Annotated in this window: 174 protein-coding genes and 5 pseudogenes; 37 read left to right on the top strand and 142 right to left on the bottom strand. The window is 39.7% G+C overall.

Translation table 11 applies throughout. The annotated features are described in order from the left end of the window. Positions 1-267: 267 nt before the first annotated feature. Together PCY16_RS06000 and PCY16_RS06005 are read right to left on the bottom strand one after the other, a co-directional pair. A complete protein-coding gene (locus PCY16_RS06000) occupies positions 268-816 on the bottom strand; it encodes a DJ-1 family glyoxalase III (protein ID WP_060971790.1) in 549 nt (182 codons plus the stop codon). A 132-nt stretch (positions 817-948) separates the two neighbouring features. Next, positions 949-1,749, bottom strand: coding sequence for a TraX family protein (locus PCY16_RS06005; RefSeq protein WP_060971791.1), 801 nt, complete (start codon positions 1,747-1,749; stop codon positions 949-951). A gap of 512 nt (positions 1,750-2,261) precedes the next feature. Between PCY16_RS06005 and PCY16_RS06010 the strand changes: the two genes are divergently transcribed. From PCY16_RS06010 to PCY16_RS06020, 3 genes are all read left to right on the top strand, one after another. Beyond that, positions 2,262-3,920 (top strand): NFACT family protein, encoded by a 1,659-nt coding sequence (locus PCY16_RS06010; RefSeq protein ID WP_037599888.1) that lies wholly within the window; start codon positions 2,262-2,264, stop codon positions 3,918-3,920. 175 nt (positions 3,921-4,095) lie between these two features. Further along, complete coding sequence (locus tag PCY16_RS06015) at positions 4,096-5,640, top strand: hypothetical protein (RefSeq protein WP_070577241.1); 1,545 nt, start codon at positions 4,096-4,098, stop codon at positions 5,638-5,640. Between the two features lie 50 nt (positions 5,641-5,690). After that, positions 5,691-7,031 carry an MATE family efflux transporter gene (locus PCY16_RS06020; protein ID WP_195413620.1) on the top strand — a complete coding sequence of 447 codons (1,341 nt, stop codon included), beginning with the start codon at positions 5,691-5,693 and terminating at the stop codon, positions 7,029-7,031. Positions 7,032-7,077: 46 nt separating this feature from the next. Here PCY16_RS06020 and PCY16_RS06025 read toward each other — a convergent pair whose 3' ends face one another. Continuing rightward, on the bottom strand, positions 7,078-8,046 hold the full coding sequence (locus tag PCY16_RS06025) for an ABC transporter substrate-binding protein (RefSeq protein WP_195413619.1): 969 nt from the start codon (positions 8,044-8,046) through the stop codon (positions 7,078-7,080). Between the two features lie 256 nt (positions 8,047-8,302). Here PCY16_RS06025 and PCY16_RS06030 point away from each other — a divergent pair, with 256 nt between their 5' ends. The 3 genes from PCY16_RS06030 (at position 8,303) to PCY16_RS06040 (ending at position 12,243) form a co-directional block, all read left to right on the top strand. Next, the gene (locus tag PCY16_RS06030) at positions 8,303-8,632 is read left to right on the top strand and encodes an LPXTG cell wall anchor domain-containing protein (protein WP_229056633.1); all 330 of its coding nucleotides are present in this window, start codon (positions 8,303-8,305) and stop codon (positions 8,630-8,632) included. A 189-nt stretch (positions 8,633-8,821) separates the two neighbouring features. Continuing rightward, positions 8,822-11,536, top strand: coding sequence for a DEAD/DEAH box helicase family protein (locus PCY16_RS06035; protein WP_195413618.1), 2,715 nt, complete (start codon positions 8,822-8,824; stop codon positions 11,534-11,536). 71 nt (positions 11,537-11,607) lie between these two features. Beyond that, on the top strand, positions 11,608-12,243 hold the full coding sequence (locus PCY16_RS06040; RefSeq protein WP_073688903.1) for an HAD hydrolase-like protein: 636 nt from the start codon (positions 11,608-11,610) through the stop codon (positions 12,241-12,243). A 151-nt stretch (positions 12,244-12,394) separates the two neighbouring features. Here the strand turns inward: PCY16_RS06040 and PCY16_RS06045 are convergent, their stop codons facing one another. From PCY16_RS06045 to PCY16_RS06070, 6 genes are all read right to left on the bottom strand, one after another. Then, positions 12,395-13,186, bottom strand: a complete 792-nt coding sequence (locus PCY16_RS06045; RefSeq protein WP_229056632.1) for a hypothetical protein — start codon at positions 13,184-13,186, stop codon at positions 12,395-12,397. Between the two features lie 90 nt (positions 13,187-13,276). Continuing rightward, a complete protein-coding gene (locus tag PCY16_RS06050) occupies positions 13,277-14,059 on the bottom strand; it encodes a hypothetical protein (protein ID WP_229056631.1) in 783 nt (260 codons plus the stop codon). Between the two features lie 253 nt (positions 14,060-14,312). Continuing rightward, positions 14,313-15,173 carry an alpha/beta hydrolase gene (locus PCY16_RS06055; protein ID WP_195413615.1) on the bottom strand — a complete coding sequence of 287 codons (861 nt, stop codon included), beginning with the start codon at positions 15,171-15,173 and terminating at the stop codon, positions 14,313-14,315. A 164-nt stretch (positions 15,174-15,337) separates the two neighbouring features. Further along, positions 15,338-16,375 carry an alcohol dehydrogenase catalytic domain-containing protein gene (locus tag PCY16_RS06060; RefSeq protein ID WP_195413614.1) on the bottom strand — a complete coding sequence of 346 codons (1,038 nt, stop codon included), beginning with the start codon at positions 16,373-16,375 and terminating at the stop codon, positions 15,338-15,340. Between the two features lie 95 nt (positions 16,376-16,470). Next, positions 16,471-17,565, bottom strand: a complete 1,095-nt coding sequence (hemH, locus tag PCY16_RS06065) for a ferrochelatase (RefSeq protein ID WP_195413613.1) — start codon at positions 17,563-17,565, stop codon at positions 16,471-16,473. Between the two features lie 111 nt (positions 17,566-17,676). Continuing rightward, positions 17,677-18,573, bottom strand: coding sequence for a cation diffusion facilitator family transporter (locus tag PCY16_RS06070; RefSeq protein WP_195413612.1), 897 nt, complete (start codon positions 18,571-18,573; stop codon positions 17,677-17,679). Positions 18,574-18,705: 132 nt separating this feature from the next. On the opposite strand from PCY16_RS06070, the gene PCY16_RS06075 reads away from it, so the two are divergent. The 3 genes from PCY16_RS06075 to PCY16_RS06085 all read left to right on the top strand — a co-directional run bounded on the left by PCY16_RS06075 (position 18,706) and on the right by PCY16_RS06085 (position 20,151). Continuing rightward, positions 18,706-19,245 carry a TetR/AcrR family transcriptional regulator gene (locus PCY16_RS06075; protein ID WP_229056630.1) on the top strand — a complete coding sequence of 180 codons (540 nt, stop codon included), beginning with the start codon at positions 18,706-18,708 and terminating at the stop codon, positions 19,243-19,245. A gap of 31 nt (positions 19,246-19,276) precedes the next feature. Continuing rightward, positions 19,277-19,750, top strand: a complete 474-nt coding sequence (locus PCY16_RS06080; protein WP_145516850.1) for an HXXEE domain-containing protein — start codon at positions 19,277-19,279, stop codon at positions 19,748-19,750. 68 nt (positions 19,751-19,818) lie between these two features. Beyond that, positions 19,819-20,151 carry a glucuronide permease gene (locus tag PCY16_RS06085; RefSeq protein ID WP_195413610.1) on the top strand — a complete coding sequence of 111 codons (333 nt, stop codon included), beginning with the start codon at positions 19,819-19,821 and terminating at the stop codon, positions 20,149-20,151. A gap of 63 nt (positions 20,152-20,214) precedes the next feature. On the opposite strand, the gene PCY16_RS06090 is transcribed toward PCY16_RS06085, so the two are convergent. From PCY16_RS06090 to ndk, 24 genes and pseudogenes are all read right to left on the bottom strand, one after another. Continuing rightward, positions 20,215-21,087, bottom strand: a complete 873-nt coding sequence (locus tag PCY16_RS06090) for an SDR family NAD(P)-dependent oxidoreductase (RefSeq protein WP_195413609.1) — start codon at positions 21,085-21,087, stop codon at positions 20,215-20,217. A 1-nt stretch (position 21,088) separates the two neighbouring features. Beyond that, complete coding sequence (locus PCY16_RS06095; protein WP_195413608.1) at positions 21,089-21,925, bottom strand: alpha/beta hydrolase; 837 nt, start codon at positions 21,923-21,925, stop codon at positions 21,089-21,091. A 12-nt stretch (positions 21,926-21,937) separates the two neighbouring features. Beyond that, on the bottom strand, positions 21,938-22,945 hold the full coding sequence (locus PCY16_RS06100; protein WP_195413607.1) for an NADP-dependent oxidoreductase: 1,008 nt from the start codon (positions 22,943-22,945) through the stop codon (positions 21,938-21,940). Positions 22,946-23,022: 77 nt separating this feature from the next. Next, positions 23,023-23,454 carry an Rrf2 family transcriptional regulator gene (locus PCY16_RS06105; RefSeq protein ID WP_195413606.1) on the bottom strand — a complete coding sequence of 144 codons (432 nt, stop codon included), beginning with the start codon at positions 23,452-23,454 and terminating at the stop codon, positions 23,023-23,025. A 140-nt stretch (positions 23,455-23,594) separates the two neighbouring features. Next, positions 23,595-23,957 (bottom strand): annotated as a pseudogene (pnuC, locus tag PCY16_RS06110) (nicotinamide riboside transporter PnuC); the annotation flags it as partial. Positions 23,958-24,124: 167 nt separating this feature from the next. Beyond that, positions 24,125-24,925: an energy-coupling factor ABC transporter ATP-binding protein gene (locus PCY16_RS06115; protein WP_002891034.1), complete on the bottom strand. Its 801-nt coding sequence runs from the start codon at positions 24,923-24,925 to the stop codon at positions 24,125-24,127. Continuing rightward, on the bottom strand, positions 24,912-25,748 hold the full coding sequence (locus PCY16_RS06120; RefSeq protein ID WP_037597839.1) for an ABC transporter ATP-binding protein: 837 nt from the start codon (positions 25,746-25,748) through the stop codon (positions 24,912-24,914). Before PCY16_RS06120 ends, PCY16_RS06115 begins: the two co-directional genes overlap by 14 nt. Beyond that, complete coding sequence (locus PCY16_RS06125; RefSeq protein ID WP_195413605.1) at positions 25,724-26,515, bottom strand: energy-coupling factor transporter transmembrane component T; 792 nt, start codon at positions 26,513-26,515, stop codon at positions 25,724-25,726. The genes PCY16_RS06120 and PCY16_RS06125 overlap by 25 nt, the downstream gene beginning before the upstream one ends. Further along, positions 26,515-27,117: an ECF transporter S component gene (locus PCY16_RS06130; protein ID WP_195413604.1), complete on the bottom strand. Its 603-nt coding sequence runs from the start codon at positions 27,115-27,117 to the stop codon at positions 26,515-26,517. The genes PCY16_RS06125 and PCY16_RS06130 overlap by 1 nt, the downstream gene beginning before the upstream one ends. Before the next feature lie 300 nt (positions 27,118-27,417). Then, positions 27,418-28,218, bottom strand: coding sequence for a PhzF family phenazine biosynthesis protein (locus PCY16_RS06135; protein WP_195413603.1), 801 nt, complete (start codon positions 28,216-28,218; stop codon positions 27,418-27,420). Between the two features lie 110 nt (positions 28,219-28,328). Then, on the bottom strand, positions 28,329-29,849 hold the full coding sequence (locus PCY16_RS06140) for an ABC transporter permease/substrate-binding protein (protein ID WP_195413602.1): 1,521 nt from the start codon (positions 29,847-29,849) through the stop codon (positions 28,329-28,331). Then, positions 29,842-30,570, bottom strand: coding sequence for an ABC transporter ATP-binding protein (locus PCY16_RS06145; protein WP_195413601.1), 729 nt, complete (start codon positions 30,568-30,570; stop codon positions 29,842-29,844). The genes PCY16_RS06140 and PCY16_RS06145 overlap by 8 nt, the downstream gene beginning before the upstream one ends. Continuing rightward, positions 30,563-31,528: a zinc-binding dehydrogenase gene (locus PCY16_RS06150; protein ID WP_195413600.1), complete on the bottom strand. Its 966-nt coding sequence runs from the start codon at positions 31,526-31,528 to the stop codon at positions 30,563-30,565. The genes PCY16_RS06145 and PCY16_RS06150 overlap by 8 nt, the downstream gene beginning before the upstream one ends. Before the next feature lie 13 nt (positions 31,529-31,541). Next, complete coding sequence (locus tag PCY16_RS06155; protein ID WP_195413599.1) at positions 31,542-32,306, bottom strand: nuclear transport factor 2 family protein; 765 nt, start codon at positions 32,304-32,306, stop codon at positions 31,542-31,544. A gap of 3 nt (positions 32,307-32,309) precedes the next feature. Further along, positions 32,310-32,759 carry a MarR family winged helix-turn-helix transcriptional regulator gene (locus PCY16_RS06160; protein ID WP_070575561.1) on the bottom strand — a complete coding sequence of 150 codons (450 nt, stop codon included), beginning with the start codon at positions 32,757-32,759 and terminating at the stop codon, positions 32,310-32,312. Between the two features lie 163 nt (positions 32,760-32,922). Further along, positions 32,923-33,642, bottom strand: coding sequence for an acetolactate decarboxylase (gene budA, locus PCY16_RS06165; protein WP_073689341.1), 720 nt, complete (start codon positions 33,640-33,642; stop codon positions 32,923-32,925). Between the two features lie 15 nt (positions 33,643-33,657). Further along, the gene (alsS, locus tag PCY16_RS06170; RefSeq protein WP_064524367.1) at positions 33,658-35,334 is read right to left on the bottom strand and encodes an acetolactate synthase AlsS; all 1,677 of its coding nucleotides are present in this window, start codon (positions 35,332-35,334) and stop codon (positions 33,658-33,660) included. 213 nt (positions 35,335-35,547) lie between these two features. Continuing rightward, on the bottom strand, positions 35,548-35,889 hold the full coding sequence (locus tag PCY16_RS06175) for a hypothetical protein (protein WP_195413597.1): 342 nt from the start codon (positions 35,887-35,889) through the stop codon (positions 35,548-35,550). A 97-nt stretch (positions 35,890-35,986) separates the two neighbouring features. Next, positions 35,987-37,366: a hypothetical protein gene (locus PCY16_RS06180; RefSeq protein ID WP_195413596.1), complete on the bottom strand. Its 1,380-nt coding sequence runs from the start codon at positions 37,364-37,366 to the stop codon at positions 35,987-35,989. 48 nt (positions 37,367-37,414) lie between these two features. Continuing rightward, the gene (gene lepA, locus PCY16_RS06185) at positions 37,415-39,247 is read right to left on the bottom strand and encodes a translation elongation factor 4 (protein ID WP_002891049.1); all 1,833 of its coding nucleotides are present in this window, start codon (positions 39,245-39,247) and stop codon (positions 37,415-37,417) included. A gap of 121 nt (positions 39,248-39,368) precedes the next feature. After that, on the bottom strand, positions 39,369-39,533 hold the full coding sequence (locus PCY16_RS06190) for a hypothetical protein (protein ID WP_171963656.1): 165 nt from the start codon (positions 39,531-39,533) through the stop codon (positions 39,369-39,371). Positions 39,534-39,637: 104 nt separating this feature from the next. Then, on the bottom strand, positions 39,638-40,402 hold the full coding sequence (locus tag PCY16_RS06195) for a (S)-acetoin forming diacetyl reductase (protein WP_060972977.1): 765 nt from the start codon (positions 40,400-40,402) through the stop codon (positions 39,638-39,640). A gap of 212 nt (positions 40,403-40,614) precedes the next feature. Then, positions 40,615-40,908, bottom strand: coding sequence for a rhodanese-like domain-containing protein (locus PCY16_RS06200; RefSeq protein WP_064524361.1), 294 nt, complete (start codon positions 40,906-40,908; stop codon positions 40,615-40,617). A gap of 1 nt (position 40,909) precedes the next feature. Next, the gene (ndk, locus tag PCY16_RS06205) at positions 40,910-41,323 is read right to left on the bottom strand and encodes a nucleoside-diphosphate kinase (RefSeq protein WP_171963624.1); all 414 of its coding nucleotides are present in this window, start codon (positions 41,321-41,323) and stop codon (positions 40,910-40,912) included. Between the two features lie 166 nt (positions 41,324-41,489). On the opposite strand from ndk, the gene PCY16_RS06210 reads away from it, so the two are divergent. Continuing rightward, positions 41,490-42,635: a cobalamin-independent methionine synthase II family protein gene (locus PCY16_RS06210; RefSeq protein ID WP_195413595.1), complete on the top strand. Its 1,146-nt coding sequence runs from the start codon at positions 41,490-41,492 to the stop codon at positions 42,633-42,635. Positions 42,636-42,694: 59 nt separating this feature from the next. Here PCY16_RS06210 and trmFO read toward each other — a convergent pair whose 3' ends face one another. From trmFO to PCY16_RS06285, 15 genes are all read right to left on the bottom strand, one after another. Then, a complete protein-coding gene (gene trmFO, locus PCY16_RS06215; protein ID WP_195413594.1) occupies positions 42,695-44,038 on the bottom strand; it encodes a methylenetetrahydrofolate--tRNA-(uracil(54)-C(5))-methyltransferase (FADH(2)-oxidizing) TrmFO in 1,344 nt (447 codons plus the stop codon). Positions 44,039-44,155: 117 nt separating this feature from the next. Further along, positions 44,156-45,532, bottom strand: coding sequence for a sensor histidine kinase KdpD (locus tag PCY16_RS06220; RefSeq protein ID WP_195413593.1), 1,377 nt, complete (start codon positions 45,530-45,532; stop codon positions 44,156-44,158). After that, positions 45,523-46,182, bottom strand: coding sequence for a response regulator transcription factor (locus tag PCY16_RS06225; protein WP_195413592.1), 660 nt, complete (start codon positions 46,180-46,182; stop codon positions 45,523-45,525). Before PCY16_RS06225 ends, PCY16_RS06220 begins: the two co-directional genes overlap by 10 nt. Positions 46,183-46,217: 35 nt before the next feature. Further along, entirely contained in the window at positions 46,218-47,042 is an 825-nt protein-coding gene (locus PCY16_RS06230; protein WP_195413591.1) for a TraX family protein, read from the bottom strand. 114 nt (positions 47,043-47,156) lie between these two features. Next, positions 47,157-49,301 carry a type I DNA topoisomerase gene (gene topA / locus PCY16_RS06235; protein WP_195413590.1) on the bottom strand — a complete coding sequence of 715 codons (2,145 nt, stop codon included), beginning with the start codon at positions 49,299-49,301 and terminating at the stop codon, positions 47,157-47,159. 167 nt (positions 49,302-49,468) lie between these two features. Then, entirely contained in the window at positions 49,469-50,308 is an 840-nt protein-coding gene (gene dprA / locus PCY16_RS06240; protein WP_195413589.1) for a DNA-processing protein DprA, read from the bottom strand. Positions 50,309-50,376: 68 nt separating this feature from the next. Then, positions 50,377-51,297: an ROK family protein gene (locus tag PCY16_RS06245; RefSeq protein ID WP_195413588.1), complete on the bottom strand. Its 921-nt coding sequence runs from the start codon at positions 51,295-51,297 to the stop codon at positions 50,377-50,379. 10 nt (positions 51,298-51,307) lie between these two features. Next, positions 51,308-52,075, bottom strand: coding sequence for a ribonuclease HII (locus PCY16_RS06250; RefSeq protein WP_195413587.1), 768 nt, complete (start codon positions 52,073-52,075; stop codon positions 51,308-51,310). Next, positions 52,062-52,916: a ribosome biogenesis GTPase YlqF gene (ylqF, locus tag PCY16_RS06255; RefSeq protein ID WP_195413586.1), complete on the bottom strand. Its 855-nt coding sequence runs from the start codon at positions 52,914-52,916 to the stop codon at positions 52,062-52,064. The genes PCY16_RS06250 and ylqF overlap by 14 nt, the downstream gene beginning before the upstream one ends. Before the next feature lie 128 nt (positions 52,917-53,044). Continuing rightward, positions 53,045-53,734 carry an XRE family transcriptional regulator gene (locus PCY16_RS06260; protein WP_002891070.1) on the bottom strand — a complete coding sequence of 230 codons (690 nt, stop codon included), beginning with the start codon at positions 53,732-53,734 and terminating at the stop codon, positions 53,045-53,047. 94 nt (positions 53,735-53,828) lie between these two features. Further along, positions 53,829-54,344, bottom strand: a complete 516-nt coding sequence (locus PCY16_RS06265) for a transcription repressor NadR (RefSeq protein ID WP_008534751.1) — start codon at positions 54,342-54,344, stop codon at positions 53,829-53,831. Positions 54,345-54,366: 22 nt separating this feature from the next. Further along, positions 54,367-54,894, bottom strand: a complete 528-nt coding sequence (locus PCY16_RS06270; protein WP_008534752.1) for an ECF transporter S component — start codon at positions 54,892-54,894, stop codon at positions 54,367-54,369. A gap of 111 nt (positions 54,895-55,005) precedes the next feature. After that, positions 55,006-56,568, bottom strand: a complete 1,563-nt coding sequence (gene ffh, locus PCY16_RS06275) for a signal recognition particle protein (protein ID WP_155211959.1) — start codon at positions 56,566-56,568, stop codon at positions 55,006-55,008. Between the two features lie 32 nt (positions 56,569-56,600). Continuing rightward, a complete protein-coding gene (locus PCY16_RS06280) occupies positions 56,601-56,933 on the bottom strand; it encodes a putative DNA-binding protein (protein ID WP_002883908.1) in 333 nt (110 codons plus the stop codon). A 65-nt stretch (positions 56,934-56,998) separates the two neighbouring features. After that, positions 56,999-57,697, bottom strand: a complete 699-nt coding sequence (locus PCY16_RS06285; RefSeq protein WP_008534754.1) for a GntR family transcriptional regulator — start codon at positions 57,695-57,697, stop codon at positions 56,999-57,001. Between the two features lie 168 nt (positions 57,698-57,865). Between PCY16_RS06285 and guaA the strand changes: the two genes are divergently transcribed. Next, a complete protein-coding gene (gene guaA / locus PCY16_RS06290) occupies positions 57,866-59,428 on the top strand; it encodes a glutamine-hydrolyzing GMP synthase (RefSeq protein WP_155211961.1) in 1,563 nt (520 codons plus the stop codon). 290 nt (positions 59,429-59,718) lie between these two features. Here guaA and PCY16_RS06295 read toward each other — a convergent pair whose 3' ends face one another. The 10 genes and pseudogenes from PCY16_RS06295 to glmS all read right to left on the bottom strand — a co-directional run bounded on the left by PCY16_RS06295 (position 59,719) and on the right by glmS (position 68,530). Then, the gene (locus tag PCY16_RS06295; protein ID WP_073685480.1) at positions 59,719-60,303 is read right to left on the bottom strand and encodes a GNAT family N-acetyltransferase; all 585 of its coding nucleotides are present in this window, start codon (positions 60,301-60,303) and stop codon (positions 59,719-59,721) included. A gap of 281 nt (positions 60,304-60,584) precedes the next feature. Beyond that, positions 60,585-61,605, bottom strand: a pseudogene (adhP, locus tag PCY16_RS06300) (alcohol dehydrogenase AdhP). Positions 61,606-61,765: 160 nt separating this feature from the next. Then, positions 61,766-62,047, bottom strand: coding sequence for a DUF5960 family protein (locus PCY16_RS06305; RefSeq protein WP_064524325.1), 282 nt, complete (start codon positions 62,045-62,047; stop codon positions 61,766-61,768). Beyond that, positions 62,025-62,402, bottom strand: coding sequence for a hypothetical protein (locus tag PCY16_RS06310; RefSeq protein WP_145516824.1), 378 nt, complete (start codon positions 62,400-62,402; stop codon positions 62,025-62,027). Before PCY16_RS06310 ends, PCY16_RS06305 begins: the two co-directional genes overlap by 23 nt. Continuing rightward, entirely contained in the window at positions 62,399-63,814 is a 1,416-nt protein-coding gene (locus tag PCY16_RS06315; protein ID WP_145516823.1) for a Y-family DNA polymerase, read from the bottom strand. The genes PCY16_RS06310 and PCY16_RS06315 overlap by 4 nt, the downstream gene beginning before the upstream one ends. A 113-nt stretch (positions 63,815-63,927) precedes the next feature. Further along, a complete protein-coding gene (locus PCY16_RS06320) occupies positions 63,928-64,779 on the bottom strand; it encodes an amino acid ABC transporter substrate-binding protein (protein ID WP_145516822.1) in 852 nt (283 codons plus the stop codon). A 12-nt stretch (positions 64,780-64,791) separates the two neighbouring features. Beyond that, positions 64,792-65,421: an amino acid ABC transporter ATP-binding protein gene (locus PCY16_RS06325; protein WP_087009873.1), complete on the bottom strand. Its 630-nt coding sequence runs from the start codon at positions 65,419-65,421 to the stop codon at positions 64,792-64,794. A gap of 8 nt (positions 65,422-65,429) precedes the next feature. Further along, the gene (locus PCY16_RS06330; protein WP_014634576.1) at positions 65,430-66,071 is read right to left on the bottom strand and encodes an amino acid ABC transporter permease; all 642 of its coding nucleotides are present in this window, start codon (positions 66,069-66,071) and stop codon (positions 65,430-65,432) included. A gap of 200 nt (positions 66,072-66,271) precedes the next feature. Beyond that, positions 66,272-66,604 (bottom strand): zinc ribbon domain-containing protein YjdM, encoded by a 333-nt coding sequence (locus PCY16_RS06335; protein WP_002891088.1) that lies wholly within the window; start codon positions 66,602-66,604, stop codon positions 66,272-66,274. Positions 66,605-66,721: 117 nt separating this feature from the next. After that, entirely contained in the window at positions 66,722-68,530 is a 1,809-nt protein-coding gene (glmS, locus tag PCY16_RS06340) for a glutamine--fructose-6-phosphate transaminase (isomerizing) (protein ID WP_175062924.1), read from the bottom strand. A gap of 207 nt (positions 68,531-68,737) precedes the next feature. On the opposite strand from glmS, the gene PCY16_RS06345 reads away from it, so the two are divergent. Further along, on the top strand, positions 68,738-69,646 hold the full coding sequence (locus PCY16_RS06345) for a LysR family transcriptional regulator (protein ID WP_004182422.1): 909 nt from the start codon (positions 68,738-68,740) through the stop codon (positions 69,644-69,646). A 93-nt stretch (positions 69,647-69,739) separates the two neighbouring features. Here PCY16_RS06345 and PCY16_RS06350 read toward each other — a convergent pair whose 3' ends face one another. Further along, complete coding sequence (locus tag PCY16_RS06350; RefSeq protein WP_175062925.1) at positions 69,740-70,453, bottom strand: glucosaminidase domain-containing protein; 714 nt, start codon at positions 70,451-70,453, stop codon at positions 69,740-69,742. 172 nt (positions 70,454-70,625) lie between these two features. Between PCY16_RS06350 and PCY16_RS06355 the strand changes: the two genes are divergently transcribed. Then, entirely contained in the window at positions 70,626-71,633 is a 1,008-nt protein-coding gene (locus PCY16_RS06355; RefSeq protein ID WP_195413584.1) for a YeiH family protein, read from the top strand. 54 nt (positions 71,634-71,687) lie between these two features. Here PCY16_RS06355 and PCY16_RS06360 read toward each other — a convergent pair whose 3' ends face one another. From PCY16_RS06360 to PCY16_RS06370, 3 genes are all read right to left on the bottom strand, one after another. Then, positions 71,688-71,999 carry a hypothetical protein gene (locus PCY16_RS06360; protein ID WP_195413583.1) on the bottom strand — a complete coding sequence of 104 codons (312 nt, stop codon included), beginning with the start codon at positions 71,997-71,999 and terminating at the stop codon, positions 71,688-71,690. A gap of 144 nt (positions 72,000-72,143) precedes the next feature. After that, a complete protein-coding gene (locus tag PCY16_RS06365) occupies positions 72,144-72,542 on the bottom strand; it encodes a hypothetical protein (protein ID WP_004182418.1) in 399 nt (132 codons plus the stop codon). A gap of 219 nt (positions 72,543-72,761) precedes the next feature. Next, entirely contained in the window at positions 72,762-74,306 is a 1,545-nt protein-coding gene (locus PCY16_RS06370) for a zinc ABC transporter substrate-binding protein AdcA (protein WP_195414173.1), read from the bottom strand. 157 nt (positions 74,307-74,463) lie between these two features. On the opposite strand from PCY16_RS06370, the gene PCY16_RS06375 reads away from it, so the two are divergent. After that, entirely contained in the window at positions 74,464-75,285 is an 822-nt protein-coding gene (locus PCY16_RS06375) for a PrsW family glutamic-type intramembrane protease (protein ID WP_195414174.1), read from the top strand. 54 nt (positions 75,286-75,339) lie between these two features. Here the strand turns inward: PCY16_RS06375 and PCY16_RS06380 are convergent, their stop codons facing one another. From PCY16_RS06380 to PCY16_RS06460, 17 genes are all read right to left on the bottom strand, one after another. Further along, on the bottom strand, positions 75,340-76,737 hold the full coding sequence (locus tag PCY16_RS06380) for a C69 family dipeptidase (protein WP_195414175.1): 1,398 nt from the start codon (positions 76,735-76,737) through the stop codon (positions 75,340-75,342). Between the two features lie 17 nt (positions 76,738-76,754). Next, complete coding sequence (gene whiA / locus PCY16_RS06385) at positions 76,755-77,666, bottom strand: DNA-binding protein WhiA (protein WP_004182012.1); 912 nt, start codon at positions 77,664-77,666, stop codon at positions 76,755-76,757. After that, positions 77,663-78,637 (bottom strand): YvcK family protein, encoded by a 975-nt coding sequence (locus tag PCY16_RS06390; protein WP_195414176.1) that lies wholly within the window; start codon positions 78,635-78,637, stop codon positions 77,663-77,665. The genes whiA and PCY16_RS06390 overlap by 4 nt, the downstream gene beginning before the upstream one ends. Beyond that, positions 78,634-79,524 carry an RNase adapter RapZ gene (gene rapZ, locus PCY16_RS06395; protein WP_060971235.1) on the bottom strand — a complete coding sequence of 297 codons (891 nt, stop codon included), beginning with the start codon at positions 79,522-79,524 and terminating at the stop codon, positions 78,634-78,636. Before rapZ ends, PCY16_RS06390 begins: the two co-directional genes overlap by 4 nt. Further along, the gene (locus PCY16_RS06400) at positions 79,505-80,275 is read right to left on the bottom strand and encodes a DUF1003 domain-containing protein (protein ID WP_037600718.1); all 771 of its coding nucleotides are present in this window, start codon (positions 80,273-80,275) and stop codon (positions 79,505-79,507) included. Before PCY16_RS06400 ends, rapZ begins: the two co-directional genes overlap by 20 nt. 125 nt (positions 80,276-80,400) lie before the next feature. Next, the gene (locus PCY16_RS06405; RefSeq protein ID WP_195310562.1) at positions 80,401-82,506 is read right to left on the bottom strand and encodes a serine protease; all 2,106 of its coding nucleotides are present in this window, start codon (positions 82,504-82,506) and stop codon (positions 80,401-80,403) included. A gap of 261 nt (positions 82,507-82,767) precedes the next feature. Beyond that, positions 82,768-83,259, bottom strand: coding sequence for a preQ(1) synthase (gene queF / locus PCY16_RS06410; protein ID WP_003097375.1), 492 nt, complete (start codon positions 83,257-83,259; stop codon positions 82,768-82,770). A 122-nt stretch (positions 83,260-83,381) separates the two neighbouring features. Next, positions 83,382-84,098, bottom strand: coding sequence for a 7-carboxy-7-deazaguanine synthase QueE (queE, locus tag PCY16_RS06415; protein WP_060971233.1), 717 nt, complete (start codon positions 84,096-84,098; stop codon positions 83,382-83,384). Beyond that, a complete protein-coding gene (queD, locus tag PCY16_RS06420; RefSeq protein WP_060971232.1) occupies positions 84,091-84,534 on the bottom strand; it encodes a 6-carboxytetrahydropterin synthase QueD in 444 nt (147 codons plus the stop codon). The genes queE and queD overlap by 8 nt, the downstream gene beginning before the upstream one ends. Further along, the gene (queC, locus tag PCY16_RS06425) at positions 84,534-85,187 is read right to left on the bottom strand and encodes a 7-cyano-7-deazaguanine synthase QueC (RefSeq protein WP_037597875.1); all 654 of its coding nucleotides are present in this window, start codon (positions 85,185-85,187) and stop codon (positions 84,534-84,536) included. The genes queD and queC overlap by 1 nt, the downstream gene beginning before the upstream one ends. A gap of 174 nt (positions 85,188-85,361) precedes the next feature. Then, a complete protein-coding gene (locus tag PCY16_RS06430) occupies positions 85,362-85,742 on the bottom strand; it encodes a RidA family protein (RefSeq protein ID WP_002891112.1) in 381 nt (126 codons plus the stop codon). A 353-nt stretch (positions 85,743-86,095) separates the two neighbouring features. After that, on the bottom strand, positions 86,096-87,295 hold the full coding sequence (locus PCY16_RS06435; RefSeq protein WP_060971365.1) for an MFS transporter: 1,200 nt from the start codon (positions 87,293-87,295) through the stop codon (positions 86,096-86,098). A gap of 109 nt (positions 87,296-87,404) precedes the next feature. Beyond that, positions 87,405-87,812, bottom strand: a complete 408-nt coding sequence (locus tag PCY16_RS06440; protein ID WP_037600729.1) for a hypothetical protein — start codon at positions 87,810-87,812, stop codon at positions 87,405-87,407. Between the two features lie 26 nt (positions 87,813-87,838). Next, on the bottom strand, positions 87,839-89,185 hold the full coding sequence (asnS, locus tag PCY16_RS06445) for an asparagine--tRNA ligase (protein ID WP_037600731.1): 1,347 nt from the start codon (positions 89,183-89,185) through the stop codon (positions 87,839-87,841). Positions 89,186-89,221: 36 nt separating this feature from the next. Further along, positions 89,222-90,403, bottom strand: a complete 1,182-nt coding sequence (locus tag PCY16_RS06450; protein ID WP_195414178.1) for a pyridoxal phosphate-dependent aminotransferase — start codon at positions 90,401-90,403, stop codon at positions 89,222-89,224. 4 nt (positions 90,404-90,407) lie between these two features. After that, a complete protein-coding gene (locus tag PCY16_RS06455; protein WP_037600738.1) occupies positions 90,408-90,890 on the bottom strand; it encodes a DUF5590 domain-containing protein in 483 nt (160 codons plus the stop codon). Between the two features lie 157 nt (positions 90,891-91,047). After that, positions 91,048-93,534: a bifunctional DnaQ family exonuclease/ATP-dependent helicase gene (locus tag PCY16_RS06460; RefSeq protein WP_195414179.1), complete on the bottom strand. Its 2,487-nt coding sequence runs from the start codon at positions 93,532-93,534 to the stop codon at positions 91,048-91,050. A gap of 95 nt (positions 93,535-93,629) precedes the next feature. Here PCY16_RS06460 and PCY16_RS06465 point away from each other — a divergent pair, with 95 nt between their 5' ends. After that, positions 93,630-94,262 carry an MBL fold metallo-hydrolase gene (locus PCY16_RS06465; RefSeq protein WP_179969444.1) on the top strand — a complete coding sequence of 211 codons (633 nt, stop codon included), beginning with the start codon at positions 93,630-93,632 and terminating at the stop codon, positions 94,260-94,262. Between the two features lie 90 nt (positions 94,263-94,352). Here PCY16_RS06465 and PCY16_RS06470 read toward each other — a convergent pair. The 9 genes and pseudogenes from PCY16_RS06470 to PCY16_RS06510 all read right to left on the bottom strand — a co-directional run bounded on the left by PCY16_RS06470 (position 94,353) and on the right by PCY16_RS06510 (position 103,536). Further along, positions 94,353-95,602, bottom strand: a pseudogene (locus PCY16_RS06470) (ISL3 family transposase). A gap of 183 nt (positions 95,603-95,785) precedes the next feature. Next, positions 95,786-96,742, bottom strand: coding sequence for an ABC transporter permease (locus PCY16_RS06475; protein ID WP_060971361.1), 957 nt, complete (start codon positions 96,740-96,742; stop codon positions 95,786-95,788). Position 96,743: 1 nt separating this feature from the next. Further along, positions 96,744-97,811, bottom strand: a complete 1,068-nt coding sequence (locus PCY16_RS06480) for an ABC transporter permease (protein WP_004184109.1) — start codon at positions 97,809-97,811, stop codon at positions 96,744-96,746. After that, a complete protein-coding gene (locus PCY16_RS06485; protein ID WP_060971360.1) occupies positions 97,804-99,342 on the bottom strand; it encodes an ABC transporter ATP-binding protein in 1,539 nt (512 codons plus the stop codon). Before PCY16_RS06485 ends, PCY16_RS06480 begins: the two co-directional genes overlap by 8 nt. A 115-nt stretch (positions 99,343-99,457) precedes the next feature. Beyond that, positions 99,458-100,522, bottom strand: coding sequence for a BMP family protein (locus PCY16_RS06490; protein ID WP_277753133.1), 1,065 nt, complete (start codon positions 100,520-100,522; stop codon positions 99,458-99,460). Positions 100,523-100,589: 67 nt separating this feature from the next. Beyond that, a complete protein-coding gene (locus tag PCY16_RS06495) occupies positions 100,590-100,988 on the bottom strand; it encodes a cytidine deaminase (protein ID WP_060971358.1) in 399 nt (132 codons plus the stop codon). Further along, entirely contained in the window at positions 100,975-101,637 is a 663-nt protein-coding gene (gene deoC / locus PCY16_RS06500) for a deoxyribose-phosphate aldolase (protein ID WP_060971357.1), read from the bottom strand. The genes PCY16_RS06495 and deoC overlap by 14 nt, the downstream gene beginning before the upstream one ends. A gap of 34 nt (positions 101,638-101,671) precedes the next feature. Next, entirely contained in the window at positions 101,672-102,949 is a 1,278-nt protein-coding gene (locus tag PCY16_RS06505; protein WP_060971356.1) for a pyrimidine-nucleoside phosphorylase, read from the bottom strand. Beyond that, a complete protein-coding gene (locus PCY16_RS06510) occupies positions 102,946-103,536 on the bottom strand; it encodes a class I SAM-dependent methyltransferase (protein ID WP_014633038.1) in 591 nt (196 codons plus the stop codon). The genes PCY16_RS06505 and PCY16_RS06510 overlap by 4 nt, the downstream gene beginning before the upstream one ends. Before the next feature lie 112 nt (positions 103,537-103,648). On the opposite strand from PCY16_RS06510, the gene coaA reads away from it, so the two are divergent. Continuing rightward, the gene (gene coaA / locus PCY16_RS06515) at positions 103,649-104,569 is read left to right on the top strand and encodes a type I pantothenate kinase (protein WP_022496694.1); all 921 of its coding nucleotides are present in this window, start codon (positions 103,649-103,651) and stop codon (positions 104,567-104,569) included. A gap of 69 nt (positions 104,570-104,638) precedes the next feature. After that, on the top strand, positions 104,639-104,875 hold the full coding sequence (rpsT, locus tag PCY16_RS06520; protein WP_004182129.1) for a 30S ribosomal protein S20: 237 nt from the start codon (positions 104,639-104,641) through the stop codon (positions 104,873-104,875). 77 nt (positions 104,876-104,952) lie between these two features. Here the strand turns inward: rpsT and PCY16_RS06525 are convergent, their stop codons facing one another. The 3 genes from PCY16_RS06525 to PCY16_RS06535 form a co-directional block, all read right to left on the bottom strand. After that, complete coding sequence (locus PCY16_RS06525) at positions 104,953-106,368, bottom strand: cell wall metabolism sensor histidine kinase WalK (RefSeq protein WP_037600837.1); 1,416 nt, start codon at positions 106,366-106,368, stop codon at positions 104,953-104,955. Then, positions 106,358-107,032: a response regulator transcription factor gene (locus PCY16_RS06530; protein WP_002891134.1), complete on the bottom strand. Its 675-nt coding sequence runs from the start codon at positions 107,030-107,032 to the stop codon at positions 106,358-106,360. The genes PCY16_RS06525 and PCY16_RS06530 overlap by 11 nt, the downstream gene beginning before the upstream one ends. A gap of 198 nt (positions 107,033-107,230) precedes the next feature. Then, positions 107,231-108,901, bottom strand: a complete 1,671-nt coding sequence (locus tag PCY16_RS06535; RefSeq protein ID WP_004182072.1) for a formate--tetrahydrofolate ligase — start codon at positions 108,899-108,901, stop codon at positions 107,231-107,233. Positions 108,902-109,095: 194 nt separating this feature from the next. Between PCY16_RS06535 and PCY16_RS06540 the strand changes: the two genes are divergently transcribed. The 4 genes from PCY16_RS06540 to PCY16_RS06555 all read left to right on the top strand — a co-directional run bounded on the left by PCY16_RS06540 (position 109,096) and on the right by PCY16_RS06555 (position 112,718). After that, a complete protein-coding gene (locus PCY16_RS06540) occupies positions 109,096-109,779 on the top strand; it encodes a phosphopantothenate--cysteine ligase (RefSeq protein ID WP_049527924.1) in 684 nt (227 codons plus the stop codon). Continuing rightward, on the top strand, positions 109,772-110,317 hold the full coding sequence (gene coaC, locus PCY16_RS06545) for a phosphopantothenoylcysteine decarboxylase (protein ID WP_195413568.1): 546 nt from the start codon (positions 109,772-109,774) through the stop codon (positions 110,315-110,317). Before PCY16_RS06540 ends, coaC begins: the two co-directional genes overlap by 8 nt. Positions 110,318-110,345: 28 nt before the next feature. Then, on the top strand, positions 110,346-110,918 hold the full coding sequence (locus PCY16_RS06550) for an ECF transporter S component (protein ID WP_195413569.1): 573 nt from the start codon (positions 110,346-110,348) through the stop codon (positions 110,916-110,918). 81 nt (positions 110,919-110,999) lie between these two features. Next, the gene (locus PCY16_RS06555; RefSeq protein ID WP_004182388.1) at positions 111,000-112,718 is read left to right on the top strand and encodes a phospho-sugar mutase; all 1,719 of its coding nucleotides are present in this window, start codon (positions 111,000-111,002) and stop codon (positions 112,716-112,718) included. 138 nt (positions 112,719-112,856) lie between these two features. Here the strand turns inward: PCY16_RS06555 and metF are convergent, their stop codons facing one another. The 3 genes from metF to PCY16_RS06570 form a co-directional block, all read right to left on the bottom strand. After that, entirely contained in the window at positions 112,857-113,732 is an 876-nt protein-coding gene (metF, locus tag PCY16_RS06560; protein ID WP_021144026.1) for a methylenetetrahydrofolate reductase [NAD(P)H], read from the bottom strand. 186 nt (positions 113,733-113,918) lie between these two features. After that, a complete protein-coding gene (metE, locus tag PCY16_RS06565) occupies positions 113,919-116,168 on the bottom strand; it encodes a 5-methyltetrahydropteroyltriglutamate--homocysteine S-methyltransferase (protein WP_195413570.1) in 2,250 nt (749 codons plus the stop codon). Positions 116,169-116,420: 252 nt separating this feature from the next. Further along, positions 116,421-116,771, bottom strand: coding sequence for a hypothetical protein (locus tag PCY16_RS06570; protein WP_004182017.1), 351 nt, complete (start codon positions 116,769-116,771; stop codon positions 116,421-116,423). A 146-nt stretch (positions 116,772-116,917) separates the two neighbouring features. Here PCY16_RS06570 and pabB point away from each other — a divergent pair, with 146 nt between their 5' ends. Further along, positions 116,918-118,648, top strand: a complete 1,731-nt coding sequence (gene pabB, locus PCY16_RS06575; protein WP_064525035.1) for an aminodeoxychorismate synthase component I — start codon at positions 116,918-116,920, stop codon at positions 118,646-118,648. A gap of 215 nt (positions 118,649-118,863) precedes the next feature. Next, positions 118,864-121,500: a calcium-translocating P-type ATPase, PMCA-type gene (locus tag PCY16_RS06580; protein ID WP_070839059.1), complete on the top strand. Its 2,637-nt coding sequence runs from the start codon at positions 118,864-118,866 to the stop codon at positions 121,498-121,500. 148 nt (positions 121,501-121,648) lie between these two features. Here PCY16_RS06580 and dltD read toward each other — a convergent pair whose 3' ends face one another. The 15 genes from dltD to add all read right to left on the bottom strand — a co-directional run bounded on the left by dltD (position 121,649) and on the right by add (position 137,055). Further along, positions 121,649-122,917, bottom strand: a complete 1,269-nt coding sequence (gene dltD, locus PCY16_RS06585) for a D-alanyl-lipoteichoic acid biosynthesis protein DltD (RefSeq protein ID WP_064521196.1) — start codon at positions 122,915-122,917, stop codon at positions 121,649-121,651. Beyond that, positions 122,910-123,149 carry a D-alanine--poly(phosphoribitol) ligase subunit DltC gene (gene dltC, locus PCY16_RS06590; RefSeq protein ID WP_002891149.1) on the bottom strand — a complete coding sequence of 80 codons (240 nt, stop codon included), beginning with the start codon at positions 123,147-123,149 and terminating at the stop codon, positions 122,910-122,912. Before dltC ends, dltD begins: the two co-directional genes overlap by 8 nt. A gap of 17 nt (positions 123,150-123,166) precedes the next feature. Continuing rightward, on the bottom strand, positions 123,167-124,414 hold the full coding sequence (gene dltB / locus PCY16_RS06595) for a D-alanyl-lipoteichoic acid biosynthesis protein DltB (protein ID WP_002891150.1): 1,248 nt from the start codon (positions 124,412-124,414) through the stop codon (positions 123,167-123,169). After that, positions 124,411-125,961, bottom strand: coding sequence for a D-alanine--poly(phosphoribitol) ligase subunit DltA (gene dltA, locus PCY16_RS06600; RefSeq protein WP_014634613.1), 1,551 nt, complete (start codon positions 125,959-125,961; stop codon positions 124,411-124,413). Before dltA ends, dltB begins: the two co-directional genes overlap by 4 nt. Before the next feature lie 8 nt (positions 125,962-125,969). Next, complete coding sequence (locus PCY16_RS06605) at positions 125,970-126,101, bottom strand: teichoic acid D-Ala incorporation-associated protein DltX (protein ID WP_002885174.1); 132 nt, start codon at positions 126,099-126,101, stop codon at positions 125,970-125,972. 175 nt (positions 126,102-126,276) lie between these two features. Then, positions 126,277-128,025 carry an ABC transporter ATP-binding protein gene (locus tag PCY16_RS06610; RefSeq protein WP_064525043.1) on the bottom strand — a complete coding sequence of 583 codons (1,749 nt, stop codon included), beginning with the start codon at positions 128,023-128,025 and terminating at the stop codon, positions 126,277-126,279. Further along, positions 128,015-129,754 carry an ABC transporter ATP-binding protein gene (locus PCY16_RS06615; protein ID WP_129852267.1) on the bottom strand — a complete coding sequence of 580 codons (1,740 nt, stop codon included), beginning with the start codon at positions 129,752-129,754 and terminating at the stop codon, positions 128,015-128,017. The genes PCY16_RS06610 and PCY16_RS06615 overlap by 11 nt, the downstream gene beginning before the upstream one ends. Positions 129,755-129,785: 31 nt before the next feature. Next, the gene (locus PCY16_RS06620; RefSeq protein WP_064525048.1) at positions 129,786-130,397 is read right to left on the bottom strand and encodes a lysozyme family protein; all 612 of its coding nucleotides are present in this window, start codon (positions 130,395-130,397) and stop codon (positions 129,786-129,788) included. A gap of 1 nt (position 130,398) precedes the next feature. Continuing rightward, complete coding sequence (locus PCY16_RS06625; RefSeq protein WP_037600795.1) at positions 130,399-131,376, bottom strand: nucleoid-associated protein; 978 nt, start codon at positions 131,374-131,376, stop codon at positions 130,399-130,401. Positions 131,377-131,381: 5 nt separating this feature from the next. Beyond that, a complete protein-coding gene (glyA, locus tag PCY16_RS06630) occupies positions 131,382-132,632 on the bottom strand; it encodes a serine hydroxymethyltransferase (protein ID WP_060971346.1) in 1,251 nt (416 codons plus the stop codon). Between the two features lie 92 nt (positions 132,633-132,724). Beyond that, positions 132,725-133,330 (bottom strand): L-threonylcarbamoyladenylate synthase, encoded by a 606-nt coding sequence (locus tag PCY16_RS06635; RefSeq protein WP_155222390.1) that lies wholly within the window; start codon positions 133,328-133,330, stop codon positions 132,725-132,727. Beyond that, positions 133,317-134,150 carry a peptide chain release factor N(5)-glutamine methyltransferase gene (gene prmC / locus PCY16_RS06640; RefSeq protein WP_195413571.1) on the bottom strand — a complete coding sequence of 278 codons (834 nt, stop codon included), beginning with the start codon at positions 134,148-134,150 and terminating at the stop codon, positions 133,317-133,319. Before prmC ends, PCY16_RS06635 begins: the two co-directional genes overlap by 14 nt. Then, entirely contained in the window at positions 134,147-135,226 is a 1,080-nt protein-coding gene (gene prfA, locus PCY16_RS06645) for a peptide chain release factor 1 (RefSeq protein ID WP_004182370.1), read from the bottom strand. The genes prmC and prfA overlap by 4 nt, the downstream gene beginning before the upstream one ends. A 37-nt stretch (positions 135,227-135,263) precedes the next feature. Then, on the bottom strand, positions 135,264-135,860 hold the full coding sequence (locus tag PCY16_RS06650; RefSeq protein ID WP_037600810.1) for a thymidine kinase: 597 nt from the start codon (positions 135,858-135,860) through the stop codon (positions 135,264-135,266). A 184-nt stretch (positions 135,861-136,044) separates the two neighbouring features. Continuing rightward, positions 136,045-137,055, bottom strand: a complete 1,011-nt coding sequence (gene add / locus PCY16_RS06655) for an adenosine deaminase (RefSeq protein WP_073949941.1) — start codon at positions 137,053-137,055, stop codon at positions 136,045-136,047. A 172-nt stretch (positions 137,056-137,227) separates the two neighbouring features. On the opposite strand from add, the gene yghU reads away from it, so the two are divergent. The 4 genes from yghU to PCY16_RS06675 all read left to right on the top strand — a co-directional run bounded on the left by yghU (position 137,228) and on the right by PCY16_RS06675 (position 140,308). Beyond that, positions 137,228-138,016, top strand: coding sequence for a glutathione-dependent disulfide-bond oxidoreductase (gene yghU / locus PCY16_RS06660; RefSeq protein ID WP_151404585.1), 789 nt, complete (start codon positions 137,228-137,230; stop codon positions 138,014-138,016). 79 nt (positions 138,017-138,095) lie between these two features. Continuing rightward, positions 138,096-139,040 (top strand): bifunctional oligoribonuclease/PAP phosphatase NrnA, encoded by a 945-nt coding sequence (locus PCY16_RS06665; RefSeq protein WP_195413572.1) that lies wholly within the window; start codon positions 138,096-138,098, stop codon positions 139,038-139,040. After that, on the top strand, positions 139,027-139,959 hold the full coding sequence (locus tag PCY16_RS06670; protein WP_155222395.1) for an FAD:protein FMN transferase: 933 nt from the start codon (positions 139,027-139,029) through the stop codon (positions 139,957-139,959). The genes PCY16_RS06665 and PCY16_RS06670 overlap by 14 nt, the downstream gene beginning before the upstream one ends. A 106-nt stretch (positions 139,960-140,065) precedes the next feature. Continuing rightward, positions 140,066-140,308 (top strand): type B 50S ribosomal protein L31, encoded by a 243-nt coding sequence (locus PCY16_RS06675; protein ID WP_003093591.1) that lies wholly within the window; start codon positions 140,066-140,068, stop codon positions 140,306-140,308. 126 nt (positions 140,309-140,434) lie between these two features. Here the strand turns inward: PCY16_RS06675 and PCY16_RS06680 are convergent, their stop codons facing one another. The 5 genes from PCY16_RS06680 to gyrA all read right to left on the bottom strand — a co-directional run bounded on the left by PCY16_RS06680 (position 140,435) and on the right by gyrA (position 146,588). Continuing rightward, positions 140,435-141,697 carry an NRAMP family divalent metal transporter gene (locus PCY16_RS06680; protein ID WP_195413573.1) on the bottom strand — a complete coding sequence of 421 codons (1,263 nt, stop codon included), beginning with the start codon at positions 141,695-141,697 and terminating at the stop codon, positions 140,435-140,437. A gap of 140 nt (positions 141,698-141,837) precedes the next feature. Continuing rightward, entirely contained in the window at positions 141,838-142,806 is a 969-nt protein-coding gene (locus PCY16_RS06685; protein ID WP_002891171.1) for a DUF1002 domain-containing protein, read from the bottom strand. Between the two features lie 114 nt (positions 142,807-142,920). Continuing rightward, the gene (locus PCY16_RS06690; protein ID WP_037597911.1) at positions 142,921-143,322 is read right to left on the bottom strand and encodes a VOC family protein; all 402 of its coding nucleotides are present in this window, start codon (positions 143,320-143,322) and stop codon (positions 142,921-142,923) included. Between the two features lie 36 nt (positions 143,323-143,358). Further along, positions 143,359-144,120 carry a class A sortase gene (locus tag PCY16_RS06695; RefSeq protein WP_060971335.1) on the bottom strand — a complete coding sequence of 254 codons (762 nt, stop codon included), beginning with the start codon at positions 144,118-144,120 and terminating at the stop codon, positions 143,359-143,361. Further along, a complete protein-coding gene (gene gyrA / locus PCY16_RS06700) occupies positions 144,120-146,588 on the bottom strand; it encodes a DNA gyrase subunit A (protein WP_195413574.1) in 2,469 nt (822 codons plus the stop codon). The genes PCY16_RS06695 and gyrA overlap by 1 nt, the downstream gene beginning before the upstream one ends. 220 nt (positions 146,589-146,808) lie before the next feature. On the opposite strand from gyrA, the gene PCY16_RS06705 reads away from it, so the two are divergent. Beyond that, complete coding sequence (locus PCY16_RS06705) at positions 146,809-147,795, top strand: L-lactate dehydrogenase (protein ID WP_022496720.1); 987 nt, start codon at positions 146,809-146,811, stop codon at positions 147,793-147,795. A gap of 94 nt (positions 147,796-147,889) precedes the next feature. On the opposite strand, the gene nox is transcribed toward PCY16_RS06705, so the two are convergent. The 6 genes from nox to PCY16_RS06735 form a co-directional block, all read right to left on the bottom strand. Beyond that, complete coding sequence (gene nox / locus PCY16_RS06710) at positions 147,890-149,263, bottom strand: H2O-forming NADH oxidase (protein WP_060972332.1); 1,374 nt, start codon at positions 149,261-149,263, stop codon at positions 147,890-147,892. A 289-nt stretch (positions 149,264-149,552) separates the two neighbouring features. Next, a complete protein-coding gene (locus PCY16_RS06715) occupies positions 149,553-151,091 on the bottom strand; it encodes an ABC-F family ATP-binding cassette domain-containing protein (protein ID WP_003096870.1) in 1,539 nt (512 codons plus the stop codon). 138 nt (positions 151,092-151,229) lie between these two features. Then, entirely contained in the window at positions 151,230-151,760 is a 531-nt protein-coding gene (locus tag PCY16_RS06720; protein ID WP_195413575.1) for an ECF transporter S component, read from the bottom strand. Next, the gene (locus tag PCY16_RS06725; protein WP_195413576.1) at positions 151,750-152,607 is read right to left on the bottom strand and encodes a pyridoxamine kinase; all 858 of its coding nucleotides are present in this window, start codon (positions 152,605-152,607) and stop codon (positions 151,750-151,752) included. Before PCY16_RS06725 ends, PCY16_RS06720 begins: the two co-directional genes overlap by 11 nt. Further along, positions 152,608-153,117 carry an ECF transporter S component gene (locus tag PCY16_RS06730; RefSeq protein WP_048675476.1) on the bottom strand — a complete coding sequence of 170 codons (510 nt, stop codon included), beginning with the start codon at positions 153,115-153,117 and terminating at the stop codon, positions 152,608-152,610. A gap of 136 nt (positions 153,118-153,253) precedes the next feature. Beyond that, a complete protein-coding gene (locus PCY16_RS06735) occupies positions 153,254-153,784 on the bottom strand; it encodes a DUF5067 domain-containing protein (protein WP_073689807.1) in 531 nt (176 codons plus the stop codon). Positions 153,785-153,943: 159 nt separating this feature from the next. Between PCY16_RS06735 and PCY16_RS06740 the strand changes: the two genes are divergently transcribed. Further along, positions 153,944-155,209, top strand: a complete 1,266-nt coding sequence (locus PCY16_RS06740; protein ID WP_195413577.1) for a PLP-dependent aminotransferase family protein — start codon at positions 153,944-153,946, stop codon at positions 155,207-155,209. Positions 155,210-155,249: 40 nt separating this feature from the next. Here the strand turns inward: PCY16_RS06740 and PCY16_RS06745 are convergent, their stop codons facing one another. From PCY16_RS06745 to pheS, 5 genes are all read right to left on the bottom strand, one after another. Then, positions 155,250-155,588, bottom strand: a complete 339-nt coding sequence (locus PCY16_RS06745; protein ID WP_002891184.1) for an ATP cone domain-containing protein — start codon at positions 155,586-155,588, stop codon at positions 155,250-155,252. Positions 155,589-155,679: 91 nt separating this feature from the next. Then, the gene (locus tag PCY16_RS06750; protein WP_070577319.1) at positions 155,680-156,261 is read right to left on the bottom strand and encodes a hypothetical protein; all 582 of its coding nucleotides are present in this window, start codon (positions 156,259-156,261) and stop codon (positions 155,680-155,682) included. 68 nt (positions 156,262-156,329) lie between these two features. Beyond that, complete coding sequence (gene pheT / locus PCY16_RS06755; protein ID WP_195413578.1) at positions 156,330-158,738, bottom strand: phenylalanine--tRNA ligase subunit beta; 2,409 nt, start codon at positions 158,736-158,738, stop codon at positions 156,330-156,332. A gap of 216 nt (positions 158,739-158,954) precedes the next feature. Next, the gene (locus tag PCY16_RS06760; protein ID WP_175063739.1) at positions 158,955-159,473 is read right to left on the bottom strand and encodes an N-acetyltransferase; all 519 of its coding nucleotides are present in this window, start codon (positions 159,471-159,473) and stop codon (positions 158,955-158,957) included. A 16-nt stretch (positions 159,474-159,489) separates the two neighbouring features. Further along, positions 159,490-160,533 (bottom strand): phenylalanine--tRNA ligase subunit alpha, encoded by a 1,044-nt coding sequence (pheS, locus tag PCY16_RS06765; protein ID WP_014633009.1) that lies wholly within the window; start codon positions 160,531-160,533, stop codon positions 159,490-159,492. Between the two features lie 434 nt (positions 160,534-160,967). Between pheS and PCY16_RS06770 the strand changes: the two genes are divergently transcribed. After that, positions 160,968-161,147 carry a helix-turn-helix transcriptional regulator gene (locus tag PCY16_RS06770; protein WP_183135758.1) on the top strand — a complete coding sequence of 60 codons (180 nt, stop codon included), beginning with the start codon at positions 160,968-160,970 and terminating at the stop codon, positions 161,145-161,147. 43 nt (positions 161,148-161,190) lie between these two features. Further along, entirely contained in the window at positions 161,191-161,736 is a 546-nt protein-coding gene (locus PCY16_RS06775) for a DUF3278 domain-containing protein (RefSeq protein ID WP_183135759.1), read from the top strand. 389 nt (positions 161,737-162,125) lie between these two features. Here PCY16_RS06775 and smc read toward each other — a convergent pair whose 3' ends face one another. From smc to cls (PCY16_RS06815), 8 genes are all read right to left on the bottom strand, one after another. Then, positions 162,126-165,659, bottom strand: coding sequence for a chromosome segregation protein SMC (gene smc / locus PCY16_RS06780; protein ID WP_183135760.1), 3,534 nt, complete (start codon positions 165,657-165,659; stop codon positions 162,126-162,128). A gap of 2 nt (positions 165,660-165,661) precedes the next feature. Next, on the bottom strand, positions 165,662-166,351 hold the full coding sequence (rnc, locus tag PCY16_RS06785) for a ribonuclease III (RefSeq protein ID WP_038676215.1): 690 nt from the start codon (positions 166,349-166,351) through the stop codon (positions 165,662-165,664). A 157-nt stretch (positions 166,352-166,508) separates the two neighbouring features. Continuing rightward, positions 166,509-167,444: a 4-hydroxy-tetrahydrodipicolinate synthase gene (dapA, locus tag PCY16_RS06790; RefSeq protein WP_038676217.1), complete on the bottom strand. Its 936-nt coding sequence runs from the start codon at positions 167,442-167,444 to the stop codon at positions 166,509-166,511. A gap of 219 nt (positions 167,445-167,663) precedes the next feature. After that, a complete protein-coding gene (locus PCY16_RS06795) occupies positions 167,664-168,740 on the bottom strand; it encodes an aspartate-semialdehyde dehydrogenase (RefSeq protein ID WP_003093217.1) in 1,077 nt (358 codons plus the stop codon). Between the two features lie 294 nt (positions 168,741-169,034). Further along, on the bottom strand, positions 169,035-169,688 hold the full coding sequence (locus tag PCY16_RS06800) for a DNA alkylation repair protein (protein WP_038676220.1): 654 nt from the start codon (positions 169,686-169,688) through the stop codon (positions 169,035-169,037). Between the two features lie 15 nt (positions 169,689-169,703). Continuing rightward, positions 169,704-171,278: a cardiolipin synthase gene (gene cls, locus PCY16_RS06805; protein ID WP_038676223.1), complete on the bottom strand. Its 1,575-nt coding sequence runs from the start codon at positions 171,276-171,278 to the stop codon at positions 169,704-169,706. Positions 171,279-171,407: 129 nt separating this feature from the next. Further along, positions 171,408-171,920 carry a GNAT family N-acetyltransferase gene (locus PCY16_RS06810; RefSeq protein WP_002885332.1) on the bottom strand — a complete coding sequence of 171 codons (513 nt, stop codon included), beginning with the start codon at positions 171,918-171,920 and terminating at the stop codon, positions 171,408-171,410. Positions 171,921-172,000: 80 nt separating this feature from the next. Beyond that, on the bottom strand, positions 172,001-173,551 hold the full coding sequence (gene cls / locus PCY16_RS06815; protein WP_171963658.1) for a cardiolipin synthase: 1,551 nt from the start codon (positions 173,549-173,551) through the stop codon (positions 172,001-172,003). Between the two features lie 592 nt (positions 173,552-174,143). Between cls (PCY16_RS06815) and PCY16_RS06820 the strand changes: the two genes are divergently transcribed. Together PCY16_RS06820 and PCY16_RS06825 are read left to right on the top strand one after the other, a co-directional pair. Next, positions 174,144-175,694: a BCCT family transporter gene (locus PCY16_RS06820; RefSeq protein ID WP_037611795.1), complete on the top strand. Its 1,551-nt coding sequence runs from the start codon at positions 174,144-174,146 to the stop codon at positions 175,692-175,694. A gap of 250 nt (positions 175,695-175,944) precedes the next feature. After that, complete coding sequence (locus PCY16_RS06825) at positions 175,945-176,268, top strand: potassium channel family protein (RefSeq protein ID WP_037611796.1); 324 nt, start codon at positions 175,945-175,947, stop codon at positions 176,266-176,268. On the opposite strand, the gene PCY16_RS06830 is transcribed toward PCY16_RS06825, so the two are convergent. From PCY16_RS06830 to PCY16_RS06840, 3 genes are all read right to left on the bottom strand, one after another. Further along, entirely contained in the window at positions 176,239-176,520 is a 282-nt protein-coding gene (locus PCY16_RS06830; RefSeq protein WP_002891204.1) for a protein rep, read from the bottom strand. The two genes, PCY16_RS06825 and PCY16_RS06830, sit on opposite strands and share 30 nt — an antisense overlap. 312 nt (positions 176,521-176,832) lie before the next feature. Beyond that, positions 176,833-178,617, bottom strand: coding sequence for an excinuclease ABC subunit UvrC (uvrC, locus tag PCY16_RS06835; RefSeq protein ID WP_080611960.1), 1,785 nt, complete (start codon positions 178,615-178,617; stop codon positions 176,833-176,835). A 59-nt stretch (positions 178,618-178,676) separates the two neighbouring features. Then, a complete protein-coding gene (locus PCY16_RS06840; RefSeq protein ID WP_080611959.1) occupies positions 178,677-179,372 on the bottom strand; it encodes a YjjG family noncanonical pyrimidine nucleotidase in 696 nt (231 codons plus the stop codon). Positions 179,373-179,650: 278 nt separating this feature from the next. Here PCY16_RS06840 and sdaAB point away from each other — a divergent pair, with 278 nt between their 5' ends. Together sdaAB and sdaAA are read left to right on the top strand one after the other, a co-directional pair. Then, positions 179,651-180,322: an L-serine ammonia-lyase, iron-sulfur-dependent subunit beta gene (gene sdaAB, locus PCY16_RS06845; RefSeq protein WP_002891207.1), complete on the top strand. Its 672-nt coding sequence runs from the start codon at positions 179,651-179,653 to the stop codon at positions 180,320-180,322. Positions 180,323-180,334: 12 nt separating this feature from the next. Further along, positions 180,335-181,204, top strand: a complete 870-nt coding sequence (sdaAA, locus tag PCY16_RS06850) for an L-serine ammonia-lyase, iron-sulfur-dependent, subunit alpha (RefSeq protein WP_080611958.1) — start codon at positions 180,335-180,337, stop codon at positions 181,202-181,204. An 85-nt stretch (positions 181,205-181,289) separates the two neighbouring features. Here the strand turns inward: sdaAA and PCY16_RS06855 are convergent, their stop codons facing one another. From PCY16_RS06855 to PCY16_RS06865, 3 genes are all read right to left on the bottom strand, one after another. Beyond that, on the bottom strand, positions 181,290-185,201 hold the full coding sequence (locus PCY16_RS06855; RefSeq protein WP_225791465.1) for a GH32 C-terminal domain-containing protein: 3,912 nt from the start codon (positions 185,199-185,201) through the stop codon (positions 181,290-181,292). 251 nt (positions 185,202-185,452) lie between these two features. Beyond that, positions 185,453-186,373, bottom strand: a complete 921-nt coding sequence (locus PCY16_RS06860; protein WP_037600690.1) for a multidrug resistance efflux transporter family protein — start codon at positions 186,371-186,373, stop codon at positions 185,453-185,455. Positions 186,374-186,497: 124 nt separating this feature from the next. Continuing rightward, positions 186,498-187,019 (bottom strand): RDD family protein, encoded by a 522-nt coding sequence (locus PCY16_RS06865; RefSeq protein ID WP_225791432.1) that lies wholly within the window; start codon positions 187,017-187,019, stop codon positions 186,498-186,500. 217 nt (positions 187,020-187,236) lie between these two features. Here PCY16_RS06865 and PCY16_RS06870 point away from each other — a divergent pair, with 217 nt between their 5' ends. Then, on the top strand, positions 187,237-188,148 hold the full coding sequence (locus tag PCY16_RS06870; RefSeq protein WP_060971539.1) for an XRE family transcriptional regulator: 912 nt from the start codon (positions 187,237-187,239) through the stop codon (positions 188,146-188,148). 108 nt (positions 188,149-188,256) lie between these two features. On the opposite strand, the pseudogene PCY16_RS06875 reads toward PCY16_RS06870, so the two are convergent. The 3 genes and pseudogenes from PCY16_RS06875 to PCY16_RS06885 form a co-directional block, all read right to left on the bottom strand. Continuing rightward, positions 188,257-188,334 (bottom strand): annotated as a pseudogene (locus PCY16_RS06875) (XRE family transcriptional regulator); the annotation flags it as partial. A 186-nt stretch (positions 188,335-188,520) separates the two neighbouring features. Next, positions 188,521-188,730: an NAD(P)H-dependent oxidoreductase gene (locus tag PCY16_RS06880; RefSeq protein WP_060971538.1), complete on the bottom strand. Its 210-nt coding sequence runs from the start codon at positions 188,728-188,730 to the stop codon at positions 188,521-188,523. Beyond that, positions 188,721-188,984 (bottom strand): NAD(P)H-dependent oxidoreductase, encoded by a 264-nt coding sequence (locus PCY16_RS06885; protein ID WP_367317072.1) that lies wholly within the window; start codon positions 188,982-188,984, stop codon positions 188,721-188,723. The genes PCY16_RS06880 and PCY16_RS06885 overlap by 10 nt, the downstream gene beginning before the upstream one ends. A gap of 82 nt (positions 188,985-189,066) precedes the next feature. Here PCY16_RS06885 and PCY16_RS06890 point away from each other — a divergent pair. Next, positions 189,067-189,192: pseudogene (locus PCY16_RS06890) on the top strand (transposase); the annotation flags it as partial.

Raw genomic sequence — 189,192 nt, forward strand, 5'->3', positions numbered from 1 at the left:
CGGTTTTAAAAATTTTATCAACTTTAGGAAGCGTGTTTTCATCACTCTGAATATACAAAAAGAGAAGACCTATCTGGTCCTCTCTAGATGTTAGCTTTTCGTCACCCACTACAGTTGACAAAGAGCCATAAAATTAAGCTAAGGTCTCTCCAGCCTATAACTAGGCCCTCTGTTTGATACGTTCTCTATCATCTCATAGGGGAAAATAAATTGTCAACATTCCTAACAAGAGGTGCTAGAGTTCTTGAACAAGAGCCCTAAAAAACATTATTTAAACAATCTGTCGTAAACCATAGTATGAGCCAACTGCTGACCATCGCCACCCAACAGATCGACCAAGGCATAAGCAAAGGCTAATGCTGTTCCAGCACCACGGCTAGTGACAATATTACCATCAACAACTACCAAGTCAGTTTGATGCTCGCCAGATGCAATTTGTTCCTCTACGCCAGGAAAACATGTGAATTTACGCCCTTCAAGAAGACCAGCACGTTCGAGAACAATTGGTGCAGCACAAATAGCAGCAACGTATTTTCCAGCTTTTGCAGCCTCTTGAAGAGAGGCAATCAAAGTTTCGTTGTCGCGTAGATTAGTTGATCCAGGCATACCTCCAGGAAGGACCACCAAGTCATAATCCGCAAAATTGCCATCAAATACGCCATCCATCGCAACTTGAATCCCATGTGAGCCAGTCACTGACACATTTTCGAGTCCAAGCATGCTACAGTCAAATTCTGCTCGGCGAAAGACATCCACTGGGCTTAAGGCTTCGATTTCTTCAAATCCGTCCGCAAATACTACTGCTACTTTTGTCATGATATACCTCCAATTTACTTATCGCATGATTCTATTACGCCTTAAATTATAGCAGTTTTAGAAGCAGGAAACAAACTATAAAAACGGACTTTGAGCATGAAAAAAGACAGCACAAGGACTGTCTTTGTCATTTTATCTAAACAAACTTGCTAGGATCCACAAGAGATAAATATGGGCTGGGTAGAAAATATAGAAGAAATTCTTGTTACCACTACCACGCTCACCATTATAGAAATACATAGGAATCGCAGCAAAGACCATCATCCATTGCACACCCGTCGGATCAAAGAGATGGGCAATCACTGAAATAACAGCTAAGACAATGATTTGAGCAATGCGATTGGTACGGAAAATATAGAACAGCAAACCAAGAATAACCATCACAAAGCCACCCTCAACCATGATAATACTTGGAACAAGTGACAGGATAAAGGCAACAATCTGCACAAGGAGTGGGTTTGCATGTGGTGTTTCAAATATACCTGCAAGGATTACAACCGGAATGGATGATAGAATCGGCAAGAGAAAGACACCAATCCCTTGAATCAACTCCTTGTTCGATTTATCGCGAAGCCCCTTAGCCAACAAATCCCAAGAACAAATAAAAATCCCAGTAATAAAGAAGGTTGAAAAGGCATTGTTGGTTAAACCGATACTACCATTATGAAAAATACTACCAATGATGGCGTTGCCAATGATCATAAACCAACTCATGTAAAGCAGACGCCTGAGAAAAGCCATACGATCATGAGTGTAGTGAAAACTATCAGCAGCAAGAAAGAGGAAAATTGGGAAAGCCAGACGTCCCAACATCGTCAACCATATAGGTGCCCCCATACTCCCGAACATCTGATAGATTTGGTCCAAAAACATAAGTGCAACAGCTAGGTATTTCAAATTAGTCGCATTGCATATCTTTTTTATATCGTTCATTTAATGCTCCTTTAATTTTCAGCATATTAAATGATACCACAAGTTAGATGTAAATTCAAAGGTATTCATGATAATAAAAGCCATAACTTTTTAACAATTTTAGACAGACTATTTTATGATGAATAATTCACATTTTAATAATATCTTTAGTTCCTACTCCCCTCACCAAGCATTTCTACTCCCTTTATGCTATAATGGTTAGGCAATATTTACGTTCATAACGTATGCAAATTATTTATAAAAAACAAACAAAGCTAATAAACTCTGCAAGTTTTTGAAATATCTTTTTTGCGAGCAGAGCGAGCAATTAACCGAGACTTTCCGCCGTGTTAAAAGCGCCTGAAACTAAAAGGTTTCAGGCGCTCGGAATTTTTGAGACGCTAGGCTCAAAAATTAGTCACGGAACTTTGTAAAAGTTCGCTGACGTCCGCCAACACCTAAGGAAAGTCTCACAGAAAATTTTATTTTAAAAATAAAACAAGTATTATCAATAACAAGAAAGGAAGTACACCATGTCTTTTGACGGCTTTTTTCTTCATCATATGACCACTGAGCTACGTGAGCAAGTGCTTTACGGGCGTATCCAGAAGGTTAATCAGCCTTTTGAGCGTGAGTTGGTCTTGACCATTCGTAACAATCGTCAGAATTACAAGCTTCTGCTTTCGGCTCACCCTGTTTTTGGGCGTATTCAGACAACCAAGGCCGAGCTACCAAATCCGCAGAATCCAAACACCTATACCATGATTATGCGGAAATACCTTCAGGGAGCGGTTATCGAGGATATTCAGCAACTGGAAAACGACCGTGTCCTTGAAATTTCGGTCTCTAACAAAAACGAAATCGGTGATAGTGTTAAGGTTACTCTTGTTATGGAAATCATGGGGAAACACTCCAATATTATCCTAATTGACAAGAACGAAAGCAAAATCATTGAGTCTATCAAACACGTTGGTTTCTCACAAAATAGTTACCGAACAATTCTCCCTGGGTCTACCTATATTGCTCCTCCTAAGACGGACGCCAAGAATCCTTTTGACATTCCAGACGAAAAACTCTTTGAGATCCTACAAACTGAGGATTTGTCAGCTAAAAACCTTCAAAAACTTTTCCAAGGTTTGGGGCGTGACACGGCCAATGAATTATCAGCCTTACTGGATACTGATAAACTCAAGAATTTCCGTGCCTTCTTCAATCGTGAAGTAAAGCCAAACTTAACGGCTAAGGCATTTTCAGCTGTAAGATTCTCTGATAGTCAGGACCAACCTGAATTTGAGACCTTATCAGCCCTTTTGGATTACTACTACTTGGACAAGGCGGCGCGTGATCGTGTGGCACAACAGGCTAGTGATCTGATCCATCGTGTGCAAAATGAGCTGGAAAAAAACAAGAAGAAACTTGTTAAACAGGAAAAAGAGCTTGCAGCGACTGAAAATGCTGAGGAGTTCCGTCAAAAAGGGGAACTGTTGACCACCTACCTCAGCATGGTGCCAAATGACAAGGATAGTGTCGAGTTAGACAACTACTACACTGGTGAAAAGATTACGATTCCCCTAAATGTGGCTCTAACGCCTAACCAAAATGCGCAGCGTTACTTCAAGAAATACCAGAAGCTCAAGGAAGCTGTTAAGCACTTGACTGGTTTGATTGAGGAAACCAAACAGACCATTGATTATTTAGAAAGTGTTGAATTCAGTCTTTCTCAAGCCAATATGGATGAAATCGAGGATATTCGTGAGGAGCTTGTTCAGGCTGGGTTTATGAAGCGTCGTTCAACCGATAAACGTCACAAACGTAAGAAACCTGAACAATATCTGGCTTCTGATGGCAAGACAATTATCATGGTTGGTCGTAACAACCTACAAAATGAGGAGTTGACCTTCAAGATGGCTAAAAAAGGGGAGCTCTGGTTCCACGCCAAGGATATCCCAGGTAGTCACGTAGTTATCAAGGACAATCTTAACCCAACTGACGAGGTCAAGACGGATGCGGCTGAATTGGCAGCCTACTATTCTAAGGCTCGTCTATCAAACTTGGTTCAAGTGGATATGATTGATGTTAAGAAACTCAACAAGCCAACGGCAGGTAAGCCTGGATTTGTAACTTATACTGGGCAAAAGACCTTACGTGTCACACCGACTGAAGAAAAAATCGATAGCATGCGGATGAAGTAAACTTCTTTATAAAATCAAACTCTCTTGTTGCTGATACAAGAGAGTTTTTCTATGTCGTAAACTAAGTAGGTTAGTTTCAGAAATGAATGATATTTTCTTCTAGTTTTCATTACATTTTTCCGATGACTGTGCTAAACTATAAGGGTAATCACCTATATTAAAGGAGACTTTCAGTATGAAGGCTCTTATGTCATATACGAGTTTTGTTTTAGAATGGTTAGGTCGCTACGTGGGGCTCTTAGTCTTCGGGATATTATTTGTGACTGCTTTACTCATTCGCACGACCATGATGACTGGATACTTTGAGTGGGCAGAGATTAGTAGCGTCCCTTGGTATGTTTATGTTTCAGGTGGTGTCATTCTGCTTTTGACACTTCTCTGGCGCAAAATCTTAAAGGAACTGACAACAAAGCAGATTTTCATCTTTTTTTCCGTTTGCTTTATGATTTTTGGCCTACTTTTGATTTTTCTGACTAGTTTTGCTGGACGAGACGATGCAGGTACTGTCTTTAAAGGGGCGGTCCAGTTTAATGCTGGCAACTTCTCTCTGATTAAACCAGGAGCCTACTTCTACCGCTATCCTCATCAGTTGGGATTGCTTAGTTTTGAACGCCTGGTTCTCTATCTGATTCCTTTGCCGGTCATCTCGGTTTTCTATGTATTGAATCTTGGCATGGTCATTGGTATGAACTATGCGACTTGGAAAATCACGGATGAACTGTTTACGAAACCGTTAGTCAGTCGTTTGGCTGTCATCATGAGTTTTGGTTTTTTACCTCTAGTTTTCAACATTATGTTTGCTTACGGGCTCATGTATGGCTTGTTCTTCTCCAGTTTTGCTATTCTCTTCTTCCTACGTTACTTAAGGCGTGGTAAGGCTAGGAATGCGATTCTTTCGGTGGTTATGCTATCTTTGGCTTATTGGGTAAGGAGCAATAATATTATTCTCATTATTGCATTATCTGGTATTTTGATACTAATGACTCTCAGAGAGAAACGTTACCGCTATTTACTTTTGGTTTTGGCTTTCTTTGCCTTTCCGATGAGCTTGCATAAAGCGACAACCAGTTACTATGAGATTACCACTCATCAAAAAATATCTGGAACACCTCAAATTGCTTGGTTAGCCATGGGCTTGCAGGACAAACCCGATTCTAAACGGATGCCAGGATGGTATACTGGTTATGTCCGTGACATTTACGCTAAGAAAAAGGGCAATATCGAAAAGATTGAAAAAAGCGCCAATCATCTTTTTGATAAGCGTGTTCAATACCTCCTAGCACATCCCGATGAGGCCAGTTGGTTTTTCAGCACCAAGTTTATCAGCTCCTGGACAGAGGGAAGCTTCCAGTCCATCTGGAACGGTCCAAGTAAAGACAAGTTTCAGCCTTTGTGGAATAGGTTTGCGACCTCTATCTATCACGATGGGACCCTGCATCTCTTTTTTGTGACCTATATGCAAGGCTATCTCCTAGTCCTATATCTTGGTGGTGCGTTCTACTATGCTTTCACTTATAAACGAATGGGAGATGGAGCAACACTGGGCCTCTATGCCTTCCTCTATCTCTTCGGTGGTATCCTCTTTCACCTCATATCAGAGACTAAGAGCCAGTACACCCTACCTTACATTTACTTACAAATTCCAATGATTGCGGCGGGTTACAATCATATGACACAAATACTTAGCCGCTATCTAAAAAATATGCAAAAGTCATCCTAGGATGGCTTTTTAACATTGTTTCACAATTACAATCTTGCTATAATAAGTCTATGAAAAATGCGTCAGTTGATCTTTTACGAGGCCCAATTCTGAGGTCTCTTTTAATCTTTGCTCTACCAATTCTGATATCCAATATTTTCCAGCAACTCTACAATACTGCCGATGTCATGATTGTAGGTCGCTTTCTAGGTCCAGATGCCTTGGCTGCTGTAGGAGCTTCTTCTGCTATTTTTGATTTGGTTATCGGCTTTGCTCTTGGCGTTGGAAATGGTATGGGCGTTGTTATCGCGCGTTACTATGGTGCTCAAGACTACAGGAAACTTCGTCAGTCTGTGGCGGCCACTGTTGTCATCGGTCTAGGCTTAAGTGCCTTGGTTATGATTCTAGGACATTTTGGTCTCTATCCTTTGCTTAGATTTTTAGGAACGCCTTCTTCTATTATCGGGCAATCTTACCAGTATATTTCTATGATTGTTTCCTGTGTTGGAATAACTTTGGGTTATAATCTGTGTGCAGGACTCCTCAGAGCGGTTGGGGATAGTCTTACCGCCCTCTATTTTCTGATTTTTTCAGCACTAGTCAATATCGTTTTAGACCTTTTCTTTATTACACAACTTCATCTTGGTGTTCAATCAGCAGGCTTAGCGACAATTATCTCACAGGGACTTTCAGCTATCCTCTGTCTGTACTATATTAAGAAAAAAGTGACCTTCCTTCTACCAAGCAAGCCAGACTTTGTTCTTGATTCAAGTCTTTATTTGGACCTTTTTGGACAAGGAATGGCCATGGGACTTATGAATTCCATTGTTTCTATTGGTACAGTGACTTTGCAGTATGCCATTAACGGTTTTGGCCCTCTTATCATCAGTGCTCAGGTTGCAGCAAGGCGTATCATGTCTTTCGCTGTTCTCCCTTTGACCTCACTTGCTGCTGGGGTGACCACCTTCACCTCACAAAACTTCGGGGCCAAACAGTTTAAACGCATAGTGGCTGGTTTAAAACAATCTTGTCTTGTTTCTATCACTTGGTCTGTCATTGCTTGTGTCCTTCTCTATATAGCAAGTCCCTTTTTGGCTGGTTTTATCTCTGGTTCTGATAATGCTGTGATTATTGACAACGCCAGTCGCTACCTCCGTATCAGTTCTCTCTTTTATCCTATTTTGGGGATGCTCTTTATTTTCAGAAATAGTCTCCAAGGCCTAGGTAAAAAACTCACACCTTTAACCTCTAGTTTCATTGAGCTTTTTGGAAAAATTCTCTTTGTTCTTTTGGTTATTCCTTCTATGGGCTACCTTGGCGTTATCCTATGCGAGCCCTTGATTTGGATTCCCATGACCATTCAACTTTATTTTGCCTTGAAGAAACATATTCGACGCTTGTTTATCAGTTAGACTACTTTTGAACATAGAAAAAACGACCATCACGGTCGTTTTTAGTTTAATTTAATCCCCATTCATCAGAGATCTGTTTCATTATGGCCTTTTGGGAGACAATCCCAAAGCCCAGCATGTAGGTTGAGTAATCAGCATAAATTACCTTGTTATTTTGAACTGCCTTTAAGCTACTCCAGACAGGGTTATTTTTAAGTTTGTTTTCTAGGAGCTCTTGAGAATCTGCTTGAACAATCAGGAGGTCCGGATTAATGTCTTTTAGTTTATCTGGATCGATAACTTGGAACATATCATCTGGATTGAAGGTTTCAGCACGATTGAAATGATAAGTATCATACAAATAACCAAAATGCCCATAAGCGTAATAACGGATGTCATTGTCTGTCACGCGCAGGTACATGAGTTTTTGATTGCCAAACTTAGCTTTGACATTCTCTGCGAAAACAGCCTCCCTAGCATCCACTCTATCCAGGTCCTTCTTCATCTCATCACGTTTGTCGAAGATTTCTGCTACCTTTAATGAGGTTTCGTGATAGTCCCAGTTTTCATCAGTGTTGATCTGGTAGCCAACAGTTGGTGCAATTTCAGACAGCTCCTCGTAGAGGTCTTCCTGCTCGCCTGTCATAAGGATTAAATCTGGTTTTAACTCAGCAATCTTATCCAAATCTGGATTTCCCTGCCAACCAACTGAAACCACTTTTGCATCCTTGTATTGTTTCTTAAAGAGGGTTGAAAATTCTTGACTATTAGCTTGACCAGTTGTTGCACCTACAGGAGTGATATCTAAAGGATTCAAGATTTCACCATAGAGGTTGTCGAGGATAACAATACGTTTAGGAACTTTTTTCAACTTTGTCGTACCTAAATCATGAACAATCGTCTTCTCCTTAAAAGTTTGACTTGTATTATTTGACTCTGCATTATGTCCAGACGTCATGTCTGGCAAGTAATATAGTAAAAGACCAGATATGATGGCCAGAATAGCTAATAAATAAAGAAGATTTATTTTTTTCATGGCAACCCCTCGATAAGATCGGATTAAATCGTTACTTTAAAGTTATCTTAAAACTTCTTTAATGTCAATCTATGACTAAGATTTTTTGGAAGGAATTGAATATTTTTGATTCCTAAGAGGTATTATAGGAAATCAACTATAACCTTTGAGTAAAAAAACATCTATTTCTTTTTAAGAAGATATCTTCTAGGCTCTTGAAAAGTCAGATTATATCATCATCTATGAATATTTAACTTTTAAGTAAGAGATCTCTTTTTTGAACAAACAATTCTCAAACTACGTGATTGAAACTGTTCAAGAAGGACGTGTTTATCGTATTCAAACGGATACCTATGAAGTGATTGCTACGACTCACTTGGTTACTAAAGCAACTAGTCAGCCTGAACCGGTGCAACCAGCAACTCCAACTGTTCCAGGAAATGTATACTACGTTGAGGGTACAGTTTACGAGGCACCAACGCCATTGCAACCAACACATAAAGAACTCCCAGAAACAGGTTCTAGTCAATCTGCTGCTCTAGTTTCACTTGGTCTTATCAGTGCGGCACTCTGCCTAGGCATGGCAGTCAAACCAAAACGTAACTAACTCTTCGTTTACGTTAAAAACTTAATTATTGCGCCCCATGATTTACACTCCAAAAGCTCAATTTTGGGGTGTTTTTGGCTGTATATTTGAGACGTATATTATAAAAATATTACTATTCATGCTTATCCATATGGCCAGTTCTATCTATCTTCACTATGATATAATAGTTAGTAACATTGGAGGGAAATTATGTTAAATCAGCTTTCATTTAAGGGACAATGGCGACAGTACCAACAGCGTGTTCTCGATAAAGCCGAAAGTTTTATGGATGATGGAAAGATTCACTTGGTGGCTGCTCCTGGTTCTGGTAAAACAACCTTAGGAATTGAATTTATACAGCGTTTTGGTAATCCAACTTTAATTTTAGTTCCGACAGTTACCATCCGTCAACAATGGGTAAATCGGATTAAACAAGCTTTTTTAAGTGATGACAATCTAGTAGAACAACTCATTTCACAGGATTTAAAAAGGCCTAAAATGATTACGGTTGCGACCTATCAGGCACTGCACAGTGCTATGAACCAAGTCGTGGGCGATAGTCTTATTGAGGATACAGATGATGAGTCACAACAAGAGCATTTCGATTTTCAAGGTTTCGATATTCGAAAAACTTTTGGGGACCAAGATTTAGGGACTCTTTGTCTGGATGAATGCCATCATTTAAGAAATGAATGGTGGAAGAGTTTAGAGAGTTTTCATAAAGCTTTTCCAAATATAAAGATGATCTCTTTGACAGCAACACCCCCATACGAGGGAGAACCTGCACTTTGGGAACGTTATATAAGCATGTGTGGTGAGATTGATGAAGAAATTACAGTGCCTGAACTGGTTAAGGAAGGGACGCTCTGTCCTCACCAGGACTATGTCTACTTCGCCTTTCCAACTAAGGAAGAACGTGCACAATTGGACCAGTTTGATAAGCAGAAACTTAACTTTCTAACTAAATTGTCTAGAGATATAAACTTTTCGAACACTATTCAGTCTAGTCCAGCACTAAGTAGCCAAATTGGCTATGATGACCTATTGGCTAATCCTAAATACCTTGCCGCTACCCTGATTTTCTTACGGTCTAAAGAATTGCCTTTTCCTCAACGTTTTCAAGAACTTCTCTCTGCAAAAACCTTGCCAACTTTTACGCTTGAGTGGTTTGAAACCTTGCTTAATGGCGTGATTTTCCAGGTCCCAAATTGGTATGGATTTACCGAGGAAGCCTTTAATCAGCTAAAGAGTGATTTGAAAGCAAATGGTCTTATCGAGAGAAATCAAGTTAAACTTATCCGGAATAAGAAGCAAGATGTCCTGCTTAATCAATCATTGGGAAAACTCAATGCTGTTAGAGATATTTTTAAGGCAGAATACCATTCTCTAGGAAATAATCTCCGTCAACTTGTTTTGACAGACTTTATACGTAAGGATTTTCAAATTCATCTAGGCGATAACAGTGCACAATTTACCCAACTAGGTGTGTTATCTTACTTTGAATCTATTCGTAGAGAAATGATTGAACAGTCTTGGACAGTACCTGTGGCTGTATTGACAGGAAGTTTAGTGATTATTCCAACTTCAGCTAAAGAACATCTAGAGCGACTCATTCCTAATTCTCGTTTATCCTATGATGTTATTGGACAATTGAGCCAAGAAGACTATCTTAAGGTGAGAGTTTCTGGTTCTCACCATAATCTAGTGACTGCCCTTACTCAGCTTTTCCAAGAAGGGCATATTCAGGTGATTATTGGGACCAAGTCTTTATTGGGCGAAGGTTGGGATGCCCCTTGTGTTAACTCCCTTATTTTAGCTAGTTTTGTTGGAAGCTTTATGCTAAGTAATCAGATGCGAGGCCGTGCCATCCGTGTCTGGCCAGACAATCCTAATAAAACCAGTAATATCTGGCATTTGGTTTCTATTAATTTATCACCTAGGAGATGGTTTGATTTTCAAGATGAGAAAGAAAAATACGATGAGACATTAGAGCTGCAGTTGTATGCACTTAGTCCTGACTTAGATTTGTTAGATCGGCGTATGACACAGTTTCTGGGCCTCCATTATCAAGAGCCTACTATCGAATCTGGTATTGATCGCCTTGACCTCAATCAAATAACTTTTAGCCGAAAGGGTCTAGAAAAGCTTAATCAAAATGCCATTACACTATCTCAAAAACGTCAGGAGCTTAAAGACCGTTGGCAACAAGCCCTCCCGCTATACGAAGAAATGGAAGTGGTCAACCAAGTTGAGGTCGACAAACAATTTCTACCGTTGGTATACCTTAATGATTGGATGAAGGCCTTTCTTATTTCCCAAGCCCTTGCTGCCACTTATTTTATCATTGATGTGACAAGATACTTTATTGTTGGAAAGCCGTTTGTTCATAGTCTACCAATACTTCTACTTGCTCTTCTTCTACTAGCTGTCTTCTGGGGAAGATATTTTATCTATAAGAGCCCCTATAATCGTTTGGAAATTTTTGGTAAAGCTATCCACCAAGCCCTGCTGGATTCAGGTCAGATTGAGACTAAAGAGTCTGCTCCTAGAGTGGTAAAAGATAGTAAACAGGCGATTTATAACGCTATCTATCTCAAGGGTGCTAGCATGAGGGAAAAAGAAATTTTTTCTCAGGCGATAACTGAATTTTTTGCTCCTATCGAAAATCAACGCTATATTTTAAAGGCTTGTCACAAAGTGAAGGACCAAACCGAATTTTTTGCCGTTCCAAGTATGTTTGAAAAGCGAAAGGCAGATGCAGAGTCTTTCCTCCGACAAATACAAAAAAGCCTAGGAAAATATGATCTTATTTATACGCGAAGTGTTCAAGGACGTCCAATTCTCCTAGAAGCCCGCATCAAGGCACTTGGAAATAAGCAAGAACGAACAGTTACACATAAAAAAGTCATGTCAACTTTAGAATGATAAATAGCCTTACCACTTTAACCGTTTTTATCATGATATAATAAACCAAAGAGAATATATTGGAGAATTCTATGACACTCACACATATTTTTTTCGACCTAGATGGTACCCTCGTTGATAGTTCTGAGGGTATTCACAATGGTTTTGTTCAAACTTTTGAAAGACTAGGCCTTCCTGTTCCTAGTGATCAGAAAATTCGTACCTTTATGGGACCACCTCTCGAGGTTACCTTTAAACAAGAGGTTAGTAAAGAAGGTGCTGCCAAAGCTGTCAAGATTTATCGTGACTATTATGAGACCAAAGGACAATTGGAAGCTCACCTCTATGATGGCATTAAGGAAGTTCTTGAACAACTTAGTAAAGACCCTAACAAGAAAATCTTTATCACAACTTCAAAAAATGAACCCATTGCCCTAGAAATGTGCCAACACCTTGGGATTACTGAATATTTTGAAGGTATTTATGGATCTACCCCTGCTGCTTTTCATAAGGCTGATGTCTTGCAGCGTGCCATTACTGAAAATCAATCCCCTAAAGACCAGTCCGTCATTGTTGGTGATACCAAGTTTGATTTGATTGGTGGAAAAACAGTTGGCATCAAAACAATAGCGGTGACCTGGGGATTTGGGACAAACGAGACCCTCTTGGCAGAAAATCCTGATTTCGTAGCTGATACTCCCCAAGAACTTTGGGATATTTTGAGATAAAGCTTGGAAAACGAAAAGAGCAAGATTCTTTAATCATGCTCTTTTTGTCGCTTGTCATCAAGAAAATCTTGCCAAAGCCTTTTAAAATCATCTTTAATAAATTAAAAACCGGTAGTGGTCTCAAATAACATTCATTTTACTATTCTCATCTTTAATTTTCATCTTCTATTACTAGATTCTCATCCCCATAAAAGACGACTTTCCCATCTTTTACTTTAAAAGAATAACTGATTGAATCTTGATTCTCATCCTTGGTATTGGAATAAAAGAAATTATATTTACCATTCGGAAGATCACTAGCATCTAACTTTTTAGCCGCATCTTTCATATCTTGTTCTTTGATTGATTCATTATCATCAATAAAAATAGTCATATAAACCAACTCTTGATCAATCAAGGTTTGGTATGGAATTTGATAGTAACCTGCAAAGTCCTTCTTACCTTCCTTAAGATTTTCGGAGGCAATAGTATCCAATATTTTTCCCTTTTCATCATGACTGAAATAAGATAGAAAACTAAAAAACCTAATAGGAAGACCGAGATTTTGTTTCTTCAATTGTTTATCAATTTTATTCTCAACTTTTTTGACAGATTTCTGTTCCACAAATACTTCCTTATAGTGTAAAAATTGAATACTGTCATGAGAATCAGATGACCTATTTTCAGGAATAGCCCTATTATTCTCTTCCAATTTTATTGTTTGCCCATCGTAGGTGTTCTCAGAATAGGTATAAGATACGTAGTAAGTTGGACTTTCTAGTGGAGTCCAATGTAAGTCAGTGATGGTAACTTTGCCATGAAGACCCACTTTGTTACAATCTTCGATGATGATCCGCTTAATTTTTATGTAATCACTAGGCATCATCACCTTGCAACCCGTCAAAACCAAAACTGATAGCAGCAAGGGAATCAAGAATAGAATGCGATAGATTTTCTTTTTCATAGCACTACCTCCAATAGTGTATAACTAGGGATAGAAATATAATTAAGACTTATCATTCCTCAACCTAGTTATTTTTTCGACCTTTCATCTTTAACCATCATCTTCTAATACTAGATTCTCGTCTTCATAAAAAACGACTTTCCCATCTTTAACTTTAAAATTGTAATCGACTGAATTATTTGGTCCATCTTCAAAATTAGATTGATAGAAACTATATTCACCATTTGGAAGGTTACTAGCATCTAACTTTTTAGCAGCATCTTTCAAATCTTGTGATTTAACTGATGCATCATCATCGATATAAATGACCATCTCAATCAAATCTTGATTAATTAAGGTTTGGTATGGAATTTGATAGTAGCCTGCAAAGTCCTTCTTACCTTCTTTGAGATTGTCTGAGGCTAAGGTATCCAGATTTTTCTCCTTTTCATCATGACCGAAGTTAGATAGAAAACTAAATGAACTAATAGGAAGACCGAGTTTTTGTTTCTTCAATTGTTTTTCAATTTTCTTCTCAACCTTTTGGATAGATTTCTGCTTCAAAAACGATTCTTTATATTCTGGAACATTGCCATAAGAGTCACTTGACCCTTCTTCATGAATAGCCGTATTTTGCTCTAATACTACTTTCTGGTCATCGTAAGTTTTCTCAGAATAGGTATAAGTCACGTGGTAAGTTGGTATTTCTAAGGCTGTCCAATACAATTTAGTAATAGTAACCTTACCATACAGACCTACTTTATTACAGTTCTCGACAATAACCCCTCTGACCTTGTTATAATCACTAGACTTCATCTTTCTGAACCCCATCAAAAACAAGGCTGTAAATATTATGAGAAACAAAAGTAAACAATGATTGATTTTCTTTTTCATAGCACTACCTCCTATAAACTAGAGTAAACAAAAGAAAGACAAGCGACTGTTAAAATCCATTTTCTGAATATATGTATAACATTACTCAATTAATGTAAACGATTACATTATCTTATCTTTATTTTAACATTCTTTACATGAAATGTCAGATGAAATCGGATTCGTTCTTTTACTTCTCTTCTTTGCCAACCCAATCATTGTATTAAAAAATCTAGTAGACAGCCTCTACTAGAATTTTTGTATTCTTATCAACTCATTTCCCCCACAAGAAAGCAATTAGAGGCTTATCAACCAAGGCTGTTTCATGGAGTTTACTGTGTTGGCCGTTAGAACCTGTGATTCCCTTTACTTGGTAGGATTTGACATGACCTTTAAGCAGATAGGCTAGGGATTGACTGGATAGATTGGTCACGCGCTCATCACTCTCTTTACCTGTATTGCCATAGATGTTGAGGACTTCAACTTGTCCTTGAGGATAGTTGTCTCCAAGAGACAAGAGCTCTTCATATAACTCGGTCATGCTAGTTGGTTTTCCTTCGCTATCTAGAGAGTTTTCTTCCGGTTCATCCATGCCAATAATCCCGTTAAAGTGACCAGCGATATCCACTTGTTTGACCAGCTTAGGTAGAGTCTTATCACTGCCGTGTTGGAGCATATAGTAGACGATGGCCATATTGCCGTATGAGTGACCAACCATATTCATCTCAGTAATTCCGTAGTTATCTTGGAGAGCTTTGACGACAGCGTGGGCATAGTCTCCCTGGTCCTGAGTGCTAGCACCTCGATTCTTGTCAAAATTGACTAGAACAATTGGATTAACAGCATCCTTAGGAATGTTCCCGTTAAGAGAGACGGTTCCATCTTCAGCCACATTGGCTTCGATAATGGTTTTAGTCACACCAGCTTTTTTAGCCGCATTAGCCATATGTCTTTCCGCACGACTGCTTGAGCCCCAACCATGGAAAAAAATGGTCGGACGGCTTGATTGAATAAATGCTTTTCTTGCTTCTGCTTTTACGGCCTGCGCTTGGTTTTGGGAAATAAAATACCAACCACCTACACAAACAAGACCAAACATTGCTAAAAGACTGAAAATAAGATCTTTTTTCTTCATAAATACCTTTCCGATTTGCTTTATAAAAGAGCAAGATGCTCCTAAACTCTTTTACTAGCAATACTAATTTTGAGCTAGTTCATCTTACATATTTTCTTTTGTAACATATAAAAAGGCTTGGAAACACAACTCTCTTGCATTACCAAGACTTTTGTATAACTTAACTAATCTAAAACAATCATAGATTTAATAGACTTGCGTTCATCCATATCTTTATAGGCCTGATTAATATCTTCCATTTTATAACTTGTCGTAAAGACTCGGCCTGGATTGATGTCGCCATCAAGAACAGCTTTTAACAAAACTTGTTTATCATAGGTTGTGACAGAGGCTGGTCCGCCACCAATCGTTGTATTTTGTCCAAAGGTTGATCCAATGGCACGATTTTCATAGTGTGGAACACCAACAAATCCCATACGGCCACCATTGTGAAGGACTCCAAGAGCTTGATCTACCGCTACTTCTGTACCGACACATTCGAGAGCTGCATCTGCTCCTCCCCCGAGGATTTCACGGACTTTGGCAATGCCTTTTTCACCACGTTCAGCAACAACTGCAGTCGCACCTGACTCCAAAGCCATTTTTTGACGATCTTCGTGACGACTCATAAGGACAATTTGTGAAGCACCACGCATCTTAGCTGCGATGACAGCACATTGACCAACAGCCCCATCTCCGATAACGACCACCTTGTCACCTTTTTGCACATTAGCCACACGCGCCGCATGGTAACCCGTCGGCATGACATCAGCCAGTGTCAAAAGTGACTTGAGCATGCCTTCACTATAATCTGAAGGTTGCCCAGGAATTTTGACAAGGGCCCAGTTGGCAAAGTGGAAACGGATATACTCAGCCTGCACGCCCCCAGACCAGTTATTACCTGGGTGGTTGTCACAAGAGCCATCAAAACCAGCACAACAGGCATCACACTGTCCACAACCATGTGTGAAAGGGGCAATGACAAAGTCACCTGGTTTTACTGTAGTAACTTCCTCGCCAACTTCTTCGACAATTCCGATAGCCTCATGACCGCTATTTCTATGTCCTTCTTCCATTTCCGGATTACGGTAACTCCAAAGGTCCGATCCACAAACGCAAGTACGTACTATCTTGATAATGGCATCATCTGCTGCCACGATTTGCGGGCGATCAATTTCTACTAGACCAACCTGCCCAGCTTTGGTATAAACTGCTGATTTCATTTAATAACCTCTATTCCTTCGTTTCTGATAGTATACACTTTCTAACAAGAAATCGCTCACATCAAACACTCCCTATTACGGTCATATTTAGTTACTTAATCATATTTTTTCCCATACTTCTTTTCAAGCATTTTCTTAACTAGATAGGGCATCTTGACATTCTCTCGACCTTTTTTAGCAATCAATTTTTTGACGAAATCAGGCATCTGAATATCTTTTTCTGCTTCCAAAATCTGACCTGTACTTGAAGGAGCTTCCAACTCATCAAAAGTCTCTAGCTGAGGTTGATAGTCACTATAGTCACCATCTATATGAGACTGAATGGCTGACAGAAGAGCTTTAATCAGTCGTGAATCGTTATTTGGCATAGGAGGTCGGTGATAAGCCACTCCGAGCTCTTGGCATAGCTCCTTACACTCCACATCATTATCAAAAAGAACCTCAATATGCTCACTAATAAAAGCAATCGGAATAAAAATATAGTGGTTCGGGTGTTCACTCTCAACTCGCAGATATTCTAAGACATCTGGTTTAATCCAAGGAATACCTATATCACTCTCACTCTGCCATGTATTGGTATACTGGTCTTCTTCAAGGCCTAAAATTTCCACAATCAAGCTAGTATTGTCATAAATCTGATCGATATAAGGATCACCAAAATCAAGTGCCAAAACTGGGACACTATGAGCTGAAAAAATCACCTTATAGCTGTCATCTCTAATTTGATCTAAAATATTTTGAATCTCATCAGCCCAATAGTGAAGAAGTGAAGGTTCTTGGTACCAATCCTTGATAATTTGGAACCTAATCTGCTCACTTTCTAAAAATTTCTCATATCCCATGACAGAATAGTAAGAATAATGAGGCTCTAAAATCAAGCACAAACATTCTTCAATTCCGTCATTCTCCATCTCTTTGATTACATCAGTGATAAAAGGGCGGGAAAATTTATTAGCAAAGTAGACCGACGCTCGTTCTCCAAGAGCAGAAGCAACCAAATCCACTTCTTCTCTAGTTATCCTTTGAAGTGGAGTTCCGCCAATTCGGACGTAATTGTCATATAAAGTCTGAATTTCATGTGGTTCAGGACGAACACCACGCCGAATATTCGTGAAAAATTCTGCTACTCCTTCATAGGTAATCTCTTCTGGTGACCCAAAGGTCATCATCAACACAGCTCTCTTACTCATAAATACTCCTTGTTCTACATTTGTTCTATTTTATCATGAAAAGGCTTACTTTAGGGAACTTAGTATCAAAATAACTCTTAAAGGTAGACTTTAAGAGTTTAAAAACAAACCTTAATGATGGTGTTGCTGCTCACTTTCTGCTTCCAGCTCTTCGATATTTCGCTTGTGAGCTCGGTGGGTTGCCAAGTCTTCATCAACTTCGATGGTGACATTTTGAAAGCCACTCTCTTTGAGCAAGTCTCGGATAGACTCTTTACAGACCTCCATATGTTTGACATTCTCCAGACAAACATGAACAATAGCATTTTTCTCCAAGCCATCCATGGTCCAAAGATTAAGCTGATTGATACTAGCGACATTATCCAACTGCTCTAAATCATTCTTAACTTGCTTGATATCTACCCCTTCTGGCACAGCATCCAGGAAAATCTTGAGCGTGCTCCAAAAACGTGGAATGGCTTTGGACAGAATAAAGAAGGAAATGGCAAGAGACAAGAGGGGATCTAGGATATACCAGTCAGTAAATCGGAGGACAATGGCCATCAAGATGACAGCCAACCAACCTAAGATATCTTCCAAAAAATGCAGGCTGAGAATGGATTCATTCTTGGTTTGTCCCTTGCGAATGACCAGACTCGCCAGCACATTGACACTGATAGCAATCATTCCCAACCAAAGAAGCCCTTGGTCATTGACGGGCTGAGGGTGGAAAAGCTTGCTTACATTTTCTAAAATCACCATACCAGACCCGGTCATCAGAATGACTGCCGTTACTAAAGCCCCTAATAAGCTAAAACGCTTGTAGCCTAGGGTATAGCGACTATCTTCTTGACGATTGGAGATCGTTTCTAGAAAGGCCGAGAGGCCAATGGCTAGAGCATCCCCCAAGTCATGGACAGAATCAGCGAGAACAGCACTGGAACCAAAGATTCCCCCTGCAATAAACTCAACAATGGCAAAACTTAGATTCAAGAAAAAAGCCAGCCAAACAGCACGTTTTGAACTCATTTTTTTACCTTCCTTTGGTATACTAGTAATAGTATTATCTTCTCACTAGTATTATCTCTAACTCTAAAAGGAAAGGATAGGGGCAAACTGTTTAGGATGTACGTTACTGAACAATTTGTTCAAAGTGTCCATATGACAACACAGGATCGTCGTATTACCAAAACTAGAAAAGCTATCTATCATGCTTTTTTACACTTACTCAGCCAAAAAGACTACGACATTATTACCGTTCAGGAAATTATTGACCGTGCTGATGTGGGGCGTTCAACTTTTTACAGCCATTACGAGAGCAAGGAACTCTTGCTGAATGAGCTCTGCCAAAAACTCTTTCACCACCTCTTTGAGCGAGATGATCAGCTCTCTCCCCAAGACTACCTGACCCATATCTTTCAGCATTTCAAGAAAAATCAAGACCATGTGACCAGTCTCTTGCTTTCAAAAAACGATTATTTTATCCGGCAACTGCGAAAAGAACTAGAACACGATGTCTACCCAATGGTAGCCGACGAACTGATTCAAGCACACCCCAACATTCCTCACTCCTATCTCAAGCACCTGGTCGTAACCAACTTCATTGAAACCCTGAGCTGGTGGCTAAAAAAGGGTAAGTCCTACACCGAGCAAGAAGTCATCAAGTTTTATTTGGAGATACTGCACGCAAACTCTAAATGAACCTCCTGTTATCTAGAAAGGACTAGCTTTCATGTCTACCTTACAATTTTATTTCCTTTTTCCGAGTTTATTCATGCTTCATGAACTGGAAGAAATCATATGGATGCCATCTTTTGTCAAAAAAATATCATTACAAATTCCATATAAACAAATCTTCACTTTTTACACCCCTTTTGCTTTCAATGCCATTGTCATGGAGCAACTTTTACTTCTAATGATAACACTTTATCTTAGTTACCAATTTAACAACTATACTATTTACACAACCATCGTAATCGCTTATATCTATCATGTGTTCGGACATCTTATTCAGACAATTGTTATTCGAAAATATGTGCCGGGATTGCTAACTGGTATTTTTACGAGTTTATTTTCTCTATTCTATCTCAAAAATAACGTACCAATCAATCTTTATTGGTACTCTTTTATCACTTTAATCCTTATCATTGTTAATCTTGTGCTTTCATTCATGGTTCTTCATAAGAAGACTCTCAAACTAAGGTAAGTTAAAGTCTTAAGTTCTTAACACTGTCACATTACATTTACTTTAATTATCCTAGAAAGAAAACAAATATGCCACTTTATTACATTTTCAACATTTTTACAGCCTTCTTTGCCCTTGCTTTTGCCCTTCTTCACTTATTGGCTTCTCTTACTGAAGTTAAAAAAGGGAATCACACTCTAGGAAATACATTTCTCCTCATCGGAAGTGGCCTTGCGACATTCTCTCTCATCCTCTACTTCCTTTTGCCAATTGTTGCTTTATTCATTTGGCTGATCGGTTGTGGGTTGATTTGCTACGGAGCCTATTGGAATGGCAAGCACAAAGAAAACTTCCATCCAGCCCATCATGTCATTCGGATTGGAATCGCTCTGATTCTTACCATTTTGTTAGCCCTCATCTAAGAAAAACTCAAGTTTTCATTGATAAAACTTGAGTTTTTTGGTAGTTACGAAATCAATAAGGAATTAAAAATCTTGCTTTTCTTTAAACATTTTGACCTTTTCTTGGCAGTAATCTATTAATTTCCGTGCTTTTTCAAATGTGTAGCCTTTTTCAGATACCGACTTGACTTTCTTTTCATCAAAATAGTAGCCTGTCAAGCCCCTGACTTCCTCTGATAAGGTGAGATAATAGCCTGTTTCGATTCCCTGATCTAGATCTTTTGAAAGAGACTTCATCAAGCGTCCGAAGAGGGACTTCTTAGTTTTTTCATCACTAGAGTTATTCCCCAAGTTGGTTGAAATCAAGCCCGGATGGTAAGAATTGATGGTGATATTTAAACCTTTTAAAAAGAAATCTCTTGCTAGATAGCGTGTCATCCAAATGGTATAGAGTTTGGAATTATTATAGGCCAATCCTGGATGATAGTTGTTCTCAAATCCAAAGTCCAAATCCTTGACCTTGGCAAAATGATGCATATAGGAAGAGGTATTAATGACACGGCCATCAGTCGCTTTTTCTAACAAGGGGCTTAGCTCAGTTGTTAACAGATAGGGAACGAGAACGGATAACATAAAAGTCAACTCGACATTTTCAGCACTTACTTTTCGTTCTTTTCCTGCATACAGGCCTGCATTGTTAAATAAGACATCGATCCTTTGAAAGTCTCGCTTGATTTCCTCCGCAAATCGATAAACATCATCTAATTTTGAAAAATCTGCCAAGTAGCTTGAAACTCTGCCTCTCAGGGAAACGGCCCGAACCTCTTGAAGCGCCAATTCAAGTTTTTGAGGATTGCGACCATGAAGGATAACCTGATGGCCTTCACTGGCCAGTTGCTTTGCCAAGTGCTTTCCAATGCCATCCGTAGCACCTGTTATTAGAATGGTTTTGACCATATTAGTCCTCCAAGAAAGCAATGAGTTCTTTTGAAAACGCCTCTGCATATTGGAAGATCGAACCGTGACCAGCATTTGGATAGATGATCAGCTTACTATCTTTTATTTTCTCATGCATATCATAAGAATTTTCCGTTGGAACCTGCATATCCTTGTCCCCATTGACAATTAAGGTTGGTTGGATGATAAATCTTAGGTCGTCTTGAGAATCTTTCCCCCAACGTTTAATAGCTTTGAGTTGAGTCAAGAAACCAGGCACACTCATGTCTTTGTCTGCAAATTCCTTGGTTCGCATTCCCATTCGTCCAAGAACTTTCAAGGCTTCGATTTTCCCTTGTTCATCATGGTTATAGAAGATATAGCGTTTAGGATCGATGCGCTCGAATCCAGCTTTAAACATATAGTTAAATGTTTTCCCTGTGACCTTATCGACCTCTTTTCCACCTCGAGGTCCTGTTCCTGCCAAGATAAGACGGTTGACCAAATTAGGTTTGATTCGGATCATTTCTTGGGCAATCATACCTCCCATAGAAAGGCCTAGGAGATTGATTTTTTCGTAACCAAGGGCTTGAATAAAGGCAATTGTCTGCTCAGCCATTCCAGGAATCGTTGGAGCCACTTTTCCTTGACTAGCACCGACACCAGGAAGGTCGACCACAATCACATGGTGCTTTTCAGCAATCAAGTCCAAGAGTTTTGGATCCCAGTTGTCGAGGGTTGCTGCCAAATGGACCAGCATCAGAAGAGGTAGTTTTGATTTACCTTTGCTGAGTTCGCGATAGGCGATTTTGTTCCCGTCGACAGTGATATATTGATTTTTAATTGTAAGATATGACATTGTCTTTTCCTTTTATTTCTTAAAGCTGAGGACTGTTTTTCCACGTGAGCGACCATTAGCGACCTTGTCTAAGGCGCTATTCACTTCTTCAAATGGATAGACTGTATCGATAGATGGTTTGATTTCTAATTTGCTAAAGAGGTCAGCTACCTCTTGTAATTGAGCGCCACCATTGCTTTCTACAAATATAAAATGGTAGTGAACGCCATATTTGTCAGCCATCTTATCAAATTTGCGACCGGCTAGTCCAAGTAGGATCTGTTTCCATTTTGGCAGGTTCATGCGTTTGGCAAAGTCACCATTTGGCATAGCACGGAGGGAAACAAGCTGACCACCTTTTTTCATGATAGACATTTGTTTTTCAGTCTCAGAGCCCCCAAGAGTATCAAGGACATAATCAACCTGGCTAACAGTTTTTGTATAATCCTCTGTTTTGTAATCGATAAAACGATCTGCTCCTAGCTTCAATACACGCTCAGCGTTATCTCCAGCCCCATTGGTAATGACCTTCAAACCTTTAGCCTTAGCAATCGGAATGGCCATGCCACCGACACCGCCTGTACCACCAGAGATAAAGATGGTTTTGCCAGCTTGAGCTCCCATGAGTTCTAAGACTTGCATAATGGTTAAGGCAGTCAAAGGCACAGCAGCCGCTTCCTCGTCAGACAGATAGTCTGGAACCTTGGCTAGAGCCTGACTATCGACAGCTACGTATTCAGCAAAGGCGCCAATATGATCAAGTGGTAAACGTCCAAAAACTCGGTCTCCGACTTTGAGATTTTTGACTTGTCTACCGGTCTTTTCAATGATACCGACCAATTCATTTCCCGCAGTTTGTGGGAGTTTGTAAGGGACAATCATTTTGACCTCACCACGGGAAATCATGTTATCCAGAGGATTAACACCAGCTGCAGTGACTTTTACCAAAACTTCTTTGTCTGTGATACTTGGTTTTGCGATTTCTGTGATGTTTAGTGTGATATTCTTTTTGTTATAAGTAGTATGTTGTGCGGCTTTCATTGTCTTCTCTTTTCTATTTTTTGTTGTATTTGACAAAGATACAAGTTTAGTCTTTTTAAAACTGATTTGCATGCAAATCAGTTTCGTTTTTGTTTGGCTTCTTGATAAAGATTGTTAATGACCTCTTCTAAGGTTTGGTGGGCTAGTTCCTTCTCAAGTTGAGCTTCAGCGCTAGCAAATAGTGGTGAAACGGCTCCTTGGATATGTTTCCCTACTGGACAATCCGGATTGCTATTTTGATGAACTGGAAATAGGCTGATGTGGCTGACTTCTTGTGTGGCAAAATAAATGTTAAGTAAGGTGATGTCCTTTGGCGATTTACTGAGTTGATAGCCTGTTTTTCCTTGATGAGACTGGATTAGTCCAGCATTTTTCAATAAGGCGATTACCTTTCGAATGTAACTCGCATTGGTGCCAACGCTAGTTGCTAGTGCTTGAGAACTTAAGGTATCCTTGCTCTCACTAATCATGGTTAGGATATGTAAGGCCACTGAAAATTTTGTATCCATATAAACTCCTTTAGATAACTTGTATCTGATACAAGAACAAGTATAGCACAAATAAAAAGAAAAGCAAGACTTTTGCTTCACTGTAAAAACACAAAAAAAGGACCCTACTGGATCCTCTTATTAATTGATAAACATAAGTATTAAGCTTTCTTTGCTGCCTTGCTCCATTGGTACCAACCAACTAGACTGTTGATAAGATAAATGAAGTATTTCCCTTGAATTTGAAGGCTTTCTCCCCACCACAAATAGATAGAGAAAACATTGGTAGCGGCCCAAAAAATCCATTGTTCGCGGTAAACAGCTGTCATCAAGAGCTGACCAACACCGTTTGTCGCATCAGTTATAGAATCACGATAAGGACGATTAGCTCCAATTGACTGGTAAATAAGACCAAAAGCTAGCCACCAAAGTACACTAATTGAGAGGTACTTGGTCCATCCCACGGTATCCAACTTACGGGCAACAAATTCTTGTTTTTCTTTTTTGAACTGGGCTTGATAGATCAAAAAGTGTTAAAAATAAGACAGTAACCTCAGAATAGATACTGTCTTATCTCTTTTTTTTACTTAAAGCCTTGATAGACTTGACAAATGATAGAAAAGAACCGTGAGTTCTTGCCAGAAGCTGAAGTTAATCCTTCAACCTGGAAAACCCGCAGAGGTGACTTTTTCTATACATCTCGATTTTTCTGGCAATAATCATTAACCGATAAATATGTCTGTGAATCACCCAGCGACTCCGCTATGTCCATAATCCGCGGTGGTAGTAATCCCACTCGCTGGACAAGTTCGTGATCGCTGAACAATTCCCGTGGACTGCCGGCGAAGCCAAACTTCCCGTGTTCCATAACATACACCGACTCAAACTCGGCGGCGACCCAATCCATGTCATGGGTGATGGTCACAACTTGGTGGCCCGAATCAGCCAACTGATGGAAAATTGCGGTCAACTTGCGCCGGCTTTCCCAATCAAGCGACATCATCGGCTCATCAAATAAATAAATCGCCGGATCCACTGCCAAAACTGTGGCAACGCTCAACAGCTTGCGTTCCGACAATGACAGGTCATATGGACTTTCAGCTGCTTTATCATCCAAGCCAACTCTTTTTAGAGCCGCTAAAGCCCGCCTCGTAATCGTGTCGTGGTCATCCATGACCTGCGCGACACTCCACTCCACCTCTCGTTGAACGGTCGGGTTGAAAAGCTGATCGTCAGGATTCTGAAAAGTAATCCCAACCTTCAGTAACTTTTCGACTGGTTTAAGATCATTAAAATTTTCTCCATCGATCTTAATCACACCGGTTTGTGGTGTCAGCAAGCCCGTCAACAATTTGAAGAGCGTTGATTTACCGGCACCATTTTGGCCGACAATCGCCACCATCGGATCGGCGAAGTGTTTGTCTTCAACATCCAAGCTAAAGGACCGTTCCGGATAAGTGAACGTCAGGTGGTTCAGTTCAATTGTGGACATAACAAGCCTCCTTCAGATCAGCGCCATTCACCGGATACCGGCCATCAGCCAAGTGCCAATCCATTTTTTGAGCAAGTTGCTGGATTGTCGGGGCTGGAATCTGCCAGTCAGCTGCCAAATGATTAAACACCTCACCCGGCCTGCCCTGGGCTACCATTTGACCCTCGTGCAGCACCCACACAACGTCGGCGACTTCGCACAAATCGTCAATTTCACTGGTGACAATGAAGACAGTTGTCTCTTTGACTTGGGCCAGCCATTGGAAAAATTGCCGGCGGCCAAGGGGATCCATCTGACTGGTCGGATCATCCATAATCAAAACAGCCGGATTAGCCACAATCGCCGTGGCAATTGCCAACCGCTGGATCTGACCACCGGAAAGGCTCTCGGGACGCAAATTCAGCTGTTCAATCAGCCCCATCTGCGTGGCAACTTCTTCAACCCGTTTTTGAATCAGTCCTTCAGCCATTCCCTGATTAATCAAGTCAAAGGCGATTTCATCGGCAACCGTGTCTGCCAACCCGCTTAGTTGGCCAGCTGGATTTTGCAGTACAACTCCATTCATGGCATTATAAACGGGCCAATTGTCGGACACTCGCTGGCCAAACATGTGCCAGTCGCCCTCAATCTCAGCAGACACAATTTTGGGAATGACCCCTGCCAGCACACGGCACAAAGTCGATTTGCCGGAGTGGCTATTCCCGATAATCCCAACCACCTGGCCGGTATGAACCTCCGCGTTAATCTGACGCAGTTGTGGTTGCTCAGTACCCGGATAACGGGTGGTCAAATTTTCAATTACAATCCGTTTATCTTCTTCCATATCTTCCACCCAATCAATAAAATTGCCAATCCAGTCAGACCAATGTGCAGCGTCCGCGACAGGCGATACACGCGCTGGGAGGTTCTGACAGTCCGGTTGGGATTATCAAAACCTCTCAGTTGGAGCGAAATCGACCGCGCCATCGATTGATCCAAGGTCTTAATCACCAATGGAATTAGAACTGGCAGGACTGACTTTAATTTCTGAATCAACGTTTTTTGCGGATTGGTTCCGCGAACTTTTTGTGCCTGCTGGATTTTCCGCATATTGCGCATCATTTCCGGCAAAATATAACAAACCGACATCAGAACGTAGACGGTTTTATAAGATAATCCGGACAGTTCCAAATAGGCCGCGTTTTCTGAAATACTCGTGGTCACCATAAAAAAGCCACTGGTCAAAATAATCACCAATACTCGACAACCCAGAGTGGTGGCATAAATCAGGCCTTCTTTGTAGAACGACACCCCAAGCAAAGAAAACAGCACAGTTTGATTCCGACTGTAAAATAACCCCTGGATGATCAGCATGGTGCAAATCAGAAACAGGCTGAATCCCAGCGCCTTAAAGATGGTAGAACTCAATTTGGAAAATAACAATAGCAATGTTGCGACAAGAATTAATCCGGCCTGAAGCAATAAATTCATACTGGCAAAGCTCAACAACGTCATGTCCAAGATGAACAAGAGCTTAGTAATCGGATCGATCACCTGGTACCACTTGAGCTTGACCCGTGGCGCTCCAGAAATCAATGTTTGATCAGTCATCATTTATCACCGCTAAAGAAGTGCACCATCCGCTTCGGCAGCTGACGATAGATGAAGAATGCCAGGTAGGCCACGCAGACTTTATCCAAAATATCCAAGACAAACTCATCGGTAAATGAGGCCAGCCACACTGGTGCATGATTGGCGACCATTACCGCAAACAATGAGTCACCCCAAGCGATACCGGTCTGACCACCCCAAAAGATGACGTTGAGTGGCGTTGAAATGACAGCTGAAACGATGGCAATAATAATAGCAGAAACAAATACTCGTCGCACTGACGAGAACCACCCATTGGCGTGCAAAACTCCGACAGCAATCCCAATTCCGATGCTGGTAATCGCATACACGGTTGAAATTGGCGATAAGGTCAGCCCATAGATCACATTGTTGATGAAACCACTGATGGCACCGGCAACCGGCCCAGCCAACATGCTGGCAAGAAAGGTTCCCAAAGACCCCAGCCAAACGGGCAACTTTAACCCCTCCGCCAAGGCTTTGGCAACATAGTTAATCCCCACGGCAGCGGGAATCAAAGTCATGGTGGAAGCACTTAACTTAAATTTCCACATACTGGTACGACGAATCGGTTCTGTTTTCATAATCTTCTCCTTTTGTTTTTAAAGAGCCGTGTCAGGAATGACTTTCGGACGCAACGCTCTATAGAATAGTTAATAGAACTATTTAGTCTTTTCACAATACCAACCGTAGTCGACATAGATTAATATAGTAAAATTACTATTTCTAAGTTCATACTCTATATCATACGCTTATTTTCAAAATTGTCAAGTCTTTTCTGAAAATTCTTCAAAAAAATTTGGAAAATTTAAAATGCCTAGCTCAGCTAGACATCTTTTGTTTCTATAATGACTTTAATCGTTATTGCTTATACTAGACAACATCTAGTCTGTCACATAAATCTCGCCACGGCTATAGAGGGTAGCTTTTCCTGCAAGGTAAATCCTGTCTCCTTTAAGACGACAAATAAGATGACCACTTCTCTTAGAGGCTTGATAAGCTCTAAATTCTTTCTGTCCTAACTTATTAGCCCAAAAGGGAATGACATGACAATGCCCGGAACCACAAACTGGATCCTCCATGACTGATAATTTTGGTGCAAAACTACGTGTAACGGTATCATAGTTTTTACCTTTAGCTGTGATATTTAGGAGTAAGCCATCTAATGCTTTAACTTTATCGAAATCTGGAGTCGCAGCAATGACATCATTTTCATGAGGGAGGATACACACTAGGTCTCTTCCCAGCCACGCTTCAAGCGGACGAATACCGATTGCTTCTTCCATCTCACTTGTTACTGGAACTTGGTGCATCGAGTAAACTGGGAAATTCAGCTCATAATACTCAGCTTTCTTAGTAACCACAAGTTCGCCACTTTGTGTTGCAAAGGTAAGATTTTCAGCTTCTTTTTCTTTAAATTGAAAGAGAACAAAAGCAGTTGCTAAAGTAGCATGACCACACAAATCGATTTCTCCACCGGGAGTAAACCAACGTAAATCGTAATAGCCGTTCCTTTTAACCGTAAAAGCTGTCTCAGAGAGATTGTTTTCTTTGGCAATATTCTGTAAGGTATTATCCGACAACCATTCGTCCAGAAGACAAACAGCAGCCGGGTTTCCTTTAAAAACAGTATCTGTAAAAGCATCAACGATAAATTGTGAAATCGTATATTGACTAATTGGCATGAAGGGCTCCTTAATTTGTTATCTTTATTATATCTGAAAATAGGATAGAAAACAGACAAATAGTAACTAAAAAAGTTATTTAAAAAGTTACTTTTTGTGCAAATTTTCCATTATTTCTTAATAACACCTTCTTTTACCAAGAAATCATGTGCGACTTGGGCAGCCGGTTTACCTTCTACTCCCACTTGGTAGTTCATCTGGCTCATTTGCTCTGCTGTGATTTTACCAGCTAACTTGTTTAGAATGCCTTCCAATTCTGGATGTTTCTTAAGAAGAGCTTCTTTCATGAGGGGAGCTCCTTGATAAGGTGGGAAGAGTTGTTTGTCATCCTCTAGGGTCACAAGGTCATAGCGAGCAAGCTCGGCATCAGTTGAATAGGCATCTGTTATCTGGATTTCACCAGACTGTATCGCCTGGTAGCGAAGTGCTGGCTCCATGGTGGAGACTTGTAGATTAAGACCATAGACTTTCTGCAAGCCCTTGTTCCCATCCTCTCGATCATTAAACTCTAGCGTAAATCCCGCCTTGAGTTGTCCTTCCACCTTTTTCAAGTCGGAAATGGTCTTGAGTCCATACTCTTGGGCAATTTTCTTAGGCACCGCGACAGCATAGGTATTCTGATAAGCCATGGGTTTGAGCAAGGCTAGGTTGTCTTGTTTCTTGATCCCATCTCGAGCCGCTTGATAGACTGCTTCTGGATCATGGTCGACTTGCGGCGCCGGCTTGAGGAGACTTTCGGTCACGGTCCCTGTAAACTCTGGATAGATAGCAATATCCCCTTTTTTCAGAGCTTCATAGAGGAAGGTGGTCTTGCCAAAATTCGGTTTGACGGTCACTGTCATGTCCGTGTGTTCTTCGATCAAAATCTTATACATATTGGCTAGAATTTCCGGTTCAGGACCTAACTTCCCAGCGATGACCAAGTTTTCTTTTTCCGGTTTGGGAAAAAGACTTGGCGTATAAGATACTCCCAATCCGATAACCATTACCGAAAAAGCCGCAAAGATGGTCCGCAATTTAGCCTTTTCCATCCATTTGAGAAGAAGGTTAAAGGCGATGGCCAAGAAGGCTGAAGACAGGGCACCGATCAAAATCAGACTGGCATTATTGCGGTCAATCCCTAGAAGGATAAAGGAACCGAGTCCCCCAGCTCCAATTAAGGCAGCTAGGGTAGCTGTCCCAATAATCATCACAGCTGCTGTCCGAATCCCAGACATGATGACGGGCATGGCCAAGGGAATCTCAAACTTCTTGAGTCGTTCCCACTTGGTCATCCCAAAGGCCACCCCTGCTTCTTCTAGACTTGGATCAATCCCCTGCAAACCGGTGATGGTATTTTGAAGGATGGGGAAAATGGCATAGATGACGAGAGCTGTCAAGGCCGGAAGTGTTCCAATTCCCATGATGGGAATGAAGAGGCCCAAAAGGGCCATGGAAGGAATAGTCTGGAAGATCCCAGCCACCTGTAAAACCCAGTTGCTGGCTCTCTTGCGTGTACTTAAATGAATAGCCAGAGGGACCGCCAGAAAAATCGCAAGGAGAAGGGTCAGTAATGACAGTTGCAAATGTTGCCCTAGTGCAGTGAGCCAGTCTCCAAAACGTTCTTGAAAGGTTGCAAATAGTTTAGACATGGTGAGCACCTCCAAATAAATCCTCAACAAAGTCGTTGGCTGGTTGGGCTAGAATGGTCTCAGAATCCGCCACCTGCACAATCTCTCCTTCTTGTAGCACCGCAATCTGATCGCCTAATTTCAAGGCCTCGTCCGTATCATGGGTCACGAAAATAGTCGTCATACCAAATTCTTTGTGCAAGTCTTTGGTGAGAGCCTGCAACTGCTTACGAGAAATAGCATCCAAGGCTGAAAAGGGCTCGTCCATCAATAGAATCTTTGGCTCTGCAATGATGGCCCGCACAATGCCAATCCGTTGTTGCTCCCCACCCGATAACTCGCTTGGCTTGCGATTTGCATACTCTGCAGCAGGCAGACCTACCTTGTCCAAGAGTTCTTCAGTTTTAGAGGCTATTTGGCTTTTAGTCCACCCTTTCATCTCTGGAATTAAAGCAATATTCTCAGCGACAGTTAGATTTGGAAAGAGAGCAATGGCCTGCAAAACATAACCAGTAGAAAGACGTAACTCTCGTTCATCATAGTCCTTGATGCGTTTTCCGTCCATATAAATATTGCCATCTGTCGGCTCCAAAAGACGATTGATCATCTTGAGCATGGTGGTTTTCCCAGATCCTGAAGGTCCCACAAGGACCATAAATTCTCCATCTTCAATACGGAGATTGACATCTTTTAAAATGTCTGTATCCGTGTAGCGCAGGACTACATTTTTATATTCAATCATATTCTTCCTCAATTTTCACAATTACTTTCCCGAAGGACTGGCTACTTTCAAGATAGGTGTGCGCTTCTTGTATCTCTTCTAGTCTATAAACCTTCTCAGGCCGGACATCCACTTGATACAATTCCACAAAATCGATCAACTCTTGGAGCTTTTCATTTGAAACACTCCCCGAATAAAAGGTCGTTAAATAAACATTCTTCGCCAATTCAACAATTGGATCAAAATCAGCCAAGGTCCACTGGCCACCTAATTGACCACAAGAGCAGATAATTCCTCCTTCACTTAAGTGATGGATACTATCTTTGATATGACGAGGTCCCACTAGATCTAGAATTTTTGTGAAAGACTCCTCACTTTGCAAAACGCCATCCTTCTCCAAAATCACCTGATCAAATCCAACCGCCTTCAATTGGTCTTCCTTGGCTAAATTTCGGCTAGTTCCTACCAAGTGAATCTCAGGAAATTTTCCTTTAAGTAGTTTAGCAAAAGCAATTCCTACACCACTGGTTGCTCCGCGAACTAACACGCAATCTTTCTCCTCAATCTTGAGATTAAGAAAAGAGCCATAAGCTGTGTAATAGGTTTCAGGAAGGGCAATCAAGCTTTCCAAATCAAGTTCTGTCTTGATTGGATAAATTTGCTCATTTGGGAGAAGTGTATACTCTGCATAACCTCCATCAAAAGCTCGCCCCATCTCCCCCATAATGGAAATGATTTGCTGTCCAATCTTCAAATCCGGTCGTGTCGTTTGTTCCACAAGACCGACACACTCAATTCCTAACACACGAGGAAATTGAACTGACGGCGATAAACCCTGACGGGTAAAAATTTCACTGTGATTGATACCAAATCCTTGAATTTTCACCAATGTCCAACCGGCCTCCAAAATTGGTTTTTGTCGTTCGACAACTTCTAATACCTCTGGTCCACCTGGACTGCTCACAACAACTGCTTTCATAAGGTACTCCTTCTTAAAACTTCCCTCTATTGGTCAAGTCTTCTACCTTAGGCATCACTTCCTTATTATCCCAATGTTCAACAATTTTTCCATTTTCTAAACGGAAGATATCGTACTGAGCATAAGGCACTCCATCCATCAAGACCTGACCATAACTAACTGCATAATTCCCTTGCGTCAAGAGTTGGAAAACAAAGTCATAGGCCACATCGTGCTCGCGTACGTAGTTCTTATAAGCTTGGCTTCCTTGCCCAATCTCATGGTTATGCTGGATCAGTTCCTCTGCCACAAAGTCTTCCCATTGATCAAGTTCCTTGTTTTGGTAAATTTCTGTCAAGAAACGACGGACCAATTTTTTATTTTCTGCTGTCTTACCCAAATCCTTGATTTCAAAATCTCCAAAGATCTGATCTAGTTGGCCATTTTCAGGTATGCGATAGTAGTCAATAACGTCCCAATGCTCAACGATACGACCATTTTCATCTGCACGGAATGTATCCGTCGTTACCCATTGGGATTCTCCACCGTTCAGATATTGGTGAACATGAACAAAAACAAGATTTCCATCTTCAATGGTACGAACAATCTTAATATCACGTTCTGGATGACGTTTAAAAAAATCTGCAAAGAAAGCCGCAAAACCTTCTTTCCCATCTGGAACCCCTGTCGAGTGTTGGATATAGGCATCCCCTACAGAGCTAGCCTGAGCTTCTGCCACACGGCCATCTTGAATGGCATGAAGGTATAGATTTTGTGCGTTTTGTGCTTGAATAGACATGACTTATTCCACGTTTTCTTTTTTCTTTAAATTATTTATAATACGCTCTTGATAGGCCTCAAATTCTTGGATTTCGTTATCCGAAAAGCCTTGGTAGAATATCTCTCCCAGTTCCTGACTGACGCAATCTCCAATTTCTTTTTGCGCCCAACCTAATTCCGTCAAGACTACAAACTTCTTGCGCTTGTCCTGGTCACTCTGTTCAATCTTAACCAAGCCTTGCTCGACCAACTTCTTTATCATGCTAGTCAATGTGTTATTAGCTAGTCCCGTCGCTAGAGCAATATCAGTTGCAGTTACCCTTCCTTGCTCTTTTTGCCATAAGACTGTTAAAATTTTCCCTTGTTCACTTCTGTATTGAGCATCTGGTTCCTTGCTCAAGAGTTTTTGAAAGATACGCCCGTTCAACAAGCGTATCTGTAAAGCTTGGTAGCCTCCTGTCATCTTATCCATTTTTGTCTCCTTTTTATTTCTATATCGAAATATCATATTCATTGTATCACTGTTCGTTACATCTGTCAACTATTTCGATATCGAAATAATTATAAAAACAAAAAAACTTTCCTAATCATCTAGGAAAGTTCTAACTATAATCGATTGATATCTTTAAAATCTTTTATTCAGCCTTGGTAATATCTTCACGCATTTCATCGACATTGAATTTAGCAAAGAGATACTGACGGTCTTGAACTGGGAAACGTTGATCGAGTTGGTCAACTGGACCGACTTCAACTATACCATTGTCAATAATAAAGTCCATGACATGCCCACCAAATGATAAATCATCTGATATAAAATGTAAATGATAGCCAGCCACGCTCACACCGTGGAACATTTCTGGTGTCCAAATCCCAACGATGGTACCTGAAATATTATCAGATTCATACTCTGGTTGATGAGTCGCAACTTCAGCAAATTTCGTATCAGGAGTAGACTTAGGTATCATGCGGACATGCATGTGTTTAAAATGCCCTTTAATCTTGATGGAACGGAAGAGATTAACCCCATCATAGTAAGATTCAATACGATCCTCAAGTTCTTTATCAGTCATTTCAAAACGTTGACGGAAGATAACTTCAGCTTGGTGAGGTACGACTGCTGCATAGGGAACTTTTTCATCTGGAGAAACTTCTACCACTTCGACTTTACCTTCAGAGCCTTTAGCTTGATAGGCTTTACCATCAAGAACAATCAACTCCCCATCAATAGAATCTAATGTTCCAAGACCCAAGTCTCCATGCTCCAACAATTCACCAACTGTTAAAGTACCTCCATAAAGCCCAGCCATCAAGGCTCCCAAAGTATTATATTGAAATAATTTTATGGCTTCAGACATGTCTACACCCTCTTTTTAGTAAAATTCATCTGGCAAAATAGTTTCGCCGAGTTTAATATTATCTTTATAGTCGATTGGAACATCAATAAGGACTGGTCCATCTACAGCTTGAGCCAAGGCTTCTTGGAGCAAGCTAGAAAACTCCTCTTTACTTGTTGCACGATAACCTTTCGCTCCAAAGCTCTCAGCATATTTTACAAAATCTACAGGACCAAAGTCAACCCCAGATGAACGACCGTACTTCATTTCTTCCTGGAATTCCACCATATTATAATGGCCATCGTTCCAGATAATATGAACAATTGGCAACTTCAATCGAACTGCTGTCTCCAATTCTTGTGCTGAGAAGAGGAAACCACCGTCACCAGAAACAGAAATGACTTTTGTCTTAGGACGAACCAAAGCTGCAGAGATGGCCCACGGAAGAGCAACCCCTAAAGTTTGCATCCCATTTGAGAAAAGCAAATGACGTGGTTCATAAGATTTGAAATAACGAGCCATCCAGATATAGTGACTACCAACGTCAACGGTAACTGTCATATCATCATCTGTTTGTTCTTGTAAAACTTCAATTAAATCGAGTGGATGTACGGTACCTTCTTCGGGCTGACGCTCAAATTTAACATCTTCAACGACTGTATTTTTTAACCCTTTTAGATATTCAACTGATCCTTCAGGTAATTTGTAGCCTTGAATAGCTGGCAAGAGCAAGTCTAAGGTTGCTTCTACATTGCCAATCAACTCACGTTCTGGCTGGAAGTAAGTATCCACCTCAGCAGGTTCAACATCAATTACGATAATACGTGCTGAAATTTCAGCATTCCAGTTACGTGCTTCATACTCAATTGGGTCATAACCAATGGCAATAATCAAGTCCGACTTCTTAAGCAACATGTCCCCCGGTTGGTTACGGAAAAGACCTACACGACCAAAGAAAGTATCCTCTTCAAGGTCACGTGACACGATACCAGCACCTTGGAAAGTTTCAACAACTGGTAATTTAACATGTTTCAAAATCTGGCGAATAGAGTAAGTTACAGCTTCTGATGAAGCACCGTTCCCTAAAAGTAAGACTGGCAATACGGCATTTTTAATCGCCTGTGCGAGATAGTTAATATCAGAAACAGATGCTGAACCAAGTTTTGGATCCGTCATAGGCTTGATAGCCTTAACACTGACCGGAGCATCGGTCACGTCTTGAGGAATTGAAATAAAGCTTGCACCCGGTTTCCCTGACTTAGCATGGCGATAGGCATTCGCTACCGTTTCAGAAAGGGTATTAGCATCATGTACTTCAGCAGCATACTTAGTAATCGGTTCAAGCATAGCAACGTTATTCATTGATTGATGGGCACGTTTCAAAAGATCTGCACGCTTAACCTGACCACCAATAGCAAGAACAGGATCTCCTTCATCTGTCGCTGTTACCAAACCAGTAGCCAAATTTGAGACACCTGGACCAGATGTTACCAATACTACACCGGGTTTCCCTGTGATACGTCCAACGCCTTGAGCCATAAAAGCAGCATTTTGCTCATGACGGGCAACAATCAATTCAGGTCCCTTATCTTCCAAAGTATCAAAAACCCTATCGATTTTTGCACCTGGAATCCCAAAGACATAATCAACATCATGGTTGATCAAACTATCAACCACTAAATCCGCACCATACAATTGCTTTTCTTCTGACATGAACACAGTCCTTCTGGCCCTAAAATGATAGAGCCAATTTTCCTTTCAAGTATAAGTCACAAAGTGTCAAAGTCTGCTCGTTTTTTCACAAACTTTTATCACTTCACAATTCTGTTATCATTATAGCACAGTTTTCAGACAATCTTGTGAAAAAAAGATTGTGAAATTTTGAACTTCCATCGCAAGAAGAAACACCCGATTACTATCAGATGTTCATGAATTTTTTACCTTAGCAAACTCTCGATTAAGATAATTTTGCAAGCCTTCAAAAATCTCTATTAACTGGAGATAATTAGACAAGCTTGAGCGACCAGGGATATCTACGACATCAAAAGAAATGCGTTCCAAGTCCTTTTCATAGAGAATGCGGAAGGAAATCACTGCTTGATCAGAAAAATAATTCTCCCCTGCCAAAATGTAGCATTCATAGATGATGCCAACAGGATTCGCAACCTTCAACTCAATACGAACTGCGCCTAACCCCAAGGCCTCCACTTGCTGAAAACGCTCCAGAATAGCCTGTCGCTGACTGGGGATAAAACTCATGATATCCATAGTGGCCCTCCCAAGATTCCTTTTTGTCTATTATAGCCTAAAGCTGAGAAAAATGCTTGTGATGGGTTTCTTGATAAGACTAAAAGCCCATGAATCCTTATTTAGCTTCTTTAAAATCTCTAAAGTCCGATTTTATAGTGTTATCGTAATCATGTTTATCTACCCACTCCTTAATATCAGCAAAAGAATGAATTTCCTTCCTAATACCAGCACCGTCCTCTACAGAAATTACAATTGCTTGCTCTCCATTTGTTCCCAACCAATGTAAAATATCATTGCTCTGCTCTTCAGGGGAAAAATAGATTTGTGATTCTTTGTCGTACTCTCTATCTCTATAGGACTCATATTGAGCCAATTTCTTTTTATAGGCATCATATTTCCTATCATAATCTTTTTGGGCTTTTTGACGTGCTTTTTCGTAAGCTCGATAGTCTTTCTGATAGTCTTGTTCTGCCTTTTGGTTAAGAATCTCACTAAAACTTAAAGGTTTAATAGGAAAAATAGAATCAGGAAAAACATTAAATTCTGGAATTTTCTTTGGCTCGCTTGGTTTATTAGGTAGGCTGCTTTTCACTGGCTCAGTCGGACCGACCGGAAAATCTCCCTCCTTACCTTGACGGGTCAATACTTTAAATTTCTTTAAGGTATTACTGTTTGTTGTTGTCTGATTAACAGCCTCTTCGTAAATAGGCTTAACTTCAGAATTTTCTTTAAATAGATTAATTTGATTCTCTTGTTTTGATGTATCTACATTATCAATCTCTAGGATCACATTTAGATGAGCTGATAAATGGTTGTTTGTTTGAGCTGGTGACTTCCTTAAAAGCTCATCCAAGTTTCCTTCTCTCTTTAAATATCCCCACATGTTGCTATCATTCACCTGATTACGAGCAGAACTCTTATCACCAAAATAAAGCATTTCATCCTTACTGTAAGAATAATCTGGTAGGTCTCTAGTTAAAAATTGATTCGTATCTAAATTGTAAGCAAATTGCTTATCGTTTTGAGAATTCTCCAAGAAAACATAATCGTAACCATCAATCGATTTTAAAGACACAGCCAACTCCTTAATATCTTTAAAATCTTTTATTTTCTTCAAATATGGGGTCAAATTAATAATTTTCTTTTCAAAATTTTTGTTGATATCATAAACTACCAAATGAGCTTGATGGAGACTACTCATGGTGTCGTAATAGCGAACAAAATGATTTCTACCAATCATCTCAGTAGCTACATTATCTTCAGAATTATAGTAAGTGGGTTCTTGATGACTAATTGCAACATATTGTTGACGTCTACCAAAAATCTCATTGGAAGTTACTTTATCAGCTTTTAGAGCCATCTGTAACTCTTCTACAGCTTTTTCATGAAATTTGTGCTTTGTATATATATTCCCTAAAAAGAAAAGCATTAGTATAGTCGCAGTATAAATCCTTCCACGCTTTGAGAAGGGGAATTTTAAAATCATCTTTATCATAACTTTTATTACAAAAATAGCCAGAACATCACATTCTGACTATTACTCTTATTTCTCATCTTCGTCCATTGAAAGTACTGACAAGAAGGCTTCTTGTGGTACTTCAACCGAACCGATGGCTTTCATACGTTTCTTACCGGCTTTTTGTTTTTCGAGAAGTTTACGTTTACGAGAAACGTCACCACCGTAACACTTAGCCAAGACGTTTTTACGAAGGGCTTTGATGTCTGTACGGGCAACAATTTTTTGACCGATAGCCGCTTGGATAGGCACTTCGAATTGTTGACGTGGAATGATTTTCTTAAGCTTATCAACGATAAGTTTTCCACGCTCGTAGGCAAATTCCTTATGCACGATGAAGCTAAGGGCATCGACCTTGTCACCATTAAGGAGAATATCCATTTTCACCAATTGTGAGCGACGGTATTCTGACAATTCATAGTCAAAGCTTGCATAACCACGTGTAGATGATTTCAATTTATCAAAGAAATCAAAGACGATTTCAGCAAGTGGAATCTGATAGATAACGTTCACACGATTATCATCGATATATTCCATGGTTTCAAAATCACCACGTTTACGTTGTGCCAACTCCATAACCGCACCAACATACTCTTGAGGAACCATGATTTGAGCTTTAACATAAGGCTCTTCAATAGCATCAATACGTGTAGGATCTGGGAATTCAGATGGGTTAGACACTTCAAGCATCTCACCGTCAGTCGTATTAACATGGTAAACTACCGATGGTGCTGTCATAATGAGGTCGATATTAAACTCACGTTCCAAACGCTCTTGGATAACATCCATGTGAAGAAGACCCAAGAAACCACAACGGAAACCAAAACCAAGGGCTTGAGACGTTTCAGGCTCAAACTGAAGACTGGCATCGTTCAACTGGAGCTTTTCAAGAGCTTCACGCAAGTCATTGTATTTATTAGACTCAATTGGATAAAGACCGGCGAAGACCATTGGATTCATTTGCTTATAGCCATGGAGTGGCTCTGCTGCTGGATTATCCGCAAGTGTTACTGTATCACCGACACGGGTATCCGCAACAGTCTTGATTGAGGCCGCGATATAACCAACATCACCTGTCGCAAGGTAGTCACGGCCAACAGCTTTGGGCGTGAAGATACCAACCTCAGTAACATCAAAGGTCTTGCCATTAGACATCATTTGAATCTTATCACCTGGTTTAACCATCCCGTTAACCACACGCACTTGGAGGATAACCCCACGGTAGGCATCATAAACAGAGTCAAAGATAAGGGCTTGGAGAGGCGCTTCGACTTCACCTTGAGGTGCAGGAACTTTCTCAACGATTTGTTCGAGAATCTCCTCGATACCGATACCAGCTTTAGCTGATGCAAGCACGGCTTCAGAAGCATCTAGTCCGATAACATCTTCAACCTCTGTACGTACACGTTCAGGATCTGCGGCTGGAAGGTCGATTTTATTGATAACTGGTAAGATTTCCAAGTCATTATCTAGGGCCAAGTAAACATTGGCAAGTGTTTGCGCTTCAATCCCTTGAGCAGCATCCACCACCAAGATTGCACCCTCACAGGCAGCAAGAGAACGTGACACTTCATAAGTAAAGTCCACGTGTCCTGGTGTGTCGATTAGGTGGAAAATATATGTTTCTCCATCTTTAGCTGTATAGTTAAGCTCAATGGCATTTAGTTTGATAGTGATACCACGTTCACGCTCGAGGTCCATACTATCAAGGAGTTGCGCCTGCATCTCACGACTTGATACTGTCTCAGTCTTTTCCAAAATACGGTCAGCAAGGGTTGATTTACCGTGGTCAATATGGGCAATAATAGAGAAGTTACGAATCTTCTCCTGTCGTTGTTTTAATTCTTCAATATTTGGCATTTTTATCTTTCCTAGTTCTTACTTGTGATTATAAAAAAACTAATCGTTACCTTCTATTATACAAAAAAGACAGGCTTTTGCCTATCTCTAATATCTGCTTTCTGACCGCATTTAGTCCTTCTTACTTCTTAAAATTATCGTTGTAGTGCTTATTAATAATTGCCGAGCGCTTGTTTTCTGTAGAACTACTTGAAAATGGAGCTAAACCGAAGGCTAGTACAACAATTCCCAATAGAATGAGACTAAAAAATGGGTGCTCTATAATATAGTGTAAAATATCTGACATAGAAAGGCTCCTTTTAAAGCGTAATTAATCACAATTATATTATCAGAAACATTATGTTTTATCAAGCAAAAAAAAAAGAGAGTCTTCCGCTCTCCTTTTTAATATTAATGGAATTGCATACCACCATCAACGATGATTGTTTGACCTGTGATGTAGTTTGAGTCAGGTCCAGCCAAGAAGCTAACTGCTGCTGCCACATCTTCAGGTTCTGACAAACGTTTGAGAGTAATATCTTTAGCAAAAGTTTGCATACCCCATTCATCATCTTTACCAGCATTTTTACCAACTTCGTGAGCAATGTCAAACATCATTGGAGTCTTAACGATACCTGGTGCATAAGCATTAACAGTGATACCTGATTCAGCCAAGTCACGCGCCAAAGTTTGAGTAATACCACGCACAGCGAATTTAGTACCACCGTATACAGTCAAGTTAGGGTTACCAACGACACCAGCTTGAGAAGTTGCATTGATGATTTTACCACCATGACCGAGTGCTTTAAATTGTGCTTGTGCAGCTTGAGCACCCCAGATAACACCACCGACATTGATGTTAAATGTACGTTGGAACTGTTCTTCAGTAATAGTATCAAGTGGTGTTGTTGGTGCCACACCGGCATTATTAACAACAACATTCAAGTCACCAAAGTGATCAACAACTTTTTGGAAAGCAGCTGCTACTTCAGCTTGTTTAGATACATCAGCTACAACCGCAAATGCTTTGTCTGCTGACAATTCAGCAACCGCTTTTTCTGCAGTTTCAGCGTTGTAGTCCAATACTCCGACTTTAAAACCATCTTCAACCAAACGTTTTGCAATCGCAAAACCAATACCTTGACCTGCACCTGTAACAATAGCAACTTTTGACATACGAAATCCTCCTCTACCAATTAGAGTCACTGGCTTAATACCCAGCCTTATCTCAATTGGAATACGCTAAGTTAGTCAAGTTCTGGCAAAGTCATTTTCATAGGCTTTGTCTTAACTCAATAAAAATTCTACTCCTTTATGAAAACGTTGTCAAGTAATTATCAAACTTTTCTGAAAACAAATAAGACCACCCTTGGGTGACCTTATTCCTATTATTCTTCAAATTCAAAACCTAGTGCTTCCATATCGTCCAAGCCACCCAAGTTAGTCACCTTAGTATAACCTCGCTCTTTAAGAACTGATGCAGCAAATTCTGCACGAGGCCCCATTTTACAATAGAGGTAAATTGAAGCGTCTTTTTCAGCTGGAATCTCAGCAGAAAAAAATTGTGTATGAGGAATCAAGAGGGCATTCTTAACATGACCTTCTGCATACTCTTCTGGACTTCTGACATCAATTAACAGTCCACCCTTAGCTAAATCAGATTGAATCTTTACTAAATCCATCTTACTCACCAAACCAAATCTGAATTTCTCGAGCCGCAGATTCTTCTGAATCAGAACCATGAACAATATTCGGAACCATGTCCCCATCTGGTGCAGTTGCAAAGTCTCCACGAATCGTTCCTGGAGTAGCATCCCCAGGATTAGTTGCTCCCATCATATCACGCCATGACTTGATAACACCTGGGCCAGACATAATACCAATAACTGCTGGGCCACTCATCATGAATTCAGAAATACTAGGGAAAAATGGTTTATCAACCAATTGAGCATAATGTTCTTTAAGACGTTCTTCGTCAAGCATCAGCATTTCCATTCGTTCAATAATGAAACCACGACGTTCGATACGATCAAGCACTTGACCAATTAGATGGCGTTTAACAGCATCTGGTTTAATAATAAAGAATGTTTTTTGCATGTTCTCAACCTTCATCGTTTTTTTCCATTTTACCATAGGAAGCATCATTTTGCAGAGATAAAGTATATATAGCCTAAAACTATAACCTCAGCAAAAAATTAACTATTTTTCATTAGTCTAGATAAGAAGTACTATAGACATAAATAGACATTTCGAGGTAAATACAATGACAAAATCTAAATTCCAATTAGTAGGTTCTCTTCTTCGTCCTGCAGATCTCCGTAAATATAAGGACGAAATCGAGCAACGTGACGACATCCAGTATCCTTTCTATGATGCCCTTCCTGGTTATCAAGAAACTGAAACTGCAGATATTAAGCAAATTGTGGCTGACCAAAAAGCTAACGGTATTGACATCCTTACTGATGGTGAGTTTGGACGTTCTATGTGGCATTTAGACTTTGTCTGGGGATTTAAAGGAATTGAACGCCACATTGCTGAGCATGGCTACACTTTTAAAGACCATGATGGTGGTCAATATGAAACACGTAAAGATATCGGTATTCGCATCACTGAGCCGCTCTCAGGTAAGAACCACCATTACCTAGATATCTATAAATTGGTTAAGGCTGAAGCTGGTGATGAAGATACCAAACAAACTATCTGGGGTCCTGCTCATGCCTACACTGAACTTGCTATCTTTGACCGTTTGGCTGGTCCTGGACAAGTCTATGAAACAAATGAAGACCTCAAAAAAGGTTTGATTAATGCCTATAAAGAATTCTTGGAAGAATACAAGGCTGTCGGTGGAAAAATTGTTCAATTTGATGACTGTCTCTGGGAACTTTTTGACCCATCAAACCCTGCAAGTTTCTTTGCGGAAGGTAATTCTGATTTAGCAGAATTGGCTGATGAGTTTGTAGCTATCAATAACGAGGTTGTAGACTATGCTCACGAAATTGGTTTAACGGTTTGGACGCACAACTGTCGTGGTAACTATGAAAGCCGTTCTGCTGCCGAAGGAACTTACGAAGCCATCGCTAAGAAGTTCTTGGCAGAGCAACACTATGACCGTTTCTTCCTTGAGTGGGATAGCGACACCGCTGGAGATATCAAAGCTCTCGAAGCCCTCAAAGACAGCAAAGCTGAAGTTGTACTAGGACTTTTGTCTTCTAAAACTACTGACCTTGATGAGGAAGAGCGTGTCCTCGATTTGCTTGAAAAAGCGAGTCAAATCCTTCCAAAAGAACGTCTCTTCCTCTCTCACCAATGTGGTTTCGCCTCATGTGACTCAGGTAATGAGTTGGCAACACCTCAACAATGGGCTAAAATCAAACAAGGTCAAGAAATCGCTAAGAAATTCTTTGGTTAATTGAATACTTTTAAATCTGAAAATCCCTTGCCGTATTCGGTAAGGGATTTTAATGTTGTCTAAGCTTGAATAAAAGGTTGTAAATCTTTAAGGGCTCGCTCAGCAATTTTTTCATAGCGCTCTTTCTTGTCACGAATACGTGGGCCTTCCAGTTCTTTGATAATACCAAAGTTAACATTCATTGGTTGGAAATGTTTACTTTCAGCGTGAGTCACATAATATGGGAGACTGCCGATAGCTGTTGTCTGAGGGAAGATAAGTTCATCTTCACCTTTAAAAAGACGGGCAGCATTGATGCCGGCAACCAAACCTGAGGCAGCTGATTCAACATAACCTTCTACACCAGTCATTTGTCCCGCAAAGAACAAGTTAGGATTTGATTTTGATTGGAAGGTCTGTTTAAGCAAGTTTGGCGAGTCCATGTAAGAGTTGCGGTGCATTACCCCGTAACGCACAAATTCAGCGTTTTCAAGACCAGGAATCATTTGGAAGACACGCTTTTGCTCTCCCCATTTGAGGTGGGTTTGGAAACCAACGATATTGTAGAGGTTACCAGCCGCATTGTCCTGACGAAGCTGTACAACCGCATAAGGGGTCTTGAAGTCACCATCACGTGGACCCTTATAATCCTCAGGATACTCCAAACCAACTGGTTTCATAGGACCATAGAGCATTGTCTTGATACCACGTTTAGCCATAACCTCGATAGGCATACAACCCTCGAAATACTTTTCTTTTTCAAAAGAATTCAAAGGAGCTTCTTCAGCTGTAGTCAAGGCCTCGTGGAAGGCCATGAACTCCTCCTTGGTCATTGGACAGTTTAGGTAAGCTGCTTCACCCTTGTCATAGCGTGACTTAAGGTAGACTTTGTTCATGTCGATAGTCGCTTTATCAACAATCGGTGCAGCGGCATCATAGAAATAGAACCCATCTCCACCGTTTAGCTTGTGAATTTTTTCAGCTAAAGCATCAGAAGTCAAAGGACCTGAAGCAATAACTGTAATGGCATCATCAGGAATTTCTGTGATTTCTTCTCGGATAACTTCAATTAATGGATTGTTCTCAATTTCAGCTGTCACTGCTTCTGCATAACCTTCACGGTCAACCGCCATGGCACCACCAGCTGGCACACGGTGAGCTTCTCCATTACGCATAATGATAGAGTCCAAGCGACGCATTTCTTCTTTAAGAAGTCCTACAGCATTTGTCAAGCTATCGCCACGGAAAGAGTTAGAGCAAACCAATTCTGCAAAGTTTGTTGTCTTATGCTGAGGTGTTGCTTTAACCCCACGCATTTCATATAGTTTTACCGGAATACCACGTTTAGCAATCTGATAAGCTGCTTCAGAGCCGGCCAATCCAGCTCCAATCACGTTAATATAATCTGCTTTTGATTGAGACATGACACTAATACCTCTTCGAGAACAAGATGAAATCCTGCCCCCACAAATCTTTCTTCATTTTTACTCTTAGTAGTATAGCAAAAAACTCCTCATCTGGCGACTAGGAGTCATCTGTATTTAAAGTGGTAAAACGATAGTCACTTTAGCACCACCCGTGCTATCGTCATTCGAAAGAGCAAGACTACCATTGTGTAAGCGAATAATATCATTGGCAATAGTTAGACCAAGGCCACTATGATTGCGGCTCTGTCTGCTTTTATCCTCTTGATAAAAGAGCTGAGTAGCCTTTTCAAGAGATTCAAGGGAAAATCCAGGACCAGAATCAAGGCAGATAAACTTGAATTTATCTTCTTCTACCCTAGCGGTCAGGAGCAACAGACTGCCACTGGGTGTATGCTCTACGGCATTTGAAACAATATTCATAAAAGCTCGATTCAACAAGGACCTGTCCCAATGGCCTATGATTTCTTTCTTAATATCCTTCTTGTCAAATACCACATTGATTTGTTTCGCTTGTGCTAGTGACAAGGTTTGATCGTAAATGTCTTCAACAAATTCCCTAACCGAAATGTCTTCAAGCGTCAAGGTTTTCGTCAAACTCGTTTTGTTGACTTCAGACAACTCTTTAACATAAGAATCAACCTGTGCAATCCCTTTTTGAAAATGCTCTAATAAGTCCATCTGTTCCGTATCCAAGGGCGTCATAGCTAAGAGTTCCGCATTCCCACGAGCAACTGTCAGTGGGGTCTTTAAATCATGTGTCAAGGCTGAAATCTGATTTTGCTTATCTTGCTCTGCCTTCCAATTTTCCATCAAAGATTCACGGAGCGCAACCCTCATGTGATCCAAGCCACTTAAAACCTGATTGAATTCCTTAATTGTAGACTGCGAGGTTTGAAAATCCAAATCTTGTTGGGAAATTTTTTCAGTAGCTCTCAGTATCGGTCTAAGCTGCTGGCGTAATTTATTTGCATAGTAAAAAGTTAAAATAATAAATATGATTAAGATAGATACACACATTGAACCAATCATCATAAGATCAGCATTGGGAAAATGCTGGTTCATCCACTCATTACGATACCGAGGTGATAGTTGATAATTGACAATGACTATGCCATCTGATCGTTCAAATGACTGAAAATACCCATATATGCCACCATGAGCATTCTTGAATTGGTAATTTAACAAGGATTCCTCTTGCAAATTAACAGGCATGTTAGACTTCTTAAGCTTAAAATCCCTAGTTAAAAAGACATAGCGAGTACCATCAGGTAAGATATCGGGATTAAAGACCTTAGAAGTCTCAATATCATTCCTCACAGCATGCAAATCACTCTCTACCTGATTTGCTGGAATCACAACGCCAAAATGATAAGACAAGCTGAACAAAAACAAAATAAGTAGGCTACTGATTGCCGATAGGACCGTCAAGCTGACAACATAAGATAACAATAGTGTTCTTAGAGAGTGTTCTCGTTTTTTAATTAGTGCCACTTGTAACCAATCCCCCAGACTGTTTCAATAGGATTTTGCCCAACTTCTTTAAGCTTTGCACGGATATTTTTAATATGTTCAGCCACTGCTGTTGGACTGCCTTTATCCTCATAGCCGTACAAATGCGTGTAGATTTGTTCTTTTGAAAAGACTTGGCCCTTATTTTCAGCTAAAAACTGGCAAATACCATATTCCGACTTAGTCAAATCTAACAACTGATTCTCAAGATAAAGCTCCTGAGCCGACAAATCAAACTGAAAATCCCCAAGTGAAAGCTTATGGTGACGTTCTCGATTTTCACGTCTCAAGTGAGCCGCAACACGCGCTTGGAGTTCTTTAACTCCAAATGGCTTGCAAATATAATCATCTGCACCATAAGTCAATCCTTGGACGATGTCTGCCTCTTGCGTTTTAGCTGTAATAAAGAGGATAGGGCAATCCACCTGATTTCGAATCTCATGGCAAAACTGTAGGCCGTCAACATCAGGCATCATTATATCCAGTAAAATCAAGTCAAATCGAGGTAAAGAGTTCTTATCCAAATCTAAAACACTCGTAAGCCCTGTCACATTATGGTTTTGGAGTTCTAAAGCCTTTACAACAAATTGAACAATATCTTCTTGATCATCAATAACAAGTATTTGAGCCATAACCTTTCCTTTCGTTCAAAGTTACTCTTATCATATCATCTATAGAAGATAACTGACAAGGCGTAAAGTAGATAAATATGACTTGGGTAAAAGACATAGAACAAATATTTTGACCCTTTCCCTCTTTGACCGTTATAACAAAGCATTAAAGGTGCTGCAAATATTTCCATCCATTCAATGTATTTAAACATTAAATCGTGAAAAGAAAGTCTAGTTAGAACAATCGCCATTAGTACCCAAACAAAACTAACACTCACAAAAGCAAGCACTTCTTTCTTAAGATTCTTATGACAAAGATACATAGCGATACCAGTCAAAAGTAACCACGTTCCTCCGTCACTGATAGACGTATGAGTTGGAAACACTGTGTAATTAAGTAAATTAATGAAGAAAGTAAAGACTGGTTTGTTTTGACCTAACAGATAAAAAGGTACCAATAACCATGGAAGCAGTAATGGGAAAAGTAAGGTTGGGATTCCTTTTAGATATTTCTTTTCTTGAATCCAAGCGATACCTTGAAGAGCAACGAGCAAGATAGCAAATGACGACAGCATCATATTTTGCGGAAAGAAACCATCTGGCCTCACAAGAGGATGTAAAAAATTATAGAAACCAAACTGAATTAATCCCATCAAAATTGCTAAAGCATAAATTTTTAGGAAGTATTTCTTTCGATTGTGTGTATGAACGAAACCTTCAATCACAGTAAAAAGGAACAAGGGGGCCGCTAATCTCCCAATCATAGTAAACCAAATTGGTATTTTCCCTGTATAGTCAAAAAAGTAATGAATATGGTCAAATACCATAGTAATGAGGGCTATATATTTGAGTTGGAAACCTGATAAACTTAAACGTTTCATAATAACTCTCCTTTCTTTCATCATTAGTATAAAAAACAAATTTAAGGAAAGTATCAGTTTTTTGGATAAAATACAAAAAACTATCCCAAGTCTTAACTTGAGATAGCTATGTCTTTATTTAACAACAGATTCTTTGTAGTCACACTCTTCGTTACTACAGATGACTTGTTTGCCACCACCACGTACTTTCTTCTCGACGAGGTAATCGCCTGATTTAGGACAGTTACGTCCAACAGGAATATCCCACGACGTAAATTCACAGTCAGGATAGCGGTCACAACCATAAAAGACACGATTACGTTTTGTCTTACGTTCGATGACCTGACCTTTACCACAGGTTGGACAAGTAACGCCAATTTCTTTAGTAATGGCCTTGGTGTTATGACAGTCTGGGAAATTACTACATGCGTAGAACTTACCGTAGCGACCAAGTTTGATAACCATTGGGTGACCACAGATGTCACAATCAAAACCAGCTGGCTCATCCTTAATTTGGATTTTTTCAATACCTTCTTCAGCTTTTTCCAATTCTTTTTGGAAAGGTTTGAAGAATTCATCAATTACCTTCTGCCATTGTTCCTTACCAATTTCAACCTTATCGAGTTTACCCTCCATTTCAGCGGTGAATTTAACATCCACAATATCTGGGAAGAATTCGACGATCAAGCTATTGACGATTTCACCAAGTTCAGTTGGTTCAAAACGTTTAGCCACCAATTTGACATAGTAGCGACGTTGGATAACATCAAGCGTTGGCGCATATGTTGACGGACGACCAACACCATTTTCTTCCAGCGTCTTAATCAGTGTCGCTTCAGAATAGCGTGCAGGTGGTTGCGTAAAGTGTTGTTCAGGCGTTGTCACAACCTTCTTAACCGTATCACCTTCAGCCATATCAGGAAGCATTTTATTTTTATCAGAGTCGTTGTAAACGGCCATATAACCGTCAAACTTGATTTGGCTACCATTTGCTGTGAAAATGACTCCGTTTTGAGACAAGGTCACCTTCATCGTATCAAATACAGCAGCTGTCATTTGACTAGCCACAAAACGATTCCAAATAAGGGTATATAGCTTGAGCTGATCCTTATCCAAATACTTGGCAATGCTTTCTGGTGTTTGGAAAACATTTGAAGGACGAATAGCCTCGTGGGCATCTTGCGCCGCTGAGCTATTTTTCACCTTACTACCATGCTTAGAATACTTAGAACCAAAGCGTTCTGTAATAAATTCAGCAGCTTGGTTTTGAGCAACCGGACTGATACGTGTAGAGTCCGTACGCATATAGGTAATCAAACCTTGAGCTCCTGAACCCAGATTAATCCCTTCGTACAACTGTTGGGCAACCATCATGGTCTTACGTGTACGGAAGTTAATCTTATTGGCAGCATCCTGTTGGAGAGAGGAGGTAGTGTATGGCAATGGTGCATTACGACGGCGTTCTTTTTTCTCTACCTTATCTACGTTGAAGTCGTCACTTGTAATACGAGAAAGAACAGCTTGAACATCGTCATTATTGTTGAGCTTAAGCTTTTTACCATCCAAGCCATAGAAGCTAGCCTGAAACTTCTTAGCCCCCTTCTTAAAGGCACCATCAATAGTCCAGTATTCTTCTGGTTTAAAGGCCTTGATTTCATTCTCACGATCAATAATAAGCTTAAGAGCTACCGATTGCACCCGACCTGCAGAAAGACCTTTCTTAACCTTCTTCCAAAGAAGTGGAGAGATTGAGTAACCCACAATACGGTCCAAGACACGACGAGCTTGCTGCGCATCTACCAAGTCCATGTCAATGGCGCGTGGCTCCACAAAGGCATTTTTCACTGCATCTTTAGTAATTTCGTTAAAGACGACACGATTTTTTTCCTCTGGCTCTAATCCAAGAATATGTGACAAATGCCATGAAATGGCTTCCCCTTCACGGTCCGGGTCACTTGCGAGAAAGACTTGCTTGGCTTTTTTAGCCTCTTTCTTCAATTCATTGATAAGAGGTCCTTTACCACGAATATTAATGTACTGAGGTTCGTAGTTGTTTTCAAAGTCAATAGACATACTTGATTTTTTCAAATCACGGATATGCCCAACAGAGGCTACAACTTTATAATTGCGCCCAAGGTACTTTTCAATGGTTTTTGCTTTGGCAGGAGACTCCACGATAACCAAATTTTTCTTTGGTGTCGCCCTCTTTTTAGTCGTCTTTTTAGCCGTTGTTTTCTTTGTTGCTTTAGTTTTTGTTTTTGTTGTCGTTGCTGTCGCCATAGACTATTTCCTTATAATGTTATAAACTGGCTGCGCCACTAATCTGTCTAAAATCTAGTCACAAGACATTAAAAAATGTAACATCTTGGACCGAGCAACTAACATGATACCGTCCTTTTCTTTAACTGTCAATAAAAAACTTTTTCCCTATAGGAGAAGTTTGATTTTTAAGAAAACTCTGAAAGGATGTCAAACCCTGTCGTAATGCACTTCGCACCCTCTTGAATCAAGTGATGACATCCATCCGATTTTCCGTCTAAAATATTTCCAGGTATGGCGAAAACATCTCTTCCTTCTTCCATGGCACGCTCACAAGTAATCAGACTTCCCGAGCGAAGCTTAGCTTCAACCACCATAACCCCTTGACACAATCCAGAAATTATCCGATTGCGTTCAGGGAAATGGTATTTAAGTGGCTGTTCACCCGGTCCATATTCTGAAAGAACTAAATGATTTTTGGATATATAGTACTGCAAAGCTTTATTTTCTTTTGGATAATAAACATCAAGTCCTGTCCCGATAACTGCAATGGTCTTACCTTTATTTTTCAAGGCCTCCATATGAGCACAAGTATCAATCCCACGCGCCAAACCACTCACAATAGCAAAGTGATTCCCAAGTTCACTAACAATTTTTCGAACAGACTGTTTGCCTATTTCGGAGCACTTTCTTGCCCCAACAACAGCTAGCTTTGGTTTACGTAACAAACCAATATTCCCTTGATAAAAGAGGAGGACAGGTGGATTATAGCTATGCTTCAGCTCAATGGGATACTCCTTATCAAAAATTGATAAGGTCGGAAAACGTTGAAAATCTTCCTTAAGCTGCTTAATATCTAAATTCTTGTATTTTTCCATAAAGAGAACTGCATTTTTAGACTTAGATACCACTGCCATATCACGTAAGCTAAGTTTTTTATCTTGATTTTTTTGATAGTCTAAAATATTAAGAATATTTAAATTTGTCAATCCAGCTGCTTTTAGTTTAAAAAGTTCAAAGTTATTCATGTAACTACCTCCATTTCATTATTCGCAAGAGAAATAGAAAAAAAGCCCCTTCATGGAACTTTTGTTAATTATAAGGCATTTTCAGAAGTAAAATATGATGCCGCTCCTAAGAGGTTACTGTCGTTATGGAAATGACAAGCTTGAATTGTTATCGGCTCAAAACCTAATTCTGTTTTTTCATTAAATAACTCTTCATAAGCATTAACAATACCTTCTATCAAAGCATTTTGGCTGCTGATGCCTCCACCGATAACAACTCCATCTAACTTGAATAAACTCTGCAAATTAAGAATCAGAACAGCAATTTCATGACAATAGTCTTTAAATAAAAGATTTAGATCTTCCGATTGATTTTCCCCTATAGCTGAGAATACGGCTAGACCATCATCTTGAATCAATCCAAGTAATTGACTGGCTTCATGAACAAAGCCTACTGCAGACCCCTTATTATCGACAAGGCTTACTAAGCCATGCATAAATAATTCCCACTGGAAAGGTAGAGCCGTTTGACTCTTGCTTTGGGTACTTGGAGAACGCAAATATCGGGTAACCGACAGAGGAGTTAACAAATCCCCCTGTGAGATAAGTCCTAAACCAACGCCAGTACCTAAAACCAAGGCAGCACCACAATCCAAATCCTGTAAGCTACCATATCTTGCTTCAGCCAAAGCTGCCGCATCAGCATCATTGATAACCTTTACAGGCAGTTGAAATGTTTTTGACAAGCGTGTCCCAAGAGGAATGGCTGTCAAATAAGGAATAAGACCACCCTTGAAAACAAAACCTCGTTTACTATTAATTTCGCCCGGGCATGCAATGGCAATACCAGAAATAACATTCTTAAATGATGAAATAATACTCTCTAAAGTTATCCAGAAATTATCTAGGGACGATGGTGTCGGCACTTTAGATTGGTTGCTAATTCTAAAATCATTATCAACTAATCCAAATTTGATAAAAGTCCCTCCGATATCAATAGCTAAAATCACACCACTTCACCTACTTTTTTATGATTGACTTTATTGGTTCGAAGCTTCTTCTATGAATTGGTGTAACACCAAATTTATCTATGCCAGACAGATGATTTTTGGTGCCATAGCCTGCATTTTGGTCAAAGGCGTAGCCAGGGAACTCCTGATCATAATCAGCCATCATCTTATCCCGAGTTACCTTTGCTACGATTGAAGCTGCTGCGATAGATAAAGAATTAGCATCCCCTTTTATGATTGATGTTTGTCCTATTGGTAGGTCCAAGCTCATGGCATCAATTAACAAATGTTCTGGTTTGGGACTTAGTTTTTCAATAGCTTCAGCCATAGCAAGCTTGGTTGCTTCATAAATATTGACGTCATCAATCACATGATTATCCTTAATACCAATACCGACAGCCACTGCTTCCTCCATTACCTGCTTATAGATAGCTTCATGTTTAGATTTTGGAATCTTTTTACTGTCATTGAGACCCTTTATTTTGCAAAGCTTTGGTAAGATAACCGCTGCAGCTACAACTGGGCCAGCTAAAGGACCACGTCCAACTTCATCAACACCAGCAATAAGTTCAACTCCCTGAGCATAAAGCGATTTTTCGTAACTGAGCATCATTTCTAAGCGTTCTTCCTCAGCAATCTCAGCCAGGATAGCTTTGCGACGTTGCTTTATGGCAGTCTGTACACCAGATCGACTATCTTCCTCAAAACTTGCCCATCGGTAGTCATCAAGATCTGTCAATGCTGCCAATTGCTCCTTGACTTCTTTAATTGTCGCCATCAGTATCGACCCCAACAATATCAAGTGTGTAACGGCCTAGTTTTCCATCACGAACTTCTTTGACAAATAGATTATAAAAACGGTCATAATCTTCACGGAAGCCAAGTTTTCGAGTCATTTCCATAATGATTTCTGGTGCCTCTTCTTCAAGGTCAATCCCTTTGAAGCGTTCCTCTAAACGTTCAGGATAGTAAGTTTTAAAATAGTTGAGTCCAAATATCGTCACTTCATCCATTGACAATAGCTGGTCCTTGATGGCACCAGTCAAAGCGAGTTTCAATCCAACCAATTCATCTTCAAACTTAGGCCACAAAATACCTGGAGTATCAAGAATTTCCAAGTCTTTATTAGACTTCAACCACTGTTGACCTTTTGTAACGCCGGGTTTATTTCCTACAACAGCAATCTTTTTACCAGCTAAGCGGTTCATCAAGGTAGATTTCCCTGCATTTGGAATCCCAATAATCATGGTTCGTAAGGTCTCTTTCTGAATACCGCGTTCACGTAGCCGTTGAATCTTGTCAGCCATAAGACTCTTAGCAGCATCTGTTACCAATTTAACTGTAGATTGTTCCTTGGAATTGATGGCCAAGGTTTTAATCCCTTGACTCTTAAAATAGGTACGCCATTCTTTCGTACGATTACTGTCAGCGAGGTCAGCCTTATTGAGAATTAGAAGCTTTGGTTTATCGCCAACAATTTTGGTCAACATAGGGTTCTGACTCGAAAGTGGCAAACGTGCATCCACTAAAATTGTAACAAAATCAACATGTTTAAGGTTCTCCTGAACCTGTCGACGGGCCTTAGACATGTGGCCTGGAAACCATTGAATAGTAGCCATATATGTTTCTCCTTTTGTATTCTTAGCAAAATATCATTTAAAATCTTTAAAAAAAGCCAAATCATTGGCTTTGCTTTACTTAGTATTATAACAGATTTAATTTGAGATGCCCAATTGATAAAAGTTGCCTACCCCTCAACAGGCATAAAGTTACCAACAATCTTACCAATGATTCGAGGATCTTCGTCATAGGGTGCAAACTTATCACCATAACGTTTATTGAGAGAAACTAAACGAAGGCCCTCTTCCTCACGATAGACCTTTTTGATATAGGTTTGACCATCCCAGTCTACAGCATAAACAGCTCCATCATAATCAAAGCCTGTTTGTTTGATTAGCACTACTTCTCCATTTAGGTAGGTAGGTTCCATAGAGTCTCCAAATACCCATGACGCAAAATCATGATCTAATTCTTCATCATAGAAAACTTCATCGTAATTGCCATCACCAAAGTAAGTATACCCTGTTCCAGCTGACAAACGCTCGAAAACTTTGTAAGAATATAACGGAATAACAGGTGCCTTCTGCTTTTCTGCTTCTTGCTCCTCCAAGAGAGCCTTAGTGAGTCGCAAAGCTTCCTGACGATTTTCCTCATTTAATTCCAAGTACACTTCTACAATCTCATGTTCAGATAGAAAATATGTCTCAGCTACACCAAAAAGTTCAGCCAATACTGATAGATTCTTTTGATTTGGTTTCGTCTTACCATTTTCCCAGTTAAAATAAGAGGAGCGAGAAATTCCTAGATGCTTAGCCACTGCTGCCTGACTCATTCCTTGTGCTTCTCGAATTTCCTTAAGTCGTTGTCCTGAAAACATAGCTACCTCCGTAAGTTAATAAACTAACATAAGTTTATCAAAAAAAGCAGTTAACTTCAAGTGAAACTAACTACTTTTACAATTCTCTTTTGTATTATTCTTTAACTAAAAATCCTAGATGGTTTAGTGCCTCTTCTATATAAGCCATATCCTGTTCACTATCTGCTTCGACAAGATGGTAATGAACACCATTTGTTAAATCAGATAAGGGACGAAAGTCATTTGACGATGATTGATCTAAAAAATGACTAACATCTCGACGACAAGTCAATTTCAACAAAGTCTGAATTTCTCCGTAAACTGGATGATCTATCATGATATTTTGAATACGTCCTCCATTATCAACAATAGCCAAAAGCTCATCTTTCATATCTAACACAGTATGATTCACCTTAAACAGCCTACGTATATAACAATTGTCATCGCTACTTTTATAGATATAGCCCCTATTAGTTGAAATAATCTGGGCACCATCTGCACGTAAGAGGGCAATATCTTGAACAATGATTTGACGTGTCACACCAAAATGCTCCGCCAAACTTTGTCCATTCATTGCTTCTTTAGCTCCCTTTAAGAGTGCCAATAATTCTTCTTTTCGATTTGAAGCCATAGACAAACCCTCCCTCTTTCAACTAGCGTATTTTTCGAATACTTTTGAAAATCGTTAATGCTATTACATAGTCTATCATACTATGGATAATAGTGCCAAAACCAACTAAAACAAAAAGAACATAGAACAGTTTTTGGAAATCCTCACCAGTTACAGAATAAAAAATCACGCAAGCAAGAACTTCACCTAAGGCATGGATAAGTCCTAAAACAAAGTTGAAAAGTAATGATGATTTATGGTTTTCTATCGTTTGTGGAAATTTTTTCAAATAGAGTGCGCCTAAAAAACCAAATATAATATGAGAAAAGGCTCTAAAAACAACCACAATCGGATAGCCCGCCATAAAGTATCCCAAACTAGAAGCTAAGATAACAAAAGCTGCTACCCAGGGCGATATAAACATAGCTAGAAATATTGGAACATGACTCCCCAAAGTATACGAAGCCGGTGGGATGATTAGTTTAATTGGCATAATACTTGGGATAAGGATAGCAATTGCAGTTAATAAAGCTGCAAAGGTCATTTCTTGAATTCTCTTTTTAGGTTTCATTATTTACTCCTTTTACTGTATATACATTAGTATATTACAGTGTATAGTTATATAAGTCAATAATTTTCAGAAAAAAACACTAGAGCAAAGTGCCCTAGCGTTCTAAGTTTCTTATTTACGTTTTTTCTTAGCTTTCTTCATCTTGTTGGCTTGACGCTTCATCGCATGTTTCATGGCAAAGGAACCGACCTTACCTTTAAGACCACCACCAAGCATTTGACTAAGGTCCATATCACCAAGGTCTGGCATACCTGCGCCACCCATCATGCCTTCAAGAGCAGACATGTCCATATTACCCATATCAGGCATATTGGGCATGTTTTTTGGAAGATTATTTGGGTTAAGACCCATTTGACGCATCATTTGCTCCATATCACCAGACATAACACCTTGCATCATTTGTTTGGCTTGGTTGAAGTCTTTAATAAACTTGTTTACTTCAATAAAGGTATTCCCTGAACCATTTGCAATACGGCGACGACGACTTGGTGTCAAAAGATCTGGATTTTCACGCTCTTCTGGTGTCATTGATGATACAATGGCACGCTTGCGTGCAATCTGTTTCTCGTCTACTTTAACATTAGCCAAGGCTGGATTGTTAGCCATACCTGGCAACATCTTAAGCAAATCCTCCATAGGACCCATATTTTGCACTTGGTCTAATTGGTCGATGAAGTCATTGAAGTCAAAGGTGTTTTCACGCATCTTTTCAGCCAACTCAAGAGATTTTTTCTCGTCGTACTCTTGAGAAGCTTTTTCAATAAGGGTAAGAAGGTCACCCATACCTAAGATACGGCTTGACATACGGTCTGGGTGGAAAGTCTCAATATCTGTGATTTTCTCACCAGTACCTGTGAATTTAATTGGCTTACCAGTAATCTCACGAATAGAAAGAGCCGCACCACCACGTGTGTCACCGTCAATTTTAGTAAGAACGACACCTGTGATATCTAGTTGTTCATTGAACTCCTTGGCAACGTTAGCAGCTTCCTGACCAATCATGCTATCTACAACCAAGAGAATTTCGTTTGGATGAGCAAAATCTTTAATATCATGCAATTCTTGCATGAGAGTCTCGTCAATCTGCAAACGACCAGCCGTATCAATCAAGACATAGTCATTCTTATTGGCACGCGCTTGTTCCAAACCATTTTTGACAATCTCAACCGCCGGTGTCTCTGTACCCATATCAAAAACAGGAACATTGATTTGTTGTCCCAAAGTCTTCAACTGGTCAATGGCTGCAGGACGATAGATATCCGCCGCAATCATCATTGGACGGGCTTCTTGTTCTTTAATCAGCTTATTAGCCAATTTACCAGCAAAGGTTGTTTTACCAGCCCCTTGGAGACCAACCATCATTATGATAGTTGGAATCTTTGGAGATTTCTCAATTTCAGATGTTTCAGACCCAAGAATATCTGTCAATTCTTCATTAACAATCTTGATGATTTGTTGCGAAGCATCAAGAGTATCAATGATTTCGTGACCTACAGCACGTTCACGAACACGTTTAATGAATGTCTTAACAACTGGTAGGGCTACGTCTGCTTCAAGAAGTGCCAAACGAATCTCTTTAGTGACTTCTTGAACTTCTTTCTCTGAAAGTTTTCCTTTACGTCTTAAATTTTTGAAAACGCCTTGCAAGCGTTCCGTTAAGCTTTCAAAAGCCATATGTCATTTCCTCTCTTACTTTCTGCTTGGGTCTAATCTCTATTATCGATACTGCTGAGCACAGCAATTTGTTCCTGAAGATAGCTATCGTCTGGGTATTTTTCCATGATATCATCAAATATTTGGCTACGAACAATGTAATCTGAATACATATGTAGTTTCATCTCGTAAGCTTCTAAAATCTTCTCAGTACGCTTGATGTTATCATATACAGCCTGACGACTCACACCAAATTCCTCGGCAATTTCTGCCAAACTATAATCATCCGCATAATATAGCTCAATATAGTTCATCTGCTTATCTGTTAACAAGGCTGCATAGAACTCAAACAAGGCATTCATGCGATTGGTTTTTTCAATTTCCATAAGCTCCATTTTACCATAAAATCATGGTGTTAGCACGATTCTTGTGCAGAAAAAAGCCGTGACTGTTAATTGTTCTCCAAATAAAATTCAAAACGGTCGCCAACATAGTAACTTCGTACATATTCGAAAGCCTGCCCGTCTTGGAGGAAGGAAATCTGTGTCAAACTCAAGAGAGCATCACCAATCTTAACCTTTAGGTGCTTGGCTAGACTACTATTGGCCAAACTGGCTGATATGGTCTGCTGACTTTTCCCTATTTCATAGCCATTATCAGTTAAGGTTTTGAAGAAGTGTTCGGTAATTTCTGATTCCTTAAAACCTCGGATAATTTTCTCAGGGATACTAGCAATCTCATAGGCAACTGGAATGTCATCGGCAAAGCGAACACGTTCCATACGAATGACATAGGACTGCGGTAAAACACCTAAATTCTTGATTTCAAACTCATTTGGATGTACACGTTGATAAGAAATAAGCTCACTAGATGGTTTCTTGCCTTGGGATTTGACAATCTCCGTAAAACTCGTAGTTCCACGCATCTTTTCCTTAACTCGACTACTAGCCACAAAAGTTCCACTGCCTGGTTTACGCTCTAAAATCCCCTCGTCTACTAAAAGTGTTATGGCCTGACGCACAGTCATCCGACTCACATCAAAAGTCTCGCAAAGATCTCGCTCGCTAGGGAGACGTTGCCCGATTTTCCAAGTGCCATCATCAACATCTTCCTTAATCTTATCATGTATGCGAATGTACGCTGGTAACATCTAATACCCCCTTCTGTACCCCTATTTTACAAAAAAAGTAACAGAATTGTAAAGATGAGTATGATACTTACAGTTTCTCGTATAAATCTAGGTGCTAAGTCCATAAATTTGTGATACAATGATTGCATAAGAAAGAGTCCATGTGTGACGTAAAAAGAAAGGGTAATAATGACTGACATTTCTACTTTGAATGATGTGCAGAAAATCATTGTTCTAGACTATGGTAGCCAATACAATCAGCTGATTGCACGTCGTATTCGTGAATTTGGTGTTTTCTCTGAATTGAAGAGCCATAAAATTACCGCTGATGAAGTCCGTGCCATCAATCCTATCGGTATCGTACTTTCTGGTGGTCCTAACTCTGTTTATGCCGAAGATGCATTTGGTATTGACGAAGAAATTTTCGAGCTAGGTATCCCAATTCTTGGTATCTGTTACGGAATGCAACTTTTGACCCACAAACTCGGTGGTAAAGTTGTTCCAGCTGGTGAAGCAGGTAACCGTGAGTATGGCCAATCAACACTTCGCCTTCGTGCCCAATCACAGCTCTTTGCTGAAACTCCTGAAGAACAAGTCGTTCTAATGAGCCACGGTGATGCTGTTACAGAAATTCCAGAAGGTTTCCATCTTGTTGGTGACTCAGTGGATTGCCCATTCGCTGCGATGGAAGATACCGAGAAAAACTTCTATGGTATCCAATTCCACCCAGAAGTTCGTCACTCTGTATATGGTAACGACATTTTGAAAAACTTTGCTTTTGGTATCTGTGGTGCCAAAGGTGACTGGTCAATGGCTAACTTCGTAGATATGCAAATTGCACAAATCCGTGAAACAGTTGGTGACCGTAAAGTCCTTCTTGGACTCTCAGGTGGGGTTGACTCATCTGTTGTTGGTGTCCTTTTGCAAAAAGCTATCGGTGATCAATTGACATGTATCTTCGTTGACCACGGTCTTCTCCGTAAAGGTGAAGGTGACCAAGTTATGGAGATGCTTGGAGGTAAATTTGGCCTCAACATTATCCGTGTTGATGCTTCTAAACGCTTCCTAGACCTCTTGGCTGGTGTTGATGATCCTGAGAAAAAACGTAAAATCATTGGTAACGAGTTTGTTTACGTCTTTGATGACGAAGCAAGCAAACTTAAAGGTGTAGACTTCCTAGCTCAAGGAACGCTCTATACTGATATTATTGAATCAGGTACTGAGACAGCTCAAACAATCAAATCTCACCACAACGTTGGTGGTCTTCCAGAAGACATGCAATTTGAATTGATTGAACCACTTAATACCCTCTTTAAAGACGAAGTTCGTGCCCTTGGTACTGAAATGGGAATGCCTGATGAAGTCGTTTGGCGTCAACCTTTCCCAGGACCAGGACTTGCCATCCGCGTTATGGGTGAAATCACTGAAGAGAAACTTGAAACCGTTCGTGAGTCTGATGCTATCCTTCGTGAAGAAATTGCCAAAGCTGGTCTTGATCGTGATGTATGGCAATACTTCACTGTTAACACAGGCGTTCGTTCTGTCGGTGTTATGGGTGATGGCCGTACTTACGACTACACTATCGCTATCCGTGCTATCACTTCAATCGACGGTATGACAGCTGACTTTGCGAAACTTCCATGGGAAGTTCTTCAAAAGATTTCTGTTCGAATCGTTAACGAAGTTGACCACGTTAACCGTATTGTCTACGATATTACAAGTAAACCACCTGCAACTGTAGAGTGGGAATAAAATATAAACCTAATTTAAAGTGACTCGATTGATTTAACAGCATTTTAAATTGTTTTTAAACGCTAAAATCAAATTACTTATATTTGGTTCCCCACCAAATACCCCACCAGAATTTCTTTCTGGTGGGGATTTTTTTATATCTTAATTACAAAAATAGAGCAATAAGCAATGATATGGGGTCAGAAGAATTTTTCCTCTTCTGATGTTCAATACTAACTCTTACATCACACCTAGATAATGGGGTAAAATCAAAACTCTCTGATAGTTATTTATTTGTAAAAAAATTCACTTTAATCATTTGCTATATTGCTTTCATTGACATTTAGCCCATAAATTTCAAAATCATGATAGGATCCATTATAAAACTCGAATTGGGAAATTTTGCTTTCCTTTTTAAAACCTAAACTGATTGGTATAAACTTACTTTTAACATTATCAACATCTATATAAATCAAAAGCTTATCAATTTTAAATTTGGATGGAATGATTTTTATTAATTCTTTTAATCCCTGCTTTACAAAACCTTGATTTTCATATTTTTCTGATATCCAATATCCAATTTCAGCTTGATGTTTTTGTAAATCAATATTATGTATATCTATCATCCCTACTGGTTTCTGATTGACGCAAATTGTTAACATAAATAACTCATTATGCTCCATTTTTTCACGTGCATACTTTATAAACGCTCTTTCATTTTCAATACTTTTCATCTCATCCACCCAAGGAAGCCACTTAGCAAGACGTTCTCGTTCAGTAGAAACAGTCTCATATAACCCTTCACTATGGCTATCGGATATATAAAAAAGTTGGCATCGTTTCCCACGTGATTTAAACTCTATGAATAGTTCCGAGTCCAAGTTGGTAGAATCCATTTCATACTCCTTGTTATAAATGATAATATTCTTTAACTCTTTATTTACGAAATCATTATATAACTTTTTTACTACTTTTCATATGAATTAAATTTTGTCTATCTTTTTAAGGTCAGAGCCTATTACAACAACAAACGATTTAAGGTAAAACAAAAGGACTTAGTCCTATACAGTAGAAAACTAAATCCTTCACTAAATTATTTGTCTAACTTTCTGGTATCAGTACAAGTTTACATCACTCGAGTCTCCACATAGTCAGGATAGCATAGATAGATGCTTTCTTACTTAGTGAAATCAAGTACTTTACGTCCTTGAATTTCACCTTTTTTCCATTTGATCAAATACTTCCACCGCTGTATCAACAGGAACAGTTTCAACAACCGGTACTACCAATCCTTGTGCACCAAAGTCGAAGGCTTCTTCCAAGTCTTTACGTGTACCTACAAGAGATCCAACAACACGGATACCATCTAGAACTGTTTTGACAATTGAGAGCTCCATATATTCAGATGGGAGACCAACCGCAACGACTGTTCCACCAGCACGTACACTATCGATAGCCTGATTGAAAGCAACCTTAGAAACAGCGGTTACAACAGCACTGTGTGTACCACCAGTTTTTTCTTGGATATAGCCTGCTACATCTTCAACTTCTTTACCGTTCACCACTAAATCAGCACCAGATTCTTTAGCCAAATCAAGTTTATCTTGGTTGATATCAACAGCCACTACTCGTGCATTGAAAACTTTCTTAGCATATTGAATAGCCAAGTTACCTAGTCCTCCGGCACCATAAATAGCTACCCATTGACCAGGTTCAACTTTAGCTTCTTTAATAGCTTTATATGTTGTAACTCCCGCACAGGTAATAGATGAAGCTTGAGCAGGATTAAGTCCTTCTGGAACTTTCACAGCATAGTCAGCGGTAACCAAAGCATAGTCACTCATACCACCATCAACACTATAACCAGCATTTTTTACAGAACGACAGAGTGTTTCACGACCAGTTGTACAGTATTCACAATAACCACATCCTTCGAAGAACCAAGCGATTGATACACGGTCACCTTTTTTAAGTGTTTCAACCCCTTCGCCAACTTCTTCGACAATACCAATACCTTCGTGGCCCAGTATACGACCTGGTACTTGACCAAAGTCTCCATGAGATACGTGAAGGTCAGTATGACAAACGCCACAGTACTCAACTTTAACCAAAGCTTGGCCATGACCTACTACTGCTGGTTTTTCATGATCAACAACTTCAACACCTGTGCTTGCTTGATTAACAACAACTGCTCTCATCTTAATTACCTCCATATGATAACTTTTAACACCTTCATTATAGCACTTACAGAGACAATGTCAACGCTTACATAAAAGTTTTCTTAGCTTGCGAAAACTTCTTGAAAAGTCTCTATACAAATTCGATAAGTACTATTTTTTCTGCTGATATAGCTATGCTTCAATCATTTCCAAGATACCTATACTGTCTCACGAGTGTCTTGGAATCCAGTAGGCTGACTTCAAAATGAAAATAATGATTGCGTCCATCTCTAGCATTCTCTTTATTGAGTAGAAAATAATTCTTTTGACTGATAGCCATCTCCCTTATAATATCATCCGTCAAAAAGGTTAAGGGAATATCCATAGCAGAATAGCGATAAAAGTCTTCTTCAAATTTTAAATAGCTATCAGAAAAATAATCAATTTGAAGTTTATCATCATAAATTTTTCTCTTTCTCATCTATGTTTTCAACCCCCAAACTAATTTCTAATATATCCTTTGTTAGAATACATTTATGTCGCTTGCAAGATTTTATAGTAACTTGATTAAAATCCAAGTCAACCACATAGCCACTACATCTACAGCGCCTACCTTGATACTTTATCTGGAAATTTCCCAATAATTGACCTGAATAAAGCTGGTTTAATAAAGTAAACTTCTCTAAATCATCCGAATGACTCGTAAGATTTTCTTTAGTCTTATCTTCATGTAGGGAACTTGTGTGTTCTGACAAGAAAAAGCCCATCCACTTCATCATTCCCCTATCTTTATGTTCCCTAGCTGATTGAAAGGGAAGGTAACTACGGTCTATCATTTTAAGCCATCTAATCCCCCAGCCGAGTGTCCACCAATAAGCTTACTTCGAGCAAGACTCCTAGATGCCCCCTGTAAAGAAGTCGCTTTTTGAATGGTCGTAAAGCCAAATTCCTGACGAATACTATCTATAGCTGACTGAAGCCTTTCTTCTTTATCAATGTCATCTGGATTATCAAATAAAGAAAGAATTTGAAACCCTTCATCTACAAAATTTGCATAAGAGACACTCACACTTCGAACAGCCCCTCCTTGATATTTCTTCCTAAAGAGTGCAATGACATGTCCTATTAATATCCTTGTGTTATTAGCAGGTTCAATCTTCATCTGTGCTTGTAGCGAACGCTTGCCCTCTAACTTTGAAAATCCAATGCTAATGGAAACTTGACAAGCTTTCTTATGAGCTCGTCTTAACCTAATGGCTACCTGCTCCGCCATCTCTCTTAGAATCAATTCAATATCAGCTTGACGCTCATAGTCTCGTGGTAAGATTTGAGAATTTCCTAAGCCATGTGACTTTGGTTTATAAGGTTTATGAACATTACTCTCATCAATACCGTTAGCATGAAAAAAGAGGTCTAAACCTACAATACCTAACTCCTTTTTAAGAATATCAGGATTGCTATTAGCAAGTTCTCGAATGGAGCAAATTCCCAACTTGTTTAGCCGCTTCTCCATCCGCTTACCAATCCCCCAGAAATCAGTCATATGGGGAATATTCCAAACCTTAGTCTCGACATCTTCATAGGACCAGTTGGCTCTCATAGTAGCCGTATGTTTAGCCTCATTATCAAGAGCTAACTTAGCCAATAGGGGATTGCTGTTAGACATTCCAACTGTCGAGTAAATACCTGTCTCCCTCCAAATATCTCTTTGAATACGCCCTGAAATCATGTCTAACTTATCTTTTCTAGTAACAGTCCTATCGGGAATAAAGTAATTCAGTGACGACGTGAGATCAATGAAACCCTCATCAATGGAATAGGGAAGAATATCTTCAACACTGGCATAATTCTGGAAAATGTGTTGAATCTGGATATTCTTTTTTATATAGAGATCCATTCTAGGAGGAACGATAAAGGTAACCTTGGCCCAAGATTCGATGTAATCTACAAAATCTCTATCCGTTGGAAGTCCCTGCTTTTTGGCATTATAATAATGAAACTTACGAGAATGAATGTCAAAAGGTAAGTCATAAGAACGACTAACATTTGACTTGCCAAAAACTTGCTTAAATATAGGGGAAGAGGCTAGTATCAAACCATTCGCATTTTCAGCCCTACTCATCACACATAGAGAGGTCTTAAGAGGGTGCAGTCCACGTTCAACACACTCCACACTTGCATAGAAAGATTTCATATCTACAAAAGCAATATCACTTTGCGGTTCTCTTGAATAATCAAAATATCCCATGCTTGCCCTTTCGTTAGTTTATAAACTAACACTAGTATAAATTATAACTTCTTATATTTCAAGTATTTTCCATAAAAAAATAACAACATCCCTTCTAGAATGTTGTTATCCTTCTATTTTTTCCCTTTAACTTGGTCTGTGGCAACATCTTCGCCAAACCACTTGTTAGAAATCTTTTGGAATTCTCCTTTTTTATAAAGGGTTCTAAATCCTTGATTGATTTTTTTGATCAGTGTCTTATCTGCTTTACGAGCACCTACAGCAAAGCTTTCACCTTCATAACCAGCAGGCATAACATTATACTGATCCAGAACCCCTGATTTTTCTAAGTAGTAATTAGCATACACACGGTCAATCAATAGACCGTCAATACGTCCACTATCAAGGTCAATCAAGGCTTGAGTAAAGGTCGAATATTGGACTGCTTTTTGGTTGGCAACGATATCCTTCAAAATCTTCGGAGAAGCATTGAAAGCATCATAACCGGAAGACCCTGCTTGGGCACCTAAGGTTTTACCTGACATTCCAGCAACAGAATCAATTCCCGAAGACTTTTTGGTTACCAGTACTTGTTCATTGACCATATAAGGTTCCGTGAAGTCCGCAGACTGCTTACGCTCATCCGTGACCGAATAACCATTCCAAATGAGGTCAATTGTCCCATTCTTCAGTTCTGTTTCTTTCATATCCCAGTCAATAGCCTGCCATTCAACATCGATACCATACAATTTAAAGACTGCAGTTGCAAGATCAATATCAAAACCAACATAGCTACCATCCTTTTCCTCATATCCCATAGGAACAAAGGTCGCATCAAAACCAATTTTGATTTTCTTTTCTTTGGTATAGGTTTGCCACTGATCTTTCTGAGTTGCAAAATGTGAGCGCGAGCTACAAGCTGATAGCGCAAACAAAGGCAAAATGACAAGACAGCCAAGCAAAACTGTTTTTACTATTTTTTTCATGGAAAATCCTCACTATTTTGGATTGATAGTGACAATCTCATCGGCGATGTGCTGTGCAAACTGCATATCGTGAGTGATAACAATTTGCGTAATCCCAGTCTCACGATTCTGCAAAATCAATTTCTCCACTTCTTGACGCAACTCAGGGTCAAGAGCTGATGTTGGTTCATCATAGCCGACAATTTTCGGATCAATCATCATAGCACGCGCAAATGCAACACGTTGTTTTTGTCCCCCAGAAAGAGAGTAAGGATAAGCATTTCCGTGAGCTCCAAGGCCTAAACGGTCAAGCAGAGTTTGAGCTTTTTTCTGAGCATCCTCCTTAGACATTCCCATCGTCTTAATTGGCGAAAGCGTTAGATTGTCTAAGACTGTTAAATGTGGAAACAGTTGGAAATCTTGGAAGACAAAACCGAGCAAATTACGACTTTCCATCTGATCCAAAGGAATCTCTTCATTTTCATAAATAATTTGTCCTGAATCAATGGTTTCAAGTCCTGCTAGCATACGCAAGAGAGTCGTTTTACCACCACCAGATGGTCCAACAATAGCTAAGATTTTTCCCTCTTCGACAGTTAGGTTATAGTTATCAAAAATTTTGTGTTGACCAAATTGCTTGGAAATATTTTTTAATTCTAACATAAGGTCTCCTATTTATAATAGTTGAATTTCTTTTCGATGTTTTTCGAAGCCACAGTCACAACACCCACAAGGATAAGATAAATAGCTCCGGCCACAAACATCGGTGCTAAGGTCGCATCACGGTTCGCAGCGGTACGACTTTCCAAAAGAAGGTCTCCAACCCCAAGAACATAAACCAATGATGAATCCTTAACCAAGTTAATAATCTCGTTAAAGATACTTGGCAAGACAATCTTGACTACCTGAGGAAGGATAATGTAGCGGATGGTTTGGAAAGGACTAAGTTTAAGCATTTTTGCTGCTTCGTATTGTCCTTTCGGAATAGCCAAGATTCCTCCACGGAAAATCTCTGCGAAATAAGCTGCATAATTAAGCGTAAAAGCAAGAATAGCAGCTGGTAGACGATCGAAGACAATCCCAACACTTGGAAGAACGTAATAAACGAAGATCAATTGTAAAAGGAGAGGCGTTCCACGCATAATCCAAACGTAAAGGGTTAATAACCAATTTAAAGGTTTGAATTTAATCTGCATTAAGAAAGCAAGTACAATCCCTAATGGAATCGACAGTACGATAACAATGAAAAATACTTGAAGTGTGACTACCGCACCGTTCAAAAGGGCTGGTAATACTTCCAAAACGTATGACATATAAACTCCTATAATTATTTAGTATTATTGAATATTATACCAATTTTTTTGAAAAAATGATATAAGATTTTGAAAATAGTAAAAAGGAGTGTGACTAGACCCAATTTTCAAAATGAGTTCATAATCACACTCCTGGGAGACTTAAATAGTCTGTCCTGAGAAACAAACAATACTTAAGTCTAGCATCCCTAAAGCTTATTTTAGATTTTCTTAACAAATTCAGATTTAAGTTTCATAGCGCCAAAACCATCAATCTTACAATCAATGTTATGGTCACCTTCAACCAAACGAATATTTTTAACACGTGTGCCTTGTTTAATATCTTTTGGCGCACCTTTCACTTTCAAATCTTTAATAACTGTAACAGTATCACCGTCAGCAAGACGTGTTCCATTGCTATCAAGAACCACAAGTCCTTCTTCTTCTGCAACTTCGTTTGGATCCCACTCATAGGCACATTCAGGACATACAAGCAAGATTCCATCTTCATAAACATACTCTGAGTTACATTTTGGACAATTTGGTAATGACATAATTCTCTCCTAAGATTGTGATATAGATACTATTCTACTTTAGATTTCCCAATTAAGCAAGGGTAAAAAGGATAAAAACAAACAACATCCCTTACATTGTAAGAGATGTTGGTATTTTTATTCAACAGTAACTGATTTAGCCAAGTTACGTGGTTTATCGACGTCAAGTCCACGATGAAGTGTTGCAAAGTAAGCAATCAATTGTGTCGGTACAACCATTGAAATTGGTGACAAGTAAGGGTGAACATTATTAAGAACGATGTCATCACCTTCTTTAGCAACATTTTCCTCAGCAATAGTCAACACTTTAGCACCACGAGCAGCTACCTCTTGAATATTACCACGAGTGTGGCTAGCAAGAACAGCGTCAGACAAGAGCGCAATAACAGGTGTACCATCTTCAATCAAAGCAATCGTTCCGTGTTTCAACTCACCTGCTGCAAAACCTTCACATTGGATATATGAGATTTCTTTCAATTTAAGACTGGCTTCCATAGCAACATAGTAATCTTGACCACGACCAATATAGAAAGCGTTACGTGTTTCTGCAAGAAGAGCTGCCACTTTCTCGTCAATAACTTCTTTTTCAGAGAGTGTTGATTCGATAGATTGTGCTACAAGTGACAATTCATGTACCAAGTCGAAAGCTTTAGCTTTTTCATTACCATTAGCTTCACCGACTGCTTTAGCCAAGAAGGCAAGAGCCGCAATCTGAGCAGTGTAAGCTTTAGTAGAAGCTACGGCAATTTCTGGGCCAGCATGAAGAAGCATTGTATGGTCAGCTTCACGAGAAAGGGTAGATCCTGGAACGTTTGTCACTGTCAAACTTGGAATACCCAACTCGTTAGCTTTAACAAGAACCTGACGGCTATCTGCTGTTTCACCTGATTGGCTAATAAAGACAAAGAGAGGTTTCTTGCTAAGGAGTGGCATACCATAACCCCACTCAGAAGAAATACCAAGCTCAACTGGTGTATCTGTCAACTCTTCGAGCATCTTCTTAGAAGCAAAACCAGCATGATATGATGTTCCTGCCGCAAGGATATAGATACGATCAGCCTCTTGAACAGCCTTAATAATATCAGCATTTACAGCCACTTGACCCTTGTCATCTGTGTAGGCTTGGATAAGCTTACGCATTACTGTTGGTTGCTCATCGATTTCTTTGAGCATGTAGTAAGGGTATGTGCCTTTACCAATATCAGAAAGGTCAAGTTCAGCTGTATAGCTATCACGTTCTTTAACAGTACCATCATAATCTTGGACTTCGACACTATCAGCTTTCACGATAACTAACTCTTGATCGTGAATTTCCATGTACTGATTAGTTTCGCGAATCATAGCCATGGCATCTGAGCAGACCATGTTATAGCCATCACCAAGACCAATCAAAAGTGGTGATTTGTTTTTTGCCACGTAAATTGTTGAGGCATCTTCAGAATCCATGAGAGCGAAGGCATATGATCCACGGATAATGTGAAGAGCTTTCTTGAATGCTTCAAGAGTTGACAAACCATCTTCTTCAACAAATTTTCCAATCAAGTGAACTGCAATTTCAGTATCGGTTTGACCTTTGAAATGATGACCAGAAAGGTATTCTTCCTTAATTTCAAGATAGTTTTCAATAACACCATTGTGAACCAAAACAAAACGTTCAGTTTCTGAGCGGTGTGGATGAGCATTATCCTCTGTTGGTTTACCGTGAGTTGCCCAACGAGTATGTCCAATACCTGCTGTTCCTTCTACTCCTTCAGTTTTAGTAGCAAGTTCCGCAATACGGCCAACAGCCTTAACCAATTGACTAGATGCATCGCCAGCTACAAAGATACCAGCCGAATCATAACCACGGTATTCTAGCTTTTCAAGTCCTTGAATCAAGATATCAGTTGCATTTGTGTTACCTACAACACCAACAATTCCACACATATTTTTAATAATAACCTCAGATCAAAGAGGTCATGTCTCCTTCATTTAAAATTGGTATAGTCAATAAGCTCTTTAAAAAGCTTAACGAGGACAGTATATTCGATATATTTGACATTGTCAAGCATAAAAATTGGTATAGTCCTAAAAAGACCTTTTACTTGCCTCTTATCCTAAGGAATAATCCTTAAAATATGCTATAATAAGGCTATGCGAATTCAACAATTACATTATATTATCAAAATCGTCGAAACCGGCTCAATGAATGAAGCTGCAAAACAACTTTTCATTACGCAACCAAGTCTTTCAAATGCTGTTCGTGACTTGGAAAGAGAAATGGGAATTGATATCTTTATCCGTAACCCCAAGGGAATCACTTTAACCAAAGATGGAGTTGAATTTCTCTCTTATGCACGTCAAGTAGTGGAACAAACGAATCTCTTGGAAGAACGCTACAAAAGTCACACAGAAACACGTGAATTGTTTAGTGTTTCCTCTCAACACTACGCTTTTGTTGTCAATGCCTTCGTCTCACTTCTCAAGAGAGCTGACATGACACGTTACGAGCTCTTCTTACGCGAAACACGTACTTATGAAATCATTGAGGACGTTAAGAACTTCCGTTCAGAAATCGGTGTTCTCTTCCTTAACAGCTATAATCGAGATGTCTTGACTAAGATGTTTGATGACAACCGCCTCACATATACCAGTCTCTTCAAAGCTAGACCCCATATCTTTGTCAGCAAGTCAAACCCATTGGCTAAGCATGAAGTTGTCTCTTTGGAAGATTTAGAAGAATTTCCATACCTTAGCTATGATCAGGGGATTCATAATTCCTTCTACTATTCTGAAGAGATTCTCTCTCAGATTCCCCATAAAAAGTCTATCGTGGTTTCAGACCGAGCGACACTCTTCAACCTATTAATCGGTTTGGATGGTTACACCATTGCTACAGGTATTTTAAATAGTAATTTGAATGGTGATAACATTGTCTCTATCCCACTTGGTATTGATGATGAAATTGATATTGTTTACTTGAAGCATGAAAAGGCAACCCTCTCTAAAATGGGAGAAAAATTCCTTGATAACCTCGTTAAAGAAGTCACTTTTGACAACTAATAGATGCTAGTCCCCAGCACATAATGTTGGGGACTTTTTATCGCCAAAACTATCCAATTTAAAGCACAAAAAAGAGCCTTTCGACTCTCATCATTATTTATAATTTTTATAGCTTGCCCAAGCTTCATCTATAGATAAGGTATCAGTATCTGTATATGAGCCTCTATAGCTGTTCCAAACAAGGCCACTTGTTGAACCAGTTGCTTGGGTAACTGGAGCTTGATCATAGGCAGTCAAACCATAGTATGCAATAATGCTATTTAATTTAGAGGCGTAAAGACTATCTGTAGCATAAGTCCCTGTCAGTGCCTGAGTGGCATCTGCATAACTACTTGTATTTGATTTCCAAGTACCTGCATAAGTAGATGACGTCATCAAAGCAGCATAATCTGCTAGGGAATCACTCAGACTTCCATAAGAACGGAAGGCTTCATCAATCTCATAAGTCTTTCCTGTACCGTCATCTTCCCAAGTACGCATAGTAACGGAGTTTCCATTATAAGAGCCCTTAATCCCAAAGAAGTTGTAATAAGGAGCTTGACTCAGACCTGACTGCCCAGAATTCGATTCAAGAATAGCTTGAGCAATTAGAACAGAAGCATAGATATTATAGTCTTGACCAATTTGTCTCGCAGTTTCACCGATATTACCTATAAAAGCAGTAGTCGTTTGGTTATAAGCAGCTTCAGCTTTAGCGTTGACACTGTTATCATTTTTTCTATCGGTTGTAAAAGCTAAGACTAAAAATAATGAACAAATAAAAGCTCCCACAATAAAAATCAAATACTTCTTTAAATGACGATACATACAACCCTTCCCTCATAAAAATTTCAATTATAATATTTTAATACTATTCTATCAGAAATAACACCACTTAGCAAGTTATAGGGATAGTTTCCCCTCAAAACTATCCCTAACAACACCTTTACATATCCTAAATAATAAGATACAATGTGGGTAACTTTTAAGGAGATGAAAAATGAAAATCAAATCGTTCTTACCTGGTATAAGTATTGCAATACTTATTTCGCTTGTAGCCTGGACTCTTGGAGTCTTATTTCCTATTATTGGTGGGCCAGTCCTTGGTTTATTTATAGGACTTCTGCTAGGAATTATTCTAAGAGATTCTCAGAAACTTAAAGCAGGAATGCAATTCACATCTAAAAAAGTATTACAATACGCTGTTATTCTTCTTGGATTTGGACTAAATCTTTCTCAAGTCTTTAAGGTTGGCGTAACGTCACTTCCCATTATTCTAGTGACTATTACTACGGCACTACTTACTGCTTATGTCGTCCATCGTGTGTTCAAGCTAGATAGTGAAATTGCTACTTTAGTAGGTGTTGGTTCTTCTATTTGTGGGGGATCTGCTATTGCTGCAACTGCACCTGTAATCAAGGCTAAAGATGAATCTATTGCAACAGCAATCTCTGTAATTTTCTTTTTCAACATCTTAGCAGCTCTACTCTTCCCTCACTTGGGATCCTGGTTGGGACTTAGCAATCAAGGCTTTGCCATATTTGCTGGAACAGCTGTCAACGATACTTCTTCTGTAACTGCTACAGCTAGTTCCTGGGATAGCTTACATGGAACATCCATTCTAGAGCAGGCAACAATTGTTAAATTAACTCGCACACTTGCTATCATCCCTATAACTCTTGGGCTTTCTGTATGGCAGTCTCGAAAGGACAATACAAAGGAAGCATTCTCGCTAACCAAAGCAGTGCCTAACTTTATCCTTTGGTTCCTTTTGGCCTCACTGATTACAACTGTTGCAATGTCACTCGGTGTAAGACCTGCCGTATTTTCACCATTAAAAGACCTTTCAAAATTTATGATTATTATGGCAATGACAGCTATCGGTTTCCAAACGAACCTCAAAACACTAATCACTAAAGGAGGCTCAGCACTTCTAGTGGGAGGAGTCTGCTGGTTATTAATTAGCCTTGCTTCTCTTCTCATGCAAAAGCTATTAGGACTTTGGTAAAAAACATCTAAAAAACTCACAATCCTGCTAAGTTTGTGAGTTTTTATTATAGAATCATTTTTTATACTCAAAGACATAGGTTTGGATAACCTTGTCCCCATCGTTTGTTACTTTCAAATCAACATTGTAGCTCTTAGTTTCACCGCTAATATCCTGAACCTTATAATCACCATCTTTTTTTACCGAAGAGGTAGTCTGTCCTGAATAATGCTTAACTTCAAGACCTGAAGCTCTATCTAGAGAAAAATTAATGAGCCCGTTTAAAGAATATAGCCCATACAAAATAAGACATAAAAAGCTCAGCGACACAAGGCTCACCAAATAATATTTAACAAAATCCCCCAATTTCAACCCCTGCTTACTCACTTAGTTATTATCTTCCTTTAACTTAACATTCTTTTTATTAGAGTATTTTCAAATTTTATTTTACACACATTTGGGTATTTTGTCAAATTATTTGATATTTAAAATAGAATCTAATTTTTCTATATACTAAAAGCCGTTAGTCATCTAACGACAATTTTTTATTTCTGAAATAACGTATTCAAGACGGCTATAGAGACCAAGTAATAAGTCGTAACTTCGATTTTCATTTTCTTTCAAAACAGTGAAAACTGTTGTACTATAGGTAAATTCAAAGAAGTCATCTAATTCCTTGAGCCAGTCATCAATAACCCCTAAATTTTGATCAATGATTGCAAACAAACTTGGCTGATACCAGATTGTACCTTCGATATAAAGGTTTTTGTCAGATAATTTAGATAGGGATACTTTCAAGTCAGCAAGCTCTCTTTTAGCAAGATTTGGTTCAATCTTTAAATCAAAAAGCAAGCGTGCATCATGATTTAGAATATCGAGTTCTGCTTGAAGCAGTTGAATATAATGTATCGCTACTAAATACTGGTTCATGGGTCTCTCCTGATCATCTGAAAATCGTACTATTATTGTACCACTAAAGAATGAAAAAATGTAGTAATTATTTAATTTTTTACAGGATTTTTTTAGAAAAAATACGATGCTTTAAATTTCTGTTTAAAACTAATGACACTAGCAATTTTCTAAGAGTTTAAGAAATGAAAGATTTTTTTAAAAAAAGAAAAACACTCACGAATGAGTGCATTTCTAGTATTAATGGCTAACCATTTCTTGTGCAATTTCAAAGCCACTAAGTTTTCCAGGATAGTAAGTAGGCCAATTATCCATTTCTTTTAGAATCTCATCTTGGCTACTATTTCCAAAGAAAATATGGAAATGTGCTGAACTTGTTGGATCTATTTGATGATCTGAAAATTGGACATACTGGTAAGGGTTATCTGCTGCTTGACTGTCAGTTGCTGTAAAGAGATAACGGACACCTTTTTTACCAGAAGTATAGGTCAAAATCTTATAACCATCATAACGATAAGTGTGTGTCACACTGCTTCCATCAGTCTTAGTGAAAGTCATGGTCATCTTTTTACCATCAATAGCAATTTTAGAAACATCTGTTTGATAGCCCTTAGTGTAGTATTCTTTATACTCTTGTGCTGTTTTATCCTTATTCAATAGAGATTTGTATTCAAATACTTGATCTAAAGTACCATCTTGAAGATAAGGATAAACCGATTGCCACTCACCAGACCAATCCGAAAGTTCTCTATCTTTAACATCTTTGTCATCGAAGTAACCATTTTGAACCGTTTTCTTGTCATCACTTCCCGTTTCAGGTTGGATAGCTTTACCTTCAACGTCCGTTGTTAAACGAAGATTTTTTAGGTTCTCAGTCATAACACTGACATAGTCTTCACCTTTTTTCAACTGTTCCTTAGTTAGTGATTCAATTGGATTTAAAACTGCTGTCTTAACTCCTACTTCGTTAGCTAAGGTTTTAGCAACACTACTTGAAGCATTTTCCTCAAAATAGATATAGTTAATATCATATTCTTTGACATACTTAGAAAGGCTAGCGATACGTTTTGCAGAAGGGTCGGACTCAGCTGAAACACCTAAAATTGGTACCTGTTTCAAACCGTAATCTAAGGCAAGGTAGGCAAAAGCTGCGTGCTGAGTAACAAAACTTTTCTGTTTTGCTTGACTAAAGGCTTCAGTATACTCCTTATCCAAAGTCTTTAATTTTTTAAGGTATTTCTCGGCATTGGTTGTAAAGACTGCTTTTTTATCTGGATGCTGAGCAATCAAACCGTCTCTAATAGTTTCAACTAATTTTTGAGAACGTTTAGGTGAGAGCCAAACATGGGGATCATATTCGTGGTGATGTTCTTCTCCACCATGATCATGATCTTCTTCCTCTATTCCAGGTAAGAGAACCATGCCTTGACTTGCCTTAATGATTTTTGTATTTTTAGTGTTGATAGACTTTTCAACTTTTGGAACCCAGGTTTCCATATTTTCATTTAGGTAGACAAAAGTGTCTGCTTTTTCAATGTCAGCGACATTCTTAGTAGATGGTTGGAAATCGTGGGCTTCACTTCCAGCAGGAATGAGATAAGACACCTCTCCCTCATCTCCTACAACCTGCTTGGTAAATTCATAAACAGGGTAAAAGCTCGTCACAACTTTCAAATCACCATTTCCTTTTGGACCGTGGTGACTAGTCGTATAATAAATACCTGCACCAGCAGCTAAAACAACTGCTGCTAATCCTGCTAGGCCAAAAATGCGTTTCTTTTTCATGATATTCCTTTCAAAATGCTTAACCAGTTAATAGTTTACTGGTTAAGTATATCACACTTCATTTATTTTGCAAGTCCTAAAATAAAAAAATTGAAATATTTCGACGAGAAAGAATTATTTGATATACTGGAAATATCATTTGGAAAGTAGGTTATACATGTTTCGAAAATTAATCCTATATCTTTTTTTATTGCTTTCAGCCATAGGCCTGACTTATGATACGCAATCATACACTTCAGGCGCTTTGTCTGGTTCGGCATACGGTATTATTGGACTATCAACACCGATTGCCTTATGTTATATCGTACCAGGAATATTTCTGATTCTGTACTTAGGCAAGAGATGGCAGGTGAAACCACTTGTTCTCATATTTGCTCTAATTGGTGGAGTCTTTATCACAGGATGGATAGCTGGTTATGCCAATACCATTTCTCACGACTGGGTGACTGCTCATCTTTCTTCAAAGAGCTTCTTCTACCGCTTTGAGGATGCCCTTATGGCTCCCCTAGTTGAAGAACCCCTAAAACTGGCAGCTTTTCTCTTTGCTATCTATATGGTACCAACGAAAAGTTACAAGGGGATCTTGCTTGTTGCTATTACGGCAGGTCTTGGCTTCCAGATTAGTGAAGACTTCTCCTATATTCTTTCAGATTTGCCTGATGGTTTTTCTTATACGATTTCAGGTATTCTTGGTCGAACTATTGGTGCCGTATCGTCTCACTGGCTTTACACATCCTTCCTTGCTATGGGGCTAGTCCTTATATGGCGTTCCCGTCAAAAACTCATTAATTCTAAATACAGTCTTATTGGTATACTTTATGCTTGTGGTGCTTTTGCTGCACACTTTGCTTGGAATTCACCTCTTCGAAATTTAGAAAGCGATTTGCCATGGGCATCAGGTCTTCTTATTTCACTCAATCTTTTCTTCTTCATTACACTTTATCAGATTCTCTCGAGTCTAGATGAAGAAAACAAGTAATGTTAAACTACGAAAAAACCTTTCCAATTTTATGGAAAGGCTTTTTTGATAACTTTAATCACTCATAGAAAAACGATTGGTCATCAAATTACTTGCATCATCTAAGACTTTTGCCAATAATTTATCTGTTTCTGACTGAATCTTATCACTAATTTTTTGATTTTCAGCTTCAAAATCAATACTTTCATCATTAGCTAAAGCGGTATCAACATGATTAATCATGGCATGGCCAAGAGCCATAGTTGTTTCTACATAGGCATCCAAATCAGCTTCATGCTGTTGGAAATGAGGATCACAGATGGCAGCAATCAAGCGATTACTCCAGTAGAAATTACCTGTATCCACTTTATCAGTTGTTTGACGGAAATAAGCAGGTGTCGTTCCGACCTGAGTCCAGAATGGCACCATAGTGCCAAAAGGCATTGATCCATAGGCTAACCATTGAATACCAGTTGTTTCTGATGGTTTGTTAGGACGCATTTGCAAGAGAGCTGTTTGGCTAGTACGGTTGATACCGATTGGACGGAATTGGCGTTGACTTACCGCATCTCCTTGAGGTCCATAAGGATCATAAGGCGTATCTTGGTAATGAAGACTCAAGACATATTTAACATCTTCAACTGTAATTTTGCGGTATGGTTTTTGGCACCATGGAATAAAGAATGATTTTGGATCATAGTCTTTTTCTGGGTTCAAAAATTTCTGCATAGCCCAGGCGCGTGGTGTATTATAATGACGATCCTTATCTCGTTGGCTACCAAAAGCATAACGTGGATTAAAGTGTTCGTTAGAATAAGTCAAATCCAAGTGATGTTTATTAATAAAGTCTCGAATGTCTGGTGAGGCAAGATAGTCGTCTGGATTTTCAAATTCATAGTGATCGATACCAAGTTGGTTTGGGTTAGTAACATAGGCATCGTCTGGAACACGTCTGGCAATCCAATGGTGACCACCAATGGTCTCTAGCCACCAAATTTCTTCAGTATCTGAGAAAGCAATACCATTAGATTCGTAAGTTCCGTAAGTTTCAAGAAGTTGCCCCAAACGAAGGACACCTTCACGCGCCGTCTTAATATATGGCAAGACCAATGTTAACATATCCTCTTCTCCAAAACCATCTTTAACAAGAGGGTCTGCACCGAGTACACGCGCATTGGTGGTGATTGTTTCTGTTGCACTCATGGCAACATTAGCTGAGTTAATACCAGCTTCACCCCAGATACCGTCTTTACCAAGTGCATCTGGAACAGAAGTATAACGTAGAGGATTATCTGGCAAATCAATTGAAAACTTGCTAAGCACAGACTGGTAATGACGCGGTTGGTCTTCAGGGGTCACGACGAGAAATTCTTTGGGCGTAAAAACGCCAGATTGAGAATCCTCAGTACGTGCAATCATGGTAGAGCCATCATATGAGGCTTTCTTACCTACTAAAATCGTTGTACAAGCCATAAAAGCTTCCTTTCTACTTACAAATCGTCCGCAATTTTATTAATTTTTCTGAGACGATGATTGACACCACTCTTGGTCAGAGGAGGTTCTATACTATCTGCGATTTGCTGGATAGAGTAATCTGGATTGGCAATACGGAGTTGGGCAATTTGGCGCAGCTCCACAGGTAAAATCTCCAAGCCAACCGTATCCATAATCTTGATAATATTATTAATTGTTTTCATACTAGCACTAATCGTTCTAGCAATATTAGCTGTTTCCGCATTATTGGCACGATTCAGATCATTTCTGGTCTCTCGCATAATTTTGACCTCTTCGAAGGTATCCTTAGAGTTCATTGCACCAATAACAAGGAGGAAATCCATAATATCCTCAGCTTTTTGAAGATAGGTCACAAAACCATTTTTATGACTCAAAACCTTGGCATCGAGCATAAATTTTTTCATGAGAGAAGCCAAGTCCTCTGCGTGGTCTTGGTAAACGGAAAAAATCTCTAATTGATAACGGCCTTTTTCAGGATCACGAACTGTTCCAGTCGCCAAAAAAGCACCTCGTAAATAGGATCTTCCAGCTTCATCATCTTCCATTACTGATGTTTCAATGCCTGTTTCAAAGCCAAAGAAAGAATCCGCCAATTGTAAATCGGACAAAATATCATTGACATGGTCAGCTACAAAAACCGTGTAAACACGATTTTTCTTGAGATTAGTCTTGTTATGATGTCTCAATTCAGGATTACTCTGATAACGACTTTCCATTAATTGGTAGATATGTCGCGCAATCTTTGCGTTTTCTGTTGAGATAGAAAGAGTCAATCCTTGGTTGGTCAATCCAACAGAACCAGACATCTTAATCAATGCCGACAATTCAGCCTTGTCTTTGCTTGAAGCTGCAATTATCTCTTCTTTAACCTTAATCGTGAAACTCATGACTTATTCCTCACTAGATGCATGAGCTCATCCACTACCAAGTCACCATGGTGGAAGGCACCACCATTTTCAAGTCGCAAAAAATTAGAAGACACAACTGTTTTTGCTTCACGACGTAAGCCCTCAAAATCATGCTCAACCTGAACAAGGTATTCATCAAATTTATTACTTGCCATATATTCCTTAGGCACTTTCTTGATATTAACTAAGACATTGTCAATCACATCGGAGCCAAGATGACGATTAAGAACAGCCACATGGTCGGCATCTGAGAATTGCTCAGTTTCTCCGTACTGCGTCATAATATTACAAATGTATGTGACATCAGCCTTGGTCTCAATAAGAGCCTGACGAATCTCTGGTATCACCAGGTTGGGCAAAATCGATGTATAGAGAGACCCAGGACCTAAAACAATCATATCACTATTAATAATAGCATCAACAACCTTACGACTGGCCTTAGGCTCTTCATCATTATAGGTATTAGTCACATAAACGCGCTCAATCATGCCATCGTATTGGGCAATACTACTCTCACCTGCTACTTCATGACCATCTTGAAAAACGGCATGAAGCGTCAAGGCAGTCTCACTGGCAGGATAAATCTTACCTGTGACGTGGAAAAACTTCGTCAGAAGCTGCATGGCATTATAGGTAGATCCCTGCATTTCAGAAATTCCAGCGATGATTAGATTTCCGAGTGGATGACCGGCCAAAGCGCCATCGGTTTTATCAAAACGATATTGGAAAACTCTTTCATAAAGTTTAGGCATATCACTCATAGCTACCAAAACATTACGCAAATCCCCTGGAGGTGTCAGTTGCATGATATCACGCAAATCTCCTGAAGAACCGCCATCATCAGCTACAGTTACCACAGCAGTGATATCAACATCCTTATGGCGTAAACTACGAAGAATGACTGGAATACCAGTTCCCCCACCTATTACTGTAATTCTTGGTTTTTTCATGAACGATTCACCGTCTCCTTACGTCGATCCTTATCACGATGTGTTTCATTGACTGTCCAATCATTTTTTAGATCTTGGGCTAGACGATGTGCAAAAGCTACACTACGGTGTTGACCACCTGTACACCCAACAGCAATAGTAAGAACAGACTTACCTTCTTTTTTGTAGCCAGGTAAGATTGGTTTAATAAGCTGTTTCAAATGATTGTAAAAGTCTTCTGATTCTGTATGCTTCATGACGTAATCAAAAACCTCTTTATCCAAACCTGTGAGGTTACGAAGGGCAGGATCATAATAAGGGTTTGGCAAAAAACGGACATCAAAAACCAGATCTGCATCCAATGGCAGTCCATATTTAAAACCAAAACTCAAAACTTCAATACGGAAAGAAGATTGGTCTTGCTCAGATGAAAACTGTTCAGAAATAGCCTTACGAAGTTGACGCGGAGTCAATTCTGTCGTATCAACTACGTTTTGACTCAAACTCTTAAGCGGTGACAAAAGCTCACGCTCTAACTTGATGCCATCCAAAACACGGCCATCTGCCGCCAGTGGGTGACTACGACGTGTCTCTTTGTAACGAGAAACCAATTCACCATCCGTAGCGTCCAAGAAAAGAATCTTGAAATTAAGTTCCTCATTGCTTTCTAATTTATCCAAAATATCGTTGATTTCATCGAAGAACAAGCGACTTCGCATATCAACGACAAGAGCAATCTTATCTGTCTCTTCACTATGTTTTACCAATTCGATAACCTTTGGTACCAAAGAAGGTGGCATATTATCAATAGTGAAGTATCCAATATCCTCAAAGGATTGAATCGCTACAGTCTTACCTGCTCCGCTCATCCCTGTTACAACAACTAAATTAATTTTTTTCGTTCCCATGAGACTCCCTTTCTAGTCTTTCTTCTTTCAAGACACGAATATCGTCTGACATTTTTTCAACTTGTTGGCTAACCCCCATAATCATTTCTGTCTGCAATTTTTGAATAGTAAGCAAATCTGATTGGTCTTGTTGCACCAAGTGATCAATTTTTTCATGTAAAAGTCGGATTTCTTCCTTTGATTGTTTATTGACGTTATAGTCATTTCGTGCTTGCAATCGATCGTAATCCGATGCCCGATTCTGACTCATCATAATCAATGGTGCCTGAACGGCAGCTAGAGTGGACAAGGCCAGATTCAACAGAATAAAAGGATACTTATCAAAGGCAATCCCAAAGGGTTGAACAACATTCAGCCCCATCCAAATAGCCATAAAAGCAACAAATGACAAGATAAAAGTCCAAGATCCACCAAATCGGGCCACTTCATCCGCCACTTTTTGACCAAAAGTAATTCGACTATCCAATTGTTCCTGGACATCCTGGTCCTCGTAGAGCAAACTCTTGGTCACATCATGAACTGTTTCACGCACGTGCTCATTTTTCTCATTAGCATTTGCGATAATCTCGTCGAGAAAAACTAACCTATAATCCAAAAGGCTAATATTACTAATGAAATCATGTCCTTGTAAATCAGGATAATCTTTTTTCAAAAGCACCTGCAAACGACTATTTAGTCGTTCGAAATAGGAGCCATCGGTTTCATCGAACCACTCTTTAGAGATATAATCCTGAACTCTCTTAACCTGCATATTTTCGCCTTCTTTCTAGGCTCTATTATACCATATTGAAAGCTTAAACGTTCAATAGATAAAGGAAAAGAGTCCAAGACTAACCTCAGACTCCTCATTATTGGGACAATTAATTTAACATCTTCTTATTGGTAATTCAAAGTCCAGTAGTAAGTACCATCACCTGCGACAACACAAGCCACTGCAGCTTGAGTAGCATCTGGACTCATGAGAAGTTCACGAATACCACTGCTCAACCATTTATTTGCAACAACTGAACCATCAGATTCACGACGGTAAACAATACCGTCACTGTTGTAAGTATGTGAAATATCTTTGGCGTGTGGAAGAGTTGTGCTATTGTAAAGATCATCAGACCATGTAAGCGCTGGTAAACCGGCAGCTGTACGTTGAGCATTGATTTCATTAAAGGCAGCCTTAGCTGAATCAACTTCAACATAATCAGAGTTTTCAGTTGGTTCTACATGATAAATAAATTTAACATATCCAAATTCAACATCACTATATTTTTTGTCGTCAACACCGCTCTTGAGATTAGCTGTAATCACATAATCACGTGCCCAAGCACTGCCTTTAGAAGCATTGAAGTTATCAACATCTTCAATTTCCCAAGTTACATTACAATCCCAGCCAGCATTGTCTATGAATTTTGGAGCAAGATTATTAATGACATAGTCTTTGAATTCATCAACATTTTGGAATGGAAGAGCTTCTCCCGCTTTACCAGTACCAACTACATTTTCAGAATACAACTTAACACTTGATGCGTTGTCATCGTACATGTATTCGTCGTTTCCTGCTGGTTTATGAAAATCTGGATCAAGCTCAGGGTCATCATTGGCAGTACCATTGTAGAGTTTCCACTTACCATCAACCCATTTGTAGTAACCATCGATACCACGCGCATTTTCCTCATCAGTCATAGCGACACGGTAGTAATACGTACCGTTGTCATCTACAAATCGTGGGTCTGACTGCATGCGATAATCTGTTGGTGGCAATGTTGGTTTTGGCAACTTATCATAGTCAATGTTTGTTTCAGGCGCATATGGTGGGTTTTCAAGTTCAGGAGCTTCAGAACTTGTTTCTGATGTTGAACCTGTCTCTGAAGTTGCTGTTGAAGAAGATTCAGAAGTTACAGTCGAACTTGAGTTACCAGTTGAAGCCGCTTCTGAAGTTGAATCTACAGTTGAGGCTACTTCTGAACTTGCTGATGACGTTGAGTCAACAGTTGAAGCTACTTCTGAGCTTGCTGACGAAGTTGAATCTACAGTTGAGGCTACTTCTGAACTTGCTGATGACGTTGAGTCAACAGTTGAAGCTACTTCTGAACTTGCAGACGAAGTTGAGTCGGCAGTTGAAGCTACTTCTGAGCTTGCAGACGAAGTTGAATCTACAGTTGACGCTGCTTCTGAACTTGCAGACGAAGTTGAATCCACGGTTGAGGCTACTTCTGAACTTGCTGATGAAGTTGAATCTACAGTTGACGCTGCTTCTGAACTTGCAGACGAAGTTGAATCCACGGTTGAGGCTACTTCTGAACTTGCTGATGAAGTTGAATCTACAGTTGAGGCTACCTCTGAACTTGCTGATGAAGTTGAATCTACAGTTGAAGTTGTTGGAGCTTCAGAATCTGTGCTTGAAGCCTTAACAAGCACCCACTTACCATTTGAATAATAGTAGTAATCGCCATTATCTTTCAAATAGTAGTGAGTACCATTTTCGTAACGGTAGTGAGGGTCATTTCTCAAAACCTCATAACCTGTCGTTGGTGTATTGTTAGAACCACTATTGTTGTTATTATAGTCACCACCACGAACCCAACGACCGTTATAGTTAACATAGTAGCTACCATCACTCAAGATGTAGTACAAGTAACCATTGCTATAGCGGTAAGTACCTGATTCGTTGTAGTTGTTGTAACCAGGATTATAGTTGTTATAGCCATAATTATAGTTATAATTATAGCCATAGTTATAGTTTGGATAGTAATTATTGTAACCGTAGTTATAGCCATAATTGTAATTATAGCCTGGATAATAACCATTGTATCCGTAGTTATAACCATAGTTTGGATAATAGTTGTTATACCATGGATTATAAGAATAGTTATTATAGTAACCTCGGCCATAATAACTATCGGCCTGTGCATGATCATTACCAACTACCGTTGGTGCTAATATTGCTGCCCCTAAAACAGCGCACGAAAATAGACGTAAACTTTTTCTCATTGTCTTCATCCCCTTTTTTAAAAACAAATATACCTTTTATAAGCAAGCGCTTACGCTTCTGTTTTACTTTAATTGTAGGAGATAATACTTCTATTGTCAAATTATTTTAATAATAGAACTTTCTAAGAACAGACCAATAAAAAACTAACAATGACCTTACTTTTACTTGTAAAAAATAATTGATCAGCTTTCTTTTACACCCTAAAGACAGGTGTTTAACAAAATAAAAAAGCCCTTAATATAAGGACTTTTAGCATGATATTAACGATTATCAATATTTTCTGGGTAAAGATCGTGATTAAAAAGACGTTGCTCTGCCATCTTTTCATACTTAGTTTCTGGACGGCCATAATTATAATAAGGGTCAATAGAAATACCACCACGAGGTGTAAATTTACCCCAAACTTCTAAGTAACGAGGGTTCAAAAGCTCCACCAAATCTTTACCAATGGTATTAATACAGTTTTCATGGAAATCTCCGTGATTACGGTAACTAAAGAGGTAAAGCTTTAGAGATTTAGACTCAACGCAGAGCTGGTCTGGAATATAAGAAATATAGATACTTGCAAAATCAGGTTGGCCAGTAATAGGACAAAGTGACGTAAATTCTGGACAGTTGAATTTGATAAAATAATCATTATCAGTGTGACGATTATCAAAAGACTCCAAGACTTGTGGAGAGTATTCAAAAATATAAGGTGTCTCCTTATTACCAAGGAGAGTGAGGTTTTTCATTTCTTCTTGTTGTGACATTTTTCTTCCTTCGTTGTTAATTTTTCTAGACCTTTATATAGTCGATTTTTAATCCAAATTTCTAATGTTAATCATTAAAAAAGTAAAAATACTATCAATTCTAAGCTTATAGAATGTGAAGATTAGACACCACGCTCATTATCATAGAGTAGGGTATGAAGCTGAGGGAGAACTCGCACATTTCCCCACGAGTCATCAGCAGCTACAGTCTCCCACAGTTCTTTTAGGCGATCTAATTGATGTTGGACAATATTACCCTCTGCTTTAGGTTCAGGATTACCAGCTGAAAGAAACATGACATCTGGCTGATAACGTTCCTGAATCATTTTAGCAAAGGCTAAATCTGCATCATCGAAAACAGGAACCTTGAAGGTAACTTTATCAGGATCAAGCTGAGAAACAATAAAGTCAAGGGTTTCCATATTGACTTCCATCTTGGATGATGGCGGTTTAGGACTTAAGGTTACTTGGTCAATATCCTTTAGCCACTCCTGCCAGCGAGAACCCTGTGTTTCAACGGCCAAAGTCACTCCTCTTGCTTTGAGTTTTGAAACAAGTTCAGCCATATTAGCTGCTAAAAGAGCTGGGTTCCCTCCAGATAGAGTAACATAGTCGTAAGTTCCTAGCGCATCCAAAGCTTCAATGACTTCATCAGCTGTCATACGAGTTGGTTTCTCTGAACCATCCCAAGTGAAGGCAGAATCACACCAATCACAGTGGTAATCACATCCTGCTGTCCTTACAAACATGGTTTTTTGACCAATTGCTCGCCCTTCCCCTTGAAAGGTTGGTCCAAAAATTTCAAGTACTGGTAGTTTGAGTACACGTTCTCTATTCATCCAACCACTCCCGTCTAAACTCTGAAAAGGCTGTTGGTGTTTCATAAAGGCGTACATATTCCAAACGAAGTCCCCTCTCCTCTGGCAGATGTTGACTCGTCGTATGGAAAATCCAGAAAACCATATTTTCCGCAGTTGTGTTCATATAAGGCAAAGTCTCATTGAGATAACGGTGATCTAACTGAGGTTCCAAATGGTCCTTATAAATGCTCTTGAGGTCACCAAAATCGTAGGTCATGCCACGTTCATCCAAGTAACCACTCACTGCTATTTGAAGATGGTAGGTATGACCATGAAGCGATTTGCATTTGCCTTCATAATGAAAGAGATGGTGGGCAGCATCAAAAGTAAACTCTTTAGAAACCATTGTACGGTGAGGATTGTAAACCAAAGACTCACCTGTTTCTTTTTTGATTTCTTTCGGTGCAAAGAACATTAAGCTTCTCCTCTTTCTGCTAGATATTTTTCAAGTCCTTTTTGACGCAAATGGCAGGCAGGACATTCCCCACAACCAGTCCCAATAATACCGTTATAGCAAGTTAGCGTTTTTTCACGAACATAGTCGAAAGCTCCAAGTTGGTCAGCCAAAGCCCAAGTCTCAGCCTTATCTAACCACATGAGAGGAGTTTGGATAACAAAATCATAGGCCATGGCTAGATTAAGTGTGACATTAAGCGATTTGACAAAAACATCACGACAGTCTGGATAACCAGAAAAGTCTGTCTCACAAACACCCGTAACAATGTCAGTGATACCACGTTGCTTAGCCAGAACAGCTGCAAAAGAAAGGAAAAGATGATTACGCCCGTCCACAAAAGTATTAGGAACTTCACCTTCTTCTGCCTCAATCTCAATATCAGATGTTAAAGCATTTTCAGTAATTTGACCAAGCAAAGACATATCTAAAACATGGTGTTTAAGCCCTTGTTCTCGTGCAATCTCTTTAGCTACTTCAATTTCCAAGCTATGACGTTGCCCGTAAGCAAAAGTAACTAATTCAACTGTTTCATAATGTTTTAGAGCCCAAAATAGGCAAGTAGTAGAATCTTGACCGCCACTAAAGACGACCAAAGCTGATTGACGTTTCATAATATTCCTCTTTATTCGTGATGTTTGAGACACATAAAAAGGCCCCTTGGGGGAGCCAAAAAAACGCCAGTAATGGTTTTTTTTAGCGATGGTGTCTCCCAAACATCGAAAATGATTTATCTTTAATAGTCTATCATAGTTGAGAAAAAAAGAAAAGAGCCAAGGCTCTCTTCATTAATCAATCTCAGCGATAACTTCGATTTCAATTTTAACATCTTTTGGCAAACGTGCCACTTCTACTGCAGAACGTGCTGGGAAATCAGATGTAAAGGCAGTTGCATACACTTCGTTAAATGGAACGAAATCGTTAATGTCACTTAGGAAGCAAGTTGTTTTGACAACGTGGTCAAAGTCTGTACCAGCTTCTGCCAAAATAGCCCCAACATTTTTAAGAACTTGTTCTGTTTGTTCTTGAATTGTTTCGCCAATGATTTCACCTGTTTCTGGTGACAATGGTACTTGACCAGAAGCAAACAAAAGATTGCCAACAATTTTACCTTGAACATAAGGTCCGATTGCTGCTGGTGCTTTATCAGTATGAATAGTTTTTGCCATGATAGTTCTCCTTTGACTAATATGTTGCTATTATAACAAAATATTCTGAAAATTGAAACATATAATTCCAAAAAGAAAAGAATCAGCACTAGGCTAATCCTTCTCCTACTATTTCAGATACTTTTTGACATAGCTATAGTAGTCTGGTTTTTCTTTTTTATTAAGTGCAAAGAGCATTTGACCTAAAGATTTCACACGACTCGATTCCTATTGTAAAGGATGTGCCTACTTTACCACAATTTTTAAAGATAAAAAAACTCTCCCTGCACAGCAGAGAGAGTTCGTTCGGATTTTGTTAAGCAAGATGCTATTATCCAATTTAAACTTATGTAGACTAATAAAAGTCTGGAATATTAATCCATCTTTGTCCCTTTATTTATTATCTTGCCCATTTTCCCCAATCCAATCAGTAAGAGAGGGAAAGAGAATAGCGTTACAAGGCCCAGGATGACAAAGACTACTACAAATCCATAACTATCGATGAACCAACCCGTCAGTGGGAAGATGACAATCATGGATAGACTAAACATCATCGAATTGATGCTCAGCATGGTTGCCCGTACACTGGATGGTAAATAGCCTTGTAAATCATTGTAGTAAATGGGTTGATAAAACGCATAAAGTGCATTGGTCAAGAGATAAACACTTAGATAGACGAATGGAGTTCTCAACCATACCAACAGCAAGGCCAACCCTGTCAGCGCAACCAGAATTGGAAAGACTTGATTGCTATTCCATTTTTTCCCGATTTGACTAGCTAGATAAACAGCTAGAAGATTTAAGAGACTACCAACAAGCATGATGAGCGATACTTGCCAACTGGCTAGGTCACTGATTTTCTGTTGGTAGTAAAAATAAAACATACACATGATGGTTCCTAGCAGTTGATAGGTGAGCATCCAGTAAAATAAGACCGGTTTCTCCTGCCATTCTTGTTTCACCACCACCAATATCCGTTTTAAGGTTAAGCGATTTCTTTCATCACTCTTAGTTTCTGGCTCCTTCATCAGAAAAATCAAGAGAATGGAAACTAATGAAAGGCCAATCGCAATATGATAGGTCAAGGCCAAGGCTCCGTGAACAAAGAAACCAGCAACAACTGTACCTAGAGTTCGGGTGACTTCTGCCACACCAGACAAAAAGCTAGAAATCTGAAGATAGCGGTCCTTTTGACCTGCTTCAACTGCTGAATCATATAAGAAAGCCGTACTGGTCCCCGAGTCAAAATTGTAAGACCAAGCATTGACCATCATGGCAATCGCATAGATCCAAAAATTTCCCTGACCAAGTAAGATCAAGACAGAGGATCCAATACTGGCCAAGCGAGCCAAATAGAGATTGGTCTTGTAGCTAAACCGATCGGCCAACATACCTGATGGAATCTCACACAAGAGACTTGTCCCATGAAAGATACTTTCTAGTAAACCGATTTGAAGTAAGGAAAGACCATTCTGAATGAAAAATAAAATCCAAAAACTGGTGATTCCAAAATAAGATGTGAATTCCAGTCCTGCTAGAAGTGGAATATTGCCTTTGTAAGTTCTTTTAAACATCGTTTTCTCACTTTCAATATGTAATTTGATTGTTTCTAAAAGACTTACTTAGAGTTGCCTACATTTTCCTCACCTCTTTCATTAAAAGTAAAAACGCCAGTTGGCGTTTTTATTTCAGATACTTTTTGACATAGCTATAGTAGTCTGGTTTTTCTTTTTTATTAAGTGCAAAGAGCATTTGACCCTTAATAGGTTCTTTCTCATCATTTGGTTGTAGAAAAAGAGCAACCTCTTTGGATTTAGTTGGGAAAAATACCGTATAAAACGTCTCTTTCCCCTGATCTTTTACTTTTAGCGAATAATAGGTAAAGTCATCTTTAGACTTGGGACCATCCACTGTATAGTTATAATCCTGATCACCAATCTTGACCTTATCTTTCTTGAAGACAATAGTATAATCCTTCTTTAAGGCATCTTGTGCCTGCCATTCACCCTCTAGTGAGGGAGCAGACTTGCTACAAGCTACCATCGAAACCATACAAAGTAAGGCCAATAGACCAAGAAACCATCTTTTCATACTTTTGCACTCCTAGAGAATTTTACTTATGGTTTGATACGGTGCAACATACGTGGGAATGGAATAGCTTCACGAATGTGTTTTGTGCCAGCTACGAAAGTAACCATACGTTCAATACCGATACCAAAACCACCATGTGGTACTGAACCATATTTACGAAGGTCAAGGTAGAATTCGTATTCTGAACGGTCCATTCCGAGTTCATCCATTTTAGCTACAAGGGCATCATAGTCATCTTCACGCATTGAACCACCGATGATTTCACCATAACCTTCTGGAGCCAAAAGGTCTGCACAAAGAACGCGCTCTGGATTACCAGGAACAGGTTTCATGTAGAAGGCCTTAAAGCTTGCTGGATAATTAACAACGAATGTTGGAACACCAAAATAGTTTGAAATCCAAGTTTCGTGCGGTGAACCGAAGTCATCCCCATGTTCGAGGTGCTCGTAATCTGTATCTTCATCATTTTCATGTGCTTGAAGAAGGTCGATAGCTTCATCATAAGACACACGCTTGAATGGCTCAGCAATGTATTTCTTAAGAAGATCCACATCACGTTCAAGGATTTCAAGAGCTTGTGGCGCACGATCAATCACACCTTGAATAAGTGCTTTAACATAAGCTTCTTGCAAGTCAAGTGACTCATCATGTGTCAGGAATGAATACTCAGCATCCATCATCCAGAACTCAGTCAAGTGACGACGTGTTTTTGATTTTTCAGCACGGAAAACAGGACCAAAATCAAAGACACGACCAAGAGCCATTGCACCAGCTTCAAGGTAAAGCTGACCAGATTGGCTTAGGTAAGCAGGAGTACCAAAGTAATCTGTTTCAAACAATTCTGTTGAATCTTCAGCAGCATTTCCTGACAAAATTGGACTATCAAATTTGATGAAACCATTTTTATCAAAGAATTCGTATGTTGCGTAAATAATCGCATTACGAATTTGTTGGACAGCCATTTGTTTACGCGAACGCAACCAAAGGTGACGATTATCCATCAAGAAGTCAGTTCCGTGTTCTTTTGGTGTGATTGGGTAATCATGTGACTCACCGATGACTTCTACTGCTGTCACATCCAACTCGTAACCAAATTTTGAACGTTCATCTTCTTTGACCACACCAGTCACATAAACTGATGTTTCTTGGCTAAGGCGTTTAACAGTATCAAATTTTTCAGTACCTTCTTCTTCACCGTATTTTTCGATGAAGTTAGGTTTGAAAGCTACAGCTTGGAAGAAGGCAGTCCCATCACGCAATTGAAGAAAGGCCAATTTCCCTTTACCTGATTTGTTAGCTACCCATGCACCGATAGTGATTTCTTCACCCACGTATTTAGGCACATCAATAATTGAAACTAATTGTTTAGACATGTAATTACTTCTCTTTTCTTTTGATCTATTTTAATTCTATTTTTCCATAAAGGCTTTGATTCGGCGGACTGCTTCTTTCAAAGTATCCAAGTCTGTTGCATAGCTAAGACGAATATTTTCAGGTGCCCCGAATCCTGCACCTGTTACCAAAGCCACTTCAGCCTCTTCAAGAATAGCGTTTGTAAAATCATTGACATCTGTATAACCCTTGATTTCCATCGCTTTTTTAACATTAGGGAAGAGGTAAAAGGCACCCTGAGGTTTGATGACTTCAAAACCAGGTACTTCAGCTAGGAGTGGATAAATTGTATTCAAACGTTCTTCAAAGGCCTGACGCATTTCTTCGATAGAAGACTGATCACCAGTTAAGGCTTCAATAGCAGCGTATTGAGAAACTGCTGTAAGATTTGATGTTGTTTGGCTAATAATCTTCGCCATTCCTGAAATAATTTCTGGATCTCCTACAGCAAATCCCACGCGCCAACCTGTCATAGCATAGGTCTTAGAAACACCATTAATCACAATTGTTTGCTTACGAATCGCATCTGACAAGCTTGAAATTGGGGTGAAAGTATTGCCATTATAGACCAAACGTCCATAGATATCATCTGCTAAAATCAAGACATCGTGCTCAACCGCCCAGTCACCGATTGCTTGCAATTCTTCCTTGCTGTAAATCATTCCTGTTGGATTTGATGGAGAATTAAGCAAGACAACCTTAGTTTTTTCAGTTCGAGCAGCTTCAAGCTGTTCAACCGTTGCTTTAAAGTGATTAGCTTCAGTCGTTTGGAAAGTAACCGGAACACCCTCAACCATTTTAACTTGGTCTACGTAAGAAACCCAGCAAGGTGTTGGAATAATGACTTCATCACCAGGATTAATGACCGTAGCAAAGAAAGCATATAAGATAAACTTAGCACCAGTGCCGACAACAACCTCATTTGGTTTCACAGCATAACCATAGAAATTTTCCATGTAAGTGCTGATCGCATCCTTGAGTTCCGGAAGTCCAGAAGCCACGGTATAAAAACTTGCTTTACCATTTTCAATAGAAGCAATGGCCGCATCTTGAATGTTCTTAGGTGTTACAAAATCTGGTTCACCAAGTGTCAAACTCAAGATATCACGTCCTTGAGCTTTAAGAGCTTTAGCACGCGCACTGGCAGCTAAAGTAACACTTTCTTCCATTTGTAATACACGATTTGATAATTTTGTCATTTCATTATAGTCCTTCCACTTTAATAACCTGACCTGAGATAAAATCAACCAGATAATACTGGGTTCCTGACTTCACTTCCCAAATAGGAGTTTTGCCATATTTTCCTAGGTGGACATAGGATATCTCCTTAGCACCATAGGCCTTAGCAGCTTTCTTAGCGACTGACTTACTAATACCATCAGATTGCTTGTAGATATCAACCACACCTGAATCAGGACTCATGATAACAGCCAGCTTCTCACCTTGACTAGACTTTCCAAGAAGTCCGTAATAGGTAGACTCACCATGGTAGATATCAAATTCAGTAACAGTCCTTATGTCTGCTTTGCTCTCTGCTATGGCAATAACCTTCTTTTCAGCGTCTACGTAAGGCTTAGTCGCTACAATAAGAATAGCAGTCACAGAGGCAATTAAGGTCACAACGATTACAATTATTCCAAAAATGAGCTGTTGCTTTTTTGTCCAAGGTGAACGTTGTTTACGCATAATGCCTCCTAAAAAAGTTTCTGAATTTATTATATCAGAAAATAATAAATCTTTACATAGCAATATAGCTAGTATTGAGCAATTAAGTCTATCTTTTTTATAACTCAGTAAAATTCATAAAGCCTGAGTAATCTTAGAAAAGGTTTGTTTTAAAAAGTTAACTTTCTTTTTCTAAGAAATCCTTAATATCCTCTTTGACTTGCTCAAACTTAGCACACTTAAGCGCCACTTCTTGTGTGACTTCTTTTAGAAATAGTTTTCCATAGCTCTTAACGAGTGGGCGATTATCCGTAAGAAGAATAGCTGAACGCTGTTCTGGGCGTCTTTGGGCACGTCCGATAGCTTGTTTGAAACGTAAAACCGTCATTGGAAGACTGTAACTATCAAAGGTACTCTTTCCTTGCTTAGAAAACCAAGATTCAATCTTTTGATAGAAAGGATCCTTAGGATTGTCAAACGGCAGACGTGCAATAACCTCAATTACCCTATCTTGTTGAGCAAAGTCAACACCTTCCCAGAATGACCCCATACCAAGAAGGAGATTGGTCTCACCTCTATCAAAACGTTTTTTGACATTAAAAGCTGTCCCATTTTTCTCTTGAGTTAGGTGACGAACTTCCCTATGATCCAATAAATCCGAAACAACCATCATACTATTTCGAGACGTGAATAGTACTAAAATTGGATATTCCATTTCAGATAGCTTCTGGAGACGCTTTGCAAGAGCAACTTCATACTCCTCCTCAGAAGAAACTCCAATCATAGGCATGCTTTGATCAATCCAAATAGCTTGATTGGGTAAAGTGTCCATTGGAAGGCTAACCTTGCGTACCTGTTTTAAGCCCAACAAATCGGCCACATCAACATCAGGTCCTACATCAATAGTTGCTGAAACAATTATCACTTTTTGAGCACTTGGTAGATAAGCTGAAAGTTCTAAGAGTTCTTGACGTGACGCCTTTAAATAAGTTACACGATGTTCCTGATAATAGTCTGTTTCAAGCCAAAAATGGCTGTAAAGGGGTGTCTTCAGTGGAGACAACATCTCCATCAAATCACTTTCACCTTCCAGTTCAGAAATGGTTTGTAGCAAACGATCTAATTGCTGGCGATTATACTGCTTCTGAGGAAATTGTTGATGTTCTTGGATTAGATGGCTAACTTCAAACTGCAAATTTTCGAGCAAGCGTTGTTGAAGTAAGGTTTGATTACCACTATCAAGAATACGATGGATATGTTGCAAAAGGACTGTAAGATTGACTTGATGACGTGAAAATTGTTCCAAAGCCAGAACCATCTTTTGTCCCTCATCAATCACAAGGGTTTTTCCTCGAACAAAATCATGATCATCTTCCATACGCGTCAAAAGATAAGCATGATTGGTCACAACTACCCTAGCTTCTTGGGCTTTTTGGTAGGACTGTTGCCAAAAATCATATTCAGCAAAAAGACTATCCACCTTTAACTTACCATCGTGCTTAATCTCATCAAAATAGGCCATATAGCGCTGTTTTTGTCTGATTTCATCAAGATCCCCTGTCTCCGTTTCAGTCAACCAAACCAAGAGTTGCATTTTGTAACGATTAATCAAACGGTTACTATCCTGACGAAGTAAAGTTTGGTAGAAGGCATCCAACTTGATATAATTCTGAGGTCCTTTGAGACTATGAAAGTTAATATTAAAGACATCCGATAATGCTTTAGCTTCCTGATTCATAATCTGATTTTGAAGAAGCTTGGTTGGAACAGCCACCACCACTTTATCTACATCAGATTGTGCTAACAAGGGAAGCAAATAGCCATAGGTTTTCCCAATTCCAGTCTGAGCCTGAATCATGGAAATAGCAGTATTATCAAGCTCCTTCCTTACTGCCTCAGCAAACTCTCTTTGTTTAGGTCTTGACTCTAAATCTAAGAGAGCAATATTGGTAGCAAAATCTTGAGACAGTTTTCGTTCCGCCTTATAAGCCACAGGTCTACGAAGAACAATTCCAGATTCTTCAAGCATGACATATTCCTTTGAAAGACCTAAATTTTGACCTCTTATAGCATCACGAATAACCAACTCTGTCTCAAAAAGAAGATTATCTGAAAAAGTCAAAAGCATCTCAATGGTCTGTCTAGGTAAGCTGGCAATCTTATCCATCAAATGAAACAAAAGCTGTCCGGTCGCTCTCGCATCTTCAATAGCGGTATGGGCTTGAGCTAAGTCAAGATTAAGAACCTTGGATAAATGAGATAACTTATATTGTTCGAACGTTGGATAAAAGACCTGAGCCAATTCGACCGTATCAACACGAGGCGTCCTTAATTCGAAACCCTCCATAAAAAGTGCCTCTGCAAGCAAATTGGCATCAAATTTAACATTATGGGCAACAAAAATACAGTCCTCAATCAGTTCAAAAATTGTTCTGGCAATTTCTGAAAAATCTGGTGCTTGGGCCAACTGCTGATCAGTAATTCCTGTTAAATGAATAATGTGCTCATCGAGTTCTTGGTGTGGGTTAACATCACTTGCAAATTCGTCAACCACCTGACCATTTTGCATGATAACAATTCCCACCTGTATAATACTAGCCGTTGACGAAGCGGAGGTTGCTTCCAAATCAATAATGGCATATTTATTCGTGTTTTTTTCACTCATAGTGACCTTATTATAGCATATACAAAGCACCAAAAAAAGACAAAGCCATCATTCTGATATTGGAAAAAGCCTGAAATTCGTGCTACACTAGAACTATGAAAATAAGACGAATTTTAAATCCTGTTGCTCAGGAAAACACCTATATTTTAGAAAACGATACAGCCTGTCTAGTCATTGATCCAGGAAGTGATACTTCTGCTATCTTAGCTGAACTTAAAGCAATCGACAAACCAGTTGCTGCTATCCTTTTGACACATACACACTACGACCACATTATGAGTGTTGAGGCAGTCCGTCAGGCTTATAATCCTCCTGTTTATGTTACTGAAGCTGAAAAAGACTGGTTGATGAGTCCTATTGATAATTTATCTGGACTCCCACGTCACGACGATATGGAAGACGTTATTGTCAATCCTGCAGAACACTACTTCGATTTTACTGAAGATTATAACATCAAGAACTTTCAGTTTAAAGTTGTTCCAACTCCAGGACACTCTATTGGAGGTGTTTCTTTTATCTTTGATAGAGAAGAAACTGTATTTTCTGGTGATGCCCTCTTTAAAGAAACAATTGGACGCTGGGACCTTCCATCAGGTAACCACGAACAATTACTCACTAGTATTCAAGAGCAACTTTTTACACTTCCTAACCACTACAAAGTTTTCCCAGGACATGGATGGGATACCACTATTGGTCACGAGAAGGTCTTTAACCCACATTTTTCATAAAAACAAAAGCTTGTCAATACTCACTAAAGTAGGTATGACAAGCTTTTTTAGGCTCTTTGTCAACTGTAGTGGGTGACGAAAAGCTAACATCTAGAGAGAACCTGATAGGTTTTCTCTTTTTGTATGTTCAGAGTGATGAAAACACGCTTCCTAAAGTTGATAAAATTTTTAAAACCGAAGCCCAGACGTTTAATATCTTTGATAAGCTTATTGGTTCCCTCCAATTTTGCATTTGAATAGTCTGTTTCTAGTGCGTTTTTGATGTATGGTTTGTGTCTAAGGAAGGTCCTAAAGACAGTTTTGAAGTAATGATTGACCTTGCTCATGTTCTCCTCTATTAACTCAAAAAACTCATCTACTCTCTTCTCCTGAAAGTGAAAAAGTAAGAGCTGATAAAGTGTATAGTAGTCGGTAAGCTCTTCTGAAAAATCTAGTGTTTTCCCAACAACTTCATGTGGACTTAAGGTTTGACGGAAAGTCTTTGAATAGAAAGAATTGAGAGATAACTTACGGCTGTCCTTTTGAAAGAGTTTCCAGTGATTTTTCAAGGCTCGATAGGGTAGAGACTTCTTATCGAACTGGTTCATAATCGCAATTCTTGTTTTTAAAAATGCTCGACCAAGGTGCTGGATAATGTGAAATCGATCAAGAACAATTTTGGCGTTAGGGAAGAGTTTGCGAGCCAGTGGAATATAAGCTCCAGACATATCCATCGTGATAAACTGTACCTGTTGTCGGACTTTCAATGGATACTTCAAAAAATAGTTTCGTATAGTAGTTTGGTAGCGATTATCAAGGATGGTTATGAGTTTGTTGGTCTCATAGTTTTGAGCCACAAAAGCGAGTTCACCTTTCTTGAACCCAAACTCATCCCAGGACATAACAGCTGGGAGTTTGTCATAATGTTCCTTGAAAGTAAACTGGTCAAGTTTACGATAGACAGTGGACGTCGATACACGAAGTCTTCTGGCAATATCCGTTAGTGATACCTTCTCAGTTAGAAGTTGTGCAACCTTTTGTCGGACAAGGTTGGAGATTTGGTGGTTTTTCTCAACGATTGAGGTTTCAGCCACTGTTACTCTCTTACACACTTTACACTGGAAGCGACGTTTCTTCAGACGTAGTAGTGTTGGAGTTCCAGCTTGTTCGAGAAGAGGGATTTTAGAAGATTTTTGAAAGTCATATTTGATCATTATTCCTTGACAATGAGGGCATGGTGGTGCAGAATAATCAAGTTTTGCATGAATCTCGATATGAGTATTAGTTTCCAAAACAAGAGAAATAATGATGTTAGGGTCTTTAATTCCGATTAATTCTGTGGTATTCTTAATAAGTCTCATGAGTTCTTCCTAATGATGGTTTGGTCGCTTTTCATTATAGTTCTTATGGGACTTTTTGTGTACACTCAAAAAGCTCTATAATCTCTACAGTGGTTTTACCCACTACAGAAATTATAGAGCCCTTTTTTACTCGAATAAAAAAGAAGGTCGATAGACCTTCTTATCTGAGACACTGTAGAGTGCCTATTTAGATTTGATATAGTTAACACCATCTGCTTTAGGTGCAACGGCTTTACCGAAGAAAGCAGCCAAGACAATAATTGTCAAGATATATGGTGCAATTTGCAAATACACATTTGGTACATGTGAAATGAGTGGAAGCTGTTTTCCAATGATTGCCAATGATTGTGACAATCCAAAGAACAAACTTGAGAGCATAGCTCCAATTGGGCTCCAACGACCGAAAATCATAGCAGCCAAGGCGATGAAACCAGGACCTGCAATTGTTGTAACGGCAAAGTTGTTTGAGATTGATTGTGCATAAACCGCACCACCAACACCACCAAGGAAGCCCGAAATCATGACGCCATAGTAACGCATACGATAGACGTTAATCCCAAGTGTATCTGCTGCCTGTGGGTGTTCACCAACTGAGCGAAGTCGCAAACCAAAGCGTGTCTTAAAGATGAGCCACCATGATGCTACTGAAACCAAGATAGCAACATATGCTACCAAAGAAACATTAGTGAAGAAAACTTTACCCAAGAAAGGGACATGATCCAAGATTGGGAAGGATACAGTCTTAAAGTTATGACTGATAGCAGGTGTTTGACCAGCACCATAGATAACACGTGTCAAGAACACTGCCAAAGATGGTGCGATAAGGTTCAACACTGTACCAGAGACAACATGGTCAGCTCGGAAGTTAATTGTCGCAACAGCATGGAGCAATGAGTAGAGAACACCAACCAGACCTGCTACAATCGCAGCAATCCAAGGTGTCGCATCTCCAAAACTTTCTGCAAAAGTCAAGTTAAAGAGAACACCTGCGAAAGCACCAATTACCATAATTCCTTCAAGGCCGACATTTACGATACCGCCTCGTTCAGAGAAAGTTCCACCGATACTTGTAAAAATCAATGGTGCTGAATATTTCAACATAGAGGCAACAATTAAGGCTATAATTGTAATAAAGTCCATATTAGTTTTGTCCTCCTTTAGCTTTCACTGATTTATGACGAGGGCGAACCCAATATCTAATGATGTAATTAGCACCAACAAAGAAGATAATCAAGGCTGAAACAACATCGATAATTTCAGGTGGAACACCAATCATACCACTCTTACCAATAGACAAAACACCATAAAGAAGGGCGGCAAATGGGATACCGATAGGTGAGTTAGACGCTAAAAGCGCAACCGCCATACCGTTCCAACCGATAGCCAATGAAGCGTTTTGAACGAAGACATTTTGGAATGTACCAAGTCCTTCTACTGTACCTCCAAGACCACATAGAGCACCTGAGATAATCATTGACATGATAATAACACGTTTAGATGACATCCCTGCATACTCTGAAGCATGAGGATTAAGACCTACAGATGTGATTTCAAAACCAGTTGTTGTTTTCTTAAGCAAGAACCAAACTAAGAAGGCAGCTGCAAGAGCCAGGAAGAAACCAATATTGAAACGCGAACCACCAGTTATTTGAGATAAATACTCTGTTTGATAACTAGCTGAGGCTACAACCTTGTTAGAAGCTTCTGAAGAACGCAACATATCAGCTGTAAATCCAAAGCGAATAATATTGTTTGCTACATACAAAATGATGTAGTTCATCATGATGGTAACAATGACCTCACTAGTTCCCAAGTAAGCACGGAGAATACCTGGAATAGCCCCAGCGATACCACCTGCAACCAGACCGATAATGACTGTACAGATAACTGAAATCACCTTTGGTAAGTCAGGGAATGACAAAGCAAACCATACGGCAGAAACCCATCCTGCCAAGGCTTGTCCTGGCAAACCAACGTTAAAGAAACCTGCCTTAGATGCAACAGAGAATCCTAGTGCAATCAGAATCAGCGGACTCATGGCGCGAAGAATTTCACCAATATTTTTCAATGAGCCGAAGGCCGTTGTGAAAAGATCATAGTAAGCCCAGAATGGATCGTAACCGAAAATCAACATCAAAACGGCTCCAATCAGCATTCCCAAGAGGACAGCAATTAAAGGAACTGCCCAATTTTGTACTTTTTTAGACATTTGCTTCCTCCTTATTCAATTGTCCACCAGCCATAAGAATACCAAGATCTTGCTTATTCGTTTCAGCAGGATCTAGAATTCCCTGAATTGCACCATCATAGATAACCGCAATTCTGTCTGACATATCAAGAATTTCATCCAATTCAAAGCTGACAACAATCACAGCCTTACCTTTATCACGTTCTGCGATAATACGTTTACGGATGTACTCAATGGCACCAACGTCAAGACCTCGAGTTGGTTGACTTACAATAAGAAGTCCTGGGTCACGGTCAATCTCACGAGCGATAACAGCTTTTTGTTGGTTACCACCTGACAATTCACCACCAGCAATTAACTCTCCTGCACCACGAACATCAAACTCTTTCATCAATTCACGCGCTTTAGCATTGATGACATTATAGTTCAAGATACCATTCTTAGAATTTGGCTCTTTGTAGTAGGTTTGAAGAGCGATATTTTCAGCAACTGTCATTTCAAGGACCATACCATCACGGTGACGATCTTCAGGAATATGACCAACACTCATTTCAGTAATCTGACGAGTTGTCTTATGAATAATCGATTCACCCTTGATGGTTATATCACCTGACTTAACTTTACGAAGTCCTGTAATCGCTTGGACAAGTTCTGTCTGACCATTGCCATCGATACCGGCAATACCGATGATCTCACCAGCACGAACATCTAATGATAGATTTTTAACAGCAGGAATTCCTCGGTTCTCGTTAACCACCAAATCTTTAATAGAAAGAACAACTTCTTTTGGATTTGAAGGAATTTTCTCTGTCTTGAAGGAAACCTGATGGCCAACCATCATTTCGGCCAAGTCAGCATTTGTTGACCCTTCAATCGTTACCGTATCAATTGATTTACCACGTCTAATGACAGTGACACGGTCAGAAACTGCTCGAATTTCATCCAACTTATGGGTAATCAGAATAATTGACTTGCCTTCCTTAACCAAGGTCTTCATAATGTTTAGAAGTTCAGTAATTTCAGACGGAGTCAATACCGCAGTCGGCTCATCGAAGATCAAAATATCAGCCCCACGATACAAAGTCTTAAGGATTTCAACACGCTGTTGAGCACCAACAGAGATATCTGCAACTTTGGCAGTTGGATCTACCGCAAGACCGTATCTTTCAGAGAGTTCAGTAATTTCCTTGATAGCCTTCTTCATATCAAGGACACCACCAGCTTTAGTTACCTCACTACCCAGGATGATATTTTCAGCAACTGTAAAAGCTTCAACCAACATAAAGTGTTGGTGAACCATCCCAATCCCCAGTTTCGTTGCTTTAGATGGTGAATCAATCGTCACCTCTTGTTCTTTAACCTTAATGGTACCGCTCGTAGGTTGCAAAAGACCTGAAAGCATATTCATTAAAGTTGACTTACCTGCACCATTTTCACCGAGGAGGGCATGGATCTCTCCTTGTCTCACATCAAGATTGATATGGTCATTTGCCACGAATTCACCAAATTTTTTGGTAATATCGTGCATCTCAATGACATTTGGCTTCGTCATACAATCTCCTTCCAAGAATAATTTTTATTTCAGCAAAGGGGATCATTAACTGCTTCCCTTTGCTGAGACAAAAATTTGTCTCAGTTTAAGTTCTATAAAGACTTATACTTAACTATTATTTGCTAAGACCATCAGTTGGTTTCAATTCACCATTCTTGATTTGTTCTTTAGCTTTTTCTACTGCATCCTTGATATCTGAAGGAAGATTAGACGTTACAATGTCAACACCACCGTCTTTGATACCGTAAGTCTTAGTTTTACCACCTTCGAATTTATCGCCTTTGACTTGTCCGTTAGCAATATCTTTAACAACTGTACCAACTTGTTTGATTGTTGAAGTCAAAACAAAGTTAGATTTTTTCTTGTCTGAAGATGTATAGTTACCTTCTGCATTTTGGTCACGGTCAACACCGATTACCCAAACTTTCTTATCGCTGTCAGCATCAAGTTTTTCGTTAACTTCTTTAGCTGCTGTGAAGACACCAGTACCAGTACCACCAGCTGCTTGATAGATTACGTCAACGCCTGAAGCGTACATAGTTGAAGCAATTGTTGTACCTTTAGCAGCGTCTGAGAATGATTCAGCATATTGAACTTGTACATCGATGTCTGGTTTTACAGATTTAGCACCTGCTGTGAAACCAGCTTCAAAACGTGTAATTGTATCTGATGTTTGACCACCAATGAAACCAACTTTATTTGTTTTTGATTGCATAGCTGCTGCGATACCTGCAAGGTAAGCCCCTTCATTATCGGCAAACAAAACACTCTCAACGTTCTTTTGATCTTTAATAACATCGTCAATAATTACATAGTTCACATCTTCGTGTTCTTTAGCTGCGTCTGCTACTGCATCATGAAGAGCAAAACCAACACCAAAGATGAGATTGTAGCCTTGACTTTGTGCTGAAGACAAGTTAGTTGCAAAGTCAGACTCTGAACCAGATTGGAAGTAATTGTAGCCAGAATCTTTTTCAAGTTTGTTAGCTTTACCCCAAGCTTGAAGACCTTCCCATGCTGATTGGTTAAATGATTTATCATCAACCCCACCAGTATCAGTAACGATAGCAGCTTTAACTTTTGAATCAGCTGATGATCCACCGCGTCCGCCACGTGCACATGCTGCAAGACCAAGCGCTGCTACAGCAACAAGGCCAAGTCCGATAATTTTCTTGTTCAATTTCATCTTGAACACTCCTCCTATAACTTGCAAGAAAACTTGCTTAATAAAGAATAAAACAACTAGACTATTGTAAGTCCGTAAAAGAGTATGGTAACAACTCTCCGACTGTCATCTCGACTGTCGAGTTATCTTCAGCGATAAGAATCACTTTAGAATCAGATTTTAAAAATTCAACCATTACTTGGCGACAAGCACCACATGGTGAGATGGGATTTTTGGTATCTCCGTAGACTGCAAGACATTCAAAATCTCTGTACCCTTCGGATACCGCCTTAAAAATGGCTGTCCTTTCTGCACAATTGGTCAATCCGAATGAGGCATTCTCAATATTACACCCTTGAAAAATTTGCCCATCCTTTGTAAGCAATGCTGCTCCAACTCTAAAACGAGAATAGGGAACATAGGCATTTTCAGCTGCTTCTTGTGCTGCTTTTATTACTTGCTCTTTTTTAGTAGCTATCATGGCTTTCTTGACCTTTCATAATGGCAACTCCTGACGAAGTACCAATACGGGTTGCACCAGCTTTGATAAAGGCTTGAGCCGCCTCAAGTGTGCGTGCTCCACCAGATGCCTTGACTCCCATAGTAGGACCAACAGCCTCTCGCATAAGTTCAATATCTTCAATTGTTGCGCCACCAGTAGAAAAACCAGTAGAGGTCTTCACAAAATCTACACCTGCCAGTTTTGCTAATTGGCAAGCTTCGACCTTTTCTTCATCGGTCAGAAGACAAGTTTCAATAATAACCTTTACAAGTTTTCTTCCACTAGCTTCAACAACAGCTTTAATGTCGTCTTCGACTAATTTAAGATTTCTAGATTTAAGAGCACCGATATTGATTACCATATCAACTTCATCTGCACCATTGGCAATAGCATCCTTGGCTTCAAAAGCCTTAACTGCAGAGGTCGATGCTCCCAAAGGGAAACCAATAACTGTACAAACTTTAACAGAACTATCTTTAAGCAATTCAGCTGCCGTTTTAACCCAAGTTGGATTAACACAGACACTGGCAAACTCATACTTCTTAGCCTCATCAATTAGGGAAAGAATCTGTTCTTTATTAGCATCAGCTTTTAGTAAGGTATGGTCAATATAGCTATTAACAGACATAAACAAAACTCCTTGATTAGTATAAAATTAAGGATTAGCGAATTATCTTTAATATTTCTGTCGTTTCTTTACATTCACTATCAATAATAACATTTTTTTCAAATTCAGTCAGCTTTTTTTCAGATAAAATTTCTTGACTATAGACCCTGGCAATAAGGTCTCCTTGAGCTACTGCATCGCCAACTTTCTTTTCAAATACAATTCCCGTTTCATAATTAAGACTATCTGACTTAGTAGCTCGACCTGCTCCCAATTGCATGGCAAATTTCCCAAACGCCATAGCAGGCAACTCTTTAATGTAACCTGTTTTATGGGCATAAATATCTGTAACGACAGGAGCACTGCTATGACGATAAAGATCAGTCAAATCACCACCCTGAGCTTGAATGAGTTCTTCAAACTTAGCAAGGGCTTTTCCACCCACTAAGTGCTGACGAATCTCTTCCTGACTAGCTTCAACTTGAGCTAAATCTAATAGTATCTCAGCTAACTCACAGATAAAGTCAGTGATATCTTCACGTCCCTTACCTTGCATAATTTCAATAGCCTCAGTGATTTCTAAGCGGTTACCAATAGCTTTACCTAGTGGCTGGCTCATATCTGTTATAACTGCAATTGTTTCACGATTAACCTCATGTCCTAATGCAACCATGGTCTCTGACAATTTTTCAGCATCAGACATGTTTTTCATGAAAGCACCTTGACCAACAGTAACATCTAGTAAAATCTTATCAGCACCTGCTGCAATTTTTTTGGACATAACAGAGCTTGCGATTAGAGGAATGGAATCTACTGTTGCAGTGACATCACGCAAGGCATAAAGAAGTTTATCAGCCTTAACTAAATGCTCAGACTGACCAATGAGGGAAATTCCAATGTCTTTAACTTGCTGAATGAACTCTTCCTTGCTACGCTCAACCTGATAGCCTTTGATAGACTCTAATTTGTCAATCGTTCCACCTGTATGTCCAAGACCACGACCACTCATCTTAGCTACTGGAACACCAAAGCTAGCTACAAGTGGCATAAGGATGATGGTTACCTTATCGCCAACACCACCGGTCGAATGTTTATCTACCTTAACACCTGGAATTTCTGACAAATCATATTGTTCACCTGAAGCAACCATATCAGTGGTCAAATCATGGATTTCACGAATAGACATACCTTGATAATAAATCGCCATCGCCAAAGCAGCTATCTGATAGTCTGGTATTTCCCCAGACACATAGCCATTAATGAGATATGAAATTTCCTCTGTGCTTAACTCGCCACCATCTCTTTTCTTTTCAATTAAATCAACTGTTCTCATAATTTCTCACTTCTAAGGATATAATATCCTTTAGCCTTTTTAACGACTTCAGCATTACCAAACACATCCTCCATCTTAGCCTTAGCTGACGGAGCACCTTGTTTTTTCTGAATAACAATAGTTAGGTTACCACCTTGATTGAGATAATCATATGCCTCCTCGATAACTTGATGAACCACCTTCTTGCCCGCACGGATAGGTGGATTAGAAATAATATAGTCAAAACTTCCAGTGACATTTTCATAGATATTTGATTGGAAGATAGTAGCTTCAACCTTATTTCGTTGAGCATTTTGTCTAGCTAAATCAATCGCCCTACTATTGATGTCGATCATAGTGACTTTAACTCCTTGGACCTTGGCTAAACTGATACCGAGAGGACCATAGCCACAACCCACATCTAAAAGCGTTTTGCCAGCTTCCAAATCCAATGCACTCAAAAGCACTTGACTCCCAAAATCAATCATTTTTTTAGAGAAAACCCCAGCATCTGTATAAAACTGAAAACTTTCTCCTAATAAATTAACCTTTAAATCATGAATATCATGAGCCGCATCTGGCGTCTCAGCATAATACATTTTTGACATTATTTTTTCCTTCTAGATAGTACTTTTTCTTTATCGTATCATAAATAGCAAAGTAAGGCTAGTGAAATGACAAGGCTTACATTCGACCTTTTTTTCTGCTATAATGTTATTTATGTTAAATGAATTTATCAATTTCGAAACGATATCACGCAAGGAATGGCAACGCCTTCATAAAGAGGACAATGCCCCATTGACTGCAGAAGAACTGGATTCCATTCGCAGCCTTAATGATAAGATCGATGTGCAAGAAGTTAGTGACATTTATCTTCCTCTTATCAATCTTATTCGTATCTATCAGAAAACTGCCAATGATCTGACCTTTTCTAAAAGTATCTTTTTACAAAAATCACAGACTAACCGTCCATTTATTATTGGGGTATCTGGTTCAGTTGCTGTTGGCAAATCCACTACCAGTCGTTTGCTTCAACTCTTGTTGCAGCGTACCTTTCCCCAATCTAATGTTGAACTTGTGACAACTGATGGCTTTCTCTATCCTAACCAAACCTTGAAAGAAAAAGGCATCCTTAATCGTAAGGGCTTCCCTGAGTCCTACGATATGCCACTTCTTCTCAACTTTTTAGATACTATAAAAAATGGTGGTGATGTCAATATTCCTGTTTACTCTCATGAAATTTATGATATTGTACCAGGACTTACCCAAGAAATCAGACAGCCCAATTTTCTAATTGTCGAAGGGATTAATGTTTTCCAGAACCCTATTAACCAACGACTTTACATGAGTGACTATTTTGATTTTTCTCTCTACATTGACGCTGAAGTTAATAATATCGAATCCTGGTATCTTGAACGTTTTCAAACCCTTCTTGAGCTTGCCAAAAAAGATGAAAACAACTACTACCATAGTTTTACTAAATTTAGTAAGGATGAAGCTTTATCTTTAGCACAAAAAACCTGGCGTGATATCAATTTGGTTAACCTGGAAAATTATATCGAACCTACACGAAGTCGAGCTGAACTGATTCTTCACAAGGGAGACAATCATAAAATCGACTTCATCCACTTAAAAAAATAGAAAAAGCTTGCAAAGGGGCCTAAAATAACGTATAATGACATAGTTAGATAAATTTTGGAGGTGAAAACATTGGCAAATATTAAATCAGCTATCAAACGCGCTGAACTTAACGTTAAACAAAACGAAAAAAACTCAGCTCAAAAATCAGCTTTGCGTACTGCTATTAAAGCATTCAACGCTAACCCAACTGAAGAAGCTTACCGTGCTGCATCAGCTAGCATCGATAAAGCCGCTTCTAAAGGTTTGATTCATAAAAACAAAGCAAGCCGCGATAAATCACGTCTTGCAGCTAAATTGGCTAACTAATTGAAAGCTCCATTTAGGAGTTTTTTTATTACCTAAAAAACCTGCTAGATTATCGTCTAGCAGGTTTTCTTTATTAATTAAACTCCGGTGATCTTAACTTCAAAAATCGTTCCCTTTGGTTGATTATCTTTAACAACAATTGTTCCTTTAAGGGCTAAAACAATTTGTTGCGCTAGGGATAAGCCAAGTCCAAACCCACCTTTTTGTCTGGTTCTAGCCTTATCTACGCGATAAAATCGATCAAAGATTTTTTTCTTATCACTATCTGATATTCCAGGACCATTATCAGCTACACAAATATAAAGATGGCGGTCATTAGTGCGGACAGTAAAGGTAACATGTCCGTCATCCTCCGTATATTTAATAGCATTATCAAATAAGATGGTCATTAACTGTTTCAATAACGTTTTATCAGTCTGGATTGGACGACCAACTTGGTTTTGAGCCGTGAAACCTTTCTCATTTTCTTCTGCAATCATGGCATAGTTGGTAAATACTGTATCAAAGAAAGCAGGTTCTAAGGTTTCGATTTCTGGTTTAATACCATCGTCACGACGAGCCAAGTTCAAGAGATTAGTCGTCAAAAGACGCATATTACGTACTTCATCAAGACTTGATGCGATATTCTCAGAATTATCTAAAATGGTGCTCTCAGGTTTTCGGAAAAGAACTTCTAAACGGTTTTGGATAACTGCAAGTGGCGTGCGTAACTCATGACTAGCATTTTCAACAAAAGCCTTCTGCTTCTCCAAGCTTTCCTGGATAGGACGTCTTGACCACTTGGCCAAATACATACTAGCCGCAACAGATAAGAGCCAGAAGAAACTCATCATGATGACAATGAGCTTAACATAACGTTCAGTAGCTTCTTCCAATTGAGTTGTATTAATCGCAATAACAAGGTACTTAGCATCAGGATAGAGACTATTGTCTACTTTTTCAGTAATCAGACGGTACTTTTCCGTTTGATCGAAATAATTCTGAGCACTTCCCTTGCTGATAACATCAATGTTATTTTTGTCTATTGGTAAATTGGATAAGCTTGAAAATTTATCAACAACATTAAGGACTTTTCCATTCTTATCAAGTACCAAGACACTAGTATTTGCCGCAACAGATAAATCGTGAGGGGTATCTTCAATTTTTGATTTCTTCTTAGGTTCTTTTTTAGAGCCACTCGAGTCAGGTGTTTCAGCTGTCGACTCTTTAGTATCATAGGCTTGGTAAATGGTTGTCGTATTATTTTGATCTACCTCAGAAGTCAGAAAAAGTTCCCGTTTGAGCATTTCCATTTCTAAATAAGAATTGGTCTTAGTTGCTGCCATTTTCAGACTAGAGTCCACATTGGAATAAACACCGTAACTCAGAATCTGCAAAATCATGACAGTCATGATAAGGAAAATGCCAGAAAAAGTGGCAAAGAAATGAATGAACGACTTAAATCCGTCTGACTTAATTCTCCTAAAGAGATAATTGAAAAATTTAGTCAGCATTCTTCAAAATATACCCCACACTTCTCAAGGTTTGGAGGTTGGCAGCAAAGTCTGTTCCTTTTAGTTTCTTACGAATTTTAGAAACATAAACCTCGACAACTGATACCGTGGTATCACTATCAAATCCCCAAAGACGGTCAAAAATTTGTGACTTAGGCAAGATGACATTTTGATTTTGTAAGAAGTAAACTAATAAATCAAACTCTTTACCAAGAAGTTCTACTTCTTTATCCCCCACAAAGGTTGAATTTGTAGCAAGATTGACACGAACATCACCAAAAGAAAGTGTGTTTTGGTCAAATTTACCAGATCGTTTCAAAAGTGCTTGAATACGCATCTTCAACTCTTCTAAATAGAAAGGTTTGGTTAGATAGTCGTCTGCACCCAGTTCAAAGCCATGACCCTTATCATCTAGACTTTCCTTAGCCGTCATGATAAGTACAGGGGTTGTTACACCTTTTTCACGTAATTCTCTAAGAACCGTGAAACCATCTTTTTCAGGTAACATAAGGTCTAAAAGAATCAAATCATAGACGCCACTTTCAGCTTCGTAGAGACCTTCATCTCCATCAAAGACTTGCATCACATCAGCAAAGTCATCTAAAAAATCAAAAACTGAGTTCGACAAACTCAAATCATCTTCTACTAGTAGTATTTTAATCATAGTTATCCCCCTTGTTAGGTGTCAAAGATACAAATAACACTTTGACTAAGTTTTATCATTATATCTAAAATACATATAATCATCTAGTGCTTTGATCTTCTTTTATTTAGATTTAGTCTACTAAACTTTCCTTAAGCTTTTCATAACTGAAACGAAAAAACAGCACCAATAGGTACTGTTTTGTATCGATATTTCTTCTTAGAACAAACCAACAGCTGTTCCGTCTTCAGCTACGTCCATCTTGAGGGCTGCTGGTGCTTTTGGAAGACCAGGCATAGTCATGACGTCACCTGTAAGAGCTACGATAAATCCAGCACCTGTTTTAGGAACAAATTCACGGATAGTGATATCAAAACCTTCTGGTGCTCCAAGTAAGAATTGGTTATCTGAGAAACTATATTGTGTTTTAGCCATACATACTGGCAATTTATCCCAACCGAATTCTGCAAATTGTTTGAGTTGGTTCTTAGCTTTTTTCTCGAAGACAACTGATTTACCACCATAGATTTCAGTAACAATCTTAGTGATTTTTTCTTCCAAGCTATCATCATCAGAATAAAGACGTTTATAGTCGGCATTACCATTTTCAACAGCATCAACTACTGCGTTGGCAAGGTCAATACCACCATCAGCACCATTAGCCCAAACGCTAGCCAATTCAACAGGAACATCGATTTCTGCACAAAGTTCTTTAAGGGCTGCAATTTCAGCTTCAGTATCAGCAACAAATTCGTTAATAGCAACGACTGCTGGAAGACCAAATTTACGAACGTTTTCCACATGACGTTTCAAGTTTGCGAAGCCATCACGAACGGCCTGAACATTTTCTTCAGAGAGGTCAGTTTTGGCTACCCCACCGTGCATTTTGAGGGCACGAAGTGTCGCAACAATAACAACGGCATCAGGAGTTGTTGGGAGGTTTGGAGTCTTGATATCAAGGAATTTTTCAGCACCAAGGTCAGCACCGAAACCTGCTTCAGTAATCGTATAATCAGCCAAACGAAGAGCTGTAGCTGTAGCTAGAACTGAGTTACATCCGTGAGCGATATTGGCAAATGGACCACCGTGTACCAAGGCTGGTGTTCCATAAATTGTCTGTACCAAATTAGGTTTGATGGCATCTTTAAGAATAAGGGTAAGCGCACCTTCAATTTCAAGATCACGTACATAAACTGGTGTACGGTCATAACGGTAGGCAACTACAATGTTAGCCAAACGTTCTTTAAGGTCATTAATATCAGTAGCCAAGCAAAGAATCGCCATGATTTCAGACGCAACAGTAATATCAAAACCATCTTCACGTGGAATACCATTAAGTGGTCCGCCAAGACCAACATTTACATGACGAAGTGCACGGTCATTAAGGTCAACCACACGTTTCCAAATGATACGACGTTGGTCAATGCCGAGAGCATTTCCTTGATGAATATGGTTGTCAAGAAGGGCTGACAAAGCATTATTTGCTGTAGTAATAGCGTGCATATCCCCTGTGAAGTGGAGGTTGATATCTTCCATCGGAAGCACTTGAGCGTAACCACCACCTGCAGCACCACCTTTGATTCCCATAACCGGACCAAGAGATGGTTCACGAAGGGCAATCATTGTTTTCTTACCAATTTTGTTAAGAGCGTCTGCAAGACCAATTGACATGGTTGATTTCCCTTCACCAGCTGGTGTTGGGTTGATAGCTGTCACCAAAATCAATTTTCCTGGCTTATTGTCTTTGACTGCATTGATTTTATCAAATGACAATTTTGCCTTATATTTTCCGTAGAGTTCCAAATCGTCAAAGCCGATTCCAACTTTTTCAACTACTTCTGTGATTGGTTTTAATTCTACACTTTGAGCAATTTCGATATCTGTTTTCATGAGACACTCCTCTATATTTTTCTAGAATCTATTATATCAGAGTTTGATAAAAAACGCATTATTTTTGGTTAATTACTTTTCAATGTTCGGTTTTTGTTTTGTTATAAATCGTTATAACTTTAATTTATAGGGGTACACCCCAAAAATACCTACTATATATTTACTAAAGACTCAATTTTTAGTACAATACTACTATGAAAATTTTGATTACATCGGGTGGTACCACTGAAAAGATTGATGCTGTACGTGGAATCACAAACCATTCAACAGGTTATCTAGGAAAGGAAATCGCTGAACTTTTCTTGGCTAAGGGTCACCAAGTAACCTTAGTAACGACCAAGACAGCGGTTAAACCAGAACCGAAAGAAAATCTAAAGATTACAGAAATTACGAACGTAGAAAGTCTTCTCAAAAAAATGGAGCCACTCGTCAAAGAGCATGATGTTCTTATACATAGTATGGCAGTCTCTGATTATACTCCTATTTATATGACGGATTTCGCCGAATTGGAGGACACCGAAGATCTCACTCAATTCTTGCACAAGTCTAATACTGAAAGCAAGATATCATCAGCTTCAGATTATCAAGTTCTCTTTCTTAAAAAGACACCGAAGATCATTAGCCTCGTCAAACAATGGAATCCTGCTATTCAACTGATTGGCTTCAAACTTTTGGTTAATGTAAGTAAAGAAGAGCTTTTTGAGGTTGCTCGTGCAAGTCTGAGACGCAATCAAGCTGATATTATTGTTGCCAACGACTTGAGTGATATTACTGCAGATCAACATATTGCTTATCTAGTTGACGAAAAAAACGAGGAGAAGGTTACGACTAAGTCTGCGATTGCTCGAGCCTTATTTGAAAGGATATGCCATGACTAAACGTATTATCCTTGCTGTTTCAGGATCAATATCTGCCTATAAAGCAGCTGATCTAACAAGTAGGTTAAAGAAAAAAGGTTATGACGTTCACGTCATTATGACTGAAGCTGCTCAAGCCTTTATCACCCCTCTGACACTTCAAGTCCTTTCGAAGAACCCTGTTCACACTGATGTCATGGAAGAAAAATTGGCTGAACGTATTAATCATATTGACTTAGGTAAAGAAGCTGACCTCTTTGTTGTAGCTCCAGCTTCAGCAAATACCATTGCCAAATTAGCACATGGTATGGCCGATAATATGCTTACTGCTACTGCTTTAGCTTTACCTAGCACTACCCCAAAACTAATTGCCCCTGCAATGAATACAAAAATGTATGAAAATCCACTGACTAGGAAAAATTTAGATACTTTGCATGACCTTGGCTACCAAGAAATTCTTCCAAAATCAGGTTTACTGGCTTGTGGTGATACGGGACGCGGTGCCTTAGCTGATATCGATGACATTATTGAATCCATTGACAATGCTTTAACAAAATAGCCTTGTAGAGAATAAAAAGGAGTTTATGATGAATAAGAAAAATAAAGCAAACCAAACAGCGCAGTTAGCGCTCTTGATAGCGACTATGGTTGTTATCGAAGTACTTAGTCAAACCATCTTTGCCGCTTTTGTACTTCCAATTAAACCAACCCTAACGCACATCCCAGTTATTATTGCTAGTATCGTCTATGGTCCTAAAATTGGAGCCTATTTGGGTGGTTTCATGGGAATTATGAGTATTGTTCGTAACACAATCATTTATACGGTTAGTAGCTACCTCTTTAGTCCCTTTGTTGAAGGGGGAACTTGGGCATCTGCAGTCATTGCCATCGTCCCTCGCATCCTAATCGGTATTTTCCCCTACTTTGTCTACAAGTTACTTCAAAACCGTCTAGGATTGACTCTATCTGGGGTTTTAGGTGCTTTCACAAATACATTTTTCGTACTTATTGGCATCTACTTCTTAATCCCTAACTTCTACACAGTGGGTGGAAAAACACTAATGGCAACCATTTTCACAACAAATTCGATTGCTGAAATGATTATCGCTGGCCTGCTAACCCTAAGTATCACACCTGTGTTATTAAGATTGAAAAAATAAAGAAAAAACATGGTGATTACCATGTTTTTTTCTTTTAATTATGGTATAATGTAAGCGTTTAAAAATATAAAGGAGATTGCTATGTCTTACACTGAAAATTATCAAAAATGGCTCGATTTCGCTGAATTGCCTGCTTACCTTCGTGATGAGTTGGTCGCAATGGATGAAAAAACGAAAGAAGATGCCTTCTATACCAACCTTGAATTCGGTACTGCAGGTATGCGTGGTTTGATTGGTGCTGGTACTAACCGCATTAACATTTACGTTGTTCGCCAAGCAACTGAAGGTTTGGCTCAATTGATCGACTCAAAAGGGGAAGAAGCTAAAAAACGTGGTGTTGCTATCGCTTACGATAGCCGTCACTTCTCTCCTGAGTTTGCTTTTGAATCTGCTCAAGTTTTGGCTGCTCATGGTATCAAATCTTATGTATTTGAAAGCCTACGTCCAACACCTGAATTGTCATTTGCTGTTCGTCACCTCCACACATTTGCAGGTATCATGGTAACAGCTAGCCATAACCCTGCTCCATTTAATGGTTACAAAGTATACGGTGAAGATGGTGGACAAATGCCACCTGCAGATGCGGATGCATTGACAGATTACATCCGTGCTATCGAAAATCCATTCACTGTTCAATTGGCTGACCTTGAAGAAAGCAAAGCCAGTGGCTTGATTGAAGTTATCGGTGAAAACGTCGACGCTGAATATTTGAAAGAAGTGAAAGGCGTTAACATCAACCAAGACTTGATCAATGAATATGGTCGCGACATGAAGATTGTCTACACTCCACTTCATGGTACTGGTGAAATGTTGGCTCGTCGTGCTCTTGCGCAAGCTGGATTTGAAGCAGTTCAAGTTGTTGAAGCTCAAGCTGTTCCAGATGCTGACTTCTCAACTGTTAAATCTCCAAACCCTGAAAACCAAGCTGCTTTTGCTCTTGCTGAAGAACTTGGCCGCAAAGTAGACGCTGATGTATTGGTTGCAACTGACCCAGATGCCGACCGTCTTGGTGTTGAAATCCGCCAACCAGACGGTTCTTACCTCAACCTTTCTGGTAACCAAATCGGAGCTATCATTGCTAAATATATTCTTGAAGCTCACAAAACAGCTGGTACGCTTCCTGAAAATGCTGCCCTCTGTAAATCAATCGTATCAACTGAGTTGGTAACTAAGATTGCAGAAAGCTACGGCGCGACTATGTTTAACGTCTTGACTGGTTTCAAATTTATCGGTGAAAAAATTCATGAATTTGAAACACAACACAACCACACTTACATGCTTGGTTTCGAAGAAAGCTTCGGTTATCTAATCAAACCATTCGTACGTGACAAAGATGCTATCCAAGCCGTTCTTATCGTAGCTGAAATTGCTGCTTACTACCGTTCACGTGGTATGACTTTGGCAGACGGTATCGAAGAAATCTACAAACAATACGGCTACTTCGCAGAAAAAACAATCTCTGTTACCCTTTCAGGTGTTGACGGAGCTGCTGAAATCAAGAAAATCATGGATAAATTCCGTGGCAATGCTCCTAAACAATTCAACAACACAGACATTGCTAAGACAGAAGACTTCTTGGAACAAACAGCTACTACTGCTGACGGCGTTGAAAAATTGACAACTCCTCCAAGTAACGTGCTTAAATACATCTTGGCTGATGATTCATGGTTTGCCGTTCGTCCTTCAGGTACAGAACCAAAAATCAAATTCTACATCGCTACAGTTGGTGAATCTGAAGCAGATGCTAAAGAAAAAATTGCGAATATCGAAGCAGAAATCAATGCTTTCGTAGGCGAATAATATTTAAGACTTAGAGCTAAGCTCTAAGTCTTTTTTATACCGACAAAACTTGGATTACGGAAGCAAGCTATCTTTTTTGCTACTAGAACCAATAAACCACCTATAGATTAAACTATAGGTGGTAATTTTATGATTCAATTATAGAGCACTAACTTGTGAATGATGCTTAAATAAGGAATGAGTCGCTTCGTGAATATGACGAGCAGTTTCTGCATTATTCATGGTGTAGAGGTGAACGCCTGCAACATCTTGAGTAACAAGGTCGACAATCTGGTCAATCGCATAAGCAAGACCGGCTGCTCTAAGTGACTCAGGATCATGCTCATACTTATCCAAAATGGCACGGAACTTACGTGGCAAATGAATATTCTCACAAGTCTTAAGCAAACGTAGAGCTTGGTTACGATTCAAGATAGGCATAATTCCTGCATGAATTGGTACATCAATTCCAGCCAAGGTACATTTATCTTGAAAATCATAGAAACGTTCATTGTCAAAGAAGAGTTGGGTTAAAAGACCAGAACAACCTGCATCAACCTTTTTCTTAAGGTTTTGGATATCAGAGATTTGATTTGGCGAATCTGGATGCCCTTCAGGATAGCAGGCACCGATGATATCAAATTGAGGAGCTTCTTCCTTGATAAATTCAATCAAATCAGTGGCATATTTAAAGTCTTTAAGAGGTTCCACACCAGGAATGATATCGCCACGTAGGGCTAAGATACGGTGTACTCCAACGGCATCCAAGTCACGTAAGGTATCAGCAACCTTTTCTTTACTCAAATAGATAGCTGGAAGGTGGGCAATCGTTGGGATAGCTAGGTCATTTTGAATATGATCCGCCAAAGGAACCGTCGTCTCTTTGATATTATATTTGTTATTACTAGCTGTAACACTGATAAAGTGTGGAGCCAATCCTTGCATATCCTCAAGGGCACGTAGGATTTTTTCGTTACCTACTGCTGGGTTAGGTGGAAAGACTTCAAAAGAGAGTGATGGTGTTTGGCTTGTCATATTTTATACCTTCTTCTTTTTAGATTTTTGTTAAGACGAAAGCTGTTTTAAGTGCCTACTGACTTCATGAGTACAGTTAAACAATTGTTAATCATAGCCTGCTTGCAAAAATCTTTAGAACATTATTCGCTATTGAAAACCTTCTACACTTAAGGAAGAAGGTCTTCAACATATGATAACTTCCGCTTACAAGTTTTCGCGAGCTGCTTTTGCAGCTTCTACAAGCTTAATCAAGCTTTCTTTAGTTTCTTTGATTCCGCGAGTCTTCAAACCACAGTCAGGGTTGATCCATACTTTACCGCTTGGTACTTTTGCCAAGATTGCTTCGATAGTGTGGTCAATTTCACCGTCTTGTGGGACACGTGGTGAGTGGATATCGTAAACCCCAGGTCCAACTTCTGTTTGGAAGTTTTGAGCTTTAAGTTCATCCAAGATTTCAAGATTTGAACGGCTAGCTTCAAATGAGATAACGTCAGCATCTAAGTTATCGATAGCTGGGATGATATCTGTAAATTCTGAGTAACACATGTGAGTGTGGATTTGTGTGTCTGGTGCTACAGTTGAGTGTACCAAACGGAAGGCTGGAATTGCCCAGTCGAGGTAGTCTTCATACCAGTCACTACGACGGAGCGGCAATTTTTCGCGAAGAGCAGCTTCGTCAATTTGGATAATTTTCACGCCTGCAGCTTCAAGGTCAAGTACTTCATCTTTGATTGCAAGAGCAATTTGAAGAGTTGAATCCTTGATAGAGATGTCCTCACGTGGGAATGACCAGTTAAGGATAGTAACAGGTCCAGTCAACATACCTTTAACAGGTTTGTCAGTACGGCTTTGTGCGTAGCTAGACCATTTCACAGTGATTGGGTTAAGACGAGTCACATCACCCCAAATGATTGGTGGTTTAACCCCACGCATACCATATGATTGCACCCAACCGTTTTTAGAGAAGAGGTAACCTGACAAGTTTTGACCGAAGTATTCAACCATGTCGTTACGTTCGAATTCACCGTGTACAAGTACGTCAAATCCAACTTCTTCTTGCCATTTAATCCATTCATCAGTGATTTCAGCAAGGAAAGCATCGTATTCTTCTTGTGACAATTCATTCTTACGGAAAGCCAAACGTTTCGCACGAACTTCCTTAGTTTGAGGGAATGAACCGATAGTTGTTGTTGGAAGCAATGGAAGTTTGAAAGCATCTTTTTGAATCGCTTCACGTTCTGCAAATGCTGGCAAACGAGTGTAATCAGCTTCAGTCAAGCCTGCAATACGGGCACGAAGTTCAGCATTTTCACCAACACGCTCAGTCGCAAAGAGTTCTTTGTTGGCAGCAAGGGCTTCTGCACCTTGACCATTGCGGATAGCATCCAAATCACGCAATTCGTCCAATTTTTCAACCGCAAAAGCAAAGTGGTTCAAGATAGCTGGTTCAAATTCTTCATTAGCGGTTGTAAATGGTACGTGAAGAAGTGAGCAAGAGGTTGTCAAAACAACATTTTCAGCTGGCACTTGTTCAAGAATTGCAAGACTCTTCTCGTAGTTGTTACGCCAGATGTTTTTACCATTGACAATCCCTGCATAAAGAGTCTTATCAGCTGGGAAACCACCTTTAACCAATTCAAGTGTTTTCTTACCTTCAACAAAGTCAAGACCAATACCATCAACTGGCAAGTTCACAAGATCGTTGTAGACATCACGAACATCACCAAAGTAAGTTTGAATCAAGACTTCAAGACCTTTTTTATCAGCCAAGAGTTTGTTGTAGAGATTCAAGAAGAGAGCTTTTTCTTCAGCTGTCAAATCTTTAACAAGGGCTGGCTCATCGAGTTGAATACGTGTAGCACCAAGCTCTGCCAATTTTGCAAAGACTTCTTGGTAAGCTGCCACAAAGCTGTCTACAAAGTCTTCTGCTTTCACACCATCTTCAAAGTCAGATAATTGAAGGAAAGTGAATGGTCCAACGACAACTGGACGTGTGTTAAGTCCCAATTCTTTAGCTTCTTGGTACTCATCAAAAATCTTGTGACCAGCAAGTTTAACTTCTGTTGTTTTTTCAAATTTAGGAACGATGTAATGGTAGTTAGTGTTAAACCATTTTTTCATAGGAAGGGCACGTACATCCCCTTTTTCACCTTGGTAACCACGCGCCAAAGCAAAGTAACGTTCAAGATCTGTCAAATCCAAGTTTTGAACAGATTCAGGTACGACGTTGAAAAGGAAAGCTGCATCAAGGAAGTTATCGTAATGTGAGAAATCATTTGAAGGAATTTCACTGATACCCTTCTCTTTAACAATATTCCAGTGTTTTGCACGCAAGTCTTTGGCTGCTGTTAAAAGTTCATCTTCAGTAATTTCATTTCTAAAGTATTTTTCTGTTGTAAATTTTAATTCGCGGAATTCACCCAAACGTGGGAAACCAATGATAGTAGTTGACATCTTGTGTCCTCCTCTTTGTTGTTGAACTTATCTTACCAAAGAAACGGGTGGCTGTATAATTGCTATTAGTTTTCTCTATATATAGTTTTTGACTATAACCTATAAAATAAAGGGTTTCTAGCTACCGTTATCTCCTTTTGTTTAGATATTGTTATAGCTAATAACTATATATCAACCAGATAAATCCTTTTTTATAACAAAAAAGCCCTAGACTTTTGTCTAGAGACTCTATTATTTACTAGGATTAGGACACTAAGCTCTATAAGTGCTCAGTACTTTCTCTTGAAGCCAAGATGATGTATAAGACATATTCTCACTATTGTAACTATTCCAGATAAAATAACCAAAAACTACCAATACTAATAAGAAACAAATTCCTAATACGGCTAACCAGATGATTTGTTTCTTTAAGCTATCATACTCACTCATATAGCCATTATGGATTTTAATGAGTTCATTTCTTTTTTTGTTACTTGACTCTTTAGCAATGGCAATTTCTAGCTCATACATTTGATGCTTCCATGAATTCTTAGAAGTGCCTTTTTTCATTTTATGGTTTGAAAGACTGCTGTTGCCTTTCTCAAAGTTATTTTTTTCAGTCATATTTCCCTCTAAAATCTTCTTTTAGTCCCTATCATTATAACATATGTAAAACTATCTGAAAAGTTCATTTTTGGTTAGAATTTTGAGAAAGAGAATTAAAACATGAAAAAGAACCAGAGGGAAACTTCTTATGTTATACTCTAAGTATGCATAAGAAAACTGTTATTGATTTTAAAGAACTTGGTGTCAGACAAATTTTTACAGACGCCATTAAAGAACTAAAAACAAAGAACATTAAGGAAGTTAAGCATCTCTTAGCTGAAGTCGAAGCCTATCAAAATAAGGGCTATTATGCAGTAGGTTATGTTTCCTATGAAGCTGCCCCTGCCTTCGAGACAAAATTTCAGGTTATTGATGGTCCATTAATGTCAGAGTATCTCCTCTACTTCACTATTCATGAAACTGTTCAAACAGAGCCTATTCCACTTACTTATGAGCCAATTTCCCTACCAGAATCTTGGCAAGAGCTAACTTCTGCAGAGGAATACAAGGCTGCTATTGAGCAAATACACCACCATATTCGACAAGGTGATACTTATCAGGTTAATTATACTGTTCAACTTCAACAGAAGCTGACAGCTGATCCCTTTGCCATCTATAACCGATTGGTTGTTGAGCAAAATGCACATTACAATGCCTTTATTCAGCACGATGATGTTTCTATCATTTCCATAAGTCCAGAACTCTTCTTTAAAAAAGATGGTGATAGACTGACCACTCGTCCAATGAAAGGTACCACCAATCGTGGTTTAACAACTGAAACTGACCTCAAACAAGCCCATTGGCTAGCTCAGGATCAGAAAAATCGCTCTGAAAATATGATGATTGTCGATCTACTTAGAAATGACATGAATCGTATTTCAAAAATAGGAAGTGAAGATGTCAAGAGCCTTTGCCAAGTTGAACAATACTCTACGGTTTGGCAAATGACTTCAACTATTGAGACGCAACTCCTACCAAATAGTCGTTTAAATGATGTCTTCCAAGCCCTTTTTCCATGCGGATCGATTACAGGTGCCCCAAAAATAGCAACCATGGAGATTATTAAGAAGGTTGAAAAACAGCCTCGAGGTGTTTATTGTGGAGCTATTGGTATCTTGGTGCCACAGGGACCTAGTATTTTTAACGTGGCCATTCGGACACTACAAATGGAAGGAACCAAGGCTATCTATGGTGTCGGAGGAGGTATTACCTGGGACAGCAACTGGGAAGCTGAATATGAAGAAACAAAGCAAAAAGCTGCTGTTCTATACCGTCAGAACCCCAAATTCGATCTCATTTCAACTGCTCGTGTCCACCAAGGAAAACTGCTATTTCTTGAGGAGCATATGAAACGCTTGCAAGAGAGTAGTCGCTACTTTGACTATCCTTTCAATGCAGAAAAAGCTCACTATCAAGTCGAAGCTCTGTGCCAATCACTAGACTTTGACAAAGATTACCGTCTTAAAATGTCACTTGCAAAAGATGGTGAACTGAAGTTTGAACATACCCAATTAACAAACTTATCCAATGACTTCTGCCAAGCAAGGTTAGTTGAGCAAAGGCATACGTTGGATAGCCCCTATACCTTCTTCAAAACAAGTTACCGTCCTCACCTTAGTATCGAACCTCACGAACAAATCTATTATAATCATGAGGGGCAACTCCTAGAAACCTCTATCGGTAACATTGTGCTTAAAATCGAGGACCAACTCTACACACCACCCGTTCACCTCGGCCTCTTAAATGGCATCTACAGACAAAGCCTAATTGCTGATAATAAGCTTAAAGAAAAAGTCTTGACCGTAAAAGATATGGAACAGGCTCAGGCCATCTACGGATGCAATGCGGTGAGAGGCTTGTATGAATTGAAGGTGGAAGGATATAATTATATTTAACGAAAAAATACAAGTTTTTTGTTCTCCCCTACTCTTGCTAAAGACAAAAGAAACTTCAATATTCTATTGGTAAAAAATCAACAATTTAATAGTAAAATAAAGTATAATACTTACTGATAGTTATTCAGTTATCGTGACTGTAATGATAAGCTTTTTGGCTTATAATTTACTAGCCTTAAAATTCAGTAATAATTTAGAAAGGATACAAACCTTAAATGAAAAAATTTAAAGGCTTGACTTCTGCTGAAGTTCAAGCAAGTAAAAACGCCCATGGCGATAATAGGCTCTCTAGTAAAGAGGCTAACTCGCTCCTCTCAATCTTTATCGAAGCCTTCCAAGATCAATGGATTCTTATCCTCTTGGCTGCCTTAGGATTAAAAATCATCTTCAACTTTGTTGGAATGATTTTCCCTGCTATTGGTGAAGCCAACTGGTATGAGGCTATCTCACTAATTTTCGCCATTTTGATGTCTACAGGATTCTCAGCAGTCTCACAATACCGAAATGAGCAAAAATTCAACACTCTTCAAGAAGAGGCTTCAAAAACTAATGCTAAGGTTTATCGTGATGGTAAACTTAAAGAAGTTCTTGTTGATGATATTGTAAAAGGTGATCAAATTCTCCTTCAATCAGGGGACAAGATTCCAGTTGACGGTATCATACTGGAAGGTGAGTTAAAAGTAAACCAAGCTGTCCTTAATGGTGAAAGTGAAGATGCTAAGAAACTTCCTCTTGGTGATCAAGCAGAACCAGACTCTTCCGACCTCTTTACAGAGCTCAAAGTCTTCCGTGGTACAGTTGTTACTTCAGGTGAAGCCGTTATGGAAGCTACACAAATTGGTGATAATACTGTTCTAGGAAGCATCAATACTTCTCTTCAAGAAGATAGTAAAGATTCACCATCCAAAGAAAAACTCAACAAGCTTGCTGGAAACATCGGTGTCCTCGGTTATAGTGCAGGTGCTGCATATTCAGTAATCAACCTTGTTTTAGGCTTTATTGCCCTCAATAAGGCTAATAACCTCAATGGTGGTTCAATCTTCCTTCTTATCATTGAAACGATTCTCTTTGCGGTTACAATCATCATCATGGCCGTTCCAGAAGGTCTTCCGATGATGTTGGCACTCGTTTCTTCAATGAACTCAGGACGACTTTTAGCTCAAAATATCCTGGTTCGCCATCCTGATACCATTGAAACAGCCGGATACATGAATATCCTCTTCAGTGATAAGACTGGTACTATCACTGAAGGTAAACTATCTGTAGTTGACTTCTTCCTTGCTGATGGAACACTTTATGCAGCTACTGGTGAAACTGACGCTCCTGATTTTGACACAATGTCAGATAGCCTTAAAGCTGAAATGATTAATGGTATCGGTCTTAATAACGACGCCATGGTAGCTGATGGCAGTGCTGTTGGTAGTAACGCCACTGACCGTGCACTTCTTGATTTCCTTATTGGTCGTTCTCAACTTGATTTTGATACAAATACAATTACTGAGAAGCAACAATTCAACTCAGCAACAAAATTCGCAAGTGTAACGACCAACGATGGAAAAACCTACATCAAAGGTGCTCCAGAATTCATCCTAAATGACTGCTACTACTATCTTGATAAAGATGGTAATAAACAAAACTTTACAGATGATATTAAAGCTCGTTTCCAAGAATTATCATTGGAACAAGCTAACCGTTCAATGCGTTTACTTGCTATCCTCAATACAGATGGTAATGATAAAGTCTTGATTGGTATCGTATGTATCCGTGATAACGTTCGTTCTTCAATCAAACAAACTGTTGAAACAATGAACCGTGCAGGTGTTCAAGTAGTTATGGTAACTGGTGACCGTAAAGAAACCGCTGTTGCTATCGCTAAAGAAGCCGGTATCGTTACTGGTCAAAATGACCTTGTTCTTACTCACGATGAACTTTCTGCCCTTTCAGATCAAGAACTTAAACAACAATTGCCTCACTTAAAAGTGGTCAGTCGTGCCCTTCCAATGGATAAAAAACGTCTTATTGAGGCAGCTCAAGACCTCGATATGGTCGCTGGTATGACGGGTGATGGGGTCAATGACTCACCTGCCCTCAAATCAGCTGATGTCGGATTCTCAATGGGTGATGGTACTGAAGTCGCACGTGAAGCCTCAGATATCGTTATCTTGAATAACTCATTGACTTCTATTGAGAAAGCTGTCCTCTATGGACGTACTATGAGTAAGTCAGTAAGTAAATTCATTATCTTCCAATTAACCGTTAACGTGACTACAATTGCTATGTCACTTCTCTCACCACTTTTGGGCCTCAAAGAACCATTTACAATTATCCAAATTCTCTGGATTAACCTTATCATGGACACACTTGCTGCCCTTGCCTTTGGTGAAGAGCCTACCCTAGATCGTTACATGAATGAAAAGCCAGTTGCTAAGAAGGCAAATATTCTTACTGGCTATATGAAATCTGCTATTGGTGTAGCTAGCGTCTTCATTACTCTTGTATGTTTAGCTATTCTTAAAAATGTTGGTGGTATCCAAGGCTTTATCACAAATGGAACTGGCAACTTTGAAATGGTAACAACATTCACCTTTACAGTATTTATCTATGCTGTCATTTTCAACTCACTTAATACACGTAGTAATGGATTCAATGTTTTTGAACATATCGGCGAAAACAAGAAATTCTCAATTGTAATGATTTCTATTGCTGTCGTTCAAACCTTGATTATTCAATTCGGTGGTAAAGTATTTAGTACCGTTCCAATGGACGTTCAACACTATATCGTTGCACTTCTTATCGCGGTTTTGATCATCCCTGCAGATTTAATTCGAAAAGCTCTAACTAAAAACAAATAACTATCTGTTTAACGTATTATAAAACTTAAAAGGATAAAAAGGATTGGGATAACTCCCAAACCTTTTTTAATAATTTCCGAAGGTAATACCGTGGAAAGATCATAACATAAAAAGGCTTTAACAAGCCTTTTTGATTTATTAAGTAATGCTACTTAAACTGACTAGGAGCCCCTGTATAACCTGCCCAATCCTTACTATAAAAGCGGTCGTTCAAGTTATAGTTAGGTGCGGGTGTTGGATTACTTACAAATGGATCAACAGCCTTGTCAAAGGCCACCCAACCTTTCCATCCCATATGAATGGTATCTTGCATGAAGTAAGGTTGATCTCCATCTTTTGAGAAGTCAGCAATATTGGTGAAGCCTTGACTTTCCAATTGATAACGGATTTTAGAAACCGTAGCATCATACATTTCCTGACTTAGTCCCGTATAAGCCATCCACTTGCTATTAACAGGTGGGATAACAAAGATAACATTAGTATTTGACTTAGCAAATTGATTTAACACCAACTGTAGGTCACCATATTCTTGTGAAACTTCATACGAAAGATTCTTTTGGAAACCTTTAAGTTTACCAATCTTTTTAGCCAAACGTTTCTTATAGAAACGGTCATCGATACCAAAGTCGTTTGACTTGGTATGAGCTTCTGCATCTCTTACGGCAACCTGGTCAAGTGCCTCGTAAGAGAACTTGTCTGGCAACTCTTTAAGATAAGGAAGAACCTTCTTGTCGTAATTTGCATTATTTGATGCTGCAAAAGGACTGAACAAGGCATCTTCTCGCTTATTAAGCTCTGCCATAAATTGAATATAAGTCTTATCAAGAGAATTTAAATCTTGCCCATTAGCCACTTTAGAAAGTTGAGATTTCATAGTAATCTCAGGTTTCATCTCTAAGATGCGCTGAGCTGCATACTGAGAATTTGCATCCGTCTGATTTTGACTTAAGAAACTACTAAGTTGGTCGTTATTGTAGAACTGCTGGAAAGCCGCAGAATTGTAACCTTTTTTAGTAAACCACTGTGGTGACAAGACATAGACTGCTGTCCCATTTTTCAATTCGGGAAGCATTTGTTGCATTCCCAAATATTGGTTTAGAGAGGCAGCCCCACGTTGTCCAATAAAATATGGGCGATAGTTACGGTCGTATTTTTCAGCTAAAACAGCTGGATGAAGGGCATCAAAACGCAACCACTCACTAGACCCAAAGAAAGGGACAAATCGATGATTCTTATCAGAAAGAGCTGTCGTCTTATTAATACGGCTCTTAAAGTTCTCAGTTGTCAAGGTTACTGCGTTACGTTTTTCAACCTCATAATTATGTTTTCTGCCTTGAGGGTAGGAAAAAATAACTACTACTACCAAGACTAAGGCACAGATTATAGGGCCAAAAATTTGCCATAAACGCTTAAGCATTGCGAAGCTCCGTTACCCCTTCAACAATCTTATTAGCTGTGTTCCAGTCATCACGACCAAATTCTGAAACTGGCACACGAATATCGAAACGTGATTCCAATTCAACGATAAGCTCAACTGTTCCCATAGAGTCGAGAACACCAGCATCGAAAAGGTCTTCATCCATCATGTCTGAAACATCTTCCATGAAGAGTTCATCAATAATTTCAATAACTTCTGATTTTACATCCATTTTTATAATTCCTTTACTTATTTTTTAGTGAACCAAAGGTCATTCAAGAATCCAGAGAAAATCAAGAATGACAACATAACAGTGTTAAATGTAATAAAGATTCCCAAAGCCTTCGTCCATTTATTTTCAGGAAGTGGCTCAAGACCAGCTTTCTTACGTTCTTTATTAATGGTCTTCTTCTTACGTAACCATGCATCATTAATTCCTAGACCAATACCATGGAAAATACCATAAGCAATGTAGTACCAGGTAACTCCATGCCAGAATCCCATAACCATCATATTAATGACATAGGCAACATTTGATGTCGTGTTACGGTTTTTGAAAACCTTGTTACGCATCAAAACCATAACCAAACGCATAAAGACAAAGTCACGGAACCAGAAAGACAAGCTCATATGCCAACGATTCCAAAATTCTTTCAAGTCTCGTGAGATGAAAGGTTTGTCAAAGTTGATTGGGCTCTTAATCCCCATAAGGTTAGATGCTGCTAGGGCAAACATCGAGTAGCCTGCAAAGTCAAAGAAAAGATCAAAACCGAAAACATACATAACACCAAGTGTTGGTAAATTAAAGATACCACCTTGAGCTAAAGCTTGTGTTTTCAGTGAAGGTAAAAGCATACTTCCAAAAATTTGAGCCAAGACAAATTTATAGAGAAAACCGAGCATAATATACTTGACAGCTTGCTCCAACATATTCATCAACTCATCTCTCTCAGGAATCGCTTGGTAATCTTCGTTAAAGCGTTTGAAGCGATCAATAGGACCACTCGTAAAGGTTGGCATAAAGAGCATGAATCGGAGGAATTCTCCAAGTGTAAACTCTTTAAGGACACCATCCCGCATCTCGATAATCATACCAACTGATCGGAAGGTCAAGTAAGAAATACCAAGAAAGTTTAAAAGGGACTGAGTACCATTTATCGCAGGCTCTACCTTAACAAAAATCAAGGGAAGGACTACAAGAAATGAGTGTAAATAGAAAACCCATTTATTGTCCTTTTTACTGCGGTAATGTTTGTAGGAATAAACCCAGATGATTTGCCAAACGATATAGAAGAGTAAGGCTAGTAATTGGCTAGCATGTGTTCCTGTCAGAGCAAGAACAATAAAGGCTAGACTGACCAAACACTCATAAATTGCAAAACGCTTTTTAAAGAAGAGACCCACAAAGATTGGCAATAGAGCTAATCCAAGATAGATAAAATAGAAGGGATTACCGTAGGCTTCTAAATGGGGGAGCTGTTTCAAGAAGTCAATCATCGGTTGTTAACCTCACTGATAAGACCCTTGATATCGATTTTCCCATTTGGTGTTAAAGGCAAGCTCTCACGATAGAGGAACTTAGTAGGCATCATGTAAGACATCATGATATCTTCTAAGTCTGCCTTAATCGCCTTGGTGATATCAATTTCACGTTCAAACTGCTCACGAACACCATCCTTAAGAATCACATAAGCCAAGAGGTTCTGAACCTTATGGTCTTTATTGTAACGTGGCACAGCTACTGCTGAATCAATATACTTAGACTTATTAAGGTTTTGTGAAACATCCTCTAGCTCAATACGGAAACCATTAAATTTAATCTGGAAGTCCATACGACCACCGTAAAGAAGGAGACCTTCATCAGTCATCGTTCCTACATCACCAGTATGGTAAGCAGGAAGGCCATTAAACTCGAAGAAGGCTTCCGCAGTCTTTTCAGGATTGTTCATATATCCTTTTGAAACTGCTGGTCCTGATACGATGATTTCACCCTGTTGACCATTTGGAAGGATATTGCCATCCTCATCGATAATATAAGTCGGTGAATCTTCCTTGGTATAACCAATCGGCAAACGCTTAAGGTTAGCCAGCATCTCATCAGTTACTGCTACTGCTGATAAGGCGACAGTTGCTTCAGTTGGTCCGTAAGCATTGATAATACGTGCTTCTGGGAAACGTTGGCGAAGCTTTTGAGCAGTCTTGACAGTCAACTCTTCTCCGTCAAAATAGAAATGCGTAATTTCTGGCATCTTCTCTGAATTGAAGTCTTCAGACAACATTGCCATATCTGCAAAAGATGGTGTTGATGTCCAAATGGCAATTGGAAGTGAGAAGATCGTTTCAAAGAGCTTCTTGAAGTCCTGTGTAATAGCTGAAGGAAGAGCATAAAGTGTTCCTCCAAGTGCCAATGTAGGTGCCCAGTACATTACCGATAGGTCAAATGAATAAGGCGGTTGAGCCAGCATTTGTGGACGTTTTGGAGTCGCAAATTCCTTATCCGTAATCATCCAGTTGGTGAAACTAAGGAGATTATTGTGTGAAATTTGGACCCCTTTAGGCTTACCTGTAGTTCCTGATGTGAAGATGATGTAATAAGTATCATCCCCCTTAACAGGATGAGTCACTTCGTAGCTAGTCTTGCTTTCAAAAGCTGTTGTCACTTGATCCAATGTTAGAATTGGAGCTTGGACTTCCTCAAGTGGGAAGTCATTGATAGCAATAATCAGACTAGGCTCTGCTACTTCAACGATAGCCGTCACGCGCTCAAGAGCTGAGTGACTATCAATTGGAATATAAGCGTGACCAGATTTAGTCAAAGCGACAAAAGTTGCCAACATTTCATACTCTTGACCGCCATAAACCACAACAGGTGATTTTTCTGGAATATCAAGACTATCAATCTTGGCAGCTAGGCTATCCGAGTCAGCTTTTAAGTCACCGTAAGTGTGAACTTCCCCTAAAATATTGTAAACAGGAAAGTCAGGTTGTGATTGAGCAAACTGCTCAATCGTTTCGATCATATCTTTAATTTTTGTATTCGTCATTATTCTTCCTAAAATTCGTTATAGATAAAATTACCTTGACCTTGTCCTAGGTAATTGTAGAGATAAATTAGGGCCATAAAAATGGCGAAATAAAGCAAGGTTTGTCCTAAAAACACTAGGACGTTTTTATGTTTTAACATTCTAATTTTCGATACCTTTTTTTATATAATATCCTCTTTAGTTTACCATCTTATCAGTATTTTTTCCAATAAAAAAGAAAAAATAACTAAATTTCATTTCTTTTTCATTAATAAGCTTCCGTGATAAATGATTGGCTAAAATCATAAAAAACAGAGCTTAAAAGCTCTGTCGGATTTAACTATTTTGTGTCTTTTGGGCCGTCTGCATACGATAGTACATTCCCTTAGCTTGCATCAGTTGTTCATGGGTTCCGTGTTCAACGATATCTCCATTATTCATGACCAAAATAAGGTCCGCATTCTCTATGGTAGATAATCGATGGGCAATGATGAAACTTGTTCGACATTTCATTAATTTAGCGAAGGCCTCTTGAATGAGAAGCTCTGTACGAGTATCGATACTAGAAGTGGCTTCATCCAAAATTAAGATTTTAGGCACATTGACAAATATGCGAGCAATGGTCAAAAGCTGACGTTGTCCCTGAGAAAGGGATTGCCCCGCATCATTCAAGTAGGTGTCGTAGCCTTGAGGCAACTGCTGAATAAAGAAATCAGCATTGGCAGCCTTGGCCGCTGCTATGACTTCTTCACGACTGGCTTCTGGATTTCCATAGGCAATATTATCATGAATAGTGCCGACCTCAAGCCAAGTTTCCTGCAAAACCATCCCAATCTGTTTCCGAAGACTCTCACGAGTATAATCTGTAATAGGTCTACCGTCCAGTAGAATGTTCCCCTTATCCAAATCATAGAAACGCATAAGTAGGTTAATCAAGGTAGATTTCCCCGCTCCTGTTGGACCAACAATGGCAACAGTACTTGCGGCAGGGATATCAATGCTCAAATCCTTGATAAGAGGTTTATTAGGCAAATAGCCAAATTGGACATGGTCAAATTGAAAACGTCCCTGCACATCTGCTTCTTCCAAGACCGCCTTACCTGTTTCTGTTATTTCCTCTTCATCCAATATCATATAAAGGCGATCAGCACAGGCCAAAGCACTTTGAAGTTCAGATAGAACAGATGAGATATCATTAAAAGGTTTGGTATACTGGGTGACATAATTTAGGAAGGTAGTCAATTGTCCCACTGTAAAAGCGCCACCCGACATGATTCGATAAGCACCAACACCTGCAATGAGAGCATAGATTAGACTATTAACAAAACGTGTAGCTGGGTTAACCGCTGACGAATAAAAGATAGCACCCTGTGAATAATCAGCATACTTACCATTGACGTCTTTAAAACTCCTAACCATCTGGTCTTGAGCATTTAGACTCTGTACTAAAGCTTCTTGAGTCAGACTTTCCTCAATCAACTGAGTCTGCACACCTCGCCATTTAGTTTGATTGCGATAGAGTTGATAGCTCTTCTTTGCGATAAAACGTGCCACAAGCATTGACAGAGGCGTCATCACTAGAACTAAGAGCATCATGAACCAGTCCAAACGAGCCATGGTAATGATAATAACAAATATGGTCAAAAGCCCGACGAAAAATTGGTTAAAGACCATGAGAAGTCCGTTATTTAATTGGTCACTATCTGTAGTCACACGGCTAACCATATCTCCAGTTCCTTGACGGTCAAGGTAACTGAGAGGCATGGCATGAATTTTCAGCATTACTCTCTCACGTAAACTTTCACTATAAGAGTAAATCAAACGGTTATAAATTAAAGGATTTAGCCACTGGATCGCACTATTGGCTATGATAACTACAAGCATCTGCCATATTAATCGTGACATCAAAAGAACAGCATTCATCTTAAGAACAGCATCAACTGCATCACCAATTAAGATAGGTAAGTAAACCGTTAAGGCAACTTGAACAATGGTCCCAATAGTTGCTAAGGAAAAGAGGTAACGCTGGCTTAAGATATCTCTGCTTAAACGTTTAAGCGTCGATTTATTATTTCTAGCCTTCATCAGCGACCTCCTTTTGGTGTTGAGAATAATGAATGTCTTGATAGAGTTTATTAGTGTTAAGCAATGCTTCATGATTTCCCAAGCCAACTTGATGCCCCTTATCAAGCACCAAAATTTGATCAACTGCTTTTAGGCTATTTGTTCTTTGCGAAATAATAATCAAACTCGTTGATTTAAGATTGTCTCTGATAGCCGCTAGTAGGCGACTTTCAGTCAAGTAATCTAGGGCTGAGGTGGAGTCATCCAAAATCAAGAATGGTGCTGGTCTCATCAACGCACGCGCAATAGTCAAACGTTGACGTTGACCCCCCGAAAAATTACGGCCAAATGACTCAACTGGCTCATCTAAACCAAGGTCCTTATCCCTTACAAAATCAGCAGCCTGAGCCATGTCAAGAGCATGCCACAGTTCTTGCTCACTAGGTTCGTGATCAAGCCCTAATGACAAGTTTGAACGAATGGTTCCCCTAAATAACTCGGCTTTTTGCGGGACATAGGCAACCCAAGAACGCCACTCTTTAAGGTTTTTTGGTGATTTTTGATCTTTGAAAATAGCTAAAGAACCAATCTGAGGCTGATATAAGTTCATGATTAAGTTCACCAATGTCGATTTACCCGAACCTGTACCACCAATAATACCTAGTGACTGACCTTGAGTAAGACTGACATGAATCTCTTGGAGTGATGGCGAACTAGCCGTAGGATAGGTAAAGGTCATGTGGTCAATAGCAAGTCCTGTTTCCGACCAATCTGGCTTCCTGAGTGTTAAAGGTGCCTCAATATCCTCATCTTGGAGTTCAAAAATAGCTTGTACCCTTTTCGCCGAAATAAAGCTCTGGTTAAGATTGGTCAACATCATAGCCAATTTAAGAAGCTCCGTCAAAATTTGTAAGAGATAATTGACCAGAGCAATCAGCATCCCTTGAGACAAGAGCCCACCTTGAATTTGCAGATTTCCTTGCCAAAGGACAGCAATCAAAGTCATATTAACAACTAAGAAAGTCAAAGGACTAATGAGACTTGCTATCACACCTGTTTTTAGTTGCCACTTCTTCAGGTCTTTATTAACAGTCGTGAAGTTATCTAATTCACGCTCACTCTGACCAAAGGCACGAATAACCCTCATACCTTCAAGTTGTTGGCGCGTATTAGTAACAATTGACTCATTAATCACTCGAATCTTGGCATATAAAGGATTGACGATGCGACTAGCTAGTACAATAATAAGGGTCAATACCAAGACCATACCAAGAAACCAGAGGGTCAAGCGTGGACTGATTCGGAATGCCATAATAATGGCTCCTGTCACAATAATTGGTGCCCTCAAAAAGAGCCTCAAAAATTGATTTATCCCCGTTTGGATTTGAAAGGTATCACCAGTCAGGCGTGTTACCAAACTTGAAGTTCCAATCTCATCCCGCTTTTCCTTTGATAAACGCATGATTTTCGCATAGAGGTCATTAGTCAACACTCGCGCATAACCAACTGCTGCTCTTGATGAAAAATACTGTGCTGAAATAGCAACGACAACACCAATAACGGCAAGTCCAAATAAGACAAAAATCATCAAAAAGAGATGATTTTTGTCTTTATTTGGAATAGTTGTGTCGACAATTCCAGCAATGACTAGTGGGACCAAAAGTTCGAAACTGGCTTCGATTAATTTAAAAACGGGTCCCAGGATACTGTCTTTGACATATCCTTTAAAATAAACTAATAATGCTTTCATTTGTCTTTCCTTAAGAATGAAGTGTATCCTCTTAGAGACGAGAGAACATACGCATCAAAAAGAGGTTAAACTGCACTTCTTTGGCGTAATAAATATTTCCGCCATTTGTATAAAGCTTACCCCCACCATAATACATGGCAACAGGTTGATAATAAGTATAGGTTTCCTCACTAGTGTTTCCTAGACTTGGAGCAACGACATTTTTTGAATAAGCTTTTGCTAATTCGACGGTGTTAACTCCACCATTATCAGCCACATAATCGATATAGGCCTTACCAAAATTATAAGCTTGTACTGCTGTCCAAGGATCCACCTTATGGTGGGCAGCTTCTTCCAGATTTTCTGACAGCACCGTCACCCCTTGACGAATACTTTCTTTTCGATCTGTGATGGAGTTAGTCACCCCTGTAGAACTTTCACTGGACTGCATCACGTCATCTGTCTTCCCCTTGGTTTCTGTGTAGATCATAGCCAACACCAAATCGACATTGGTTGTATTATCGATGTCGTCTTCAGCCAAAACCTCCTTAACCATGGATTCATAGGTTAAGACATGTTGAATATTGGCATGGATTCGATAACATTGGATACCTATGATGAGGACTACGACAAAAACCGCCAGACGTCTTATCCATTTAAACATATTATTTATTGATGATATCCTCGATATTTTTGATGAGAATAGAGTAGGTGCCATCAGGATTTTGAATAAATTCAACACTATCAGCATCCTGATACACATTATTAGGCACGATTAACTCAATTCCGTTCGATAACGATAATTTTTGATTCTCCAATTTCTTAATTTGACGTGAATGGTCAATATCTGATACCGAAATAGGCTCAGGTATAGCCTCTTTGAGCTCATCAACGAAAGTCAAACGAGCTGTCAAATTATTATCAAAGAGCTGGTCTGCCAATTTTTCAGGTGATAACTCTTGGTCTTCTTCCAAATTATTGAAAATAGCAGATTTCATTTTTCCTTGGAAGTTAAAGTCATCCTGATTAAAATTCTCGGCAATCTTCTGGGCAGTATCTTCAACCATCTTAATCGATTTTTTGACAGATTGTTCAGGCTGAACCTGTAACAAATTTTCAGAGAAATAATTGGCAAAGCTTCCATTATGCTTGATTCGCTTTTCAATCAAATAATACTGCTTACTACTACGATTGATTACCAAAGCTTCATCAGGTGTCTGGGCCGCAGATGGCAAATTATTTTGTGACAATTGAATAGGATGCTGACTATCTCCCAAAGAATGAATCAAACTGTCCTTGAGAGCAATACGCAAGAAAGCAAAATATTCTTGCCCTTCTTTATCAAACTGAATAAAGACCAAATCATTGGTCTTTTGATCTTCAGAAATGACAAATTCTTCCTTCCAAAGTTGGGAAATTTTAACAGAACTTTCCATCAAATCATCTCCTAGATGACTGATAAAAACATTTTCCGCATCGAAATAGCCACGTTTAGCCTCATCAGAGAAAACCTTAGTGAGTTTCTTTCGAAAATACTCATCTAAGCGAGGCGTTATTTCAAGAGGCCCTTCTGCTAAAACCAGCTCCGTATCATTTGGCGAAAACTGGTGAATGACAATGCGTTTAATATATAAATCTAACATAGTTTTTAATAGAGTGGGAAGGCATCTGTAAGAGCTTTAACTTCTCCACGAATCTCTTCCAAAACTTCAGGTTTATCGTGATTTTCCAAAGCTTGAACCATCAATTCAGCAATTTTACGGCTCTCAGCTTCACCCATACCACGACTCGTAATAGCTGGACTACCAACACGGATACCAGATGTCTTGAATGGAGACAATTGCTCATATGGAATACCATTCTTGTTCAAAGTAATATTAACTTCTTCAAGAACATTTTGCGCAACCTTACCATTTTCAACAACCTTAGTCACATCAACCAAGAAGAGGTGATTGTTAGTTCCACCTGAGATAACACGGAAATCTGGATGTTGATTGAAAACGTCAGCCATGGCAGCTGCGTTCTTGATAACATTTTCCCCATATTCCTTAAAGGCAGGGTCAAGTGCTTCTTTAAGAGCAACAGCCTTAGCAGCAATAACGTGTTCCAATGGACCACCTTGCAAACCAGGGAAGACCGCAGAATTCAATTTCTTAGCGATATCTTCATCATCAGTCAAAATCAAACCACCACGAGGACCACGAAGTGTCTTGTGAGTTGTTGTAGTGGTCACATGTGCATAAGGAACTGGACTTGGATGATGACCAGAGGCTACAAGACCAGCAATGTGAGCCATATCTACCATGAGGTAAGCACCTACAGCATCAGCAATTTCACGGAATTTAGCAAAATCAATGATACGTGAGTAAGCTGAAGCCCCAGCCACGATGAGTTTTGGTTGTACTTCTTTAGCTTGAGCCAGAATAGCATCGTAATCAAGAAGTTCAGTTTCTTTATCAACGTTGTAAGCCACAAAGTTATAGGTCTTACCAGAGAAGCTAACTGGTGCACCATGTGTCAAGTGACCACCCGCTGACAAATCCATTCCCATAACCGTATCACCTGGTTGGATCAAAGACATGTAAACTGCTGCATTGGCTTGACTACCTGAGTGAGGTTGCACGTTGGCAAATTTTGCTCCAAAAAGTTCTTTGGCACGCTCAATAGCAAGAGACTCAACTACATCAATCACGTCTGTACCACCATAGTAACGTTTACCTGGATAGCCTTCTGCGTACTTGTTAGTCAAGAGAGTTCCTTGAGCAGCCATTACTGCTTTAGATACCACGTTCTCAGAGGCAATCAACTCAATATTGTTTTGCTGACGTTCTGCCTCAGCATCGATGGCGTTCCATAGTTCAGGGTCAAATGCTTTGTAATCTTCTTTATCAAAAATCATAGAGGTCTCCTTTGAGGTCTAATGGGGTTCAATCAACTCACCCACATACAATCGGAAATTATCTCACACTTCCATAGGTCTCTGTTAGTCATTTATTCTATGGTCAACTCGGGTAGAGCCGCCAATAGGTCTTCTTTTGTAATTTTTCCTTGTCTGAGAATCTTAGCAGGTGAGACCGACAAATCCAATATTGTCGAATCTACACCTAACAAGGCATCATCATCTTGATAGCCTGTCACCTGAAAATCAAATTGCGCTCTTATTTGGTCAAAATAACGACCACTAGCCTTTCCAGACTTATTGGCTGAGGGGCCAATTAAGGGCCCTTCTGCTTGAATCAGTTCTCTAGTGACAGGATGATTTGGCAAACGGAAGCCAACTGTCGCCAAACCTGAATTAATCCATCTAGGTACTTGATCATTAGCTTTTAAGATGATGGTCAGAGGTCCAGGCAAAAAAGCATCATACAATTGTTTTAAATATTTGGGCTGCTCTTTCGAATAAGACAGGATATCTTCATAAGAAGCAACATTCAAATTCATGGCTTTATCTCTAGGACGATTTTTTAGCTCATAAACATGGTTCACAGCACTCTCATCCATAGCCTTAGCAAATAAACCATAGACAGTCTCTGTAGGAAGAACGACTGCGCCACCGTCAGCCAAGATTTCTCTTAACACTTTCTTACTTTTCATCATCCATCACGACCATTCTATCTTGTCCAAATTGGTCCTTATGGACACGCACTCGCTTATCTGGAAAATGTAGAGACAAGAGTCCCTTCAAATCCTGGCCCTGCTTATAGCCAATTTCAAAGTAGAGCTTTCCACTAGGAGTCAAATACTTATTCGCCTCCTCAATAATTTGTCTATAAATGGCAAGCCCTTCTTCATCAGCAAACAAGGCCATCTTGGGCTCGCTAGCCAAGACATTGACCCCAACTTCATCCTTATCATTTTCAGAAATATAGGGAGGATTTGACACAATGATATCAAAACTACCAGAAATATTTTCGAAAACATCTGATCGAACAAAGCTGATGGCTACCTGATTTTGCTTGGCATTCTCCTTAGCAAGTACTAAGGCATCAGCTGACAAGTCACTAGCTGTTACTTGCCAAAGGGGACGACTCTTTTTCAGGGATACCGAAATAGCACCACTCCCAGTTCCAATATCAAGAACCTTAAGCTCTGTGCTTGGGTTTTCCGCTAAAATCAAGTCCACTAATTCCTCAGTTTCAGGACGTGGAATCAAGACACGCTCATCAACCTGAAAACGTAAGCCATGAAAGTCTTCATAGCCCAAGATATACTGAGCAGGCTGGTGATTCTTTAGTTGGCTAAATGCATGAGCTAATAGCTCAGCATCTTCCTCTGAAACTTCCTGACGCAATTGAAGAACAAAATGGGTCAAGTCCCATTGCTTCAAACCACGATAAACAAAGGAAAGGGCCTCTGGCTCTTCTCCAACAGCCTCAAGCTGCTTTTCATAGTCAGCCAGAACATCCGCTAAAATCATTTGTTAAGCTCTTCCAATTTTTGAGTTTGATCGTAAAGAACAAGAGCATCAATGACTTCATCCATTTTCCCAGCCAAAATCGTATCTAATTTTTGAAGGGTCAAACCAATACGGTGATCCGTTACACGGTTTTGTGGGAAGTTGTAAGTACGGATACGCTCTGAACGATCCCCTGTACCAACAGTAGATTTACGCTCAGCATCTTGTTCATCTTGAGCAATCTGTGCAAAGTGGTCCGCAACACGCGCACGGATAATCTTCATGGCTTTATCACGGTTCTTCTGTTGCGTACGTTCTTCTTGCATCTCTACTTTGATTCCAGTAGGAATGTGAACCATACGAACCGCAGTCGCAACCTTATTGACGTTCTGACCACCGGCACCAGATGCGTGATAGATATCGACACGAAGGTCCTTAGGATCAATTTCGTACTCTACTTCTTCAACTTCTGGCATAACCAAAACAGTTGCTGTCGAGGTATGAACACGACCTTGGCTCTCAGTCACAGGCACACGTTGCACACGGTGTGCTCCAGATTCATATTTGAGTTTAGAGTAGACTGATTGTCCTGAAACCATGGCAACCACTTCTTTGATACCACCGACACCATTGTAAGAGGCTTCCATGACCTCGAAGCGCCAACCTTGTGTTTCTGCGTATTTTTGGTACATAGCTAAAAGGTCACCTGCAAACAAGGCTGCTTCATCACCACCTGCAGCCCCACGGATTTCGAGGATGATATTCTTATCATCATTAGGGTCTTTTGGCAAGAGAAGAATTTTCAAGCGTTCTTCGTACTCTTCTTTAGCAGCTTTGGATTCTTTAAGTTCTTCCTTAGCCATTTCTTCCAAGTCAGGATCACCGCTTGCTTCCTTAATCATCTCTTCAGCATCTGAGATACTTTGGATGACTTGCTTGTACTCACGGTAAGCTGTCACCGTCTCACGAGTATTTGCCTCTTCACGCGACAACTCCATGAAACGTTTAGTGTCTGAAACGACTTCAGGGTCACTAAGCAATTCACCCAATTCCTCATAACGGTCTTCAACCGCTTGTAACTGATCATAAATGTTCATTTGTTATCTTTACTCCTTATATAACTAATAGTCGTATTTAGGCCTTATTCAAAGGGATTATGTTTTCTTGAGGTGGATTAAACCAGTGTTTTCGGCAAACGGAGATATAACTCTCGTGTCCTCCAATTTGAACTTGTGCTCCCTCATAAACTGGCTTACCATCTTCCATACGAAGAACCATGGTTGCCTTTCTCGAGCAATAATGACAAATAGTCTTGATTTCATCAATCTTATCAGACAAAAGCAAGAGATACTTGGACCCTTCAAAGAGATTGTTCTGAAAATCATTTTTGAGACCAAAAGCCATCACTGGGATATCTAACTCATCAACAATTCGTGCCAAATCATAGACATTCGCACGGGTCAAAAACTGAGCCTCATCAACTAAAACACAGTAAGGTCGTGGATCCATATGAGCAATGTAACCAAAAATATCCGTATCATCACCAATAGGATAGGCCTTCCTCTTCATGCCAATACGACTAGAGATATAGCCGACCCCATCTCGATTATCCAAACGACTGGTCAACAGTACCACTGGTTTTCCTTGTTCTTCGTAATTATAGGCAACCTTAAGAATCTCAATGGATTTCCCAGAATTCATGGTGCCGTAGCGAAAATAAAGTTGTGCCAAACCAGTCTCCTCTAAAATATGTATTGTACTTATTTTATCATAATTCCAAGCGTAAAAGGGAGGGAGACTGAACAATTTTTGAAAAAAGTTCGCCTCACTCCCTTATTTTTATGATAGGTTTAACTTGTGTTTCAAACGGCTCAATCTTATCACTCTAATATAGTTTTACCAGTCTAATAACTTCTTATGAATAGGCTTTAGCCAATTTTTCAAGGAGTTCTTCTTTCTCCTCATCACTAGCAAATGAAGCTTCGATTGCTGTCTTATTATGAGCATAGAAGTCTTGAACTGAGCTATCAAAATGCTTGTGATAGAGTTCGTACTCTTTGGTCAGGTTTGTATCAGAAACGGTACGATTGTCCGTATTAATAGTAATATTAGCACCTGCCGCTTTCATTTTTAGATAAGGAAAATCATCAACTGTAACGGCTGCCTTGGTCTGGAGATTACTTGTTAAACATAACTCTCCTGTGACACCATTTTTGACAAACTCTTCCAAAAGCTTAGGCTCTTGAGCCAAAATCGTTGCATGGCCATTACGCTTAATTCCCATGGCAATCGACTCAGCCAAAAAGGCAGGGCAACCACACTCACCAGCATGAAAAGTCATCGGACGGTTGTAACTTTGAACTTGTTCAATCAAAGGTTTAATCGCTTTAGGTCCATAATGATGCTCATCTCCAGCAAAATCAAAACCAACAAAGTCACTATCTTCAACCTTATTTGCTTCATCAAGAATACGAGCCGTTAAATCTTGATTTGATTGACGCATGCCACAAACTAGGGCCTTAGCTACAATTCCAAATTCTTCTTGAGCTTGACGTAAGCCTTGACAAACGGCATCAATGATTTCAGCGACAGTCAACCCCTTATCCATTGACAATTCGGGAGCAAAACGCACTTCAATATAGATAACATTTTCAAGAGCAGCCTGTTTAGCGACATCATAAGCCGCAATTGTCAAAGCTTCCTTTGTTTGAAGCAAAGGACGAATATAATCAAAAGCCTCTAGATAATCTAGGAGACTCTCACAGGTAGCCGGGGCTGTCACATGGTGTTTGAGCTCCGCATCATCCGTAGGTAACTCAATCTTTGCTAAGTCAGCTAGGTGACGAATAGTTTCCAATGATAGAGAACCATCCAAATGGCAGTGTAGTTCTGTTTTAGCCAACTTATGAAAATCAATAGCAGTCATTCTTTTCTTCCTCTCTAAACAATATGTTTTTATCAGATAAAAATTAATTTTTACTATCTTATCATTCTTATAGAAAAAGTCAAGGTGGCGCACTAATAGGACGTAGTAGATTCTTGAAATGCCATTAGCATTTTGTTAGGATGTAACTATCAAGAATACAAGGAGAAACTTTATGTCTGACTATATTTTACCAAAAGTTTGGCAAAATCCAACCTCTATGGGAGGTGCCTGGGGCGGCCTCAATCAACATACAGCTGGTGCACGTTTTGAACAAACTTTACCTAAAGGTGACCAACCTTTCCAACTCTATACTCTTCCGACACCTAATGGTATCAAGGCAACTATCATGCTTGAAGAACTGAAAGAACTCGGTGTGACTCAAGCGGGCTATGACGCTTATCGTATTAAGATTGGTGACGGTGACCAATTCGGATCCGACTTTGTTTCGATCAATCCAAACTCAAAGATTCCAGCCATGATGGATTACTCTGAAGACCAACCAGTTCGTGTCTTTGAATCAGCTAACATCCTGCTTTACTTGGCTGAAAAATTCGGAAAACTCATTCCAACTGATCACGCAAAACGTACGGAAGTTCTCAACTGGCTCTTTTGGCAAACAGGTGCTGCTCCCTTCTTAGGTGGTGGCTTTGGGCACTTCTTCCACTATGCACCTGAAAAAATCGAATATGCCATCAACCGTTTTGCCATGGAAGCCAAACGCCAACTTGATTTGCTAGATAAAGAATTAGCAACCAAACCTTATATTGCTGGTGATGAATACACTATCGCTGATATCGCAATCTGGTCTTGGTATGGCCGTCTTGCTCAAGATAAGATTTGGGACAAGGCTGGTATTTTCCTTGATGTTAAAGAATACAAGCACCTTCAAGCATGGACTGAAAAAATTGCCAACCGTCCAGCGGTTAAACGTGGACTTGAAGTCGACTATAAAGATATCTAATTTTACAACGGTTTGCCTAGGCTAACCGTTTTTCTATTGTTTCATGATATAATAGAAACAAAATCACAAGGAGACATTCATGACTGTATTTCAAGCTATTTTAGAAAAAATTAAAGCCCATGACACTATTATTATTCACCGCCACCAAAGACCTGACCCTGATGCCATTGGTAGTCAGGTAGGACTGAAGGAAATTTTAAAAACAAACTTTCCAGATAAAAAGGTTCTTGCGACAGGTGTCAATGAACCTACCTTATCTTGGATTGCTGAAATGGATAAGGTAACTGACCAAGACTATGAAGGAGCGCTTGTTATTGTTACCGATACAGCCAACACTCCTCGTATCGACGACGACCGTTTTGATAAGGGGGACTTTCTTATCAAAATTGACCATCATCCTAACGACGATGCCTACGGCGACCTCCTCTTAGTTGATACGACTGCTTCAAGTGCCAGCGAAATTGTGACAGACTGGGCCCTCAGCCTTGACCTTTCCTTGTCAGATGCCGCTGCTCGTGTTCTTTACAATGGTATTGTTGGCGATACAGGCCGCTTCCTATTTCCATCTACTACCCCTAAAACACTTCAAATCGCGGCTAAACTTCGTGAATACGACTTTGATTTTGCAGCAATGGCTCGTCGTATGGACAGTTTCCCTTTCAAAATTGCTAAACTACAAGGTTATGTTTTCGATAATCTAGAAGTCGATGAAAATGGTGCAGCTCGAGTTGTCTTGACACGAAAGATTTTGGATGAATTCAATGTCACTGATGCTGAAAGTTCTGCCATTGTTGGCACTCCAGGCCGTATTGATTGCGTCGAATCTTGGGCTATTTTCGTAGAGCAACCTGAAGGGCATTACCGTGTCCGTCTACGCAGTAAAAGCATTGTCATCAACGAGATTGCCAAACGTCATGATGGTGGCGGCCACCCACTAGCTAGTGGTGCCAATTCCTACAGCTTAGAAGAAAACGACCAAATCTACCAAGAAATCAAGGATACTGTTGCCCATGCAACTCACTAATCGTCGTGTACGTCTCATGGGAACTGTGATTGACGTCTCTATCTATCATGAAGAACCAGAATCCCTGCTAGACCAAGTTGAAGCACTTTTGCATACCTACAACAAGCGCTTCTCAGCCAATGACGACAGTTCCGAACTCATGAAAATTAACAAGGCAGCAGGCTTACATCCGGTGAAAGTTCACCCAGAGCTTTTTGAACTTATTTCTCTTGGAAAATGGCACAGCTGCCAACCTGGAAGTCACCTTAATATTGCTATTGGACCTCTCATTCAGACTTGGCGGATTGGTTTTTCTGATGCTAAGCTGCCTCTTCCTGAAGAAATTCGTCCGCTCCTGGACATCATCAATCCCAATGCCATTCTTCTATCCGAGGAAAATCAAAGCGTTTTTCTCAAAGAAAAAGGGATGAAAATTGATCTTGGTGCTCTAGCAAAAGGATATATTGCAGATCGTATTGCAGATTTTCTTAAAGCTGAAAAAGTAACCAGCGCCCTAATCAATCTCGGAGGTAATGTCCTAACCTTTGGACCAGCCCTCCATAATCCTGACCAAAAATGGCGAATTGGTATTCAAAATCCTAAGGAGACTAGAAATACAAATCTTATGGTGCTTGCTATAAGAGACCAGTCTGTTGTCACTTCGGGAATCTATGAACGTACTTTTGAGATTGATGGCAAAACCTACCATCATATTTTTGATAGCCAAACTGGTTATCCAGTCTCCAGTGACCTAGCCAGCCTTACCATTATTTCATCCCTCTCAGTCGATGGTGAAATTTGGACAACCCGCTTATTTGGCTCTAGTCTCGAACATATTTTCCAGGAAGTTAGTTCACAAGCTGAGCTTGAAGCAATCATCGTTGATAAAGATAATCACTGCTTCCAGACCGGTGGCATTTACAAAATGCGAATTTCCTAAAAAATAGTAAAAAAGACTTGTCAAGTAGACCACCTTTTGATAAACTAAAATAGTTAAAAAAAACTATGGTGCGGAAAGTACCATGGCAGAAAGGAAATATTTTAACATGAAAAAAGATATCCATCCAGATTACCGTCAAGTAGTATTCATGGACACAACTACTGGTTACCAATTCCTTAGCGGTTCAACTAAACACTCAAACGAAACAGTTGAATTCGAAGGTGAAACTTACCCACTTATCCGTGTAGAAATTTCATCAGATTCACACCCATTCTACACTGGCCGTCAAAAATTCACACAAGCAGACGGACGCGTGGATCGTTTCAACAAAAAATACGGTCTCAAATAAGCAACATCTTGTTGTTAAGCCATTCCGATTGGAATGGTTTTTTTGTGTGCTCTTGGGTATAAGCTCTCCTACTCCCATATTTATAAAATAAAAAAACAGCTTCCATATGGAAACCGTTTATTCCTATTAACCTGCTTTACCAATAGCCAAAGCCCAGATAAAGAAGAGGGCAAATCCGAACAAGAAGATCAAACCTGCAATGGCAAGTCCTTTCAACCAAGTTGGAAGGTCTTTCTTCTCTTTTGTAACAAGTACGTAATTCAAAAGCGCAAAGAAAGGTGTTGTAAGGAATGAACCAATCATGGCGAAACGAAGCATGGTTGCTACTTGACCTTGGAAGAAGAAAATAATAATGAGACCAAGAATAGCTGTCAAGGTCATCCAAACATTCAAAGGTGTTTGATTTTTTTCTTTTTGGTTAAACAAAAGACGAAGAGAAATTTCGTTAACACGTGAGTAACCATCAATAACGGTAATTACAGTACCAAAGATACACAAGAAAGCGATAAAGGTAATCAAATATCGTGACCACTCACCAAGTACTGATGCGTACATACCAACAAACTGTGCAATATACTTAGCTGATGCTGCTTCTACTGGTTTACCAGTTGGGTACTGGATAAGCGCACCTAGAGCTACAAAGAATACCGCAAGAATAGCTGTTCCGATGTAACCAACGTTAAAGTCAAAGAGGGCATCATCAGTGTTGAAATCAACAGTTTTCTTTTTCTCAGCTGACCAAAGTGAGTTAATGGCTGAAATTTCAATTGGTGCTGGCATCCATCCAAGAAGTGAAACGATAAATGGAAGGGCTGCGAGCTGCCATGGTGTTTTTTCAACGAAGTCAGCACTGTACTCTGGATGTTTGATTGCCGCAATAATAACTGCTGCTACTGTTGCAATAGTCAAAGCTGACATAATCCATTTAGCCATGCCATCAAGAAGTTTGTAACCACCAAAGAGTAACATACCCCAAATGATTGCAACCAAAATGATTGACCAAGTGGTAATACTTAAACCAAGCATTGGAAAGGCACTAGCAATGATAGCTGAACAAAGAATAGAAACACCTGCAGTATTAACCAAGGCTGAAAAGACATTCAAAATGAAGAATACCCAAAGATAGAACTTACCTTTCTCAGCATAACCTTCAACAAGGGTTTTACCTGTATCTGCGGTATACTCAGCACCAAAACGGAAGAATGGGTATTTGAAGAGGTTAGCCAGAATAACCAAGCCTAACAAGGCCCATCCATAAGAACCACCCGCTTGGGTAGATGAAACGATGTGGGAACCACCTACGGCTGCCGAAGCCATTAGGATACCGGGTCCCATTGCTTTTATTTTACTACGCCAGGTAGACTGACTAAATATACTTGTTTGTGACATAAGAGAATCTCCTAAAACAAATTTTCAGAATAATCTGAATTGATGCTTACCATTGTACACAATTGTTGGAATAATTTCAATAGCATTTCACATATTTTCTGAAAAATAGAAAAGAGCCATCCAAATGGATAGCTCTTTTACTATTTAGAAAATCCAGTAAAGAAATCTACAATAGCTTGCCAAATTTGTGCAAAAATATTTTTGCTATTCTCAAGTGTTTTGTTGGCATTAAAGTTTAAGTTGATTCCAGAGAAGGTATTACCAGCTTTCGAAACGATAGAATCCTTAAGTGAACTCAAGCTCGACTTGAAACTAGCACTATCAATGATTGAAGACTTAGACAAATTCAAAGCAAAATTCACCAGAAGATTAATTTGCGTATCTGAAAGATCCAAGTTATAGTTATTGACCGTTTGCTGAACAATCGTTTTAGCTTGGTCTTCTGTTAACTTATCCCCTTTATCAGCAACAGCTGACTTAATATCAGTCATAGCTACATTAAGCTTGTCTGCATCATAGTCAGTCTTACCAGAATTTTCCTCATTGATTTGAGAAAGGGTTTTAAGTTCCTCTTGCGCAAGCTCTTTACTTTCATCTGAAACTTTAGCCCCATTTTGCTCAAGGGAATAGTAAATACCAGCCAAGGCACTTTCTCCTGTAACTGCAATTGGTGCTGCTACCGTAATCTTAGCATGTTCAATACCAAGTGTCGTGGCAGCATTACGGTACATATCTGGAGTGATTTTCGTGATATTTTGCGGTGTCACAATCTCTACACTCAAGGTTTCCTTAGCACCCAGCTTAGCAATCTTAACCGAAGAATATAGCTGAAGACTAGAATCGTCAGCCACATTCATGATATTAGCGTAAGCAGATGTCGTCAAGGTCTTGACATTAGTATCCTTACTACTATCATACCCTAATAAATTCAAGGTTTCATTTCGTTGCTCTTCCGACAACGAATATCCCATCACATAGTCTGGTTGAACATAAGATTCATCAATAACCTTTTGGACTTGTGAAGATGTTGCTGCTTGAGCAACCGAAGTAAAGGCTGTTACTGAAGCCAATATAGCCATCCCAGTAACAAGAAGTTTTTTCAATTTCATGTGTGTTTCCTTTCGAAAATAGAATAGTATTCCATAATCTCCTAAAGGACGACTGACTCTAGGCTCAGCCGTTCACCTATTATACCATGACTTAAAAAATTAAGGTCAAAAAAACTACTCGTGCAACTCCAAGGGAAGACCATCTGGATCAGCAAAGAAAGTCATCTTTTCACCGGTAAAAGTGTCCTTGCGAATAGGTTGGCAGGAGATACCCTTTTGTTCTAACTCTTTGACGACCTCTTCAATATTAGTCACTCTGAAAGCTAAATGACGTAAGCCACATGCCTCAGGATAAGACGGACGTTTTGGGGGCTCCACATAGTTCGGATCACTGGTCTTATTGCCGAAGATTTCAAGTTCTATACCTCCACAGCGTAGGTCTAACTTATAATCATGACGTTCCGGACGGTGATTTTCCCGAATAATCTCAAAACCAAGTTTATTGACATAAAAATCTCGAGACAAGTCATAATCAGAAACAATAATAGCAACATGGTGCACTGTATTTAAAAACATATTTTCCTCCATTGAAAAAGGCCCGAAGGCCCTTTCTTAATTTTGAAATTGATTGTATGACTTATTAAACGCTTCAATAATATCTGAACTTGCCTTGTCAAAATCTACCTGTGATTTCAATTCACCTTTGACGATTGTACGCTGAGTTGCTTCGGCATCCGTACAAGTTACAAGGGTAACTTCAGACTTGCCAGGAGTATCATCAATCACTGCTACTTCAGTTGGTTGGACAATTTTTACCTCACTGATAACATAGGTGTAGACCTTATTTTTATCCGTAAGGTAGATCTTCATGCCTTCTTTAGCCCTATCTAATGGTGAGAAGAGCATGTCAGAAGCCCCAGCGATACCGAAAATATGGTGACTAGCCAATGAGTAGTTGTTTTCACCACCCATGACTTGATCTTCTTTCATCGTTCCTGCACCGTAAGTCAACTCTGTATTGCCAAGTCCTTTGAAAATAGGGAGATTGATACCTACCTCTGGAATAGCAATACCACCAACGACAGGAAGCTCTTGAGCATCCATCTGTGCCTGCAAGACAGACTCTGTACTAATTGATTTAACGGTATCAAAGTCAAAGCTAGTCTTAGCTTCCTTGTTTTTCTCAATAGTTTTTTTAGAAACCTTGCTCACTTGATACTTATTTGTATTCCAAGCAATCACTGTGTTTCGAATAGACTTATTGAAAATCAAGGCTAAACCAACAACCAAGAGAACAACAATCAACACCCAGCGAAGAATATCAAGCCACTTACGACGTTTTTTTGTTACGTTATTTTTCTTATCTTTGCTCATTAGTTGTCACCACTTTCTTGATTTTCGGAAGCTTGTTCAACTTCTTCTGGCTCAACTAAAGCAAAGGTTACAATACGAGCAGAGTCATCCAAACGCATGACCTTAACCCCTTGAGTGGCACGACCAGTTTGTGAAATATTAGCAACGGCAGTACGTATGATAACACCTGTATCGGTGATGACCATGATATCCTCATCACCAGACACTGTTACAATACCTGCTAGGTTACCATTCTTCTCTGTGATATTGGCAGTCTTGATACCTTTACCACCACGACCCTTCGTTGGGTATTCAGTAGCTGAGGTACGCTTACCGTAACCTTTTTCAGTGATAATCAAGACTTCTTGGTTTTCTGTAATGGCAGCTGCACCAACAACTTGGTCACCATCACGAAGAGTTACCCCTTTAACACCAGCAGCCATACGACTCATGCTTCGAATAGTGTCCTCTTTGAAGCGAACACTGTAACCAAATTTAGTACCAATGACAATTTCTTCATTACCAGTAGTCAAGAAGACGTTGATTAGCTCGTCACCTTCTCTAAGTTTTAAGGCAATCAAACCATTTTGGCGAATGTTTTTGAACTCGGCTTCCTTAGTTCGTTTAACCAAACCTTGACGAGTTACAAAGACTAGGTGATTATTTTCAGAAGCTTCTTCACTCTTGGCATTAATGACTGTTTGAATGGTCTCACCTTCGTCCAACTTCAAGAGATTAACGATAGGTAAACCTTTGGCTGTGCGACCGTATTCTGGGATTTCATACCCCTTAAGACGGTATACACGCCCCTTATTAGTCATGAAGTAAAGATGATCATGAGTGCTTGTTGAGACAATATCACGAACAAAGTCATCATCGTTAACACCTGTCCCTTGAACTCCACGACCTCCACGTTTCTGAGAACGGAATTCGTCTTGAGCCAAGCGTTTGATATATCCCTTGTTAGAAAGAGTGATAACAACATCTTCTTCTTCGATTAGGTCTTCATCTTCAAGTGAGACAACTTCGCCGACCATCAGCTCTGTACGACGGGCGTCTGCGAATTTACGCTTACTTTCATCCAACTCTTCCTTGATGATAGCAATGACACGCTCTGGTTTTGCCAAAATATCAGCTAAATCAGCAATCAAGGCAAGGAGATCATTGTACTCATTTTGAATCTTATCACGTTCCAAACCTGTCAAACGACGCAAACGCATATCAAGAATGGCTTGGCTTTGACGTTCAGTAAGTTCAAAGCGAGCCATCAACTCGGCTTGAGCCTCTGCATCAGTTTGACTGTTACGAATAATCGTAATCACTTCATCCAAATGATCAAGCGCAATCAGCAAGCCTTCTAAAATATGGGCACGTGCTTCAGCCTTATCCTTATCAAACTGTGTACGACGTACCACAACCTCTTGTTGGTGAGCAATGTAGTCAGCCAAAATTTGACGCAAGGAAAGGATTTTTGGAACACCCTTTTCAATGGCCAACATATTGAAACTAAAGTTTGTCTGAAGTTGGGTTAATTTGAACAAATTGTTCAAGATTACGTTGGCAGATGCATCACGACGCACTTCGATGACAAAACGTACCCCCTCACGAGAAGACTCGTCACGAACTGCTGTAATCCCCTCGATACGTTTTTCCTGGGCCAAACGAACAATGTGTTCATGGACCTTAGTCTTATTGACCATATAAGGAAACTCAGTGACTACGATGCGCTCACGACCTGATTTAGTTGTTTCAATTTCAGTACGCGAACGAAGGACAATAGAGCCCTTACCAGTTTCATAAGCACGGTGAATACCAGATTTCCCCATGACCAAGCCACCAGTTGGAAAGTCTGGTCCAGGAAGAACTTCCATAAGTTCACGTGTTGTGACTTCAGGATTATCCATCATCAATTTGACAGCATCAATTGTTTCAGCCAAATTGTGTGGTGGGATGTTAGTCGCCATACCAACGGCAATCCCTGTCGCACCATTGACAAGAAGGTTTGGAATACGTGACGGAAGAACGATTGGCTCACGTTCCGATCCATCGTAGTTATCTTGAAAATCAACGGTATTCTTATTGAGATCACGAAGCATTTCCAAGGCGATTTTAGACATACGCGCCTCAGTATAACGCTGAGCGGCAGCCCCATCACCATCCATAGAACCAAAGTTCCCGTGACCGTCAACCAACATGTAACGGTAGCTCCACCATTGCGCCATACGAACCATGGCTTCATAGATAGATGAGTCTCCGTGTGGGTGATATTTACCCATGACATCCCCGGTAATACGGGCAGATTTTTTATGTGGCTTATCAGGTGTCACCCCAAGCTCATTCATTCCATATAGAATACGACGTTGTACAGGTTTTAAACCGTCTCGAACATCTGGGAGAGCACGAGACACGATAACACTCATGGCATAATCGATAAAGCTCGTCTTCATCTCAGACGTCAAATTAACGTCAATTAAATTATTATCTTGCACTCTAAAAATGCCTCTTTTCTTTCATTCAAATCATTCAAAACTCTAATAAAAGAGTATAGAAAATTTCTATAATATTATACCATAAACCGCTTTAATTTTCAGTTGTGTAAACGCTTTCATCTATTATTTCCTTATTATTTCGTGACATCCATCACTTAAAGTGGTAGAATAAGCAATGTATGGGGTAACCCAATTAAAAAATAAGGAGATGTTTAGACCCATGACTGCAACTAAACAACACAAAAAAGTCATCCTCGTTGGTGACGGTGCCGTAGGTTCATCTTACGCTTTCGCACTTGTAAACCAAGGTATCGCTCAAGAACTTGGTATTATCGAAATTCCACAATTGTTCGAAAAAGCTGTTGGTGATGCGCTTGACCTTAGCCACGCGCTTGCTTTCACTTCACCTAAAAAAATCTACGCAGCTAAATACGAAGACTGTGCGGATGCTGACCTTGTAGTTATCACTGCTGGTGCTCCACAAAAACCAGGTGAAACTCGTCTTGATCTTGTTGGTAAAAACCTTGCTATCAACAAATCTATCGTTACTCAAGTTGTTGAATCAGGCTTCAAAGGAATCTTCCTTGTAGCAGCTAACCCAGTTGACGTATTGACTTACTCAACATGGAAATTCTCAGGATTCCCTAAAGAACGCGTTATCGGTTCAGGTACTTCACTTGACTCAGCTCGTTTCCGTCAAGCACTTGCTGAAAAACTTGACGTTGATGCTCGTTCAGTTCACGCCTACATCATGGGTGAACACGGTGACTCAGAATTTGCCGTTTGGTCACACGCTAACATCGCCGGTGTAAACCTTGAAGAATTCCTTAAAGACACTCAAAACGTTCAAGAATCTGAATTAGTTGAATTGTTCGAAGGTGTTCGTGATGCCGCTTACACAATCATCAACAAAAAAGGTGCTACTTACTATGGTATCGCCGTTGCCCTTGCTCGTATCACTAAAGCTATTCTTGACGATGAAAATGCAGTACTTCCATTGTCTGTATTCCAAGAAGGTCAATATGGTGTAAGCAACGTTTTTATCGGTCAACCTGCTATCGTAGGTGCACACGGTATCGTACGTCCAGTTAACATCCCATTGAACGATGCTGAACAACAAAAAATGAAAGCTTCTGCTGACGAATTGCAAGCTATCATTGATGAAGCATGGAAAAACCCTGATTTCCAAGAAGCTTCAAAAAACTAATCTAACATTAGTTAAATAAAAGTCTCCAGTAGGAGGCTTTTTTCGTATTAAAAAAAGAAAAAACAGCTAATTCAGTAGAATTAGCTGTTTAAGATTATTTAGCTGAGATAGCTGCTTTAGCAATATAGCTAAGCGGTTGGTTAAAGTGTGGCAAGAAGAACAAATCAAGCAATTGAAGACGGTCAATAGTTACACCTTCTTGGATAGCCAATGAGAACATGTGGATTCCCATAGAGATGTCCATGCGTGATACCATTTGAGCACCAAGAACTTTGCGTGTATCTTTGTCATAGACGATTTTGATTGTAACGTCTGCATTTTCATCTTCCATAAAGGCAGCTTTTTGAAGATCTGTTGAAGATACTACTGCTGGATTGAAACCAAAGCGTTTTGCTTTTTCTTCTGTCAAACCAGTTGATACCATGTTCAAACCATAGATTGAGATACCATTTGATCCTTGAACACCGTTTGATTCAACATCTCCACCACCGGCATTATGACCACCGACAATACCTGAACGAACAGCGTTTGAAGCCAAGGCAATGTAGTTCACATCATCAAGGGCATTGTCATAAACAGTAGCACAGTCACCAACTGCATAAACATCTTCGATTGATGTTTCTTGTTTCTTATTAACAAGGTAAGCGCCATTACGGAATGTTTCCAACTTACTAGCACCGAGAACTGTGTTAGGACGGAAACCAACAGCAAGAACAACCATATCGACATCGTAAGCATTTTTATCTGTAACGATGCGTTCTACCTTAGTTTCACCTTCTACTGCTTTAACAGTTTCACCAAATGCCAATTTGATACCGTGGCTTTCCATATTTTTAGCCATAAGGTCAGTCAAGTCATGGTCGTAATAACCTGCCAAACATGTATCAACAACGTCAATAAGGATAACTTCTTTTCCATGACGTTGGAAAGCTTCAGCCAATTCAACACCAATGTAACCAGCACCTACAACCGCTACACGTTTGATATCTTGAGATTTGTCGTTCAACTTATCAATAACTTCTTGAGCGTTTTGGAAAAGTTTAACGAATTGAAGGTTTTCAAGCGTAGCTTCGAAAGTACGGCTACCTTCTTTAATTTCGGCACCTTCAATTGGAGGCAAGATTGGTTGAGAACCTGTAGCCAAAATCAATTTGTCATATGATTCAACATGCTCTTTACCATCTACGAGGGCTGTAACAGTTTTACCATCAAAGTCAATAGACTCAACTGGTGAGTTCATATAAACTTTAGCGCCCTTGCTTTCAAGTCCTTCTTTGTTGGCATAGAAAAGACCATCAGAACCTGAGATTTGATTACCGATCCAAAGGGCCATACCACAACCCAAGAATGAAATGTTAGAGTTTTGGTCGAAAACAACTACTTCATTTTGGTCTCCGTAATTATCGAGAATAGTATTAATACTAAAAGTACCAGCGTGGTTAGCACCAACAACTACGATTTTTGACATAAGTTTATCCAACTTTCTTTTGATAATAGTTTACTAATTTATTCTACCATAATCGGAAAACGGTTACACCTTTTATGCTCAGACTTTGTTACTTTTTGAACAAATTAAATTTGTATGCTCAAAACCCAAATAGGTCACGACGAAATCTGTAGAAAAACACTTTATGATGATGACGACCTTCCTCTACACCATCTCCATCTTATCAAGTCTTAGTAAGTCTACTCGTCTCTTTAACATAAAAAAAGAGTGAGCAACTCTCTCTTTAGAGAATGCCAACACTCTTTTATCACTATACTAACTCATTAAAATCCCAAACATCTGTCCAACCTTCATAAAATTCGGGTTCGTGACATACCATGAGAACACTACCTTTAAAGGCCTGAAGGGCACGCTTCAATTCATCCTTAGCGTCAACATCCAAGTGGTTGGTCGGTTCGTCCAGAACAAGGACATTATTTTCACGATTCATAAGGAGACAGAAACGAACCTTAGCCTGTTCTCCACCTGAAAGCACCTGAATTTGACTTTCAATATGCTTAGAGGTTAATCCGCATTTGGCTAGAGCTGCACGAACCTCAGCTTGATTTAGAGCTGGGAAAGCGTCCCAAACCGCTTCAAGAGGCGTCTGACGTGAGCCTTCTGCTTCTTGTTCAAAATAACCTAGGTCAATAAAATCACCTGTTTCAACTTCTCCTTCGAGTGGTTGAATAATACCAAGCAGGCTCTTAAGCAAAGTGGTCTTACCGATACCATTGGCACCGACAATAGCTACCTTTTGATTACGTTCGAATGTAAGATTCAATGGAGCCTTGGTCAACGGACGGTCGTAACCAATAACGAGATCTTTGGTTTGGAAAATAAAGCGTCCAGGTGTACGACTTTCCTTGAAATGGAATTCTGGTTTTGGCTTCTCTGCCTGCAACTCGATAATTTCCATCTTATCCAATTTTTTCTGACGCGACATGGCCATATTTCGAGTAGCAACACGCGCCTTGTTACGGTTAACAAAATCTTGAAGGTCTGCAATTTCCTTTTGCTGACGTTCATAGGCTGCTTCCAATTGAGCTTTCTTCATTGCATAGACAGATTGGAAATTGTCATAATCACCTGCATAGCGAACCAGATCTTGATTTTCAACATGGTAGACAATGTTAATCACATCGTTTAGGAACGGAATATCGTGCGAAATGAGGACAAAGGCATTTTCATATTCTTGAAGATAGCGTTTGAGCCAGGCAATGTGTTCAGCATCCAAATAGTTAGTTGGCTCATCAAGAAGCAAGATATCTGGTTTTTCAAGCAATAACTTAGCCAAGAGAATCTTGGTACGTTGACCACCTGAAAGGTCCGTTACATCTGTATCCATACCAAAATCCATGACACCTAGTGCACGGGCAACCTCATCAATCTTAGCATCTAGTGTATAGAAATCACGCGTTTCCAAACGATCCTGAAGCTCACCTACTTCTTCCATCAGAGCATCAACGTCGGCTCCTTCGTCAGCCATAGACATGTAAATCTCGTTGATGCGTTCTTCAGTTTTAAAGAGCTCATCAAAAGCCGTACGAAGGACATCACGAACGGTCATCCCCTTTTCAAGAACAGCATGCTGATCCAAGTAACCCGCTGTAACGTACTTAGACCACTCTACCTTACCTTCATCTGGCTGCAATTTTCCAGTAACGATAGACATGAAGGTTGATTTCCCTTCACCGTTAGCACCGACAAGACCGATATGCTCACCTTTGAGCAAACGGAATGAGACATTTTCAAAAATAGCACGGTCACCAAATCCGTGACTAAGATTTTTGACTTCTAAAATAGACATAGCATATCTGGGCTAAAACAGTCTTCAGCCCTTTCCTTTCTTGACATTAACTCTACTATTTTACCATTTTTTAGTGAAAATTTGCACCTATGCTTCTGGAAAATTAAAAAGAAAAAGCAGGATCAACCTGCTAACTCTTTAGTTTCTCTGTAAAATACGTTTAAAGACAGGATATAGGAGAGGAACTGCAATAATAGTCACTACTGATGTTCCAAAGGTCCCTCCTATTTTAGTAAGTGCCAATACCATGGCAGCATTTACTGGTAGAGCCGCAACGATACTATTAATAATCGTATACTTAATAAAATTCAAAATAATTTTGGTTACTGCAGCTATAACTCCAATGATTATGATATTTACCATTTTGTCATTTGATTTTAGTAGCTTTTCAAAAACAAGATAGAGCACCAGACAGACAATCAAGGATTCTAAAATAGTAATCCAGACCTCGGCAGCATAACCATTGATAATATCAAATAGCCCTAACCCTACTGTTGCGACTAGCGCACCTTTTCTGGCTCCAAAAATCAAAACTGCAATCACAACTAGGGCATTTCCCAAATGGACAAATTGAGGTCCAAAAGGAATACGAATAAACTGTACGCTCACAATAATTAAAGCTGCATACAAACTTAGGATAACTAATTCACGTGTTTTATCACTTTTCATTTTTCTCCTCCAATAGGGCATTAAAACCACTAAATAATAAACCAATATGAGGCTCATAGCATAGGCCGTATTTTAAAGGACGACCATCGGACAGTGTTGATGAAAGAACTCTATCCATGACATCCAAGGCCAAATCACAAACCTTTAGTAAATCTAGGTTATAAAAGTAACCAGCTGATAAGATTGCCGTTAGTAAATCGCCACTTCCATAAAAATGATTCCCATAACGTTTTTGCATGCGAAAAACCGTTTCATTGGTCTCTTTATCAAAATAAGCCAAACCCATTTTTTCTGTCTCAAAAGAGATACCTGTCACAATAACTTTCCGAGGGCCAAGCTTGGTCAAATCTCTCAAAAGCTTTTCAACAGTGACTTTATCATAGGAACCTGTTTCAAGATATGGAGTATCCGTCAACAAGGCAGCTTCTGTCAGATTGGGAATGATGACATCTGCTTGTTGACAGAAATCTTTCATGGCTTCTACATAGTGTCTATCAAAACCTTGATAGAGACGGCCATTGTCAGCCATAATAGGATCAACAAATAGAGGTATCTCTTTATCGCGAGCTAATTGACCTACAAGTTTTAGTTCTTCTTCTGACTTAAAATAACCACTCACAAGGCCATCTACTTTAAAATCCAAGTGCTCCCACTGCTTACAAAACCCTTTTAGGTCATCTGTAAGGTCCCGTACATAAATATTATTAAAGTCCCCTGTATGCGAAGATAAAAGAACCGTTGGCAAGGGAAGGACTTCAGTTTGACAGGCTGACATGATAGGGAGGCTACTAGTCATAGCAACCTTACCTAGACCAACGAGGTCATTGGCAACAATTACTTTGGTCATCTATTTCCCTTCCCAAGTCTTTTTAAACTGTTTAACAAAGCTTGTGTGGAAATAAATGTAATAGGCCACTCCTAAACCAAGAATAGCAGCTACAAGGTCAAATGGAATCTTCATAATAGCATAAGCTGGCGTACCATAGATAAAGGCTCTTCCTAAGCCATAACCTACTAGATCAATAATAGCCCCAAGCAAGAGACCTAAAGATGCCCTAGATTTGCTCAATTCTCCTAAACGCCCTCCAACAATGAGTGCAATAGCAAGAACCTGAAGGCTGTGTGTTACTAGAGTTACCCACATAGGAAGAGGGTAAAAAAGAAAATCTCCAATAAAGGAACCTACTCCCGCAATAATAACTGCTTCTGTAGGTGGGAAAATTAAACCAACTAGGAAAATAACAATCCCGTTAAAATAGAAATGACCACCTGGCACAGGGATAGATAAGAGACTCGAACTCAAAATAATGACAAGTGCCATGAAAAATGCAGAAATGGTTAAACGTTTTGCTGACATACCTAAAACTCCTTAGTCAATAAATATAGTATAAGTTTATGAAAATTCTGACGATTAAACAAGATAGTATTTTTATTACTGTATGGGTACAGATTTTGAGCAATAAAAAAACCACACGAACGTGTGGTGATCAAACTTATTGAGCTTTTTTATCAAAATATTTGACAGGTGCCTTTTCAAGATTTTGTAGTGAAAGCTTGGCTGTCGCGTTTGCCTCAGTACCATAATCAGAGAAATCAATGTTAAGATCATGATCAAAATCCGCAACGGCATAGTCAACAACGATTTCTTTAACTTCCTTAGGAGCAATCTGGGTTTTATTTGCAATCTTATCTCGGTCATCATCTTTAGAAAAGACCATTGTTGCCACCTTCACTTCTTCCTTCTCTTGTTTCACATCAAGGACTACCTTCATCAAAAGAGTGTAAGCATTCATGGTTTCTTTACTTGAGTTGCTAAGTTTATAGTAAACGCGTACAGCTTTTTGACCTTCTGGTGATTCGATTTTAGTTGCAGAAAGAACTTGTACACTAGCATCTTGTCCTGTAAATAGCATTTTGTTTTTATCGTAGGTCCAAGTAGGCTCTTTCTCGGGTGTACAAGCTGACAAACCGATAATAGTCAAGCATGCAAGAGCGAGAAGTCCTAAGATTTTCTTAAAAGTCATTCTTATAATCTCCTTAAACTTATTTGGAAGGGGAATTTAGTTTTACCTTACAACCTTCTTATTATGTCAAAATCTAATAATCTTGTCAAATTTCTCTGGGCCTATTGCTCTGAGAAGGGAAGTAAGGTAAAATAAGGAAAAATCTGTAAGGGGTCAGTTATGAGTATTTATCAAGATATTGTCGAGACCATTATAAAAGATATCCAAAATGGTACTTTAAAAAAAGGGAGTAAGCTCCCCTCTATTCGTCAACTTAGCCAGACTTATGCCTGTAGTAAGGATACAGCTCAAAGAGCACTCTTGGAACTCAAATATCAAAACTATATTTACGCCGTACCCAAAAGTGGCTATTATGTTCTCGAAGGACGCAATGAAGTCGATAATAAGGTCCTTCTTAACCTTAACGATTACAATCAATTAGCCTACGAGGATTTTAAACTTTGTTTGGATGAAAGTTTGGCAGGTCATCAGGACTACCTCTTCAACTATTATCATGAACAAGCTGGACTCAAAGATTTGCTTGAAGCCTTAAAGAGTCGATTAATTGCTGACGATATTTATGTCAATTCAGATCAGATTGTCATAACCTCAGGAAGTCAACAGGCTCTCTATATCCTTTCACAGATGGATTTTGGTAATGGGGGCCACAAAATTCTTTTAGAACAACCTACCTATCATCGCATGAACCAGCTTGTTAACCGTCAAAATCTAGCTTACGAGACGATTAACCGTGGTTTTGATGGTTTGGATTTTGACCGCTTGGAAGAGTACTTTAAATCTGGACAGATTAAGTTCTTCTATACTATCAGTCGTTACTCCAATCCTCTAGGATTAAGCTATAATGCTAGCGAAAAAGAAAAGCTAGCCCAACTTGCCAATCAGTATAATGTTTATATCGTCGAGGATGACTATATGGGAGACTTTAGTGATAGTAAAAATCTCCCTATTCACTACTATGATACTCAAAATCAGACCATCTATATCAAATCCTTCTCCATGACCCTTTTTCCAGGTTTGCGCCTAGGTAGCCTTGTCTTACCTCCTAATCTTAAGTCTACCTTTTTGAGCCACAAAGGACTTATTGACTATGATACTAATCTCATCATGCAAAAAGCCCTTTCCGTTTATCTCGAAAATGGCATGTTTCAAAAAAACATTAAGAAACTTGGTGACCTTTTTCAACAAAACATGGCTAAAAGTCAAGCAATCATTGACAAATCTAAGGTTAGCATTCCTTATCAGATTTCCCCTAGACATGTGACCTGGCAACTTCCTAAAAAGTTTTCACTTGAAAAATTCAAAGCCCACAAACAGATTCGCTTTTTAGAATCATCCTTTATTAGACCAACTTCTGAAACTTATCTGCAGATAGGTCATGGACAGGAACTGGAATCCTTCATAAAAATTTTAAAAAAGACAAAGTGAGAATTAGACACAACAAAAGCCATCAAGCGATGGCTTTTGTTTATTTAGTCTGCTCAAAGCGTAGGTGTACAATTACTTTGTCACCATAACCGTTACGCTCCAAATCTCGTTGCAAACGGTATGAAATATAATGCTCAGCAATATTGATAAAGCCTGCTTCCATGAGACGATTTTCAACCAATGACTGAATCATATTAATGGTTGGGCGTTCCACCTGAGCATCTTGAAGATCAAGCACTACTTTTTTCGTCACTTGAGCAAGGTTTTGGCGCCAAGTATCATCAAGAACATACACAGTCTGTGCTGCTTTTAAGATGGCTTGGTAAATTTTATCAGGATCAAATTCAGCAACTTGACCATTACGTTTAATAATTTGCATGGCTACCCTCTTTTCATGGCTTTTTCTTTTATTATGCAGAGAATTTACATATTTGTCAAGTGCAAATCCCTGAAAGAGCTATCCAGACTGCTTATTCCCAGAATTTAGAAATGTAAACTGGTTTGCCATGTTTATCAAAGGAAAGCGTTGCAGTATAGGAATCTGACTCATGGTGCCGCATATAATTAGCGATTCTTTTATCACCGTTTATCAGGTGAATGTCATAAGTCTGCCCGTCAGAACTTTCAAAGTGAGCATTAATCCTAGCACTACTCGTTTTAGACCCAACATGACTAATATCTATTTGTTCAACTTTGCCATCAATGGTTTTAGCTATAGGTCCTCCATAATCCTTGTAAATAGTGACGGTAGCTAAAACATCCTCAACCAAAACATAGGTCATTCCGAAAATAAACAGATAAACTATTGGGATGACAATGAAAGATAATTTACTTTGACAAAACTTTTCCTTCTGCCAAGCCCAGATATCTTGAGGTGACATGATTAAAAACTTCTTAACATACTGATGAACGAGTAACCTATAGACTAACACTAAAAATGTTAATTGCCCCAAGGGATAGGCAAAACTGGGTAAGCCATCAATAAGTACATTGACTTTATCAGATTCAAAAGTGTAATGTCCCCATACCCCGTCAAAGAACTCTAAAAACAAATTATCTCCTTTATGTAATATCGTCTAATCACTTAAAAATCCATCTTCTCAGATGGATTTTCTAATGATTAACGTACTTCTGCTTCAACCTTTTCAGTGAGAGCTTTAGTAATTTTTTCCATGTATTTAGCAACTTCTTCATCTGTGAGGTTGTCATTTGGATTTTGGAAAGTAAGGCTATAAGCCATTGATTTCATCCCAGCACCAAGTTTTTCACCTGCGTAAACGTCGAAGAGTTTAACGGCAACCAAACGTTTCACTCCTGCAGAGTAGATAGCATCAAGAACTTCTTGATGAGTGATTTCTGCCTTGAGAAGAAGGGCGATATCACGTGATACTGCAGGGAATTTTGTGATTTCAACAAATGGTTGAGCTGGTTGCAAGGCAGCTTCTACAGCACTAAGGTTAATTTCAGCCACATAAGTCTCAGGAATGCCATAGTTTTTAGCAGTTTGTGGGTGAACTTGACCAAGAAATCCAATCGTTTGACCATCAAGCACAATAGCAGCTGTACGACCTGGGTGCATGCTTGCTAGGTCTTTTGTTGGTACATAGTCAACTGAAACTTCAAGTTTATCAAAGAGTGCTTCAACAATACCTTTGGCATAGAAGAAATCAACTGGCGTTGCTTTGGTTTGGAAATCTTTTTCAGCTACAAGACCAGAAATAGCGAAGGCAAAGGTATTGATTTCATTTGGCAATTCCTCTTTTGGATTACCCTTTTGTTCAAAGACCTTACCGATTTCGTAAATAGCAACGTTACTATTCTTACGGTTAACATTGTAAGCAACAGTATCAAGCATGCCAGAAACCATATTCTGACGGAGAGCTGAACGGTCAACAGTCATTGGCCACATCAACTCAGTCAAATTACTTGGTGTCGCAGCAAATTCAACGGCTTTTTCAGGTGTAGTCAAAGCATATGAGATGATTTCCGTCAATCCAGCACCTTCAGCAATGGTACGAACCTTACGACGAAGCGCTTGTGTTTCAGTCAACTCACCAGCTGTTCCTGCTGCCTCTGGAAGTGTCGTAGGCAATTTTTCATAACCGTAGATACGTGCAATTTCTTCAACCAAGTCTGCTTGGATGCTGATATCCCAACGACGACGTGGTACAGATACTGTGAATTTATCAGCATCACCAGTCAATCCAAAACCAAGTTTCGCAAACACATCTTCAATATCCGCAAAAGTCAATTCTGTACCAAGGCGAACATTCACGTAGTCAAGGCTTGTAGAAACTTGAACTGGCTCTATGTCAACAGATCCCGCTTGAACACGGCCTGCAAGCACCGTTCCATTTGCCAATTCTTGCAACATGGCTGCAGCAAAATCAAGTGCCTCAAGGACAGTATCGTTATTGATACCTTTTTCAAAACGTGATGATGATTCTGAACGAAGGTTGAGACGGCTACTTGTCTTACGAACTGATTTACCATCAAAAACAGCAGCTTCGAGAACGACATTTTTAGAATTGTTGTCAATTTCAGTTGAAGCGCCACCCATAACACCTGCGAGGGCAACTGGTTTGTCAGCAACTGTAATAACAATATCTTCAGCAGTCAATTCACGTTCTTCACCATCGAGAGTGACTAATTTTTCCCCATCACGGGCATCACGAGCAACGATACGTGAATCTTCAAATTTATCCAAATCGAAGGCGTGCATTGGTTGTCCAAAGTAAAGAAGAACATAGTTTGTCACGTCAACCACGTTGTTGATTGGACGGATACCAGCATTCATAAGAAGATTTTGTAACCATTGTGGACTTGGTTGAACAGTAACATTCTCAACCACACGGCTAGCATAAGTAGCCACTTTATCGCTTTCGATAGCTACTGAAATCTTATCAGAAGCTGGCTTGCTGTCTTCTGTGACTGTTTTTTCTGGGAAGTGAACAGATTTACCATAGATTGCAGCGACTTCATGGGCCACACCACGCATAGAAAGAGCATCAGCACGGTTAGGTGTGATTGACAATTCGATGATTTCATCATCAAGGTCGAGATATGAGAAAATGCTATCTCCAGGAACGGCATCTTCTGGCAAAATTTGGATACCATCCGCAAATTCCTTAGGAATAATGCTATCTGGAAGTCCAAGCTCTGCCAAAGAACAGATCATCCCGAGTGATTCCATGCCGCGAATCTTACCTTTTTTGATTTTGTAGTTGTCCGCAATGCGGGCACCAGGAATGGCAACAATTACCTTGATTCCAGCAGTGACATTTGGAGCACCACAAACAATTTGACGTGGACCTTCAGCATCTCCTGTATCTACTTGACACAAGTGCAAGTGTGTGTCAGGCACATCTTCACATGACAAGACATGACCAACAACCAATTTTGACAAGCCCTCAGCAGGTGTTTCAACACCTTCCACTTCAATACCTGTCGTCGACATTTTTTCAGCGAGTTCAGCAGTGGTAACATCCACATCAACCAACTCTTTTAACCATTTATAACTAACTAGCATAATTATGATACCAAGCCCGTTAATAGCTCTCAGCAAAAATAGAAAAGGCAACGTTGGTGCATCAGCACCTAGGTGACTTTATCTTTTTCGCCCAGAGCTTAGGGCGGGTTCAAATCCTTTCTGTAATTTAGGAATATGTATAGCTAATATAAGAGGAAGACGAACTGACACGTTTAATCGCCCTATAAACTCCTCTCTATCAACTTAATAATAGGTTTATAATTTCAATTTTAGTAACCAATCGCAATCCACTTTACCATCACCGACCGGAAAATTGTGTTCTGCAAATTTTTCAAAGCCATATTTATCATAAAAAATCTGTGCTTTGAAATTTCTTTCCCAAACACCCAACCAGGCCCAATCACAACCTAGATCACGGGCTTCCTGCAATGCAAATTCAAAGAGTTGCTTACCCAAGCCCATGCCTTGGAAGGCCTGACTGATATAAATACGCTGAATTTCAAAGGCATTGTCTAGGTGTTGCTCTGTTTGAGCAGATCCGACATTAGTTTTTAGAAAACCAGCCCTTTCACCATCAACGAGAATGAAAAAGTAGCGCGATTCTTCATGAGTGATTTCATCTAAAAGAACTTCTTCAGAAAGTGCGGTGTCGAAGTAACCTTGCAACTGGGCCTCGGTATTATCATGAGCAAAAGTCTCTCTAAAGGTATCTTCGGAGATAACTTTTAATTCTGCTACTTCTTCCGGAAGAACCTTACGAATAACTACTGACATGACAATCTCCTAAACCTTATTTAAACTGTTCTGAGAAACGAACATCCCCTTGATAGAAACCACGGATGTCGTTGATACCATAGCGAAGCATGGCAATACGTTCTTGACCAAGACCAAAGGCGAAACCTGAATATTCTTCAGAATCAACACCTGACATCTCAAGCACTTGTGGGTGAACCATACCAGCACCAAGGATCTCAATCCAACCTGTCTTTTTACATACGTTACATCCTTTACCTCCACACTTGAAGCATGACACGTCAACCTCAACGGAAGGTTCAGTGAATGGGAAGTAAGAAGGACGCAAACGGATTTGACGTTCTGCACCAAACATTTTTTGAATAATCATCTCAAGCGTTCCCTTAAGATCACCCATTGAGATGTTTTTACCAACGACCAAACCTTCGATTTGGTGGAACTGGTGGCTGTGAGTCGCATCATCGGTATCACGACGGAAAACACGTCCTGGTGAGATCATCTTAAGAGGACCCTTAGAAAAATCGTGTTTATCAAGTGTACGAGCTTGAACAGGACTTGTGTGAGTACGAAGTAAAATTTCTTCCGTAATATAGAAAGTATCTTGCATGTCACGCGCTGGATGGTCCTTAGGCAAGTTCATACGCTCAAAGTTATAGTAATCTGTTTCAACTTCAAAACCATCAACGATTTGGAAGCCCATCCCCAAGAAAATGTCTTCGATTTCCTCAGCTGTTTGGCTAAGAATATGACGGTTACCAAGTTTGACTTGGCGTCCTGGAAGAGTTACGTCAAGACTTTCAGAGTCAAGTTGTGCTTGAATTTTTGCGGCTTCGACAATTTTTGCGGCTTCGTCAAAAGCTTCAGTCAAAACGTCACGAACTTCGTTGACCATTTTACCAACTTTAGGGCGTTCTTCATTAGGAAGGTCCTTAAGTCCCTTCAAAAGGTCCGTTAAAGAGCCCTTTTTACCCAAAACTGCAACACGCAATTCTTGTAATTCTTTAGAGTGCTCACCACGCATTTCAGCCAATTTAGCCTGCGTTGATGTTTTCAACTCTTGCAATTGTGTTTGTAAATCCATGAGATTCCTTTCTGATGTAACAATTTCGAATCGCAAACAAAAAACCACATGCCAAAACTCCAACCCGGAGCGTTGACACGCGGTACCATCCGTTTTTTATCTGGTTACCCAGACCTTGATTCGTCAGTCGTCTTCATGAGTGAATTCACCAAACTTCCCTTGAGGAGGCTTCCAGTCCATGGCCCCCAATCCCTGTCAATTTCCATAAGGTTACTAGTCTCTACGACTTCTATTCAATTACCATTTATTTTACCAAAAAAGCAAAAAGCTTTCAAGAGCTGACAAAGAATCCTTTAGTTAATACCAAATTAAAATTATGTCTAAGATAATTGACATATCCATAGGAACTTGCTACAATTATGTCAGATAAAGTTGACATATTTAACTGCGACTTACAGCAACACATTAGCTTGTCTTTCAGAAGGAGGCCCATTATGAATCAGGTCAGGGAATTTAGAAAAAATATGGGGCTTTCGCAATTAGAACTCGCAAAGTCTATTGGCGTTTCCCGACAGACCATTAATATGATCGAAAATAACAAATATAACCCAACACTGGAGCTCTGTCTAAATCTAGCTAAGGCACTAAACACAGATCTTAACAGTCTCTTTTGAGATGAAAATCCGAATAGAGATATAAGATAGAAAGAGGTAAATCATGATTAAAGAAACTTTCACTGACAAACTCATTAAACGTTTTTATGGTATCACAGGTCCTTTAGATGAACAAAAGCGCCAACGGGTTGATCGAATGGGTAGCATAGCTTTCGTAGTTCTTTTCTTTACCTTACTTTGTGGTAATTGTATTGCCTTTCTTATAGGCTTTAAGTACCCTGAACTTGTGGCCCGTATTTATCCTATCCTCCTCTTGATTATCATTCTGTTAGTTAGCAGCATCCTTACTTATAAGTTAAAGATAAGTGCTGTTAATGCTTTTGACGAGGAAGAACTGACTGAGAAAGAGAAAAAACAACTTAAGCACGTGGGGCTTAAGTCAGGTTTATACTTTGGGATTAGCATGTTCTTAGGCATGCCCCTAGTTCACTTCTTAGTTGACAATAAAGACTATTTGACAGAATTATTCTCAATCCATAATATGCTATCAGGCATTTTTGAAGCTATCCTTTTTGGGGCTATCATGCAGGGCTTGGTCAATGCTGGTATCAAACAAGCCAAATCTCAAGCTGAGAAAGGTGACCAATAAACTAAAAAGACAAAGAAAAATCCAGGTTTCCCAGCCTGGATTTTTCGCTCGAAAGAAGACTTCTTAGACTTGTATACGCGAAGCCTAAATGTGTCCAGAAAATCGTATCTTAACACATACACTATAACTAACTTCAAAAAACACCATATCCCCATATGACATTTCCTTAAATATTGTAACATGTCAGTGCAAAATGACAAGTCACCCTCTCTCTCATAAACCCTAAAATCCTAATCATAGCCTTTGTTAAGCCATTTTACGCAATCGATTGCGTAATTTTGAAAGCGCAAACTTAATGATTTTCTGAAAGTCCTTGCAAATTTTTTGAGACTATGAAAAAAGATAGTGATAAAGCTATCAACTATCTTTCATGAAAATATAATCTATTTTTAGTCTAAATCAAGGTCTTTTAGTTTGACCGAAACGATTTTCGAGACACCTGATTCCTGCATAGTTACCCCATAAATAGAGTCTGCCGCGGACATGGTTCCTTTACGGTGGGTAACTACGATAAACTGACTAGACTTGTCAAAACGATTGAGGTAGTCACCGAAGCGTTTAACATTGGCTTCATCCAAAGCCGCTTCTACTTCGTCTAGGATAACAAATGGAATAGTCTTTACACGAATGATGGCAAAGAGGAGGGCCAGAGCTGACAAAGCCTTTTCACCACCAGACATAAGGTTAAGCGATTGAATTTTCTTACCTGGTGGCTGAACTGAAATTTCTACTCCAGCCTCTAGGAGATTGTCTGAGGTCAAAATCAAGTCAGCTGAACCTCCACCGAACATCTGCGTAAAGGTTTGTTTAAAGCTTTCTCGGATAGCCTCAAAGGTTGCTTTAAAGCGTGATTTCACTTCATCATCCATGTCATTAATGGTATTTAGAAGGAGACTCTTGGCTTCGAGCAAATCATCCTTTTGGCCGTTCAAGAAATCTAGACGTTGCTTAACCTCTTCAAATTGGGCAATAGCATCCACATTGACTGGCCCCAAAGCTTTAATCGAACGCTCAAGACCTTGCAGATTCTGGCGGGTTTGTTCGACATTGTCAAGAGGGCTAGCCTGACCTTTGGCTGCTTCGAGCGTCATCTGATAATCTTCAGCCAACTGAGTCGCAAACTTACGAAGTGATTGACTAATCTGACTTTCACGCTCTTCCAGGCGAGTCTGTTGACGAATCAAATCCTCGTTACGATTGCCAGCTTTTGCCAAACGCTCCTCCAAATCCTCCAACTGACCTTCGTAATCTTGCACCTGAATCTTGGCACGGACAAGAGCTTGTTCCAAATCGTCTTTACGTTGAACAGCCTCTTTATGCTGTGCTTGCAGATGGGGAAGGCGGTCAGTTTGGTCTTCATCAACCTGGTTGTTAAGGAGTGCCTTAAGACTATCCGATTCTTGCATTAACTCAGATAAGTCAGCTTGAAGACGATTGCTCTCTGTCTTCGCAAAACGCAATTCTGCCTGCAAGTCACGTTCCTTCAACTGAAGTTCAGATTGCTTGTCTAGGAGCACCTGTTTTTGTTGGCCAAGTGCATCTTTGTCTTCCTTAATAGCTTCAATACGGTCGTTAATGACCTCACGCTTGGATGCAATTTGTGCTAACTCTGCTTTAAGTTGTTCAGCCTTGTCTTGAAGATTTGCTCCATCAGTTCCCTGAGAATCCTGTTTGAAACTATCCACTAGGGTTTGATTTTTCTCCACCTCTGACAAGGCTTGTTGGTGTTCTAAGTCTAGTTTTTGCTCCTGAAGACGAGCATTTTCACCATCTACCTTAAGGTCTTCTAACTCTTTCTGTAGAGCCTTACGTTTGATCTTGAGGGCTTCAACTTTAGCTTCACTATCACTTAATTGAGCCTTAATCTGGTTAATTTCAGTAGTTAATGCATCCAGTTCAGGCTTGATAAAGAGATTATTGTTTTGTTTGTTGGTACCACCAGCGAAGGCACCACCGGGACGAATCTCAGACCCGTCAAGAGTAACCATACGAACTTGGAAACGAACCGCTCGAGCTGCCTTATTAGCATTGTCAATGGTATCAAAGATTGCCGTTACCCCTAGGAGGTTTTGGAAAATGTTAGATAAGCGGTCCTCATAGGTAACCAAATCGGAAGCCATACCAATAAAGCCAGGTGCATTGGCTAGACTTTGGGCAAATTGTCCGTTAAGTTGACGTGGTTTAATAGTGGTCAACGGCAAGAATGTCGCACGACCCTGACGATTGCGCTTCAAGTAGTCAATCGAACGCTTAGCAGCCGCTTCGTCCTCCACAATAATATTTTGCCCACTAGCTCCCATTGCGATTTCAAGAGCCGTCTGATAGCGCGTATCAAAGGTCAAGTGTTCACTAACTGCACCAATAATTCCTTGAATGGATTGGGCATTTTGAAGGACAGCCTTAACCCCTGCATAGAAATTACTATGATTTTTTTGGATAGACTCTAAACTTTGACGACGAGCATCTTTACTCTTAAGGTGATCCATGAGGTCAAACATCTGCTTTTGAGCCTCTTGATAGTCCTTATCAAGAGCCTGATAAGCCTGGGCCTTTTCTTTGTAGCTAGCTAAGAGGCTTTGAAGACTCTCTTTGGCTGCTTGATAAGCTTTTTGGGTTTCGCTAGCCACTTCCTGAGCGGAAAGCAAATCTGCCTGAGCTTGTTTATATTCTTCAGCTTGAGCTTCTAATGCTTGTGTCTGACTGTCCATGTCGTGAGTGACCTGAGTCAAACTGTTAGAAACCTTGGCTTCCTCCTGCATCAGACCAACATAGTCCTCACGTAAACGTTCAATAAGCGTATCTGGGTCATCAGAAAATTGCTCTAGTTCTTTTTGAATAGCAATCAGCTCCTGGGCAAGGCTATCCAACTCAGCATTCAATTCAACTTGGCCTTGATTAACCTTATTGAGTGCTGTCTGAGCTTCTTCTTTCAAATGCTCTAACTCACTGAGACGAGCTTCAGTTTCTTCTTTTTTCTCTGAACGCTGCTGACTCTCCATAGTATAAAGATCAATTTGACGCTCAAAGTCACTAATAAGACGTGTGACATCCACCAAGGTTTGTTGGTCAGAAGAAATTTGTTCTGAAATTTGATGTCGTTTCTGTTTGAGCTCCTGGTTCTCAGTCTCTAGACGATGACGTTCCTCATAATAGCTGGTTAATTTTTCCTTGACCGCTGCCAAATCCTCTTGGGTCTGGCTCAACTCAGATTTACCAACTTCAATATCGTGGACCAAAAGGTTAAGCTGAGTCTGTCTACGCTCTTCATCTAATTCCAAGTAACGTTTGGCAGTCGCAGCTTGCTTTTCAAGCGGTTTAACCTGACCGTCCAGCTCGTAGATGATATCTTCCAAACGATCAAGATTATCCTGAGTTTGATTAAGCTTGCTTTCCGTTTCTTTCTTACGTGTCTTATATTTGAGAACCCCTGCTGCTTCTTCGAAAATAGCGCGGCGTTCTTCAGGTTTGGCATTAAAAATAGCCTCAACACGACCTTGGGAAATAATGGAAAAAGAATCACGCCCCAGGCCTGTATCCATAAAGAGGTCATGAATATCACGCAGACGAACCTTACGACCATCAATCAAGTAATCATTGTCACCGTTTCGATAAATGTGACGCTCCACACGAATGGTTTCACCAGCACCCGCGATAAAGCCATCACTGTTATCAAGAGTGACTGCCACTTCCGCATAGTTGAGAGCCTTACGAACCTCTGTCCCTGCAAAAATAACGTCAGGCATCTTGCCTCCACGCAAACTCTTGGCAGATGATTCACCCAATGCCCAGCGTAGACTTTCTGTAATATTTGATTTTCCCGATCCATTTGGACCTACAACGGCTGTCACTCCCTTGTCAAAGACGACTTGCGTCTTGTCCGCAAAGGATTTAAAGCCCTGCATTTCAATTGATTTCAAATACATGCTTAATTTCCTAGTTGTTCAAGGGCAGCCTTAGCCGCTGCCTGTTCAGCTAATTTCTTAGATTTTCCAAGACCTGTGCTGAGCTCCTTACCATCAACAGCTACCTGCATAGTAAATTCTTTGGCATGAGCTGGTCCAGACTCATCAATAACGGTATAAGTAATATCAACCGTACCATTGACCTGAAGACGCTCTTGCAAGGCTGTCTTATAGTCTGTTACGCGGTCAAAGTTCCCCTTTTCAACCTGAGGAATCATGACCTGATTCAAGAATTTCTCAACTGCAGGCAAACCTTGATCCAAATAAAGAGCACCGAGGAAGGCCTCCCAGAGGTCACCAAGGATAGTGGCACGTTCACGTCCACCAGATTTTTCTTCCCCTTTACCAAGACGGATATACTGCTCGAAACCACAGGCCTTGGTAAAACCTGCCAAGCTCTCTTCACGAACGATAGTACTGCGCATCTTAGACATTTCCCCCTCTGGCTTGTTAGGGTAGCGTTTGTAAAGATAAACAGAAATGACTAATTGCAGAGCCGCGTCTCCTAAAAATTCCAAACGTTCATTATGTGAAATGTTTAGGAGGCGGTGCTCATTGGCATATGAGGTATGGGTAAATGCTGTTTCTAAGAGCTCTTTTTGGCTAAAAACAATACCAAAATCCTGCTCAAGTTTTTGTTCAAGTTGATTCATAAAACTTCCTTTCTTTTTAAGCACACTAACTCTAATTATATCAAAAAAAGCAAATTTTCATGATAGAAAACTGCTTTTAGAGCCTATATCCCTGATTTTTGTGAGATTTAACCTATTCGACTAAAAAAAGCTGAGCAAGCTGCTCAACTTCATTTTCTTAATAATCTGGACGAACAACACCTGTAACTGTCTCACGTGTTGCTTCGACATCTTCTTCAAGGACAACCTTGATGATACGCTTGGCTTCTTCTGAAGTACATGCAACCAATGGCAAACGAAGTGGTCCAACTTCGAAACCAAGATGGTTAAGAACAGCCTTAACAGGTGCAGGGCTTGGTACTGAGAAGAGAGCGTTAACTTTAGGAATGAATTTACGTTGGATAGCTGCTGCTGTCTTGAGGTCACTATTTTCAATAGCTTCAAGCATGGCATGCATCTCATCACCGTTTGTATGAGAGGCTACTGAGATGACACCGTTAGCACCAAGGTTCATAGCGTGGAAGGCATCCCCATCTTCACCGGTATAAACCAAGAAATCTTCAGGTTTGTGCTCGATAAGGTAGGCCATATTAGCAAGGCTGGTACATTCTTTAACACCAATGATATTTGGATGTTCAGCCAAACGAAGCATGGTATCAGGAGCCATTTCAACAACCACACGACCAGGGATGTTGTAGATGATAATTGGCAAATCAGAAGCATCCGCAATGGCTTTGAAGTGTTGGTACATACCTTCTTGTGATGGCTTGTTGTAGTAAGGCACGATAGCAAGACCAGCTGCGAAACCACCAAATTTGGCAACTTCTTTAGCAAACTCGATTGAGTCGCGTGTATCGTTGGTACCGACACCAGCAATCAATGGCACACGTCCATTAACAATTTTCTGAACAGCCGCAAAGAGTTCCAACTCCTCATCGTGAGTAAGTGTTGGACTTTCAGCCGTTGTTCCCGCCAAAAGAAGAGCTTCTGTATGGTGAGCCAAAAGATGCTCAATCAATTCTGGAAGGACATCATAATTGATTGATCCATCTTCGTGGAAAGGTGTAATAAGGGCTGTGATCAGTTTGACATCTCTTAATTGATCAATTGACATAATATTCTCCTTCAACCGTTTTCTAATCCTTTCCATTTTACCATAATTTTGACCAGACAGACAGATAAGTTGACAATTTTCTGAAAACATGAGGACTGACTGTTTCAATTGATGGCCAATAAACAAAAAACAGAGAGAAGTCTCTCTGCTTTATAGGATTCAGCATGATTTTAGTATTCAAGTACAACACTAAATCCTTACTGATTTCTGTTTCGCTCCCTATTTCAATTCAAATTTCAATTCTGAAGTTGAGCGAACCAAACCACGTTCGTGAAGTGTTTCTGCGATTTGGACTGAGTTCCAAGCGGCACCTTTAAGGAGGTTATCTGAAACAACCCACATGTGGATACCTTTTTCAGCATCCAAGTCTTTACGGATACGTCCGACGAATGTATCACGTGAACCTACAGCATTAACGGCTTGTGGGTAGACTTGGTTAGCAACGTCGTCTTCAAGGACTGCACCTGGGAATTCTGCAATAGCAGCTTTCACTTCGTCAATTGGTGCCACTTCTTTTGTTTCAATGTAGACTGACTCTGAGTGAGCTGACAAGACTGGAATACGCACACATGTTGCTGATACAGCAATGCTATCGTCTTCCATGATTTTCTTAGTTTCGTTTGTCATCTTCATTTCTTCGTAAGTGTAGTCATTTTCAGTGAAGACGTCGATTTGAGCCAAGGCGTTAAAGGCGATTGGATAGTGTTTCTTATCACCACCACATGGCAAGATTTCAGCTTTGACATCACGTGGGTTAACGCCATCATTCAAAACTTCTTTCAACTCACGTTGTGTTTCAAGGATTGCTCCCATACCAGCACCTGATACGGCTTGGTAAGTTGACACGATGATACGGTCCAGGCCCCATTTTTGACGAACTGGCTCAAGGGCAACCATCATTTGAATAGTTGAACAGTTAGGGCAAGCAATAATACCGTTGTGAGCATCAAGCGCATGTGCATTGACCTCAGGTACAACCAATGGTACATCTGGGTTTTGACGGAAGTATGATGTATTATCAACGACTACTGCACCAGCTTTAACGGCGTATGGTGCATATTTAGCAGAGGTAGATCCACCAGCTGAGAAAAGTGCAATATCTACACCTTCAAATGCGTCTTCAGTCGTTTCTTCGATGGTCACGTCTTGGCCTTTAAATTGCAAGACTTTGCCTGCAGAACGAGCAGACGCAAGGTAGCGAATGTTATCGATTGGAAGTGTTGATTCTTCCAACATTTTAATCATTTGAGCACCGACGGCACCTGTAGCACCGACAACAGCAACTGTGTATCCCATAGTAAAACCTCTTTCGGAATTTTCTATCAATTTAGTTTAGTGAATCTATTATACTACGTTTAAGCCCAGTTGAAAAGGGTTAAAAGGCCAAGAATAAAGAAAAGCCCCTACCAAATGGTAAGGGATAGGAGGCATCTTTCGATGAGAGTAGCAGGTTCACACAACTACTCAAGGTCCGCTCCTGCGTTACAATCTAATGTAGACCTCCTCAGCGCAAAAGGCTCCAAAGAGCCAATCGACTCATCGCATGTTTCTATTCTAGCATATTGAACGACAGAGTCAAGCTCTTGATTTCTATAAATACTTACTTGCCTCACGAATGCTAAGAGATGCCATTTGACTAGCATGTTGATCAATAAAAGCCCGAACCCAATCAGGATTTACCTTTGAGTAATTGCGCAAACTCCAACCGATAGCCTTATTAATGAAAAACTCTGTCTGCCCAAAGTTGTTACAGATAACCTCTGCTAGGAGAGCAGTATCTGTCAAATCTTTACGCATAAGCTGGTGGTCAATGGCAATACGTCTCAACCAAAAATCCTCATCAAGACTCCATTGGCGCATGATATTCTTGGTTTCTGGATAGTGAAAAGTAACCTCTCCGATGATAAGGTCCAATTGATCTATACTGTCCCACCATGATTTGGTTTGAGCCAATTCCTTTAGCTTTGGAAAATCTTCAGGTCTAAGCTCCTTCTTCTTTTTATCCAGATAATCCATAGCAATATATTGAAACTCACGGTAAGGTTGCTGCCAACACTCTTCCACAAAAGTCCAATCAATTGGATTTTTTATGAAAGGCTTAAAAAACTCTCTTTCAATCTTTTTGAGAATTGGTTTTTGAACGCCAAGAAAGCTGAATTTATTTTTCATATAAGCTTCCATTGCTGGGACTTTCGTTGAATCAGCTTGGTCTTCTAACAATTTCAAAAGAATGTTTGTATCCATATGATTTCTTCTTTTTTACATCAATGGTCCAATCAGAGAAAAGAGATAGCCACCTAGACGATGAGCCATAGGCATTTTCGACAAACTTTCCAGAGTAACTTCCTCTGAGAGAGCCTGGGTTTTCTCAAAATCTTGTTCAATCTTAATCACTTCCAGATTTTTATAAAGATAAATACCATCTTCAAAATTTTGATAGAGGCTTCGGTAGTCTGTGTTAATAGTGCCTACCACAGCTTGTTTGGCATCAGAAACATAAACTTTTGCATGGACAAAGCCTGGGGTATAACGGAAAATACGGACGCCAGCCTCCAAGAGGGCTTTAAAATAGGTAGTCGCAATATCAAAGGCATACTGTTTATCCGGAATTCCTGGCATAATGATACGAACATCAACACCTCGTCTGGCCGCAAAGGTCATGGCTCGAACCAATTCGTCATCCAAAATCAGATAAGGCGTCATGATATAGACATAATTAGTTGATGTATTTAGAAGATGTAAATAAACATTTTCGGCAACCTTGTGGTAGGTCAGCGGTGAATTGCCATAAGGGAGTACAAAGCCTTGACTCTTTCTTTGTTGAGGTTTTTCTTGTAGATAGTACTCCACATCCGTTTTATCCTCTATTCCAGTCACTGTCCACATGGTCAAAAAGAGAGCTTTTAGCGTTTGAACTGCTGAACCATCTAAACGAAGGGCTGTGTCCTTCCAATGACCAAAGCGTTCTCGTTTATTAACATACTCGTCAGCGATATTAACGCCACCAGTATAAGCAACTTGACCATCAATCACTGTAATCTTTCGATGGTCTCGGTAATTGTAATAGGTTGATAGAACGGGTTTGACTGGTGAGAAGGCCTGGGCTTTAATGCCAACCTTGTGTAGTCGCTCAATATAATCGTAGGACAAGGTAGTCATCTCATTCATCCCATCAAACATGACACGAACGTCCAGACCTGCCTTGGCCTTCTCCTCTAAAATTGTTAAAATCTCGCCCCACATGATTCCTTCGTCAATGATGAAATATTCCATGAAGATATAACTCTCCGCCTTTTTCAAATCCTCCAACAAGGCTGGAAGCATGTCATCTCCAAGTGGAAAATAGGTAACCTCTGTGTTTCTGTAGATAGGAAACTGTGCTGGACTATGCTCCAAAAAATAAGCTAATTTCTGTAATTGGCGATCACTTTGGGATAAATAATCAGCAACTTCTGGATTGGTGCTTAAATGGTCGGATGCCTGCACTGTAGCATCCTCAAGCCGTTTCTTCAAGCGTCTGACACCCAAATCAGCCAGTGAAAAGTAAAGCAGAGCCGTCCCAAAAATTGGAAAGAGGGCAATGATAATCATCCAGGACAGTTTGGAACGAGAATCCATGGAACGATTGAGCAAGTAAAAGAAGGTAAAGACACTCAACAAGTGTTCCCATAAGATAATGGATGGGAAATGCTCTTGTAGGCTGAGATATGAAAAGACAAGAAAGGCCAATTCCAGTAAGAAGAACAGGAGGATGGGAACCTTTCGGTTAAGTAGAATTTTGCCCCATCTGGAGGGCTTTTGGGGTAACAGTCTAGCACTTTGTTCTTGAGTCATATAGGCTCCTTTCGTGTAGGGGAGACCATTACAACTTTCCGGTCTCCTTCAGTAATTTTATTAGTATCGTTTTAGCCTATGAAAAAGGCAGGAATAATTAGCTATTGCAATTTAGAATTGGCGTGGTTTCTACTGTATTTTCCTGACAGGGCCATCTATGGTCTTTTGCATCCAGACGATATCATGCCATTTGTTAAACTTATAGCCAATCTTTGGGAAATGAGCCACTTGAACATAGCCCCGCTTTTCATGCATGGAAATGCTCGCTTCGTTCGGAACAGCGATACAAGCCAGAAAGCGTAAGTAGCCTCGTGCTTGCAACTCCTCTTCTAAGGCCGTATAAAGGGCCGATCCAATCCCTTGTCCACGCGCCTCTTTGGCTACATAAATAGACAATTCAGTGGTCCAATCATAGGCTGTACGAGCATAATAGGTTGAGGCATAAGCATAGCCTAGCACTTGGCCATTCTCTTCCGCTACTAAATAGGGGTATTTTTCAAGCGTCTTGCAAATGCGTTTTTCAAACTCTTGAACACTGGGAACCTCATATTCAAAGGTAAAAGCTGTCTTCTCGACATAGGGTGTATAGATGGCCTGGATAGCTTGTGCATCTGACAAGCTGGCTGGACGAATGGTTAACATCATTTTCTCCTTCGACTTCATTATCTTTATTTTAAACTATAAAAAAAGAGGGCTCAACCCTCTTATAACAAGTCTTGTCACTACATCAATGGCGCAACTAATCTGGTCAATAAGCCCAAGCACTTCTGGTGAAATGGTCGATTTTTAACATCAGTCATGCTGACTCGATGACACTTGGCCATTGTCGCTTGGAAATCTTCCTCAATACCAACCACTGATGACGTCCTGTAAAGATAGGTCGCACACTCAAAGTGGTGATAAAGACTGCGGTAATCCAAATTAATCGTTCCGACAACAGCCCTACTATTGTCACTCACAAATACCTTTGCATGAACAAATCCAGGAGTGTACTCATAGATTTTTACGCCGGATGCCAAAAGTGTTGGGTAGTAAGTCTTAGCGAGGTAGTAAGCTGACTTTTTATCAGGAATACCAGGCATGATGATACTGACGTCTACCCCACGCTCGGCCGCAAATTTCAAAGCATGTAGTAACTCACCATCTAAAATAAGATAAGGCGTCATGATGTGAACAAAATCACGCGCATGGTTAAGGATGTCAATATAGACATTCTCACCAACTTTATCCTTGTCCAATGGAATATCTCCATAAGGAACAACAAAGCCAGGGGTATCAAAGACCTTATGTTCAACCATATACGGCGTAACATCTAAGGTTTCGTTAGAATAGGTCCACATCTGAAGAAAGAGAACTAAAAAAGTATCAACCGCTGGGCCCTCCAGCATCAAGGCAGTATCTTTCCAATGACCGAAACGCTCAATCTTGTTGATATACTCGTCAGCTAAATTAACCCCGCCTGTGAAAGCAACCTTACCATCAATCAGCAAGATTTTTCTATGGTCACGGTAATTGTAATAGGTTGACAGGAAAGGGGTTACCGAGGCAAAAACTCGAGATTGAATGCCAATTTTTTCCAATCGTTTCTTATAGTCAAAACTCAAAGTTGAAAATTCATTCATACCGTCATACAGGACTCGAACTTCCACCCCTTCTTGAACCTTTTGTTTCAAGATTGCTAGGATTTCACCCCACATTTCACCTTCACCAATGATGAAATATTCCAAGAAAATGTACTTCTCTGCTTTAAGGAGCTGTTTCTTCATTTCCTCAAACTTGGCTTCACCACTTGGGAAATAGGTCGTCTTCGTGTGACGATAAACTGGAAAGGAACCGTTCACATTTTCAAGATATTGGACCAAGTTATAGTTGCTGGTGTGACGCTGTTTAAGCTCTTCGAGGGCCTGATTATCTTGTTTCAGAATACCAGAACTGCGGTCAATATTGCTCTGAATAGCACGCTTCATCCCTGTGTAACCTATATCAAGTTTCGTATAAGCCAAGAGCAAGGTTCCGATAATTGGAAAAGGCAAGACTATCAGCAGCCACGTATTAACAGCCGTCGACTCCATATCACTTTGAAAGAGATAAATAATGGCCAGAATACGAAGGACTACTTCTGTAACTTGCAGGTGTATCCTATATTGATGCAACCAGAGGTAAGACATGGCCACAACAACAAGCTGCAGTAAGATGATTAAGAAGATAATCGTAGCACGACTAAAGATTCCACGAAGAAATCCGCGACGACTCTTATCATAAAGACGTTCAATTTTAGCTTCGTTTTTGATAGCATGACTCCTTTCCCTTTTTAATTAATCTTATTATAACCAAATTTGTAAAATTAAGCTAGACAGAAAAAGCCATCTATGTTAGGCTCAGATAAACACCACATTTATCTGAAAAGAACTAACATATAGGACGAAATGGATTACCGAAACAAATGGATTTTACGAATGTTTCTCAAAATTATGAGGCTGGGACAAAAGTCCTAGCCTCTCAATTTGTCTTTGGATTGTCGAGAAAGACGCAGTGGTTGAGTGGGCTCTACTACACTGATTTCATCAGCTTTTACAGCCCTACTCAACTGTGCGGAGGTGGGACGACGAAATCGAATTCTAACGAATTACCGATTTCTGTCCCACTCTCAAGAAATAGAATTCCTAGGAAATCATTGAATTATCAATCACCCTACCAAGTTTTTCTGAGTTACTTGAAAAGTCTAACTTAATTTGACAATTTAGGTTCTTAAACGTCTCTAGTTAATCAACTAAAAATTATAACTAGCTGGGTGTTATCTAATCTCCCCTCATTTTTAAGTTTTTATCATTTTTGATATAATGGTAGAGAATGAAAGGAGACTTTATGTCAACTAAAAATTTAACGCCGGTCTTAAAAACCTCTTTTGTGCTACTGGCTATCCTCGTCCTTCTTGGTATTGTTATGCCTGACGGCTACCAAGTTTGGTCAGAACAACTAAGGGAAGTTATTTCAGATAAACTTGGCTGGTTTTACTTATTACTGGTCACGTCAATCGTTCTACTTTGTGGCTTTTTCCTGGTTAGTCCCGTTGGGCAAATCAAACTGGGGGAACCCAATTCGGTGCCTGAACACTCTACTATCTCTTGGATTGCCATGATATTTTCTGCTGGAATGGGAATCGGCCTTGTCTTCTACGGTGCCGCAGAGCCCTTATCCCATTATGCCATTTCAACGGTACGAGCTACCCCAGGGTCGCAGGAAGCCTTAGCCGATGCTTTCCGTTACACTTTCTTTCACTGGGGCATCCATGCCTGGGCAATATATGCTTTAATCGCCCTGGCCCTCGCCTACTTTGGTTTCCGAAAAAAAGAGAAATATCTTTTATCGGTTACCTTAAAGCCCTTGTTTGGTAAAAAAACAAACGGTATCCTTGGTAAGATCGTAGATACGATTACAGTGGTCGCTACTGTTATCGGGGTGGCAACCACTCTTGGTTTTGGGGCAGCCCAAATCAATGGGGGACTCAACTACCTCTTTGGTATTCCAAACAATGCCCTTGTGCAAGTTATTATCATCATTATCACAACCATCCTCTTTACCATTTCAGCCCTTTCTGGTCTTGGAAAAGGGGTAAAAATCTTATCAAACACCAATCTTATTTTAGCGATTGGACTACTCGCCATCACCATAATCATCGGTCCCACAGTCCAGATTTTTAATACCTTGACCGATAGTATCGGACTGTATATTTCCAATTTCTTCCGTATGAGTTTCAGTGCTGGTTCCTTTGGTCAATACAATCGTGACTGGATCAATACTTGGACGATTTTCTATTGGGCTTGGTGGATTTCTTGGTCACCATTCGTGGGAGTTTTTATTGCCAGAATTTCTAAAGGACGTAGTATCAGACAATTTCTATCCATCGTCTTATTAGCACCGACTGTATTAAGCTTTTTATGGTTTTCTACCTTTGGAACACTTTCAACGCATGTTCAATCACTTGGAAATGTAGATTTAACACAGTTTCCAAGTGAGCAGACCTTGTTTGCAACCTTCAGTCAACTGCCATTTGGTTTTATTGCCTCCGTTGTTGCCATCATCTTGATCATTACCTTCTTTATCACGTCAGCAGACTCTGCGACCTATGTGCTAGCTATGCTCTCTGATGATGGGAATCTCAAACCAAAGAATAACCTTAAAATCTTCTGGGGCGTACTCCTTGCGACTATTGCCATCGTCTTACTTCTTTCAGGGGGCTTAGTAGCCTTGCAAAATACGCTGATTATCGTAGCCTTTCCATTTTCACTCATCATGGTACTGATCATGGTTTCCCTAGTCATTGAATTGCTACACGAAAAAGACAAGATGGGACTGTCAATCACACCGACACGATACCCTAAAAAAGATCAACCCTTCAAATCTTATGAAGAATAAATAACCCAATTTGTAAAACGAAGCTAGACAGAAAAAGCCATCTATGTTAGGCTCAGATAAACACCACATTTGTCTGAAAGGAACTAAGATAAATGACCTATACTCATCTTACCACAAACGAGCTTGTAACGATAGAGGCTTACTATCAAGAAAACATAATAAAAATTAATATAAAAAGTTTCTAAAATACATATTTAGACACTTTTTGTATGCTATAATTTTCATTAACACTATAACAAAGGAGAACCAAATGAAACGTTTAAATACTCTATTTCATATTATAAAAGTTACAGGTTTTAATCAATTTTTGACAAGTTTTGTAAGTTTTATTTTTATTTCAGGAGGAATACTTTTATTAGTTGAACCTCAAATAAGTAATTACTGGGATGGACTATGGTATGCTTTTGTCACATCAACAACAGTAGGTTACGGAGATATACTAGCTACTACTCTAATCGGACGTATTACTAGCGTCTTTTTAACTGTATATGGACTTATTTTTTTTGGATGCTTATCAGCCGTAATTGTCAATTACTACAGCAAATTAAATACACCTAATAATAAAACTGACTAACATATTTCTTAGTAACTGTAAAAAATAATTCTTTCTCTGCCAATTCCAAACGGCTACAATTTCCTGACCTCGCGATACTTCTTGACTATCCTCTCCAGTCTGAACAAGATTACCATCTTCGACATCATCTAAGTCTAATTCTTTCTTGATAGTCTTGAAGAGTTTTCCAAATCCAATCTGTCGTTTCCGATAAAGTCCCTCAAACAAATCACCCGTTATCCGTTCCTTCGTCTCTTCAGGCAAGACAATCACTTGTTTGTCATTCTCTTTCTCGACATCAAATGGATTTTACTAATATTTCTCAAAATTATGAGGCTGGGACAAAAGTCCTAGCCTCTTTATTGTTTTTGGATTGTCGAGCAAGACGCAGTGGTTGAGTGGGCTCTACTACGCTGATTTCATCAGCTTTTACTGCCCTACTCAACTGTGCGGAGGTGGGACGACGAAATCGAATTCTAACGAATTACCGATTTCTGTCCCACTCTCAAGAAATAGAATTCCTAGGAAATCATTGAATTATCAATCACCCTACCAAGTTTTTCTGAGTTACTTGAAAAGTCTAACTTAATTGTTATCATTTAATTTATCTAACAGAGCCTCTGCTACTTTTTCTGGAATGCCAAGGGAATGGATATCCTCAACAGTAGCTTTTTGGATAGCTGTCATAGACTTGAAGTGTTTGAGGAGTTTTTGTTTGCGCTTAGGTCCTAACCCCTCCACGCCATCAAGTTTAGAACTGAAACTATTCTTACTACGGACTTGACGATGGAAGGTGATGGCAAAGCGGTGAACTTCATCCTGAATGCGGTGAAGGAGGAAAAACTCCTCGGATTGACGTGGCAAATCAATGACTCGCAAAGGATCCCCAAAGAGCAATTCATTGGTTTGGTGCTTGTCATTTTTCTGAAGACCTGCAACTGGGATAGATAGATTCAGCTCATTACGAAGGACGTCCTTGGCGACATTGACCTGACCTTGACCACCATCCATGATAATGAGGTCTGGTGGCGTTAAACCATCTCGTTTGACACGACTATAGCGACGACGAATGACCTCACGCATACTGGCATAATCATCAGGGCCTTCAACAGTCTTAATCTTATATTTGCGGTACTCTTTTTTATTAGGTTTACCATTTTCAAAGACAACCATGGCAGAGACAGGGCTAGTTCCCATGATATTAGAGTTATCGAAAGACTCGATACGGACCGGTGTCGGAATCCCCATGAGTTTGCCTAGATTTTCAATAGCTCCTTGGGTCTTAGCCAAGTCTTTTTCGAGGAGATCAAATTTTTGGGTCAAACTGACTCGGGCATTTTTCGTCGCCAGATTAACCAACTGCTTTTTCTCGCCTCTTTGTGGTTTAAAAACCTTGACTTCATCTCCGACCAGAGCTTCGACAGACTCTTGATCAATGTCTCCAGGAATAAAAATTTCCCTAGGCTTGAGATGCCGACTATCCAGGTAAAATTGACCCATATAAGTTAGAAAATCTTCCTCAGCATCATTATAATATGGGAACATATTGACATCACGCTGAATGAGTTTCCCTTGGCGAACAAAGAAAACCTGAACACACATCCACCCCTTGTCCACGTAGTAACCGAAGATATCACGGTCCTGCATGTCCTGACGGATAACCCTTTGCTTAGTCCTGAGCGTCGATACTGCCTCAATCAAATCGCGATACTCCGCAGCACGCTCAAACTCCATCTGGTCAGACATATCCTTCATCTTGGCCTTAAGCTGATTAACGATTTTATCATCATGGCCGTTTAGGAAATTCTTGACATCCTCAACCAAACCTTGCCAATAGTCCTCAGTGGTGTGACAGATGGTATGGGCATTACATTGGCCAATATGGTAATAGAAACAGACCTTGTTGGCGGGATTTTTACATTTCTTAAAGGGGAAAATACGGTCCAAAAGCTTCTTAATTTCATTAGCTGCACCAGAGTCTGGGTAAGGACCAAAATAGAGACCGCCATCCTTCTTAACCTGGCGAGTAATCATGAGCCTTGGATAGAGCTCCTTAGTAATCTTGATAAATGGATAAGACTTGTCATCCTTGAGGCGGATGTTGAATTTAGGCATATTCTCTTGGATAAGATTAATTTCCAAAAGCAAGGCCTCAATATTGGACTCGGTTACGATAAATTCAAAATCTGCAATCTCAGATACCAAAAGCTCTGTCTTGGTATCATGGCTTCCACGAAAATAGCTACGCACACGATTTTTTAGATTTTTAGCCTTACCGACATAAATAATATTGCCGAATTTGTCCTTGTGGAGATAACACCCCGGGTTGCTTGGGAGCAGTTCCAACTTATGTTTAATCAGATCATTCATGCTTTCATTTTAGCAAAAAAAGAGCTAAAAAGCTCTTCGGAATCATGGCTATCATAGCTTTACTTGGACAAAATCTTCAGGATTTCCTCATAACTTTTGACTTGATAGGTTGGAATAGCCGGAGTCTCATTAACCAAACCTTTTGGATTAAACCAAATGCTGTCAATTCCTGCATTATTACCACCTTGGATATCAGCAGTTAGACTATCACCAATCATGAGGGCCGAATCGGGATGAAAGTCATTTACCTGATCCGAAATTTTTTCAAAAAAGTCAGTAGACGGTTTGTGGGCGCCCACTTCATCTGAAATGAAAATATCGTCGAAGAATGGCAAGATGCTTGAGGCTTGCAGACGACCACGTTGGATGTAGCTAACACCATTAGTTGCTGCATATATCTTGTGACCTCGGTCTTTAACATTCGATAAGAAAGCATGGGCCTGAGGCAACTCCTGCCCCTGTTGGCTCAAGAAATGCTGGTAACGGCCAGCTAAGTGACTGCCATCAACCTCCTGTCCAAAATGCTCAAAAAGACGAGAAAAGCGCGTGCGAAGCAATTCCGGCTTAGTGATTAAACCATGATTGAGATCTTCCCACATGGAACGATTCATGGGGATATAGTGATCCTTGTAAACTTTAAGATCTCGTGAAGCCACCCCAGCCTCTTCAAGAAGGTAGGTCAAAGCCAAATCTTCAGCACGGTCAAAATCTAGGAGGGTGTGGTCAAGGTCGAAAAGTAAATGGGTGTAGGTCATGGTATATCCTTTCTAACTGGAAATCTTTAGGCTCTATTTTACCACAATCCAGCTATATATAAATAAAGAAACACAAAAGGGCGACCCGCAGGCCGCCCACTCAGATTTATGAAAAATAAGTATTGCTTACTTAATAGGCTGCTATTATATCCATTGAACCTTAAAGAAAGCTTAAAGTAGAATATTTTTTTACTATTTCTATAGATTTTTACTTAAATACCTAATCGCTCTAATTCGTGGTATACTGAAAATACAAGATTAATCAAACGAGGCGTGTTATGAAAAATTTAAAATTTCAATCCGTTTTTGACATCATCGGACCTGTCATGGTCGGGCCTTCCTCTAGCCATACTGCAGGAGCTGTTCGTATTGGCAAGATTGTTTCTGCCATCTTTGGTGAGACACCGACTGAGGTAGAATTTCAACTCTTTAATTCCTTTGCCAAAACCTATCGAGGTCACGGGACTGATGTAGCTCTAGTAGCTGGTATTTTAGGTATGGAAACCGACGACCCTGACATTCCACGCGCTCTGGATATCGCATACGAAAAAGGCATTAAGGTCTACTGGAAAATCAACAAGGATAGTAATGCGCCGCATCCCAATACGACTCGTATTACCTTAAAAAATGATAAAAAAACCATTTCTGCCACAGGTGTTTCTATCGGTGGAGGAAATATCCAAGTAACTGAACTCAATGGTTTTGCGGTCAATCTCAAGATGAATACACCGACTCTTATCATTGTCCACCAAGACGTTCCAGGAATGATTGCCCTTGTCACAGATATTTTGTCGCGTTATGGCATCAACATCGCCCAGATGACTGTTACTCGGGAAAATGCGGGTGAAAAGGCCATTATGATTATTGAAATTGACTCGCACCAGTGTGATGAGGCCGTCACTGAAATCGCTAGAATTCCTCATCTACATAATGTCAACTTTTTCAGCTAAGAGGGGGATTGCATGTTTTACACTATTGAAGAATTAGTTCAACAAGCTGACCGAGATTACCAAGGTAATATCGCCGAGCTCATGATTGCTACAGAGACAGAACTAACTGGACGGGAACGCCCTGAAATCCTAGCTCTGATGGCTCGAAATCTCGAAGTGATGAAAGAGTCTGTTCAGGCTGGTTTATCCCCTGAGAAATCACCAACTGGTTTAACCGGGGGAGACGCTGCCAAACTGGATGCCTATATCAAAAATGGAAAGACCCTGGCTGATTCTGCTGTTCTGGGTGCTGCTAGAAATGCCATGGCCGTCAATGAATCTAACGCCAAGATGGGCTTGGTTTGTGCCACACCAACTGCTGGATCAGCAGGTTGTCTACCTGCTGTTCTCACAACAGCTATCGAAAAACTGGGCTTGAGCCAATCACAACAACTGGATTTTCTTTTCACTGCCGGTGCATTTGGTCTAGTCATCGCAAATAACGCCTCAATTTCTGGAGCAGAGGGAGGATGTCAGGCCGAAGTTGGCTCTGCCTCTGCTATGGCTGCTGCAGCTATTACAATGGCTGCTGGTGGAACACCCTTCCAAGCTAGCCAGGCCATTTGCTTTGTGCTTAAGAATATGTTGGGGCTCATTTGCGACCCTGTAGCTGGATTAGTCGAAATTCCTTGTGTCAAACGTAATGCTATGGGAGCAAGCTTTGCCCTAGTAGCTGCCGATATGGCCTTGGCAGGTATCACATCTGCCATTCCAGTCGACCAGGTTGTTGACGCTATGTATCAGGTCGGTTCAGCCATGCCAACTGCCTTCCGTGAAACTGCTGAAGGTGGCTTAGCAGCAACTCCGAAAGGAAAAGCACTCGCAAAAGAAATCTTTGGTTGATTTTTTAGAATAATCACAAAAAAACTTAGAAGCACTCATACTTCTAAGTTTTTTCTTCTTATACAGCCTTTTCAACGTTTTGATTTTAGCTGAATAGCCATTTTGTTAAAAAGTGCCATGTTTCTTTGGCAATACTTGCAAGGAAGGTTGAGAGACTAAATGCGTTGAATTTTTTGAGGAGATTCTCAACAAGTGGAGCGACAGTCTTAGGTGTTTCCACTGGAGCCTTACTTTCTTCTTGCTTACCCGTATTATCCTGAGATGGATCTGGCACTGTGTTTGTACTATCGTGACCATTATTTTGTCCAGTTGGCTCAGTCTCTGGAGCAACCTCTGGTTGATGCTCAGGCTCAACTGGTTTATTTTCCGGATTTGGCTCTGGACTTGGTTCTGGCTGAGGATCAGGTTTGATTGGTTCGTCAGTAGTGTCACTGCTTGTGTTTGTCATTTTTTCAGTTACGAAGAAGTTTTTGAATTCTACTGCTCCATCCCAAAGACCAACACCTACATGGGCTTGATTGAAGTAATTATCCACAGCATCAAATTGATGATGGAGCACTTCCTTGCCATCGACATAGACTGTCATGGTGTCCTTGCCTTTCACAACCTTGACATGGTGGTACTGACCGTCATTGATAGCCTTATCCAAATGAGCTTCAGCGATGGTTTCACCACCAAAACGGAAGAGACGAACAGTATCATTGTCAGCAAATTGGACAGAATAGGCACGACCAGGTTCTTCACGTTCCGCAGCTACAAAGAGGTTGACCAAACCATGTTGGTATTTGACATCGATATCATAATCAAATTGCTTGAAGCCATTACTTTCATAGGCCATGAAGAAGTCATTGGCACTAACATTGCTATCGTAAAGGGTATCGTCATCAATATACCAATCACCAGTGACAGCTTTCAAGCCTTTAAGGTTGGTCGCAAAATTGTTGAGCGTAATGTCAATATTAAAGGTCTTGGTCAATGAAGGGTTTTCAACTGAAGTTGCTGTGACAGTGAGATGACCTTTGTGAAGAGCTTTGAGAGAAAGTTTATTGTCATGTTCGGTGTATGACACCAAACTTGGATCACTTACTGTCCATGTCACATCTTGCTCTTCAGAAGCTGGTGCGAGATAAACCTGCAAGTCCTTACTTTGACCAACTTCAAGAGCCAAGTGACCTGCAACTGTGGTGTTCATGGCAACAGCCTTAGTGACTTCCTTCTTGTCAGTCCAAGTACTCTTAATTGGGTAGATAGCAATATTTGCTTTGGCTGGACCACCTTCAACCAAGACGCTCGCTCCAACGGCTCTTGGGCTTGGGAAAATCTGATTGGCACCAGCTACCGTATTGCCCTTAGCAAAGACTTCCACACTCGCACGGTCCACATAAAGATGCAAATCAATAGAACCATCTTCATTGCGAGTCACTTGTTGGCTATTAACCTTAGCAAAGGCATCAGAAAGAATTGTCCCAGATTGGCTACGGTCAATAGACAAAGTTTCCTTGGTTAAATCGTAAACGACCTTTGTAGCTTGACCATCACCGACGCGAAGGTTAAATCCAACTGCAGTCGTGTCCTTACCTGGTACAAAGTGAGAAACCACTTCATAAGTATCACCTGAGAAATCTTTAAGCAGTTCATTGTCAGAAGCTACTCTGACATTTTCAAAATACTGGGCATTATCTGTATCACGAAGGCTTTCATAGGCCTTAACAGGTGTTTGTGTTAAGAGGTAACGGTCGCCTGATTTAACCAAACCAAGGTCAAGGTTAAGGTTAAAGGTACCATTAAATTTTTGACCAACAGTATCTGCAACTAGATTGCAATAATCTTCCCAAGTGTTCATCCAGTTGATTTCAGTCAATTGCGGGATGTTTGGATGGTCAGCTGTCCCAAAATCATGAACATAGTAAGTCATGGCAGCATAGGAATCCTTACCAAAATTCATGATTTCATCATGTTCTTGGTAAACTTCATCAGCTACAAAGGCCCACTTACCATCCACTTGTTTAAAGTCTCCAACCTTGTAAGAACGACCACCACGTGAGAGGACCCACTTGAGTGCCCCATCATTGGCCACAATTGGATAGAGGTCAGGACATTCCGTATGCAAATCCTTATAGGTTGTTTCAACCTGCCAGTTCTTCAAATCTGGTGAGGAATAAATGCGGAGTGGACCACCAGCAAGGACCATAAACCATTGGTTATCCCAGCGAAAGACCTTAGGATCACGGAAATCTTGGTTTTGAAGTGGGTCCTGAGACCAGTCGGCAACCACCTTATCATATTTTTGCCAAGTTCTACCCTCGTCCTCACTATAGGCAATTTCAATCCGTTGCCCATTACCATTTGAAGTGATAATAGCTACCAGACCGCCTTCCGGAGATTTGAAGAGACCTGAGCTATTGGTACTATCAACCACGACAGAGCCTGAGAACATGTGACCTGTTGCATCTGGATAAAAAGCAATTGGCTCTTCATCCCAATGAAGCAAGTCTCGGCTGGTCGCATGAGCCCAGTGCATTGGACCCCATTTGGTATCATCGTAAAATTGATAGAAAAGATGGTAACGTCCTTTGTAGAAGACCAAGCCATTAGGGTCATTAGCCCAGCCATCCTTAACAGAATAATGATACTGATCACGGTAAAGCTCGTTGTAATAGACATCATCGCTCTGTCTTCGGTGGATATTGACACGGTAGGTCAAGGTCACTGGACGACCAAGCGAATCGGTCACACTACTTTCAATAGTAAAGTAATTGGAACCTACAGCCACTGGCAATTGAGAAATATCTGTGTAGACATTTCCTTTGGCATCTTCAACCTTGATGACAGCATTAGGATTGTGCTTAGTAATGTCAAAGCCTACCGTCTCAGCATTATGCCCTACATATTGGATATGAAGTGGTTCTTGGGAGAAGAATTGGGCTTGTTTTTCAACAGAGCCTGTCTTTGAGGTTACCACGAGATTGTCAATCAAAGGAAGACTGGCACCGTCAAGATTGACATAACGGGTGTTTCTGAAAATGACATTGGCATTCCAATTAAGAAGACCAAAATAGCCCTCTGAAATAACCTGTGGTTGACCCTTGTCACTTTTTTGAAGAACAGAGTCACCTGTACTAGCCACAAGTACATCATTGACATAATAAGATAGCCACTGATTAGCCGCAACCACTTTAAGATTGTAGGTTTCATCAGCAGTTGGTGTCACATCTTTTTCATCTACGAGTTGAATATCCTGATTATTGACCCAACGCCAAAACTTAACCTTATGGTTACCAGAGTCCACATTGACCCCATACATATTTTTGTTACTGCTATCATTGTTACCACGGAAAATGAGGGCAGCTGCACCACCAGCTTCCTTGAAGGTCACATCCGTAGAATAAACAAAATTTTTGCCCTCAGATTGAGAATAAAGGAAAGAGTCTCCCTTGTCTTTGGCATCTGAATGAATGCCATCAGCCTGCATTTCCCAGTGACCATTTTGATCTGCGGTCATTCCCTCAAGATTGGTAACTGCTTCATTATTAGGCAAATCCGTTTTATCTTCTGTCACATGAACAGGACTTGTACTATTGGTTTCAACTGGCGTTTCTTGACTGTTCTGATTCAAATCGGCTTCTTGCGCTTGGTTAGTTACTTTCTCAGCCTCACTAGCCTGTGTTTGTACTTCTTTTGACTGGTCAGGGCTAGGCTGAGTGGGATTCTCTTGAGCTGTTTTAGCAGATTCGGAAACAAGAGAGGGGCTTGGCTCTACCACTTGGGGGACTTCTTTGGTCGTGCTAGGTGCAAGCTCCACTTGAGGGGCAACTTGATGGTCAGTTTGAGTTACCACTTCTTGAGGTGTTGGGCTCACAGTTGCCTGTTCCACTTGGTCCGCATAGACAGGACTAGCCAGGGCCAAACCTGCAAAACTTACCAAGGCACAGCCGTAGACCCAAGTCTTCCCACTTTTACGCATAAACCAATTTTTACAAACAGTATCATTCATGATTCTTCTCCTTCTTTAGAGTAACATTAAATGTTATCTCAGTTTTCATGAAAATTCAAAGTCAATACATTCGCCTTTATTAATAAGCCTGTCAAAGTTTCCGGAAATATCTCTAGGATTTACATTAAAACGGTAAACGCTTACTTTTAATATCATTATAGCACTATCGTCTGAAAATGTGGCATTTTTCTATAATATTTTTAATAGAAATAAAAAACTTCCGAATTTGCCATTCGAAAGTCTCATACTTATGCTTAATCTGAGCCTGTTAGCAGGCTATTTCCAATAATACCAATAGTTACAATAGCAATCCCAAAGAATCCCAAAAGGCTAGGTAGACTATCTCCGAGGAAGAGGCAACCACCCAAGAGGGTAAAGAGAACTTCACCAGCCTGAGTAGCCTCAACTACTGCCAGTTGCTTATGGTTATGCTTAACTAGATTAGTTGCCTCGAAGAAAAGCAAGGTTGCGACAACCCCAGAAAAGACAGCTACAATTAAAGACTGTAAAATCTGTCCACCTGATGGAAGCCCAGCATCTGCTACAGCAAAAACTGACAAGAGCAACCAAAAAGGCGTACTCATCAAGGTCATCCCAAACACGCGCTGCGTCGTTGAAAGCTGATCCTGCTTACAGTGGACCATCATCTTACGATTGCCCAAAGGATAGGCAAAAGCGGCCAGTAAAATCAAAAGACTAGCACGGACCACACCGCTACCAAGACCACTACCAAAGTAAGGAATCTGGATGAGAATAATCCCTAAAAGGATAACCAATGTCATAAGCAGTTGCTTACCAGGTACCCTCTGCCCAAATAGAGGCGTCAAGAGCAGACCAGCTAGAATGGTAATCTGCCAAGTAGCCGCCACAAACCAAGACTCGCCATAAATGGACGCTAGAGACAGCGGTCCATAAAAAAGACCAAAACCCACCGTACTCCAGACCAACCAGGTCAAGGGTTCTTTCTTAATGGCAGACAGAACACCTGCCAGCTCACCCTTACGCCAGGCCAAAACAGCCAGCATAGGCAAACTAAACAAGTAACGTAGACTAGCACTCCACACCCAGGACCCACCCGAAAGATTCATACTACGGTTGAAAATAAAAGTAAAAGCAAAAAAGAGAGCACCCAGAATACCATACCAAAGCGCCCTCGCAAATTGAGATTGTTTCATAATTGTAAACTCCTGTAATCATTCTATTGTACAGTATTTAGAGCAATAAAAAAAGGAGGTCATCATAATGACTTCCTTTAATCGTATACAGTTTTCCTTAAGAATCAAGTAAGCAACCTGTATCTTAGTCACCTCTTAGCTGTACTTGTGTACGGGCTAGTAGGTCTCCTAGATGCCTCTTATCTTTCCTATATATCGTCATTGCCAGTAGCAAAACTGCAAGTAGAGTCGCCGAAAACGAGAGGATAATGGATAACACATCAAAATCACTATATAAGCCATGAATCGTGCCCATATGACCGAGTTGCCAAGGTAAAAATTTGATGACATTTCTAATCAAGCTAGCCTGCACTGTTTTTTTCTGGTAGACCAGTTCAAGTCCCGCTTTTACCTTCCCAAAACTGTCATCATTTTTATAATCCAAGAATGTGAAAAGGAGCGTGATTGGCAAAACAGAGGTGAAAAATACAAGCCACTGCGACTGAATTTCTGTAAACTCTGGGACACCATTAAAAAAGATGATGTAAATAAGCATCGAACTTAAAAACAGAAGAACTAAATAAGCTAGAATGAAAAGATAATCAAAGAGAAATTCAATCATTCTTTTTTTAAACGGAATAGGGTTTATTGCTATAATTTTCATCATCGTCTCCCCCTTTCTCATCTCCTATTATAACATTTTTAATATTCTAAATAATATTTGAGAAGAAAATCTGCTGGCTAGCGCCCTCGCAAATTGAGATTGTTTCATAATTGTAAACTCCTGTAGGTTTTATTATACACTACTTCTATTATGGCTTTTGGACTTTATTTCAATTTTACGTTATATTATTATTAAAAATCTAAATCATAAGAAATTATGTATGTCAGAAGATATTAAAATCAAGATTGGAAAAAGAATTCGTGAAGAACGTGAACGACTTGGTTTAACACGTGAGCAAGTTTGTGATACTGAAGAAGAATTAACTGTCAAACAGCTGATGAGAATTGAGCTCGGACGTTCTTTGCCAACCATTGTCAAACTGCAGTATATCAGTGATAAATTAGGAGTTTCCCTCAACTATTTGTTAGGTGAAACAAAACTAGACATTCCTGAAGATTATTATCAGGCTAAATATAAACTCATGAAGTCTCCTGTCTATGGCGACCTCGAACGTATCAAGAAAAAGCTAAAAGATATTGAGGAACTCTACGACAACTATATTGATATTCTACCAGAGGATGAGCTTTTAACCATTGATATCATTGAAAGAACCTTGAATTTTATATCTGAAGAGAAGAAAGAAGATTTTGTTGAGATTGTATATGAAGACTATTTGAACCAGGTATTAAAAAAAGAAGAGTACACCTTGAATGACCTTCTGCTAATAAAATACTATACCTTTCAATGTCAAGTTGGTGACTATGATAAAGAAATTGTTGAAAGTTTTCGATGTAAATTAATTAATCAAGAATTACAAGGGGAAGAGCTAGTTAATGTTGAGCTACTTGGAGCATTGTCAACTATAGGTGGAATCTATGTGATGCATCATGATTATAGAAATATGAAAACTATTGTCGATAAAATGTATACTATTATTGATAAGACACTACAACATGCTTACAAACCCGCCGTACTCATTTTTGAAGCAAAATACTATCTCTTCTATGAGAATAATAGAGATAAAGCAACTGAACTTTACAAAATGGCTACCGTACTAGCCGAAGCCTTCGGTGATGAAGTATTCATAAAAAAACTAAAAATGGAAATGGAAAAAGATTTAAACATAAAATAGAAAATATATCAGCAACATTTTAAACATGATTCATTATAAATGTAATACCTACCAAAGAAGCATCTGAAGTTAAACTCAGATGCTTCTTATCTTTCCTGAATATCGTTGAGTAAACGAAAGTTTTTCGGCAACGAATTTTTGAGTGAAATCATTGTCTTCTCTCAAATCCCTTAAACGTCGGTACATCAATCTTTCTCCTAAGGAAAAGTATAGAGGAAAAGCAGGAAAAATTTTATGTATTGTCCTAATTGGACAATATGAAATATACTCAATAATATCCACTAGTATTCAAGTATATTGATTGATGCTTTATTGTTTGAAACAGAAAAATAATAAGGTATATTCCATTTATAGAGGGTTGATATGTCTTATTTATATTATTTGTAGGTATTTATTTACTTTATTTGATAATAACTCTTGATCCATGTTTAAAGTACCAGTTATGATAAGAGGTTCCAGAAATGTTAGACCTGTCAAATACTGAATCGTAGTGATAGGCTTTAAAATCTCTTCAATTGTTACATGGAAGCGGCCGTTTCTCGTGTAGTCATCTTGCCCAGCTCCAAAACTAGCTACCAACATGACTTCCTTGCCTTGTAAGGCAGTATACCAGTCGAACCATAGGCCCAACCGTATTCAAAAACAACGTCAAACCACTGTTTCATGAGGGCTGGCGTTTGGTACCAATAAATTGGGAACTGGAGTACAATGCGATCACTTACCTCTAGAATCTTTTGCTCCGTTTTGACATCAATGTCAAAATTGGGATACAGTTGGTACATATCTCGCACGTCATAACCAGCTCCAGCAGCAGCTGTTGCCAGTTCTTTATTAATGCGTGAGCCCGTTTTTAATTGAGGGTGAAATGTAAAATTGTGGTTTTCATATCGTTTCTCTTTCTTATCTTAATTATGCTTGACCTTCCTTAGACACAAACCATACATCAAAAACGCACTAGAAACACATTACTCAAATGCAAAATTGGAGGGGACCAATAAGCTTATCAAAGACATCAAACGTCTGGGCTTCGGTTTTAGAAACTTT

Origin of the sequence: Streptococcus sp. SS4 (genome assembly GCF_030440125.1) — a bacterium.
Classification (GTDB): domain Bacteria; phylum Bacillota; class Bacilli; order Lactobacillales; family Streptococcaceae; genus Streptococcus.

Coding starts and splice junctions, on each gene's coding strand:
- PCY16_RS06000 (WP_060971790.1), bottom strand. CDS start 816: ATGACAAAAGTAGCAGTAGTATTTGCGGACGGATTTGAAGAAATCGAA.
- PCY16_RS06005 (WP_060971791.1), bottom strand. CDS start 1,749: ATGAACGATATAAAAAAGATATGCAATGCGACTAATTTGAAATACCTA.
- PCY16_RS06010 (WP_037599888.1), top strand. CDS start 2,262: ATGTCTTTTGACGGCTTTTTTCTTCATCATATGACCACTGAGCTACGT.
- PCY16_RS06015 (WP_070577241.1), top strand. CDS start 4,096: ATGAAGGCTCTTATGTCATATACGAGTTTTGTTTTAGAATGGTTAGGT.
- PCY16_RS06020 (WP_195413620.1), top strand. CDS start 5,691: ATGAAAAATGCGTCAGTTGATCTTTTACGAGGCCCAATTCTGAGGTCT.
- PCY16_RS06025 (WP_195413619.1), bottom strand. CDS start 8,046: ATGAAAAAAATAAATCTTCTTTATTTATTAGCTATTCTGGCCATCATA.
- PCY16_RS06035 (WP_195413618.1), top strand. CDS start 8,822: ATGTTAAATCAGCTTTCATTTAAGGGACAATGGCGACAGTACCAACAG.
- PCY16_RS06040 (WP_073688903.1), top strand. CDS start 11,608: ATGACACTCACACATATTTTTTTCGACCTAGATGGTACCCTCGTTGAT.
- PCY16_RS06045 (WP_229056632.1), bottom strand. CDS start 13,186: ATGAAAAAGAAAATCTATCGCATTCTATTCTTGATTCCCTTGCTGCTA.
- PCY16_RS06050 (WP_229056631.1), bottom strand. CDS start 14,059: ATGAAAAAGAAAATCAATCATTGTTTACTTTTGTTTCTCATAATATTT.
- PCY16_RS06055 (WP_195413615.1), bottom strand. CDS start 15,173: ATGAAGAAAAAAGATCTTATTTTCAGTCTTTTAGCAATGTTTGGTCTT.
- PCY16_RS06060 (WP_195413614.1), bottom strand. CDS start 16,375: ATGAAATCAGCAGTTTATACCAAAGCTGGGCAGGTTGGTCTAGTAGAA.
- hemH (WP_195413613.1), bottom strand. CDS start 17,565: ATGAGTAAGAGAGCTGTGTTGATGATGACCTTTGGGTCACCAGAAGAG.
- PCY16_RS06070 (WP_195413612.1), bottom strand. CDS start 18,573: ATGAGTTCAAAACGTGCTGTTTGGCTGGCTTTTTTCTTGAATCTAAGT.
- PCY16_RS06075 (WP_229056630.1), top strand. CDS start 18,706: ATGACAACACAGGATCGTCGTATTACCAAAACTAGAAAAGCTATCTAT.
- PCY16_RS06080 (WP_145516850.1), top strand. CDS start 19,277: ATGTCTACCTTACAATTTTATTTCCTTTTTCCGAGTTTATTCATGCTT.
- PCY16_RS06085 (WP_195413610.1), top strand. CDS start 19,819: ATGCCACTTTATTACATTTTCAACATTTTTACAGCCTTCTTTGCCCTT.
- PCY16_RS06090 (WP_195413609.1), bottom strand. CDS start 21,087: ATGGTCAAAACCATTCTAATAACAGGTGCTACGGATGGCATTGGAAAG.
- PCY16_RS06095 (WP_195413608.1), bottom strand. CDS start 21,925: ATGTCATATCTTACAATTAAAAATCAATATATCACTGTCGACGGGAAC.
- PCY16_RS06100 (WP_195413607.1), bottom strand. CDS start 22,945: ATGAAAGCCGCACAACATACTACTTATAACAAAAAGAATATCACACTA.
- PCY16_RS06105 (WP_195413606.1), bottom strand. CDS start 23,454: ATGGATACAAAATTTTCAGTGGCCTTACATATCCTAACCATGATTAGT.
- PCY16_RS06115 (WP_002891034.1), bottom strand. CDS start 24,925: ATGTCCACAATTGAACTGAACCACCTGACGTTCACTTATCCGGAACGG.
- PCY16_RS06120 (WP_037597839.1), bottom strand. CDS start 25,748: ATGGAAGAAGATAAACGGATTGTAATTGAAAATTTGACCACCCGTTAT.
- PCY16_RS06125 (WP_195413605.1), bottom strand. CDS start 26,515: ATGACTGATCAAACATTGATTTCTGGAGCGCCACGGGTCAAGCTCAAG.
- PCY16_RS06130 (WP_195413604.1), bottom strand. CDS start 27,117: ATGAAAACAGAACCGATTCGTCGTACCAGTATGTGGAAATTTAAGTTA.
- PCY16_RS06135 (WP_195413603.1), bottom strand. CDS start 28,218: ATGCCAATTAGTCAATATACGATTTCACAATTTATCGTTGATGCTTTT.
- PCY16_RS06140 (WP_195413602.1), bottom strand. CDS start 29,849: ATGTCTAAACTATTTGCAACCTTTCAAGAACGTTTTGGAGACTGGCTC.
- PCY16_RS06145 (WP_195413601.1), bottom strand. CDS start 30,570: ATGATTGAATATAAAAATGTAGTCCTGCGCTACACGGATACAGACATT.
- PCY16_RS06150 (WP_195413600.1), bottom strand. CDS start 31,528: ATGAAAGCAGTTGTTGTGAGCAGTCCAGGTGGACCAGAGGTATTAGAA.
- PCY16_RS06155 (WP_195413599.1), bottom strand. CDS start 32,306: ATGTCTATTCAAGCACAAAACGCACAAAATCTATACCTTCATGCCATT.
- PCY16_RS06160 (WP_070575561.1), bottom strand. CDS start 32,759: ATGGATAAGATGACAGGAGGCTACCAAGCTTTACAGATACGCTTGTTG.
- budA (WP_073689341.1), bottom strand. CDS start 33,642: ATGTCTGAAGCCATAAAATTATTTCAATATAATACTTTGGGAGCCTTG.
- alsS (WP_064524367.1), bottom strand. CDS start 35,334: ATGTCAGAAGAAAAGCAATTGTATGGTGCGGATTTAGTGGTTGATAGT.
- PCY16_RS06175 (WP_195413597.1), bottom strand. CDS start 35,889: ATGGATATCATGAGTTTTATCCCCAGTCAGCGACAGGCTATTCTGGAG.
- PCY16_RS06180 (WP_195413596.1), bottom strand. CDS start 37,366: ATGATAAAGATGATTTTAAAATTCCCCTTCTCAAAGCGTGGAAGGATT.
- lepA (WP_002891049.1), bottom strand. CDS start 39,247: ATGCCAAATATTGAAGAATTAAAACAACGACAGGAGAAGATTCGTAAC.
- PCY16_RS06190 (WP_171963656.1), bottom strand. CDS start 39,533: ATGTCAGATATTTTACACTATATTATAGAGCACCCATTTTTTAGTCTC.
- PCY16_RS06195 (WP_060972977.1), bottom strand. CDS start 40,402: ATGTCAAAAGTTGCTATTGTTACAGGTGCAGGTCAAGGTATTGGTTTT.
- PCY16_RS06200 (WP_064524361.1), bottom strand. CDS start 40,908: ATGGATTTAGTAAAGATTCAATCTGATTTAGCTAAGGGTGGACTGTTA.
- ndk (WP_171963624.1), bottom strand. CDS start 41,323: ATGCAAAAAACATTCTTTATTATTAAACCAGATGCTGTTAAACGCCAT.
- PCY16_RS06210 (WP_195413595.1), top strand. CDS start 41,490: ATGACAAAATCTAAATTCCAATTAGTAGGTTCTCTTCTTCGTCCTGCA.
- trmFO (WP_195413594.1), bottom strand. CDS start 44,038: ATGTCTCAATCAAAAGCAGATTATATTAACGTGATTGGAGCTGGATTG.
- PCY16_RS06225 (WP_195413592.1), bottom strand. CDS start 46,182: ATGGCTCAAATACTTGTTATTGATGATCAAGAAGATATTGTTCAATTT.
- PCY16_RS06230 (WP_195413591.1), bottom strand. CDS start 47,042: ATGAAACGTTTAAGTTTATCAGGTTTCCAACTCAAATATATAGCCCTC.
- topA (WP_195413590.1), bottom strand. CDS start 49,301: ATGGCGACAGCAACGACAACAAAAACAAAAACTAAAGCAACAAAGAAA.
- dprA (WP_195413589.1), bottom strand. CDS start 50,308: ATGAATAACTTTGAACTTTTTAAACTAAAAGCAGCTGGATTGACAAAT.
- PCY16_RS06250 (WP_195413587.1), bottom strand. CDS start 52,075: ATGGCGACAATTAAAGAAGTCAAGGAGCAATTGGCAGCATTGACAGAT.
- ylqF (WP_195413586.1), bottom strand. CDS start 52,916: ATGGCTACTATTCAATGGTTTCCAGGCCACATGTCTAAGGCCCGTCGA.
- PCY16_RS06260 (WP_002891070.1), bottom strand. CDS start 53,734: ATGTTTTCAGGACAACGACTTAAGGAAATTCGAGAAGCACAAGGAATG.
- PCY16_RS06265 (WP_008534751.1), bottom strand. CDS start 54,344: ATGGCTTCAAATCGAAAAGAAGAATTATTGGCACTCTTAAAGGGAGCT.
- PCY16_RS06270 (WP_008534752.1), bottom strand. CDS start 54,894: ATGAAACCTAAAAAGAGAATTCAAGAAATGACCTTTGCAGCTTTATTA.
- ffh (WP_155211959.1), bottom strand. CDS start 56,568: ATGGCTTTTGAAAGCTTAACGGAACGCTTGCAAGGCGTTTTCAAAAAT.
- PCY16_RS06280 (WP_002883908.1), bottom strand. CDS start 56,933: ATGGAAATTGAAAAAACCAATCGCATGAATGCCTTGTTTGAGTTCTAT.
- PCY16_RS06285 (WP_008534754.1), bottom strand. CDS start 57,697: ATGTTACCAGCGTACATTCGCATACATGATAAGATTAAGGAAGATGTT.
- guaA (WP_155211961.1), top strand. CDS start 57,866: ATGACTGACATTTCTACTTTGAATGATGTGCAGAAAATCATTGTTCTA.
- PCY16_RS06295 (WP_073685480.1), bottom strand. CDS start 60,303: ATGGATTCTACCAACTTGGACTCGGAACTATTCATAGAGTTTAAATCA.
- PCY16_RS06305 (WP_064524325.1), bottom strand. CDS start 62,047: ATGAGAAAGAGAAAAATTTATGATGATAAACTTCAAATTGATTATTTT.
- PCY16_RS06310 (WP_145516824.1), bottom strand. CDS start 62,402: ATGATAGACCGTAGTTACCTTCCCTTTCAATCAGCTAGGGAACATAAA.
- PCY16_RS06315 (WP_145516823.1), bottom strand. CDS start 63,814: ATGGGATATTTTGATTATTCAAGAGAACCGCAAAGTGATATTGCTTTT.
- PCY16_RS06320 (WP_145516822.1), bottom strand. CDS start 64,779: ATGAAAAAAATAGTAAAAACAGTTTTGCTTGGCTGTCTTGTCATTTTG.
- PCY16_RS06325 (WP_087009873.1), bottom strand. CDS start 65,421: ATGTTAGAATTAAAAAATATTTCCAAGCAATTTGGTCAACACAAAATT.
- PCY16_RS06330 (WP_014634576.1), bottom strand. CDS start 66,071: ATGTCATACGTTTTGGAAGTATTACCAGCCCTTTTGAACGGTGCGGTA.
- PCY16_RS06335 (WP_002891088.1), bottom strand. CDS start 66,604: ATGTCATTACCAAATTGTCCAAAATGTAACTCAGAGTATGTTTATGAA.
- glmS (WP_175062924.1), bottom strand. CDS start 68,530: ATGTGTGGAATTGTTGGTGTTGTAGGTAACACAAATGCAACTGATATC.
- PCY16_RS06345 (WP_004182422.1), top strand. CDS start 68,738: ATGCGAATTCAACAATTACATTATATTATCAAAATCGTCGAAACCGGC.
- PCY16_RS06350 (WP_175062925.1), bottom strand. CDS start 70,453: ATGTATCGTCATTTAAAGAAGTATTTGATTTTTATTGTGGGAGCTTTT.
- PCY16_RS06355 (WP_195413584.1), top strand. CDS start 70,626: ATGAAAATCAAATCGTTCTTACCTGGTATAAGTATTGCAATACTTATT.
- PCY16_RS06365 (WP_004182418.1), bottom strand. CDS start 72,542: ATGAACCAGTATTTAGTAGCGATACATTATATTCAACTGCTTCAAGCA.
- PCY16_RS06370 (WP_195414173.1), bottom strand. CDS start 74,306: ATGAAAAAGAAACGCATTTTTGGCCTAGCAGGATTAGCAGCAGTTGTT.
- PCY16_RS06375 (WP_195414174.1), top strand. CDS start 74,464: ATGTTTCGAAAATTAATCCTATATCTTTTTTTATTGCTTTCAGCCATA.
- PCY16_RS06380 (WP_195414175.1), bottom strand. CDS start 76,737: ATGGCTTGTACAACGATTTTAGTAGGTAAGAAAGCCTCATATGATGGC.
- whiA (WP_004182012.1), bottom strand. CDS start 77,666: ATGAGTTTCACGATTAAGGTTAAAGAAGAGATAATTGCAGCTTCAAGC.
- PCY16_RS06390 (WP_195414176.1), bottom strand. CDS start 78,637: ATGAAAAAACCAAGAATTACAGTAATAGGTGGGGGAACTGGTATTCCA.
- rapZ (WP_060971235.1), bottom strand. CDS start 79,524: ATGGGAACGAAAAAAATTAATTTAGTTGTTGTAACAGGGATGAGCGGA.
- PCY16_RS06400 (WP_037600718.1), bottom strand. CDS start 80,275: ATGCAGGTTAAGAGAGTTCAGGATTATATCTCTAAAGAGTGGTTCGAT.
- PCY16_RS06405 (WP_195310562.1), bottom strand. CDS start 82,506: ATGAGAAAAAGTTTACGTCTATTTTCGTGCGCTGTTTTAGGGGCAGCA.
- queF (WP_003097375.1), bottom strand. CDS start 83,259: ATGTCACAACAAGAAGAAATGAAAAACCTCACTCTCCTTGGTAATAAG.
- queE (WP_060971233.1), bottom strand. CDS start 84,098: ATGAATAGAGAACGTGTACTCAAACTACCAGTACTTGAAATTTTTGGA.
- queD (WP_060971232.1), bottom strand. CDS start 84,534: ATGTTCTTTGCACCGAAAGAAATCAAAAAAGAAACAGGTGAGTCTTTG.
- queC (WP_037597875.1), bottom strand. CDS start 85,187: ATGAAACGTCAATCAGCTTTGGTCGTCTTTAGTGGCGGTCAAGATTCT.
- PCY16_RS06430 (WP_002891112.1), bottom strand. CDS start 85,742: ATGGCAAAAACTATTCATACTGATAAAGCACCAGCAGCAATCGGACCT.
- PCY16_RS06435 (WP_060971365.1), bottom strand. CDS start 87,295: ATGTTTAAAAGAACTTACAAAGGCAATATTCCACTTCTAGCAGGACTG.
- PCY16_RS06440 (WP_037600729.1), bottom strand. CDS start 87,812: ATGAAAAGATGGTTTCTTGGTCTATTGGCCTTACTTTGTATGGTTTCG.
- asnS (WP_037600731.1), bottom strand. CDS start 89,185: ATGTCTAAACAATTAGTTTCAATTATTGATGTGCCTAAATACGTGGGT.
- PCY16_RS06450 (WP_195414178.1), bottom strand. CDS start 90,403: ATGACAAAATTATCAAATCGTGTATTACAAATGGAAGAAAGTGTTACT.
- PCY16_RS06455 (WP_037600738.1), bottom strand. CDS start 90,890: ATGCGTAAACAACGTTCACCTTGGACAAAAAAGCAACAGCTCATTTTT.
- PCY16_RS06460 (WP_195414179.1), bottom strand. CDS start 93,534: ATGAGTGAAAAAAACACGAATAAATATGCCATTATTGATTTGGAAGCA.
- PCY16_RS06465 (WP_179969444.1), top strand. CDS start 93,630: ATGAAAATAAGACGAATTTTAAATCCTGTTGCTCAGGAAAACACCTAT.
- PCY16_RS06475 (WP_060971361.1), bottom strand. CDS start 96,742: ATGGACTTTATTACAATTATAGCCTTAATTGTTGCCTCTATGTTGAAA.
- PCY16_RS06480 (WP_004184109.1), bottom strand. CDS start 97,811: ATGTCTAAAAAAGTACAAAATTGGGCAGTTCCTTTAATTGCTGTCCTC.
- PCY16_RS06485 (WP_060971360.1), bottom strand. CDS start 99,342: ATGACGAAGCCAAATGTCATTGAGATGCACGATATTACCAAAAAATTT.
- PCY16_RS06495 (WP_060971358.1), bottom strand. CDS start 100,988: ATGATAGCTACTAAAAAAGAGCAAGTAATAAAAGCAGCACAAGAAGCA.
- deoC (WP_060971357.1), bottom strand. CDS start 101,637: ATGTCTGTTAATAGCTATATTGACCATACCTTACTAAAAGCTGATGCT.
- PCY16_RS06505 (WP_060971356.1), bottom strand. CDS start 102,949: ATGAGAACAGTTGATTTAATTGAAAAGAAAAGAGATGGTGGCGAGTTA.
- PCY16_RS06510 (WP_014633038.1), bottom strand. CDS start 103,536: ATGTCAAAAATGTATTATGCTGAGACGCCAGATGCGGCTCATGATATT.
- coaA (WP_022496694.1), top strand. CDS start 103,649: ATGTTAAATGAATTTATCAATTTCGAAACGATATCACGCAAGGAATGG.
- PCY16_RS06525 (WP_037600837.1), bottom strand. CDS start 106,368: ATGCTGACTAAATTTTTCAATTATCTCTTTAGGAGAATTAAGTCAGAC.
- PCY16_RS06530 (WP_002891134.1), bottom strand. CDS start 107,032: ATGATTAAAATACTACTAGTAGAAGATGATTTGAGTTTGTCGAACTCA.
- PCY16_RS06535 (WP_004182072.1), bottom strand. CDS start 108,901: ATGAAAACAGATATCGAAATTGCTCAAAGTGTAGAATTAAAACCAATC.
- PCY16_RS06540 (WP_049527924.1), top strand. CDS start 109,096: ATGAAAATTTTGATTACATCGGGTGGTACCACTGAAAAGATTGATGCT.
- coaC (WP_195413568.1), top strand. CDS start 109,772: ATGACTAAACGTATTATCCTTGCTGTTTCAGGATCAATATCTGCCTAT.
- PCY16_RS06550 (WP_195413569.1), top strand. CDS start 110,346: ATGAATAAGAAAAATAAAGCAAACCAAACAGCGCAGTTAGCGCTCTTG.
- PCY16_RS06555 (WP_004182388.1), top strand. CDS start 111,000: ATGTCTTACACTGAAAATTATCAAAAATGGCTCGATTTCGCTGAATTG.
- metF (WP_021144026.1), bottom strand. CDS start 113,732: ATGACAAGCCAAACACCATCACTCTCTTTTGAAGTCTTTCCACCTAAC.
- metE (WP_195413570.1), bottom strand. CDS start 116,168: ATGTCAACTACTATCATTGGTTTCCCACGTTTGGGTGAATTCCGCGAA.
- PCY16_RS06570 (WP_004182017.1), bottom strand. CDS start 116,771: ATGACTGAAAAAAATAACTTTGAGAAAGGCAACAGCAGTCTTTCAAAC.
- pabB (WP_064525035.1), top strand. CDS start 116,918: ATGCATAAGAAAACTGTTATTGATTTTAAAGAACTTGGTGTCAGACAA.
- PCY16_RS06580 (WP_070839059.1), top strand. CDS start 118,864: ATGAAAAAATTTAAAGGCTTGACTTCTGCTGAAGTTCAAGCAAGTAAA.
- dltD (WP_064521196.1), bottom strand. CDS start 122,917: ATGCTTAAGCGTTTATGGCAAATTTTTGGCCCTATAATCTGTGCCTTA.
- dltC (WP_002891149.1), bottom strand. CDS start 123,149: ATGGATGTAAAATCAGAAGTTATTGAAATTATTGATGAACTCTTCATG.
- dltB (WP_002891150.1), bottom strand. CDS start 124,414: ATGATTGACTTCTTGAAACAGCTCCCCCATTTAGAAGCCTACGGTAAT.
- dltA (WP_014634613.1), bottom strand. CDS start 125,961: ATGACGAATACAAAAATTAAAGATATGATCGAAACGATTGAGCAGTTT.
- PCY16_RS06605 (WP_002885174.1), bottom strand. CDS start 126,101: ATGTTAAAACATAAAAACGTCCTAGTGTTTTTAGGACAAACCTTGCTT.
- PCY16_RS06610 (WP_064525043.1), bottom strand. CDS start 128,025: ATGAAGGCTAGAAATAATAAATCGACGCTTAAACGTTTAAGCAGAGAT.
- PCY16_RS06615 (WP_129852267.1), bottom strand. CDS start 129,754: ATGAAAGCATTATTAGTTTATTTTAAAGGATATGTCAAAGACAGTATC.
- PCY16_RS06620 (WP_064525048.1), bottom strand. CDS start 130,397: ATGTTTAAATGGATAAGACGTCTGGCGGTTTTTGTCGTAGTCCTCATC.
- PCY16_RS06625 (WP_037600795.1), bottom strand. CDS start 131,376: ATGTTAGATTTATATATTAAACGCATTGTCATTCACCAGTTTTCGCCA.
- glyA (WP_060971346.1), bottom strand. CDS start 132,632: ATGATTTTTGATAAAGAAGATTACAAAGCATTTGACCCTGAACTATGG.
- PCY16_RS06635 (WP_155222390.1), bottom strand. CDS start 133,330: ATGATGAAAAGTAAGAAAGTGTTAAGAGAAATCTTGGCTGACGGTGGC.
- prmC (WP_195413571.1), bottom strand. CDS start 134,150: ATGATTTTAGCGGATGTTCTGGCTGACTATGAAAAGCAGCTTGAGGCT.
- prfA (WP_004182370.1), bottom strand. CDS start 135,226: ATGAACATTTATGATCAGTTACAAGCGGTTGAAGACCGTTATGAGGAA.
- add (WP_073949941.1), bottom strand. CDS start 137,055: ATGACTGCTATTGATTTTCATAAGTTGGCTAAAACAGAACTACACTGC.
- yghU (WP_151404585.1), top strand. CDS start 137,228: ATGTCTGACTATATTTTACCAAAAGTTTGGCAAAATCCAACCTCTATG.
- PCY16_RS06665 (WP_195413572.1), top strand. CDS start 138,096: ATGACTGTATTTCAAGCTATTTTAGAAAAAATTAAAGCCCATGACACT.
- PCY16_RS06670 (WP_155222395.1), top strand. CDS start 139,027: ATGCAACTCACTAATCGTCGTGTACGTCTCATGGGAACTGTGATTGAC.
- PCY16_RS06675 (WP_003093591.1), top strand. CDS start 140,066: ATGAAAAAAGATATCCATCCAGATTACCGTCAAGTAGTATTCATGGAC.
- PCY16_RS06680 (WP_195413573.1), bottom strand. CDS start 141,697: ATGTCACAAACAAGTATATTTAGTCAGTCTACCTGGCGTAGTAAAATA.
- PCY16_RS06685 (WP_002891171.1), bottom strand. CDS start 142,806: ATGAAATTGAAAAAACTTCTTGTTACTGGGATGGCTATATTGGCTTCA.
- PCY16_RS06690 (WP_037597911.1), bottom strand. CDS start 143,322: ATGTTTTTAAATACAGTGCACCATGTTGCTATTATTGTTTCTGATTAT.
- PCY16_RS06695 (WP_060971335.1), bottom strand. CDS start 144,120: ATGAGCAAAGATAAGAAAAATAACGTAACAAAAAAACGTCGTAAGTGG.
- PCY16_RS06705 (WP_022496720.1), top strand. CDS start 146,809: ATGACTGCAACTAAACAACACAAAAAAGTCATCCTCGTTGGTGACGGT.
- nox (WP_060972332.1), bottom strand. CDS start 149,263: ATGTCAAAAATCGTAGTTGTTGGTGCTAACCACGCTGGTACTTTTAGT.
- PCY16_RS06715 (WP_003096870.1), bottom strand. CDS start 151,091: ATGTCTATTTTAGAAGTCAAAAATCTTAGTCACGGATTTGGTGACCGT.
- PCY16_RS06720 (WP_195413575.1), bottom strand. CDS start 151,760: ATGAAAAGTGATAAAACACGTGAATTAGTTATCCTAAGTTTGTATGCA.
- PCY16_RS06725 (WP_195413576.1), bottom strand. CDS start 152,607: ATGACCAAAGTAATTGTTGCCAATGACCTCGTTGGTCTAGGTAAGGTT.
- PCY16_RS06730 (WP_048675476.1), bottom strand. CDS start 153,117: ATGTCAGCAAAACGTTTAACCATTTCTGCATTTTTCATGGCACTTGTC.
- PCY16_RS06735 (WP_073689807.1), bottom strand. CDS start 153,784: ATGACTTTTAAGAAAATCTTAGGACTTCTCGCTCTTGCATGCTTGACT.
- PCY16_RS06740 (WP_195413577.1), top strand. CDS start 153,944: ATGAGTATTTATCAAGATATTGTCGAGACCATTATAAAAGATATCCAA.
- PCY16_RS06745 (WP_002891184.1), bottom strand. CDS start 155,588: ATGCAAATTATTAAACGTAATGGTCAAGTTGCTGAATTTGATCCTGAT.
- pheT (WP_195413578.1), bottom strand. CDS start 158,738: ATGCTAGTTAGTTATAAATGGTTAAAAGAGTTGGTTGATGTGGATGTT.
- PCY16_RS06760 (WP_175063739.1), bottom strand. CDS start 159,473: ATGTCAGTAGTTATTCGTAAGGTTCTTCCGGAAGAAGTAGCAGAATTA.
- pheS (WP_014633009.1), bottom strand. CDS start 160,533: ATGGATTTACAAACACAATTGCAAGAGTTGAAAACATCAACGCAGGCT.
- PCY16_RS06770 (WP_183135758.1), top strand. CDS start 160,968: ATGAATCAGGTCAGGGAATTTAGAAAAAATATGGGGCTTTCGCAATTA.
- PCY16_RS06775 (WP_183135759.1), top strand. CDS start 161,191: ATGATTAAAGAAACTTTCACTGACAAACTCATTAAACGTTTTTATGGT.
- smc (WP_183135760.1), bottom strand. CDS start 165,659: ATGTATTTGAAATCAATTGAAATGCAGGGCTTTAAATCCTTTGCGGAC.
- rnc (WP_038676215.1), bottom strand. CDS start 166,351: ATGAATCAACTTGAACAAAAACTTGAGCAGGATTTTGGTATTGTTTTT.
- dapA (WP_038676217.1), bottom strand. CDS start 167,444: ATGTCAATTGATCAATTAAGAGATGTCAAACTGATCACAGCCCTTATT.
- PCY16_RS06795 (WP_003093217.1), bottom strand. CDS start 168,740: ATGGGATACACAGTTGCTGTTGTCGGTGCTACAGGTGCCGTCGGTGCT.
- PCY16_RS06800 (WP_038676220.1), bottom strand. CDS start 169,688: ATGGATACAAACATTCTTTTGAAATTGTTAGAAGACCAAGCTGATTCA.
- cls (WP_038676223.1), bottom strand. CDS start 171,278: ATGACTCAAGAACAAAGTGCTAGACTGTTACCCCAAAAGCCCTCCAGA.
- PCY16_RS06810 (WP_002885332.1), bottom strand. CDS start 171,920: ATGTTAACCATTCGTCCAGCCAGCTTGTCAGATGCACAAGCTATCCAG.
- PCY16_RS06820 (WP_037611795.1), top strand. CDS start 174,144: ATGTCAACTAAAAATTTAACGCCGGTCTTAAAAACCTCTTTTGTGCTA.
- PCY16_RS06825 (WP_037611796.1), top strand. CDS start 175,945: ATGAAACGTTTAAATACTCTATTTCATATTATAAAAGTTACAGGTTTT.
- uvrC (WP_080611960.1), bottom strand. CDS start 178,617: ATGAATGATCTGATTAAACATAAGTTGGAACTGCTCCCAAGCAACCCG.
- PCY16_RS06840 (WP_080611959.1), bottom strand. CDS start 179,372: ATGACCTACACCCATTTACTTTTCGACCTTGACCACACCCTCCTAGAT.
- sdaAB (WP_002891207.1), top strand. CDS start 179,651: ATGAAAAATTTAAAATTTCAATCCGTTTTTGACATCATCGGACCTGTC.
- sdaAA (WP_080611958.1), top strand. CDS start 180,335: ATGTTTTACACTATTGAAGAATTAGTTCAACAAGCTGACCGAGATTAC.
- PCY16_RS06860 (WP_037600690.1), bottom strand. CDS start 186,373: ATGAAACAATCTCAATTTGCGAGGGCGCTTTGGTATGGTATTCTGGGT.
- PCY16_RS06865 (WP_225791432.1), bottom strand. CDS start 187,019: ATGATGAAAATTATAGCAATAAACCCTATTCCGTTTAAAAAAAGAATG.
- PCY16_RS06870 (WP_060971539.1), top strand. CDS start 187,237: ATGTCAGAAGATATTAAAATCAAGATTGGAAAAAGAATTCGTGAAGAA.
- PCY16_RS06880 (WP_060971538.1), bottom strand. CDS start 188,730: ATGTTGGTAGCTAGTTTTGGAGCTGGGCAAGATGACTACACGAGAAAC.